Source organism: Clostridium sp. AF50-3, from assembly GCF_003477445.1.
Lineage (GTDB): Bacteria > Bacillota > Clostridia > Lachnospirales > Lachnospiraceae > Otoolea > Otoolea fessa.
Window position 1 is genome coordinate 115,344 of the sequence record NZ_QUDH01000003.1, and the last position, 204,158, is coordinate 319,501.

Genomic DNA, 204,158 nt, shown 5'->3' on the forward strand with positions numbered 1-204,158 from the left:
TATCTTTTTTGCCGTTATTTTATTTCAGTTGCATATATTATTTGGGCTTGCTGATTTTCTGTTGCCAATTTGTTGCCACTTCATTATAACCGGCACAAAAATATTTTACAACCTTTATTCCAACTTCTTACAAAACTTTATATTATATAAATCTCATTTTCTAAGAACCATCCATTCGATAATGCTGTAGCTTTAACCAGCTCTTCATTTTCTGTATAAGCAACAACAGCTAAACTATTTTCTGCTCTTGTACACGCAACATAAAAAAGACGCGCTGTTCGTGTAATACCAGTATCTTTACCATCACGTTCATTTTTTATATCCGTGTCGCTCTGTGCTTTCACTCCAAACAATTTCTCATAGCTGAATAAAAAACCTTTAGCTTGTGCGTCATCCAGAATGACCATAACTCTAGGGAATTCTAACCCCTTAACACCTTGATGTGTAGCGAAACGTGTATTATCAGAAACATATAATGCATATCTTTCTACTTCGTAAAATGGCACAGACAGCGCTGTTCTCAGCGCTGTTATCTTCTCATCTTCATCTTGAGAATACTCTGTTAATAATTCATCTATACGACTCCCAACATCAAATAATCCTGTATTTTGAATAGATTCCAGGACTTCTAAACAAGTTAGATTTTTTTCATCATTCCAAAGTTGCATCAAAGTCTCCACTGCTTCTTCAGCATTTTTCAGCAATTCTGTTTGGTCTTTAAATTCCTCTACGAAAGCATCTTTACTTAATAAAGGAGAATTTTTCCTAACGATTTTGGCAACTTCAAAATCATTTCCAATCTTATAAGCTTTCACTAAAGGAGATACAATCTTTGATAAAATCGATAATTCTAATATTGAACCATCACGTAATGATGTATCAAATTTTTTTGAATCATTTAAGGGCATATATAATTCAGAAAATCCAAATCTACTTGCTGCCATATGGTGCTCAAGAATCAAACTTTTGTACTGATCATCATCATTCCACCCAACGTCACCAGTATCTTGTGCCATCATTTCTGCAACTTTTTTTTCTATATACTCCTTGTCTTTCGATTCTGAAGTAATAAATAATCGTACTATCCCCTCGTCTGCATCGTCTCTCGCTCGTTGTTTTTTGTCATCTACAGTACTTCTTATCGAATTAGCTAAAGTGACAATACGTTTTGCACTTCGATGATTCATTATTTTAACAGGTTTTATCCAATTATCCGGAATACATTTAGCAAGATCTTCTTTTCCATCCATATATATCTTTTGCATAGTATCGCCAAACATTCCAACAATAAATTTCCCACTGTATTTTTCACACACAATTAACAACGCATCAATCAATTCCTTTTTGGTATCTTGACTTTCATCAATTAATAAATTGGATATTTTGAAGTTAAAATATCCTGCATAGTTGGTTCTGTTGCAATAAACTCCGTGCTCATTTTAATGACTTCACTATGACTAAGCGAATCATATCCAACATTGTCTCCATTAGGATTGTACGAAAATTTTTGTACTGTTCTAATTTTAGCAAGCCTATCCATCTTCTTTTTTATCTTCTCTTCTCTTTTTTCGCCTGCTTTGCTTCCAGTTTTCTTAGTCTTCTTTCTTTGAAGTTCCTCAATCTCCTTTTGAACAGATTCTACAAGCCATGACTTTATATCTGCTTGATAGTATTTTATCAAATCCCATAAAAAGCTATGTATTGTAGACACAGAAAAAATTGTTTTGTACTGTAGCCTCCTAGATATTTCATCACATGCCGCATTTGTATAAGTAATCACTGCAACCTGTTTACCGTTCATTAAAAGATTTTCGCCTTGTTCTCTATCTAAAAAATTCAATGTGTTTATGAGACTTCTCGTCTTCCCCGAACCAGCTCCTGCAAATACAAAAAAACATTTTGGATTTTTTGTAGAAAAGCAATCTTCTATCTCCTTATCCACATGATCATCAACATGATCATCCCCATAACTTTTTTCTAACGGTATTTCTTTTTTCATTATTTTATTCCTCTGGATCTAAATATGTTTGTAACCATGCTAAACCTTCATCAATATACGTAGGAATTGTAAGTTCATTAGGGTCAATCGCATAAATCAAATCTAATGCAAATTCAGCTTTTTGATCTGATTTTCCATTGCGCAATGTTTCATATACTTTCTTGTGAAAAGTTTCAAAAGAATCTGCTGAATTAATTTCATCACATACACTCTTTATCAAACTACCTGTATCATCTATTGATAATTCTTTAAAAAGTTTATAATTTGTGTAAACAAGGCAATCTTCAAATGTACTCGCAATCGCCTCTTTATCGTCCCCTCCATAATCAATAATAACTGGTGTTTGATATGCAACTCGAATAGGATATTTATAAGGCGTTTCTCGTAATAGCTCTTTCTTTTCAAAAGGTAATGACAAAAGATTATCTAAATTTTTTTCTTTAAGAAGCCATTGAGTAATCGTATAATTACTACTAATCTCCCCTTTTCCACGTTCTGGAAAAATAGCTTTATGATGTCCTGTTGCTTCGGCTGAATCTATGTCTGCAATAACAAGTGTAGGTATACATAATTTTTCAATCAGCGGATTTAGTCGATGAGAATGTCTCCCGTTTATACTAAGAATTGATATATATCTTTGATATAATTTAGGATATTTATTCCGTATAAAATGTGGCACTAACATATTTTCTGCTGATCCCTCAACCAAAATCACAGCATCTGCAAAAAACAAATCACAATGTGTTGTTTGTAAATAGCGTGTTACAAATTTATCTGTTTCATCATTTTTGCCAAATACATCAGATAAATTTATCACTTTTGATGTTGCAATTATATTTGTTGAATTTTCTGCCAATCTTTTAAAATAACGCAAATCAGCGAAATTGCTTTCCCTTGCTATGTGACTTGAATGAGTACTGATTACTAGCTGCGTAGCAAAGTTACTATTTTCCTTTATAAATCTATGATTCGTCAAAACACTATATGCTTTACGAATAAATACTTGCTGCACCTGAGCATGTAAATGTGCTTCTGGTTCTTCAATTAAAACGATATGTAACGGCTCAATCACCAAACCTGAAGTTTTCTTTATCTGTTTTGCCTTCCCTTCATGCATCCAATCATCTCGAAACCTCATCAAATCAAAAACCATAGAGATAAGATTTTGATAGCCTAATCCATTATACTTTTCTGGTAATTTTAAAGTTGTATCACTCCTGCTAAGTGTGTACTGCACCGCCGCATCATGTTTTAAAGTTTCACCCATAACCATTTTAGTAGCGATTGTAAGTTTGGGATCGGCTATTCCTGGATATCCCAATTCCTCCAATTCACGAATTGCTGGTGCAAATTTAATAATAAGATTTTTATCAAACACTTGTCGTGCCTGTTCAGCAGCCTGTAAAATATCTAAATCTTCTGATGACGGAGATTTCTCCGGATCAAGATGTTTTTCATAATAATCTCGCATTTGCTCAGATAACTGTTTTTGAGATTTTGTTGTTCCTTCCGTATTATCTGGATCTGCAAATCCACGTTGTGCATCAATCATATCCACTTTAATAATTCTCTTTAATGGATTATCAATAAAACATTCCATTTCAAAAGGTGTTTCCTGAGGTATCTCTGTTTCTTCTCTTGCAGCATCTAAAATATATGTTTTAATCGAAAAATATGCATTGAGATTTTTCTCTAAAAACTCACATAAATTTTTAGGATATAATCTTATCTCAACATTTTTCTTAGCAGTCTCAGCTCTACGTGCTGCAAAATATTCCTCTCTGTAATCTGCAAATAATTTAGATATATCTTTTGGCAAAAATGCCAGTCTAGTACCCAACTTTCCTCCACGCCATTTCAATGTTGGAATGATATTTGCTACATAATGTATTTCATCACGCTCTACATCAAGCCATATATCCATTTTGGGAACTAAACTTTCCCACTCCATAAGAGTCGTAGGTTCTTTACTATCTTCTTGTATCCAACTATCACCAATTTTATTGATAGCTGAACGCTTCGATATAGTTATATCATTAAAGTTAAAGTTTCTATCTGCAAGAAACTTTCCGAGTGCATCCATAGCAGACGTTTTTCCGCTATTATTAGCCCCAACAAAAAGTGTCGTCTTTTCACTAAACTCTATATGACATTGTAAGAGTTTTCGAAAATTTTGAATAGTTATCGCCAGTATTCTCATATCTCATCTCCGCATTACTTTACAATTTTTTCACGAAATTCTTCTTTCTTTTCTTCCAATCCGACGCTCACTCAACTTAATCCATATATTTCTTAATGTAGTAACTTCAAATTCTGTTAATCCCAATCCTTCAATCAACAAAATCCGATCTGTATAATCAAGTACTTCCTCTATTTTGTCATCCCGAATTAATTTATCAATTTTAGTAACATCTAATTTTTCTGCATTCTTCATTGGAATTTTTAATTGACGTATCTCTCCTGGTTCAAATGTTAGAACACCACCACCATAGCTTCTCCCAGTAATTTCCGCCAATGCCAATGTAAAAGAATTTAAGAAAGCCGCTGCTACAAACTCAGGATTAACTCCATCTAAGAAACGCACTTTGTGAATTGTATCTGTGCTCACAGCATTTACATGATTTAATATAATTCGCGGATAACGATTAACCTGCCTTAAAATGAAGGCATCCGGCTCCCACGATTGTGGAACACAATACCAATTTTTTCTTATGCGACATTTATATCCTTTATTGTATCCTTGTTCTTCGCCATAATTAATATACTCTTGTTCTTCTTTACTAAGCTCTGAAAAAGGCAAATTTTTAGGCATAAACATGTACACTTTTTTTCCGTTTTCGATCAATGCCTTGAAATCTCGTTCTGACAAAATAACCCCTTTTAATTGCTCCGTTCTTCCAATGACCATACGAGTTGAATTAGCAAGCTGATACTCATCAACTGTGTTTCTATTTAACAAAAAGAACGAATTTTCTCCGCTTACTAAGCCTACATTTATTTCAAACAATTCTGTTGTAAACGGTATTTTTTCACTTTCCCTCAATCTTCTAATTAAATTTATTTCTCGATTTGTCAAATAGTATTTAATCCATTTTTCTGTACTATGATTAAGCTCTTTCATTTCATAATTATAAAAATTATTAAGGTCTAGTTCTTTTAAGTCATCTAAATCAGTTAATTCAATTACTTGAATTCCCTTATCCTCAGACTTTTTCTCTCCTAATAACAAAATCACTTCTTGTTGAATCTCTTCAAAAACCAATTTCTGAAAAGTAATTAATGTTAGTCTGTCAAAATATTGTGCTAAAAATTCTCTCGTTTCTCCTGCGTAATTTACTTGAAAGAGCTCTGCTGGAATAACCATTCCTAATCTTCCATTTTCACTTAACGCTAAACATGATAAAACCAAAAAAGGCAACCAAATATTAGTTAATTTTGTCGGATGAAATCCATTTTCTTTCATATAAGAGAATGCAATTTCTCTGGATTTTTCATCAAAATCTTGGTACCGAATGAATGGGGGATTCCCTACAATTGCATCATAGTTCCTTTTTCCAACAACCTTATCTCTATAAAATGCAAAAAAATCCTGGCATTCTACATTCGTACCATATTTCATCGCTTTCCTTGCTTCTTCAAGGCACAATTCTACTCCTGTAATATCTAAATTTAAATTAAGTTTCTCTCTTCTTTCTACTATAGCTTTTAAAAAATTTCCATCGCCGCAACTTGGTTCTAACACTTTCTTGGTATTCTTACTTATTATCCACTTACAAATAAATTCTGTAATAGCCTGTGGGGTGTAATATCCCCCACGCAACTTATCAAAACTTTTTTTACTCTTCATCTAAATCCTCTCGTCTACAATTCTCAGCTCCATATAATTTTGAAATTAATCCATCTAATTTTTTATCTTCTATTTGAATCAATCTCTTATACGTTTCTTTTTGAAGTTTTGTATGCTGTTCGTCTCTTTTATTTTTTAATTCCATAAGCTTCTTAACGGTATCAACTATCTCATCATGAAGTTTCACTTCATTTAAATCATCAAAGTTTATTCTATAGATTGGTAACTGTGCAACAAACTGTTTTCCATGAGAATAATAGTCCCCTCGAAATTTACTTGCTTTACTCTTTACTACCATTTCTATCATCCAATAATTCAATACTGCTTGAATGTAAAACAAGGATTCTCTTGTATCATCTTTCTTTTCTAATCCATAAAATGGTCCATTCCCTCCACCAGTAAAGCAAATTGTTCTGGCATCATATACATAATTTCCCTGAGTTGCTAAAACTGACCAAACTAAATGATCACCCTTTACAAACCTCTTTAAACTTTGGCTCCTACCAAATTGATACCAATTATTCTCCGACATATTGTTAATGCTACGTTTACATAATTCTTCTTTAAAGGAATCTAAATATTCCAATGTCTTAGGAAACAATTGTTTCATTTCATCCATGGAATATAATACTTGTTTCTTTTCCTTCTGATAATAAGGAAAAATAATTCGTCTATTTTCATTAATTTGGGCATATTTCTCTAGTTGCAAATCATAAATGCATGGTTTAGTAATTGCCGATTCAATTTGCCACTCTCTTCCTCTACAATCAATAAATTTTATAATCCCTTCTTTTTCTTCTTTTGGTTCAATAATATATATTGGATCTGCACTTGTTTGTAAACCGACAAAAATATCAACTAAAGATTCCAGCGGCTGACAATATTCTTTCTTTTTTTCTAAAGTTTGCACTATCTCATTTGATAAAAAAGTCCATGGTGCTACCCCAAGATATTCAATAGGGTATTCTTGCATGTCAACTGCTCCTGTTGCATAAAACCTATTAATATCTTTGACAAAACCAATTTCAAATGATTTCCGTTCTTTTTTTTCAACAAACAAAAGACAAGTGTATGTACTTCTTCCTTTAAAAACCTGCTCTGTACCAAAATGAATAATTTGTTTAACACATTTCATCTCTGATAGCATTTTCCGCAAGGAACTGCCCGATTTAATAAGCATAAATTTATGCGGAATTATATATCCCATTTTTCCATTCGCTTTTAATAGTGTCAATCCCTTTTCAAGGAATAAAAAATACTTGTCCAATAAATCTGTTCTTGCCGTTTCATACTCTGAAAATTCAGATTTATAATACTCATACTCGTTTTCAGAAAAGTGCACCATATTCTGTACTCGAATATATGGCGGATTTCCAACAATTGCATCAAATTTTTTCCCTGCAAACTCCGTTTCCCAATTGAAAATTTTAATTTTTTCAACCAATTCCGGATCCTCTAACAAATCCTGATTATATTGCATATACTTTTCATCTACAAGGCTATTACCATTTTTAATATTGTTATCTAGACTCGGAAGAATTCTGCAACCATTATTTTTTACAAAACATTCCATTTCATATAAAGAGCTTTCTTCAATAAGTTTAATAAGCAAACTAAATTTTGCAACCTCCACAGCCAAAATATCAATATCTACTCCCCATATGTTTTTCTGTAAAATCGTTCTCTTCTGTTCATACGACAACTTAAAATTATTTGCCGTGTCACGAATAAGTATTCCCCTTTGTATAGCTGTTTCCAAATCATTTTTCATATAATATTCAACATAACGATTTATAATAAATTCATATGCGGCAAGTAAAAAGTTTCCAGATCCACAACAAATATCTACTATTCTATAATTTCCCCATTCCGTAAATTTTTCATTTGTAAACAGCGGATTCAAAGTCGTTTTAACAATAATATCTGCAACATTCTTGGGCGTGTTTACCACTCCTTGTGAATCTACAATTTCTGGTTTTCTTTCTGCAACTACTGTTTTTTCTTTTATTACTATTTCTTCTTCCAAAAATAATTCATAAATTTGGCCAATAATAAATGGATCGACTATGCTAAACTCATAACAACTATTTGGATAGTACAATTCTTTAAAGATATCCACAAGTACACTATCAGATATTTCAAATTGTTCCCCATCAATCAATTCAAATAGTCCAGAGTCATACTTTTTATCTGCCGCCGCAAATACTTTTTTCAACTCCACATATGTACCTATATTTTTAAGGCTTTCATATTTTTCTAATTCTCGATCTTCACATATTCTTAAAAATACAATTCGATTAATCAATTTCTGAACGAAAATATTTAATGTTTCCTGATTAATCGTCGGATTATTTTCAAAAATATCCTCACTTAATACCAATCTCCATACCTTTATTTGTGATAAAAAATATTTATCAAATGGTTCCTTCTTTAGCGAACTGGATATATTCGCAAATGTTCTTTCAAAAGCTCCCGAAACCACCGTCTCATATGAAAGCAACCTAGATATCTCATCAAATTTATCTACATATTCTGTAAAATGGAAATGAGCAATCTGGGCAACTGAAGGTTTATCATTCTCGTTCGGTCTTACTGATGTATCATAGATAACCAAATCTGTAAAATTCGACAATACAGATATTTCTAGATTTCCATTCCAGCCGTACCGTCTAGTTTGAAATGCCGCTTCTTTGCTTGTCATGATATCTACATTAGGCTTTTTAGTTTCCAGAAAAAAATATGGTGTAGAACCTACATGAAATTCATAATCCGGCTTCTTTTTTACTTGTTTTCCGTTTTCCTCTACAAATACAGATGCCTCATGTTTTACTTCTCTTAAATGCTGCGGCAAATTCTTTTTATTTTGTACATCCCACCCTAATATTTCAAAAAAAGGATTTACAAAATCATTACGAACTTCTGTCTCATTGTAATCTGGTCTATTGTATTGTTTAAAGTGTTCCTGATAAGCTTCTACCAGTTTAAGCAATCTATCTTTTTGCATCCTTTTTCTCCTTTGCTTTTTTCACATTGAAAGTATCAATTTCAACTAAATCACCAATATCACAATTTAACTCATTACATATCTTTTCCAAAACAGTTAAAGTCACTGCTTCACCATTAGTCATTTTAGCAATAGTTCCATTACTAATTCCTGTTCTTCGCTTCAAATCCCCTTTTTTCATTCCGTTATCAATCAGAATTTTCCATAGTCCATTATATGAAATAGCCATCTCGCACCTCATGTTTCTTCCGAATGTATGTTCTGTTTAGTATATCATTGTTTTATCTTTTCGTCAACATCGCTTGCATAAAAATAGATTCTATATCTATTTTTTTAGATATAAAATCTATTTTTTCAGATTATATCATAATATTTAACCAGCGGTTTAATTTACTATTATTTCATGAAGTACAATTTCCTCCGCACAAGCCCAGATATTATTCATTCTCCCAACCCATGCCATCTGATCCTGCATCTTCAATTCTTCTGTTACTCCCTGTTCTTCTTTCATCTGCTCCACCAACCTGTCCATCATCTGATGACACTCCTCATCAATCTGGTGTAGATGCTCATTCAGTTTTCCGGCAAGTACCAGCTCCAGATACAGCCCTTTCCGATGTCCTTTTAAATACGTCCTTCGTAACATTCCATACTTCCCAATCGGATACTCCGTCTCCTCCGGGAGGTACAGGTCTGGATAATACAGACCGTCCTCTCCCAAAGTATAGCTGATTCCGTTTTCTCCCATAATGTGTTTCTCCATGATTTTGTCCTCCTATCTTGCCCCTAGGTCCTTACTCTGGCTTCGGGTGCGTTGCATGTTTTTCTGTTCCTGCTCTATTTTCTTTCTGTTTGCTGCCAGCTTTTCCCTGACACCATGTGGCTGTGGCTCTGGCTCTTTTCCGGTTTCCTGTTTCCATTGTGCGATTGCCTTCTGATACTGACTATACTCGGGCTTTGCAGTTTTGAAGTCTTTCAGAAATTCCTGTACATTTCTATAGCCGACTTTCTGTACAATCTTCGGAAGATAATCTTTCATGTTCCTGATCTGGCTTGTCAGATCGTCAATTTCTTCCTGTAATTCTTTTTTCTTTCTTCCTTTAAACCAGCCTTTGATCTCAGACAGTTCTTTTTTCTTTGCAGAACGCTGTTTCTCTTTCTTATAAATTGCATTATTCTGCTGTTCCAGTTCATTGTAAATCTTATAGAATCTCGGATATTTTGATGCCATTCTTGTCATTTCCGGCTGTTTCGGTTCTGGCAATCTTTCCACTGGCTCGTTAATTTCTGCTTCTGTTCGCCCTGTTTCTGGCATTACGGTCCGCATTTCAGAAACATCTGTTTTCTGTAATTCTTCTTTCTGTTCCAATGATTCCTTATACTTTTTCACAAGTACGCTTTCTATCATCAGTTCCAATGCCTCAATCGCCATCGTAACAACTTTTGCAAATAAGTTTGGTTTTCTTCCTTTCCGGGAAATTGCACTCTTGATTGGTTCTGAAATCCTTTTTTGTTTCACTTCCATAATCTGTGGTTCTGGAATGCCACTGATCAGTGCCATATCAACTGCCCGATTCCATTCCTGGCGTTTCCGATTATTCGCTTCGATTTCCGATGCCTTAGGATTACACTTTCCAATTTTCTTTGTTGCAAGATAAACACTGCCACGTTGAAATACCTGCAGCTTCTGGTTTTCATCTTTCATATAAAGATTAATCAGATCAGTATAGGAACGCTTCACTTCATCCAGGAAAGAATTGCTTTTAAACCGTTCATCTTTAACTGTAAACAACTTCTTCTCATAAATCTCGCCCTTCTTTACAATGTGACAGCCTTCCCGGATTTCTCCGTCTTCTCCTAATATTTCTTTCTTGGTTCGGACATGTTTTCCATTTTCATCATAAAACATATTTCTACTGGCAGTCTTAATGATTGGTTCATCCAATAGCCTCCGTTCTGCAAATATCAAATGAATGTGATAATTGGTCTTTCTTTTATTGTGGTGCAAAGCAGCGATACACTCCGCTCCATAATTCTGTTTAAAATGATTTGTAAAAAGCTGCAGCAGTCTGTCCGGCTGATATTCTGTAAAACTCTCTGGCAAAGCAATGATCAATTCTCTTGCCTCAATACATTTTCCTTCTGTTCCACTTTTTGCAAATTCTTCCTGATTACATTTTGCAAGTTCCCGCCAGAATTTCCGTTCTGTGGTTTCATAAACCGCATAAAGGTTTTCCTGTTTTGCATGACTGGATATATAAGTGATCCTGCCTTTTACATTGCTTAGTTTTGTCATTTGAATAAATGAGTTTCTTCCGATAGGCACTCCCTCCTTGTCTCCGGCAAAGTAAATTCTGCTATATTTTTTGTGAGTGGATGCTCAGGCATTCGTTTACGAACTTATTGCCGTATCCGGCATTTTAGCTCCCGGCAGCGAAATACCCTTGAGCATAAAACACATTTTTGTGCGATGGGTGTATTTCGCTCTCAAGCGCCGAGGGCTTTGATAAATACTGCCTGTAACAACTACTGTCCGGCTTATGCTTTTCATCTTGGGCGTATCCGCCCAGTTTTTATGCCCGTATCCGGGCTATTTTTTCTTTCTGACAACAGATTATCTATTTCGCTTTCTTCTATTTCCCTGTCAGATTTAATCTGGTATTCTTGCCCGAATATATTCCAGATCTCCGCAGTATGGTGTTCCTACCAGATACCATTCTCTCGCCAGATTCATTTCCATTCTTGTCTGTACCCACTGGTCGTCCACCAGTACTTCCATACATTCTCCGCAATGAAATCCTGTATCAATCCACAAATCCATTACCAGTAATCCATATCTACCATTTTCACAGTTATATCCTAATCTTCCTTCTCTCATTGCATCGTTCTCCTTTATCCATCATTTTCCGGGTTTCCAACACACTTTCGACTTCACATTCCAGACTTCTCCTTGTCTGCTATCTACAGGTGCGTGTCACGCTCCTGTTATAAAGTAATCAAGCAGAATTGTTACCAGCGAAAACTCTCCGGTACTCCGCATTTATCCAAATATTCCTGCCTTGCCTTTTCCCGTTCTTCCTCTGTTGCTGCTGTTTTAAAAGTTGTATAAAGCTCTCGTTTTACCATGCTGTCCAGCTTTTCCATCAATGCTTTTTCAATTTCCGGTAAATAATCTTCATTTCCGGCAAGATGGTACTGAAACAGAGCTAACAGCAAATCTTTTGGTATCTGTACCTGCGTTTTTTTCTCCATATTTTTCCTTTCCGTGACGGTCGTGACGATAGTGACGATATTTTCACTACCGACACGCTATCTAAAATACCGTCACAACCGTCACATATCGTCACGCTGTTGTTCCTACAAAAGTCAGTCTGATTTTTCTTCCATCATGTCCTCGCTCTGTTTTATACTGGATTCCATATTCCAGAAGCAGTCGTTCCAGGCTGACATTCAATTTTCTTGATAATGCGTTAGGCTGCATCTCTACCTGCAGAAGTTTTACCAGTTCCGTTGCTGTTCCCGTCCATTCCGGCTGTTCGTCTGTTACCAGTTCTTTGATTTTTTCAAGCAATGGATCTTCTGGTTCTTTCCAAAGTTCTGTTTCTGTTTTAGTTAATTCCCAGACGCATCTTTCTCGATTAAAATTCAAGTACAGCTTCTGATCCTGTTGGTCTCTTCCTGCCACCTCCAAAACTGCCTTGTTATCTGTCCGTTTTTCTTTCTGCATGACGAATGCTCCATCCGCCGCTCCCAGCAGTCCATTCGTACCGGAAATCATATCAAAGCTGTCTGAGGATTCCATTTTTCTTGTGTGATGCACCACCAGAAAGCAGATTCCATAATGGTCACTGAATGCTTTCAGCTTCGTCACAATCTCATAGTTGCTGGCGTAGCTGAATTTATCTCCACCAACCTCCCGGACTTTTTGAAGCGTATCAATAATAATGAGCCTTGCGTCCTTATGCTCTGTTACAAACTGCACAAGCTGTTGTTCCAATCCGGCATTTAATGATTTGGACTTTGTAGCAAAATAAAAGTTCTCACTGCCTTCCATTCCGAACATCTGTGATAATCGTTTCTGCAACCTTGCATAATCGTCTTCCAGTGCCAGATACAGAACCGTTCCCTGTCTCACCGAAAATCCCCACAATGGAATTCCTTTACTAATGTGATACCCAATCTGTGCCATAAAGAAAGATTTTCCAATTTTCGGTAAACCTACAAACAGATACGTTCCGTTATACAAAAGTCCATCTACGATTGGCAGCTTTGGCGGATATGCCGTATCATACAATTCCATCATAGAAACTGTTTCCAGTTCATCCGGATTCCTTTTATTTACTGATTTTGCTGTATTTTCCGCATTATTTGTGGCTTGCAGATTGCCCTTACCGGGCAAATCTGCTATACTTTGGTTAGTTAATTTATTACTTGATGGCTGTTCCACATCTGCGCCAACAGATGTTACCGGAACAGTCATTTTTTCTTTTGCTGTCATTCCTTTTCCCCTTTCACTCCGTTTAAGATTTCTGCAAACAATCGCAGGGTACTCAGCAATTCCTCATTCTCATCACTGCACTTTTCCAGATGTTTCAGCTCGTCATAAATCTCTGCCATCTGATTTCGCAATGCTTTATACACTCTTGGATTTCCCTGTACCACAATTTCCCGATCAGTTAATCGTTTTGTGATATACTCCTGCTTGCTGAGTCCTGACAACCGGACACATGCATCAATCTGCTCTGCTTCTTCCGGTAATACCCGGAATGCTACGATTTTGTTTCTCCATCTTCCTTTACTGTCCAGATTTTTCTCCATTTGATTTTTCCATCCTTTCAATATCCAGCTGTTCTGCCATCTGTGTCTGCTCACTTGGAAACAGATGTGCATATCGGTAAGTGATATCAATGCTCTCATGTCCCATTCGGTCTGCGATTGCTAATACCGTAAATCCCATATTGATTAATAACGATACATGGGAATGTCTCAAGTCATGCACTCGAATTCGTTTCACCCCAGATATTTTTGAGCCTCTGTTCATTTCATGATGCAGATAAGATTTGGAAATTGTGAAAATCCGTTCGTCCTCTTTCGGCTCATACAGCATTTTCAGATAATCCTGCATCTCATCACACAAAAACTGTGGCATCTTAATGGTTCGATTACTTTTTAATGTCTTTGGCGGTGTAATCACATCTTCCCGATGCAGTCTCTGATAGGACTTGTTAATCCGTAGTGTATGCGTTTCAAAATTGAAATCTGCTGGTGTAATTGCTAATAACTCGCCCATGCGAAGCCCACACCAATAAAGTATTTCAAACGCATAATAGGAAACAGGCTTATCCATCATGACATCTGCAAATTTCAGATATTCTTCTTTTGTCCAGAACAGCATTTCCCTGTGTTCCTCTTTTCCCATATTTCCGGCTTTCTGTGCCGGATTAGATGGAAGATGATAAAAATTTACTGCATGATTGAAAATAGCACTTAACTGACTGTGAATTTTCTGCAGATAAGCAGCGGAATACGGTTTTCCATTTGGCTGACGGATCGCTAGCAGTTCATTCTGCCATACAATAATATCTCTTGGCTCAATTTCCCCCATCTTACGCTTTCCGAAATAAGGAAGAATTTTAGTTCTGGCAATATTTGTCTTCGTTCCCCAGGTGTTATCACGAATTCGATTTTGCATATCCTCCACATAAATCTCGTAAAAGCTTTCGAAGGTCATATCCAGTTTGGCTTCTTTCTTCAGCAGTAGCTCTCGTTCCCACATCTGTGCTTCTCGTTTTGTAGGAAATCCTCTTTTCGACGACTGGTGTGTTTCCCCTGTCCAATCAGTATAACGATAGACCACTCGCCACTTTCCAGTGGCATTATCTTTGTAAATACTCATACAAATTCTCCTCTCTCTTACACTTCGCTGTAACATACTTTTTTGCGGAAATAATTGGTGTTTACTCTGCCAGCTACCGTAAGATAACCCAGCTTCTGTAATTCATCATTTAACTGTTTGACAATCTTATAAGCATAAGACTTGGAAACTCCCAGATCCGCTGCAACTTCTTCTACTGTCATAAAAGTTCTGTTCGTCACATCGCATCTCTCCTCTCTATATTAACGTAATTTGTTTAAGCTATTGCATTCGCATAATACTAAACATTTTAATTTAAGTCAAGTGATTTTATGAGAATATTAAATTTTTTTGTTTAAGTTCTTCTTGCTATCCGAAAGTGCTCATGCTATACTGAACCTAAACAGAATTGTTTTATTTTCTATCACAATTAATTATGACAACACGAATGACTACTATAAGGAGGCAAACAAAAATGGCAATCGGACAACGTATCAAATATTTTCGTAACCGCATCGGCATGACACAAAAGCAACTCGGAGAACAACTGGGATTCATGGGAAAAACCTCAGATGTCCGCATGGCTCAGTATGAATCTGAAGCCAGAGTTCCTAAGATTGATCTTGTAAAACAAATGTCTCAGATCTTTGGTGTCAACACACATGCTTTAACCGTGCCCGATATTGATACCCATATAGGCTGATGCATACACTATTTGCACTGGAAGATATGTATGATCTGAAGGTAAAAAATGTAGATGGACAACCTCATCTCTGCCTTGACTCTTCCATATCTGCTCCCGGCTCATCTGTCGATGAAATGTTTCGTGCATGGATGGAACAAGCTGACAAACTGGAAAACGGTGAAATCAGCAAGGAAGAATATGATGAATGGAGATATAAGTACCCGGAACTGGATACTTACCAGAAACGTGCCAAGGTACCATCTCAGGAGCTGAGTAATTACCTCGTAAAAGAATTGACTAAAAAAGAAAAATAAAAGAAGAGACTAGAAAAACCTTACCGATATTCAGTTTTTTTACTTCTGAAAATCAGTAAGGTTTCTTTATATACGTTATGAAATAAAATTTATATCTTTTGAATAATTACAAAATGTTGCCATTTTGTTGCCAATCACTAAGCAAATTTGCTTGCAACCCGCATAAATACTGGTTTCTCGTGACTGTGTGGACTATTCAAACTCTACAAAGACTAACGCTTTTTGTTTAGGAATTATTCTCTGTAATGTTTCTCGTTCTTTTGATTATTTGATATATCCATATTATCCTGCCTATACGAGCTAATGTTATCATTTTGTTATCGGCATTGATAACACCTACTCGATAACTGTGGATAATAACTATATGTAGCATGTCAAATTATAAGCTATTTTGCTTAGAGATTCAACACAAAACTGAAATTTTACTTTTCCTTATATTCATCTGGTATTGCTATTTGAAATGTTTCACACAACAGCATCACATCATGCACATCATTTTTATCGTGTTCATATCCCAAATGAAGCATTACCTGACTCAATGGTTCAATACAAGAAACAGTTATATCTCCAACTTTTCCAATACCGGAAAAAGTTTTTGATGGAAATATATCTCCCTCATAAACAATTCCGTCATCTGTAAATTCAAAACAATGTAAATCAATGATTCTTTGTTTATCATCTTTCCAGACAGTATGACCATCCGTTGTATAATCAGTATTTACTTCCTCAAATCCATGCTGCTTAATCACATAAATATAATCATGATAATGTTTCAGTTCAACAAACAAATCAATATCATTGTGTATTCTTGATTCTCTTTTAAGAAGTGCATCAACACCCCATCCGCCATCTAAATATACTTTAATTTCGTTTTGCAAAGCATATTTTATAATTTCACATGCATCTTCTGTACGTACCATAATCTATCCTCCAAATTCAAATCTTTGTATGCTTTCCAACTCACTAAAAGCCTGAAATTTGTCAGTCTTTCATCCTTTTTGTTATCAATCACCAATTAGCTGTAATCCATTAGGATTTAGCTGATATATTTTATCGCACACCTCTTCAATATACTTTCTATCGTGAGAAATGCTAATGACAGCCCCCGGAAATTCTCGGAGCATTTTTCTTATTACCGGACCGGACAATGGTGAAAAATTTCTTGTCGGTTCATCCAGAATAAGAACATTTGCACCACTTAAGCTCATCCTCAAGAGAAGCACTTTCGCCTTTTGTCCGCCTGATAACTCCCGAATCGGATGCTCCATTTCATCTGGTGTGTATTTAAGTGAACCAAGGTATGTTCTAATTCTTGTACGCTCTTCTTTATCTCCTGTTTTATCAAGGTAATCAACCGGTGTAACATCCAAATCCAGCAGGTCTTCATAAGTTTGAGGCATATATTCTGCTTTAATGTCATTCCGATTTAGGAGTTCTTCCGCTATCTTTTTTAGAAGAGTCGTTTTTCCTGCCCCGTTGGCTCCTATCATACAGATTTTTTCTGAACCTTTTATTTTTAAATGAATTCCTTCTGCTAAAATTCTTTTGCCATCCGGAGTCACAAGCTTTGAAAGTTCATATTCTATGACCGTTTTTCCTGCGGGAATGTGTGAGTTTTCATCCCCTAATTTGACAAAGATTGCTTCTTCCTGTTCCGGCATCTGAGTCATATTTTCATCTTCTTTTTCAAATCTTCGTTCCATTGCCTTAACCGTATGCATTTTGTCCTTTAAGTTTTTGGCAACAGACGGTGCTTGTCTGGTACAACTTCTTAATGCACCTTGTACACTCTGCATAACTCTTTGATATTTTTCATCGCGAATCTTTTTCTCCCTACGGTCACTCAGTGCCCGCTGTTTTTGGATTTCAAATTTATGAAGCCGTTCTTCCACATAGCGTCTATAGGGAAGCTTTGCCACGGTATATCTCGCCTTTGTTTTTCGTATAATCTGCTCGATATGTATCACCATGTTGGCAGTACGCTCTATCAGCGTTTCATCGTGTGAAATAAAAAGCACAATGTGCTTCCAGTCATTTATGATTTTTTCCAGTAATGTAAGCGTCGCAATGTCGATGTCATTGGAAGGTTCGTCCAACAACAGCACAGAAACATCGCGAATGAAAAGCCTCATAAGTTGTGTCTTGACTTTTTCGCCTCCTGAAAGACTACCCATTGTCTGGTTACTGTAGAAAAAATCATTTTTCATTCCAAATTTTCCCGCAATAACAGACAATTCTTTAGGCGTTTTCTCCCAGAATATTTCCTCTTCAGAAAAATATTCGTATATTGTTTTTTCCTTATCTTCATCGAGCATCTCCTGCGGAAGATAACCAAGACGTTCGTGTCCCATTATCCTTTCCCCATCTGCTTCTATATAGTTTTCTACAAGCGACGGATTGTATATCCACTTCATTAATGTCGATTTCCCATTTCCCTCTTCTCCAATAATAACTGCCTTATCTCCATCATTTAGCACAAGGTTGAAATCATTAAGAATTATTCTCAGGTCTTTTTTATGTGTTAAATTTAATTTTTTTATCTGCAACATTAAAGTTTCTCCTTTTCGAAGTCTGAGCCAATTATTATTTTGAACACACAAAAACGAGTCTTTTTTGCATACGCAAAAATAGACTCGCTAAATAGACCCTTATTTCTTTTCCAAAAGGAAAACAAAGGAAATGCCTCTTGCGATAATCCAACTTAAGCGTACACAAAACAAACCTATTCTCTACAGGCTCAATAACTATATGTGTCTTACTTAAATCAAATTATCTATTAATCATTTCCTCACCTTACACAAAATGTGCCTTTCTTTCTTCTAATGGCAATACTATCATACTGTATTTTTTGTGTCAATACATTTCACCTTATGGAAGTGCAAATTAAAATTTTCACTTCCTAATTATACATCCAACCATTACGAAATTCAATCTTTCACAACCTCTTTACAACCACAACCACAGCACTCCAGCAAACGCAGGAGCACCATACCGTAAAACGCTTATGTGTAAATCAACTCCGTTCCTACAACTTCCCTCACACAAGCCTGAATATTATTCATTCTTCCAATCCATTCGTAGGGATTATCTTTCTTTAATTGTTCCGTCACATCTTGTCTGTCGGCATATTCCTTTACCAGTCGAAGAAACATATCCTCTGCTTGCTTATCGACTTCTGCAAGATAACTATGCAGCTTTCCGCTTGTCAGCAGGTTCATATATAACACTTTATAGTGTTCCTTTAAATGCCTTGCATGTCGTTTCCCCCATAAACCAATCGGCTCTATTTCTTCTTCGGCTGGTACTGTGATGTTCGGCAATAAATAATCACCCACCTGTCTATAAGTTCCGCCCATTTCTTCAAAAATTGTCTTTGTCATTTTCCTTTTCCTCCTGTGATTTTTGTCTATCGTGATCGTGTATTATCACGCTTGCGACCTTTAACTGTTCTTGCCTGCTCCAACAAATCATCTATCTGTTTGCGACCAAAAACCTTACGGAGCAGGCTGTAATCTTTATTTTCTGCTTTTAGGATTTTGTTTTCTTCGGTCAATCTTTCATTGACTTTCTCCAAACGCTGATTGGTGCGGTATAACTGTGCATTCGCTGTATTCAGCCTATGATAGTTGTCCCACCCCTCAAAGCAGCGGGCAAGCACCGTTTTGACAAGTTGCTTCAATTTCCTTACAACCGGCTCTGCCATTTTGGTTTATATGCCTTTGCAGTCATAAATTTCTCTGGTTCTGGCAACTGATATTTCGGTGCAGTATCAAGCTCTATTTCAAGATTTGACAGCTCGTCTTTTGCCTTATCATAGTTCAATACTCGTTCCGACAACACATCAAATTCAATCTGTTTCTGCTCGATTTTCGCACCTAATGCCGCCACTTCTTTTTCTCTTTCCTGCTTTTTATAATCCAAAACAGAAAGATGTTTTTCGTGTGTGCCTAAATGTTCCCACTCAATCCCATAACGTTCCATCACCGCCGCAAGCTGTTCTTTTTCGGACTGTATCCATTGCGACCACTCCGTATCGCCACGACTGCCGCCCTTAAAACCTTGCGTTGCAAGAGCCTGCTTTAGTGACACTCTTGTATCAAGTCCACGCTTGCTGCCTGTGGTAAAAGGTACAAAATCTATGTGCAGATGTGGTGTAGCTTCATCCATATGCAGATGAGCCGAGAACACCCGAAGCTGTGGATTTCGCTCCTGAAAACCCTGATAGTATTCATCTAAAATCTGCTTTGCCAGTTCTCCGTTTTCCGTATCGGCGTTCATATTTCCCTTACCGCCCACCTGTAAAATGATTTCGTGGAACGGTTTTTCCTGCTTGGAACTTCGGATTTTTTCATAATAATCTTTTATCTTTCGGTCTGACCTTATCTGCTTGGCATTGTATCTTTCCAATGCTTCATCAAACAATTCGTGATAAACTGTCTTTATATTTTCATTGCAGTAGTCGATATTGAGATGAGTACGAGTTCCGTCTACATTTTCTGCTCGGAACTTTCGGCTATTGTGATTGACCGAGCCTTTACCGACCATTGCACTTATCGTTCTCTGCATTTTTTCATCTCCCATCTGTAAATTTCAACATTCTCAGGTTTGTTACTTTTGTCAAAAGTAACGCAAAAGCACTTTTGACGGGTACACCCATCAAAAATGCGACCTGTAAACAGGTTTTGCGCTCCGAAGGCTCTCCGAGGGGTGAGCGTGTGCCGGTGGCACACACGCCTGCGAACCGACCGAGCCAGCAGGCGAGACCAAAGAGCCGCCTTTGAAAAGGCACTCTCTGCACACTCCCCTAAACTTTATCCGGTGTCAAAGTGTGACGATGGTGACAATGTTTTTCACAGCGTGCTGCTCTCAAAAACATTGACACCTTTGACACCGTTTGTCACGCCGTCTGCTCGGTTTCTTTCCAAAGTGAAACCTTTCTTCCGTCGTGTGTGCGGCTGTTCTGATAACGGATACCGTAATCACGAAACAGCCTGCTTGCGTTGATACTGAGCCTTAAAGAAAGTACATTCGGCTTTATATCCACCGCAAGCCTTTCGCAAAGTTCCGAAGCAGTTCCTTCCCATCTGTCACTTTCCGAAAAGAGCGTATCCGCTATCTTCTCAAGCAGAGGTTCGGGCGGTTCTTTCCACATCTCCGTTTCCGATTTTGCAAAGTTCCACACCAATCGCTCGCTGTCCCTTACAAGATGGATTTTCATATCCTGCTGGTCTCTGCCAGCAACATCAAGTGTGGCATTGTTGGAAGTACGCTTGTCCTTACTGAGAACAAATGCACCGTCTGCCGCACCCATCAGACCATTCGTGCCTGAAATCATATCGAATATATCTTCCGATTTTTGTTTGCGTGTATGATGAACAATAAGCATTGAAACCTTGTAACTGTCTGCCAACGCTTTCAGCCTTGCCACAACATCATAATCACTTGCGTAGCTGTAATCTGCTCCGCCTGCTTCACGCACACGCTTTAAGGTGTCTATGATAATCAAGCCTGTGTCTGGGTGTTCCCTCATAAACCCTCTTATCTGTTCTTCCAGTCCGCCATTGACCGTTTTACATTCCGTTGCGAAATACAGATTGCCTGTCTCCTTTGCACCGAACATCTGAAACAATCGCTTCTGCAAACGTGGGTAATCATCTTCAAGGGCAAAATAAAGCACCGTTGCCTTACGCACCTTATACTCCCAAAGCGGTGTGCCTGTGCTGATATGATAGGCAAGCTGTGCCATCATAAAGCTCTTTCCCACTTTCGGGGAACCTACGAAAAGGTAAGTTCCCCTTTGGAGCAGACCGTCGATAAGTGGTGTCTGAACCTCAAACACCGTATCATACAGCGTTGTCATTGATACTGTTTTCAGATAGGAAGGGTCTAACTGTCTGAGTATTTCCCTTTGCATTTCTTCAAAAGATTGCTCGTACCCCTTGAAATCCGTATCCTGATTGACTATACTATTGTCAGTACATTTGGAAAGTGACTGTTCCGCATCTGTTGCCGCAGATACATTTGGAATAGTCATTTCTTTTTTATTCTCCATTCGCATCCTCTCCTTTCAAACCGCCGAGAATAATGGAAATCAGTTCTATTACACTCAGCAGTTCATCATCCACACCTTTTCCTGCTTCAATCCTTTTCAGTTCCGCAAGGACTGTGGCAAATTCCGTTTTCAACGCCTTATACACTCTCGGATTGCCCTGTACCACCACATCCTGATTTAAGCAACGGCGGTAACAATACTCCTGTTTTGGCAATCCTGATAGAGCTACAGCTCTGTTAATGAGTTCGTTTTCTTCGGGCGATACTCGAAACCCTACTGTGATATTCCTCCAACGATTTTTGTTATCTCTGTTCTTAGCTGACATTTTCAAAATCTCCTTTCCCTAAATCATCTAATTTTTCTGCCATCTCAATCTGCTTTGACGGAAAGAGGTGTGCGTACTGATAAGTAATATCAATACTTTCGTGACCAACTCGGTCAGCAATCGCCACCGCAGAAAAGCCCATATCAATCAAGAGTGAAATGTGGCTGTGACGGAGATCGTGAATGCGGATACGCTTCACGCCTGCCGCCTTTGCCCCTCTGTCCATCTCGTGATGAAGATAGCTTTTCGTCACCGTAAAGATACGGTCTTTCTTCTTCAATCCGTAAAGCATACCGAGATATTCTTTCATTTCCTCACACAGAAACTTCGGCATTTTAATCGTGCGGTTGCTCTTTTTCGTTTTCGGAGAAGTAATCACATCCTGCCCTTTCAAACGCTGATAGGATTTATTGATTGTGACTGTTTCCTTATCAAAGTTGAAATCTGCCGGAGTCAAAGCTAACAGCTCGCCCTCTCGGATACCGCACCAGTAAAGCATTTCAAACGCATAAAAGGAAACAGGCTTGTCCATCATCTCAAAAGAGAATTTCTTGTATTCTTCCTTTGTCCAGAACAGCATTTCCTTGTGTTCCTCACGTCCCATATTTCCCACCTTTGCCGCAGGATTGGAACGCAGTTCATAGTAGCGGACAGCGTGATTGAAAATGGCGGACAACTGATTGTGCAGCGTTTTCAGATACGTCTGTGAATAAGGCTTTTTCTTCTCATCACGATAGGCAAGCATTTCATTCTGCCAAGTAATAATCTCCTTTGTGGAAATCTCGCTGATTTTCAGTTTCCCGAAATACGGAAGTATCTTTGTGCGTATGATATGCTCTTTGGTAAGCCACGTGTTTTCCTTCAAACGGTTCTTCACATCATTGATATAAAGCTCCGTAAAGGCTTCAAAACTCATATCAAGGTCTGAAGAAGTCTGCAATTTGAACATTCTTTCCCATTCCTGTGCTTCTCGTTTGGTAGCAAAGCCACGCTTGCATTTCTGCTTGCGTTCCCCTTTCCAGTTCACATACCTTGCCATCACATACCAAGTACCGTTATCTTCATTCTTAAATACCGGCATTTACATTTCCCCCTTTCCTGCTCCGTAGAGCCTTTCGTAAAAATACTGGCGATTTACACGCCCTGCAATCGTAATAAAGCCCTTTGCTTTCAATTCCTCATTTAATTGTCTGATGAGTTTATATGCATAAGGTTTTGATACGTTTAGTTCCTGAGCCACATCTTCGGCTCGGATAAATCTGTTTTCCATATCCTTTTTCTTCCTTTCTTAAAATAATTTTTTGCTTGCCGCTTTCTCCGTGTTAAAGTTCCAACAGGCACTCCTGCTTGTCGGCAGGCGCTGTGCTGTCCCAATGCACCGCAGTACATCAGGCGCTCGCTCGTATAGGGGTTCCCGAAAAGTCGGAGACTTTTGGGGAAGAGGAGGAGCAGTGCAGCGAATGAGCTTTTGTGCTTGCACACAAGCGAACGATACGGAACTTGCTCCGACGAGGTCTTGGCGGTTTGGCTTTTCGGACGGTCATTCAGTTGTCGCATTAAGCATATTTGTTTAATTCGTAATTTATTTTACTAAACATATTTGCTATTGTCAAGTGGTTGCAAAGAAAATATTAAGCATTTTTGTTTCGGTTTTTCTTGACTTCCACTAAACATTTCTGCTATACTTATTTCACTAAATATAAAAGGAGCGTATCATTATGGCTATCAGCGAAAGAATACATTTTTTCAGACTAATGCGTGGTATGACACAAAAGTATCTCGGTACAGCAATCGGTTTTCCAGAAAAGAGTGCTGATGTGCGTTTGGCACAGTACGAAACTGGTACACGCAAACCGAAAGCAGACCTTACAAATGCATTGGCACAGGTGCTTGATGTTTCTCCACAGGCTCTTGATGTTCCTGACATAGACAGCTATATCGGTCTTATGCACACTCTGTTTACCCTTGAAGATATTTACGGTCTTACTGTCAGTGAAGCAGACGGAGAGGTATGCTTAAAGGTCAACAAGGACAAAGGCAGAGAAGCATATGAACTCCTCAAAATGCTGTATGCTTGGAAAGAACAGGCAGACAAGCTATCTTCCGAAGAAATCAACAGAGAAGAATACGATAACTGGCGTTACCATTATCCAGAGTTCGACACCACACAGCGTTGGGCAAAAGTTCCATCACAGGAATTAAGTGACGCTCTCGTGGAAGCATTCAAAGACCACTTGAAAGATAAATAAGCACCTACAGGACCTGCCACTGGCAGCTCCCTACAGATGCTTTGGCAACGACAAAAAAGCCCTTAACTATGGTTATTAACCACAGCTAAGGGCTTAGTTTATAATATGGAATTTGTTCAGAGCCAAGCTCCGAACTTTAGTCTGCAAGCCACCTGTTAATTGTTCCGTTACCCATAAACCACTGGATAACAAGAATAATGGCACTTGCTATGACTGTTATCAATTTGTTATCAAAAGACTAATCGAAATCGCTGAAACCCGCATAAACACTGGCTTTTTTAAGCAACTCGATTTATTCAAACTCAATCGTAGCCGGCGGTTTCCCCGTACAATCATACAGTACGCGGTTTACACCTTTTACCTCATTGACAATTCGGCTTGTGACTTTTCCAAGTACTTCCCACGGAAGTTCTGCGGATTCTGCGGTCATGAAGTCGGATGTGAGGACGGCACGAAGTGCGATGGCATAGTCATAGGTTCTGACATCGCCCATGCAGCCTACGGAACGCATATTGGTCAGGGCTGCAAAGTACTGACCGAGTGTGCGGTCGATACCTGCTTTTGCGATCTCCTCGCGGTAGATAGCGTCTGCATCCTGTACGATGCGTACCTTCTCTGCGGTTACCTCACCGATGATACGAACGCCAAGTCCCGGACCCGGGAACGGCTGACGGTATACCAGATTTTCCGGAATACCAAGCTCCAGACCGGCGCGGCGGACCTCATCTTTAAACAGCATACGCAGCGGCTCGATGATCTCCTTGAAATCTACGTGTTCCGGAAGTCCGCCTACGTTGTGGTGGGACTTGATAACAGCGGATTTTCCAAGACCGGACTCAATTACATCCGGGTAAATCGTACCCTGTACGAAGTAATCTACTTTGCCAATCTTCTTTGCTTCTTCCTCAAATACGCGGATGAACTCTTCGCCGATGATCTTACGCTTGCGCTCCGGATCGGTTACACCTGCCAGCTTGTCGTAGAAACGCTGCTGTGCATTGACACGGATGAAGTTCAGCTTGTACGGACCGTTCGGACCAAATACTGCCTCTACCTCGTCACCCTCGTTTTTACGAAGCAGACCGTGATCGACGAATACGCAGGTCAGCTGGTCGCCGATCGCTTTCGCCATCAGGACGCCTGCTACGGAAGAGTCTACACCGCCGGACAGAGCCAGAAGGGCACGACCATTTCCTACTTTTTTACGGATTTCTTCGATGGATTTCTCTACGAACGCATCCATCTTCCAGTCACCTGCACAATGGCAGACACTGTATACGAAGTTATGCAGCATCTTGGAGCCTTCCTGTGTATGAAGTACCTCCGGATGTGCCTGAATGCCGTACCAGCCTTTTTCTTCATTTTCCATACCTGCAATCGGGCAGACCGGAGTATGGGCTGTCACACGGAAACCTTCCGGCATCTTGGAAATATAGTCGGTATGGCTCATCCAGCATATGGTCTTCGGGGATACACCCTCATACAGCTTAGATGTTGTGTCTACCTCTACCTCAGTCTTTCCGTATTCACTGACCGGTGCTGTGGCAACCTCGCCACCTAACAGGTAGGACATCAGCTGTGCGCCATAGCAGATACCCAGTACCGGGATTCCCAGATCAAAGATTTCCTTTGAACATCTCGGAGATTCCTCCTTGTATACACTGTTCGGTCCGCCGGTGAAAATGATACCCTTCGGGTTCATCTCTTTGATTTTTTCCAGCGGCAGGGTGTAAGGATGAACCTCACAATATACGTTGCACTCTCTTACTCTTCTGGCAATCAACTGATTGTACTGTCCGCCAAAGTCCAGTACAATGATCATCTCTTTCTCCACGAGTATTCCTCCTATAATTTTATGCTGCGATCCGTACTTCATCAACTTGTAGCTTCGAATCAACTTCCAGGATTTATGGTCACACGCTTGCACAACATGTGAACTGTAACAGTCATACTGCTGCCGCAGGTAATCACTCCGTTCCAGCCCCATCGCCGCCAATCGAAAAATAACCGTCGCAATCTGTTCAGCAGCTATACCACGTTCTCTTCCTGTCAATTCCTGTAACTTTTATTATAAAATACCCGGCAATTAAAGACAAGCCATTTTTACGGTATTTTCAGGCACTTTTTCCAGAAAAATGCTTTTCGATTCAATTCAAGTCGAACATCCGTGAGACTTGGCGCGTGATTCTGGTCAGCGAAGCATCGGCAAAATCCGCTATCAGTATGATATCGTACGGAATTTTCAGTGCAGAAAATTCCTATCCGCAAGTAAAAATGCATATTCTATGCAGAATCACTGCGCATCCTCGCGGAGCGTTTATCTCAATCGGAGACCTAACTCCCACTGAGACAAATTTGTTATTACTCGCACCTAAAGAGGTGGGGGCTTCTCAACTGAGAGCAAAGGATGAGAATTATTATACTATTTGCATTGTGCAGATATGCACACCCTGCGCTTTCATCTCGGTAATTGAATTGCCGAGGATTCCCGCTTATTGTCCTAAACATTTAAATATTTCTTCACATACTTCCCCGTATACGATCCCGGCGTCGCTGCCACCTCTTCCGGTGTTCCTTTCGCAATCACGGTTCCGCCGCCCTCGCCGCCTTCCGGTCCGATGTCGATCAGGTAGTCAGCAGTTTTGATGACATCCAGGTTATGCTCAATGACAACCACGGTATTTCCACCATCCGACAAACGTCTTAATATCTCAATCAGACGGTGTACGTCGGCAAAATGAAGTCCCGTAGTCGGTTCGTCCAGAATATAGATCGTCTTGCCGGTTCCACGCTTGCTCAACTCCGTCGCCAGCTTGATTCGCTGGGCTTCGCCGCCGGACAGCTCGGTGGATGGCTGTCCCAGACGGATATAGGAAAGTCCTACATCGTAGAGTGTCGCAATCTTCCGGTGTATGGACGGCACATTTTCGAAGAATTTCATCGCCTCCTCGACCGTCATATTGAGGACATCATAGATGCTTTTCCCCTTATATTTGACCTCCAGCGTTTCCCGGTTATAGCGCTTGCCGCCGCAGACCTCACACGGCACATAGATATCCGGCAGGAAATGCATCTCGATCTTGATGATGCCGTCGCCGGAGCACGCCTCACAGCGCCCGCCTTTTTTATTGAAGCTGAAACGTCCTTTATTGTAGCCTTTTGCCTTGGCATCCGTAGATGCCGCAAACAGATCCCGGATCAGATCAAATGCCCCCGTATAGGTTGCCGGATTGGAACGCGGCGTCCGCCCGATCGGAGACTGGTCGATCGCGATAATCTTATCAAGCTGCTCGACGCCCTCGATGGATTTATGTTTTCCCGGAATCGTGTGTGCTCGGTTCAGCTTCTTTGCCAACGCTTTATAAAGAATCTCATTGACAAGTGAGCTCTTTCCCGAACCGGAAACGCCGGTGACGCAGGTCATCACGCCCAGCGGGAATTTGACGTCAATATTTTTAAGATTATTTTCCGCTGCGCCTTTCACCGTCAGCCAGCCGGCCGGTTTTCTCCGCTCGGACGGCACCGGAATCTGAATGCGCCCGCTCAAATATGCGCCGGTGATCGATTTTTCATTTTTCATGATCTCTTCCGCTGTGCCGATCGCCACGACCTCGCCGCCGTGTTCGCCCGCGCCCGGACCGATGTCCACGATACAGTCTGCCGCGCGCATCGTATCCTCGTCATGCTCAACCACCAGAACTGAATTTCCCAGATCCCGCAGGTGTTTCAGGGTATCCAGAAGCTTGTCGTTGTCCCGCTGGTGAAGTCCGATACTCGGCTCGTCCAGAATATATGCCACACCGACCAGACCGGATCCGATCTGGGTTGCCAGGCGGATTCGCTGCGCCTCGCCTCCGGACAGCGTGCCAGTCGCACGCGACAGGGAAAGATATTCCAGACCGACATTGATAAGAAAGCTGATTCTCGCCCGAATTTCTTTCAAAATCGGTGCACCAATCGCCTGCTGCATCGGCGTCAGCTCCAGCGCATCGATAAATTCGCGGAATTTGACGATCGACATATCGGTCGCCTCGAAAATATTTTTCCCACCAACCGTGACTGCCAGAGATTCCTTCTTTAATCGCTGCCCCTTGCAGGCTGGACACGGCGTGATCCGCATAAATGTCTCATATTCCGCCTTCATTGAATCAGAGAACGTCTCACGGTATTTGCGGTTCATGCTCTGAATCAACCCCTCAAAGGCAATATCATAAATTCCCTCGCCACGCTGTCCACGGTAATACACCTTCACAACCTTGCCGCCGGTTCCGTAAATTAAAATATCATGGATCTCCTTCGGATAATCTTCAAACGGGGTATCCAGACTGAAATCGTATTCTTTTGCCAATGCATTTAAGATCGCGCCGGAAAAGCTCGTTTTGTCCGTGCAGGACTGCCATCCCATCGCCGTGATCGCACCCTGATTGATGCTCAGGCTCTTGTCTGGAATCATCAGATCCTCGTCAAACTCCATCTTATATCCCAGACCGAAGCAGTCCGGGCACGCACCAAATGGGTTGTTGAAAGAGAAGCTGCGCGGCTCGACCTCATCCACGCTGATACCGCAGTCCGGGCAGGAAAAATTTTGGCTGAACGTCAGGGTATCGTGCTTTTCTTCGCCGTTTTCATCCCGCACCGCCGTATCGGTCAGCATCAGACCATTGGAGAGACCCATGACCGTTTCAATCGAATCCGAAAGGCGTTTCTCAATCCCCGGCTTGACCACCAGGCGATCGACCACAATCTCAATATTGTGCTTGATATTTTTATCCAGCGTGATCTCCTCGGAAAGCTCGTATAAGCTGCCGTCCACCCGCACACGGACATAGCCGCTCTTCTTTGCCTGCTCCAGCACTTTCTCGTGGCGTCCTTTCCGCCCGCGTACGACCGGGGCAAGAAGCTGGATCTTTGTGCGCTCCGGCAGCGCCATGATCTGGTCAACCATCTGATCGACCGTCTGGCGGCGGATCTCACGACCGCACTTCGGGCAATGCGGAATACCGATCCGTGCGTACAAAAGACGCATATAATCATAGATCTCCGTCACTGTGCCGACCGTCGAACGCGGATTCCGGTTCGTCGATTTCTGGTCGATAGAGATCGCCGGAGACAAGCCCTCGATGCTCTCGACATCCGGCTTTTCCATCTGACCTAAGAACTGACGCGCATAGGACGACAGGGACTCCATATACCGCCGCTGCCCTTCGGCATAGATCGTGTCAAATGCCAGAGATGATTTACCCGAACCAGAAAGTCCGGTCAGGACAACCAGCTCATTTCTCGGAATATCAATGGAAATGTTTTTCAGATTGTGCTCATTGGCACCTCGTATCTTTATATATTGCTTCGCCATATCTGTACCTCAATTATCATTGACTCTGCTCTGTTTTATCATGTCGCTGCTGACTTATTTTATAGTCATTATAGTCACAGTCTTCCCTGTAATTATGCTTAGTATAACACATTCCAAAAGTCTTTGCAAACATTTGTTCTGTTTGATAAAATTGAATCAGCTAAACATAGATATTCCTTGGGAATAGAAGTCAAACTTTTCATCAATTCTAATACAAAAAGGGCACCTCCGCCCGACTCCAAACCTAACATGGAGACCAGACAAAAATACCCTTTCGCCCTATTTCATTTTTTCACGCATTCATTTTATTTCACGATTTTTCGTTCCCCGAAGATACACCAGCCAGTACCCGCCTCCAATCACCAGCATCCCGCCGATCATATTTCCGATCGTAGCCGGAATCAGATTATTGAGAATAAAGGTTCCGATCGTCAGCCCTTCCGCTGCCAGACCGTACTCGCCCATGATCATCAGCCCCGCCGGGATGTAAAACATATTGGCGATGCAATGCTCGAAGCCGCAGAGAATGAAAATCGCCACCGGCGGATAAAGCGCCAGAATTTTGCCAGATACCTGCTCGGAGCTCATCGCCGCCCAGACTGCAATACAAACCAGCACATTACAGAGGATCGCACGGCACAGCACCTCCGGCAGAGTCAGGGTCACCTTGGAAACGGCTGTATTCAGAAGAACCTGCGCCAGATCGCCACCGTACAGGCTTGGAATATGCCCGTAGACAAATAAAACCGCCACAAAGATCGCGCCAATCAGATTTCCCAGATAGACAAACAGAAGATTTTTAAACAGCCCGCCCACGGAAATCCGTTTCTGCAGCGCCGAGATCGTCATCAGGCAGTTCCCAGTGAAAAGTTCCGCCCCGGTGCAGACCACCAGCGCCAATCCTGCCGGGAATACGAGTGCCGAAGCAATCCGCGATGCCGAGGCATTTGTCATTGCTGCCGAGGCAACCGACGCCCCTGCGCCTGCCAGCGCGATGAACATTCCGGCGAAAAAGCCGAGTATCAGCATATGAGACACCGGAAGTTCCGCCTTTTTTCTGCCCGTCTCCACATAATTTTCTGCAATCTGTTTCGATGCAATCATAGATTTTCCTCCCATCAGCCTTTCTATGTCCGAAATTCATTTTTCAAATTCTTCCTTTTATCTTCTGAATTTCCGAACCTGCCACATCGTTTTATAACCTTTCCTTCCATTTCAAACAGAAAAAGACGGTTTTCGTCCGATCTTTCTGTTCTATCCCTTTAAAATCTTTGACAAACAACCGTCTTTTCTATTATTTCTATATCATTTCTGATGTCGTCCTATCATCTCAAGCCGCCATCTGACATCACCTATCAAGGGCTTCCCTTATTATTTCATGTGACTACTTTTTGCAGCCCTCCCACAAATCCTATAAGTTCCCCTTCATTTTCCTACCGTTCCTCCCGGAAATAATTCTCGCCCAGATGCGCCGGGATATGTGCCCCTTTATTCTTACGCATCGACGCGATCACCAGCACCAATGCGGTGATAATGAACGGAAGGGCATCGAAAAATGCCGTTGGAATCGCATACGTGTTTTTCGGCACATAGTATTTCAGCACGCGCAGAGCCCCGAAAATAAAGGAACCGTAAATAACATTGATCGGCTTCCACGCCGCGAAGATAACGAGGGCAACGGAAATCCAGCCAAGACCGCCGACGCTGTCGCGCAGCCACACGCCGCCGTTGATGATCATCGAGCAATATGCGCCGCCGATACCGCAGATCGCACCGGATAGCAGGATATTAATGTATCTCCACTTTGTAACTTCGATACCTGCCGCATCTGCTGCGCCCGGATTTTCTCCGATCGCCTGCACATTTAAACCAACCTGTGTTTTATATAAGTAGAAACTCGCCACAATCGCGATGATGATTCCAAGATAAACGAACGGGTTATAGGAAAATAATAATTCTCCGACCACCGGCAGATCACTGAGTCCCGGGATGTGGATGTTACGCATCTGTGCCGTCACCGCATCCGGAAGTTTCAGGGTGCCGTTCTCTGATTTTTCCAGCATAAAGACGCCGATAAAATTGGCTAATCCGACGCCGAAAATCGTCAGGGTCAATCCCGTTACGTTCTGATTTGCCATAAATGTGACAGTCAAAACACCGTAAATCAATGCCGACAGCATTCCAGCCACCGCCGCAGCTAACAGCGCCGCAACAAAGTTATCCGTCTGATAGCCGACCATGAATCCGGCGCACGCGCCAATCGACATCATGCCCTCGACGCCCAGATTCAGGTGTCCGACCTTCTCACTCAAAATTTCGCCAACCGTGCCAAACAGGAAAGGCGTACCCGCCAATACAGCCGCCACCAGAAATTTAATTACGATCTCGCTGCTCATGCGCGTGTACCTCCTTTTCCGTGAAATACAAATTGATACCGTATAAACAGTTCACATCCCAGAATGAAGAACAGGATGATTCCCTGCAGCACATCCGCGCAGTCCGAGGACAATCCGAATGAAGACTGAACTACGCTGCTTCCTTTTTCCAGCACGCTGAACAAAAAGGTAACCAGCAGAATCACCGGCGGATTCAACTGTGCCAGCCATGCCACGATGATCGCCGTAAATCCGACCCCTCCGGCAACTGCCGTCGTCAGCGTGACATCCGAACCGGTCGCCTGCACCATGCCGCCGATGCCGCAGACAGCGCCAGACAGAAACATCGTCCGCAGAACCACTTTTTTTACATTCATGCCGGCATAGCGGGCTGTCTCCTGGCTCTCTCCCACAACGCTGATCTCATATCCCTGCTTGGAACGATTTAAGTAAACCGCTATCACTACCACAAGAATCAGCGCAATCACCCAGCCGAACTGGATGCCGAACACCTTATCGAGCGCCGCATTCTTATTGAAACGGGCAATCTTCGCATATCCCTGGGAACCTGGGTCACGCCATGCGCCCTCTCTCAAAAATACGATGACATTCAGCGCGATATAGTTTAACATCAGCGTAAACAGCGTCTCGTTCGTATCATACCGGGTCTTAAACCACGCCGGAATGAGTCCCCACAGACCTCCGCCGATCGCGCCTGCCAAAAACATCACGATCACCAGCAGCCAGTGATTCCAGTTCGCATGGAACAGTGCAAAATACGAGGCAAAAATACCGCCCATAATGATCTGTCCCTCGGCTCCGATGTTCCAGAATTTCATTTTAAATGCCAGCGTCACGCCCAGCGACGCAATCAAAAGTGGAATCATGATTTTGACCGTCGCCTGTATCGCCATCTCGCTTCGCAGCGCTCCGGTTACAATCGTCTGATAAATGACAAATGGATTCTGCCCAATCAGCAGGATAAAGAATCCGCCTGCCACCAGAGCCAGCACGATCGCCTCCAGACGGAGGATCAATGTTTCTCTTTTTCCAAGTTCCGCCTTTTTTACAACGCGGATCCACGGTTCTTTCATGCCTGTTCCTCCTTCTTTTCGGATGCCATACTCTTATCCAGCCCCAGCTCGCCCGCCTCGGTACCGGTCATCATCAGTCCCAGCTGTTCTTTCGTGAGCTTCTTCGCATCCACGATACCCGTGATCTTTCCATGGCAGAGTACCATGATCCGGTCTGAAAGCTCCAGAAGCACATCCAGATCCTCACCGATATAGACAACCGCCACGCCCTTTTTCTTCTGCTGATTCAGGAGGTCGTAAATCAGATAGGAAGAATTAATATCAAGCCCTCGCACCGGGTAAGCCGTGATCAGCACCTGCGGGCTCGACTCAATCTCACGTCCCAAAAGTACCTTCTGGACATTTCCCCCCGACATCATACGCACCGGCGTATCAACGCCCGGCGTCACGATTCCCAGTTCTCCGATCAGGCGTTCTGCCATCTCCCTCGCCGGTTTCCGGTCTACAAACAATCCTTTCCCTTCCGAATAGGACTTGAGCAGCATATTATCAACCATACCCATTGAAGCAACCAGTCCCATGCCGAGACGATCCTCCGGCACGAAACTCATGCTGATTCCGAGGCGGATGATCTCCGCCGGAGTCTTACCGATGATATTTTCCTTACGGTACAAAATAGCGCCCTTTTTCGCGTCCATCAACCCAGTCAGCGTCTCGCAGAGTTCTTTCTGGCCGCTTCCGGCAACACCGGCAACGCCCAGAATCTCGCCTGTTTTAATCTCAAAAGAAATATCATCCAGCGCCACGCCGCCGTCACTCTTATCGACGGTCAGATCGACAATCTTCAAAATAGTCTCTCTCTTCTCCAGCTCCGGGCGCTCGATATTCAGGCTGATTGGTCGTCCAACCATAAGCTCCGTAAGTTTCTTCTCATCACATCCGGCAGTTTCCACCGTCTCGATGCTCTTTCCTTTTCGCAGAATCGTGACACGGTCACTGATAGAAAGAACCTCATTTAATTTATGGGTAATAATAATAATCGCACAGCCCTGTTCCCGCATCCGGCGCAGGATTTTAAACAGCCGCTCCGTCTCCTGCGGCGTCAGGACTGCCGTTGGCTCGTCCAGAATCAGGATCTGGGCGCCTCTATATAATACCTTCAGGATCTCGACCGTCTGCTTCTCGCTGACCGACATGTCGTAGACCTTTTTCTCCGGTTCAATTTCAAGTCCAAATGACTGTCCAAGCGCTTCAATTTTTTCCCGCAACGCCTTTCTTCCCAGCCGTTTTCCCTTGGTTCCCAGCACGATATTATCCATCGCACTGAACACATCCACCAGTTTGAAATGCTGATGAATCATACCTATTCCTAAATTTCTCGAATCTACCGGCGAATTTATGGAGACTTCTTTTCCTCCAACCAGAATCGAACCGGCATCTGGGTGGTAGATACCGGAAAGCATGTTCATGAGCGTTGTCTTACCGGAACCATTTTCTCCCAAAAGTGCCATAATCTCGCCGTACCGGACGGTCAGATCAATCTTATCGTTCGCCACGACGCTTCCGAATGCTTTCGTGATCTGCCTACACTCAATGGCATACTGTTCTGTCATATCGTCACCTCAAATGAATATTTAACCAATTTTTTAATCAATTTTCTAAAAAAGAAAAAAGAGGTGCCGCAAATGAAAGTGGATCCATTTGAAGCTGCCTCCTTTTATCTGTTATATACTCTTGGAATCTGCAACACCCGGAAGCGTTTCCGAACCTGCTTCAGCATCGCTTCCAGGTATACAATTCCGTGATTATTTCTCTACGATGTTCTTGAAATACCAGTGGATATTGCCTGTGATATCTGCATCGGACATATGCTCGCCCTCGGTGCCAACGGTGGTTCCGTCGTTGCACTCGATCACGCCATCAAATACATCCCAGTCGCCAGACTCGATCTTCGCACGTGCCTCATCGATCTTCTCCTGCGTACCATCTACGCACAGGTCAGATAACGGGGAAATGTCTACCAGACCTTCCTCCAGACCGCCGAAGTAGTTCTCGCCTGTCCATGTACCATCAATCAGATCCTGTACAGCTTTGGTATAGTAAGCGCCCCAGTTCCAAACGGTGGAGGTCAGAACTGCCTTCGGAGCATCCTTGCTCATATCAGAGTTGTAACCAACACCAAATACGCCAGCTTCCTCAGCTGCCAGCTGCGGGTTCGGTGTATCGCAGTGCTGTCCAATGACATCACAGCCCTCGTTGATCAGGGCTACGGCTGCCTGTTTCTCACCTTCCGGATCGTACCAGCTGTTGGTGGTCTTGATGTAAACGGTTGCATCCGGGTTTACAGAATATACACCCATTGCAAATGCGTCACATCCGCCGGTAACCTCGGCATTGTCCTTGCCCCAGGCGCCGACATAACCGATCTTATTGCTCTCTGTCTTTAAACCAGCCGCGATACCAGTGAGGTAACGGGACTGATAAATCCGTCCAAAATAATTGTTAAAGTTCACACCGTTGGATTTGTAGCCGGTTGCATGGGAGAAGATAACGTCCGGATATTCTTCTGCCAGTGCCTCGCATGCATCCATGTAGCCCCAGCTTGTCGCGAAGATAATCTGGCATCCTTCCTCGACACACTCGCGCATTGCTGTCTCGATGGCAGTCTGATCATCGTCCGCTACGTTGTTCTTGCGGATAATCTGATCATCCTCCAGACCAACGGCTTTCTGCATCGCTACGATACCCTGATCATGCGTATAGCTGTAACCGGAACCATCCGCCGGATTTCCAATATGAATCACTCCGACCTTCAGATCCTCTTTAGCAACTGCCGGCATCACGCCCTCTGCTGCCTCGCCTGCTTCTGTGTCTGCCGCGTCAGCTCCCTTTTCCTCCGCTGCCTTCGTATCTGCTGTATCAGAAGACGAAGAAGAACAGCCTGCACACAGGGACAGCGCCATGGCAGCGCTCAGTAACACGCTTACTACTTTTCTCATAACATTTCCTCCTAAGAATGCCTGCGAATGCGGTTCTTTCCCTTTCTCATCGTTTGTCAGAATTCCCTCGCGGAACCTGAAATCCGAAAATAAAACCGCATTCCCGAAAATTTGGATCGATACAGGAGATATTATTGCATATTTACAGACGATTTTCAAGGAATTTGCCTGATTTTTACTGTGATATTTATTAATTTCTTTTCATAAGTTTTACTTATTTCTGTTTTCCTCCTGTAATCCCCCGATATGCAGGAAGGGAACACCGGAGGAATCAGCTGCCAACATCTTTTTTCGACGCAGATAACACAAAAACAGGCACCAGACATTTCCTTTCAAAATGCCTGATACCTGCTCAGCTCACTGTAACTGATTTCTCTTATAACTTCGGCAAACACGTAACCGTCCACCTTATAATACACGGCTCTGTTTTAGCCTCTGCCTCGCCATCCTCTTTCTTCTCTTCCAGAATCTTCATAAACTCCTCACCGGTGATCGTCTCCTTATCCAGAAGATAGTCTGCCAGCTCATGAAGCTTATCCTCATGCCCGGAAAGAATAGCTTTCGCTTTCTCATACGCGCTCTTTACCAGCGCAATCACTTCCTCATCGACCCTCGCCGCCGTCTCTGCCGAACAAGCTAGGGAAGTATCGCCGCCTAAGTAGGCGTTGTTGACCGTCTCGAGCGCTACCATGCCGAAATGGTCACTCATGCCGTAACGCGTCACCATCGCACGGGCAATCTTGGTTGCCTGTTCGATATCATTCGAAGCCCCAGTCGTGATAGAATGGAAGATCAGCTCCTCCGCCGCACGGCCGCCGGTCAGTGTCACGATCTTGTTGAACGCCTCTTCCCTGCTCATCAGGAAGCGCTGATCCGCCTCCACCTGCATCGTATATCCGAGTGCCCCGGAGGTTCGCGGCACAATCGTGATCTTGTGGACCGGAGCCGAGTGCGTCTGCAGCGCCGCTACCAGCGCATGACCGATCTCATGGTAGGAGACAATCTTCTTCTCATCCCCGGAAACACCGGCATCCTTCTTCTGATATCCGGCAATAACCGTCTCGACACTCTCTTCCAGATCCTGCTGGGACACGGTCTTTCGTCCCATCCGGACTGCCCGCAGCGCCGCCTCATTGACAATGTTTGCCAGCTCCGCGCCGCTCGCACCGTTGGTAGCACGGGCGATCTCATTGTAATCCACACTCTCATCCACTTTAACTTTTTTGCCATGGACTTTCAGAATTGCCTCACGGCCTTTCAGATCCGGCAGCTCTACCGGAATCCGGCGGTCAAAACGTCCCGGACGAAGCAGCGCCGGATCGAGGGATTCCGGACGGTTGGTCGCCGCCAGAATGACAACACCCTTCTTGCCGTCAAAACCATCCATCTCAGTCAGAAGCTGGTTCAGCGTCTGCTCGCGCTCGTCATTGCCGCCCATGCCGGCGCCGTCACGCTTCTTACCAATCGTATCGATCTCGTCGATAAATACGATACACGGCGCTTTTTCATTGGCCTGTTTAAATAAATCACGCACCTTCGCCGCACCCATGCCGACAAACATCTCAACAAATTCCGAACCGGAGATCGAGAAGAACGGAACGTGTGCTTCCCCGGCAACAGCCTTCGCCAGCATCGTTTTACCGGTTCCTGGAGGTCCGACTAACAGGGCGCCCTTCGGCAGCACCGCACCGATCTCCGAATATTTTTCCGGCTTATGCAGGAAATCGACAATCTCTTTTAATGCATCCTTCGCCTCTTCCTCGCCAGCCACATCTGCAAATGTGATACCCGTCTCGGATTCTGCATAAATCTTTGCATTGGACTTGCCGAATGTCATCGCATTTCCGGCGCCGCCCATCTTCTTCATCAGCGAACGCCCCATCAGCTGTCCGATTCCGATAAAAAGAATCAGCGGCAGAATCCAGGTCAGCAGAAAATTGAGAAGCGGAGAAGCCTGTGTATTGATCTCCGCACTGTATTTCACGTCCTTACCATCCAGCAGGTCATACAGGTTGACACCTGGAATCTCGCCGGTTTTGTAGGTGACATTCCAGGTCTTGTTTTTATCGTCATTTTTCAGCGTATAGACGATCTCATTGTTCGTCGTCACATACACCTCATCGACATTATTCTCTTTCAGCTGTTCACTGAACTGGTCAAACCGCACTTCCTGCGTCCGATCCATCATGGATGGGAAGAGGAAAATGTTTAACAGCATGACAACCAGCATTACCAGTCCATAATAATATAGAAATGATTTTCTGGGCGGCTGCTTTCCGCCTCCGTTCGTATTCTCTACCATAGATTGTTCTCCTTATTGTGAGTCTGTGACAGATGGTTTCTGTGTTTCTGTCACATCGTTTCGTGATACATTAACATATACCGCATTCTTTGTTATTTGTCAATCCACAATAGTAAATATTTATTTACTTTTTATATTTGTTGACCTTTTTGTCTGGATGTGCTAGAGTACAAGTAAATTGATGTTTCCTTGTTTGCAATTTATGTTTGTGAAATGGACCGCATTTTATTACTTTGATATTTAAATTTGGAGGTTTCCCTATGAATCCAGGCAAAAAAAATTCAAATCTTTTAAAAAAAACCGGTATTCACTTCCTGGAGTTTGCACTCGGCTTTCTCTCCCTGGCGAAATGCCACTACCAGCCAAGCCATGATATGAAAGTCAACTCGCTTCCATTTTTTGCCCTGATCGCGCTCGACAGCTGGGCAGATCAAGACTATACCATGTCTGAGCTGGCGGACAAGCTGAGTATCACAAAGCAGCAGCTCTCCCATATGATCAAGGTTCTTGAGGAACGCGGTCTGGTCGAGCGGATCCACGATACAGCCAACCGCCGCCGCGTCTACATCCGCATCTGCGATTCCGGTCGTGAGATGATGAACCAGATGAAGCAGGAAATGCTGTCTTCCACCCTGTTTGGGCTGCGCGCTTACACCCCGGAAGAACTGGCATCGATGGACGAGTGCCTGTGCCGCCTGATGGAATTAATGAAGAAATTCAACTGTGAAACCGATGAACCTGTAAAGAATGTATCCGTATGATAAAGACACCGGAGACACTTTTTTCTCCGCTTTCTTTTAAATCCTGTATAATTGACTTTTGTAACGTCCAGCAGCATTCCGGATTGATTTCTCTGCCATTTCATCCTTTCATCCGTTCCGGTGTGTTCCACGCCTCGGCAGAGTTTTCTTTCTGTGCCAATGGACGTTTCTCAATGATACAGAAAGAAGGTTCCTACATATTATGCCACAAATGATAGAAAATCATATTTTTCCACACGCTGCTCATAGCAAACACACTCTCCCCCTCTCATCCAGGCAAACTTCTGCTGCCATTCCACGCCTTTCCGGTCAAACGCGTGCTGCCGCACCTGCAAGAGCCCAAAAGGCCGCGGACGAATTTGCCCGCTACCTGCTCACGCGCAACCTTGCCGATGAGACACTCCGCGCTTACACTTATGCTGTACGGCAGTATTTTACCTATTACCGTGACATTACTTACCCCAATTTAAAGCTATACAAAATCTTTCTGCTCGAGCACTACAAGCCGCAGACCATCAACCAGCGGATCCGGGCTTTGAATGCCTACCTGGATTTTAAAAAGCTCTATCCCGGGCATCTTCCCATGGTAAAAATCCAGCAGAAAACATATCTGGATCACATGATCAGCGAGGCGGATTATGAATACCTGAAACGCTGCCTGCTTCGGGATGAACGGTACACTTACTATTTTCTCATCCGTTTCATGGCGGCAACCGGCGTCCGGGTCAGCGAGGTGATTCAGTTCCAGGCAGAAGATATTTTCTCCGGCTATAAGGACATCTATTCCAAAGGAAATAAAGTCCGGCGCATCTACATCCCACAGTCACTCCGAACCGATACCCTCAAATGGCTTTCCTTTCTCCACAAATCCCACGGTCCCATCTTCCTCAACCGCTTCGATTCCCCCATCTCTCCAGGCGGCATCCGCAGCCAGCTCAAAACCATCGCCCTCTCCTACCATATGACACCGGAAATGGTACATCCGCATGCATTCCGCCACCGGTTTGCCAAGAGTTTTATCGAAAAATGCGGCGATATTTCCCTGCTCTCCGACCTGCTTGGACACAAAAATCTCGAAACAACCCGGATTTACCTGATGAAATCGAGTCAGGAACAGCAGACGGTGATTGACCGGGTGGTGACGTGGTAGGCACAGGCGTGTGAAAACCATAAAAGGGGAAAGAACTGCCATTTTCCACAATTCTTTCCCCTTTATTATAGATTTATTTTTTCTCTGCCTCCACAATCACGAGCTCATATGGAAGTGCTTCCTCAGCGCTATCGGTTCTAATGTTTTCACCCGACCGTTCTACCGCATTCTCTTTTTTCTCCTGCTTCCCACTGTCCAGCTTTGTCTCAACATTCTGTTCCGCCTTCTTTTCAGAATCTTCCTCCTTTTCTGCTGTTCTACTAATAAGACGATGGGAGATTTCATTTGGTTTTATATATTTGCAATTTTTTTAACAACTTTTCTTTCCAAATAAACATTTTTCAAAACGGAAGTTAGAAGAACCAGATGGATAATAGAAAACGCATAAAGATATTACAGGCATAAAAAAAAGCCCGGCAGAAAGAAAATGTGCTATGACATTCTCTCCCTACCGGACTTTTCCTAATATTAAATTTCCTTACAGCACCTTACTCAAAAATGCCTTCAATCTTTCGCTCTTTGGATGCTCGAAAAACTCCTTCGGTTCGTTTTCTTCGATGAAGTTGCCGCCCTCCATGAACATGACGCGGGTTGCCACCTCGCGGGCGAAGCCCATCTCATGGGTAACCACGACCATCGTCATGTGCTCCTCGGCAAGCTGGCGCATTACATTTAATACCTCACCTACCATCTCCGGGTCAAGCGCGGAGGTTGGCTCGTCAAAGAGCATCACATCCGGATGCATCGCCAGGGCGCGGACGATCGCCACACGCTGTTTCTGACCGCCAGAGAGCTGTCCCGGATAGGCGGATGCTTTTTCCTTTAATCCGACGCGTTCCAGAAGCTTCAGTGCCTCCGTCTCTGCCTCGTCCTTTGGGCGTCCGAGCAGTTTCATCGGTGCCAGCGTCATATTATCAAGAATCGTCATGTGCGGGAACAGGTTGAACTGCTGGAATACCATTCCCATTTTCTGACGAAGTTTATCAATGCTTGTCTTCGGATCCGTGATATCCGTTCCCTCAAAATAGATGTGTCCGCCGGTCGGGGTTTCCAGCAGGTTCATGCAGCGCAGAAATGTGGATTTACCGGAACCGGATGGTCCGATCACACAGACAACATCCCCCTTGCGTATCTGGGTAGAAATATTAGTCAGGACCTTTAAATCACCGAATGCCTTGGAAAGATCCTTGATGTCAATTATCACTTCTCCGTTTTGTACTTTATCGTTCATTCTTTCTCAGGCTCCTTTCCAGATTCTGTGCAAAGTGGTTGAAGATCATCGTCAGCGCCAGATAAACAGCAGCCACTATCAGAAGCGGTGTCCACGCGTCATACGTTCTGGAACGGATGATATCGCCGCCCTTCGTCAGATCCTGCACCGCCACGTAACCGGCTACCGAAGTCTCTTTCAGAAGAACAACAAACTCATTGCAAAGTGCCGGAAGTACGTTTTTAAATGCCTGCGGCATAATGATATAGCGCATCGTCTGCACATAGTTAAAACCAAGGCTTCGACCTGCCTCCATCTGTCCCTCGTCGATCGACATGATACCGGAACGGAAGATCTCGCTACATACGCTGCCGAGTTAAGACCAAACGCGATCACACCGACAAAGACGCCAGCAAATACACGCGATACAAAAATACAGTAGTAGAAAATCATCAGCTGGATGACAACCGGCGTTCCCCGGATGACCGTCAGATATACCTGGCAGACACCATTTAAAAATTTCATTTTTCCAGTTTTGTCGTGAGTTGCACGAACAATCGCAATCAGCAGACCAAGGGCAATGCCGATCAGGGTCGCAAATAACGTGATGATCAGGGTATTTTTCAGGCCCCCTGTCAGATACTGCCACCTGTCATCCTTGATCAGGTTTAAATATAAGGCCTGCTTGAGTTTCTCCAATCTGTTTTCCTCCTTGTAAGGTGATATAGACTTGAAAAAGGGCTGCCGCCGAACCGTGTTTTCGCCATTCTGCAGCAACCTTTTTCCGTTCCGTCAGATACCGGAAGCACTCTGGGTGTTTTCCGGATCACCTGAATCCATCCATCTGACGATTCATTTCAATTCTCTTTTATATTACTCAGCGGTAATGTATTTTTCAACGATCTCGTCCAGTTTTCCAGACTCTTTCAGGTTTGCGATGGATGCGTTGATAGCGTCCAGAAGCTCTGTATTGCCCTTCTTAACTGCGATTGCGTACTCTTCTTCTGCATACGGTGTTTCCAGAAGCTTTAAGCCTTCATTCTCGTCTACAAATACCTGTGCCGGTTTGTTGTCAATGATAACTGCATCGATCTTGCCAGTGGACAGCGCCTGTACTGCATCGGCGCCCTTGGAAAATCTCTGTACGCTCTCCTCGCCGAAATCATCGGTGGAGTACAGGTCGCCGGTGGTACCCTGCTGAACGCCGATCTGCTTGCCCTTTAAATCATCCAGGGATGCGATGTCGCTGTCCTCTGTTACGATAACAGACTGAACGCCGATTGCGTAAGTGTCAGAGAAATCCACCTGGGTCTGACGATCCTCGGTAACAGTCATGCCTGCTGCTGCGAAATCAGCTTTGCCAGACTGAACCTCCGGGATGATAGAATCGAATGCTACGTCGGTGATTTCCAGAGATGCTCCCATATCCTCGCAGATAGCGTTTGCAATATCTACGTCGATACCTACGATATCATTTCCATCGTGGTACTCATACGGTGCGAACTCAGCGTTGGTGGACATAACCAGAGTCTTTCCTGCAAATGCGCTGTCGCCAGCCTCTGCTGCCTCGCTGCCCTCTGCTGCCTCTGCGGTTGTCTCCTCATTCTCCTCTGCGGCTGCGGTTGTCTCTGCCGGTTTGGAAGAGCATGCTGCTAACGATGCTGCCATAGCAGTTGCCATAGCGATTGCTGCTAATTTCTTTTTCATAATAAATTCCTCCTCATTTCTATTCGCTGCTTTTGTATTTTTATGCAGTAAATACGAATATTCTTACTTTTATTACTGTATCTAGGAATACATTATACCGCATTTTTATAAATAATCAAGCCTGAATTCCTGTTTTTTACAGGGTTTTGTATGATTATGCATTCTTTTCCAATTTGTACGGTTCCAGTTACGGACAGATCTTGTTGTTAATTCTTGGCACGGGAGTTTAATAGTTGCATAATCAGGTTAGTGAAATTTTGAAAGTAAATGAAAGCAGATGACATCTCGAAGAATGTTTCCGGTTTCCGAACGGATTATCAATTCATAACGAACAGTAAAATGAGAACAATTCCAAAAATGGACAAGGAAGAAAAAAATACTATAGTCTGCAACAGCAACAAAAATCGCTGCACCCCAGCAAATACAAAGGTTACAGCGATTTTATTTTCACTCAACTGCCAAAGACTGGATATATATTTTTTTCAATAATCCAAATTTTTGTTTTTTCTGTGTTTCCTGTTTTCAAACTTCACGTTCTCTCCACAGGCAATATCATTTACTTAGAGAATTTCTTTGAAAAAAATTTCCTTTTTTCTACCAATAACTCAACAAGCACTTGACAACACCTTGATAGTTCAGCGCCTCAGCTAAAAAAAACGCATAAAAGCAATCCATTCGTTATAATAGCGTTGACTAGAAACTATAAAACAAGCCCGGCAACCAGTTGATACGACAGGAACAAACGATACCAGCAGCAAAATAGGTAATGCACCAAAAAGCAAAAATGGAAGAATAGGTTTAATAAGTTTATGAATCGGAACATCACAAACTCTGGAACATGCCATCAGACAAGTAGCCATTGGCGGTGTAATTGAGCCAATACCTATCGAAACAAAAACGATTACTGCTAACTGAATTGTATCAATTCCACATGCAGTAGCAATCGGTGTAAGAAGCGGCACCAGCGTCAAAATAATAACATTTCCATCCAAGAAAAAACCTATAAAAAACAGCAGAAGATCTATTAACAGGATAAGACCAATACGATTATTGGTAATTCCCAACATTAACTCTGCCACCAACTCGGGAATATGGTTAAGTGTCATCAAACGACTGAAAATCAAAGTCATTGGAAACATTATAACCAATGCCGAAACATCCTTAACTCCCTTAGAAAAAACGCCCATCAATTGAACCAGAGAAAGCTTTTTATAAACTACCACTCCCATGATCGCTCCATATAAACAGGTAATTGCACCTGCTTCTGTCGCTGTAAAAATGCCGCCATAGATACCCCCTAACACAATTACCGGCATTAAAACTGCTACAACAAGCTCTAAAAAAAATCTATTCCGGCTTATAGTCTCACGCGCATTTTTTTCTGATTCTTCTTTAGGCTCATTATCTTCAGTACATGCAGAAACGGATGCAACTGTTTTACCCGCATATTCTGGATGATAATATTTTATATAAATAATCCGATTAATGATCAAATAGAGCCCTGCCCATATTAATCCCGGCACAATCGTAGCCATAAATAAAGCACCAACCGATGCCGAGGACACGGATGCAAAAATAATAGCATTTACATTTGGTGGAATCATAAAGCCAAAAGGACTAGAAGCTGCAATTAATGCCGCTAAATATGCTTTATCATATCCTTTCTTTTCCAATTCTGGCACCATAGCTGTTGACAGTGTATTAGCCGTTGCCAATGCTGAACCGCAAAGGGCTCCAAAAAAGCAGGAAACTACTGGAATTGTGGCCGTCAATCCTCCCTTTACATTATGTAGCATCTTATCCGCTACCCGAATCAGCACATTTGCAATTCCGCTTCGCTCAATCAAAGAACCTCCTACTATAAAAAGCGGAATCGCCAACATAGAAATAGAGTTCAAAATGTAAAACGCATTCGTTGCAAACGTTCCTGTACTTCCAAGCCCCATATATGCCACAAAAAAGGAGCCGCCCAAAAATGCTAACGGAACTGCAACGCCGGAAAAAATCATGAGTAAAATTAATACTGCAGCTATTCCAAATATCATAATGTGCGTAACCTCCTTATAGATTTACAAACATTCACCACATAATAAACCATCATCCCCAAAGCTCCTAAAAATACAGAAGCATATACCCACCACATGCTAAATCCAACAGCCGGAGACACCGTATTACGTTCAATGTGTGTCATCATTAAATTAAATGTTAATGGCATAAATAATCCACATATTATAGTAGAAATAATCAAACTAAACAAATGAAGTGCTTCTTTTGACTTTTCCGTCTTACACAGATTCAAGAAGAAATCGACTTTTAGCATATTGTCATCACGCACAACCAGTATTACTCCAAGCCATACAAATACAATAAATAGAATTGTTGGCAATTCCTCATAGCCGTGCATATTAATATTAAATACCCAACGACTGAAGATTGTCAGATTAACCATAATCATCATCACAATCAACAAAATACCCGCTAAATTTCCAACCACAAATTCAACTATATGATCTAATTTTTTTAAAAATTTCACCACGTTCCTCCTCTCTTTAACGGTAAATAAAAAAGCAGGGGATACTACAAACATAGATATCAATCCACTTGCAGCATCCCCCATACCATTAATAATTAAACAGCTCAGATACCTGATTGTATAATTCTTCTCCAATCAGTTCTCTCCACTTATCCGACAGAGAAGCCGCATACTCTTTCCATTGATTCAATTCCTCATCTGTTGGCTGATAATATGTAATTCCTTTTTCATCAAAGAATTTTTCTGCGTCTGCTTTCATATCTTTATAAGATTCATATTCAGCCTCTGAACACGCCCAGGCAGCATCTACAAATATCTTTTGATCCTCTTCGCTATACTGATTAAACTTATCTAAATTCATCATCAAACTATACGAAGTCCACTGAGCTCCAACATATGAATAAAATGGTGCTACTTCATAATAATTTTCAATAATATATGAAGGTATCTGCTGATCCGTAGCCGTAATCAAACCATTCTGCAGCGATGTATATAACTCTCCGTATGGCATAATTGCGATATTTCCCAAACCGCCATAAAATTCGTTAACAATAGCATCTTCATATGTTCGAAACGTTTCATTCGCCAGATCCTTCGGCACTTTAATCAATTTATCTGTCGAAAAGATGTGGCGCTGTAAGCCACTGTTTTGTGCCAAAAGTTTAATTCCATTTTCTTCATAAAGCTTTGTATTAATAGCAAATCCTTCTGCATTCGGATTAGCAAGCTTTTCCCTCACTGTGTCTAAATCAGGTAATAAAAATGGAATTCTTTGCCATGCAAATCTCTTATCTACATTAGACATTCCGGCACCAAAGTTAAAATCCGTCTCCCCATCCTGAATCATCTGAAAGGATTCCGCATCGCTGGCATAACTGGAATACCAATAAATATCTACTACATAACGGCCATTACTATTTTTCTCCACCTCTTCTTTAAATTTCAGTAGTCCATCAGCAGGGATTATAATCCGGGGCAACCTCTGGATCTAACGCTGATGTTGTCAAAACAAGATGAGTTGCATCTGAATCTGCTTTCGTAGTTTCTTCCGCTTTATCGCTCTGCAGTGCAACTGTATTATTACCTCCACATCCAACTATAGTTAATGCCATCATTGCTGCCATTGTCGTTGCAATTAATTTTTTCATTGTACTCCTCCTTTTTCAACATCCACCATATTCTTTTTCTGCTCGTTCCTGGCTGATCAAGCCATCTTTCACATCACACTTTAATGCTTTTTTATCTCTCTCAAGCGGATTACCCCAACCTCCGCCGCCACTTGTCTGAATATAGAGTCTATCTTTCTTATAAAAACGCACCCTTGCTTTCGAGGCAAATGTTCTTCCGTTCCATCAGCTCTATTTACTGTAAAACGAGCTCCTAATGCTGCTTTTCCACCATTCAATCCCCACGGTGCCGTATTAACACGATCAGAGGCAATAAAGCAGTCCACCTCATCTGTCTGGAATTCCAGGACTCGCTCAATTCCAAATCCACCCCTGTGCTTACCAGGTCCTTCAGAATTTGGAGCTAAACCATATCGTATTACCTTAACCGGCATGATTCTTTCAAGAACTTCTACTGGTGTATTTCTGGTATTAGTCATATGCGTATTAACTCCACTGGTTCCATCTTGATCGCACATTCCACCATATCCTCCTCCAACAGTTTCACCATTAGCAAAGAACGAATGTGTTTCTGGATTATAACCACCCAGCTGAATTCCATTCATAGATCCACAAGCAGCCGCACATACTTTTTCTGGAACCACTTGAGCCAGTGCACCAAGCAGTACATCTACCAAACGCTGACACGTAATAGAATTTCCAGAACCGGTAGCTGCTGGATATACCGCATTTACCAAGGAACCTTCCGGTGTTATAACCTCAAAGCGGCGATATGTTCCAGAATTCGGTGGAATCGTGGGATCCGTCACTGCTCGAACAACATAATAAATGCAAGCCAACGCCATCGGACGAACACAATTCAAAGGTCCTCTTACCTGAGGGCATGTTCCCGTAAAATCAATTTTAATATGTGGACCTCCTGTAGTAATTGTTACCTTGATTTTTAATGGCTCTGTTGTAGTAATTCCATCTCCCTCTAAGAAATCCTCAAATTCAAATGTCCCTTTCGGAAGTTTTTCTAACTCTGCTCCCATTCGCCGGTCACAGTAGTTCTCTAACTCTGCAATTGCCTCAAGAACTACTTCTACGCCCATCTCATCACATAATTCCTCAAACCGCTTTTCTCCTACATTATTTGCTGCAATCTGAGCCATCAAATCTCCACTACTTTCGTATTTTGTTCGGATATTAGAGCGAAACATAGCAAAAATCTCAGGATCTACTTTTCCTTCTTTTTTTATCTTTACTGGTGGGAAGCAAATCCCTTCATGGAAAATTTCCGTTGCATCTGGTGTTAACGAACCCGGAACCTTTCCTCCCACATCTACATGATGCGCCAGATTTCCTACAAAAGCTACTAGCTCTCCTTTAAAAAAGATCGGAGAAAAGATAATAATATCTGGCAAATGAGTTCCACCAATGAATGGATCATTGTGCATGATAGCATCTCCAGGTTTCAGTTCTTTTTTGTTAATATGCTTTAAAGCTCCCTTTACTCCCCAAGGCAACACTCCTGAATGAACAGGTATATGCTCTGCCTGTGCAATCGTCTCTCCATTTACATCAAATAACGCACACGAACAATCTCTTCTATCTTTAATATTTGTGGAATAGGCTGTCCGAATTAATGCTGCTCCCATCTCTTCTGTAATTGCAAAAAAGCGATTTCGCATAACTTCCAATGTGATTGCATCCATCTTTTCATTCCTCCTTTTAGTTCTCTTCTAATGCTTCCATCTTCCCAGTCTCACGATTTGCAATCTTCACAACCAAATTCATTCTCTCATCTACTGTCACCTTATCGCCAGGCCCTACTACGGACGTAGCTCCTGTTTCCTCTATGATTGCCGGACCGATAAAGCTGTTACCTGCTTTTAAAGCATCTCGCTTATATACGGCTGTATCCAGCCACTCTCCCATAAAATAAGCTTTTCGAATTTCTTCTGGTTTTGGAAGTTCCTTGCTAATTTCTCCTTTTGAATACAAGTTACTTTTGTCCATTTCCCCAACTACAGAAAGACGCAAACTAACCAACTCCATGGGATCATTCTTCTTAAATCCATAAGAACGCTCATGTGCATCACTGAAATCATTCACAAGCTTATCCCAAACCAGCTGATTCACCGGGCTATTGGGTACCGAAATCGTTAATTCGTAGGCCTGACCAAAATAACGGATATCTATTTTTCTCTCAAAACTTACGCTACTCTCTGATACGCCATCTCGAGCCATTTCTTTTCTTGCTTCAGCCTCTAATTTTTCAAATTTTTCTTCCATATGGTCGAAAGAAACATCTTTTTCATGTTTATGATACGTGCATACTTCATCATATCTAATTGGTGCAACTAATAATCCAAAAGCAGAAAAGTTTCCAGGTTCGATAGGAATAACAACTGTTCCTATATCCAGAGTTCTTGCCAGTTCAACCGCATGAAGTGCTCCCGCTCCTCCATATGGCAGAAGCACAAACTTTCTCGGATCGATTCCTCTTTCTACCGTCATAACTCTAATTGCTCTGACCATGTTGGAATTCGCTACACGAAGAATTCCCTCTGCTACTTCCTCCACTGTCATATTTAATTTTACGGCCAATTTTTCTTCTATCGCTTTCCGTGCAGCCGCCACATCCAGGTGCATTTTTCCACCTAGCAATTTTTCACCCACACGACCTAACACAGCATGAGCATCTGTTACTGTTGGTTCTGTTCCTCCTTTGCTATAACAAACCGGTCCCGGTACTGCTCCTGCACTGCGAGGACCAACCCGAAGCGCTCCGCCAGCATCCAGCCATGCTATAGAGCCTCCTCCTGCTCCAATCGTAGTAATATCTATATGTGGGAATTTTACCGGAAATCCCTCAATCACTCCTTCACCTGTGATACCAATAGAACCATTCTGCACAATTCCTACATCAAATGACGTTCCTCCAAGATCTCCAGTAATAATATTATGATAATCCGTAATCTTGGAAAGAAATTCGGCAGCCAAAACACCTCCAGCCGGACCAGATAATAACGTATTCACACTCTTCTGAGCTGCAATCTGATCGGTCATCATACCTCCAGAAGATTGCATAATAGTCAATGGAGAATTAATCCCATTTTCATCTAATCGTCTACGCAACTGGGATACATATTTCTGCATTCTTGGCTGAACATATGCATTCATAACGGTTGTATTCATTCGTTCAAATTCACGAAACTCCGGCAAAATTTCACTAGATACAGACACTGGAAAATCTGGTGCGATTTCACGAATAACTTCCAACGCTTTTTTCTCATTTTCATCATTCGCATAAGAATGAAGAAAACAGATTGCAATGGATTCCGCTCCCTCTTCCATTAATTCATGAATCGTTTTCTTTAATTCCTCCATATCCAACTGCACCAATACAGTTCCCGTATAATCCATTCTTTCGTCTGCCTCCCGACGAAGATATCGGGGAATTAATGAAGCTGGTTTTCTAGCATGTAAATCATAAAGTTCTGGTCTGCTCTGGCGACCAATATCTAAAACATCTCTAAATCCTTTTGTTGTTATTAATGCTGTTACAGCGCCGTTTCGTTCCAAAAGTGTATTTGTAGCCACTGTCGTTCCATGTGCAACACCCGTCACACAATCTGGTGCTACTCCCAACTCTTCTAAAAGTGCTCTAATTCCGTTCAGAACACCTATACTTTGATCTTCAGGTGTAGAAGGCGTTTTTGCAAAATACACCTTACCATCTTCATTTATTCCGACTACATCGGTAAACGTTCCTCCTACATCTACACCTAATTTCAATTTAGCCATTTTTCATCCTCCTTTATCTCTATCCCTGGTAATAATTTACTTTCGGCATATATTTACTTCCTAGCATCTTATGAAATTCTGGGTATCTTGATTGTTCCGGGTGACGTCCTTTCTTTTCTGTTACATCATTAGCCAGCCATTGTAATGGAATAATGTAAAATAATGGAGTTAAAATTTCATCCATTCCTCCTGGAAGCGAGATAAAACGACCTTTTATTTCAATCTCTTTTTCAAAGCCCTCGTAACCAATAACTGTCACGTGATCCGAATGCTCCTGAGCAAATTGAATCATTCTCTTTATTCGCTCTACTCCAGGTCCCTCGTTTACCAAAAAAATCAAATATGACCACTTTTCAAGACAATGATACGGACCATGCATGTACTCTTCCACATCATATACCTCTACCGGGATTCGCACTCCTTCTAATACCTTAAGAGCCCCTTCTTTAGCTGCAGCTGTTAAAGTACCACCTCCGATAATTGTCACAGATGGAGCAGATTTATACTCCTCCGCAAAATCTTCAATTTCTTCAGATGTACATCTCAAACTTTGCTCCATCCATTTTGGAACTAACGAAATGTCTAATTCCTTACCAGCTAATCCCGCAGCATATAAATACAACATTGCTATAGTCGAAGTAAATCCCTTCGTTTTGGCCCCTACCAGTTCTTCTCCTGTACATGTATCCAAAATCGCCTCAGCACTTTTTCCGCCAGGATTATCAGGCTCGGCTGTTACCATAACGGTTCTAGCCCCATACTCTCTTCCTTTTTCCAAACAATGTATCGTCCCAATACTACGTGCCGTCTGTGAAATTCCTAAAATCAGCGTTTTCTCATCTAGTCGATAATGTGGATAGTAATACAAAAAATCAAATGGGGTAAACACCTGAACCTCTGCATTGAACCATTTTGTAAATGCATATTTAGCCGCAATTGCTGTATGAAGTGAGGTTCCAGAACCAATTAAATAGATTTTATCAAATGGACCTTTTCCCACTATAGAATACACACTATCACACACTTTTTCTGCATTTTGGCAAACTCTTCTAATTGTGTCTGGCTGTTCCAATATACAGCTCTTCATGGTTTGCTTCATTCTATGTATGCCTCCCAACTCTTGTATTTTTCTCTATTTTATTTTTTTACCTGTATGTCCTGCTCTTCGATTTTTTTTGAAGCAAAATTAATTGCTCCTAGAGCTCCTGCTTTTCCTCCCAAGTTTGCCAAACAAATATCCGCCTGAATTGGCGTAAGCCTGCCAACCTCCTCTCGAATCCGCTGAATCACAGATCCCATAGAATCAGAAACTCCACCGCCTATTACAACCTTCTCTGGATTTAAAAGACTAATCGTATTGGCTATCGCAACTGAAAAATCACGAACAAATTTGTCTATTACCGGTATTACTGAGGCATCTCCTCGGCTATATGCTGTAAATAATGCTTCTGCCGAACCAACAATTTGATCCAGTGCCGAGCCAGAACATTTTTTTTCTAAAATTCCCTGTTGTCCTAATTTATTAATTTCCCCTTTTTCCACATCAGAACTTTCTAAATAATATCCTAATTCTCCTGCTCTTCCTTGAGCCCCCAATACCAACTGTCCACCACATACTAATGCTCCGCCAATACCTGTTCCCAATGCAATAAACAACATATCATCCGTCTGTTCACCTGAACCTATCCAACGTTCACCTAATGCTGCCAGATTCACATCATTTCCGACATACACTGGAAATGAAAAATATTCATTCATTAAACTTTGCAAAGGAAATTGATTCCACGATAATGCTTTGGCACGCACCACTGTTCCATCTGAATCCACCGTTCCCGGGACTCCAATTCCCATGCCAAATATCATTTCTCGTTTAATTCCTGCTGCTTCTAATGACTCCTCTACAATCTGGACTAATTCCTCAAACTGATTTTTGGTTGGTATTTTTTTTTCGTACACAATATTACCCACCAAATCTGTTATCAAAAACAAAAGTTTTGTTCCGCCAATATCCATGCCAATACAATACGCAGATTTTGGATTAAATCCCAACATAGTAGATGGGCGTCCAACCCCTGATGGAGACATACAGTCTCCATACTCAACTAGGAGCTTTTTCTTAATTAATTCATCTACAATCGCACTAACTGTTGTTTTACTTAAATTTAATGCCTTTGATATCTGTGCACGGCTAATCGGCTGTTTCTCCTTGACCATATTCAGAATCAATGTCCGATTAATTTTTCGTATTAATTCTAAATGCCCTAAATTTCCATTCTTCTCCATATTACACCCCTTACTCACTTAATTAGTTCAGTGCACTTACTAATTCTTTTAAAAATTACCTCTCGTATTAAGCAAGAGGATTTATATATAAAATACACTTTTATTATTCTGTTTTCAATAGGATTTTTCAACAAAATATCTTTATATTTTCGTAAAAATTACCAAAACGCGTTTCACATAATTTGTTTCTTCAGAAAACTAAATGTCACTTTCAAGATACACGTCCATATATGCTGAACTCTTTTTGCAATGCAATTGATAATTCATAAAATCAATTATATCTAACAAAAATGCAATTACAAACCAAAGATGACAGTAACTGTCAACCTGTAACGAATCAACAATTTCAAGAATGTTTTTACTAACCTTCTATATGGTTCCACACATACCCATGCAGTAGAACTTTCAACATTTCCTTATCTCGCTCTTCCCAGGCGGCTTGTACATTCTCCATATCGAACATGGGCATTCTTCGTAAATCTGATATGCTGAAATCTCCCAAGAGCAGGCGTGGCAAAGGCAACTGAAAGAAACGATAGCAACAAAAAACAGGTCCGGACGCACGGAGAGTAATCAGTGTATCTGAACCTAGCTTTTCTATGGTCTTTCCGATGAATAGCTTGGCTGGCTTTTCATTGAAATTTCTTATGCTTTTTTTCGTTGACATTTAATACTGTTCAATGTATCATATAATCAAGAAATGGGTTTGTTACCGTACAGCTATTGCTTAAGCGGGGTGCTCGTTTCTTTTTTGTGTTCACCATATCGTCCTGTCATTATTCAAGAATGCCTCGGTGCTCTTGTAGCAAAAAGCAGACGCACCCTTTCTTACGTCCTCGAACATTTTTCCGCATCGATCGCCAGCACAAACATTAATGCATCCAGTGCATATTCCGGCTCATTTACCTGAATCACATACGTGTCCGTCATATGGAACAGCTCTTTGCTGACACTGGCAACCGAATATCCCCTTTGATCGAGGATATTATAATCCCATTCCATAATCGAACCGTCGATATGCCAGCCATTGTAATCAATATTGTAATGCGGCATCAGGAAAGAGAATTCTTTACTCAAGCATCCGATATAGGTGCCTTTTTTATATATCTCAAATTTTGGCAGAAATGTCAGTACACGCTGAACAACCATTCCAATTTCATTGCCGTCTGCATCATATATCACCAACTTATGGCCCCAGGACAACTGGCCTTTTACCACATATACTGTATTGCCAAACTCATCATAAATATCATAACTGTCAAACCACGAAAATAACCGCTGTTTAAATAAAAGCTTCATAAAATCACCTCAAATATCATAATCCGTTCTCTTTTGTCCTCGCCCGGAAACAAATCCGATGTGTCAATCTCATCATAAAACATTAGCTGTTCCTCCGTCATCAGACAACTGATATATTCCTCCGATGGATAATAAAAAAACAGCAGTATCTCTCTCGGATTTTCGTAATAGGACTCATATATCCTGGCAAGAACAGAGTGCAATATCTCTACCGAAAATGGATTGAAAAAATAACACCGGTCCACTTCTGAAGGAAGCTCATAGTTCTCCGCACTGCTTAAGATAAAGGAAGTACGGTTTCCGGACACTGCCGTCTCCTTATTTTCTGCTGCCCCCTGATAAATACGTTCATCGTATTCGATTCCGATTGTTTTACTCCTTGTCTGATAGGACAAGTAAAAACAGACTCTTCCCTTGCCGGTTCCATAGTCCAATAAGGTATTATTCTTCCGAATTAATCCGCTGTTCGCCAACCGTTCCAGAACCACGTATGCCGTCGGTTCGTATGGGTATCGGTATTGATCCGCATGCGAATCATCTCTGCCGCTTGTTCGGATTTTCAGAAATCTATCCCATTGGGTCTCATTTTGGTTCATGGTATATCTCCCGTATCATTTACTCGATTCTTATATCTACAGAATATAGGAAATTGGCGGCGCTTGTCAACTTGCAGCTTTGGAAAGAAAAAAATTGCAAATATGTAAATCTCCCATCGTCTTATTATGGGCAGATCTTGTTGTTAATTCTTGGCAAATCTAATATTTCGTACTATAACTATTCTGTACCGTTTTCTCTGTACTGGGCATCTGCTTCCGTAAAGAGAATGTGCCTTGTCACATTCTCTCGCCGGGCGCGGTCGCTTGCAGCATGATTCACAAGATACGGAACCATTCCTTAGGTTTTATTACGAAAGAAGGCTTTTTATGATTTCCCGTCTACTTACCTTAACTGCCTGGTCCATGACACCGCCCGCAGTCTGGTCTCCCTTTCATTTAGTATTTATGCTGATCGGCATCCCGCTCGCCGCCTTTGCCGCATGGAAATTGCGGACGCGCCCCGAAGCGTTCCGTCTGCATCTGCTCTTTGCCTGCGGTGTTTTTCTGGCATTTTCCGAGGTCTACAAACAGCTTTTTCTCTATTACATAGAAAACAACCAGCACTACGACTGGTGGTATTTTCCATTCCAGCTCTGCAGCCTGCCGATGTACCTCTGCCTGCTGCTGCCCTTTGTTCCGCATAAATATCAACGTATTTTTTGCACTTTTATGTATAATTACAACCTGCTCGGTGCCGTCATGGTGTTCGTCGATCCGTCCGGTCTGATGCACCCGTACTGGACGCTGACCCTGCATGGATTTATCTGGCATATCCTTCTGATCTTCATCGGGCTACTCATCGCCTTTTCCCGCATGGTGCTGCCAACCGCCAAAGGATTCTGGCAGTCTACAGCTGTATTTGCGGTCGGATGCGTCATCGCAACCATCATCAATGTTACCTCACATCCGTATGGAAACGCGGATATGTTTTATATCACGCCGTACTACGCGACCACGCAGATTGTGTACTCCCAGATCGCTGCTAAATTTGGAATTTTTGCCGGAAACACGGTGTATGTGCTTTCAATCATTTTGGGCGCATGGCTGCTGCATCTCGTATTTCAAGTCGAACGTCCGTGAGACTTGGCGCGTGATTCTGGTCAGCAAAGCTGGCATATTCGTTGCTGCTCACTCATTCCGTGCACATCAACGGGATTTTACCGATGCTTCGCATTTCAAATCGGCAAAATCTGCTATCGATACGATATCATACGGAATTTTCAGTTCAGAAAATTCCTATCTGCAATTAAAAGAGCGCCAGCCCCGCATTCACAGCCGGGCAGACGCTCTTTTCTATAATAGCTCAATTAATTCACTGTCACGGTAAAATCCACTGAAACGACTCTGTAACAATGGATTTTACCCTTTTATTTTTATTTACTGAATCTCGCTATGGAACTCCTGCAGGGACTTAACCTCCAGATGTCCGTTCTTCTTGATACTTCTCAGCGCCTGTACAGTAGCCTTTGCTGCTGCCATGTTGGTGAAGTACGGAATCTTCGCCTTTACAGCTGCCTTACGGATGTAGCTGTCATCGCCTCTGCCCTTCTTATCGTTCGGGGTATTGATAATGATTGCCACTTCTCCGTTGGTAATCTTATCTAAAATGTTCGGACGGCCTTCGTTGATCTTGCATACCTTCTCAGCCGGAAGTCCTGCTGCTACCATCACATCACAGGTTCTGCCTGTACCCATCAGGGTAAAGCCACACTCGTAGAAGCCTCTTGCAACCTCGATAAGCTCTATCTTATCCTTGTCATTGACACTCAGGAGGACAGTTCCGGAGGAAGGAAGACGTGTCTGGGTTGCTTCCTGTGCCTTGTAGATAGCCTCACCAACGCTGGTGGACATACCAAGAACCTCACCGGTGGAACGCATCTCCGGTCCAAGTACCGGGTCAACCTCCGGGAACATCTTGAACGGGAATACCGGCATCTTAACACCGTAGTGCGGAATCTTCTTCTCTTTCAGTGCCGGAACCGGTGACGGACGACCTGTTAAGTAGGAAGTCATGATATCCGTTGCCAGTTTTACCATCTTGATGTTGCATACTTTGGATACCAGCGGCACGGTACGGGATGCTCTCGGGTTTGCCTCCAGCACGTATACTTCGCCGTCCTCGATTGCATACTGCATGTTCATCAGACCTACTACGTGCATCTCTTTTGCGATACGGCTTGTGTAATCGCGGATTGTCTCTACCTGATCCTTGGTCAGATTTCTGGACGGAAGGATACAAGCGGAGTCTCCGGAGTGGATACCTGCCAGCTCGATATGCTCCATAACTGCCGGAACAAATACGTTCTCGCCGTCGCTGATCGCATCTGCTTCACACTCGGTTGCATGATGCAGGAAACGGTCAATCAGGATCGGACGGTCCGGAGTTACGCCGACAGCTGCTCTCATATAGAAGGTCATCGCTTCATCGTCATGAACAACCTCCATGCCGCGGCCGCCAAGTACATAGGACGGACGAACCATAACCGGGTAACCGATCTTATTAGCAATCTCCAATGCATCTTCTACAGTAACTGCCATGCCTGACTCCGGCATCGGAATCTGCAGTTTATCCATCATCGCACGGAACAGGTCACGATCCTCTGCCATGTCGATGGTTTCCGGAGTTGTACCCAGAATGTTGACACCATATTTCTTCAGGTCTGCTGCCAGGTTCAGCGGTGTCTGGCCACCAAACTGTGCGATAACTCCCAGCGGTTTCTCCTTGTGATAGATGCTTAATACATCTTCCAGAGTCAGCGGCTCGAAATACAGTTTATCGGAGGTATCATAGTCTGTAGATACAGTCTCTGGGTTGCAGTTAACGATAATTGTCTCAAATCCAAGCTCTTTCAGGGCGATAGCTGCATGTACGCAGCAGTAGTCAAACTCAATACCCTGACCGATACGGTTCGGACCGCCGCCCAGAATCATGATCTTCTTGTTGTCGCTGCACGGACTCTGATCCTTGATGTGATAGCTGGAGAAGTAGTATGCAGAATCCGGTGTGGCACTTACGTGTACGCCCTCCCAGCCTTCTACGATACCTTCTTTGGTTCTTGCATCGCGGATCTCTTCCTCTGTAACGCCTAACAGCTCGCTTAAATATTTATCTGCAAAACCGTCCAGCTTCGCCTGGCGGAGAACCTCAACCGGCGGAACCTCGCCCTTATACTGCATCAGGCTTTCTTCCTCTTCTACCAGTTCTTTCATCTGCTGGATGAAGTAATGTTTAATCTTGGTTAATTCGAACAGCTCGTCTACGGTAGCGCCCTTACGAAGTGCCTCGTACATAATGAACTGACGTTCGCTGCTCGGAACATGCAGCATCGCAAGCAGTTCTTTTTTTGTCTTCTTATCGAAGTCTTTCGCATGACCAAGACCGTAGCGGCCTCTCTCCAGGCTTCGGATCGCCTTCTGGAATGCCTCTTTGTAGGTCTTTCCGATACTCATAACCTCGCCGACTGCCTTCATCTGGGTTCCCAGCTTGTCCTCTGCGCCTTTGAACTTCTCAAATGCCCAGCGTGCAAACTTGATAACAATATAGTCGCCGGACGGAACATACTGATCCAGAGTGCCGCTCTTGCCGCATGGAATCTCATCCAGAGTCATACCGGTTGCCAGCATCGCTGATACCAGTGCAATCGGGAAACCAGTTGCCTTGGATGCCAGTGCGGACGAACGGGAGGTTCTCGGGTTGATCTCGATAACAATATCACGGTCTGTCTTCGGATCGTGTGCCCACTGTACGTTGGTACCGCCGATTACCTGGATTGCTTCTACGATCTTGTAGGATTTCTCCTGCAGACGTTTCTGTACTTCTTCCGAAATGGTTAACATCGGAGCAGAACAGAAGGAATCTCCGGTGTGTACGCCCAGCGGATCAATATTTTCAATAAAGCAGACAGTGATCATGTTGTTCTTCGCATCGCGGACAACTTCCAGCTCAAGCTCTTCCCATCCAAGGATAGACTCCTCTACCAGAACCTGACCAACCATGCTGGCCTGCAGGCCTCTTGCACACACGGTCTTCAGTTCTTCTACGTTATATACAAGACCGCCGCCTTCGCCGCCCATGGTGTAAGCCGGACGAAGAACAACCGGATAACCCAGTTTATCTGCGATTGCCAGTGCATCCTCAACGCTGTAGGCAACCTCACTTCTAGCCATCTCGATACCCAGGCTTTCCATTGTATGCTTAAACTCGATACGGTCCTCACCACGCTCGATAGCATCAACCTGAACGCCGATTACTTTAACATCATATTTATCCAGAACACCTGCTGCTGCCAATTCGGAGCAGAGGTTCAGTCCGGACTGTCCACCCAGGTTCGGGAGCAGCGCATCCGGGCGCTCTTTTTCAATGATCTGAGTCAGACGGTCTACGTTCAGCGGCTCAATATAAGTCACATCTGCTGTCTCCGGATCCGTCATAATCGTAGCCGGATTGGAATTGACCAGCACAATCTCATAGCCGAGTTTTCTCAGTGCCTTGCACGCCTGTGTTCCCGAATAATCGAACTCACACGCCTGTCCGATAATGATTGGACCGGAACCGATAATCAATACTTTGTGAATGTCATTTCTCCTCATGTTTTCTCCCTCTCATTGTCTGCTGTTTTTTGGCTTTAAAAAAGCGGCCTCCCGGATCAACTAAAAATCAAGCACCTCCGCGGTGCCTTCACGCGCGTCTGTCTGATCTTCCGTCACCCTGACAGCCTCCGCCAATCGCAGCTCTGCCAGACCCCAGTTAGCCATTATCAGCATTATAATAGAAAGCGCTTTATTTGTAAACAAAAAATTTTACAAAAATCGATCTTTTTTGCTTTTCTTTTTTCAAAATGTATGATATTATAGTAAAGATATACTGGGGTGTTTATTTTGTCCAAAAGGCAGATTTAGACCCTCTTATTTTCGTTCCTGCGCGAGAATGTGCCAAGGCACATTCTTTTTTATTATCTTGTCCTACGAAAATCCTACGAAAAGGAAAGGGGTTATCCATTATGAAAAAAGTTGTCATCATCGACGGTCAGGGCGGACGCATGGGGCGCGCCCTCGTAGAAGAAATCCAGAAACTCTGTCCCGGACAGCCGCTTCTCGCGCTCGGTGCCAACACTACTGCCACTGCCGCGATGATGAAAGCCGGAGCTGCCATGGGCGCCACCGGAGAAAACCCCGTTCTCGTCGCCTGCCGAGATGCCGACCTAATCATCGGACCAATCGGCATCGTCATTGCAGACTCCCTCTTAGGAGAAATCACCCCCGCCATGGCAGCCGCCATCGGACAAAGCCGCGCCCAGAAAATCCTGATTCCTGTCAATGGAAGCTCCTATTGCCGCCATATTTTAGTAGGAACACAGAATTTACCAATGAATGAATATATCCATTTGGCGGCAGAGGAAGCAGCTGCCTACCTGAATCATATTTAAAAAATGCACGAAGCTGAACTCTCATCGTTCCGCTCCGTGCATTTTTCTCCCGGTTTCTTTATCCTTCAAAACCTGCATCTTCAACTCATCCACCCCGGAAAATTTCATCTCCGGCCGCATAAAATCTAAAAAATGAACCTCTATCTTTTTCCCATACAGGTTTTCATCCAGATCATAGATATATGTCTCCGCACCCGCCGGTCGTTCCCCGGCAATCGTCGGTTTTTTTCCAATATTTGTGATACTTCCATAAGAAACACCATCAATCACCGTCCGGGAGAGATATACCCCGAACGCTGGAAGATGTTTCTGGATTCCCGGCAGGATATTCGCCGTCGGAAACCCTAGGGTGGAACCTAAATGCTCCCCGTGTACCACCTGTCCGCTGATCCGGTACTCATATCCCAACAGTTCATTCGCCTTGCGGATATTTCCCTTCGCCAGCTCTTCCCGGATATAGGTGCTGCTGATCTCGCGATCGCCGTCCATCGCCTTTTCAACGATCGACACCTCATATCCATATTTCGGTGCCAGTTTCCGAAGCAGTTCAGCATCGCCCTTCCGCTGGTAGCCAAAATGGCAGTCCGGACCGGACACGATCGCCTTTGCGCCCATCTTGCCGACCAGAATCTCGGCAACAAACTGTTCCGGGTCCATATGTGCGACTTCCTGGTTGAACGGATATTCCACCAGATACTCCACCCCCGCCTCGCGCAGGTTCTCCTCGCGCTCCTCGTTGGTCGTGATCATCGTCTGCAGCTTTCCCCGGATCAAGGTTCCCGGTGCCGTCTCAAAGGTAAACACCGCTGGTTTATATCCTTTTTCCCGATACCGCATCACTTCCCGCAGCAGCTTCTGATGCCCTCTGTGAAGACCGTCAAACTTACCGATCGTGACCGCAGTCGGCTCTTTTATCTGAAATTCTCTGGTTCCGGCAAAATACTGCATCTTACTCTCCTCCCAGAAAGATCTTACGTGGTTTCCATTGTTTCTTCTCCGGCTGATAGGCATAGAGACCGATAAACTGGTTTGCGCTGTCATAGACGCGGATGATTCCAGAATCCGGAAGTACCATCTCTGAGTTTCCATCCGCAGAAACCTGGTGTTCAGCCAAACTGCTTCCGATCTGCACTAAGCAGCCGTCTCTCGGTCCCAGCCCCTTCGGGAATGGATTTCCATTCTGCAGAAGCTTATCCAGAACTTCGCTCTCCGATACATACGCCGGGCAGTCCTCAAACATTCCATCCACCGGCACGATCCTATCCTCGATCTGACCGGCTTTCGCCAGCGCTTCCACCTCGGACAGGCGCAGGCTGTCCCCGATCGCAAATCGATCGACGCGGGTGCGGATCAGTTTTTCCATACAGCCGCCGCATCCCAGCTTTTCACCGATGTCATGGCACAGGGTACGGATGTAGGTTCCCTTGGAACAGGTCACGGTCATCGTCACACGCGGCAGTTCCACCGCATCTATCTGAAGATCATAGATTTCCACCGGACGCGCTGCCCGCTCTACCTCTTTTCCGGCTCTCGCCAACTCGTAGAGCTTCTTTCCGTTGACCTTGAGCGCCGAATACATCGGCGGTACCTGCATATATGGACCAACAAAGCTCTCCGCCGCCCCGCGGACTGCCGGTTCTGTCAGCTGTTCCGTCGGTTTCTCCGAAAGAATCGTTCCTGTCATATCCTGCGTATCGGTTTCGGTTCCCAGCAAAAGAACTGCCTGATACGTCTTCCTCTTATCCGTCAAAAGGTCGCACAGCTTCGTTCCCTTCCCCAGACATACAGGGAGTACGCCCTCCGCTGCCGGATCGAGCGTACCCGTATGACCGATCTTTTTCTGTCTCAAAATGCCCCGGAGCTTCGCCACCACATCGTGGGACGTAAACCCCGGTTCTTTATAAATGTTTATCACACCGTGAAACATAAAATCTCCTAAAAAATCAGAACTATTACCGTCCATGCGCTGTGCACCTGAAAGCAGGCAGCGCAATCAGCAACAGAACCTCCTATTCCTCCCTACGGGCATCCATCTGTTTCTCAATATGTCCCGTCAGGTTGTTGATCACATCCCTCGGATGTCCCTGCATCGTGCAGCCCGCCGCGTGGATGTGTCCGCCGCCGCCGAAATACGCCGCCACCTTGCTCACATCGACATAGTCGTTGGAACGAAGGCTGACCTTGTACTCGTTGAACGCCTTTTCATAGATGAAAATGGCACATTCCACTCCTTCGGTAATCCGGAGCTGATCGATAATGCCATCCAGATCGTTCGTATCGACACCGTAAAACTCCATTTCTTTCTGGGAAACCACACTGAAAATACATCTTCCATCCAGAATCCGTGTACTGCTAAGCAGCGCTTTTCCGAGAATCTGGTTCTGTGCGTAGGTCTTGCGGTAAAAGCTGTCGTCGATGATCTTCGCCGCGTTCACGCCTTTTTCCATCAGCGCGCCCGCGATTTCCATCGTTTTCCGGGTCGTTGAATTGTACTTAAATACACCTGTGTCATGCACAATTCCGGTATAGAGACACTCTGCCGCCTCCCTGCTGATCTTTGCCTCATCAAGAAGCGTGTATAACACTTCGCTGCAGGAGCTTGCGTCCGGAATGATGTAATTTTGTTCTGCAAATCCTGTATTGGTTCTGTGATGATCGATACAGAGTGTCTTGGCGGCGCTGTCAAAATAGACCGCGTAGCCGCCCAGACGCTCTTTGTCGCTGGCATCCAGCGTAATGCACAGATCAAACTGTTTTTCCGGCACAATCTCGGTATGAATTTTCTCAAAATCATTCATATAAGAAAATTTAGCAGCCGGATGGTCGAGAAACAGTTCTGCCTCTATCTGCGGATAATTCTCCCGCAGATAGTTAAGCAGTCCCAGAGTCGTTCCGATACAGTCCCCGTCCGGATGGATGTGACCAAGCAGTACGATGTGCTCCGCCCCTTCCAGTGACGCCTCTAAGATATTTTTACTCATTTTCTTCCTCATCTCCCGATTCTGAGTCTCTGAGGTTTTCAGTTACTTCATCGATCAGGCGGGTCATGTGTACACCGTACTCAATCGACTGATCGAGAATAAATGTAATTTCCGGCGTATTCCGTAAATTAATGCGTTTTGCAAGCTGGGTGCGGACAAATCCGACAGCACTTTTCAGTCCCTGGATCGTATCCTTCGCCGCTTCCTCGTTGCCTAACACGCTGATATACGCCTTGCAGTACTTGAGATCCGGAGTTACCTCCACGGAGACAACCGTTGTCATCGGATGAATCCGCGGATCTTTCAGCTCACGGCTGATGATGGAACTCAGCTCTCTCTGTACTTCACTGTTAATTCTTGTATTTTTAATGCTATTTTTACGCATGAATCCCTCTGCCTTTCTAGCGCGGAACCTCTACCATCGCATATGCTTCGATCATATCGTCTTCCTGCAGATCGTTGAACTTCTCAAATACAAGACCACACTCGTATCCGGAAGCAACTTCCTTCACGTCGTCCTTGAAACGCTTTAAGGATGCCAGCGGACCATCGAAGATCTGCTCGCCGTCACGGGTAATACGTGCCTTGCAGCCTCTCTGGAATTTACCATCCAGGACGTAGGAACCAGCGATAGTACCAACGCCGGAAGCCTTGAAGGTCTGACGTACAACGGCGTGACCGATTACCTGCTCCTCGTAGATCGGGTCAAGCATACCCTTCATCGCTGCCTCGACATCCTCGATTGCCTGATAGATGACGCGGTAGAGACGAACGTCTACTTTCTCACGCTCTGCGATGGACTTCGCGGTTGCGTCCGGGCGCACATTGAAACCAATAATGATCGCGTTGGATGCGGCTGCCAGACTGACGTCGGACTCGTTGATCGCACCAACACCGCCGTGGATGACCTTGACTACAACTTCCTCGTTGGACAGCTTCATCAGGCTCTGTTTTACTGCCTCGACAGAACCCTGTACATCTGCCTTGACGATCAGTGGAAGTTCCTTTACATTTCCTGCCTTGATCTGGGAGAACAGATCGTCCAGGGAAAGCTTCATCTTTGTATCTTCAATTAACTTATTCTTGCTCTCAGAGATAAAGGTTTCTGCAAAGCTTCTTGCCTCTTTCTCGTTCTCCGGCTGTACAAATACCTCGCCGGCGTTCGGCACGTCATTAAGACCCAGAATCTCGACCGGAGTGGACGGACCAGCCTCTTTGACGCGGCGTCCCTTATCGTCCATCATCGCACGGACACGGCCGTAGCAGGCACCTGCCGCGATCGGATCACCGACATGCAGGGTACCCTTCTGTACCAGGACGGTTGCAACCGGACCTTTACCCTTATCCAGCTCCGCCTCGATGACAAGACCTCTCGCATTACGGTTCGGGTTTGCCTTTAACTCTTTGACCTCTGCGGTCAGAAGGATCATCTCAAGCAGTTCCTTGATACCTTCCTTGGTATGTGCAGATACCGGAACGAAGATGGTGCTGCCGCCCCAGTCCTCCGGAACCAGTTCGTACTCGATAAGCTCCTGTTTTACCTTCTCAATATTGGCACTCGGCTTATCGATCTTGTTGATCGCTACAATGATCTCAACCCCTGCTGCCTTCGCATGGTTGATCGCCTCGATGGTCTGCGGCATAACACCGTCATCTGCTGCAACAACGAGGATTGCAATATCAGTGGATTTTGCACCACGCATACGCATTGCGGTAAATGCCTCATGTCCCGGCGTATCGAGGAATGTGATCTTCTGTCCGTTGATCTCTACCATGTACGCACCGATGTGCTGGGTGATACCGCCTGCCTCTTTTGCAGTTACATTGGTCTGGCGGATTGCATCCAGAAGGGAGGTTTTACCATGATCGACATGACCCATAACGCATACAACCGGCGGACGGGTTACCATGTCCTTCTCATCCTCTTCTTCCTCTTTCAGAAGTTCCTCGATGACGTCAACCTTGACCTCTTTCTCACAGAGTACGTCAAACTCCATCGCGATCTCTTCTGCCTGCTCGTAATCTACTTCCTGATTGATGGTGACAACCTTGCCCTGTAAGAAGAGTTTCTTTACAATGACAGACGGCTGAAGTTTCATCTTGTCTGCCAGATCCTTGATGGTAATTACCTCCGGGATCGTGATTGTCTTGATCTCCTCAACCTTTGCCTCCTTCTTCTGCGGCGGCTGAACAGCGCTCTTTACGTTCTTTCCGCCTCTTCCCTTGGAGTGCATCTCTTCCTCATGGTCGATCTTGCTGTATTTATCGTTCTTGTAATTATTCTTATTCTGCTTGTTGTTCTGCGGTTTCTGTACAACCGGGCTGTCGAAGGATGGCTTCGGAATATTTAAACCGCCGCGTCCATCGCGTCCGCCTCTCTGACCATCACGACCGCCCTGATAGCCGCCGCTTCTCTGTCCGTCGCGGTTTCCCTGATAGCCGCTTCTCTGTCCGTCACGGTTCTCTGCCGGAGCTGCGCTCTTAGCCGGCTGTACGGTCTGCTCTGCGCCTGCTGCTGCCGGACGGCTTGCCGGTGCGCCGGTCTTGGCTGCGTTTCCTGCATTACCCTTGCCTGCTGGACGGCTTCCTCTCTGTACGCTGTTCTGCGGACGATAAACCGCTGCAATCCGCTTTTTCGGCGGCTCAGTTGTCTTCTCCGCCTCTTTCTTCTCTGCCTCTAACGGCTCTTTCTTTATATCTTCCACTCGATTTGTTTCCGCCTTTCCTGTATCTGTCTTTGACGCTGTCGTCTGTCTCTTTGCTCCTGCAAGGAAGCATCTGACTACTTCTGCCTGTTCCTCCGTCACCTTGGAAGAATGGCTTTTTACGTCAAAATGGTTTTTCTGCAGTATCTCTAAAACTTCTTTATTTGATTTGCCAATCTGTTTTGACAACTCATTAACTCTCATGTTTTGCTACCTCCGTTCCGGCACTGCCTTCCCGTTCTGCATAAGCTCCTAAAAGAGCCCGCCCAGAAAAGCGTTAATCATCTAACTTCTCTCTTAACGCCTTTGCAAAACCGGAATCCAAAACGGCCAGAGACGCTCTCATCTCTTTTCCCATCGCGTGTCCCAGCTCTTCCTTCATGCCGAACTGGTACACGGGAACCTTGTAGTATGCACATGAATTTTCAAACATCTTTTTTGTATTGTCCGACGCTTCTTCTGACACGATCACCAGATACGCTTTTCCACTCTTGATCGCTTTCTCGGTCATGAACTCGCCGCTTGCCGTCTTACCGGCGCGCGTCGCCAGTCCCAGAAGATTCAGCACCTTTTTACGATTCTCCAAACTGCTCCATCTCCTTTTCCAGCGTCTCATAGACTTCCTTCGGAATCGCCATCTTGAGCGACCGCTCCAATCCTTTGCTCTTTACCGCCTTTTTCCAGCAGTCCATCGAGGACAGAGGTAGGCGCCGCGTCCATTCCTACGGCCTGTCGCGTCAATCTCGATCGTATCGTCGGCTGTCTTTAAAACGCGGATCATTTCTTTTTTGCTCTTCATTTCTCCGCATCCGATGCACTGTCTGAGCGGCACTTTCTTTGCTCCCACTGTCTATCACTTCCATTTCTGTCAAATCCCGGTTCTGCTGCTTTCTTTCTGCCAAATCTGCTCGTTCCGCCCGAAATCAGCATCCCCGCACATTATCTGTCAGGATTATTCCTGCTCCGCTGCCGGCTCTTCTGTGCCCTCAGCCGCCTCATTTTCTGCTGCCTCGGCTGCGTCTTCCTCTGCCACGCTGATCAGCGGGTCATCGGTGTAGCCCTCGAAGCCTTCCTCATAACCGCTCTCAAGCTCATCTAAAAGACCGGACTCTCTTGCCTGTGTCTCGCTCTTGATATCGATCTTGAAGCCGGTCAGGCGGGCTGCCAGGCGTGCATTCTGACCCTCTTTACCGATTGCCAGGGAAAGCTGGTAATCCGGAACGATCACCTGTGCCTCGCGTGCTTCCTCATCTGCTGCAACCAGGATAACCTTTGCCGGGCTTAATGCGTTCTCAATCAGGAATGCAGGGTTGTCATCCCAGTTGATGATATCGATCTTCTCACCGCGCAGCTCATTGACAACCGCGCTGACACGCGCGCCGTTTAAGCCGACACATGCACCGACCGGATCGACGTTCGGGTCGTTGGAGCTGACTGCCATCTTCGTACGGGAACCTGCCTCACGTGCGATCGCCTTGATCTCTACGGTACCGTCTCGGACCTCGGCAACCTCAGACTCAAAAAGGCGTTTTACCAGATCTGGATGGCTTCTGGATACGGTGATACGCGGGTCGCGCTGTGTCTCTTTTACTTCGATGACATACAGTTTGATACGCTCGGTCGGTTTGAATACCTCGCCCTTTACCTGCTCACTCTCGTTCAGGATCGTGTCGATCTTGCCTAAGTTGATGCTGATGTTGCGTCCTACATAGCGCTGTACGATACCAGTTACGATATCTTTCTCTCTGCAGTGCCACTCCTCATACAGGGCGTTGCGCTCTGCCTCACGAAGTTTCTGTAAGATAACATTCTTCGCGTTCTGAACGGCGATACGTCCAAACTCCTTGGAATTGACAGAGAACTGAACGACATCGCCCAGCTCATACTTGCTGTTTAAGAGCTTTGCCTCTGCCAGGCTTACCTGGGTCATCGGATCCTCTACGGTCTCCACAACCTCACGCTCTGCCACGATGGAAAAATCTCCTGTTTCACGGTTGATGTTTACCTTGACATTATCTGCCCGGCCATAATTGTTTTTGTATGCTGTCAGCAGAGAATTTTCAATTGCTTCTAAAAGAACATCTTTGCTGATATTGTTTTCTTTTTCCAGCAGATTTATTGCCTCAATCAACTCTTTATTCATTTTATTTTATCTCCTCCTACCGTCTAAAAATCAAAGGCTAAACGAATCAAAGCAATCTCTGATTTTTCAAATGTACGCTCGCTGCCGTCCTCCATCGTGATTGTCACAGAATCTGCGTCATAGGACGTAAGCGTTCCTGTAAATTCCTTCTGTTTGTCGATCGCTTTATACAGGCGGATCTCCACATCTTTGCCGATGCTTCTTGCAAAATCTTTCTCTTTCTTCAGAGGACGTCCCAGTCCCGGAGAACTCACCTCCAATATATAGCTGTCCTCGATGAAATCTTCCTTATCCAGCCATTCACCAAGCAGACGGCTGATTACCTCGCAGTCATCAACGGTAATACCGCCCTCTTTGTCAATGTAGCACCGCAGATACCAGACACCGACCTCGCGGACATACTCCACATCAACCAACTCAAACTGATGCTGCTCCAGAACCGGCGTGATCCACGCCTCTACCCGTGCTTCGTACTGCTCTCCCTTTGCCATACCCCCACCACCTTTCTATGAAATTAGAAAGAGTGGACTTTTTTGTCCACTCTTTCCAGTCAGTCTATTATGTTATCGTGCCTAGTATAACATGCTTTTTTCGGAAGTTCAAGAGGTATTTCCTATTGTTTCTCTTTATTTACCGAATACAGCCTCATAATCTGCTTTGAATTTCTCGATACCAGCATCGGTCAGCGGGTGTTTTACCATCTGCATCAGAACCTTAAACGGAACAGTTGCGATGTCAGCGCCAGCCTTCGCGCACTCGATGATGTGCATCGGATGTCTGGTGGAAGCACAGATAATCTCGGTGGAAATCTCCGGATAATTGTCAAAGATCTCTACGATATCGTAAATCAGGTCTGTACCGTTGGTGGAGATGTCATCCAGACGGCCTAAGAACGGAGAAACGTATGTAGCGCCTGCTCTTGCAGCCAGAAGTGCCTGGTTGGCAGTAAAGATCAGGGTTACATTGGTCTTGATGCCCTCAGCGGACAGAGCTTTCACAGCCTTTAAGCCCTCGGTAGTCATCGGGATTTTAACAACCATGTTCGGATGAATCTTAGCGATCTCACGGCCCTCAGCGATCATATCCTCTGCCTTCACAGTCGTAGCCTTAACCTCACCGGAAATCGGTCCGTCTACAATGCTGGTGATCTCTTTGATAACCTCATTAAAATCACGGCCTTCTTTTGCAATCAGAGACGGGTTTGTGGTAACGCCACAGATAATACCCATATCATTCGCTTCACGGATCTCATCAACATTCGCGGTATCAATAAAAAATTTCATTTCCCATATCCTCCTAATTTTTATAAGATAGATAGCCAGTATCTCCTATATCTGCTATACATAAGTATACCATACTTGTCCCATCTATTTCCATACTTGAATCTATATTTTACAAATTGTTACTGTTCACGCATACGTGCCCAGTAACTACAAATCCCCCTGTCCGTAATACGCCCCCGGGCCATGCTTCCGCAGATAATGTTTATCCTGCAGGCACTGCGGCGCTTCCTTCACATCCGGATTGATCATCTCGCAGCGCGCCGCCATCTTGGCAACCTCCTCGAGTACAACCGCGTTGTGAACCGCCTCATGGGCATCCTTGCCCCAGGTAAACGGTCCATGGTTCTTGCAGAGCACACATGGCACAGCCATCGGGTCAAGCTTCCTCTCCTCGAACAAATCTGCGATCAGCACGCCTGTGTTCCACTCATAATTCTTTAATTCTTCCTCATTTAAGTTTCTCGCGCATGGAACGGAACCGTAGATATAATCTGCATGGGTCGTTCCGTAGCACGGAATGTCGCGTCCCGCCTGCGCCCAGGAAGTCGCCCACGGACTGTGCGTGTGAACCACGCCGCCGATCTTCGGAAAACGGTTATAAAGAATCAGGTGGGTTTTTGTATCAGAGGACGGATTCAGCGTTCCCTCAACGCGATTTCCTTCCAGATCCATGACAACCATATCATCTGGCGTCAGTTTGTCATAGTCCACGCCAGACGGTTTGATGACAAACAGCCCTTCTCACGGTCAATCCCGGAAACATTGCCCCAGGTAAAAGTAACCAGACCGTATTTCGGAAGCAGCATATTGGCTTCGTATACTTCTTTTTTTAATTCTTCCAGCATCGATTAAAACCTTCCTTCTACGGCGCCTCTCTCGGCAGCCAGACCATTGATATAGCTTGTCATAAACGCATTGAAGCCCTCGACATCCTTTGCATTCGGCTCCATCGTCTCCGCCTTTGCATCTGCAAACACCTGCTCATTTAAGTAATCGGACAAGCTCTGTCCCGGCTTCTTATCCTTGCGGTACGCCGCCAGAACCGCGATACCCCAGGCACCGCCCTCACCGGCTGTCTCCATAACGGATACCGGCACGTCAGCCGCTGCCGCCATGATACGCTGTCCAACACCCTTGGTCTTGAAGAATCCGCCATGACCCATCAGTTTATCCAGTGTCACGTGCTCTTCCTTGAACAGAATGTCCAGACCATATTTCAGGGTTGCCAGGGAACTGTATAAGTGGGTACGCATGAAGTTTGCCAGTCCCAGCTTGCTGTCGGGATGGCGCATAAACAGCGGGCGTCCCTCCTCGAAGTCGGTGATCGGCTCGCCGGAGAGGTAGCAGTAGGACATCAGTCCTCCGCAATCTTCATCGCCCTCAAGCGCCTTGCGGTACAGGGTTCCAAACAGGGTGTTGCGGTCTGTTTTCTGACCCATCAGCTCATAGAACTCTTCAAACAGACCTACCCAGGCATTCAGATCGGAGGTACAGTTGTTGCAGTGAACCATGCCGACCAGATGACCGTCCGGCGTAGTTACCATGTCAATCTCCTGGTGAACCGTCTCCAGAGTCTTTTCCAGAACAACCATTGCAAATACGGAAGTTCCGGCAGATACGTTACCGGTGCGGACTGCCACACTATTGGTTGCAGTCATACCGGTTCCTGCATCGCCCTCCGGCGGGCACAGCGGAATGCCAGCTTCCAGATTGCCGCTCTCATCCAGCAGCTTCGCGCCTTCCTCAGTCAGCTTCCCGCCTCATCGCCAGCGCTCAGAACCTCCGGCAGAAGGTCGCGCAGCTTCCACGGATATCCCTTCGGAACCATCATTTCTTCGAATTTATCCAGCATTTCAGCATCATACTGTCCGGTTGCCGGGTCGATCGGGAACATACCCGAAGCATCGCCGACGCCAAGTACCTGCTTACCGGTCAGTTTCCAATGTACATATCCGGCTAAGGTGGTCAGAAAATGCACGCGGGATACATGCTCCTCGCCGTTGATTACCGCCTGATACAGGTGTGCAATACTCCATCTCTGCGGGATATTGTAGTTAAACAGATCCGTCAGGCGTCTTGCTGCCTCGGCGGTCATCGTATTTCTCCAGGTACGGAACGGAACGAGCAGTTTTCCGTCCGCATCAAATGCCATATAGCCGTGCATCATGGCGCTGACGCCCATCGCACCAACCTTTTTAAGCGTTAAACCGTATTGTTTCTTCACATCGGCAGCCAGATCCGCGTAGCAGTCCTTTAAGCCTTTCCAGATATCTTCCAGGGAATAGGTCCAGATACCATTTTCCAGACGGTTTTCCCACTCATAGCTCCCCTGCGCGATCGGCGCGGTCGTGCCGTCCGTCAAGACTGCCTTGATTCGGGTCGAACCAAATTCAATTCCGAGCGCTGTATTTCCGCTCTCTATGTCTTTCTTGATCTCTTCCGCACTGCGGCCCATATCCATCCTCCTCATTGTAGCAAAAAGCGCACCGCCGCCGGAATTTTCATCCCCTTGGCTGCGGCACGCCCCGTCATTCATAACTATTCTATTTTCACAGTTGTGGCAAAAACTTATGCAGTTACGTCTTTTTCAAAAATTTTTATCTTTCAAACGCCCTATTATTTCATAAAGAATTTCTGTAAATCAGCCTCTGTCGTATCTTCGCCGATTGTAATTAACTCGGTACCGGTCAGACGCGCGAACATAGCGATGTCATCTCTTGTCAGAGCGGTAGATACAACGGAGTGATGAGCGCCGCCTGCGTAGCACCATGCAGCCGTACCGATCTGGAAGTTCGGTTTATGACGGTACATAATTCTCGCTACCGGAAGTTTTGGCATCGGTTTCGGCTGTTTTACAAGCTCAATATCTGCACAGATGATGCGGAAATGGTCGCCCATATCTACCATCGTTACCTGGATACCATCGCCGGTCACGCCGTCAAAGATCAGTCTTGCCGGATCCTCCTTGCCGCCGATACCCAGCGGAATTACATCAATCTCCGGTTTGGTTGCTGCAAATGCCGGCGGAACCTCCAGCATATGGGAAGCTAACTCTAACTCCTGTCCCGGAGTCAGATCGTAGGTATAATCCTCGATAAATCCGGTTGCTCCCTCTTTGCCCTCGGACATCTTCATCAGGACTGCAGACAGAGCGGAAATCTTGTAATCACCCTCCGGACCAAAGCCGATGCCTTTGCCCATCAGGTTCTGTGCTGCGATACCCGGAAGCTGCTTTAAGCCGTGCAGATCCTGGAATGTATCAGCAAATGCGCCGATTCCGTTCGCGGAGAGAAATTTTTCCAGACCCACTTCATATTTAGCCTGCTCGCGGACAGAATCAATGCGGTCGGTCTTCATTGTATACTTATCGGTATACTCTTTCATCTTCGCGTCGATCTCTTCCTCGGTTACCTGGTTGATGATGTCAACCAGATCGCCCAGTGCGTAATAGTTACACTCCCAGCCGTATTTGATCTGGCTCTCTACGCGGTCGCCGTCGGTAACCGCCACCTCGCGCATATTGTTGCCGAAGGAAGCCACCTTTAAGGACTTGGAGTAGGAGATAGCCTTTGCAACGGATGCAAACTGGCGGATCTTTGCTACCACATCATCATGTTTGTAATATCCAGCTACAACCTCATGCGGAATACCCATTCTGGCAACGATGAAGCCGTACTCACGGTCGCCATGTGCGGACTGGTTCAGGTTCATGAAATCCATGTCGATCTCATCATACGGAAGCTTCTCATTTGCCTGTGTATGTAAATGAAGCAGCGGTTTTCTTAATTCCTGCAGACCCTTGATCCACATTTTTGCAGGGGAGAAGGTGTGCATCCATGTGATAACGCCGACACAGTCATCATCATTGGAAGCTTTCCGCATATCCTGAATACAGATTTCAGAAGTCTCTACGGTTGGAAGAAGTTCGATCTCTGCCAGATCGCCCACTTTTTCGTTTAAGAATGCAACCATCTGACGGCTGTCTTCTGCAACCTGTTTCAGGCATTCCTCTCCGTATAAGTCCTGGGAACCCACAATAAAGTATAACTTTTTCATTTTAATCTGCCTCCTTGTCATTTTCAATGTATATCCCGAACCGAATTTCCGTTGTTAAACATCACCGGAAACCGGTACGAATACTTCTTTTCCTGCCAATCCGAATCCTCTATCATCCGCAGAAGATTGCGCGCTGTCAGCCGCCCAAGATTGTACTTGGGATGAATCACGGACAAGATCGTGAGATCCCCCTCCTGCACCGGTCCGGCATCATCAAACGATACCAGGGAAATATCTTCCGGCACGCGCAGTCCGCGGTCCTTTAAAAAATCCATATAGCTGCCCGCTACCTCGTCGTTGTAGAGGATCATCGCGGTACAGTCCTTCGTCCGGCGGTACATCCGCTGGAGTCCTTTTTTGCTTAATTTTTCTTCCATATCCCGGGTCGAATACCAGCGGATCCAGTCCTCCTGGAAATCGATCCCGAAATCCGACAGGCACTCGATAAAGCCGCGGTAACGCTCGATCCCCTGCCAGTCATCGTATTTGAAAATACCGCCGATCCGGGTATGTCCGTTCTGTATCAAAATCCGCGTCAACTCATAGCCCGCGCGCGCATCCGACATCTCCACGCTGTCAAACGTCTCATTCTGGTAATGATTGTGAATAAACAGCGTCGGAATATTTCTCCGCCGTATCTCCTTGTAAAGCCGCAGATTCGGATTCGGGAAACTGGAACGCGTCCCCTCGATGATGAGTCCGGACACATTGCGCCCCAGCATCCCCTTGAGATACAGGGCCTCATCATTTAAGCGGTTGCGCGTGACCGAAACGCTGATCTCATAACCTTCCTCCCGCAGGACGGACTCGATTCCCTCGTACACCTGCGGAAACAGGTAATCTGAAAAATAACTGAGAATCAGTCCGATGCGGGGACGTTCTTCCTTATCCTTCTCCGGCGCATAGGAAACGTATGTGCCGCTTCCCTTGACCCGGGCAATCAGCCCGTCCTGCTCCAGGCGGTCGAGCGCGTTGCGGACCGTCTGGCGGGAGTATCCAAATTTATTCTGGAGCATATGCTCGGATGGAAACTTGTCCATATTCCGGAGCACCCCGCTCATAATCAGCGTCCGACCCCAGTTGTAGAGCTTCTGATATTTAAGTCCACCCTGATTCCGGCTGCTGTTCTCCCTCATACTGTAACCTCCAGATGTCGCTTTTGTCTGTCCTATTTGATAACCTGCAGAGACTGACGGTCTGCGAATACAGCTACGAATATCAGGAATACAACACCCTGGATGAGCTGCATCATCTGTGTGGTAAAGCCCATCATCGTCAGACCACTGTTCAGGACGATGTACAGAAGAGAACCAACGATGATATTCTCAAAACGTACCTTCGCACCACCGGAAATCGGCATACCGCCCAGTACCAGTGCAATCAGGATCTGGGTCTCAAGCTGGTTACCACCGGAAGAAGTAACCGAACCAACCTTGATAACATTGATAAATGCGGCAAATCCTGTGATCGCACCTGCCAGTGTGTAGATAAGGAACTTCATGCGGTCGGTACGGATGCCGGAGAACATCGCTGCTTTCTCACCTGCTCCGATCGCCTTTAAATAAGTACCAAACTTGGTAAAGCGGAATAAAATAAATCCGATAATCAGGACCACCAACGTACAAGCCAGCTTTAATTCAGTGCTGTCGAAGTTGATTAACATCGCAGAGCCGGCTACCGGCGCGTTGGTCGTCAGATATTTGATAAATCCACGGAATAAGAACATCGTACAAATCGTAACGATGAAGGATTTAATCTTGCGGTATACATAGAAGTAACCGTTGATGGCACCGATCGCTGCACCAACCGCGATACCTGCCACAATCGCCAGTGGAATGCTGGTCTTGGAAACCATGCAGACAACAATCGATGCAATACCAAGGATGGAACCCTGGGAGAAATCCAGACCGCCCATCGTCATGATAAAGAATACGCCGGTTGCCGAAATCATAGTGACATACACCTGGGAAAGTACCAGAGGAAGGTTATTCATCATCCGGAAATTCGTCAGGGCATTGAACATAAGAAAGATAATAATCAGTCCCGCAATCGGCAGAAGCGAACGGATCATCGCCATTTTTGATAACTTTTTGAGCTGCTGCTCTTTATTTTCCGTACTTGTCTTAACTTGATTCTCCATTGCATCCTCCTTATACCATCATCGTGATCAGGCTGTTCTCATCCATCGCCTCATCACGTTCCAGCTCACCGCTGATCTTGCCGTCCTTCATGATAATGATGCGGTCGCACATACCAATCAGCTCCATCAGCTCCTCGGAAATCATGATAATCGATTTTCCATTCTTTCTCATCTGGTTCATTAACTGGTAAATGTCCTGTTTAACCTTAATATCAATACCACGGGTCGGACTGTCGAGAACGACAATATCGGAATCTTTTCCAATCCATCTTGCCAGAACGACCTTCTGCTTATTACCACCAGAAAGCTCCGAAACGAACTGGTTTACGTTTACCATCTTAACGGACATCTGTTTTGCAAACTGGTTGGAAAATTCTCTTAATTTCTTATCGCTCAACAGGTGAATCTTGTTTGCCAGCGAATCCAGGGACGGCAGGCAGATGTTGTCGCCAATGCTCTGGTTTAAAACGACCGACTCATTATCACGATCCTTCGATGTATACGCGATGCTGTGCTTGATCGCGCTCGGGATATCGTTAATCTGCGTTCCGTCTGCCAGCTCTACCGTACCGGTTCTGTCATAGGATGCGCCAAAGATTGCTTTGCCGATCTCATGCATACCGGACTCAGACAGACCGCCAAAGCCAAGGATCTCGCCCTTGTGAAGTTCAAAACTGACATCCTCGATGAGTCCCGGAACCGTCACGTTCTTAACAGAAAGAACGACTTCATCTGATACTTTCTCACCGTAATCTGCACGGTAATAATCACCTGTTACCTCACGGCCTACCATCAGACGTTTCAGATCGTCCTCGGTCACATCCTTGCTCTTGACGGTATCAATGTAAACGCCGTCGCGCAGGATCGTGATGGTATCTGACTTCTCCAGAATCTCCGGAAGGTCATGGGAGATAAAGATGACTGTGTTGCCGCTCTCACGGATGCGGTTCATGTGTTTGTAAAGTTCTTCACGGCCTTCCTGGGAAAGTGCCGTGGTCGTCTCATCAATGACAACAATCTTCGGATTGAAGTAGGTCGCCTTTACGATCTCGACCAGCTTCCGGTCCTCGAAATTGTAGTTGTCGATAATGTCTGCCGCCTTGATACGCTCGAAGCCGTACTGTTTCAGAAGCTCCGTCGCCTTTTTATTCATGGCATTTGTATTTTTAATTCCCATATGTACGAACTGATCTTCGTGTCCCAGGAATATATTTTCCGCTACTGTAAGTCCTGACAAGGTTCCTAACTCCTGTACGATGATAGAAACACCCTCGTTGTTGGCTTCTACCTGATTCTTCGGATGAATCTCTTTCCCATCCAGAATGAAGGTACCGCTTCCGATACTGTAGATGCCGGTCAGCATGTTGGTCAGCGTCGATTTACCGGAACCATTCTCTCCGATCAGCGCGTGAACCTCGCCTTTATTGACATTAAAAGACACATTCTGAACTGCCTTCGTGATACCGAAGGACTTGCAAAGATTTTTTACCTGTAATCTTACCTCGCTCATTGCATTTCCTCCCTCGATTTACTTGACAATCTCGCCTTTTTCCGCTTTTGTGGTCAGCGTGATTATGATTAACAGTGCCAGACCTGTGATAACGTCCTGAATTGCTGTCGGTGCGCCCATCGCGATGAAACCAAAGAAAATAATGTTGATAACGAACTCTCCGATGACAATCGCCTGCAGCGGCATACCATATTTCTTAAATGCCAGACCGAAGAAGCATCCCATCGTCGGAACGAAGTTACGGCTCATCGACGCCATACCGGTTACCGCTACCATAGAGGAACCATAGCTGATCGTCAAAATAGCCATAACACCTAAAAATGCGCCGCTCAAAATAAATGCAAGCACTTTGTACTTATTGACATTGATACCCATGTTTTTCGCTACGAACTCGTTGCTGCCGATCGCATATGTATAAGTCCCAATCTTTGTATAATTTAAGAAAATGTAAGCTGCCACACATGCCAGAAGTGCCAGAATAATGTTCCAGGGCATCTGTCCGAATGCACGGAGGTTGGACGGAAGCGTCTGCTCCACGCCGCCTGCGATGTAGTTGGCAACCGACTCATAGATAAGAGCCAGACCCGTCGTTACAATCATGGACGGGATACGGAGTTTTACATAAAAAACACCGTTTAAAAGTCCGACAATCGTACCAGTCAGCACGCTGCCGATGATAAGACCGGCATATCCCATGCCGAAACGAGAGGCAAATACACAGCCTACAATCGCTGAAAGCATGATGTTCGCGCCGATGGAAAAATCGAACATACCCATAACCATAACAAAGTAAAAACCAACAGCACCAACCGTCGCGATCAGGCTGGCCTGAAAATAACTCAGCATATTGGCCGGAGAACCAAAATTGCCCGGCGTCAGAGCTTTAAAAATCGCCCAGGAAAGCACTACCAAACCCACCAGGATGATATAACCCTTGGCAGTTCCCGAAAGTTTTTTCTTTCCGGTTGTTTCAACAACAGAAGAACCCATATTTTATACCTCATTCATAACTGCTCAGTTTCTTTTTTCTTTTAAAGAAAAGACCGGCATCGCGCCGTGCGATACCGGCCTTTTCTATTACATTCAGCCTCTTAAAATTCTATAATTTGAATCAGTTTCTGAACTAATTAGTTGCCTGCTCTCTGTGCAGCATCCTCGATGGAGATACCAGCTGCAGTTGCTTTCAGGTCATCCAGGCTAAGCTCGGACATAGCTACCAGTTCCTCATCGGTGTATGGAAGCTGATCTACGAAGTACTGCTCATATGCTTTGTAGTCGTCCGGAGAAGATACATACAGATACGGGAACGGAACATCCTCGAAGTTACCCTCGATACCTGTGTAGTTGCCCTTGATTGCGTTGTAAACCATCATGAAAGCGATAAGCGGATCGCAGTAATGTCCACCGGACTCACCGGCCATAGAACCATTTTCAAGTCTCTCGCCCAGATCCGGAAGGAAGTCCGTGGAAACGATGTCGATATCCTGAGTCTTGCCTGCACGCTCAACTGCTGCGATAGCGCCCTGAAGCGGGTCACCGCCGCCGCCTGCCGGAATCAGTGCATCCAGAGTCGGATCTGCGGACATCAGAGCCTCTGCTGCCTTGGAACCACCCTCAGAAGAAGTACCTGCGTACTGCGGCTCAGACAGTTTTGCCTGATCATCCGGATGCTCTGCGTTCCATTTCTCAACACCAGCTTTGTAGCCTTCCCATCTGCCAAGCCAGGTAGCGTCGCCCTGCTCCCAGCCGATCAGACCGATGTTTCTGTCGCCCTTGTCCAGAAGAATCTGAACTAATTTTTCACCGTTCTCCGGCTCGTTCTCATGAACAGCGCCGATGTAGTATGGTGATGCGGTTGCTAAATCATAGATATCCTTGCTGTTCTCCTGGCTGATAACACGGAAGAACTGTGCCAGATATACTTTATTGTCATTACATGTCTTAATAGCGGATGTCATCTCTGTATCAGAAGAGTTGCAGATGATGATACCCTGGCATCCTGCTGCTGCTAACTGCTCTACGGATGCGGTAACCTTCTCCGACACATGACCCTGGTCAACATACTGAACCTGAACGCCAGAGCCTTTGCTGCCTCGTCGATGATCAGCTTACACTGGGAACCAAGTACATCGGTGGAGGACCAGATGGAAACACCGATCTTGATGTCTTTGTTGTCGATCGTCGAAGCTGCTGCCTCGCTTCCTTCTGCTGCAGAAGCATCTGCTGCCTGTGTCGCATTTGCTGCTCCAGAGCCGCCGCATGCGGTCATGCTCACTGCCATCGCTGCTGCTGTCATGGATGCAGCGGCACGTTTGAACATTTTTTTCATTCTAACTACCTCCCATAAAATTTTCTTTGCAAGCGGCACCCCAGCCGCACTGCGTTGTTGCTTTTCACAACTTTTTGTAATTTTATTATAACAATCTAGGACAAATTGCGCAAGTAAATACAAGAGCATTTTTTCATAAAGTTGTATTTTATTTTGTATATTGTTATAAATTTAACGTCTAATTTTGACATTCTTTTATCCGAAATACAAATGATGCATAAATTAAAGCGGCTGTTTTCGCTAAATATTTATGCATCATGTATAGGTTTGTTGATTTTCTCTCGAATTATGTCGAATCAAAAAAATACATCTTTATATTGTTTCTGATATGTACTGTACTTTTTTCAGATGTCTTCCCTCTCTTTGCATGGATATTTCCCGTCATTTTGACTGTTCTATCTTGATGCTGTCATACCAGACATTCATGCCGGTTTGTCTGTCTCCGGAAGAGAATTTCTACTTTTTCTTCTTTACCATCGCAAGGATCGACTGAAGCACGATGAAGAAGCATAAAAGCGCCGCGATCGTGATACGGGTCCACCAGGAAGAAAGGGTTCCCTGGAAAGTGATAAATGCCTCGATCGTCGCCTTGATAAGGACGCCAAACAGGGTTCCGAATACATTACCGACGCCGCCGGTTAAGAGCGTGCCGCCGATAACAGAGGAAGCTATCGCATCCATCTCGAAGCCCTTTGCCTGCTCAACGAAGCCGCCCAGCGTATTCAGACAGAACAGGACACTGCCGACGCCGCAAAGGAAACCGTCCAGGATATAGGCTTTTAGTTTTACCCGGCGCACATTTAAGCCCATCATCAGCGCTGACTGCTCGTTGCCGCCGATCGCATAGATGCTGCGTCCAAATTTCGTATATTTCAGCATGATAAATGCCAGAACCAGAAGAACCAGCGCAATCACAACCGTCGGATAGATATATGGATAAATCATCATGCCTTTTTTGTTGAGATAGCCGCCGAACGGAATATAAAGTTTCATCTTCGCCCATGCCATGAAAGTTTCATTCGTAATACTGATCATGTCCTTGGAAATGATCGCAGTCATGCCGCGGGCAAAGAACATACCCGCCAGGGTAACAATGAATGGCTGGATATCCATGTAGGCAACCAGAAATCCCTGTACCAGACCGAAGACAATCCCGGTCACCAGCACGATGAGAACCGCCGGAACCGCACCGATACCGCCTTTTTCCATCATCCATGCCAACATCATACAGCCCATCGCCACGAAGGAACCGACGCTGATATCGATACCGCCGGTGATCATGACGATCGTCATGCCGATACCGATGACAATCAGACCCGCATTGGAAATAAAGAGGTTTAAGAAATTCTGTGTCTTGGCAAAGCCCTGTGCATTAAAGAGCACGCAGCCGATCGCGTACATCACGAAGAACAGCAGGATCGTGACAAGAAGCAGGAACGTGTTCTGATTTAATTTCTTCTTTTCTTTCATGATTTATGCCGCCTCCTTTCCTGCCGCGCCCAGTTCTTTTTTCTGTGCCAGAGATTTTCTCCATCTAGCGAATCCCGGTGACTGGAGTGCTACGATGATGACAACCACGATCGCCTTGTAAACCGGAACCTGATCCGAGGATACGTGCATCGCATACAAGGTGGTCGTCAGCGCCTGAATCGTATACGCGCCGATGACGGAACCTGCCAGCGAGAATTTACCGCCGCCGAGGGAGTTTCCGCCGATGGCAACTGCCAGAATCGCATCCAGCTCCATATTAAGACCGATGTTATTCGCATCCGCCGAGTAGATGCGGCTGGAAGCAATCAGACCGGAAAGACCGGAGCAGAGTCCACAGTACGCATAAGTAAGGAAAATAATCATAACCGACTTGATGCCGACGAGCTGGGACGCACGTTTATTGATACCGACCGACTGGATGTACATACCCAGTGCCGTTTTCTTCAAGAGTAATGAAGTCAGCGCCACAACGACGACCGCCACGATAAACGGGGTCGGAACCGGGAATCCCGGAAGGGAAGCGCCCAGGGTACGGTAGCTGTCCACGCGCACGTATGTGATCTGTCCATCCGTGATCAGCTGGGCGATACCGCGCCCGGCGGTAAACATGATAAGAGTCGCTACCATCGGCTGGATGTTTAACTTTGCAACCAGAAAACCGTTGAAGCAGCCAATCGCCGCGCCGACGATGAGCGCTGCCAGGAAGCCGAGAATCAGCGGATTGGCATATGCAGTTGCTGCGCGCTCGCCGCCGGTTAAGAGGTTGCAGCAGACTGCCGCACTGACCGCCATGATCGCGCCGACGGAAATATCCGTTCCAGCGGAGGACGATACGACAAGCGTCATGCCGACTGCCAGAATCACCAGCTCTGACGCACGGTTGATGATATCGATTAAGTATCCGTAGAGAACGCCGTTCCGCACCTCGATCGCGAAGAAGTTCGGCGTCGTGACGATATTTACCAGCAATACCAGCGCAAGGCAGAAAATCGGGAGAAACAGCCTCTGCGAGGTAATTTTTTTGAACGTCATATTTTTCATAGCTACTGTCCTCCTGCAATGGTTGACATGATGTTGGACTGGTTCATCTCATCCTCGGAAAGTTCTCCTACCTTTGCACCATCGCGCATAACAACCATGCGGTCGCAGGTACGGAGCATCTCCTCGATCTCGGAAGAAATGAACACGACTGCCATGCCCTGTTCTGCCAGTTTTACGACCAGTTTCTGAATCTCTGTCTTGGTTCCGACGTCGATACCACGGGTCGGCTCGTCCAGAATCAGGAAATCCGGGTTGGTCAGAAGCCAGCGTCCGATGATTACCTTCTGCTGGTTGCCGCCGGAGAGTGATTTGATCGGTGTCTCACGGCTGGCGGTCTTAATCTGCAGCATATCAATGTATTTATCGGTAAATTCTTCCTGCTGCTTGCGGCTGAGCAGGTGGAACATACCGCGTTTTGCCTGAAGTGCCATGATCAGGTTCTCACGCACGGATAGATCCGCGATGATACCCTCGTTTTTCCGATCCTCCGGCAGATATGCCATGCCGGCATTCATCGAAATCAGCGGGTGGCGCGCCGCGATCGGTCTTCCCTTGACGCTCAGCTCGCCCTCATCCGGCTTTTCCGCTCCATAGAGAACACGGACCGTCTCAGAACGTCCCGAACCCAGAAGCCCGGTAAATCCGACGACTTCACCCTTGTGAATCACCAGATCAAACGGCTTTATGTATCCTTTCTTTCCGAGTCCCACCGCCTTGATGACGATGTCCGCTTCGCCGTGTTTCTCCTCACTCTTGGAATCCTTGATCGCTGCCAGATCATCGAAATCCTTTCCCATCATCTTGGCAACCAGCTGGACTCTCGGAAGCTCCGCCGTCGTAAATTGTCCTACCAACTGCCCATTCCGAAGAACGGTGATCTTATCGCAGACTGCATACACCTGCTCCAGGAAATGTGTAACGAATATGATGCCGACGCCTTCGGATTTCAGGCGGCGCATCAGATTAAAGAGCTTTTCTACCTCTCCATCATCGAGGGAGGAGGTCGGCTCATCAAGAATCAATACCTTTGCCGACATATCGACTGCACGGGCGATCGCTATCATCTGCTGAATTGCAATCGAATAATTGTCGATCGTCTGTGTTACATCTGCATGTATGTCAAGGTCCTGCAGCAGTTTGCTGGCCTTTTTATTCATTGTTTTCCAGTCAATCAATCCGCCTTTTCGCGGTTCGCGTCCGATAAACAGATTCTCTGCAACCGTCAGGTTCGGACAGAGATTGACTTCCTGATACACGGTGCTGATGCCCCGGTTCTGTGCCTCCTGCGGGCTGCGGTTGATGATCGCATGATCGCAGCCGTCTATCATGATTTCCCCTGTTTCAAACTCCTCTACACCCGTCAGGACTTTGATCAGCGTGGATTTTCCTGCGCCATTTTCCCCCATCAGGGCATGAATTTCGCCTTTTTTTAAGGTAAAATCCACATTCTGCAGAGCTTTTACACCCGGGAATGTCTTATAAATATGCCTCATCTCAAGAACGGAATCCTTTTCCATAAAAGCTTTGCCTCCTTATTTTTTGAAAAAGAAAGCGCAGGGACGGAAACCTAAGCCTCCAGCCCCGCGCCTCCTGATTGCCAAGTGCCTGCCGTCCGCCGAAACCTCCGGTCTGACACTCATTCACTTACGGTCAAAAGCGATTGCCTGTCCGATTATTAACATTTAAAAATACCATTCAAAAGCGAATTAGTAAGCTCTTGTCTTTAAGATTTCTTCCAGATCCATGCTTGTATCGAAGTATGCTTCGTCTACGTACTGAATCTTCTCAACCTCTTCGCCTTTTTCCAGTTTCTGGATGATTTCAGCTACACGCGGACCATGAAGCGGGTTGCACTCGAAGGTTGCGTTTAAGTCGCCAGCGATCATGGACTCGAAAGCTGCCTTTACAGAGTCAAAACTTACAACGATGATGTCGCCGTCCGGACCACAGGTCTTGCCTGCTGCCTTGATAGCATCGATGGCACCAAATGCCTCGTTATCATTCTCACAGATAACAACGTCGATGTCATCATAGCTCTTTAAGAAGGACTCCATAACTTCCTGTCCTTTTGCCTGGGTGAACTCACCAGACTGTCTGTCAAGCATCTTCCAGTTGGAGTGCTCTTTCAGCTTGTTGTCCATACCTTCCGTACGGCCAACCTGTGCGGATGCACCGATGGTACCCTGAATGGTAACCATGTTGATCTCTTCGTCGCCGCGTCCCTGATCCTCTAAATATTTAGCCAGCCAGTCGCCGCAGGTCTCGCCTTCTTTTACGAAGTTTCCGCCTACCCATGCCTCATACAGGCTGTCATCAGAAAGCTGCATCTGACGGTCAGAAAGGATAACCGGGATACCAGCCTCTTTTGCTTCTTCCAGAACGGTCTCCCAGCCAGTCTCAACAACCGGAGCAACTACGATGTAGTCAACACCCTGCTGGATGAAAGAACGGATTGCCTTAATCTGATTTTCCTGTTTCTGCTGTGCATCGTCGAAAATCAGTTTGTAACCATTTTCCTCAGTAAATGTAGATTTGAAAGATTCGGTGTTGGCTGTTCTCCAGTCAGACTCAGCACCAACCTGTGCATAACCTACGGTAATCAGATCGCCGTCTGCTGCCGCTTCTTTCTCTTCGCCCTCTTCTGCTGCCTCTGTATCAGCCGGAGCTGCTGCCTCCGTCTCTTTCTCAGCCGGATTGCTTGTACAAGCGGTCATGGATAACGCCATTGCTGCTGCTAAAGCTGCGGACACTAATCTTTTTCTCATACTGTTTCCTCCTTATAAGACCCAATATATTTGTTTTTGCGTATTTATTATAACAAAGTACCCCGCATCATGGATACGGGGCATCTTTGGAAAAAGGTATATTATTTTTTTGCGATGTTTGTCGTTTTCTGTGTTTTTCCGGGTATGTCTTTAAAAAATTACAATTTTTTTCGAAAAAGTTATGATTTTTTTTGATTTCCCAAATAAACCTTAAAGCAGGTGCCGATATTCTTTTCAGATTCAACCAGGATCTCAGCCTGATCGCCATAATACATCTGAATCCGCTGCACCACATTATGTAACCCAAATCCGCCGCTGCCGATGGGGGCAAGTTCCTCTTCCGGCTCCAGTGTCAGCTTGGCGCGCACGGCGGCAAGCTCCGCCTCATCCATGCCAATCCCATCGTCCTCCACCTCAAAGACAAGCCCATTCCGATCCTCATAGCCGCGGAGCACAATGCATCCGCCGCCGCGCTTATTTTTGATGCCGTGGTAGAGGGCATTTTCCACCAGCGGCTGCAGCAGCATTTTCAGCACAATCCGGTGCCGGATGGACGGCTCGATCTCGATCGAATAGTCGAGAATGTCCTCGTACCGGATCTTCTGAATCTTTAAATAGCTCCGGATGTGTGATTCTTCCTCCTCGATCGTGATAAAATCGCGCCCGCCCGATAAAACCGTGCGAAAAAAGTCGCTTAAATCCGTCGTCATCTCCACGACCTGGCGGTTGTTGCCGCCCTCTGCCATCCATACGATCGAATCAAGTGTATTATAGAGGAAATGGGGACTGATCTGCTCCTGGTGGAGGCGCAGCTCCAGCTCCCGCAGGTTCTTCTGCTCCTGCCTCGTCTTATCAAGCAGCCGCCGGATGCGGTCGCTCATCTGGTTAAACGCCCGTGCCAGCACGTTGATCTCTTCCAATCCGCCCGTTCTCGCCCTCGCATTCAGGTTCCCGCGACCGAGCTGTTCTGCCGTCCTCTGTAACTGCTGCAGCGGTTCCGTGATGGATTTCGTGATCGTGACTGCCAGAAACATACCGACCACCAGCACCACCAGAAGAAGCGCCAGATAGCTCTGCACCTGATCCGCCATCTGCACCTTCAGCTCTTTCTGAAGCTGCTCCATGTTGATCATCTCATAATAGGTATACTGCGTGATGTAATCCTGAATCATCGAGCACAGACCCTGGATGTCATTCTCCCAGATATTGACATTTTCATCGTAATATCCACCGGCGGCGGCATTTCCAATCATTTTATCCACTGCCCGCTCCAGGGAATCCAGACAGGAGAGGATACCTCTTATCTTGATATCACAGTCCGACCCCGGTTCCCGCTCGATCGTCGTTCCGAACGCCTGTCTTGCCGACGCAATCAGGCTGTGGGGATTCTTGACCACCGTCGCATACTTCGTCTCGCCCTCGACAATATCTCCATTTTCGAACTGTTCCGCGTCAATCAGCCCGATCATAACACGGTACATCGAATACTCCATATCCGATTTAAACTTTATGTTGTACTCATTCGCCGTCTTGAGATTTGCCAGAATCGCGTCGTAGGAAGCAGAATAGGAAGCGATCATCTTCTGGAACCCGAGCGCCATGCCTGTTAATGGAATGGCAATCACGAAGAGGAGAAGGATCAGACGGGCGCGGAGAGAAAGAGGGCGATATGGACGGGCAGCGGATAATGAATCCGCGCCCGGATCCTGATTTTTGTTTACCTCTGCCATCCCTTCTGTTTTTCCAATCTGCCCCTGCTCCACTCCCATATCTTTCCTCCCTTTTTGAACACCTATGTACTTTCGGAATCTTTCTGTGCTTGATTTTGTGAGATGATTTTTTGTCAGTTGTGCCCAAATTTCTGAGGCGTACGCGGTACGTACGTTGATGAAATTCGGGTGCAGCTGGCGGAAAATCAGCCACAAAAGCAAGTGCAGAAAGACTCCGAGAGTACATAACTTCCTTACTCCTGCCGCGTCTGGCTCGCCTTATACTCTTTTGGCGACTGCCCCATCGCTTTTTTGAACGCCGCGCTGAAATAGTGTGAATCGTTGTATCCCACCTGCTCCCCGATCTCAGACGTCCGGTAGGAGGTGCATTTCAAAAGTTCACATGCCCGTTCCATCCGCACCTGCGTCAGATACTCCACAAAAGACTGCCCCGTCTCCTGCTTGAAAATCGAACTGAAATAGCTCGGACTGACGCCAATATGCGCGGCAATCCGGTTCAGCGACAGGTCGCTCTGGCTGAAATTTGCCCGGATATATTCCTTTGCATCCCGGATCACGCTGCCATAACGGTCGTTCGATGCCCGGTCACGCGCCTGCAGGGCAACCGTAAACTCATCGACCAGATAGGCTTTCGTCATCTCCACGCTCTCGATCACCTTCGGAACCCGTTTTATGTCAACCGCACTTTCCGGAACCTCCGGCGGCTCCGCTTTCAATTTCTTCAAAAACTCCTGCACACAGTAAAAAATATCCATCGTCATATACTGACGCAGCAAGAGCGATTTGTAATTATGTTCACCGATCGCTGCAAAATACTCCTCGACAAACGGACTGCACTCTTCGACTGAGCCGAGCTTTAAAAAATCGTTGATGAGCTTCCGGTCAACGCCGCTATAATCCGTTTTGTCCAGAAATTCCGTATATTTTTCGTAGCTGACAAAATACCTCTCCAGAAGCTTTGATTTTTCCCTCTCTTCCCGGATCTCGTCCGCCGCCTTTTTCAACGCATCGATGAGTCCCGCCGAGGATACCGGCTTTAGCAGATAATCGCTGATTCCTATCTTGATCGCCTCTTTTGCATATTCAAATTCATTATAGCCGCTGAGCACGATGATCCGCGTGCGCGGAAGCGCCTTTTTCACCAGACGGCTCAGCTCCAGCCCGTCCATAAACGGCATCTTGATATCCGTTACCAGAATATCCGGCTGTGCCTTCAATATCAGCGGATACGCGTACTCGCCGTCGCCCGCCTCCCCCGCAAATTCAAATCCGTGGCTCGCCCAGTCAATATTATCCCGTATACCGTGCCGGATGATCGCCTCATCCTCTACCAGAAACACCTTTACCATGGTTTTCCCCCCTGGACTCCATTTTTCTCTGTCCTTTTTATCCATTTGCCCGAATACACCCGTTTTTCATTTCCGTCCACACGCCATTTTGCCGACTGAAAATATTCACGCCTTACTTCTTCTCACTCACTTCATACAAATCACTCCGCCGGTTTTCCAGCGACGGAATCTGCTTCCGTATCTTATCCAGATAATCTAAATCAATCTCCGCATAGGTGATCCCCGGTGCATCCTTTGACCGTGCAATCACCGTTCCCCACGGATCTGCCACCAGGCTGTTGCCGTATGCCGCATACGCCGGTTTCTGTCCAATCTGTCCCGGTGCCACGATGTAACAGCCGTTCTCGATCGCCCGCGCCCGCAGAAGAACCTCCCAGTGATCCTTTCCCGTCGGCATCGTAAAGCTCGCTGGAACAAAGATAACCTGCGCCCCGCGAAGCGCCATGAGCCGGTAAATCTCCGGAAAACGCACATCATAGCAGATCGACATTCCAAAAACGCCCAGCTCCGTCTCCACCGTCACAATCGAATCGCCCGGTTTGACCCGGTCCGACTCCCGGTACGGCGTGCCGTCCGCCAGCGTGATGTCAAACATATGCAGTTTGCTGTACGTCGCCAGAATCTTCCCCTCCGGCGAAATCAGCACACTCGTATTTGCCGATCGCTTTTCCCCCGGAAGTGCCTGCGTGATACTGCCCCCGTGAATATAGATGCCGTGTTCCTTCGCTTTCGCGCAGAGGCGCTCGGTCGTGTACCCTGGAATCTCCTCGCGTCCGCCACCTTCACCGATATTTTTCCCGATCAGATTCATCACCTCCGGGAAACAAATAAGCTTCGCTCCCCTTGCCGCCGCCTCGTCAATCCAGGCGCATGCCGTCTCCAGATTTTTCCCTTTATCATTCTGCGTATCCATCTGCATCAATGCCACTGTATATCTGCGTATCATAAATACCCCCTGTATCCTGCCTATAAGCGCTTTTCTCTCCACAATTACCTATATTTTATTATAGCATCTCTTTTCCACACGGGTCAACCAATGCAAGGCACGTATGCGCGAACAGTAACCCGGCTGTTACTGTACACGCATACGTGTCCAGTAACGGAATTTGCCGTGGCTTCGCATTTCAATACGGCAAATTCCTGCTGCCACCACGTTTTCTTACGGCACTTTCGGTTCCAAAAGTGCCTACCCGTGTACAGTAACCCGGCCTTTCATTTCCGCATATTTTAAAGTAAGAATGTTTCAAGGAGCGTAACTGTCCCACTGATACACAGTTACCCAGGTATTTGCTTATGCCGCCCATTCTGGAAGTTTCCGGGCTTTCCTACTCCTACCACACGATATCCGGGGAGACGAAAGCCCTTTCTGATATATCATTTCAGGTAGAAACCGGCGAATTTATCGCCATTGTCGGACCGTCCGGCTGTGGAAAATCCACGCTGCTCTCCTTAATCAGCGGGCTCCTGCCGCCGGAAGAAGGTTCCATTCTTATAAATGGGGTTCCGCTCTCGAAAAGCCAGTGCCGCATCGGTTATATGCTGCAAAGCGACCAGCTTTTCGAGTGGAGGACGATCATCCAGAATGCTGCCCTCGGGCTGGAAATTCAGAAAAAAATGGATCATGCCGCGGAAGACCGCCTCCACCGGCTCTTAAAAATCTACGGACTGGAACAATTTGAGCATTCCCGCCCCTCCGAACTATCCGGTGGAATGCGCCAGCGCGCCGCCCTGATCCGGACACTGGCGCTAGAACCGGAGCTTCTGCTTCTCGACGAACCATTTTCGGCGCTCGATTATCAGACACGCTTAACCGTCTGCGACGATATCAGCACCATCATCCGGGAGCGCCGCAAAACAGCGATTCTGATCACCCACGACCTCTCCGAAGCCGTGAGTGCCGCCGACCGCATCCTGGTTCTGACTAAACGCCCCGGAACCATCTGCCGCATCCTGCCGGTTACCTTCCCGCTGTCCGCTAACCGACCGCTGGAACGCCGGAATGATCCGGCTTTTTCTCTTTATTTCAATGAACTATGGAAGACACTGCAAGGGGAGGGCAAAAAGTATGAAATGTAAGAAAGAATCCACCGCCCAGAAAGCCTACCTCCGCCGCCAGCTCCATCGGCGCCGTCTGGTTCTCTTCTGCCGGATTTTCTTATTCGTTTTCTTTTTAATATGCTGGGAAATGAGCGCCCGACTGGGGCTCATCGACGCGTTTATTTTCAGTTCCCCGTCACGCACCGTGCGCTGTTTCCTGCGGATGATGCAGGACAAAAGCATCCTCATCCACACCGGCGTGACGCTCTATGAAACGCTGATCAGCTTTACACTGGTCATCCTCTGCGGGCTGATCGGCGCGGTTCTCCTCTGGTCGAGCCGGAATCTTTCAGAGATTCTGGAGCCGTATCTCGTCATGCTCAACAGTCTGCCGAAATCCGCCCTCGCCCCGATTCTCATCGTCTGGCTTGGGAGCAACATCCGCACGATCATCGTTGCCTCCATCTCGGTCGCTGTCTTCGGCTCGATCCTGACACTCCACAACGGATTTTCCTCGATAGATCCCGACCAGATCAAATTAATCCGGTCCCTCGGAGGAAACCGGATTCATATTTTAACCAAAGTCCTGCTGCCTGGCTCAATCCCGCTGATTCTCGCCAACATGAAGGTCAACATCGGTCTCTGCCTGGTCGGCGTCATCATCGGTGAATTTCTCGCTGCCAAACAGGGACTCGGATATCTGATCATCTACGGCTCACAGGTATTCCAGATGGATATGGTTGTGATGAGTATTATTCTTTTATGTATTATGTCTGCGGCGCTATATCAGGGAGTAGGAATACTGGGAAAATTTCTACAGCAGCAATATCACCAGCATTAAATCTGTCCACTGCTTCACGTTTGCTGTTCTTAAACGCCTGCATTTTTCCGCATCCTGTTCCCGCCGAAGCCTGTTTCCTGCCGCTTTTCTTTCCCTCATCCTGTAGAAAACTTGCAGGGAACAGACTTTACAGCTTCTGCTCCTTCTCCAGCTTCTCTGCTTCTTCCATCTCCTCTGCCGCCTCGACTGCCGTCTCCTCCGGAGTCTCGCTTTCAAGCGGAGCCGTACCGACCGCGATAAAGGTTCTCGCAGCCGCCAATGGCAGAAAGCCTACATAGGCGCTGTAGATGCCGAACTGACCGACCGCCCACGCTCCGAGTACCACGCCCAGGAAAAAGCTGATGACCGTATAGGTATAAAGAATTGCTTTTCTCTTAAATTCCTTATCCTTTGTCAGACCGTACTGCAGCCAGCCAAGCACCGACTGTTTGAAGTTGTTCGTCATAAAGATCGTCGCACTGTTAAATCCGTCGGCACCGGAATAGACGCCCCACTGAAATGCGGATGCAAAGAAAATCGGATAAATTCCGACCAGCGCTGGTTCAAGCGGCAGCATCGATGCCAGTGCCAGTGCAGCCGCATCCACCCAGAGGGCAAGTTTCCGCATGTTTATTTTCGTAAAGTTCGTGAGCAGATATGCGGATGCCACGCCCAGTCCAAACAGCACCAGCGCAGCCAGACGCAGAAGGACGTTAAACCATTCCATCGATACCAGTTCCGCTCCCATCTCCATCAGGTTGCCTGTCTGAGCAGAGCCAAAGTTTCCGGCATGAAGCAAAATCGCATAGGCTCCGAGAAATCCCCCGACCAGGGATATATTCCAATGAAGGATCGCATCCAGGCGATCCCGAATCACTTTCTGTACCATACCATTACCGCCTTTCGCGGTTGATTGTATCGCGCGGCGGCTGGATCGTCAATGACAATTTACAAAAAATTACCATTTCTATCATAGACATTATCTATATAATGGCAAAAAAATCACTCCGGATAGTCTCCCAAAAAACTGTCCGAAGTGTTTTTTCTATATCCTTTAATCATGCACCGCACAAGTAAAAAGCATATCCCGGTTAATGGTTTTATAAAACATCTCCCGTATTTCTTCCGGATCACTGGTTTGTCCCAGAATCCACATTAATTTTGTCACAACCGCTTCCAGCGTCATATCATAGGCCTCCAAGAGGTCAAATTCCTTTTTAATGCTTTTTCCCACCTCGTAGACTGACATATTGCTGCCCTCATTGGTTACCTGGGTGTCATGACAACTGTTTTTCCGGTCCGCACCAGATCCTCAATGGATTTATGAAAATCACCCGAATCGTAAGTTGGAATGCCTCCGACACCGAAGGACTCCAAAATCACCGCATCACAGTGTTCTGCCATGTAATCCAGCACGCCGGAATCCATGGCCGGTATCAGCTTCAAAAGGCCCACTTTCGAATTCAATGAATGATAAAACCTCACCGGTTCTTTCATCTGCTCTTTATCATCCAGATAGAAAATAATATGCCCATCTAGGATGGCTGCAATATAAGGGAAATTGATACTGGAAAAGGCATTGTAGCTCTTCGTTTTTTCTTTTTTTCCTCTGGTTCCGGCAATCACCTTGCCGTCAAAGACAATCGTTACACCATATGCCTTATCGCAGCTGGCGAACCGCAGACTGTCTGAAAGATTTGCTCTGGCATCGGTGATTTCCAAATCAATCGGCTTCTGTGCGCCGGTCACAACGATAGGTTTTCTCGAATTCTGCACCAGATAAGAAAGCGCTGCCGCCGTATAAGCCATGGTATCGGTTCCATGGCAGACCACAAATCCATCATAATCTTCATAGTGTTTTTCAATGGTCTCTGCAATCATCAGCCAGTAACGCGGCTGCATATTCGTACTGTCAATATTAATCACCTGCAGCGAATCCACCTTACAAAACTCTTTTGTATCCGGAACATACCTAAGCAGTTCTTCCGATGTAAGAAGGGGCTTGAGCCCATCCTCACTGCTTTTACAGGCAATCGTGCCTCCCGTTCCAACCATTAAAATTCGCTTTAATACCCTGTCTTTTACTAAACTACTCATTGATTCCTTATTTCATCGGCAATTCTCTTTCCTGTCTCAGACTCCGCAATTCCTCCTAATGCAGTTTCCCGAAGTTCTCTTGGCAGTTGCTTTCCTACTCTGTACATAGCCTCAATTGCCTCATCTGCCGGAACCGGACACACCGTATCTGCCAGTGCCAAATCTGCACTGACAATGGCATTCACCGCCTGAGACGCATTTCTCTGTGCACATGGTATCTGAACTAATCCTGCAATCGGATCACAGACCAATCCCATCACATTAATCAATGCCAATGACACCGCTGCTGCCTGCTGTCTGCAGGTTCCGCCTGCCAGATACACTACGGCTGCAGCTGCCATAGCAGCCGCCACTCCACATTCTGCCTGACATCCTCCTTCCGCTCCTGCAACAGTGGCATTTTTCACTACCACCGCTCCAATTCCGGAAGCAATGAGAAGTCCTTCCAGGATCTTTCTCTTAGATAGATTCCACTCTTCTTCCATCGTAACCAGAACAGCCGGAAGAATTCCGCACGAGCCTGCAGTCGGGGCCGCACAAATCTTACCCATCGCCGCATTCGTCTCACTTAACGAAATGGCACGTGCCATCATTTTATTAATCCCCACCCCACACAGACTATTTCCGTTTTCTGCATAGCTGAACTGGCGCTCCGCCATACCGGTGATCATTGTTTTCCGAGGCGTTTTCCAGATTCACCAAGTGCCGCTGTCGTTCCATTTTTCATGATGTCATATCGATTCTCCAGCTCTTTCCAGACATCATCCTCACATTTATCCGTACAACGCATCTCATCCTCAAGAATCTCCATCCACATCGGTTGATTTCGTTCCTCGGCTGTACGGCACAAATCCTCAATTGTATTATACACCTCTGCCTTCCCCACTTTCTTCTATATTCTACTGCATATTCCTGGCACATATCTTAGGCCGTTACTGTTCACGCATACGTGTCCAGTAACCTTAGGCCTTCCTGCCGAAAGTTATATCTGTACTGCCTGTACACTCAATACATCCGGAATCCGGCGAAGACGTTCAAGAATTTTATCATCCACCGACTCATCCACCTCTATAATGCTCAGTGCATGCTCTCCTTTCGTATTTCTCGTCAGCTTCAGAGTTCCTACATTCATGTCTTCGTCCAAAAGAACGCTGGTAATCTGATGAATCATGCCTTTTCGATCCATGTGACTAATCACAATTGCAGGCAGCTCAGCTGAAAGATCAATCCGGCAGCCATTTAAATCATTAATCATGATACGACCACCTCCAATAGACGATCCTACCATACAAAGAACCTGCTCCTCTCCATCAAAAAGGCGAATTTCTACTGCGTTTTCATGAACTCCCTCCATCTGCTTTTCAAAAAATTTCCAGGCGAGTCCTTGTTCAGTAGCAATCTGAAACGCGTCGGGAATCCGCCCGTCTTCCGGACTCATACCAATAATACCCGCAAGTAATGCCAGATCAGTTCCATGTCCGCGATATGTTTTCGCAAACGATCCATGTAAGCCAAATTCTGCTCTGTTAAACGTTTTTCCGCAAAGTGCGCGGGCAGCCCCTCCCAATCTTGCAGCCCCTGCTGTATGGGAACTGGACGGTCCTATCATAACCGGTCCTATCACATCCATAATACTAATATCCATCTTTCTCCTCCTGATAGTCAGAGTGCATTAACGTCTTTCTGCCGTCATCCGTTCCAGATAAAGAAGTGTTCCTAGCGATGATATTTCATTCAATGATAAATCGCTCCCCATTTCCATATACTGTACTGCTTTTTCAATTCTATATTTTACGGAATTAACATGAATTCCCAAAAGCTGTGATACTTCTTTAATACTGCGAAGAACCAGATAAAGGCGAAGTGTGTTCAAAAAAATTATCACTTCATCTGAATATTTGATTTTTAATTGATCCGCCGAATACAAAAGAACTTTCTGTTCCCTCGGCGCATTCGTAAGCAGGTAAAGTAAAGAAAGCTCATCCATACTGTAAAGCCCCTTCAAAAACAGAAGAGAATTCAATAAATTTTTTATTCGCATGATCTCTCGATGCAGTTCCTTATTTTTATATTTTCTTTGTGAAAACACAAACAAATTCGGTTTATTATCTTCTGACAACCTGCAATAAACATCATACGGCGATTTCATCCCTTCCTCTTCCGGAATTAACAAAATACAATATTTCTGATTATAGTTACTTTCATACAAAATATACTTTCTGTCAAAGTTTAATTTCGATTTGTCAAAACTATCAAATCGCATGAACACTATGTATATTTTTGCTTTCCCGTAGTATGGTATTGCTGGTTCAATTTTTCGTATTTTACTGCCCTGAGAAATATTATCCAGTTCCCGAACTATATAAGGCGCCATCTGATGATATAGCTGAAGCATATTCTCCTGCACTGACCCCCGGCTCGGACAGCAGGCCACCATGCTGTTTTCTCCAAAATATACAACTGCCAGGCGTGAACTATCAATTCGAAGCATCATCGGCGATTGCATCGTATTCCCCTCATTCTGTCGTATCTTCTGAATCCGGGAAATCAAAAAAGCTACCGTAATTCCTTCTGTTCCATAACTGTAAACCGTCAATGCACTCATCACAATCGGAAGCTGCAAAATCTCACTCATTTTCCGGCACAGCATATCCGGATCTTTATTCACATGAAAATCAACAAAGGTCCCCAATGCCATATCCATCCAACTGCGTTCGATCGATTCCATGCTGTTGTTTGCGATGATGCTATATTCCGAAACCATATCTCCCCACCGAACAGTTACAGGAATATATAAAATCGGAAAACCACATTCATTTCCCAATTTCAATATCTCAGGATCTATCTCCTCATTTAGGTAACTTCCAGGCATTATCCCGATCCCAGCACATCGATGCTCGATCATCGCCTCAATCAGATGTATCCGGTTTTCTTTATTATCCGCCAGGCTCCAGAAACTCGTCAGATAAAAAATCCCCTCATCCAAATACTGAACAACCGCTGGATAGGTCTCTTCTAGAATCTCGAATCGTCGTATCACACGATACGCACCATTTCCTCCCGCTGCAATATAGCCTTCACGCATGGAAGGCAGATTCAATATATCAATTGCTCTTATCATTCTGCCAGCACCTCCGAGTCGTGTTATATAGCGATTAATTATACTACAAATTGCCCGAACCTGCACCTAAAATAAAGGTTAAAACCAACACATTACACAAACCCTCAAAAAAGGGGGATGCTGCAAATCTGCAGCACCCCCTTGCCTATTTTTCTATCCTGATCAATGACCTAACTGATGTGCCATTTCTACAATTTCAGGAGTAGGGCCAACAACTCTACCTTCGTCAAGAATCTGAACACCATCTACCCATACGCTGCAGTTTAAGCAAATACCATCAGAATGGGTTGCTGCCGGGATACCACCCGGAATATCCGAAACAAGCTGAGGACCAACATTACCAAATCCCCACTCTGTACATCCCCATACTCGCTCATCTTCTACGATATCGCCATTGAGCATTGCATTCGGTCCAAAACCAAAGCTTCCATGCGCAACCAGATAAATCTGTTTGTCATTGAATGATTTCATCCATTCTGCATAAGCCTTTGCATCAGTTCCTTCGCCTTCAATCTTGGTAACATAACCCTTTTCAATAGTAAATGTAATCGGATTCTTTACAGCTCCCAGAGGCGGTGTGATAGTACCATCTACAACGATCGTTCCATTGATGCTGTCAAAGTTCGGAGACCAGCTAATCTGTCCTGGGAACATCTTAATTTCACCCTTACGTACATGTCCGTCTGCTGTCACATAAGCTCTACCCGGCTCATTATCGCATTCCAGGTGCATACCATTTGGAGATGTGATTACAAAATGTTTTCCAGCCTCACAGAAATCAGAGATTGCCATGATAAATTTGGTCAGAAGATTATTATCAACTTTACCAATATTACGAACCATCAGCTCCGGATTAACTCCGCACAGATTCATGTATCTTGGTCTATCTTCTGGATCCGCTACAATCTTATCATATGCAGTTGAATAGAAGATCCATTTATTGTTATACTCTACCCAGGCATCACATCCCTTGATAGCTGCCACTAACGGCTCAATCGGCATATCAATATCGCCGGCTTTTCCACAGTCTCTTGGTGTTGACATTTTCAGGACCAGCGGTTTTGCCCCAAGAGCAAAAGCAGCTTTTGCTGTTGCGTTTACAACGTCCATATTCGACTCTGTATCACACGTAATAGCAAGGGATTCTCCGGGCTGCAAATCAAACATATCATGAAGCAGCTTATAGCACGCATTCGTTAATTCTAATTCGTACATGTATGTGTACCTCCTATCATTTTATTGTTTTCTTATCCTACTCTTCGTATCTAGCCAACGCAGCCAGATAAATCTTTGTATCACGAACCAAGTTATCAATTATCACATATTCATTTGGTGTATGACACATATCATCCAGTGTAGACCAGATTACAGCAGGAATATTTTTCTCCCGGAGAATGGCGCCGCAGGTGCCGCCTCCGATACCACCGCAGTAGGCCTTTGTTCCCGTCTCCGAGATTGCCTCCATCAAGCTCCGTACTACCTTACTTTCCGGCGAGGTAGGCGGCGGTGCTACCACCCGGGTCAGATACTCCACATTCATGTTAATTCCCGGGTATTTTGCCTCATATTGCTTCATAAGTCCTTGGATAAACTCCATCACTTCATCCACTGAATAATCCGGTAAAATTCTTAAATCCATACAAAATACATCTTTTCCCGGCATGACATTAGGACTTTCCACATTGGCAAATTTTTGTGTCACCTCAAAGGTCGACATTGGTGGATTGAACATGGTGTCTTCTTTATCATATCTCGTTTTAAGAGCATCCTCCAATTCAACACCAAATTTCATTCCTATATAACATGCATTGATACCCAGATGTGGCATCGCTGCATGAGATGTTTTTCCGTTTATTGTAAATTTAAGCCAAATCTGCGATTTTTCTGCAATTTCAACAAAAGAGCCATCCGCGCTGCCCCCATCCGGAACAATTGCCTCATCTTTCGGCTGAATGAGTCCTTTATCAAGAAGTGCCTTCATGCCAAAATCACTTCCAGTTTCTTCATCCGACGCATAATAGAAGCACAAATTCCTATCTATCTGGATATGTTCGGCAAACAACGCCTCGCATGCATACATGGTAGTAATCACTGACTGGCTGTTATCTTCACATCCAAGTCCATAGATTCTTCCATCCTTTACTGTAGGAGTAAAAGGATCCGTATCCCAGGCACTTAAATCTCCCGGACCTACGGTGTCCACATGGCTGATAAACCACAGAGAACGATCCGTAAGCTTAGTTCCGGGGATTGTCACAACTACGTTGAGGCGCACGCCTTCTTTGACATTTTCGTCCGGAACCTCGTATACCTCATAGGGGATCTGGCGCTTATCGAACCATCGCATGATCCACTGCATTCTTGCATATTCGCCGGTGCCTCCCATCTTCGGATTGACAGCAGGTATCGAACTCATCTCTATCATATCTGCAACCATCTGTTCCCGTTTTTCTGAAATCAGATTCTGCAATTTCTGAACATCCATCGTGTACCTCTCCGTAATTTATTACTTATTGATTAATGACCAAGCTGTCTTGCCAGCTCTACAAACTCTTCGGTCGGGCCGACCACCTTACCTTCATCAAGAACCTGCACACCATCAATCCAGAGGCTGCAGTTCAATGCAATACCGTCCGAATGAGAAGCTGCGGCAATTCCACCTTCCATATCAGATACCAGCTGCGGACCAACATTTCCGATACCCCATTCTGTACAGCCCCATACACGCTCATCTTCTACGATGTCGCCGTTAAGCTGTGCCATCGGTCCAAATCCAAGACCACTATGAGCCATCAGGAACATATTCGGATCATCGAAGCTCTCCAGCCATGCACGGAAGTTTTCAGCATCTCTTCCACCTTCAATTTTTTTGATATAGCCCTTCTCGATATAGAACTTAACCGGTCCCTGTAATGCTCCGATTGGCGGAGAAAGAGTTCCATCAACCACAAGCACGCCATTTACACTCTCAAAGTTCGGAGACCAGCTGATCTGACCTGGGAACATCTTAATATCATTCTTACGAACGAATCCATCCGCCGTTACATAATCACGACCCGGTTCATTATCACACTCCAAATCCGTTCCAGCCGGAGTTGTAAAGCGCATATGATGTCCTGCCTCACAGTAATCTGAGAATCCCTGGATAAATTTGTTCAGAAGAATATTGTCTACTTTACCAATATTGCGAACCAACAGTTCCGGATGAACACCATTCTGATTCATATATCTCGGACGATTGTTCGGATCTTCTGTAATCTTGTCATACACGGTGGAATAGAAGATCAGCTTATAGTTGAATTCTACCCAGGCATCACAAGCCTTAATACCATCAATCAGCGCTTTCATCGGCATATCTTTATCGCCAGCTTTTGCGCCTTCCGGTGCAGCGATCTTAAAGATAAGTGGCTTAGCTCCGAGAATCACTGCTGCTTGTGCAGTTGCTTCTACAATCTCATCACTGGACATTGTATCAGTTGTAATCGCAATTGTCTCTCCAGGTTTCAACATGAACATGTCGCGAAGCAGCTTCAAACAAGCATCGAGAACTTCATATTCTAACATAACACCCTCCATTCTATTGTCTCTTGGGACAATGTGTCTTTTTTATTCTTAATTCCCGGCATTCGGGAATCTCTGAATCACTATTTACATTTTCCGCACAAATGGCAACGGACAAAGTGACCAGGTTCTACTTCCTGCATTTCAGGATCCACTTCCATACAGATTTTCTGCTTAAAGGCACATCTGGTATGGAAACTGCAGCCACTTGGAACATTAACAGGTGATGGAATTTCCCCTTCACTCTTCACTTTTTTCGGCTTCAATGCTTCTTCTTCCGGTGTAACAACCGGAATCGCCGAAAGCAGCATCTGTGTATATGGATGCATTGGTGCTTCATAGAACGTTTTTGTTGGAGCAATCTCACAAATTTTGCCCAAGTACATAATAGCAATCTTTGTGGATACGTTTCTCATAACACCCATATCATGTGTAATAAACATATATGTCAGCTTCTGCTCTTCCTTCAGCTTCATCAGCATATTCAGAATCTTCGCCTGAATAGAAACATCCAGAGAAGAAGTTGGCTCATCCAAAATAATAAATTTCGGATTGCTGCAAAGAGCTCTGGCAATCGATACCAGCTGACGCTCGCCGCCTCCGATGGAGTTCGGCGTCTTATACATGAAATCCGGCGGCAATTCTACCATCTGAAGAATTTCACGAATTTTGTCATCTATCCCGTCTTTTGAAACTACATTGTGTACACGAAGAGGAAGACTTAAAATCTGACGAACATCTTGATACGGATTCAGGGATGAACCCGGATCCTGAAATACAATCTGTGCATCCCGGCGAAAATCTTTGCTTCGTCCCTTTGTCTTATTCGTAATGGTCTGCCCGTTAAAAATAATCTCTCCATCCGTCTGACGGTACATTCCCATAACTGTATAGGCAATCGTACTCTTTCCGGAACCGGACTCGCCTACCAGTCCCATAACCTCTCCTTCATTGATGGAAAAATTAACTCCGTCAACGGCACGGACAAAGCGATCCTTTCCAATGGGGAAATACTGCTTTAAATCTTTTGCAATCAATAATTCTTTTCCCATTACTCCGCCCCCTCCTTTTCCGTTTTTCCATCTGCATAGCGGAAACAGGCAACTTTATGTTCCGGTTCAATCTCCACTACTGGCGGACGTTTTTTCTTACATATTTCCGTTGCGTATGGACATCTAGGTGCAAATCGACATCCTTCCGGAGGATTTACATAATCTGGTACATAACCGTAAATTCCTGCTGATAATCCGCCGCCTGAAAGCCTCGGTACACAGGAAAGAAGTCCCTGCGTATATGGATGAGACGGCGATTTAAACAAGTCTTCTGTCCGACATGTCTCCACAATATTTCCACCATACATGATATAGATTCGGTCTACCAGTCTCTGGCCACGCCAAGAGAATGAGTAATCATAATCAATGAACGTTTCTTTTCTTCTACAAGCACTCGTAAAAGATGATGAATCTGATCCTGAATTGTAACATCCAGTGCTGTACACGGTTCATCCGCAATCAAGAGTTCCTTCGGTGTAACCAACGCTGATGCAATACAGACGCGCTGCCTCATGCCTCCTGATAACTGATGTGGATAACTTGCCATAATACGATCCGGATCCGACAACATAACACTGGTAAGTGCCTGATGTGCTGCCTCCGTGATGGCTTTTTTATCATTCTTTTTATAAAGACCGGAATACTTGATAATATCTGTCAGCTGCTGACCAATTGTAAATACTGGATTCAACGCTGACATAGGGGACTGAGAAATCATGGATATTCCGGTTCGTCGTAACTGTAAAAGTTCTGATTGCTTCATTTCCAGAACATTTTTTCCTGCAAAATCTATCTTGCCATCTGGAACATGGATTAAATCCTTTCCCAGAACTCCCATTACTGTTTTCATTGTTGTTGTCTTGCCACAGCCAGACTCACCAACCAGACCTATTTTCTCTCCTTTTCCTACCTGCAGATTGATATGATCAACCACTTTAGAATAACCGCGATAGGTACGATACCAAATAGAGAGGTCTTCAATATTTAAAATGTTTTCTCTCATCCTTAGTGCCCTCCCTTATCAAACATGTCGCGGATACCGTCTCCCAGGAAGTTAAAGCCTAAAATCATAAATGCAATACCAGCAGCTGGGAATATTGTCAGCCACCAGATATCCGGCATTAATGCAGCACCGTCAGAAATCATCTGTCCAAATGCCGGTGTAGGAGGCTGTTCACCCAGACCAACGAAACTCAAGGACGCTCCCATCAGAATAACCCAGCCTACATCCAGCGCCATTTTTGTAAAAATAGGAGACAAACAATTAGGAAGAATTTCTCTAAAGAGAATGTGCGCCTTGGAAGCTCCTATTAATTCTGCATTTTTAACAAAGTATTCTTCCGAAATAGATGATGCCTGGCTGTATACAAGTCGTGTATACCACGGCCACCACATAATTGTTACTGCGAGCATGGAGTTCATCATGTTCGGTTCCAGAATCGAAGCTACACACAGTGCCAGAATCAGAGACGGTACAGAAAGGAATACGTCCGAGATTCTCATGATAACTGCATCTATCTTAGTTCCATGATAATATCCGGCCAAAAGTCCAAGTACCGTTCCTACCGGAACAGAAATAGCCAGAACAACGATACTCATAATCAGTGCACCGCGGAAACTGAAGATAACTCGCGAAAAAACGTCACGTCCCATCTGATCAGTTCCAAATAAGTAGTCCTTACAAGGCGGAAGGCTGGCATTTGCGTAGTCAACAAAACTACCGATGCTTTCCGGATGCGGAACAATTACTTCTGCAAAAATTGCGAAAAAAAACGAAAGTAATACAAGCACAAGTCCAAATACTGACAGTTTATTGCGACTGAATTTGTATTTATAAATTCGAAGATTCTCTCTTGTGGATGGAGATAGAAGCGGTTTACGAGCCGCTTTTGTTTCACCTTGCGTACTCATTACTTACTTCCTCCCTTCCGCATTCTAGGATCCAGAGCAGCCACAATCAGGTCTACCACCAGATTCACTACAAAAAATGTAATACCGATAATCAAAACAACCGCACATATAGCATTTAAATCCTTAAACAACATTGCATTAATTCCATATCTGGAAATACCAGGCCAGTTGAAAATACGCTCTACCAGGAATGCATTTCCCATCAAAGACGCAAAATCCATACCCATGGTCGTAATTGCCGAGGTTGCTGACGGTTTCAGAAGATACTTCCGGATCAACAGGTTCGGAGGAAGTCCATGTCCCGTAGAAACTGCCATATATTCTTTGGCTGAGTTATCAACCAGAGAAGAGCGAAGGATTCTGGCATCCTGAACCATCGGCGGTACGGCAAGTGCAAGTGCCGGAAGAAGCAAGTGTAAAAATGCATCCCAGGCCACTGTGAAATCACCTGCCAGCAACGCATCCAGCACAAAAAATCCAGTTACCGTTTTCGGAGCTACCAGTGTTGTGCTTAACCGTCCCAAAACCGGAATTGCCTGTAATTTATATCCAAACAGAAGCAAAAGCAGAATTCCGATTACGAATGCCGGAAGTGCTACTCCGATATAAGACAGAACTCGAATCAAACCATCTACCCATGTATTCTTGTATTTACCAGCCAGAAGTCCAAGAATAAATGTTCCGATTACCATAAATACACCAGCCATGATAATCAATTCCAATGTTGCTGGAAGAAACTGTGCCACGTCCATGGCTACAGGTCTCTTAGTTACAAAAGAGTTTCCAAAATTTCCTGTTACTGCACTAGTGAGCCATTTTACATATTGAACCGGGAACGGATCATAGAGGTTCATCTCCATGCGAAGCGCTTCTTTTGCTGCCTCAGTGGCTCTGGCTCCCAGAGCGATGGTAGCTACATCACCGGGAACAACTCTGGCAATGGTAAATATCAATAATGATGTTCCAAACAATACCAGGATTCCCATCAATAGCCGTTTTATTATGTATTTAATCACTACGCTTCACCTCTTACTGTCTGCAAAAAGGATGCTGCAAAATCATATATTTAGATTATAAACATGTTTTATTTTGCAGCAGAGCCTTTCACAAATCTTACTTTTGATCCAGATTATACTCAAATTCAGAGTAAACCTGACTATAACCATTTACACACTGTGGAACGCCACCCTGCTCTACAAACGGCCAGGTAACATAAGAGCTCTGGTAAGCACATCTCTCTGAAAGGTCACAGAGCCAAGCGCTCGGACAGACTTCATCAACAATATAGTTCTGGATATCTGCGTATTTTGCAAGACGCTCATCCGTATCTGTAGTTCCAAGTGCATCTTCAATCATATCGTTAACGGTTGAATCAGCTAACCACTCACCATTCTCCCAGGTTCCTTTTGTCTCATCTCCATAACGGCTCTGTAAATAGATACCTGCATCATCGAACGGCGGAGCAGAGTTGATAATTGTAATCTGCGGAGAAGTTTCTACTGAACCCATCTGATCAATCAGAGAAACCCACGGAGCTTTTGCAATTGTAATTGTCACTCCAATTTCTTTTGCTGCTGACTGCATCATCAGTGCAATCTTTTCAAGGTCAGATACATCCGAGTTAACAACAATTTCGATCGGATAGTTTGCATAATCATTTGCATATTTAGATGCTGCGATGTATTTCTTAGCCTGCTCAATATCAAATTTAAAAGCCTTTGTATCTACATGACCCATAACACCTGCTGGAACCGGACCGGTTGCCTTAACGGAATCTGGGAAAATAGAATTAAGGATCGTATCGTAATCAATTACGCAGTTCATCGCACGACGGAAATTAATATCATCCATCGGAGCTGCCTGTGTGTTCATGTATACATTATATTCCAGACCATTGCTGTATTTAGCAATCGAAATACCATCTATCTTGCTTAATGCAGACAATGTCTCAACACTCTGCCAGGTATCTGTGATATCCATCTCTTTATTGTTGATCATCGTTCGAACTGTGGTTGCTTCGGTGATAGCCATCTGTTTGAAAGCTTTCGGAGCTTTCTCATTCTCCCATCCCATAAACCAATCCGGATTCTGCTCAGCATAGAAATAATCCTGCTGTACCAGTTCAACTGCTTTATACGCACCCGAACCTGCATCATGTGTCAGGAGATAGGTTCTTCCGTAGTCACCATTCTCACCGTAATTTCCGGCTGACTGTGTATTTGCCTTTACTTCATCTTCATTCAGGATATACAAACGAACCAGAGCGTTAATAAATGGTCCATATGCCTGTTTCAGATGAAACTCAACTGTATAATCATCGACGGCTACTGTCGTTCCCGGCTCAACATAGCTTGTAAAAATATAAGCATATCCCTCACCAATCGTTAACAGACGATCCATCGAATACACAACATCCGAAGCTGTTAATTCATCCCCATTATGGAATTTAATTCCTTTCTTCAGGTTGAAAGTATATGTAAGACCATCCTCACTGATTGTCCAATCTTCTGCCACTCTCGGGATAACGCCTTCATCCGCTTCATTTGACGGGAATATCAGTGTATCATAAATATTGATCGCTGCAATTAAGCTAGAACCAGTATTTACAATGGCCGGATCCAGATCCGGTGTACCGGACACACCAATCTTGATGCAGCTTTCCGCTTCCGCTACCCCCTGTCCGATTGCTGCCGCCTGGCTTCCTTCTGCACTACCTTGATTCCCACCGCCACATCCAGTTAAAAGCATAGCAAACATCGACGCTGCCAATACAACACTCAAAACACGTCTTTTTTTCATTTGGTCCTCCTTTACTGCTGAAACCTTTCGGTTTATCCCGCCAAAGAGACGTACATCTCATGGCATTTTCTTCTTTTTTGTGTTTATTTTCAGATTCGCTCATTGATATGTGATTATTATAGCAATTCACCCCTTCCTCTTTCAATTGTGTTCAACCACAAATTCTTCTCATTTTTTTTGTTTCCAACAAACAGCCCGCCTTTACTGGGAGGACAGTTTCCGTCAATGGCGGACAGTTTTAGCACTTGTACACGTGAAGCGGAGCGTTTTGTTTCATAGGAACATCCTATGAAACAAAAAAACAGCCCCTGCCACACGACAGGGACTGCCTTTTATATTAGACTCTAGGAGTTAAGCTCTATATCTAATAATATGTAACGATTTACATCCGATTATTTATCTTCTGCGATACGTTTTTTGTTGATGTCTTTCCACATCTCAACGTCTACGCCCTTCCAGCAAAGCTTATCCGGGTTGTAGTACGGGTCTTTCTTTGCTTTCATCTGCTCTTCGTAGTCTTTGTACAGCGCAAATACCTCGGAGACAGAAGCAGTACAACTAACATGTTGATCCATGTAGATCCACCAAGTGCAAGGTCGGAAAGATTCCAAGCCAGACCGGAATCGATATTGCCCCAGATGAAGATAAGGATAGGCATAACAATCTGCATAATTCTGATAACCACTTTACGGGTAGCTGCTTTATCATCGCCCTGGAACAGGTAAAGAACCGAAGTCTCGCCCTCGTAATAGTAGCTGATTAAGCAGGTAAAGGAGAACAGAGCCAGCATGATAGCAATGAACAGAGGAGCAATACTTCCCATAACGGTGCTGCAGGCATTCTGAACGAAAATAACGCCATATGTTCCATCTGCTGCTAACTGAGCCATCTGATCGTGCATTGCACCGGTACCACCGATGTAACCAAACTGTGTATTGTAGCATCCGCTTAAGAGCATCATCAGACCAGAAGCGGTACATACGATAACGGTATCCAGCCAAACACCAGCTGCGTTTGCCATACCCTGTTTAATCGGGTGGCTGGTCTCTGCTGCTGCTGCGGTCGGCATGGACTCACCCATACCAGATGCAGATGAGAATGTGCCTCGTTTAACACCCTGCTGGATAGCGATACCAACGCCGCCGCCCAGAAGAGCTTCTTTGGAACCAAATGCACAGGATACAACCTGAGCGATAACGCTCGGAATCTGACCTGCGTTTGCGATTAAGATAACGACTGTTGCAATCAGGTAAACACCTACCATCGGCGGAACCAGCATAGATGCTACAGAACTGATTCGTTTAACACCACCCATAACTACAACTGCCATAGCCAGTGCGATAACCAGAGCTGAAATCCACATCGGAATACCTAAAGCGTTCTTAAATCCATCGCAGATTGTATAGGTAGCTGCTGCCGGCATGAATAATACAACGCCCAGTCCGAAGAATGCTGCATAGAAGGCACCATAAGCTTTCCAACCAAGACCTCTCTCAGCACAGTAAGCACCGCCGCTTCGATACTGACCATCGATACGGTTCTTATAAAGTACGGATAATGTACACTCAGTAAAGCAAACAGCAGAGTTTGTCATACCAGCGATGATCATCCAAAAGAGTGCGCCAGGTCCGCCCATGTAAAGAGCCACGGCTACACCGGCTACGTTACCGGTACCAACACGCATCGCCATGGTTGTACAGAAGGATGCGAATGAAGAAATACCGGATTCAGACTCCGACTTGTCAATGATTCGGCTCCACATATCTTTGAAATGAACAAACTGGAAAAAGCCGAGACGGATTGTAAAGTATAAACCACTACCAACAATCAGAACTAACATTCCAACGCCCCAAATGGGTCCGTTCAACATACCGACAATGTTGTTAATTGCTTCCATATAAAGTTCCCCCTTTATTTGATGTAGTGCCGCGCGCTGGCTAAGCAAGTTTTTCAATTCGCTCAAAAAACTTCTTGCTTTTGAAAAAATTATATCACTAAAGTGAAATTTGTTCAATAACATTATTTGAATTTATTATGCAGGATTTTCATGAAATAACGCAAAGTCATGAATCCCTCTGTGCTTTTCATGAAATAAATTGCACTTTTTCGAGCATCAATTTAGTATAAATGCACAAATATCATGATATTTTGTCTACAACTGCGCCATTTCCCGTTAGACTCCCGTTCAGAATTTTGTCCATTTTCTTTCGGAGTTTCATGAATTTTGTTTACCATTTGTTTATTTTTTAACCTTTTGTGTGATTCATTTAGATGAATTTTTTGTGTTGTATTTGAGATCCTAGGCATATTTCTATCTTTTTCTCCCATTCTTTCACGAATATGATATACTAGGGACACTTGGCAGAGCCATCGGAATGAATGTCCGCCGCACACGCACCCACATAATCCGCCCGGATATTCCGTATGAATCAGATTTGTATTCTACGTAATTTATACAAATTTTCTCATCCTCCTTTGGTATCTGTCAGTTCTGTACATTTTATGAATCAGACCGAACGCTTATTACGAAAATGGAGGGAGTATTTTTTGGATCTTAAAGATATGCGGCTTTTTTTAGCCATTGCAGAAGAAAAGAACCTGACGCGTGCCGCCCAGAAAAACGGTTACACCCAGTCGGCGGCAAGCCATATGCTGCGAAATATTGAAACGGAACTCGGGTTTTCCCTGTTTTCACGTTCCCAGAGGGGACTTGCCCTGACGCGGAACGGCGAGGCACTGCTTTCCCCGATCCGGCGGACGCTGGCGGCGGCAGAATATTTTGATCAGACAGCCGCCTCCATCCGGGGTGTCCAGACCGGTCATATCCGGATCGGCGCTTATCTAAGTGCTTCCGTCCAGTGGCTGCCGCCCGCCCTCAAAAAATTCTTGTCCGATTACCCGGATATGACCGTGGAAGTGCTGGAAGGGTGCTCACAGGAGATTGATGGGTGGCTGGAAAATGGCTCCATCGATTTCGGCATCGTCGGTCCCCACCCGGACGGAAAGATGGACTGGCTTCCCCTGAAAAAAGAACCCTACCTGGCTGTCTGCGCGAACGATTCCCCTTATTCAGAATATGAGCGCTTTAACTTAAAAGATCTCCCCAAGGTTTCTTATATAGAAGAAAAAGGTGAAACCGACCTGCTGCGCCAGTTCCAGCAGCTCGGTATCGCACCGCCCAAGCCAGTGTTTACCTCGCAGAACACCTACTCCATGCTCGCGATGGTCAGCCACAACCTGGGGGTCTGCATCCTGCCGGAGCTGGTCGTCCGCGATATTTCTAAAAATGTTGTCCGGCTGCCGCTCAATCCGCCAATGGAGCGCGTGCTCGGCGTCCGGATTCCGTCAGCAAAAAAAGCGTCCCCAGCTGCCAGCCTGCTGATCGCGCAGCTGCAGCGGACAGTGTTTGAGTTGGAAGGACCACTTTTATAGTCAGATGCTTTTTAGAAACTTAAGATGAAAGTTTTGGGAAAAGAGGCGTCATTCGAATATGAATTTTCAATCAATGGAATATTTTGCTGCGGTTGCGAAAAACCGCAGCTTCACTAGGGCTGCCGATGCGCTGCATATTACCCAGCAGACATTAAGCGCCCATATCGCCGGAATCGAGCGGGAGCTTGGATGTCCGCTCCTAATCCGTCACATCCCGCTGGAGCTTACCTATGCGGGGGAGGTATTTCTGCGCTATGCAACGGAATTTAATACAAAATATGACTGTATGCTTCACGAATTTGGCGATATTTTAAATAACCAGACAGGAAAACTGCGGATCGGCATCGCATTCACGCGCGGACACGCCATCATGCCGGAGCTGATCGCCGCCTTTCAAAAGGAATATCCCGGCGTGGATGTGGAACTCGTCGAATCTTCCAACGATGTGCTGCAAAAATACCTGCTGGACGGCACAATTGATCTGGCGATCGCCAATTTTTCAGTTCGCATTCCCGGCATCATTCTGCGGGATTTCTATGAGGAAGAGATGGTTCTCATCGTCTCCACTGCCCTGCTGCAGAACATTTACGGCAAACAGACCGAAGCCATTATCCAGGAAGTCAGCCGCCATCACCGCTACTCCCTTCTGGCTCCATGTCCGTTTCTCCTAAACCGTGAACATGATCTAGTCGGACGCATCGGGCGGAATATCCTCGCGACAGACAACTTCGTCCCCTCGGTTCATGCCTGCTCTGACAACATCGCTACCCTGCTTGCCCTCTGCGCGATGGGAAAAGGTGCCTGCATCAGCCCAAAAAACCTCGCATTTTCTATTCTCAGCAAGGAACAGCTGGATACACTCCATGTCTTTACGCTCGGGGAAGAAGCGCGGTACCCGATCAAATTTGCGTGGCTGGAACAGAGCTATGAGTGGAATATGATTTCACGGTTTATTGAATCGTCGCTGAAATGCACTCATTAAAAACAGGGGAGACAGCCTCACACACACCGCTGTCTCCCCTGTTTACTCCCCAAATGGTCCCTGTGCGCCCCGGCGCACGCCTCTTATTCATCTACCAATGTAATCTGTACCCTTTTCCCCATCGCCGCTGCGATCTTTACCATAAAATCCAGCGACGGATTGTAGCTGCCGCTCTCGAAGCGGGTGATATTCGGCTGGGAAATCCCCGCCTTTCTGCCAAGCTCCGTCTGTGTCATGCCGTTTAACTTACGATTCTGCTTAAATCCCTCGATCGTCGCCTCCCGCGCCTCCTGCTGCCAGCGCTCCATCCACTGTCTATATTCCGCATCCGTCTGAAACGTCTCCGGAATCCTGTTTGCGTTTTTCATTGTGCTACCTTCTCCTTTTCGAATCTGCTCTGCAGCGGCGCCACCCTCCCAAAGCCCGCCGCTGCCGTCCTCTATAGAATACCATCTTTCCACCCTATAAATCAAGGTATTTCCCTGTAACGGTCCACCGGCAGTTACTTTAGATCGCCTTTTCCCCTAAAACATACGATTCGCGCGCTCTGCCACTTGAAAGCAATGCCTCTCTTCTGGTATAATAGATGAACTTATGCAAACATCTGCCTGACCGCTTCCAATCGGCGGACTCCTAGATATTTGCGGCAAATCTTATATAATGTTTGAGGAGTTACAATTTCATGGAAAAAAGAGAATCTTTCAACAGTAAGTGGGGCTTCATCCTCGCCTGTATCGGCTCGGCGGTCGGCATGGGAAATCTCTGGATGTTTCCTACCCGCGTCTCCCTGTACGGCGGCGGCTCGTTCCTGATCCCGTACTTTATCTTCGTCGCCCTGATCGGCTCCACGGGTGTCATCGGGGAAATGTGCCTGGGACGCGGCACCCGCTCCGGTCCAATTGACGCGTTCGGCGCTGCCTGCGAGACACGCGGCAGGCGCAAACTGGGTGACGCGCTCGGTTTCATCCCGGCAGCCGGTTCCCTCGCGATGGCGATCGGCTATACCGTCGTCATGGGCTGGATCCTAAAATATGCCATCGGAGCCTTTACCGGTGCCACGCTTGCCCCGGCCGACACAGACGGTTTTGCCTCTGCTTTCGGCTCGATGGCGTCCGCATTTGGAAACAATGGCTGGCAGCTTGCCGCCCTCTTCTTCTGCATTCTGATTCTGATGTTCGGCGTCGGAAGCGGAATCGAGAACGCCAACAAGCTGATGATGCCGGTATTCTTCATCCTGTTTGTCTTTTTAGGCATCTACGTGGCATTCCAGCCGGGTGCGATGCAGGGCTACCGCTACATTTTCCGCATCGATCCTGAGATCCTCGCAGACCCAAAAACATGGATTTTCGCACTGGGGCAGGCATTTTTCTCCCTGTCCGTCGCCGGAAATGGAACCTTAATCTATGGTTCCTACCTCTCCGATGAGGAAAACATCCCGGCATCTGCCGCGCGGGTTGCCCTGTTTGATACGATCGCCGCGATTCTCGCCGCCCTCGTCATCATCCCGGCAATGGCAACCACCGGTGCAAAACTTGATCAGGGTGGTCCGGGACTTCTCTTCATCTACCTCCCGAACCTCATCCGCTCAATGCCGGGCGGTACGTTGATCGCGATCATTTTCTTCGTAGCCGTTCTCTTCGCCGGGATGACCTCCCTGCTCAACCTCTACGAAGCACCGATCGCCACCGTCCAGGAAAAACTCCACCTTGGCCGCGTCCCTGCCTGCGCGGTTATCGGTATCATCGGAGCTGCCGTCTCCCTGTTAATCCAGGGCATCGTCTCCGACTGGATGGACGTTCTCTCCATCTACATCTGCCCCCTCGGTGCCGGACTCGCCGGAATCATGTTCTTCTGGGTATTCGGAAAAGACTATGCAGAAACGCAGGTCAACAAAGGCCGCGAAAAGAAATTTTCAAAATGGTTTGTACCGGTGTGCCGCTATATTTATATTCCGGTATGTGTGCTGGTATTAATATTAGGCATCGCATTGGGCGGTATTGGATGATATTGGATGATATAAAAAAATGATTGACAAATCTCATTTCCGCGCTATAATAAGAACTATCATTCAAAACCTACAAAACAAGTAGGAAATATATTTTTATAATCGTTTATGAATTTTAAGGAAAGGAGGAAACCATCATGAGAACATCTTATTCAGTTATGTCTGCTATGTGTTGTTGTATGGAGTGTATGTGCTGCTGTTGCTGTGACACTCTTACTTTTGTTGTGCAGACAGATAACTGGATGATATCTTCATGAGGTTTTTCTCATCTTGCTTTCACTGGAAAGTGATAGATACAATCCAATTTAGGAGGTCTGGACAACCAGACCTCCTTTTTTGTACCCATTTATATTTCAGTATGCAAAATTAAATATTTATATTGCATCCAGATATATCATTCGTATAAAAAACGCGACACATACAGAAGTCATTTTTCAGGAATTATCCCTTAAAAATGTGCTTCCCCAGATAAACACAGTTAAAGGAGACCAGAAATGATTCGATTTGAACATTTAAGTAAAACATTCCAGACGAAAGACGGTGCATTTGAAGCACTGAAGGATGTGTCCTTCGAAATCGAAAAGGGCGATATCTACGGCGTCATCGGTTACAGCGGTGCCGGAAAATCCACCCTGATCCGAATGGTAAACGCCCTGGAAAGACCGACTTCCGGAAAGATTTTCGTTGAAGATAAGGACATTGGAAGCCTGAGTGCAAAAGAGCTTCGCAGCCTCCGAAAGGGAATCGGAATGATTTTCCAGCAGTTCAACCTCCTGGAATCCAAGACAATTTACGACAACGTCGCGATTGCCCTGAAACTAAACGGCACACCCAAAAAAGACATCGAAGCGCGTGTGAATGAGCTGCTGGAGTTCGTCGAACTTTCCGATAAGAAGTCCTACTATCCGGGACAGCTCTCCGGCGGACAGAAACAGCGCGTCGGTATCGCAAGGGCACTTGCAAATAATCCGTCGATTCTTCTTTGCGATGAGGCGACCAGCGCCCTCGACCCGAAAACGACCGATTCCATTCTCAATTTGCTAAAGAAGATTAATGAAACCCTTCATATTACAATTGTGATTATCACACATGAGATGAATGTCATCCAGAAAATCTGTAATAAAGTCGCCGTTATGGATTTCGGTAAAGTCGTAGAAACGGGCTCTGTCATCCAGGTTTTCTCAGACCCGCAGTCTGATATCGCCAAACGGTTTGTCGGCAATCTCATCCACGACGTTATTCCGGAACCGCTCGTCGAGAGCATCCGCCGGGAAACGCGGAACAGCCGCCTGCTCCGCATCAAGCTGGAAAATACAGACAGCACCGAGCCGCTTCTCTGGGATATCAACCGGCGGTTTGAGGTGGAAACCAACATTCTCTACTCCACCATCAACGTTATTCAGGGCATCGTCGTCGGCATCATGCTCGTTCTCTTCATCGGAAGCGACGAGGAAATCAAAAAAGCCGAGCGCTACATTCTCGAATCAAACGAAGAATATAAGGAGGTTGTATTACCATGATTCAGCAGTATTTAGGCATTTCGCCAGACAAACTCATCAAGGCCGGTTGGGAAACCCTGTATATGGTCGGTTTTTCCCTGATTATCGGTTCCATCGTCGGATTTTTCATCGCCATTGTCTTATGGCTGACCCGCAAAGGCGGGCTCAAGGAAAATCCATTGCTTTACACGATTTTAAACGGCTTCATCAACATCATCCGAAGCACACCGTTTATCATCCTTCTGGTATGTGTAATGCCCTTTACGAAAATCATCGTCGGCACCCGGATCGGTACCAGGGCGGCTATCGTGCCATTAGTTATCTATACCGCCCCATTTTTAGCAAGACTTCTTGAGACATCGCTTCTGGAAGTCGGCGGCGGCATCATCGAGGCAGCCCAGTCGATGGGAGCGACCACGTTCCAGATTATCGTTCATTTTGTGCTTCCGGAAGCATTTGCTTCGGTTATCTTGGCTCTGACAACCGGCACCATCGCCCTCATCGGAGCAACTGCGATGGCTGGCTACATCGGAGGCGGCGGCATCGGAAACATCGCCCTGACCTACGGCTATCAGACCTTTAACTTCCCGCTGATGTTTGCGACCGTTTTCATCCTGATTGCATTTGTCTGGATCATCCAGAGTCTGGGAAACCGGCTGGCACAGAAGAGACGGACCCATCAGTAACTTATAACTTATTTCTATTGAAGAAACTGCTAATTTAAATACACTTAAAAGAAAAAGGAGAACTCAATTATGAAAAATGTAAAAGCTTATGTAAGAACCACCCTGACCGCCGGTCTGATCCTCGCAGCTGCTGTTCTGGGAGCTGCTCCAAGAGTGATGCCGGAAGCTCTGCCGCTGATACTGCCGCTGCTTCTTCCGGCACCGAATCTGTTGCTTCCGCCGATGCTTCTGATTTTAATAAGAAGGAACTCAAATACGGCAAAGCGGCCGGACCCTACACGGTTTTATTTGAAGATGCCATTAAACCGATTCTGGAAAAAGAAGGTTATACACTCACCGAGGTTGATTTCTCCGACCTTCTCCAGAATGATCTTGCTTTAAATGACGGCGAGATCGATTTCAATGTAGAACAGCATACCGCTTATGCTGAAAACTTCAACGAAGCCCAGAAGGGTGACCTGGTTCCGATTTCCCCGATTCCGACCGTTCCGGCTGCCATCTTCTCTGCCACCGAAACCTCTCTGGACGCCATTCAAGACGGTGCCAAAGTAGCCGTTCCGGACGATGCCGCCAACACAGCCCGCGCTTATGTTCTCTTACAGAAAGCCGGATGGATCACCTTAAACCCGGATGTGGATCTCTCCACTGTCACCCAGGCGGATATCACGGAAAACCCTTACAACATCGAATTTACCGAAATGAACTCCACTAATATTCCAGCTGTTTTAGATGACTTTGATTATGCGGTTATCACCGGAAGTATTGTATACAATGCAGGAATCGATCCATCCACTGCCCTTCTTCAGGAAGACATTCTGCCGCATCTGATTCTGCAGGTCGTTGTAAAAGAGGAAAATAAAGATGCTCAGTGGGCAAAAGATATCGTTGCTGCTTACCACTCCGATAAATTCAAAGAATATTTAGACAAGAATAACAATGGTTTATGGTTTGTTCCGGAGGAACTGTTTAACTAATAGGAAACAGCATCGGAAGACATCAGCAGGAAACAGGAGGATTTCACATGGCTCTCATTTTAGATAAAACCGAACAGAAAATTGTCGATATCATCGACGCACACCGCAACGAGATCATCGCATTCGCCAAAGATATCTACACCCATGCAGAGCTGGGTTATAAAGAATACAGAACTGCAGAAAAATTTGCTTCTTTCATGAAAAATCTGGGTCTTGAGACAAAGGAAGGACTGGCTGTCACCGGTGTCAAAGCCTACTTAAATGAAGAAGAGAAAACGAATGTAAGTCTGGCTCTCATCGGGGAACTGGATGCGCTCCGCATCCCGGAACATAAATATGCCAATCCGGAGACTCAGGGAGCTCACTGCTGCGGACATCATGCCCAGCTGGCCGGTGTCATCGGTGCAGCCCTGGCTCTGACCAATGAAGATGTAAAAAAAGAGCTGGACGGACAGGTTGTATTCTTCGCCGTACCGGCAGAGGAATATGGTGAGATTGAATTTAAAAACTCCCTGACCGCCCAGGGAAAAATCAAATACGGCGGCGGAAAATGTGAACTCATCCGCGTCGGTGCTTTTGATGACATTGACCTGGATATCGTCCACCACACCGGAGACAAGGATATCAGCATTGGTTCTCACTCCAACAACGGTTTCGTCTCCAAGGTCATTCGTTATAAGGGACTGGCTGCCCACGCAGCCAGTGCCCCGCATCTGGGAGTCAATGCATTAAATGCAGCCTTCCTCGGACTTTCCGCCCTGGCTTACCAGCGTGAAACCTTCCGGGATGATGACCATGTCCGGATTCATCCCATTATCACAAAAGGCGGAAATCTCGTCAATGTAGTACCGGATGAGGTGGTAATCGAAACTCTGGTACGTGCCGCCAACAAGGATGCCATCGCAGATGCTGCTTCCAAAACCGACCGTGCCTTCAAAGCCGGTGCCATCGCCGTCGGTGCTGCCTGCGAAATCACCACTATGCCCGGATATCTTCCGGCTCTGAGTGAAAAAGCCGATGAATCAGTCCTGGCAGCCGCTGAGATTGCCGCACAAACCAGTGAAAAAGATTACCAGATCGTCCAGGAAAATACCCACGCCTACAGCGGCGGTTCCACCGATGTGGGGGATGTACAGCATCTGCAGCCGGTCCTTACCTTCAACACCGGCGGTAAAGTAAGCGGCCTCCACTCCGTTGACTTCGATATCGTGGATGAGGAACTTGCCTATGTGGTCACTGCAAAAATCTTTGCCCTCTCCGCTTACCGCCTGCTTCGGGATGGGGCTGTGAAAGCAAAAGAAATTGTAGAGAATTATCAGCCCATCTTTACCAAAGAGGAGTATATCAAATATATGGATTCCTTTATTAAGACGGAGACGTATTCATAATGGATTTCATTATTTGCTAAATTTCTAATATTTTATAGAAAAGACAGGAGATATTGTTTATTGCAACACGTCCTGTCTTTTCCTCCCTCACAAAATATCCTTTTCTTCTAGTATTTCTGGATATAAATCCAATATTTTATATGTAAATAGCAATCTTTCTACAATATCTGCCGTATAGTTTGAAATTCCCGATAAGTCATTAAATTTTCTTAATCTATATTCCATTGTATTTCGATGAATTCCCAATTTCTGTGCAGCTGCTGTTACACTAGCAAGTTCTAAAGCAATTCTTTTAGAATATGCAAATGAAGTACCATATTTGTGGTCATATCTAAATACCTCTAGTAATTCAGGCATACAAAAGTATTGGATATGTCCTTCCCTTCCAATCTTCTTTATAGCACAATACATAATATAATCTTGATAATGAATCAGGCTTTTATTAAAATGCAGACTTTTTTCAAGTCCTATAACCATTAATAGTTGATTAAGAATATATGCAAAATCTGTAATTTTATGGAATTGATTGCTGCATACTGCTAGCAAATCATATTTTTCCAGAAATGCTTCCAACACATTCAAGCATATTCCAACCTCTTTTGTATCAAAAAATAAAATCAGTTTTCTATTGACTTCAAGAATAATGGCTTCAGGGAAAATCAGCGACAAATGATTTCTATATGACATCATCATTCGTGACTCTGCCTTTCCTGTTTTATCAGAAATAGCAATTATATAGTAATGATCATGAAGCATCCACGAAAAACCTTCTGCCCGTTTTTTGAACTCTGCTTCTGAGTATTTTGCATCCTGAATTAATTCTTGCAATAGATTTTCACTTCGTGTTGTATTAGGTAAAATATTTTCTTTTTCAAGAAATAGTTGAAGTGCTCCACACAAAAAATTCATAATTTCGATATCACTATCTTTGAACGGATGATTATAAGCCACCGTTAAAAACCAGCCAAAATATCTTCGATTTACAATCAAACGGCAAATCAAACGTTCTCTTTTTTTTGGTGATTTCAAAAGAAACGTCTGCGGTGTATTTTTTATTTGCTCCAGAACGTTAGCGTAATCGTATTTTTGAAATAGTTCACTTGTCACATATCCCATTCGAAATACACTATTTAATATCTCGTCATCTGCAGCCATTACTTCATTTGCCGAATGTACCAATAATCTTGTTGTAAAATCTTGTAATAAAATAGGATTTCCAAGGATACTAGCAGCAACATCCAATAAATCCTTTATAGACGTACAATCAAACAAAGCACGACTGATCGCCAATTCTGCCTCCAAGATACGACTTTCCAAATTTAATTTCGATAAAAGTGCTGTAAACACTTCTCCCGGAGCATCACTCTGATATATTATATAATTCTCTGGTTTCTGCATATCAATAAAATCATTCAAATTTCCTAAAAGAATAAATATAGATGGGGCTTCCAGACAGCCATCTCCTACCTCTAACAATACCGGAGCTGTTACCACATAAATAATATTTTTTGTGAATGCTACAGACGTCAATGAAAGATTACAGACTTGGCAAATGTTCTGAGACATATCTTTTATGTGAATTTCTTCTACATTCTCAGCTGATAATGCCTCTATCAAAACGGAAAGCTTCATATTTTCTCACCTACTTCTACAATTAGCAAAGAGGCACTACAAGCGCAGCACCTCTCTAGTTCCAGCTTTAATTGTCTTTATCTTAAACCATTTCTCCTGATTTGTATACCTGAATCAAGCAATCCGTGTATGCTTTCAAATTAGTATATGGATTTTCTCCCAAAAGCACTAAGTCAGCAATCTTACCTGGCTCAATCGTTCCAATTTCTTCTGACATCCCTAATACTTCTGCCGATGTTAACGTTGCAGAAGAAATAATCTTTTCTGGAGGCATTCCATAATCCTGCATAACTAGCATTTCCTTAAATGCAGATGGCTGTGAACCAAAGCACGGAGAACCCGCATCCGTTCCTAATGCAATCTTCACCCCTTTTTCCATTGCTCTCACAAAAGTGCTTTTCTGCTGTCTTGTTACAAGAGCAGAACGTTCCACCATAAAATCACTTAACACACCCTTGTTTTCCGATAATATTTTATAAATAGCCAATGTTGGAACCAAAGTTAGTCCTTTTTCTTTCATCATGTCTAAATACTCATCCGGAATGTCCGGTCCATGTTCAATCGTATCAATTCCTGCCTTGATACATTCAATAATTCCTTCCTGCGAAACTGCATGAACAGCAACCTTCATATGAAGACGATGTGCTTCATGAACAATAAATTTAAGCTGATCTAAATCGTACATGCTTGGTCCAACATCTTCCAAGCCAGCTGCACCACCAGTATCCATAATTTTAATCCACTGGCAACGGATTCCTTTTTTTACAAACAAAGTCTTTTTTTCCCGTATTGCATACAAAAGTTCATCTTTCGTATTTGCAATCGTTCCAATTGATGGAACATGTCCATATATACTCTGAATTGCAGAACCGCATGGAATAACTCTCGAACCTTTAATCCATCCCTTTTCAACTGCAAACGCCGTTTCAATTGATAAATCCTTAGGACTTCCTACTTCTCGTATGGTTGTAACTCCCTTTTTTAAAGAATTTTCAACATTATGTACACTTCTCAAAAAAGCTTGATATGGACCGTACATTTCATCCATATCTTCTGAAATAGCGCTTCCGTCCCATGTACTATGTACATGCATATCAATAATTCCTGGTGATAAATATTTTCCTTCACCGTCTACTACCTGCTCCGCAGAACTCTTGATATCTCTTTCCATTTTCTCTATTCTTTCATTTTTGATCAAAACATCCACATCAGAAAGTATCTGCTGATTTCGAACATCAACTACATTCACATGTTTAAATAATAAAGTACTCATTAATCCTTCACCTCCATTTTTATTCCTGTTTTATAATACCTGTTTTATACATGAATCTGGCAATAATAATTGTAAGCGCTATTCCTCCTAACAATACCCACTGAAGATCAATTTTTAATACTAATATTCCAAATAAGCAAAGAACGACTGAAACAACTGAAACCTTGAATTCTTTTAAAAGCCATAGTCCAGCTAAAGCACCAAATATTGCAGGAACGACATTACTAAATGCCGGAGCTAGAACTGAAGAATTTAACAATGGGGTCAATGGCTGCATCAAAACGATTCCCAAGGCAATAATTACCGTTGTCGTGATACTGGATACTGCCACTGCCACAACTGATACAGCATTTGCTTTTTCACTTCCAGCTTCTATACCAGCTATACTCATTGCTGACAACGCACAAGGAATTTTCTGATTCTGCAGGTTTCCGGTAATATAAGTCAAATAAAGGCTTCCTGGTCCTAAAATAGGTGGAAAAGCAATCATTTCACTTAAAACATATGAAGCCATCAAAATCCACATTGTTAAAACTCCTGGCCATATTATTTTAAAATCCGGCCATATTCCAGAACGTACTGAAGCAAAAAACGGAAATGCGCAGATTGCAATCAACATTGCCCATCCATATAATCTTCCATCATGATGCATTTTCTTTTCAAAATCAGTCATTAGACTTCACTCCTTTCCTAATTATGCTAAGAGCGGTGTTATAATCATTGATAATACTAATCCAAATAAAATTGTTAACGGAAAAGCATAATCTTTCAACCATTTTAGTGCTGGATTTTTCGCTGCCAAATTACATACATATGAAAACAGAAAACATCCAATAATAACCAGACTCGGAACAATTCCTTTCTTTCCACTATTAATTGCAAACGCAGCAATTACTGTAACTAATGCACAAAGACTGAAAATACCAATCCAACGGCTATCCTTTTTTCGGAAAACATCATAGGTTTTACAAACTGGTTTTAAAACCACTAAGACAATTGGCAATGCAACTGAACATCCTAATGTCATCGACCATGCAGCATTAATCCATGCCTCGATCGTCATTGTCGTCGATGTAAACTCAACTCCCATTGCTTCTGCTGCCATTGTTGCTGAAATTAATTCATTATTTGCTGAGCCTATAACAGAAGTCCTAAGCCACGGCAATGCTACACCAAGAACTGGAACCATTACGATTACGCTAAGCACAATCGGGATAGATGGAACCAAACTGATTCCAATGCAATTAATAACAATTTTTTTTAGCTCTTCCTTGCTTACTCCCAACCTTTCTGCTTCTTTCCAACCATTTTTCAAAAAAATGATACAGACAATGGTAACTAAAACCAAAACAACGGCAACAAAGATTGTAAAACTAGCATTGTTTACAAATTTCTGATAATCCATTCCCATTCCTCCTTGCTGTAAATATTTTCTTGTTGCAATTATTTTATAAAACCTTGTATTATTTTTCATTGTGCTCAGTGTACAAATCTATAATCGCATTTTTGTCTGTATGTTTAATGTATTTGTCGTTTTTAACAAGATTTTCAGTCTTTTCCGGCATCATATGACTAAAATAAGGCGAGAAGTGCTTCTCGTCACTGCACTTCTCGCCTCATTTATAATTGTATATTCAAAAACACCTTAAGCATTTTTCCATTCATTCACCGTTGATTTTTACAGCACCTTCCGTCCATTTACAGTCAACTTAAAGGTCGTTCCCAGTATCTCCGCCGACTTCCGGCAAAGCATCATTCTTCCCAGGAAAATCTCAAAATAATCATACATGGAACATATCTTTTCGTCTACCTGAAGATTCAGGGCAATAACTGAACGATCCTTTTCAATCTTAAGTTTGGACTCTGTTACCGCATAATTCACACGGTCGTGGATATCAAAAGCGGCTCTCTCTTTTTCACGAACACGGCTTCTTCGTACATCCGTCTTATCAGCGATAATCAGAGCTGCGGATATTACATCCTCCGGACTTCCGGTGGACTCATCATGGTTGCCAATGGCCGATATAATCGTAATCCGGTCATCCAGCGGCATATCCATCTCCTTCAGTAAAGAATTTGCCAGAAGGGCCCCGTACTCCGCATGATGGGTGCGATTGATGGCATTGCCGATATCATGCATATATCCGGCTATCTTTACCAGCTCTATCTCATGGTCTGAATATCCGAACCGCTCCAGTATCTTTCCTGCCTGACGCGCCACCTGTACGCAGTGAGCCTGGGAATGATCGGTATACCCAAGCTGTCCCAGATTTTCATCACCTTTCTTTAAATAGGCATTAATTTCTTCATTTTTACATATTTCCTTAAATGTCAAACTTGTCTCTCCTTTTAAATTTCAAGAACGCCATCGGCATTCCTTCTGCGGGATACTAAACAAATAGGTAACCCCGCCCAAATCAATACCTGCTCTCGGAAAGCTCCCCCGGGAAGCTTTCCAGAGCAGAATAACAAATTTAAGAGAGTGCAACTATCTAATTTATGTAAAATTCATAAGTATCTATGTAAAATAAAAGCATCTTCAGAGCTGAATCTGGGTATTCCAAATTCAGCTCTGAAGATGCTTTGAGCCTCTATTCTTCCTTTTTTTTCATCTGCTTCAGCAGTTCTTCCGATACTCCATCCAGCAGATAATTCTTATGTCCGCTTCTCCCTGGCTGCTTCCGCCTTTTTGTGCGGCACCGGCAGCTGACTCTTTCCGGTGTGCGGCAGTCTCACCGTAGACACCGGCTCCGTGGGAACAGAAGACCGAGCCGCTTGGGTTTGCCAAATCCGCATCCGGATCATAACCGGCTGCTTCGATGACCTCTTCCTCATTATGGCAGGGTCCATATCCATCCAGGCATGAAACCGGTGCACGGCCGGTAAGTATCGCCTGTCCATCCTCCAGAACCGGTCCTTCAAAAACCGCAAACCGGCGTTCCAGATCCGTCATTGCACGTCCTACCATCTTGTCCGGTATCGTCAGATGAAATGCATAAAATGGCTCCAAAAGCATCGAATGTGCCTGCATCAGACCATGACGGATAGCCCGGTAAACCGACTGACGGAAATCACCGCCATTCAAGGTATTCACAGGCAATTTTACTACCTGTTATGATACCATGAATGGCGGTGATTGTAAAATTTTATCATCGGTTGATGAAATTCAGTACCACCACAAGCAGCAGCATATGAACTGGATAAAATGCATAACAGAGATACTGGAATGGTTTACTGTGGTAGCCCTGTCTGCCGCGGTACAGCCAGATGGGGATCAATGCCAGAAGCGCAAGCCCCTGCTGGCACAATTCAAATTCCATGCCAAAGAGCTGAACCGGATACATCAGACCGCCCAGCAGTTCCACATTCAGCCAGTATAGGGCAGCCAGCTGTCCCAAGAAGCACCACCATTTCCGCCCATGGAGGAAATAGAACACAAATACCGTCAGAACACCGACCCCGTAGTAATCCACCATGCAAAGAGTTCCCAGTACCAGACCTGCCGGCACAACCAAAACGCACACCAGCAGATACATCCAGGTTTTTCCTTTTTTCCGTACCTGTTCCATAAGCCAGACACCTAAAAGGCCCAACAGGAATGTCCAGAGGACATTCTGGTGAACCGGATAAAACCAGGTACCGCCGTACATCAAATCAAAGGGAATTTCTGAAAGCACTGCAAACAGCAGCATCCGAAGGATGTACTTTTTAAAGCTTCTGGTGTGGAAGTACCCCTCCACCGCCATAAAAGCGAAGATAGGAAATGCCACTCTTCCGGCACAGGTAAGCCACTCCCTAGCAGGAAGAAGCGTCGCCCAAAGGTGATCCATCAGCATAAGTGTCATGGCGATAATGTGCAGGACAGCTGCAGTAAGTTCAAAGTTTTTTGAAGCAGATGAATCCATTCAGTTCTTGTTCCTTTCCTATTGCATTTCTATCGTATAATTATAGCTGTATGTGTGAACATAAAGCATATTGTCCTGAGGCACCAGAAGATCCGGCTGTTTTTTCAGCTCCAGCTTGCAATAACTTCGCCGGTGTGAAGGTTGAGCTGATAAAGATAATCCTTTTCCGAGGTAAAACCATACCCGCAGATAATAACGTCCTTTTTTACAATAAAATTCATGGTGTTGCAGGTCTGATCCCCACTTCGCCAAAGAAGCTTGTTATTTTCCAGATCATAGGCAAACATAAAGCAGCTATCCGGCTGTGCGTAACCATTTGTCACACTGATGCCATAAAAGATATCATCCAGGAGGCAGGCATTATTGCCGTTGATATACCATTTATCCGTTGGATACTCCAGCACATACAGACAATTTCCGGAAATATTTTCATAAATATACAGCGCATCCCCGGACCAGATATACTGATATTCGTCATCATAGAAATTATTCCATTCCTTTCCGACCATAGGAAGGGATAACTGTTTGCTTTCATACCATTCGTTCGCAAAATCGATTCCATTTTCCTCTTCCGACACAATTTTTAACGTTAACGGTGAAACTGCATCTCCCTTCGGATGAATCTCCCCAACTCCGGATAAGTCAATGGTGATATACTTAGTTTCAGGAGCCGCATTTTCCCCTTCCCCTGCATCCTCATTTTGAATCAATACGGACTCCTCACCGGTCTCCCGGACACTTTCTGCAACACTTGACTCATTTTGCATCGTATAATCCATGTCCTTCTTGCCACAGCCAGCCAGGGTAAGCAAACAAGTCCACACAATCATAAAAGTTAGAAGTTTTTTCATATATATCCATTCCTCTATGCTCAAAAAGATGTTATCACTTTGGATGAACTTTCTTCTGAGCCATTTCTATTTGAACACGTTGAGAAGTTACCTTAACTTATCTCTATATCAAAACATGCCCGGCAGTTTCGCCGCCAGGAATAATCCAGCACCAAATGAGATCAGATTGGCCACAAAGGAATACAGGGTATAATATGCATCCTCCTTTTTCTTTTCTGATAGCCTCTTAAGAATTGTGCAATACAACACTGCCTCCAGAGCAAATACAATCAGCTCAAAAAGTACATAGAAAAATGTAAATGCAAGAGGGCCGGAATTATAATTAATCACATTGAGCAGCACATTTAAGATAATCTGCGTAATAATGTTGACAACAGCCAGAATCAACAGCTGTTTTTTCTGTCTGAAACCAAACAACAGCGCCACCAGCATTTCGATTAAAATAGTAAGGACGATCCTTGCCCCAAGAGCCAGCATCTCCTGCCGGTAATTATACGAACGGTAGGCCTCAATCCGCTCATTGGTACTCAAATCATCATTGTATTCCATCGAACCGATATCCACACCATCCATATCCACTGTATAATACGTATCAAATGCATAACGAGCATAAATTCCACTGGATACAAAGGTTTCCGTTTCCGGATAATATAGAAGAATTTTAAAATCATCCGGCGGATAATAGGTCCATGCAAGCTCTTTGCTTTCACTTACCTTCCAGCTCCGCTGCAGAAAATAGTATCCATCCGAATCCTTGTAATTCACAAAGATCTCCCAGATACCAGGATCCATGTACTCTTTCTGGGCACTCTCCGTTCTTCCATCCCAGGCACTTGCCGGACCAGTAGATTTCTCCTTCGACAGCAAAGTTCCATAACAGAGCTCATCCCCCATATGCTCAAACTGAATCCGAACAGAGGCCTTTGGTCCCATATCGGCATTGGCTGTCATCGGAAATACTGAAACTGCCATTATCATACACAAAAGCATTATAAAAACAAGACTGTATTTTCTATTTTTCATACCAAAAGCCTCCCTTCAGATATTTTTATTCTGGTGAAGAATCTCATCGGCATTCTTGCTGCAAAATACTACATCCGATGGGAATCATCTTCCATCTTATAAACAAACAGGCGGTTCATCCCCTCCTGCCATGGGTATTCAAATTCCAGACGATTCCCAATTCATCACATATTCTTTTTCTCTTGTGAATTCGTCCATCTCTTCACTCTGAATAGTAAATCCTTCTCGTTGATAAAAAGACATTGCTCTGACATTCTTCTGGTATACCTTTAACTGTAATCTGTCTTTTTTATCCTTGATGTAATCCAACAATATTTTACCTATGCCACGTGACTGCATTTCATCAGAAACAAAAATACCTTCTATATATTCATCATTTATTCCTATAAAGCCTTGAATCATTTTATCATCTTCATACACATAAACTTCCGCCTGTGGCAGCATTTCCTTCACGAATTCATAGTTGCTTATCCAGTATTGTTCAGAAATAAAAAAATGTGCTTTCAGATTAGTTTTCAACCATATGTCAGCGACTCTATTTATATCTACCTTCTGCAACTTTCTAATCATAACGATTATTCTCCATCCAACCTGATTATAACACGATTAACTCATTACGATTTACCTATCTGTACTCAACAATTTCTTCGAAAGGTTTCCTTGGTCTTTTAGCCGGAGCTTCATTGGCAAAGCCAATCGCAACAATTCCTGTCAACTGGCTGTCTGTTCCGATAAAATCCATCAGCTCATTATAGGCAAAACAAGTATTGGCAATCCATAAGGTGCCCAATCCATATCCCGTTGCTGTCAGAATCATATTTTCAATCGCCGCACCTATGGACAGTGAATCACATATTTCAACAATTCGCTTTTCATTTTCAATGCTTGCAAATGGAGTATGCTGGTTGGTATTAAGCACTGCTATAAGGCATGGGGCCTCCTGCATGATTCTAACGGTATTCTCAGCATCCGGTATGGCAAATGCCCATTCCGGCATAAGTTCATGGGTCATTTTTTCTGAATTTATACCATGACGCATGACATCAACCAGTTTATCTTTTTCTTTCCCCTGATATACAATAAATTTCCAAGGCTGCCTGTTTTTAGCAGATGGTGCAAGGGAAGCACTGTATATGATCTCGTCAATTAACTTCCTTTCGATCTCATCTGGCTTATATTTTCTTATACTTCTTCTATTCTCAATTTCACGTATCATAGATTTCTCTCTCCTTTAGAACCTTGCCCTCAAGACTCATCTTCTCCTATGATTTCCAACCTATCCATCCCAACATGACATTTCAGGAAAAGCACCTCAACACCTGCTGCCTTTGCCTCATGAAGTGCAGCGCCAAATTCGGGATGCGTTTCCGTATTCGGCCTGACTTCACTGATGCCTTCCATTTGAATCACAAATGCTATCAAACATTTATATCCTTGTCCGCACGCAGCTGCAAGTTCCCTTAAATGCTTAACTCCTCTTTCCGTCGGGGCATCTGGAAAATATCCAACTCCGTCTATCTCAAGGGTGCAGCCTTTGACTTCCATTAGATATTTTTGCTTTCCTTTTTCCATATAGAAATCCATCCGGCTATTTCCAAAGGTATACTCTGGTTTAATACAATCATACCCCTGTGTCATCAGCCATTCTTTTACCACTTTATTCGGTGCCTGAGAATCAATGTTAACCCATATCTTATTCTTCTTAACTGCAATCAAATCATAGCGAGTCTTTCGATTTGGATTCTTTTCTATGCAATCTTCCAAAATCACTTCCGCCCCCCGCAGCAGTAATTCACGACAACGCCCCGTATTCTTTACATGAACCGGTTCTACCTCTTCCGAGCCATCAATCTTTACCCGCGCAATAAAACGATTGGGACGTTCTATGAAAATTGCTTTCACTATCTTATCATATTTCATGTGACGTGTCCTATAGAAAAAAATTTTATAGTAAAACCGATTGGTTCAGATGGGCTGCCGTGCCAATGTACGGCAGCCATCTGGCATCATTCTATCAGCCCTTTCGCTACCTCTTTCAGTTTCTTAGCCGACTCCACCAGCTTCTCCGCCTCTTCCTCACTCAATGCAATCGGCACATGCGTCTCCACACCCCCGATTCCCACGATCGCCGGCATACTCAGCGTGATATCTTCGATGCCGTACTCCCCGTGCATCATCGCAGACACCGGCAGAATCGAGCGCTCATTGCGGACGATACACTCGCAGATACGTTTTACCGACATCGCAATTCCGTAATACGTCGCCTGTTTTTTCGAAATAATCTCGTAAGCACTGTTTTTGACCTTCTCCGCGATCGCGTCCATCGCCGCATCGTGGTTAAAATGCCCGCGCATCTCGCAGAAATCGTTCAGCGGAATGCCCGATACATTCGTACTGCTCCACGCCGCGATCTCGCTGTCCCCGTGCTCACCGATGATAAACGAATGTACACTCCGGCTGTCCACGCCCAGGTGTTCGCCCAGCGCATATTTAAGCCGTGCCGTGTCAAGCACCGTACCCGAACCGAGCACCCGGTTCTCCGGCAGCCCGCTCAGTTTCAATGCCACATACGTCAAAATATCCACCGGATTCGATACGATCAGCAGAATCCCGCCAAAATCGCGTTTTACAATCTCCGGGATGATACTCTGATAAATTGCCGTATTCTTCTGCACCAGGTCAAGCCGCGTCTCCCCCGGCTTCTGGTTCGCCCCCGCTGTGATAATGATGATCGCCGCGTCCGCCGCGTCGTCATACGTGCCCGCGTAGATCTTCATCTGCCCTGCAAACGGAATCCCGTGCGCGATATCCTTCGCCTCGCCGTCCGCCTTTTCCATATTCACATCTAACAGAACCAGCTCGGAAAATAACCGGCTCTGCATCAGTGTAAATGCCGTTGCTGAACCCACAAATCCGCACCCGATGACTGCCGCTTTTCTTGGATTTACCTCTCTGCTCATACGCTCATTTCTCCTTTTTTCTCCGGCTTATACTGCATGTCCATATTTCTAGCATCCACTCTCTGCATATGGACAAGCATGCCTCTAGTCTCTCCTGCCATTCATATGTATTGTGCCGCTTACAAGAAGGAGTATACATGCTTTGGGACATTTTTTCAGTTGTTTTAACAACGAAAATAGAAACTACAACACTTTCTGATCATCCGACGACAATGTGATCTACCAACAAAGAGGCGTTTCCATCATGTATTTTTCCGTACAGTCCCGCTGCTTCGATTCTGCCGAAATCTATTTTCACTTTGCATCACAACAGGCAGAGTTCTTCGTAACTATCTTATTTATGTAAAATTGAATAAAAACATGTAAAATCAACATTTTCATCGATAGACAAAAAAAGTCCCACGAAACTGCTACTTCCGGCAATCCCGTGGGATGTTTTCGTTTTTTTATTTCAAAGCTCTGCCACGCTCACATTCTGGCTACTCCAGCGCCTCCAGAAATTCCTCATGGTTCATGACTTTTCCAATCTTCGGGAAAATCCATTTTTCACAGAAATCCTGCTCTTCCTGCGTATCGGTCGCGGTGCAGTCGTTGATAACGATGACACGGTAGCCCTTATCATACGCCGAACGCGCCGATGACTCTACACACCAGTCGGTATGGAAACCAGTAAATGCTACATACTCGATCTCATTTGCCCGCAGATAATAGTCCAAACCAGTCGAATGGAACGCGTCTAGCGTTTTCTTGCCTTCAACCACCACATCACCCGGCTGCGGAGTCAATTCTTTGATAATCTCCGGTCCCGGTGTGCCGCGCAGCCATGCGCCGGTTCCCCAGTCTGCTTCCATATCCATCTCGATTCCACGCAGACCCTCACACGCCGGACCACCCTTTTTCAGCTCTGGAAATCCCGGATCAAACGGATGGAACGGGCAGTAAAAGATTTTTGCCACCTGACCTCGCGCCTTCTCCAGTAAATCCTGAAGATTGGCGATGACATGACGCTCGGCGAGCTGCTCCTTGATGTGGGCGTACATCGTTCCGCCCTCGGACAAGAAGTCATTCTGCGGTTCAATCAAAACAATCGCAACTTTCTCTTTCGGAATCTTAATCTGTGCCATACACTTCTCCTTTCCTATTACATCGCATTCGGCAGGAATAATACAATCTGCGGAATGAAAATACAAATCAAATCGACAATAATGATCGCTGCCAAAAACCACATCGAACCGGCGAAAATCTCGTTGACTGTGATCCCCTCCATGCCATCCATTCCGTACAGGGACGATTTAACGGTAAATACGTTCATGCCAAACGGAGGCGTAATCATACCGGTTTCAATCGCAATGATCATAACCAGACCGAACCATACTAAGTCATAGCCTAAATCTGCCATAATCGGGCACATCAGAGGCGTCGTTAAAAGCAGAATCGAAGTAGAATCCAGGATACATCCCAGTACCATCAGAATCAGGATAAATAATAAAACGATTCCGATCGGCGGGATGCTGAAACCTTCTACCAGATCCCGGAGTACATTGATGACACCGCACATGGACAACGTCTTGGAATATGTGGATGCCGATACCAGAAGAATCAGGACGCTGCCGGAGGTTGAACCTGCCGATAAAAGCGTCTCCCAGAACTCCTTGCGGTTGAATCGCTTCCGGAAAATCACAATCAGGAAAGCGCCGAACGCACCGACTCCGCCTGCTTCCGTCGGAGTGAAGAATCCACACCAGATACCTCCGAGGGAGATGATAATCAGAAGAACAATCGGCCACGGACGCAGCACAATTTTCCAGAAATTTTCTTTTTCATACTCAGTCAGCTCCTCTACCTCCGGAATATAATCCGGTTTGATATGTGCGACCGTCAAAATGACGATGATAAATGCGATCGTCATCAGAATACCCGGCATAACCGCCGCCACAAACAACTTGCCGATCGATACGTCCGCCTGCGAGCCGTAGACAATCATCAGAAGACTCGGAGGAATCAACATACCTAAGATCGCAGAGCCAGAGATCGTTCCCAGCGCGATCTTACGGTTATATTTCAGACGAAGCATCTGCGGAAGTGCAATTTTCGTAAAAACAGCCGCTGACGCAACCGTAACACCTGTGATAGCTGCGAAAATCGCATTGGCGATAACCGTCGCGATTCCGACGCCGCCCCGGACTTTCTTTAATAAAAGGCTGGCTGAATCATACAAATCCTGGCTGGCGCCGGATAAGTTCGCCAGAAGTCCCATCAAGACAAACAGCGGAATAACGCCGAACATATACTGCCGGACCGCGCCCCACGCCGACTGGCTTAGCACGTTCATCGCTGTTGAAAAACGTCCCGTGAAAAGGAATACACTGAGCACACTGGTAAACATCAGGGATGTGCTCAGATGAACACCAAAGAAAATCAGCGCCAGCAAAAGAATCAGTGAAAGTGCTGCTACTGCTCCTGTACTCATTCTGCCTTCCCCCCTTCTGCAAAGCTTTTTCCTGTAACTAATTCATACGTATACTTTATAATCTGGTTGATAAATTCCAGAATCATCAGCGCGGAACCGAATATAATGGAAAAACGCCCCGGAACCGTTGTGATACGGACCGATCCGGCTATCTCCGCTTCATGAATCGAAATTGCATTTAACAGATTTCCCCAGCTTGCCCGGATAATAAATGCATACACCAAAACACCAATCAGCGCTGCTACAATATCGATCACATGTTTTCCCTTTACACCGACCTTATCATACAGCATAGTTGTCCGGACATGGGCTCCCTTAACTGCTACATACGGAATCTCCAGAAAACATACGATAATGATAATGCTGCTGACAATTTCCGCCGTTCCCGCGAACGGTTTATTTAATATCAATCGGCTTAGAACGTCCGCTGTAATCAGAATCATGATTCCAAATACTGAGATCGCTGCAATTCCATCCATAATACTCAAAAAACGTTCCAGACACCGATCTAATTTTCTAAGGACTGACATATCATCCCACCTTTTCTCTCTTCTGTCTGTTCTTTCTCTGTCTTTCTGAACACATCGGGACATACCTTCGCTGTATGTCCCGATGCACTTTTCACACGGCTCACACTCTCCTCTGCGACAAGCCGCTCCCTTCAATTTTCTTACTCGCTGATCTTCCAGTCGCGTACTCTCTCTACACCCTGAGATTCCAGAATCTCATAATAATCTTCCACGATCTCGGAACCATTGTACCCAGCGTCGTCAAGGCTCTTTACCAGACCATTGACAACATCCGGAAGACTTGCTGCCCATTTTTCCTGCTCTTCACGGCTCAGAGTTGTAACGGTACAGCCCTGCTCTTCCAGTGCTTTGATATCTTCTTCGTGAATCGTATTGATATACTCAGACTCATAGTCCAGATAGCCCTCGCCAACCTCGGAAATGATGTTCTGTACATCCTCCGGCAGGTCATTCCAGGTATCCATATTGACAGTAATTGCATTGAACGGAACTACGTTGAAGTTTGCGTCCAGATAATACGGCGCTACCTCATATACCTTTAAGTTGACACAGGAATGGGTCGGCTGAATCGTCGCCTGACATACATTAGTCTGTAAGTTCTGATAGGTATCATTTAAGGAAGTCTGGACGCCGACTGCACCAGAGCCCTCGATCCAGGAGAGGTTGATGCCTGCCGCGCCGATCTTCATTCCGTTTACATCTTCCAGAGACTTAACTTCTTTCGTGCTGAAGAATCCATACGGATCCGATACACCGATTCCGACGAACTTCTGGTTGTAGCTGTCTTCATAAATCGAAGTGAATTCCGGATATTTCTCATACATCTGTTTGATCGTCTCTGCCACAATCAGCGGATCGGAGCAGGAGAACGGCATACTGTAAACCATATCCTGTAACGGAAGTCTGGATGCCTCAAATACAAGAATCGTACATCCGATATCGACCAGACCATCCTGCACGCCCTGCAACTCATTTCCCAGGGAGATAACAGAACCGCCGTAGGATTTAACCCAGTCGATCTCATAATTTGTCTCTTCACTGACTCTCTCCGATACATTTTTCACAAAATAATCTTCCAGCGCTGTGATCCATGGGTTGGATTCCGAATGTCCGGATCCAATTCGAAGTGTAATCTTTTCTTTTCCGCTGGTTGCTTCTGCCTGTTTTTTATCGCCGCCTGTTGTACTGTCTGTTTTCGCAGATGAACTTCCACCGCATCCCGTCATTGCCGTCATTGCCATTATCGCTGCTAAACCTAATGCCACAAATCGTCTTCTCCTCATGTTCCTTCTTCCTTTCTTTTTCTCTTTTTCACGTTCTGCGTTTCTTTTTTGTTTCGCTTCTCCGTTGGACACCGGATATTGGATACAATTTGATACTATTACTCTAACACCACCTGTCTGTTTTGTCAATAAACTTTCTTATATAAACATCATTCTGTACAGTTTAAACAATATTTTAGTTTCAGATTGGATACATTATCCAATTTTATTGCTATTCCTTTTCTTTTCGGTTATAATAATCATAAAGAAATTTAAAAGGAGCCATGGTTTATGGATCAGACACAACCAATTATTCAATATACAACCGTTTCCGACTCAGTCTATCTCTGGGTCAAAAATGCAATTATTCAAGGTGAGTTTAAGCCAGGCGAACATATCGCCCAGGAACGCCTCACCAAAACACTTGGAGTCAGCCGCACCCCGGTCCGCGACGCAATCAAACGTCTGGAAGCAGAGGGACTTTTGATCACGAAACCGCACTGTGGGGCAGTCGTATTCCAGCTCTCCAAGGAACGTCTGACGGAAATCTACGACATCCGTATCCTGATGGAGCAGTACTGCGCCGCCAGAACCTGTATCAGGGCAAGTGATGACGATATCCGCCAATTGGAAGAGATTAGTTTAAAAATGCTCGATTTTTCCAATAATTCGAAGGAATTTATGCAGCTGGACCGCCAGTTTCACACCCGGTTCTGTGAGCTCTCCGGCTGCGACGACACCGTTGAGATCCTGCAGGGACTCTGGAATAAATGTGATTCCTTCAAATCCATCTACTACTCTCTGGAGGGACGCATCAACGATACTCTGTCCGAGCATGCAAAGATCATCCAGGGACTGAAAAACCGCGATATCGACGCCACCAAACAGGCGATCTACGGTCATCTGAAAGATGTTGTCGAATGTGTTGGACGCCAAGCCAATTTTTCTTAAAGACAAAACACCTACCAAGCATCGACAGCCGTATAATTACAAAAGGCGATGAGCGCAGTTCCTGTCTCTCTGCGTTCACCGCCTATTACTTTTTTCTGCTTTTCTTATCTACCCGCCAACAGCGAAATCTGCGCCGTCTCCTCGACAAGTTCCGCCAGATAAGCTGCCTCGCGCATCGTCCCTGCCACCGTCACCTGACCGTGACCGCGCAGAAGGAATGCATTCATCTCTTTATTTTTCCGGAACTCTTCCAGAATCATCGGGAAATATTCCTTCGGAACGGCATACGAATGGGTGTCAAACACCGGCACATTTCCGCCCAGCTTCATTTCCGAATGGTGCGTCGAAAAATCAAGCGTCTCATGCTTATCCGCCCATGCAGTCGCATATGGGGAATGGCAGTGCATGATCGCGCACACCTCCGGGAGCTCCCGGTAGATCGCACCGTGCAAAAGAGCTTCTTTGGATGGTTTCCGATTGCCCTCAATCAAGTTTCCGTCAAAATCCGTCACAACAATTGTGTCCGCGCACACCTCGTCAAACGCCACATCCGTCGCCTTCACAAGCATCCAGTCATGCCCTGGCGCACGCATACTCAGATTTCCGCCGTTGCTCATCTGATAGCGGAGCTGATAAAATTTGTGAGCCGCCTGTTCCATCGCATCGCTCAGCTCTTTGTATTCCTGATATTTCATGCGCTCTCCTTTCTGCTGCCCTCCGCTTCATTCAGCAGCGCTTCCATCTCCTGTGCGCAGATATCCGCAAATTCAGGATCACAGAAATTCAGATCATACGCTTTAAACACAATCTCCGGCTTCAGATCCGCCTCGAAAATCTGACGCATCTTCTGAATTGTCTCCGGTTTATAGAAAAATTCCCCCGGATAACTCATTGTCCGCAGTCCTCCCATCGGGAGAATGACCTCCGTTTTTCCCTTGGAACGATTCAGTCGTTCCACGATCGTGTGTGTAATATCCAGAATTTCGCTCTCATACAGGCGCGTATGTGTTAAATCCTGATTATGCCATACGTACCCCCGATCTTCCTCATCTTTTAAAAGTTCCTCTTTCCTCAGACACGCAAAATCAATGCCGCCCGGGCAGATCAGCGCCGGGATCCCCATCTCCGCTGCCGCACACAGGCGGTTATCCGCACCCTTGCTGTATCCGTAATCGCCCAAATATTCCGCTGTCATCTCATGCAGTGAGAGATCCATAACGGCTGAAATAACGCCCTCGCGGATCATCGACTCCATCACCCGGCCGCCGATTCCGGTCGAATGGAAGCTGATCATCTTCCTGCCGCGCGCCGTCAGCTCGTCGGATGCCCGCATCACGGTATCATTCGTAATCCCCATAAGCGTTGTCGCGATATATTTTTCCCCATGTGTATCGATCCGTTTTCCCCCATATGTCACCATGCCAATCAGGGCGCTGACTGTATTTCCCAACACAGCCTCATTAACGGGGTTCATACCGGCAAAATCAACGATCGACGGAACCACCATGATATCTTTATCGCCCACAACCGTGTCAAAATACCGGTATCCGCTGGCGATCGTGGAACAGATAATCTTCGGAAATCCGATCGGAAGCAGCCGCAGCGCCGCAGAACACATAACTGTATTTTGCAGTCCCCCCATTCCCATCACGCCGTGAATTTTTTTCTCTCCGACGAGTTTTAACAGCATCTTGGAAATACTCTCCGTCATCGCTGCGATCGCACCGCTCTTGTCCATCGCGTGCACCTGCTCCCAGGTATAACCACCCATTGCCAGAATCTCCTCCCGGCTGACATCTGCGCGCATCGGAATATGCGGTCCCGTGCTGACATCGAGTATCAGCGGACTGTTTCCGCTCATTTTTATTTTTTTCTGTACAAACTGTACTTCATGATATTTCGTGTCACAGCTTGCAATTACCCCAACCACTGCCATTTTCTCGAAGTCTCACGAACTTCTTCTTTCACCTGCCTTTCGTCTTAAAGACCAAGGATCGGTGTTTTCGAAACCCGATCTAACATTTCGCGGTCATGGCAGGTCAGAATCTTATCCAGACTCTCTGCCCGGGCTTTGATAAGCTCGATGCTCTTCCAGGCGGAGACAATATCTGAAAACCGGTTCGGAGGCGTAATATCATAATGAATCTCTTCGATCGGTTTCGTATTATCCATAATGAAAATTGCATCGCCACAGCAAATATATCTGCCCGCTGCCGTGTTGATCTCAACCGACTGATGCCCGATGGAATGTCCCGGCGTCTCAAATACGCGTACCCCCGGCATGATCTCTGCCTCGCCTTCTACCAATTCCATCTTGAGTCCCTCAAATGGGCGGGTAATGCCAAGCTGCGGTGCCTCGTATGATTTGTAATAGAGCGGGATTGGATCCATCGCAAATTCGTATTCCTTCTTGTTTACATAAAATTTCGCATTCGTGAATTTATCCATATAGAAGCAATGATCCCAGTGCAGATGGGTAAACACTACAATATCAATATCCTCCGGTTTATATCCGATCTTTGCAAGCTGATCCGCGATCGCCATGCCCTCCGGCTGATATGATCCATGATGGTGGTATTTATCGGCGCGCTCTGTGTATGCCATGCCTGTATCCACAAGCAGCAGTTTGTCTCCGCCCTCTACCAGATACGTAAAAACTGGGTATTCTTCCTCCCGATCGGAAGCATCGGGATAATATGCCACCGTAGAATGGTGGTAAAGATACTGTTTCGGAATCATCGTCACGAAACCAGTGTTGATTGGTCTGATTGTTAAGTTACTCATATCGGTACCTCCTGTCGCTCGTCTGGCTATCTCAAACATGAGATAAATGCCAAATTTGTTTCCTAAAATGGAGCATCCAATATTGTATCCAGTGTCCAATAGTATTATAATAAAAAGAAGCATAGCTGTCAAGAAAAGTTTCAATTTCCATCTGAAAGTAACAATGAATCGGATCCAAAACACCAAAAAGGAGGAACCTCATATGAAAATTACGGTTGCAATCGATTCCCTGAAAGGAAGTCTGGCCTCGATGGAAGCCGGAAACGCCGCCAAAGGCGGCATTCTCCGCGTCTATCCCGAGGCAGAAGTCTTCGTGCGCCCTCTGGCAGATGGCGGCGAGGGAACCGTGGATGCCCTGACGGAAGGACTGGGCGGCAGGATCCACACCATCTCCGTCTCCGATCCGCTCGGACGCCCCCTTCAAGCCGACTACGGGATTCTCACCTCACCGGGACAGGGCGAACCGCTTGCGGTGATCGAGATGGCTGCTGCCTCCGGACTTCCGCTCCTGGCTGCTGCGGAACGCAATCCACTCCGCACTACCACCTACGGTGTCGGAGAACTGATCCTTGACGCCATCCGCCAAGGCTGCCGGCGTTTCCTGATTGGCATCGGCGGCAGCGCCACCAACGATGGCGGACTCGGCATGCTCTCCGCGCTGGGATATCAATTTCTCAAAGAAGACGGAACGCCCGTCTCCCCGGGTGCCGCCGGACTGTCAGAGCTTTCTTCCATCCGTACCGGCTCCGTTCTTCCCGAACTGTCCGCGTGCAGCTTCCGGATCGCCTGCGATGTCACCAATCCGCTCTGCGGTCCAAATGGCTGCAGTGCCGTCTATGGTCCGCAAAAGGGCGCTTCCAGGGAAGATATCGTAAATATGGATCGCTGGATGCAGGCATACGCCGTCCTTACTGCCCGGCAATTTCCACACGCCGATCCAATGGTTCCCGGCACGGGTGCCGCCGGAGGTCTCGGATTTGCCTTTTTAAGCTATATGAACGCTGTCCTGGAACCGGGCGCCTCGATCGTGCTGGAAGAAACTTCTCTGGAATCGTTCATCCAGAACAGCGATATCGTCATCACCGGTGAGGGTCGTCTCGACGGACAGACTGCTATGGGAAAAGCCCCCATCGCCGTCGCCAGACTGGCTAAAAAATACGGCAAGCCCGTCTTCGCCTTCTCCGGCTGCGTCACCCCAGATGCCATCCAGTGTAACGATGCCGGAATCGACGCCTTTTTCCCAATTCTCCGCTCCATCTGCTCGCTGGAAGAAGCAATGGAACCGGCCTCCGCCCGGAAGAATCTGAGCGATACGGTGGAACAGGTGATGCGGGTGGTTCGGCGGTTTTCGTAAAAATTGGAAACAAAGAATGTGCTGATATAAGAAAATCGGAGAGGAACTTTGATCATTCATTCTCTCCGATTTTTTTCAACTTACCTTGTATATTAGCTATTATACATTCACTTTTTCGAAATCATTGCCATAAATTTTCGAATATACATCCTTCTAATTTTTATTTAGAGAGCGCCTTCTCCGCCGCATCCAGCCCCTCATATCCATATGCCTTCACTTCCGCCTCCATCGTCAGAAGTGCCAGACTCTTTCCTTCCTTTTTCAGGTCATTGATAAACTGCCAGTACGTATGCAGGGTGCTGTCCGAGTAAGTCCGCAGTTCTCCAAGCAGGTACGTCTGGAAGGAAGTATCATACGGCGTATCTTCAGAACTGTAGAGAAGCCGGTTTCCAGACGCCAGCACCGGATATTTCGCCTGGTACTCTTCCATCCAGGCAAGCTGCTGTTTCACGATCGCATCACTCCACTGTTCGCCCGCCAGCGTCGGATCAATCAGGAAATGATGCAGTTTCTTAAACTGCTCCGGTGCGGTGCTCGCCATCATCCACGCATATTTCTCCATTACCAGATTGCGCCCCTGCTCATGGGCGCGGTCCATATCCGCCAGCACGCAGTCGATGAGTTCCTCTGTCCACGGTGCAAAATGGCTTCGTCGCATGATAAAAAATGTCTCCGGATCGTCCTGACAAGAAGCACGTCCGCCCTCGTTATTGACTTTCTGAAAATCTTCCCACTCCATCTGAATCAGTTTCTCTATTTTCTCCTGTTTCGTCATACGCTGTCCTCCCTTTCGCTTGCCAGATCCCTTCCAAATCAATTTCCTGCATCTTTTCTTTCATTTACAGTCCATGCGCGTTCCCATTTTGATGTGTCTATCCGCGGCTTATCCTTCCATCACATGACATTTTTTCAGCTCCGGATCCTGAATCCGTTTCATGATCTCCCACGTGTGCGCTTCCAGAAATGCATCCCGGCTGTCAGTCAGTCCCTGTTTTCGCAGTTCCCCAACTACCGCCTGACAGATTTTCTCAATCCGACCCACACGCGGATCCAACTGGTTTACATAAGGATTCCATCCCGGGGGAAACGGCGGCTTCCACATCTCGCTCGTATCTCCCATCACCGAAAGCTCCCGGATTTTTTCCGCCACCTCCGGCAATATCTGAAATTTTTCCATTCCCCGGAACATCCACTTATAGTAAGGCATATACGTCCGGTTTAGTAAATAGACCATCGAAATCGCCTGCCGCACAAATTCATCGAGCGCCAGCATCGCCGCAACCGTATCCCCCCGCCGCATACAGCGGCCATAATTATACTGTCCCGACTGCGCCATTTTCGCTGCCCGCGCCGCGATCTTCTTGATCCGGACATCCTCTGGATAATACTTCCGAAGCTCCTCGCGGACCGCGGAAAATTCTCCCAGTCCGTCCTCAAAAACTGCCCCGCCTGTAACTGCCGCCAGCTTATCCTCCGGCAGATGCAGCCAGCGCATCAAGCTCCTTGGCGGCTGTTCCATCCCGATAAAACGGCTGTAAAATGCCTCTATCTCAAACACACCGACACGTCCGCCGCCCCGCGCACTTGTAAGCCGTGCCGGAATGCCCGCAAACTCCCCCGGCAAACGGTCGTAAGCATCCTGAAGCGCCTTCCCGTACTGGTTATAATCTTCCGCCGAAAGCCAGAGGTCAAAACCTGCCCCGAAATCGTGATCCTGCGATATCGCATCGTCAAATCCCAGGCATTCCGAACCTTCGCCCACCAGCCCCGCCGCCAGCCGCGGCAGAAGCTCTGGAAATTCCCGCTCCAGCATCGGACGCCCAACTTCTTCATAATATCGTTTTGCCAGTTCCAGTCCCTGCATCTGATCCCCCTACCTGATTTTATGGCTTTTTCTTGTCCTTTCTCCGCTTTCTGAATCTATTTCAGAAAATGTTACTGTTCACGCATACGTGCCCAGTAACGGAATTTGCCGTGGCTTCGCATTTAAATACGGCAAATTCCTGCTGCCACCACGTTTTCTTACGGCACTTTCGGTTCCAAAAGTGCCTACCCATGAACAGTAACCAGAAAATTTCCATCTCAGAATTTCGCATCCTTGAACTGGCAGCTCGCACAGTGCTCTGTTTTCCGCCTGTGCTTTCCGTTCTGCCCTCGTCACCGGTAATGCCTTTTTCTTCCTTTTCTTTTTTGATCATCTCCAGATTCTGGCGGATCACCGCGCACGCATCGCTCTCGCCAAACCGGGACTGCGTTACCATCAGCGCTTTTTCCAGCAGCCCGATCGCCTGATCATAATTACCGCGCCTCCATGCCAGCTCCCCGGCTGCTGCCAGCGCCGAACCAAAGTGTCCCGACTGCACGCCCTCCGAGGACGCATAAAAGGTCAGGCTTTCCTTTAACTCTTCGTCCGCCTCATCCAGCCGTCCCAGCGCCATCAAGGATAGCGCCCGGTTGACATGGGTCGTTGCCACCTCCGCCTCGCTGTTCTCCATCTTTTTAATCAGTTCCAGCGCCTTATCCAGCGATTCCAGCGCCTTTTCATGTTCCTCCTGTTCCTGATAAATCTGGCTGATATTGTTGTAGAGACTCGCCATCTCATAGCCATCCGTTTTTCCAAGATTCTTAAAAATCGCTTCCGCCTCCCGGTACTGGGAAAGCGCTTTTTCCACATCTCCTGCCATCCGGCGCGCGGTTGCCGCATTTAAAAGTGTCGTTCCATGGTGGATCGAACCATCCAGTCCCATCCCCGCAATCAGGGACAGCGCCATATCCGCCATATCGACTGCCTGTGCAACCCGTCCGGTATTCCGGTAGAGTCCTTCCATCTCATTGCACATCATCAGGCAGAGGCTTTTGTTCCCTGAATCCAGCCCTTCCTTCATCCAGCCCATCATTTTCTCTTCCGCTTCGTCCAGTTTTCCCTGTGCATAAAGGCGATCCAGTTCCTGAAACATCTGCTGTGTATCCATTTTTATCCCTCTTTCTTTCCCTTCTTTATTCTTGTTTCTGTTATTTTTTTCATTAATGTGCTTGGCACCTTTGACACAAAAAGAGATACCGCAAAACCTCCCATCCCCCTGCTCCCCATCTTCTTATTTCTGACAGGTCAGTGCACGGATTCTGTGGTTTTGCGGTATCCACTATCTGTTCTCAAACCTTGTAAAATCTATCTCTTTCTCAATAATGCTTTCTATGCTACCATGCAGCACCCGCATTCGGATCGCGTTTCATTTCAACGATCCGGCTTTTACAAATCCTGTATTCATCAAACGAAGCAGCTTCCGATCGCCGCATCACCCCATCGGCGAATATCCAAACGTATTTACCAGCGCATCAATCTTCTTTCCTGCCTTGCAGAGCGGGCAGTCACGGTAATCTGAATACGTATAATCCGGTAAATCCTTCTTGCCAAAGACTGACTTGATCGGCACACCATCCAGCGAATCCATCGCACTGAAAATCGCCGATGCGCCCTGTAAGATACCACCGTAATACTGGATGCTCTCAACTGCCTTATTTAAGGTGCGTCCCGTCGTCACGGATGCCATCAGGATCATCACGTGTTTATCGCGGATCATCGGAATCAGGTTGTCACGGAAAATGATCTGGCTGTTGTTGTTGAACTCCGGGCTGATTACATAGATAGATTTGTGCGCGTTCGTCGAGAGAAAACCGCCCTTTGCCAGCTCCTCCGCCAGAAAAGCACCGATAACTTCCGTGCCCTCCATGCAGACAATCGTGTCGATCACGGTGTCATACAGATACATGCCAACCAGCGCCTGTGCAACTTCCTCCGCCTCTTTCGTTCTCGCTTTCAGGGTCGTCACATCAATGTAATAATTGATATGTGCATGGTTTGTTGCGAAATGTCCTGGCCGAATCTTTAACGGTACTGTCGCTCCAGTTGTGTAGATCTTTGTATAACTTTTCTCCATAAAAACGCCCCCTTCTCCATCTAAATAGGTGTTCATAAATGTTTGAAACTGCTTCTAAAAGTTCCATGTTCACAGTCACTTCCATCCATGGATTGATACCCTTATTATACTAGAAAATGTGGCGTTTAACAAGATAAAATCTGTCATCATATGTATATTTTTTTATTTTTCTGTCTTTTCTCCAGGCATTTTTTTCTCACAAACAGAACACACACCCGATACTAAGACTGTGAACTACTCGGTAACTAAGTTACCAGAGCATCTGAAATCTGGCGGGATACCGCCTTTTTTCAGGGTGCGTCCATGACACCACTACTGCTTACCTTTCGGCTATACAGCTACTTTTATTATTTCTGGATTCTTTAGTCCGGTTACGGACAGTTCTTTCTGTTTTCCGGATCCGGAAAGATATTTACGCAGGATATTAAATGCTCCTACTGCATCCGCATTATATCTTACTCCATCCGTTATATACATGCCACGCTCTTTTCTGTTTGATGCTTCTGCATATCTTTTTGATAGTTCTGGTGAAAACGGGCTGCACTGGCTGGTATAGCTTTCTTCCTGTTTTGTCAGTGATATTCCATACAGTTTTAGTTTATATTCCAACATGATATAAAGTTTATTATACGGCAGTCCGTGAAACTTCTGGTTTGTCTTGTGCCCTATATCTTTTCCTTTACGGATATTTCGGATATCTCCTATGATTACACAGCTTATCCTTTCTTTTTTACAGTATTCTGCAAGCCATCTGGTCACCTTATGAAGGTAATCCTTTACTGCGTTCTGTTTTTTCCGATAAATCCTTTTGATGTGTTTCGATGATCGGGGGTATTTTATGCCGTTTTCCATCTGCTGTGCATACCATATTGATTGAACCCTGCTGATTTCTTTGTGAAAGTATCTTTCCAGCGAAAGATATTTTCTTCCTAGAATAAAACTCCTTCCATTTCCGGAATCATAACAGGTCATCAGATTATGAATTCCAAGATCAATTGATAAATAATGACCATTCAGGGAAAGCGGTTCTGGCTCTTTGATCTCATAAATAACGATAAGGTCACATTTTCCATCTTCCGGTGGATAGATCCGCAGCTGTTTTATGTGATCCATGTTCCTGAAAATCTTATTTTCAAGATATAGAAATTTTTCATGAATCCCGTAAGTTTCTTCCATATAGCTTTTCAGATCCTTTGACAGAGACAGCCGTAATTGGTCGGAACCTTTCTCGTGCCGGATTCCCATCTGCATGTAAGTGATTGGTATATTGTCCTGTTTAAATCGCGGCGGATTTGGATCTTTGATCCCACCGGTCTTTTTAAGGGCATAAAATGATTTCCAGGCTTTATCCAGCTGCTTGCAGGTCTCCTGCGCTGTCTGGGATGGAAGCTGTCTATACCACAGATCTCCTTTATGCGCTTTCTTCTGATAATACCAGTCAGGATACTTCTCCAGCCCCAATTCTTTATATCGACGACGTTCATAGTTGCAGACATTCCAGAGCTTGGAAGCAGCGTAACACATATGCCCTATAATATTAGAATATTCCGGCCGGATATTAACCGATGTTCTGTGAGACAACAGCATTCTCCTCCCCCCTTCAGACAGCCATGCATATGAATATTTACAATTCACATTGAATTAATACGACTTGCTCTGATGTTCAATATAACGGCGAATATTTTCCTCAGATACGGATCCGATCGTTTCCACATAATAAGAATGGTTCCACAGTTCTCCCTTCCACAACTGGTTTCTTATTTCCGGAAAACGTTCGAATAATTTCCTGCCTGTGATCCCCTTCAGATACTTGATAATGGCTGTTATTGACAGCTTTGGTGGAGCTGATACAAAACAGTGAACATGATCACCTTCACTACATTCAAATAAATGAACGGTAAAACCTTTATCGTCAGCTATCTGCTGCACGAGTTCCTGTAGGTATTTCTCAACTTCTGGGGTTAATATCTTCCGTCTGTATTTCACCGACCAAACCATATGGTAGTTAATATTACACACACAAGTCCTATAATGTATAAGATTTTCTTTCATACATATAGTATATCATATCGAAATGTAATGCGCAACCATTATTCGAACGTATTTTCGTTTTTATTGTATGCCGGTTACGGCATTACTATCAAAGGATGAGAATTATTATACTATTTGCATTGTGCAGATATGCACACTACTGCGCTTTCATCTCGGTAATTGAATTGCCGAGGATTCCCGCTTATTGTCCTAAGAACTTCCGCACGCACTCCAGAAACCGTTCTCCATATTTTTCAAACTTATACGCACCCACGCCGGACACCTCCAGCATCTCCGCTTCCGTGACCGGTTTTAAAATACACATATGCGTCAGCGTCTTATCAGAAAATACGATATACGGCGGCACTTTTTCCTCGGATGCGATCTCGCGGCGCAGCGCGCGGAGTGCCTCGAAGAGCGTCTCTTCCTTCTCCGTAAATTCGACTGCCCCGGCTGAAAGCTTCACGCCCCGGCGGCTCTTTTTGCTGCTTCCAGCTGCCTGTTTCTCCCGCTCCTTCGCCATCTTCATCTCGATTGGCTCCGGTGCTTCCAGGAAAGCAGCACCTTTTCCGTCAATTTGACAATCGAATACTCATCCGCCGTGACAAACAGATACTCCTCCACCTGGAGGAAGTTAAACATCTGGCGCAGATGCACGACGCTCTCCTTCGCCAGCTCCCCATAATGCGGATTCTCATCCATCCGGTAATTGCGGATCTTAACCGTATTCGCCCCGTGAACCGTGTCGAGAATCACCGTTGTTCCATAGCGCTGTCCGCACGACTGCACACAGCCTAAGAGACTCTCTGCCGCCGCCTGAATGTCGATCGTGTCAAATTGCGTCATACAATTCGAACAGTTTCCGCAGTAATTACTTCCATATTCGCCGAAATACCGCAGGATATAATCACGCAGGCACTCATTCGTAAAACAATAAAACGTCATCTTTTTCAGGCGTTCCCGGTCACGTTCCAGCACCACCTGCCGCGTATAGTCGTCAAGCTCCTGATTGTCCTGGTTCCGCTCAATAAAGAGCTGGTTCGTCACCACATCCCGCCCGCTATAATACAGGATGCACTCCGCCGGTTCGCCGTCACGCCCGGCACGTCCTGCCTCCTGATAGTAGGCTTCCAGGTTCTTCGGCATCCCGCAGTGCAGGACAAACCGTACATCCGACCGGTCGATTCCCATGCCGAACGCATTGGTCGCCACCATCACCGGAACCCGGTCATAGATAAAATCATCCTGATTCTTCTGCCGCTCTGCATCGGAAAGTCCCGCATGGTAACGCGTCACTGAAAATCCATCCCGGATCAGCTTCTCACAGATCTCCTCAACATTCCTGCGGGTCAGACAGTAAATAATCCCTCCCTGCCCCGGGTGCGCCTCCAGATATGCCCGGATCGCCGCATAGCGGTCCTTCGGCGTCTCCACTGCAAAATACAAGTTTTTCCGGTCAAATCCCGTCGTCAGCATCACCGGGTTCTGTAACTGCAAAATGTCGATGATATCGTCCCGGACCTCCTTGGTCGCGGTCGCCGTAAAAGCACTGACCACCGGACGCCTCGGCAGCTTCTCGATAAAATCAACAATCTTCAAATAACTCGGTCTGAAATCCTGTCCCCACTGGGAAATGCAGTGCGCCTCATCGATCGCCAGCATCGCAATATCCACGTGCATCGCAAAATCAAGAAATGCCTCCGTCATCAGACGCTCCGGCGCCACATAAATGATTGGATAACGCCCCTCGCGCGCATACCCAAGCGCCTTATAATACTGTGCCGTCGTCAGCGAACTGTTCAGATACGCCGCGTGGACGCCCGCCTGATTGAGTGCCGTGACTTGATCCTTCATCAGAGAAATCAGCGGTGACACCACCAGCGTGATTCCCGGAAGAATCAATGCCGGAACCTGATAACACAGTGATTTTCCGCTGCCCGTCGGCATGATTCCCAGCACATCACGCCCATCAAGAATCCCATCAATCAGCATTTCCTGTCCTTCTCGGAAACTGTCATATCCGAAATACCGCTTGAGAACTTCATATTTTTCCGATTTCTCATAATTCATATATCTTTATCCAACACCCTTTCATTCTAGTTCTGTCTCAACTATCCACAATCTTGAGCATTTCCAGTCTCAGACATCCACCAGTTCAATCTTTCCTGAAACCTCTCTCCACAGGATGTTTCTCTGAACTCCACACATCCACACAAATTTCACTCTTTATACATATATATCAAACACCAAACCATTTCTTCCTTACAAAAGCCCCAGCTCTTCTATCGCCCGGTAAATCCCATCTTCCTCCACGGTCTTCGCCGTAAACGTCGCATACGGCTCCAACCCGGCATCGTGTTTTCCCATGACAACCGCATTCGGCACATACTGGAACATCGACAGATCGTTCATGCTGTCTCCAAAGACCCACGCGTCCTCCAGCGCGATCCCATATTGCTTCAAAATCCACTCGATCGCACTCGCCTTAGAATGCCCCATCGGCACACACTCATAGAAGCCGCCGCCCCGGTCAATCACCTCAAAATCCCGAAGTGTCTCAAAAAATCCCGCCGGATCACTGTCTGCTCCGACCGCCACGCAAAATTTACTGATCGAAAAGGACGGATCCGACCAGTTCTTCGCCGAAACCGAGCCGCTCTGGTCGAGAATCGAGCGGATCGCCCGCATCGTTTCGGTCTGCACCCCATCTGGCCGGAAAAAGCAGGCGTCCACGCCCTCCATCACTGTATCCATCCGGAACCGCAGAATATCCTCTTTCAGTTTCTCCGCCCGTTCCGGCGAAATTCTCTGGTCATAGAGTGTCTTTCCATCCACGGAAATATAGGTACCACAGCCGCAGAGCAGCCCGTTTACCGGCGCTTCCTCCCGGATTTTGGACGTCTGGCACCAGGTCCGCCCCGTATTAATAAATGTCAAATTTCCCTTTTCCATTGTTTTTTTTAAGGCAAGCACCGCGCTTTGCGGTACCTGCCTTAATTTTTCACTAAACAATGTTCCATCAATATCAAAAAACAATGCTTTTTTATTTATCTTCATTTCTGAATACGATCTCCCCAGTCTCTGCATTCATGCTGTCTACGATCGCCAGTGACTCAACGCGGATGCCCTTATCACGGATGCGTTTGCCGCCGTCCTGAAAACCTTTTTCAATGACAATGCCCGCACCAACTAATTCTGCTCCCGAATCCTGAATCAAAGTGGTCAGACCGTCTAATGCCTTGCCCTTTGCCAGAAAATCATCGATAACCAGAACCTTATCGCCTTTTCCAAGGAACTCCTTGGACACAATAATATCATATACAGTGCCATGGGTAAACGATTCAACTTTCGTTGTATACACTTCTCCGGCAATATTTTTCGTCTTTGTTTTCTTGGCAAATACAACCGGAACATCAAAATATTCGGCTACGATACAGGCAATACCAATACCCGACGCTCGATCGTCAGGATCTTGTTGATCTCCTCACCCTCAAAACGGCGTTTAAACTCCTTGCCGATCTCCTGGAACAGATGAATATCCATCTGGTGATTCAGGAAACGATCCACTTTCAATACATTTCCTGCTCTTACGATTCCATCTTTACGGATTCTGTCGTATAAAATCTGCATATGTTTATCCCCTTATCTGTATTTTTATGAGACGCTTTCTACTCCGCCTCGTCCTCGGCTGCTTCTGTATTCAGCGCCGCATTGTTCTCCTCAGTGCTGACGGTGATCTTGGCATTTTCTACCAGAAAATCAAGTGTCTTCTGCATCAGTGCCGTATCGTCCACCATCTTCTGATCGATGTTGTCATTCTGAAGCATCGTCTTCAGGCTCTCGTAGCCGTAGCGTTTCGCCAGTGCTTCCTTGTCCGAATCGTCGATCGTGATATTTTCCTGCTTCGCAATCTCATTTAAAACGAGGGACTGTTTCGCCATTTCCTTGGCTTCCTGGCGGATCTCCTGCTTGAAGCTGTCCTCATCGCTTCCAATCATGCCCGCATAGGTCGCCAGATCGACGCCGTAGGAGGATAGCATGTTGGTGTATGCCTTTAACTGTGTATCATATGCCTCGTCGATCGATGCAGTCGAGCATACAACCTCTGAATTGTCCACAACCGCATTCAGAATATCCGTATCTCTCTGATTGTCAATCGAGAGCTGTTTCTGCTCTAAGAGGTTCTCACGGGTGGATTCACGGTATTTCTCCACGGTTCCATCATCCGGTGATACGGAAGCAACAAACTCATCCGTCAATTCCGGAACGGAGCGCTCCTTGACCGCATTGACCGTTACCTCAAATACAACCGCCTTACCTGCCAGATCCGGGTTGTTCGGATACGGATCCGGGAAGGTCAGGTTTAAGTCTTTCTGATCGCCCTTCACAGCGCCGACCAGCCCATCCTCGAATCCATCGATAAAGCTGCCGGATCCCAGTGTCAGGTCATAGCCCTCGGCGGTACCGCCCTCAAATGCCTCACCGTCTAAAAGTCCCTTATAGTCAATGTTGACCTGATCGCCCGTCTGGGCTGCCCGGTCTACCTCGCGGTACTCGGCCTTTGAATTCAACACCTGCTGAATCTGGTTTTCTACTTCCTCGTCCGTCACGGATGCCTCGGTCACGGTCACAGCGATTCCTTTGTACTCGCCCAGCTTCACGCTGCTCTCTGCGACATACTCCTCTGTCTCTGCAGCCGTGCTCTCTGCTGCGGTCGTCTCAGTCCCTGTCTTTTTTCCGCATCCAGATGCCGCTGCTGCTACCGCAACCGCCAGACAGATGCCTGCTATTTTCCATCTCTTCATTTAGTCGTCCTCTATCTCTCAATTTCCTGCCTGCGCCATCCGGCACCTGGCTTTCAAACGCACATATGATATATCTGCACGTATGTCTTACCAATCATCATACCACAAACCAGCCTGTCGCAAAAGTGATTTTTCAATATTTTATATTTTCAGCAACTCTTTTTTCATAGTTCATCACTTTTCCCAATTTAAAGAAGCCGGATATGAATTATTTGATAAAAAATTCCGCCAGAAAAAAACATTTTGTCTTTCCTGACGGAATTTTCTGGCTGTTTTTTAGCTGCAAAATGCTGCAAATGCCAGATATGTGTTATAGATATCCAGTTTCGATGCCAGCTCAAATGGGGCATGCATGGATAAAATCGGAACACCCATATCCACAACGTCTACATCCATGCCAGCCACAAACAGGGCAACCGTGCCGCCGCCGCCGACGTCTACTGCGCCCAGCTCGCCGATCTGCCAGTATACGCCTGCCTCATCCATGATCTGGATCACTTTCGCCATCGTCTCCGCGCTCGCGTCGTTGCTGCCGGATTTGCCACGCGCACCCGTATATTTCGTCAAAACGACCCCCTTATTCAGATAGCAGGAGTTTTTTTCTTCAAATACACTCGCAAACGTCGGGTCATACGCCGCATTGACATCCGCCGACAGGCACAGAGAATGCTTCAGCACTTTGCGAACATCCACATTTCCTGCCTTGCACAGTCCCTCAATATAATGCAAGGTAAAATCGGAATTTAAGCCAGTATTTCCAACGGAACCGATCTCCTCTTTATCTGCCAGAATCGTAACAGTCGTATATTCCGGGGACTTGGCTTTCATCTCTGCGGTCAGTGCCGTGTACGCGCACACCTTGTCATCCTGTCCGTAAGCACCGACCAGGCTGCGGTCCAGACCAACATCTGTTGCCTTTACTGCCGGCACAAACTCGATCTCTGCACGCAGGAAATCCTTCTCCGTCATGCCAAAGCGCTCATTTAAGAGCGACAGCGCCAGCAGCTTGACCGGCTCCTTGATCGAGTCTTCTTCCTCGCACGGATACGGCAGGGAGCCAACGATGATATTTAATTCCTCGCCCTTGATGCCGTCCTTCAGTTTCCGCTCATTCTGTTGTGCGGCAAGATGCGGAAGCAGATCGGTCACGCAGAAGACCGGATCACCCTCTTTTTCGCCGATGCAAATATCCATCGATGTGCCGTCCTTTAAAATCACAACACCGTGCATCGCCAGCGGGATCGTCGCCCACTGGTATTTGCGGATACCGCCGTAATAATGGGTCTTGAAATATGCCGCCTCTGCCTTCTCATACAGCGGGTTCGGTTTCAGATCCAGGCGCGGGGAATCGATGTGAGCCACGTTAATGCGGACGCCGTCCTCCAGCGGACGTTTTCCGAACGTGCTCATCAGAAGCGCTTTCTTGCGGTTGATCTGGTATACCTTGTCGCCCGGCTGATAGATTTTTCCTTCTTCGAACTCCTCATAACCAGCCTCTTTCAGGCGGAGCACCGCTTCGCGCACAAATTCGCGCTCGGTCTTTGCCGCATTTAAAAACTCCTTATATCCCTCGCAATACGCAAATGCCTTTTCCTCCTGCTCCGGGGCTTTCTTTCCAATATTAGGAAATTCCCAGATCAGTTTTTCTCTCTGTTCTTTCGCTACTGACATATCCTTCCTCCTTTTGCAAATCATTTCTTTTTCACTATCGTATCACTATCCAGCAGAATCGTAAATGGTCCATCGTTTAAAAGCTCGACCTTCATATCTGCCCCGAAAATACCGTGCTCGACCTTCCGCACCTGTCCGGCGCAGCGCGCCAGCGCGTGTTCGTAGAGATGGTTCGCCAGTTCTGGATTTCCCGCACCCGTAAAGCCCGGGCGGTTTCCGTGGCTGCAGTCCGCGTACAAAGTAAACTGGCTGATCAGCAGGATCTCGCCATCCACATCCGCCAGCGAACAGTTCGTCTTGCCGTTCTCATCCTCAAAAATACGCAGCTTGCACATTTTATCCACCATTTTGTCGGTGATTTCCTCCGTGTCGGTGTCGCTGACGCCCATCAGCACCATATATCCACGGCCGATCGAGCCGATCAGCTCGCCGTCTACCTTTACACTCGCGTGTTTGACTCTCTGTAGTACAAATCTCATGTTTTTCTCCTGATTTTTATTTTTCCTGTAATCTTTCTTTACCGCAGCAGCGCCCTCAGCCGCGCCAGCAGATTCTCCGCATTTTCCTCGCCCAGAATGACCTCCCGCGCCAGGATCGGCCGGTCGGTGATGATGTTATCGACGCCGATCATCTTCATTCGCTCCAGTTCACTCTTTTTATTGACCGTCCAGACATGAACCTCCTTACCACAGGCATGGACGCGCTCGACCAGCTTCCGGTTCGCTGAACTGGAGATCAGGCTGATAAAATCGATCGCATCATCCTCGTAATAGCTTCCATATGCTGCCGACAGGATATAGCCCGTATAAATATCCGAATCCGCCGCCTTCACCCGCTTTAAATAAGAAAGACTCGTCGATGTCACGACGCACTGTTCCACGAAATCATTCTCCCGGATACAGTCCACGACCTTTTCCGGCAGATCGCTCGACGCGCCGGCATATTTGATCTCGATGTTCAGCATCATCCGTCCCCTGACATATTCGATAACGTCCTCCAGCTTCGGAATCCGCGTCCCGCTGTACTGCTCCGAATACCAGCCACCGGCATCTACCTGCTGCAGCTCATCCCAGGAAAGCGATCGGATCGTCCGCCGCGTCCCGTCGATCCGATCCAGAGTGCTGTCATGGAACAATACCAGCACACCATCCCGCGTCTCCTGCACATCCAGCTCTGCAAAATCCGCCATCTGATCGACCGCTGCCTCCATCGCAGGCATCGTGTTCTCCGGTGCGCTCGTCGATGCGCCCCGATGCGCTGTGAGCTGCACTTCCCTCAGCTGATCCGCCGCCAGCACATTGCCCCGGTAAAAAGCGTCGTACATTGCTCCGGCGCTCAATGCCGTCAGAAGTGCCAGCGCCGCCATCCGGTTGCGGCGGCTCATCCACGGAAGACCCGCATGTTCGCCAGCTTCAAACTTCCAGCGCTCTTTGTTCTGACGTTTCCGGTCCAGCTGCACATATAACACCGTCAATGCGCCATAATTGACCGACATCAGCGCGATGCTCATGAGCGGCATCAAAACCATCTCGATCCGGTCGCGCGCCTCTAAAACCAGAATCAATTCCAGACGCCGGTCCGCAAACCAGACAGCAAACACCGCCACAATCACAACCGCAATCAGATAGAGCACCACCGTTACCGCCGTAACTGCCAGATTGCACAAAACAAGCGTCCCAACTACCTGTACCCGATTACCGCGCAGCAGCTCCCTGCTTCGCAGAAATCCGCCCCGAAACGACCGCTGCTCCAGCATACAGCCAAAACAGATAAAAATCGTCGGAAGTGAAATCACAACCGCGCCAACAATCACGCCAACCAGTAAAAGCCGCCCCCAGTTCTCCGCCAGAAGCGCCGGAAGGATAAATTTGACCGCCTTCACATGACATAACATCCGGTAAATCAAAAATGAATGAAGCACCAGGCCGTGAACCGCCAGCACCAGAAACAACCTCAGATTCCGCTTTCGGATCTCTGATACCGTCAGACGGATGCCTGCCGCAAACATCGAAAAAGCGCTCATTTTCCGCGAGAGTGCCGCCGCCTGATATGCCGCCAGAAGTCCCGCCGCCTCGATGGAAACTCCCACCAGTAGGATCGCTGCCATCAAAACCAGAATCGCGATCGTAACCGGCCGCAGCAGGTAGGAAACCAGATTGCTGACCGTCACATAACTGTAGCCAGACGCGCGCACCGACAGCCGGAACAGCGCCGCCACTGCCTGCAAAAGAAGCGGCAGCGTGAGCAAACGGAAAGCCAGCTCAAACAGCAGAATATTCCCCCCATTTACCTGAACAATCTGCTTTGTCTCACCCATCCGCCTGCGTATCTTCATTTTCTTCGTCTCTTACTCTCCGGCTTCTTTCCGGTTCCCGTAGGCATCTGCCACGCTCCGTTTCCCATCTTTCGGCTCCTGCTCGCTCCCCACGGGCACATTCTCCCGCTCTGCCTTCTTTATTTTCTCCGTCTGTTTCGCGGTCTCCTTCTCCTTCACCTGTTCCTCCGCGATCTTCGTGATCGCCTGATTCAGAGAAAACATCTTATTATCCAGCATATCCGCCATATCCGCGCAGGCTTTCAGTTCCTGCTCCAGATAATCCGGCGCATTTCCTTCAAATTTATAATAAATCTTGTGTTCCAGACTTGCCCAGAAATCCATCGCAATCGTCCGTATCTGGATCTCCACCTTCGTATCCACCGGGCCATCGCTTAGATAAATCGGGATCGTCACAACCATATGGTAACTCTTGTATCCGTTCGGCTTCGGATTCTTGATATAATCCTTCACCACCAGCACCGTCACATCTGACTGACGCGCGATCATCTCCGCGATCCGGTAAATATCCGGGCTGAACGAGCAGATAATACGGATGCCCGCAATATCGCTCAGATGCTCAATCATGTTCGGGATCGTCACCTCATATCCACCACGTTTAAGCTTCTTGACAATACTCTCCGGCGTTTTCAGGCGCGATTTGATGTGCTCGATCGGATTGTAATTATATAAATGAATAAACTCGTTATTTAAAATTTCAATTTTCGTGTTAATCGCTTTCAGGGCAGAATTGTACAGAAACATGACTGTCGTCCACTGGTCAAGCTGATTATACGTCTCAGGGATATTCAATTTTCCCTCTCCTTTACTGCTATTTAGTCAAATTTAAAGCCCTTTAACAGCTCGGCAAACCCGGTTGTCGCCTCGCCTGATTCATGATAATTAAATACTTCCTCTTCCGGCGCTTCGTCCGGCTCTACCTCTTTCATGCTGAGGCTTAGTTTGCCATTTGCGGTAGACAGGATTTTCACCGTCACTTTCTGTCCCACCTTTACGACTGCACCCGGATTCTCCACGCGCTTTTTACTCATCTGGGAAACGTGTACCAGTCCGCTTAAGCCATTTTCCAGCAGAACAAACGCGCCGTATGGCTTGATTGTCTCGACCGTTCCTTCCATGATCGCGCCGGTCTCACAGCGCGCAATCCGGCTCTTCTTCTCCGCATCCTGTTTTTCTCTCGCCAACTCTCTGCCGGACAGGACGAGACGTTTCTTCTCCTCATCCGCCTCAATCACCAGCACCGGAATCTTCTTTCCATTCCAGCTGTCCAGATCCTCGACATACGCTGCATCCAGTCTCGACGCCGGTATAAAGCCGCGCACGCCTTCCACCATCGCAACCGCACCGCCGTTTACGACCTCGGAAATAGTAACCTCAAGCGGTGTGCGCTCATCGAGCAGCTGACGGAAATGTTCCCACGTCATCCTGTCATTCGCCTCCTTGCGGGATAAAACGACATTGCCCTCGCCGTCGTCGGTCTGAATTACCGTTGCCGTGAGCAGGTCGCCCGGCTGAATCTCTTCTTTCATATTAAAATCCGGATCATTGCTCAGATTCTCACGGTCAATCACGCCCTGAGCAAAATATTTCAGATCCACCAGCACCTGGTCGTCCGTCACTGCAACAACCGTGCCAGTCACAATATCGCCCTCATGCAGACGCTTGAAAGACGCCTCCAGCTCCTCGGCATAGTCCTCCATTGTCTCTACCAACTCTTTATTCTCATCCATCCTGGTATTTCTCCTTTCCGTTCCTTCTACACTCTTTTGGGTGGCAAAACTCTATTGACTATTTAACCATATTCCACCCGATATTTCCAGAGTGAATTTGTGAAAATTATCTTAAAATCGATTCGCTACCGCCCGATTCACAGCCTCTGGTTTGCAAACATCCCACCGGAAACAAAAAACATACCTTGCTGAAACCGCACGAAGTTTCCTATGCCACAAAAGACCGCACATGCCTGCGCCTGTGCGGTCTACGTTTACACACACTTCACATCACAGTTTACACGTTATGTAAACTGCAATGCAAATTCATTCATCCAACACCCGTCTCCGCATCTTTCTCCAATCCATGGTTCTTCTGCCAGAATGTCACACCGCCAACCAACACAAGTCCCAGAAGATCCGTCCATGCGCCCGGATCCATCATGCACAGACCGCCCACGATCAAAACCAGCCGCTCTACAACGGACAGCCATCCAAACAGAAAACCGTTAAGCGCCGCCGCAATCCCGAAGATACCGAGCAGCGAGGTGATGCAGATCTGCACAACCTGCAGTGCATTCGTGTCGATGAATACCATCGCCGGGTTAAATGCCAGAATATACGGCACGATAAAAGCGGCAACCGCCAGCCGCGTCGCATTGAGTGCCGTTTTCATCGGAGGCGCTTTCGCGATCGCGGAACCCGCATAAGCTGCCAATGCCACTGGCGGTGTGATATCCGCCACGATTCCGAAATAGAAAACAAAGAAATGCGCGCAGACCAGATTGATCCCGATCTCCGGTGCAATCAGAATCGGCGCACAGGTCGCCGCCATAATACAGTAATTTGCCGTCGTCGGAACGCCCATGCCAAGCACGATACAGCATAACATCGTCAGGAACAGCGCGATCAGCGGTTTTCCCTGGGAAACTGCCACAATTGCCGTGATCAGCTTCGATGCCAGACCGGTCGATGTGATACATCCAGCCACCAGCCCCGCCATCGCACAGGCAACCGCCACCGTGATCGTGCCGCGTCCGCCTGCCTCCAGCGCATCCACAATCTTTTTCAGCGTGATCCGGTTATTCCGGTTCAGAGCACCGACCGCAATCGCGGCAAAGATCGCTACCGACGCAGAAAACTGCATCGTAAATGTATTTGTCGATACCAGCACCACCAGCACAATCAACGGTGCCAGCAGATAGATCTGTTTCATCAGCACCCGCATCTGCGGCAGTTCCTCCCGCGGAATTCCACGAAGTCCCAGTTTCTGTGCCTCCAGATGCACTGCGATATAAATACCCGCAAAATACAGCACTGCCGGAAGAATCGCTTTCAGCGCCACCGTCGCATACGGCACGCCCATATATTCTGCCATCAGGAATGCTGCCGCGCCCATGATTGGCGGCATGATCTGCCCGCCGGTCGAAGCAGCCGCCTCCACTGCTCCGGCAAATTCCGGGCGGTAACCACATTTTTTCATCATCGGGATCGTGACCGAACCCGTTGTGACAGTATTTCCAACCGAAGATCCCGATACCATCCCGCAGAGCGCCGAGGAGATAACCGCCACCTTCGCCGGACCGCCCGCCGAGGAACCGCAGAGACAGTTCGCCAGGTCGATAAAAAAATTCGAGATCCCCGTCCGTTCCAGAAACGCCCCGAAAATGATGAAGACCACAATATATTTTGCACAGACATTGATCGGCGTATTCATAACGCCGCTCGTCGTGTAAAATAAATCATAAATAACCTTTCCAAAACGCACCGTCGCAAATGTATATACAAGCAGTGCACCGACCACACAGAGAATCGGGATTCCCACACAACGCCTGCAAAGTTCCATCAGCGAGAGCACCGCCAGAATCGCCATCAGCACCATAACCGGATTCTTCGTGACCCGCGTCGCCAGCTTAATGATCCCATGCGCGTTCGCCGCAAAATAGAAAAATGGAACCGCCCCCACTGCCATCAGAACCCAGTCGTACCACGGCATATGGTTGATGCGTCCGTCTCCCTTCTGAATCGGATAATGCAGATACCCGAGAATCAGAATCATTCCCAGAAACATCGACAACCGGATTTCCGGCAAGGCGGTACTGAAAAGCGTCACATAAATGCTGTAAACGGAAAATAATACCGACATCCACCGGATGATCGATGCTGGTTTCCCCTGCCAGACGCGCGTGTTGGACTCGCGGTCATATTTTTTCATGACTAACTCAACATCCGTAGCTGTCCCTGTGTCCGAATCGCCCTTTTTCAGGCTTTCACGTTCCAGGTATTTTAGATCTGGTGCCCTGTTTTTCTTTTCCTTCCATTCACCCATTCGTATAACCCCCTTTCACACTTCATTTCTGGGTTTCCCCCTTATTTCACCGGCACCTCCATCCCTTTCTCTGCGAAATAATCCGCTGCTCCCGGATGATACGGAACCGCTGTGACCGAAGTGGCAAATTCAAGGTTCAGCTCCGCTCCCTTCGCATGCGCCGCCTTGATGGAATCCATATTTTCAAAGACGCCATAGCAGAAGTTATAGATATCCTCTGCCGGAACGTCATCGCGCGCCACTACTACCGCACCGACAGCCACCGTCCTGATATCCTCATCCGTTCCATACGCGGACGCTGGGATCGTGTTTTTGCTGTAATATGGCGATTCTTTAATCAGCTGATCCATATGCTCATCGTCCAGGCTGACGAGATACACATCCTTCGTCGCTGCCAGGGAGGTGATTGCGGTCGTCGGTGCACCCGCTACGACAAATGCCGCATCAATCTTGCCATCCTGCAGCGCCTCTGCGCTGTCCCCAAAGGATTGATACGTCGGATTTATATCTTTTTCGATATCCAATCCATATGCTCCCAGCACATCCACCGCATTATAATAGACGCCTGACCCCGCCGCGCCGACCGAAACATTTTTGCCTTCCAGATCGGCTACCGACTGAATCGACGGATCCAGCGTAACAATCTGCACCTGCTCCATATAGAGCGCCGCCACGGTCGAGAAATCAGCAACTTTTCCATATTCTTCAAAGAGATTCGTACCATTGTAGGCATATGCCATGACATCCGACTGCACAAATCCCAAATCCGCATCATGTGCATCCAGCGCCTCGATATTTGCCTGCGAACCGCCCGATGTGATCGCCGTCACCGAAGTGCTGGTCGATTCCCCTATCTTTCCTGCAAGCACGCCGCCAAATCCATAATATGTACCCTGATCGCCTCCCGTCGTGAAAATGAGGCTGGTTCCGCCATCCTTTCCGCCCTTTTTCGTGTCTGTCACCTGCGCAGCGCCAGCCCCACTCTGACTTTCTTCCTGTCCGCCTGCTGTGTTACCGGCAGTATTCCTCCCGGCTTCATTTTTACCTCCCGCAGATGTCTCTGCCGATACTCCTGTCGTTCCGGTACTGCCGCATCCCGTCAGCGCCAGCCCTGCCGTCATCGCCATGGAAATTGCTACTGCCATGTGTCCCTGCATTCTCGTTTTTTTCGTCTTTTTTGTTCTTCTCATTCTCTCATTCTCCTCCCTGCTTGAACATTTACGTCTTAGATAGACTGTCAAAAATTACCATTACTATTTTATGTGTGGGAGGGAAGAATTATTCCTTGGCACGTTAGTGCCTTTTTGCGTAATAGGGAATTCCAAGGAATTTCCTATTACGCAAAAAAGACCGCTGAGCCGGACTTCCTGTCGCCAGGTTGTCCGAATCAGCAGTCTCTTTATGTAACTGCGTTATGCAATTATATTACTTATACATTCACTCCATATGGTATGGGGAACTACTGACTACCAGCAGATACCCTGAGCCATCATAGCGTCAGCAACTTTCTGGAAACCAACGATGTTAGCACCAGCTACCAGATTGTAGCCTAAGCCGTATTTCTCAGCTGCTGCTGCGGAACCATCATGGATACCAGTCATGATCTGATGAAGTTTGGAATCAACTTCCTCTGCTGTCCAGCTGTATCTCTCGCTGTTCTGGCTCATCTCAAGACCAGATACAAGAACGCCACCTGCGTTAACAGCCTTGGACGGAGCTACTACCATGTTCTTCTGCTCCATTAAGAACTTAAGAGCTTCGTTGGTAGTTGGCATGTTAGCAACCTCGATGTAGTACTTAAGGCCGTTAGCAACCATCTTCTGAGCCTCTTCCATACGAACGTCGTTCTGAGTAGCAGCCGGCATAACGATGTCAGCCTTAACGCCGAACGGTTTCTCACCTGGGAAGAACTGTACGCCGAACTTGTCTGCGTAATCCTGAACTTTGTTACGTCCAGATGCTCTCATCTCCAGCATGTAGTTGATCTTCTCTTCAGTTACAACACCTTCCGGATCGTAGATGTATCCGTCCGGACCAGACAGGGTAACAGCCTTAGCACCCAGCTCAGCCAGTTTCTTGCAGATACCCCAAGCAACGTTACCGAAACCAGATACAACAACGCTCTTGCCTTTGATGTCATCGTTCTCATGTTTCATAACTGCTTCTACATAGTAAACAGCGCCGAAACCAGTTGCTTCCGGACGTACCAGAGAACCACCGAAGGACATTCCCTTACCAGTGATAGTACCGTTCTCGAATGCACCACGGATCTTTCTGTACTGGCCATACAGGTAACCGATCTCACGAGCACCTACACCAAGGTCACCAGCCGGGATATCTACGTCCGGTCCGATGTGACGATATAACTCAGTCATGAAGGACTGGCAGAATCTCATAACCTCTGCATCGCTCTTGCCGTTCGGGTCGAAGTCAGAACCACCCTTAGCACCGCCCATCGGCAGGGTTGTTAAGCTGTTTTTGAAAGTCTGCTCGAAGCCTAAGAATTTCATGATAGACAGGTTTACAGAAGGAGCGAAACGTAAGCCTCCTTTGTACGGTCCAATAGCGCCGTTGAACTGTACACGATAGCCACGGTTTACATGAACAGCACCGTTGTCATCAACCCACGGTACACGGAACTCGATAGTTCTCTCCGGCTCAACCATTCTCTCAAGAAGAGCAACCTTCTCGTACTCCGGATGTGCATCTACAACCGGACCCAGAGTGGATAATACTTCCTCTGCTGTCTGAAGGAATTCGGCTTCATGTGCGTTTTTCTCTTTGAGTTCTGCAAGAACTCTGTCAACATACTTGCTCATTGGATAATACCTCCTGATATGTATATAAGTTTGAATAGTTCACTGAACTATGGTTACCACAAATACTTGACGATGGTTTCATCAATCTTGTACATAATTCCCTCTGGTTCCAAATTGTTTTTGTGAACTTTTCTGTTTCTATAATGTATTATATATCATTTCTTCGTCAGAATCAAATAAAAATAGTGTTATAGATGTTATTATTATTTGCTTATGGAGTTATATTGTTCCTGATTATAACTCGGGGATGGACAACGGATGTGCCAAAGCACATTCGGGCGCCTCGCGCGGTCGCTTGCGACATATTTCTGCTTCGTGTGAGTGCGCATCATTGGCACGTTAGCGCCTTTTTGTGTAATAGGGAATTCCAAGGAATTTCCTATTACACAAAAAAGAGGCCTGCCGAAAAGCAGACCTCTTGAAATTCGCATCTATTAGCCCAGGAAGCTGATGAATCCTGTCAGGATAGTTGCGTTTAAAAAGTCGATGAATAAGGAACCTACCAGCGGAACAACCATGAATGCAGTCGGAGCCGGACCATATGCGCCGGTGATTGCCTGCATGTTTGCCATAGCGTTCGGGGTAGCACCCATACCGAATCCACAGAAACCACTGGTCATAACAGCAGCATCGTAGGATTTGCCAAGTACGTTGAATACAACAAAGTTTGCATAGAAGAACATAAGTACTGTCTGTGCAAGAAGCATAACTACCATCGGTACAGCCAGCTCAGCTAACTGCCACAGCTTCATATCGATCATAGCCAGACCCAGGAATACGGAAAGGGAAGCACCGCCCAGTGTGCTGATCTCTTCCATCGGGATCTCTTTGTTCTGAACATCCATGATGTTACGGATGATAGCACCAACTAACATTGCGCCGATGTAGAACGGGAATGTCATAAGCTTGCCAAGGAACATGGATACGACAGTACCAGCACCGATAGCAACAATTAAGTACAGAAGACCGTCAAGGATTCTAGCGGAATCGATTGCACCAGTCTCATCTGTCTCTACAGTCTCAGTCTTAGTAGCTGCCTCAGCAACTGAGGAGAGTTTGTACTTACGGATCTTGGCAGTTGCAATAGGACCACCGATTACGCAGCCTGCAACCAGACCATAAGTAGCGGAAGCGATAGCTACAACGCTCGCATTTGCTACGCCTAATTCCTCAAGTAACGGTCCGAAGGAACCAGCAGTACCGTGACCACCTACCATCGGGATGGAACCGGTTGCCAGACCCAGACGAGGATCCAGACCAAATACGCTTGCCAGACCAGCACCCAGGATGTTCTGAAGAACTACCATAACGACTGACAGAGCCAGGAATATAACGGTCTGAACGCCGCCCTTCTTCAGCATACGGAAAGATGCTGTGAAACCAACGCTACAGAAGAACGCTACCATGAATACGTTTTTAAGTGTCATGTCGCAGGAAATTTCCAGAATGCCCATGCCTCTTACGATGGTATGAACGATTGCATAAAGGAAACCACCAACTACAGGTGCCGGAATACAATACCGACGAAGAATAGAAATTTTAGCTACCAGAATACGTCCCAGTAACAGTACAAGTGCCGCAACTGCGGTTGCCTGATACATATCAAGCTCGATTGTCTTCATACAACTACCTCCAACCTATTTTTTTTCTTGCTCGCAGGTGTATAATACTGTAGCCCCGACAAAAAACTACAAGATCCATCATAAAAACATAAAATTTTTATAACATTTTTTTAACTTATGATAAACAGATTGGAAATTTTTGTAAATCTACCCGTTATACCTCACGATCTACCGCCAGCATCAGGCTGTCGATGAACTTTTTGATGCTGACTTTGCCGCCGTAACGGCGTTTACCGCGAATGTGATCCATCTCTGCCCGGATTTCCTCGAATGGGAACAGTGTGCTGGAGTATGCAGTAAAGGTTTCATTCATGAAATCCTCAATACCCAAATGTGCCAGGTTCGACATGCCGACCGCGATCGCACGGCGGACACGCTGCTCCATGTTCTTCGGCGCATCGCTCAAAAGCTCGCAGAGCTGACCGATGCTGACCTGGGAGATCGGGCGTCCGTTGTTGTGCAGATACTCGCAGATCCGAAGGATATCGTCGCCGCCCTTCTCGCCGGACATGCCGAGACGGTTTAAAATGTAAAGCACCTTTCTGCCGTAACCGTCATCTTTTTTCTTCTCCTTCGGCATATCCGCGATCTCTGCCATGAACATTTTCTTAATATTCGTCAGTGTTTTCTCATTCTTGATCTGCTCATCCACATTACGGATGACCGATTTTACCTCAATGATATTGATTGGCTTGCTGATGAAGAACTCAATGCCCGCATCGTATGCCTTGCCGATCAATTCTTTTGCCGCCACCTGGGAAATCATGATGCATTTTGCCTTGCAGCCTCTTTCCCGCAGTTCGCGCATGACCTGAACACCGTCCTTTTCCGGCATCAGAAAATCAATCAGAACCATATCCGGGTTCTTTGCCAGGATATCATCCACATCCGCCGGCTGTCCCTCTGAAGTTCCGCAGACGATTCCCAGATCATTATCTTCAATAATATCCTGCAGGACGCTGATCACTGACATATCATCTTCAACAATATAAATCTCCATTTACTCTATTTCCTCCAATTTCGCTATCGGTATCTCAATATGGAATTTCGTTCCTCTTCCCTCTTCCGAATCCACTGAAATACTACCTTCAAACTGCTCCTCTACCGCGTTTTTCACACCGCAGAGCCCGACGCCTCTATATATATTGCCGGTTTTTTCATCAAACTTCGTTGAATATCCCATATTGAAAATCCGTGGGAGATGTTTTTCTGAAATTCCCGGTCCGTCGTCCGCTACTTCAAACACATAATTGCCATCTTTTTTGTACTCCCGAATCCAGATCATCCCACTTTTTTTCGTCGATTCGATCGCTTCCACCGCATTTCCTACCAAATTTTTGAGAATCGTCATAAGCTGGTAGTGTTCCTGCGTCATAAAATTGTCCCGGCAGTCAAACATCAGACGGATATCCAGCTTTTTCTCCGCCATGGTCCGGTAGGTGGATGATTCCAGAATCCGAAGAAGATCCTGCAGGCTCATCGTTTCCTCGTTCGACTCTTCCTCGATCGCCTCTTCAATGCCCTGAATGATGCGGATGTAATCTTTCTTGATCTCATGGACATCCCGCGCTATCTCAAGTCCCATCTGCTGCATTTCCCGTGGAAGATCCTTTTCCAGAATCTGCTCATAGAGCTTGTATGCATTGCTCATGACGCGCTCGATCTCCTCGGTGTTCTTATGCATCAGGTAAATCTCAGTCTTGAGTCCCGTCGTCATAAGAAATAACCGTTGATAACGGCTCTCATGATCCGCTTTCGTAAGAAGTAGCCGGTACTGCTGTTCTCCGATCAGTGCCAGTGCCACAAAAAGCGTGCGGACTGCAGCGATCATAAAAAGCTTTTGAATCATATCCGGTCCCGGCATCGCATTGTTTTTCAGAAGCGCTGCCAGAAAATTTTCGAATATATTCGAGCATAAGTCACAGAAAAATGCCGCCGCAATCACATTTTCCAGATTCGCGATATGTTTATTCCGGATCTGCAGCTTGAACATCATGCCGTACACGATATAAAAGAATGCTCCGGGCATCGCAAGCTGTACCAGCATCTCGGATGGCATTCCCTGCAGATAATATATCACAATTCGGAATAAAAAAACAATGATCGACGTCACCGTACAGATCGTCATCGTGTGAATCTGACTTCCGACTGTCATAATCAGCACCGGAAGCAGGATAACCGACGCTGACACACGGAAATTGTTGACAAATACGTTCCAATAAAGCTGCGAAGTTATCGCTATGATAAAGCCTATCGCTAATGTTCGTCTCCAGGATTTCATTTCTGCCTTTCTCCCTCTTTAAATAGTACAATTTCACATAGCTTTTAGCCTGAGTAAAACAGTTTTTGCATATTTATATAGTATACTTAGTTTCATGAAATCTGTAAAGAATTTTATAGCAGATGTGAAACTCTCGTTACTGTTCACACACGTGTGCCCGGCAACGGGATTTTGCCGATGCTACGCATTCCAAATCGGCAAAATCTGCTGCCGGAACTGTATCGTACGGAATTTTCAGTTCAAAAAATTCCTACCTGTGAACAGTTACAAACTCTCCCAGTGACGCTGCCCTGCTTATAACCCCTCTTTACCTATATAATAGCGTCTCCCGGATTCTTTCCGCAAACGCATTCATCCGATCCTCAATCCCCGGCAGCTGCATCGCTGCCCCGGCATTGTTTGCCGTCTCCATCATCGCAAACTGCCCCGGCAGATAGAAGGTTTTGTTCATATTTAACGCCGCGATAAGCTGTTCCGCCACGATATCGCTTCCGGAATAGCCCGACACAACCACCGCAAACAGCGCTTTGTCATAAAACCGCGTCGTCCGGAACAGCGAAGTCAGGCGGTTGATGAACGCAGTCAGGTTTGCCGACAGCGCATCGTTGTAGTTTGGACAGAGCATCACGATCGCATCCGCCTCGCGGACTGCCGGATAGACGTCCTCGACCATCACTCCACCGTAGAAGCAGCTTCCCTGCTCGCCAAAATGCAGGCACATCTTGTACGGGCATCCGGCGCAGTCGGAAAGCGTACCGTTTCGAAGCCCTATCTCCCGGATCTCCATCTCCGGGAGCTGTTCTTTCACCCGGTTCCAGATCGCGTAGGTGTTGGAGGTCTTGTGGCTTGACGCGTGCAATACCAATACTTTCGGACATTTTTTCCTGACGCAATCCGTTCCCAGTACTTCTTTGACCAGCCCCGCCGCGCTCTCGCGGTATGCCCCCATCAGATCGGTTCCAAGATTATTGGAAACGATCGTGTAATTGGAAAGTGTCCGCGTGCCCTCGACGAGCGGGCGTCCCACGAACGCGCAGCCCGCACAGTTAGCGGCAAATACCAGATCCTTCGCCGCCGATTTGGAATAGAGGTCATTTTCACTGTCCACCAAAAGTCCGCCGACAAAACCGTTCAGAAAATCCGGATGTTCCCGCAGGAAACGAATCAGGCGGTAAAGCTCCAGGTTGATACCAGATGTGCCAAGCGGCACGGCAAACAGGATACGTCCCTGGACTGGATTTTTTCGATTCTGTGTCTTCTCCAGGCGCCTCCATCGGTTTACATATCTTCGAAAGCACTGATTTCCGTCGCTGTCTCGTAGGCGTAGCCGTCCAGCGCATAGGATAACACCTCCGAAAGGCGCGCATCCGCGCCTTTTTCCTCCTCGCGCAGATGGACGAGGAGGAGAGGCATTTCTTCTATATAGATATCTCCTTCTGAATTTGAATGAATCATTTATGTTCGCTTCCTTCCTGCGATAAGACTCATCGATCACACAATCTTTTTCAGATTTTCCTCCGCCGTCACAATCCGCTCATACAGCGCATCCGGCAGTGGCAGGATTTCTGTTTCCAGACCGTATTCAGTATAACGGTTTTTCACGCCCATGAAGATGCCGCCCATGAATACGGAACCGCAGTGCCATTCGCCGCGCATCATCAGAATCAGGGAGATCGCGCCGGAGGAATATGCCGGTGCGATAAACGGCTTGAAACCGATCGCACGCATATGCAGGTTTGCCGTTACCGTCAGCTGGGTCAGTTCTTTTGAAAGCTCGTCGTTGTAATTCTCAATGGAATCTGCGATGACGAGATCCTGTCCATGCGGTCCGAAGGAACGCCCCTCAGTCAAAAACTGTGAAAACCGCCCGTCGCGCTTCGCGTAATAAGCCGCGCGCGCATTCATAACGCCGAGTCCGAAGCCCTGTACCTGTTCCGGGCGGAGTCCCTTTAAATCAAGGATGCCGTTTTCGTCCTTGTTGCTCTCCAGCCATGCCGTCTTTGCCAGCGGGTCAACCGGATCAGAGACAACGGCAAATAAGCCCTTGAAATGCTCGGCTCTCGCCTGTCTTGCATACTGCGCAACGATCTTGGAGTTATTTTCAAACTGGTACATCCGCACATCCTTGACGCCAGAACCAACCGGCGGGATTCCCTTGGAAGCAACAAATACAAACACATCGCATTTGAAGAGGTCTTCCGGTTTTACCACATCGACCTCCGGCAGCGCGTCATATGCCCACGGATACGCGATCTGGTTTTCCTCAAATTCCCAGCGTGCGGTCACTTTATCGGAAATATCACAGATGCCGATCGAACTGATGCAGTCGCCGCCCAGAAGATGAAGCCCGGTCAACAGCGTACTTCCGACGTCGCCGATCGCCAGAACATGGACTCTTTTCTTCGTTTTCTGCGGTTTTTCTGCCAGAATTGTCTCAAAATCCGGATGCAAGCGGTTGACTGCGCGCATCACGTCCTGAGTGATCGCGGCTTCGACTGCCTCGTCAAGCTCACAATTTTTCTTTGCCGCCTGCGCTTCCAGCTTCCGGCTGCTCAGCCAGGAAACATTCTCTGCCTCCTGGAATAAAAGCAGCGGCGAGTTTACCTTAAAAGAATCTCTTCCGGTTCCCGGCTCGCGCTCGAATAAGAATGTGAGCGGCGTGCCCGGGTGCGGCATTTCTGCCTTTTCGTATGATAAATTTCCATTGAAGGAACAACAGATTTTATCTCCAATTTTATAATAGTACATATTGCATACCTCCTGCTCTTTTTTGATATCTTATATGATATTATTTTGCATTATTTGACATAATTTCTCACTTGCGCGTCCGATACAGCATCTCCAAATCATTTTCCAGATACACCGACGCTGCCAGATTCGGATCGTAGCTGACGCACTCGCCTTTATCCGGGCAGAGCGGCAGGATGACCGCTTCAGACAGGCGGCTTAACGTCAGGTTTCTCGCAAACAGCGCCCGGTACTCGGATTCGAGCACCAGAAGGATGTTGCGCGCGTTGCGGATGCAGCACGCGGAGAACTCAAACGCGGCTTCCGGCGTACTTCCCTGTACCGGCGGTGCGGCATACGGCAGGATCATATTGATCGACGGCGTCAGTCCCGCCACCTTCACAGTATCGCGGCGCACCGTATCGCCTCCGATGAACGGGTACAGTGTGGACTCGACAAACCAGTTCCGCAGATTCGGAATGTAATAAATACTGTCTACCGGCACTCCCTTCGTCGCCATCGTGTCGCGCCCGTAGCCTGAAATCATACCTAACACCAATTTTTTGATTTCCACGCCCTCTTCGCGCAGCATCGGTTCCAATGCCTCGAAACGTCCACCGTGATGCAGCAGATCATCGACCAGAATCACCGGGCGGTCAAAGGACTTGATAGCCTTGATCTGGCTTCGCAGCGGCGAATAGTACGGGAACGCTTCGATCGACTTCTCTTTCAGCTCCGGATCGTACACTTTATCTGTATGCAGCGTCTTCGTCACCGTATTCGGAATAACTTTTCCACGCAGGATCTTGCCGAACGGCACGCACATCGCCCCGCCGAGGCGTCTCGGCGTCACCGGGTCACGCGGCACACCATTTAACGCCGTGATCCGTTCCACCAGACGATGGTAAATCACGCTCGCAGACATCGAAAGAACCAGCTGTCCCGGATAGAAGCGCGTCATCGCCATCTGCAATTCCCGATGCGCCTTGTAGATCGCATCCAGAACGCGCGGATTGCTGGAAAATGGTTCTTTTAACGTCGTTTCCAGATTCTGCACTAATACAAGCGGCGCATGCATATCGACCAGATAGAGTGGCGCGTCTTCCGGAGATTCCGGCGCCTTCACAAAGCCCTGGCGGACCACCGCCGACAGCACGCGCTCCGGGCAGTAACCGTCTGCCGGGAAGAAAAGTGCATAGCCGCATTTATACTCAAAGGACCGTGCGATCGCCTCGGTTAAAAGCAGCTGTTCCGCGTCGTAGATCATCGGATCGCGCTCGACATAGATACCCGAAATCAGAAGAATCTCACCGTAGGTATGGCGGCGCACCTGATCTGCCAGACTGACCTGTCCCAGGACGGCAAACAGCTCATCCGGCGCCAGATAACGAAGCCGTGCCACTCCGACCAGCCGGTTTTCCTGCACGGTATTCCTAAGAAGCAGCAGCCGGTCGCCCGACTCCTTCATCGAATTCAACAGGTTCTCCCGATCTTCTTCGTCCTGCAGAACGAAATTCGAAATTTCCGCCAGAAGCATTTCATCCGGCATCTCCACCTCCTCATAGGAGATCGCACGCGCACGGATATATGGTTTATATTCCGGCTCCCGCAGATACAGGCCATTGTAATAGATATATTCCTGCACAGACGGGTCAATCAGGTTCGAAATATCCCGGTTCAGATCGATATTTTCACGAATTCTCGTCGAACTGATGTCCTCCAGATGCTCCGGAAGCTCCAGCTCCACAACCTTGCCGCTGATCTGATCCATCATCTGACGGTTGTATTTATTGTCCGACTTGACATCACCCACGCGGCGGAACGCGATGTGGTTCATCGAATGAATCGAATTTTTGACCGGTTTCTTCTTATAAGAAGAGGCATTGGCAATGACATCGCTGCCGACCACGATATACAGCTCTTTTCCGGAAAACACCTCTCTCAGGCGTTTCAGATCCGCCGGATTGGCAATATTGACCGGAATCTCATCCGGGAACAGGTTCACATGGAACTCATCCGCCACCGACATACTCACAATCTGACGGCGGATCAGATGCGGCTGCGCCTTTTTCGACCAGGAAAATTCATCGACCGCCAGAAACACCTCATAGCCGCGGTCGCGGATCTCGCGGACAATCTCCTTGTGTGACAGCGTAAACGGGTCAAATGTGCCTGGGAAGAATGCCACCTGGTTCCGCTCTTTGATCTCTAAATTGCCCTCGGTCATATGGTACTGCGTGATGAACCGGTAAATATTAGAAAGGGACGCCGCACGATAAAATGCCGTCAGCTCATTTCCCTTATTTTCATTGAATAAGAACAGCATCTTGCGGAAGGACAGGGCGAACAGCTCTTTTTTCTCCCGGCACTCCATCCAGGATGAGCCGAAGACGGTCTGCCCCAGCACCAGCATCGCCTCCTGGCGCACCGACTCGCGATAATTCGCCAGACCGCTGAGCAGGATGCCAAGCAGACGTCCGCGCCGTTCCTCGCATACCTCTTTTTCCTCCGCAAAGCGCTCTGGGTAGCACGAATACCGTTCCAGCAGCACGCCGACCGTATCAAGCGCAACCGAGACTATCTGGTCGTTTGCATTTGCCATCATGCCATGCAGGTAGGAAACGATCTCCTCCAGCTGTTCCGGCGGCAGCCACAGCGCCGCCTGCCCCAGATACTGCGGAATATATTTGGAAAATTCGTACTCACCGACTTCCAGCCCCTTCATCAGCTCGACCACGATCTCATTTCTCTGATCCGGTGTCAGAAGCCCGATGATGCGAAGCAGGGCGGTTCCGGCATCATGGCGCACGATCACGTGCTCGCTGACTTTTACAAGGTTTGAGAGATGCGCTGCGATATGCAGCATATGTTCCTGTTTGCCATGGGCGATCTGATCGACGAGCAGCTTGATATTGGCCGACTTGATGACCCACGGCGTCGCTGTTTTGAGGTTATCCAGGAAAATATCAGAGACAACATCGCGGTCATACAAAAGTTCCTGTTCTCTCGCCGTGTCCTCTCCGAGGTTACTTAACACGCGGTATTTGAGGAAGGTCATCGTGATATTGTCCTCAACCTGCGCCGCCCTCACGCACACGCCGATCTCGGCACAGCACGGATGATCCGGCTGGTACGCCGTCAGAAGCTTGAACGCGCGCCACGATGCGATCCGCACATCCGGTTCCCCGCTCTGCGACTCAATCAGGGCAAATTTTGCGATTTTCCCCAGTTCCTCTTCGCTCAGTTTATCAAACGGCATGAAATGCACCGTATCCAGCAGGGAAAATGCCTCGCCCGGATCCAGCTCCTCCGCCCGGTCATACCAAACCAGAAATGCCTCCAGAAATTCCCGCAGATCACCCGGCGTCGCATGATCAACCACCGATGCCAGCACATTTTTCAGGTGATAACGGATGCGCCTTTTCTGCTGCAGCATCAGCTTATGATCCGGTCGGATGATCATTTCCAGATATTGCTTCCAGATCTCCATCACGCGCTCCTCGGCAATATCCGGCATGCCCGCCGGGCGCTCCTTGCGGTAACCGGCGTTGAACTGCGCGATCACGTGTCCGATCAGCCTCGCCGCCTGCGCGCGGATGTCGCCCTCACGGTGCATCAGAAGCTCATATAAAAAGCCCAGCGTCTGCTCTTTCTGTTTGTCGTTTGTGTATGTAAAATATTCACGGAAAATGTTTAAGTACGCGCGGACACTCTTCCAATCCTTCTCGCTGCGCGCCGCCTCGAGGAGATTGCCAAACTGGCGTTCCGCCCCCATCTGATGCATAACGCGGATATTATGCTCGATACCCATGAAAACGAGGGACTGCACCGTCTGCTCTGCATTCCGAAGGGAAATATCCGGCAGCACCTCCGGCTTTTTCGGGTGTCCATTCAAATCCACATCCACGCCGAGAGACCGCATATAATCCTCAAAATCATGCAGTTTGGAATAAACAAAGCGGTAACGGTTTAATTTGACCTCGTCCACGTTGTCGAGTTTCGAGAGGATGACGTTGAACGCCTCATCCAGATTGGAAATGTAGGTAATCTCACGCCCGTCGTCGCCGCGGCTCTGTTTTACACGGAAATCGGCATAGATCAGCACCAGGGATTCAACCGACAGGTTTTCCGGTTCCAGATCCCAGGTCGAATGGTTCGCCGCGATATGACCGATGTATTCCATCGAATGGTTGTTAAACCACTGGTTTGTATAATAGTAATGAAGATACGGAACCCGCTCATTCGGCTTGCAGCCGAATTTGCCGAGATCATGTCCCGCAGCCGCGCCCGAGGTCAGCGTCAGATCGATCGGAACTCCCGCCGCATAAAGCCCGCGTGCCACCGTCATCGCGACATAATGCACACCCGCGATGTGTTCCAGCGTCCGAAACGGCGTCACCTCCGCATTGAGGCGCATCATCTCATAGATGTATTCCTGTGCGAAAAACTTCTTGAAACGGCTGTATTCTGCCGCGCACTCAAAGCTTGAAGCTTCCTCATCACCCAAAAATGCAAAGTCCTCCATCGGTTTGTACGGAAGCACCGCCCGCTCGCGGTCAAACACGAACTGAAGCACTGCCAGATAGAACTCCGCACCGGCGGAAAAAGCAGCATTTTTCTTCTTAAACTCCGCATCCGGGTAGAGAATATGGCACACATACTGGTAGGTAAACTTCATCCAGCCCTCTTCCGGCTCATGCCCTAAAAGGCTTAACGGTTCCTCGCAGATTTCGTAAACCGCCCTGCAGGAAATCCGTTTTTTAATCGGGAAAATATGGGCAAACTGTTCCTCCCAGTGATCCTTGTTCATGAGCATCATGACATTTTTCCGGCTCAGCCCCGACCGGTCTAAAAAGTCTTTTTCACAAAGGCGCTCGGTCAGTTCCGCAGCCGCCTGACGTACCTCTTTTTTACTCATCCACATCCCTCACATTCTCTGGATCTCTCAGATGCTTCTTTGCTGTGCAAAAACCATCTGAGTCATTGCAAATATTCTTTTCATATCAAATTTTATAATACTTGAATTATACCACCAGGTGGGGAAGTGCGCCATACAAAATAACGGATAATTCATCGCCATACGGCACAGTAAAACCACAAAAGACGCCTGCAAAAATGCAGATAGCTCATCTACCTTCCATTTCTGCAAACGTCTTTGTTTTTACAAGTCAATCGTTTTATGGCTGCTCTTTCCGAATCTCCGGAATCTCAACTCCCAGCTGTTTCGCCATCGCATCCGCGATCACCTGATGATCGTCCCAGTGTTCCATGCCGGATACCATCACATAGGCAAAAGGACGGCTTCCATCTCTCATGAAAACCGGAATGCAGCCGCCGCACACGAAGAAGTTCTCCTCGCGCACTTTCCAAGATGCTTCCAGTTCTCCGGCTCTCGATGCCGTCAGCGCCCGCAGCGAGCTCATCCCCGTGAGCCGCGATGCTGCCAGCTTGTTGGTCATCCACCAGTCTGCTTCCAGCGTCGCGCCCTCCATCTTGTAGGCAAAGACGGTCGTCTCGTCCTCCACGATGCGGACAGCGACCGAACCGTGATATTTTTTCTCCGTGACCTCTGCAATCAAAAGCCCCAGCTCAAGCGCCTGTTTCCGGGTAAATGTGTCGTAGCAAAGTACGGATTCCTGCTGTTTCAGAATCTCATTCCACTGTTCTTCGGTGTAGAAATTCTTCATGTGTTCCCCCTCCTGTGTCGGTTTGTTTTCCCCTTGTGAATCAGATTATGATCCCCCAGGGTTCATTATATCATACGTATTCTCACCCGTCCACTCACGAACCCGCGCTATCGCGCTCTACCGCCCTGCTTCGCATGGCTGTTCGTTCGTTAATGGCGCAAGAAAAGAATATGTCTGCTTCGCAGCCGCATTCTTTTCTCCTGCGCTCATTATATTTTTTCATGAATACAGCTGTAAACACATTGGAATTTCATTTTGACTCGGCTTCATAAGGTATTTAGATAGAAGCCGCAATCAATCAAACTTCGACCTAAATGTTCTTTTTACTGTCTGTCTTTCCCATCCCACACACCATTTTCATCTACATAGTAGCCGTCCGGTGTCAGACGTCCGACATACAGGATGCCTTTTCTTCCGTCTGAGGTCGGGTGGAAATAGTGCCATTTGCCGTCAATCAGGACCCAGCCGGTCTGCATGCCGTGTTCCGGATCGAGGTAGAACCAGCCGCCATAGTCTTCGTCGCGCATCCAGCCGGTCTTGATATAGCCGCTTTCATCGAACGCCCACCAGTTGCCGTTTACCTGCTCCCATGCATATGCAATGCCATTTGTACCGCGTTTTTCTGCCTTCGGGTAGCTGCTGTCTGCGAAGCGCAGCCACCATCCATGTTCATCCTGCATCCAGTGACTCTTTCCGTCATTGGCCGTACTGTTGGCAGTTCCCGTGAGAATACCTATGCTGCTGTTGATTCTTCCCTTCACCGGATCCTGCCTGGTCGCTCCGCTGCCGGAAGACTTGTCACGTCCGGAGGAAGCGCTCTGGCTGCCTGATTGGTCTGGCTTGTCGGAGTCTTCTGGCTTGTCGGAGTTATCTGGCTTATCCTCTGCCGGTGGAGCTGCCTTACTGATTTCAAATGTAAGGGATGCCGGAGCTGGTGTGTTGTATCTGGATTCCCACGTATCAAATTCACCAAAATCAAACTCGGCTTTGATTGTGTGGGTGCCTACAAATGATTCTCCCGGCTTCATCCACTTAAGTACAGCGGTTCCATCTTCCCCTACCGAAACTATATCTGCATCCGGATTTTCATTATCATAGAAATGAACATAACCCTGCAGCTTGTCCTGGTAAACGCCCTGCACTCTGGCAATGATATCAAAATTCTCTTCCTCTGTTCCCAGAATTTCTTTCGAAAGCTGCACTCCGGTCGTCCGGTTCACAGCCGTTAACGTAAGGGTGAGTGTTTCTTTATGAATGTTTATAGTTCTCTTTACAGGTGTAGTTGTACCAAGATAATTTCTTCCCGCTGCCATGGTGATGCTTACATCTGCAGAACCGGTACCTTTAATGGTCACCTGTCCCTGTGCGTCCACGGTGAGAACATTTTCATCCAAGCTTGTATAGTTCAGAGCTCCATCTCCCACTACATTCACACCTGTCAAGGAAAAGCTGTCGTCTCCATAGGTTTTTTCTCCGGTCCATGCTTGCGGATCGATCGAAACCGAACCCTGTATCTGATGGATCGTTCCGGTCTGGGCTGGATATGTGATAAGGTAATTCTGCAGATTCACTGCACTCTCACCTGTCTCAACTCTCGCCTCTGAGGAATCAATGGTTACCGTCTTACCGGTTCCGGCATTGGCATCTTCAAAGGTTCCTTTCAGGTCGCGGATGTTATAGCTATGACCCGTGCTCTGACCCGGAGTTTCTATCTCCACCGTCGCCTTTAATGCGATATCGGCACTTCCGTTATAGTCTTTTTCAATAGGTGTCGTAATAACTGCTCTCAACTTTTTCGGAGATATCTCCGGAACCACACTTTGGGTCAAAGATTTTCCATACTGCCCTTCTGATGTTTCAGTCGGTATAAATTCTACCTGATATGCAGTGGTTCCCTTTACCTCCGGATAAATGGAGGAAGCGGACATTCCGCTCTGATCCGCACTGAACTTCCATGTTCCTGAAACCGGTGATCTACCATAATTAACAACCTGAAATTCCTCTGCCAGCTTTACCGGAATATTCTCAAGCGTCTGTCCATAGGTTCCTTTCGCTTCAAAGGATACAGCGCCAGCGGGACCGTCGATCAGTAATGCATCCGGTGTTGTCACCTTCAAACGATCAGCCGGCTTCGATGCAAAACTCTTGTCTGTTGCTTTCACACGAAGGGTTATATAATAGGTGTTAGCCGGAGTCAGACCATTAAACCAATTACTAAACTGAGTCCCTGGCTGCCACTGAAGCTCACCATCCACGGATTTAGCAATTCCGTACTCACAACTGGAATCAGCCGTCCCTGCTACCTTGATATAGTAGCTGCCTTTCGTTACATTTGTTATCTGTATCGGATCCGGTTTTTCCGGTCTTATCGGAAGCTTTATCTCGGTTGCTTCGCCTGCGGCTGCCTTTCGCACATACAGGGTAATCTCGTTCGCATTCTTCGGCTGTTTGTCCAGAATTTCTGTCAAAGAAGCCTCGCGTCCTGCCCGGATCTTCGTCCAAGTTGCAGAATTCTCGGATTCCGCATATTCGAGATCATACAGAGCCGTATTTTTCAGGACTTCCCGTTGATAATCAATAGAAGTCTGTTCACGCTCCAATACATTTTCAGCCGTGTCTGCCTCAACCTTTCCGGTAAATTCCACACCGCCAAAGGAGGCTTTCACTGTCTCCGATGCCGGAAGGTACATATAGAGCTTTCCGTTGGAATCTGTCCGGACATCCTTAAAGCCGTAGGAAATATCTTCCAGCTTTGCAGTTTCAACCGGAGCATCTTTCTCATGGATACCGGTCAGATCCGCAGTGGTGTAATAAACCGGATTACCGTTCCCATCTTTGGGCTTATTCTGTTGCCACTTTCCATCTGCAGTCTTTTCCCAGCCATAAATGATCGGTCGCGATATATATCCATTCGCCCCTATCAAACAGATCGTTCCACCCTTAATCTTCACATCAGTTGGTGCCTGTGTATTATCATTTTTTCCCATCCCAATATGGGCGATTAATCTCTCCCATGACTCCTTAATATCCAAGCAGATTGTGCCGCCGTCAATCAGCACCTTCGATGAACTGTCATTACCACTTCCGATGCAGGCTCCCTGTTCAGAATAGGCTGTAATCATTCCACCATGAATCTCAATATCGGCAGTTATCGCCATCGCCGGTTTACTACGGGCATATCCAATACCGCTTCCAATTCCGGCACCGTTCGACGAGCTTGCATTCACCGTTCCGCCTTCTATCACGATTTTACCGGTTCTTTCCTTGCCATTAGCACCTCCTGTTCCGATTCCGGCACCCCAACTACCTTTTGCAGTTACAACTCCTCCGCTAATCCGTATTTCTATTACACTTTTTCCTTCCGAAGCACCGATGGCAGCTCCCCTAGAATTGTAATTCATCATTTTTGCAATTACATTTCCCCCCTTGATGTGAATGATTCCTGCATCCTGTTCTACATTTCCTCCAATTGCTGCACCCGTCCTGCTTGCATTTGTATTATTGAGCACCTCTATGGAGCCCTGCTGTTCCGGCTTACTATCAATCGTAAGCTTTGCATCCTTCGCCACACTGATGCCGGCAGGTGAAACAGTTAACTTTGATGAAGATGTCGCTGATTTATTAATCGAAATCTTGTTTTCCCCTTCCAGATAGGCAGTCACCTGGGATTCTCCGTTTATCTGAATCGGTGCGATAGCCTTTGCCGGTGTAATCGTAAGGTTATTGAATACGAGTTTTAATTCCTTGGAGGCTGGTGTATCCACGGAGAGATGATAATTCTCCACATTATTCCCAGATGAAGTGATCCGATAGCATTTAGCATAGGACTGGTCTATTAACTTCTCACTAACCACCTGATCAGAATCGGCTGCTTTTTTAGAATAAGAAATCGCCAACTGACCATTATCCGCGTAAAAAGATATATCTCCAAGGGAAAGATCCAGCTCTCCCTCCAGTGCCTCTGCCGCATTTAATACGGTGATATCCGTTCCGGCAGCCTCTGCCTTTACCGTTTCGCTGTCCAGAGTAAAGCTTCCTCTGGAGCTGCCTAATTCTGTGATGCCTGTCTCTATCACAAACCGGTAATTTCCGGCCGGAAGATATGCCAGAGCATATGCATGATTGCCTGCTTCTGCATCGATTGTCAGCTTCCCGTCAAAGGCAAACTGGCCTTCTTCCTGCTTTAATTCCACCAGAGTTTCTGAAGCAGCTCCAGCCAGTCGTCCGGCTGTCAGGGATACATTCTCTGCCGCTTGCACATTTGATGAATAGAAGTGGAACCGGACAGGATACAGGTGTTCTCCGATGGTAAGGGAAAGGTTCTTTTCCTCCTTTGACTCCATCGAGAGGGATCCTGTTACTCTAAAGCTATTCGTATTTTCTCCTTCCCCTCCTTCTTCCTGTACCTGAACCGATACCGGAACCTCTCCGGACAGGGGCGTATACCAGCTGACTTTATCAGTCTTTAGCTGATAACCGGAAGCTTTTTGAGATAAATAGGTTACTACATCCGGTGCAGTGCCGCCTTCGCTTGCTTCTTCCCCGATTTGAACTGTCAGGTATATTTCTTACCATCCCTCAAACGGCCATCATGGATGGTCAGATCCATTGTCTTCTGGTAGGCAGTTTTTCCCAGCGCGACGGAGATGGTTTCATCTATTCCTTTTTTCAGAACAACCGTTCCCGCCATCGTCTTACCTGTCCCGCCATCGGAAGGCTTCAGCGCTACAACCATCTGCATATTTCCAAAATAGCCCATCCACTGGGTTATATCCGGTATCGCTCCCCTGAATCCGGAGACGGTCATCTGAGTCCTTGTTTCATAAACCGGAGTTGCTTTTTCTGTATCACTTTCCTGATACAGGGATATGTCAGCCTGATAGGTTCCCTTTGGAAGCTGGTTATCATAAGCGGTGATCTGGAATGTTTTTTTCCCGTAGGTACATTCTTCTCCTCGGGGCGCAATCTTGCTTTCAAGCGGCAGCTCCAGCTGCACCTCCTCGGAAATAGTGACACTGCCGCCTTCCATGCTATTTCCAGGAAGATGCATTAACACTCCATAACCAATATTTCCGCCCTCTACCTTAACAGATCCACTTAATATCTGGATATCGCCACAGGATAATTTTAAATCAGTCACTCCATTCCATCCGCTGCCGATGGCAGCTCCCAGATATTCTGATTTTTCATTCTTATAAAAAGATACGGCTATATTGGGAGCTTCGTCTTTCCTCCCGCCGATCACGATCGTGTCTACACTTCCACCCATTCCGCCTCCGATTCCAGCTCCTGTCTGCCTTCCTCCTTTTGCGGTTATCTTTCCACCCAGTATTTTAATGGTTCCGCCGATTCCATAGCAACCGGTTCCGATTCCGGCTCCTCCATGATAATCCCTCGAATAGGAAACCCAATAAGCTCCACCTTCAGCTTCGATAGTTCCGCCCTTGATTATAATCGTTCCTGTCCTACAGTTATTATCTGCACCTTCGTCACTTGCTGTTCCTTTTCCTCCGATTCCTGCCGCACCATATCCGCCTCCGGTCGCGGTCAGACTTCCAGTGCTCTCTTTTGTAATGATCAGGGTCGCTTTTTCCTCAACCCCAATTCCAGCGCCGCCATATGTACCCTTTAATGTATTTTCCCCTTTTACTGTTAGATTTAATTTTGCCTTTCCTTTCAGAAGGATTCCGGCTGCATCATCTATGATATCAGTGCCATAGCCAACATTTACATTATCGATCGTTAAATTTACCGTAACATCATCAATTACAATACCACCTTCGATTTTCCGGCCTTCCGATAATCTCTCCGTCGGATGATAGGTGCCAGTGATCGTCTTTCCATTAAACTTAGACACATTGGTTTTATCAATTACCAGATAATTTCCATCCAGATCATACTCCTCGCCTGCCAGAGTCATCAGCTGCATCTCTCCTACGAGAACGCAGATTTCCGGAAGCTCTGCCTCCTCTCCCAGTGAATATTCCTCCGGCAGAACCGGTGTATAGACATAGGCACAGCCGTTGTAGTTCTGGTTTGCCTCCTCATAGCCTGCCCAGGTCTTCGTCGAGGTCTCGACCGGCTCGCCGTCCTCGTCAAATTCCTCGAAATAGTCTTTTTCGGAAATGCCGCCGTGAAACTCCGAAAGGTCACTCTGCTCTTCGTCCAGTTTCCAGGTTATGCCGGAAATCTGCCAGACTGCCGTTTCCGCATCTGTATCTTTCTCTGTGCCCTTATCCACTGCTTCCACCAGATGCACGTTCTGGCTGTCTTGCGCCAGCGTTTCATCCGCCTCTTCCACCTTAACCTCCAGTGTATCCGGAAGGATGATATCGCTTTCTTTGGCACCCAGAGGGAGCTTCTGCACCGCAACTGCCTCATCTAACTCCGAAAATCCGAGGATTGCCGGGCCTTTTTCTTCCGGAAGCACCGTCACCTCGATGCTTGGCAAAAAGCCGGTATCCAGTTCATAGCGGCTGCTTTTCAATTCCGCATCAAACACATAGGTATCCGGTGTTTCTCCGTCGTATGTATCTTTCTCACTGAAGGTCTCATCCAGAACCCAGCGGACCTTTACTTCCTTCCAGTTTTTATCGGTTTTCGTCCCGTCCGCATCGGATGGGGATGCTTTCTGCTCAGTGTCATCCACCCCCCCCTATTTCCGATTTTTCTGTAGCATCTGCCTCAGATGGGGATGCTTTCCGAACTGTACCATCTGTTTCAGATGAAGAAAGCGTCTGAGACTTTTTTTCTGTTTCCACTTTACCGTCTCCGCTTTGAAGCTCCGACGGCGTAGCAATCTTTTCTGCACCGTCTTCTTCATCCGATGCTTCTTCTGCCAAAACCCGCACCTTCAGCTTGTCCGGCAGCTCCAGATCCTTATATTTCGTTCCATACGGAACCTCCTGATGCAGGATTTCATCCGAAAGCTCCTTCACTTCCTCGATATACTGCACCGAACTGCCTGCCAGCACCTGCGGGTGCCAGTCACAGGTATTCCATATCATCACCGCCGCCAGCACCGCTGCCAGGGCACGCTTATATTTCTTTTTCATGCTGTTTTCCTCCATTTATTCTGAGCGAATTTTTCTATTTCAGTCTGTTTCCCACTTGAACAAAATACTTTTTCTTCCGAGCCAGCAGCTTTCGCTGCACGCCGCCAGAAGTTCTTCTAATTCTTCTTTTTTCGTCGGAAATACCCCGAATGCAGTCACATGGATCCGCCAGGATTCAAGGGCATTGTCCCGGTCGGAAAGCCAGATCAAGGACGCCGCCGGGTTGTTTTCCCGGATTTTTTCTACGATTTCCGCTCCCTGTCTGCCCTGGACGGATGCCAGCATAATGAGGTAGGGATTCCCCTTTACAAAGTGCAGATATGCGTCCAGATCGCTGATATACGTGTGAATCATCGGCCATCTGCGGTTTTCAGTCAATATTTCACGCAGCATTTTTTCCAGTCCTTCAATGTCGGTCGGTTTTTCTCCATATATCACTACCCGTACCATATCCCACCTGCCTTTTTTGATTTATCTGTAACAACATTTCATTTACATTTCGGGTCATAACTTTTATACTATAAGCATACCAAATGAGCGATTTAATGAAAACCACATCGACGCAAACGGTCAAACCTCGACCTAAATGGTCACAGTTTTGAATAAAGGAGAATATATTAAGTAATCGAATTTATTGACCAATGTGATTAAATGTGTTTAAATATACTCAAAGGAGTAAATTATTATGAACACATCAAATATCACAAATTACAAGCCAAAAGATTTCGCTGAACTGTTAGGGGTATCCGTAAAAACATTACAGCGTTGGGATAGAGAAGGAACTCTAAAGGCAAACCGAACTCCAACTGATAGACGTTATTACACTTATGACCAATATCTGCAATTCAAAGGAATAAATACTGAAGATGACCAACGTCAGGTAGTTATTTATGCCAGGGTATCTACAAAAAATCAAAAAGATGATTTACAAAACCAAGTTGCATTTTTACGACAGTTTTGTAATGCTAAAGGTATTATTGTAGACCAGTGCATTGAAGATTATGGAAGTGGTCTTAATTACAATCGTAAAAAGTGGAACGAATTATTAGATGAAGTGATGGAACAAAAAATCAAAACCATAATCGTAACTCACAAAGATAGATTTATCAGATTTGGTTACGACTGGTTTGAAAAATTCTGTACGAAGTTTAATACGACCATCGTGGTAGTGAACAATGAAGAACTATCACCACAAGAAGAACTCGTGCAGGATATTGTTTCAATACTCCATGCGTTCTCTTGTAGGTTGTACGGACTTCGTAAGTATAAAAAACAAATAGAAAGGGATGTGGAAATTGCTAAAGAGCTTCAAAACGGAAATAAATCCGACAGAGGAGCAGAAAGTTAAGATCCGTAAAACAATAGGAACTTGTAGATATATTTACAACTTCTATCTCGCTCACAACAAAGAGCTTCATGACAATGGAGAAAAGTTTATGAGTGGTAAAAGTTTTAGTGTCTGGCTGAACAATGAGTATCTTCCCAAAAATCCAGATAAGCTATGGATTAAGGAAGTCAGTTCAAAATCTGTAAAGCGTTCAATCGAAAATGGTTGTGTCGCATTTACCAGATTTTTCAAACATCAAAGTGCTTTTCCTAATTTTAAAAAGAAAGGAAAATCTGATGTGAAGATGTATTTCGTAAAGAATAATCCAAAGGATTGCCGATGCGAAAGACACAGAATTAATATTCCATCACTTGGTTGGGTTCGTATCAAAGAAAAAGGATATATTCCTACGACAAAAGATGGGTATGTAATTAAAAGCGGTACGGTATCTATTAAAGCTGGTAGATACTATGTATCCGTTCTTGTAGAGATTCCTGATATGCTTATTGATAGCAGTAATAATGATGGCATTGGGATAGACTTAGGCTTAAAAAATTTTGCTATTGTTTCAAACGGAAAGACGTACAAGAACATTAATAAATCAGCAAGATTAAAGAAACTTGAAAAACAACTACGAAGAGAGCAAAAATGTCTCTCTCGTAAATATGAATATTTAAAGAAAGGAGAGTCCACTCAAAGAGCAAATATACAAAAGCAAAAGCTCAAAGTACAGAAACTTTATCATAGACGGGATAATATCCATACTGATTACATCAATAAGATAATTGCTGAGATAGTGAAAACCAAACCATCTTATATAACGATTGAAGATTTGAATGTGTCAGGTATGATGAAGAACAGGCATCTTTCTAAAGCTGTTGCATCACAGAAATTCTACGAGTTTAGAACTACACTGAAAAGCAAATGTGATGATAACAATATTGAACTTAGGGTTGTAGATAGATTTTATCCATCTTCTAAACTATGTCATTGTTGCGGTTCTATAAAGAAAGATTTAAAACTTTCAGATAGAATCTATAGATGTGATTGTAGCTATGTTGCAGATAGGGATCTCAATGCGGCACTTAATTTAAAAGATGCTAAAACTTACAAGATTGCATAATGAAAAGCAAATGTAAGTATGTACCGAAGGCTATTTCGGGAATTAACGACTGTGGAGTATACAAGAACTTGTGAGTAGCATATCTGTTTACAGATTGTAAAAGCATATACGATGAAGCAGTAAGTAATGTTCGTGAGAACTTACAACATCTCGATGTGAGTATATTTACACACATTTTGAGTGGCAGGCGGTTGAGCTTTGATGCATTTTGCGATTGTTGAGGACTTGAAAATAGATCAGAATCATCTGATTCATTTGATACAGGAGAACTTGGAGAAGCACGGGGAAACGGCGCACTTTGACTGCTACGAGAGCGGCGAGGCATTTCTGGAAGCGTTCCGTCCGGGACTTTTTAATGCGGTTTTTATGGATATTATGCTGGACCGGAACGGGCGCAATGGCATTGACACGGCGCTGGAGCTTCGCAAGAGCGCGCAACGTCTCCCGATCGTTTTCACCACATCGGAACGCGATTATTCGCTGCAAGGCTATCGTGCCCATCCCCTTGATTATCTCTTAAAACCGGTTGAGGAAAAGGCGCTTGCCTGGTGTCTCGATGAGATCCGGACATTTCTTGCCGCGCCTGCCTACATCGAAATTCAGGCGGCGCTCGGACGGGGACAGTCATCCACGCAGCGGATTCTGCTTGATGATTTTCTGTATGCGGAGACGCAGAACCACCGGCTGATCATCCACACCAGTTCCGGTGACACCGCCACACGGATTTCTTTTTCGGAGCTAATGTCGCTGCTCCCGAAGGGCAGACGTTTTTACATGAGCGGACGCGGGCTGCTTATCAATTTTTCACAGGTTGCCTCGGTGGACGAGGACGGTTCTGTCCATCTGAAAAACGGCAGCTGCTTTTTCTGCAGCCGCCGGAAGAAAAAAGAGACAAAAGAAGCATTTGCAACCTACTTGTTTGACACATTGCGGAAGGGAGGTACTCTATGAACTGGTCTGTGTTTGGCAAGGCTTTTCTCGTTGAAACCGTCTATTCCATTCCTTTTTTTATTTTATCGATTCTGCCATTTAAAAAGCAGCTTCGATTTCCGATTAAAATCCTGATTCTGTTCATTTTTATCGGTCAGCTGCTCCAGTCCTCCCTGTATACCTACCTGATCAGCCACGGTAAACCGACCCGGGTCACCGACACGGTATTTGCCTTCGTTTCCCTGGCGATCTATTTTTTATGTGTGAAGGCTAATTTCTGGAAACTTCTGTTTCTGGGAAACTTCATCCTGAATTATTTTGTCACAGTCCGGGGCATCTGTTTCTTTCTGGAAAGCCGTCTGTTCTACGATCCCAGCATTACCTATTATTCACTCCGCGATCAAAGCCTGCTGCTCATCTCGATTCTTCTGCTTCTGACGCTCCCCCTCGGGCTCAAATTTATGAAAAATGCCACGGAACGCGTTTTTCAGGTAGACAGCTCCGCATTCTGGCAGAAAGTCTGGTTTATTCCATTTTCATGCACCCTGATTATCTGCGCTTATAACTTTGATTTAAACATTGATACCGTCCGCAAGTTCCGTTTTATCCTCACGCGCCTCTGGCTCTTTGCTATGACAATTCTCATCTACTATGTCCTTTTGGAAGCGCTCAATGCAGTCCGCCAGCAGGCGCAGTTGGAAGAACGCGCGGCGCAGCAGGACACCCTCCTGGCGATGCAGTACACACAGTATCAGCAGCTTTCCCGCCACATCGAAGAGGTGCGGGAGGCGCGCCACGACCTGCGCCAGCACTTAAATCTCATCGAGCATTACCTGCAAAGCGGGAAAACGGAGGATCTGAATACCTACATCGAACAATACCGTATGACGCTTCCACCGGACACCGCGCGGACCTGGTGTGAAAATTATGCGGTCAACACGATTATCAGCTATTACGGCGAGGAGGCACGCAAGGCGTCGGTCGATTTTTCGGTCCGCATCCAGCTTCCGCCCTCTCTCCCGCTGGGTGAGCCACAGCTCTGCTCGATCTTCGGCAATCTTCTGGAAAATGCCCTCGACGCCTGTCGGGAATGTACGGACAGCGCGCCGTTTATCCGCATCTGCGCCCAGGAGGATGCCGGTCACATCGTGATCGCCGTTGACAACACCTGCTGCCATCCGCCGATCGAGGAAAATGGGCGGTTCCGCTCGACCAAACATGACGGCTTCGGCACGGGAACCGCCTCCATCCGTTCGATCGCTGAGCGGTACCAGGGTCTGGTGGATTTCCGGTATGAGGACGGGATCTTTTATGCATCGGTGATGTTGAAATTTGACTCTAAAATTTCTCACGGAAATCTTTGAAAAAAGATTGACTTTCATCGCGTCAGGACGCATAATATAAATAATAATCATTATCAATATTATTTAGAAGGATTGGAGTGTCGCTTATGAAAACCTTAAAATACAGCCGTCAGCGCGAATCGATCAAAGCCTGCCTGATGAGCCGGAAGGATCATCCGACCGCCGACGCCCTTTACACCAGCATCCGGGAACAGTTTCCGAATATCAGCCTTGGAACCGTTTACCGCAATTTAAACCTGTTAGTTGAGCTGGGCGAGATCCGGAAGCTGTCCTGCGGCGACGGCACGGATCATTTCGATTATGATACATCCCCACATTACCACTACGTCTGCCGCCAGTGCGGACGGGTCATGGATATTCCGATGGAAGCAACCAAGGAGCTGGAGACAGCCGCCAAAGAATTTGCGCCGGGAACGATCGATGACCATACCGTGTTTTTCTATGGGATATGCGATGAGTGTCTGAAAGGGGAAAAACACTAATATAGAAGCGGCTGATTTTGTATCGGAACAGACGGGACCAAATGAGCCGCTTCCCGATTTCTGCCATGCGCTGACCGGGTATGAATACATCACCAGCGAAAAAGTTCTGAGAATATCCAGGTTATCGATAAAAATGAAAAAAATAAGAATTATTTCTATTTTTTTATTGACAAACACAGGATCTATGATATCTTAATATCAGTAATCATTACTGATTTCATTTAAGCCAAATAAACGATTTCGTTTTAAAAGCTCCTATGAAACAGAATGGTTGCAAGCAACTTTACTATCTATTTATTGTTTCTATAAAACACGAAATTAAAAATTTATTTTAGAAAAGGAGAATTGACTATGAAGAAATTTGTCTGTACAGTATGTGGTTACGTATACGAGGGTGAGGCTGCTCCGGAAAAATGTCCAGTATGCGGCGCTCCGGCTTCCAAGTTCAAAGAGCAGTCCAGCGAGATGAGCTGGGCAGCTGAGCACGTAGTTGGTGTGGCACAGGGTGTCAGCGAGGATATTCTCGAAGATTTAAGAGCTAACTATGAAGGCGAGTGCAGAGAAGTTGGTATGTACCTGGCGATGGCACGTGTAGCTCACAGAGAGGGCTATCCGGAGATCGGTCTGTACTGGGAGAAGGCAGCTCACGAAGAGGCTGAGCACGCTGCTAAGTTTGCAGAGCTTCTGGGTGAGGTTGTAACAGATTCCACCAAGAAGAACCTGGAGATGCGTGTAGAGGCTGAGCACGGCGCAACCGAAGGCAAATTTGACCTTGCAAAACGTGCGAAAGCTGCTAACCTGGATGCAATCCATGACACCGTTCATGAGATGGCTCGTGACGAGGCTAGACATGGCAAGGCATTTGAGGGTCTGTTAAAGAGATACTTCAACTAATCTGAGTGAATGAATGGACAGCGCATTACGGCGCTGGTGAATAAAAGAGAACTGATCAGGGCGTGTGAAAATGGGAAATTCCTTTTTCACACGCCCTGTTTATTTTATGCAGATTTGTTTTATGTCTCTGTTCAAAAAGACGCCAAAATCTTATCTACCGTCTCCTTCTCCATCTTCCCAATCGGAATCATCTCCGCCGGTACGTCCTCATACGGCAGCAGCGCTTTCTCATACCAGGTAACATCATGCCATTTTCCGCTCTTATAGCCGGTATTCCTGCACACGCCCATCGTCCGGAAGCCGCATCCATTATGCATCGCATCGCTCTTCAGATTCGGACTCGTCACCAGACTGTAGACGGTGTGGATGCCCTGCGCCTTTAAAAGTTCCAGAAGCACCAGAAGCATCCGTTTGCCGATGCCCTTCGACGTCACCCGACTGTCCAAATACTCAGAAAGCTCTGCATTCCAGCGGTACGCCGCGCGCTCAAGCTGCTTATGCCCATATGCATAGCCAATGATTCTGCCCGTTTCATCCTCGCAGACAATCCACGGATATTCTGTCGTGATCGCCCGGATGCGCCCCTCAAATTCCTCCAGGGACGGCAGCTCCGTCTCAAACGTGATCGGCGTGTCCATATATTGTGCATAAATTTCCAATATCGCAGGTGCATCGGCGATAGCAGCCAGACGCAGGCGGCAGGATGTATGATCCATAAACTGGTTCCTCCCTATCATTTTCGGTCATTTTTCCTTTACAGGCAACTATATATGAATCTTCCCGTTTCGTCAACTATTCGCAACCGGATTCATGCCTGCCCGTGAACCCCTCAATCCACCAGCTCATTCTGATGCCTCGACAAATGCTCATACGGCAGAATCAGCCGCCCCCGGTACAGCCCGCAGCCGTCATTGACCAGGTCATTGTTGATCGCCGAAAACATATTGACATCGAGCTCAGCCAACTTGAGCGACACCAGGCGCTGGCAGCGCTCGTATGCCTCGTCAAAATAAACGCACGCGCCCTCCGGAATCTCATCCCGTCTGGCCCGCTCGCCCTCCTGGCGCTTTTCGTAGCTTAAATGATTGGCCACGCCGATCTCCGCGATATCGTCCATGTGCTTTGTGCGAAGCTGTACCTCCACATAGCTTCTGGAACAATTATCGTAAAACGTAATATGCAGAGACTGGTAATCATCCGAACTATTTCCGCAGACATAATCACGGTAGTACGGCCTTACCTCCTCATCCATCAACGGGGAGGTACTCTCCTTCACCCCGTAGGCCGGTTCCGCCGTAAACCCGCGTTCCTCCAGAAATCCCGGAAGTTCATTCGCAATCTGGTAGAGGTACCGGATATCTGCCTCCTGCTGCGATTCCCCCGGTTTCAGGTAACACTTCGGCAGTGAAATCACGATCCGGTACGCAATCAGGTCGCGGAAACAGCTCAATCTCTGCTTCAAATCGGAGATCGACGGAAATGCCTTATGTTCTGTATAACAGTCATAAATATATTCGACGATATATCCATTAAATTTCGCCTCCGAGCGGATCAGCGACTTGATTCTTCCCTTAAAGTTAAATGCCAGAAGCGGATATTCCTTTGCCATATGAATATAAAATTCCCGGATCTTCTGTGACTGGGTCGTCAGGAAATCATTGTATTCCAAAAGTTCCCGGATCTGAATCAGGAAATTTGCATGTATCAGGTCTATCTCATTGTTTGTCTGTTTTGCCTCCGCTTTCAAATCCCGGCTGTAATTCTTTAAAATCTTAAACATCGTATCGCCGGAATACAGATAATCGTTTAAGGTCACCATGGTCCTCACCTCCCTGCTTCAGCAAAAAGGGGACGGTGCATAGGATAACAATGCCCCAGATGCACCAGCCCCCTCATTTATAAAATAGAGCTATTTATTTTCCGTAAACCTTCTTGATCCGCTCCATTGCCTCTTTTGTATTCGCAGTCGTACCAAATGCAGTCAGACGGAAGAATCCTTCTCCATTCTTACCAAATCCGCTGCCCGGTGTGCCGACCACATTTGCCTTGGCAAGCAGATCGTCGAAAAACTCCCAGGATTTCATGCCGTTCGGGCACTGCATCCAGATGTACGGTGAATTTTCGCCGCCGATGTGCCAGATGCCAAGCTCTTTTAAGGTCTCTGTCATGATCTTCGCATTGGTGCGGTATACGTCCAGGTGCTCGCGGCACTGTGCCATGCCCTCCGGTGAAAGAGCTGCCTCTGCGGCGCGCTGTACCGGGTAGGAAACGCCATTAAACTTGGTTGTCTGGCGGCGCAGCCACATCTTGCGGATGGAAGAACCACCGCGCTCTAATTCAGACGGAACCACGGTATAGCCACAGCGGGTTCCGGTAAAGCTTGCCAGCTTCGAAAGGGAGCAGAACTCGATCGCGCAGGTCTTTGCGCCCTCAATCTCAAAAATACTTCTCGGAAGCGCCGGATCTGCTACGAAGGACTCATACGCCGCATCAAATAAAAGAATCGCATCCTGCTCGTTCGCATAGTCAACCCACTCTTTTAACTGCTCACGGTTGTACACACCGCCAGTCGGGTTGTTCGGGGAGCAGAGATAAATAATATCCGCTTTCTGTCCCTTCGGAGGCATCGGAAGAAAGCCATTTTCCACATTGGCATCCATAAATACGATCTTTCTGCCTGCCATCACGTTCGTATCCATGTAAACCGGGTATACCGGATCCGGGATCAGGACCGTATTGTCCGCATCAAAGAGATCGAGGATATTTCCGACATCACTCTTCGCGCCGTCGCTGATGAATATATCCTCCGCCGCCACCTCAACCTGGAAGGACGCATAATACTTCTGAACTGCTACGCGCAGAAAATCATATCCCTGCTCCGGACCATATCCATGGAACGTAGCCGCCTTGCCCTGCTCCATAGCTGCTTTTGCAAATGCGTCAGCTGCTTTCTGGCAGATCGGAAGGGTTACGTCACCGATACCCATTTTGATTACTTTTGCCTCTGGATGGGCTTTGGTGTATTCATCTACTTTTTTAGCGATGGTGGAAAACAGATAGCTTTCTTCCAGATTTTTATAGTTTTCGTTGATCTTCATACTTTATTTTCTCCATATTTTAAGAATTTTTTTCCTTTACCTCCAGAGCCGCTTTCACAAACTCCCGGAAGATCGGATGTGCGCGGTTCGGGCGGCTCTTGAACTCCGGATGGTACTGAACTCCCAGATAGAACGGATGTCCCGGAATCTCCATCGCCTCTACCAGCGTACCGTCCGGAGACTGTCCGGAAAAGATAGCGCCATGCTCCATATAAACTTCCCGGAACTTGTTGTTAAATTCATAACGATGGCGATGTCTCTCTTCGATCAGACCTTTTCCATACGCTTTCATCATCAGCGTATCCGGACTGATACGGCACGGATATGCACCCAGACGCATCGTTCCGCCCATGTCAGCCAGATCCATCTGCTCTTCCATCAGGCAATGACCGGATGCTTGCTGTCCGGCGCAAACTCGGTTGAGTTCGCATCCTCATAGCCTAACACGCCTCTGGCAAATGCGATCGCCGCGATCTGCATACCAAGCAGATGCCAAAGTACGGGATATTGTTTCTTCTCGCATAATCAGCTGCCGCAATCATGCCCTCGATGCCTCGGATGCCGAAGCCGCCCGGCACGATGATACCGGTTGAACCGCCCAGGATTTCCGGTGCCGTCTCCGGAGTGATCGTCTCACTATCCACCCAGTTGATCTCCACCTGCGCGCCATTTTCCCATCCGGCATGGTGCAGGGATTCTACGATCGACAGATAGGAGTCGTGCAGTTTGACGTACTTGCCGACCAGGGAAATCTTGACTGTCTTACGGCTGTTCTTGATGCGGTCCAGCATATGTTTCCACTCCGTCAGATCGCACTCCTGCGGCGCTTTCTCGATGCCCAGCTCGCGAAGCACGATCTTGGCAAGTCCTGCTTCCTCCAGCATGATCGGCGCCTCGTAGAGAACCGGAAGGGTCAGGTTCTCGATGACGCAGTCCTCTTTGACGTTGCAGAACAGTGCGATCTTGCGGAAAATGGACGGATCGTCCACCGGACGGTCACAGCGCGCCACGATGATATCCGGCATGATGCCGAAGGACTGCAGCTGTTTGACTGAATGCTGGGTCGGTTTTGATTTATGCTCGCCGGAAGATTCCAGATATGGAATCAGGGTTACATGGATGAAGAGGCAGTTGCTGCGTCCCGCCTCGCAGGACACCTGGCGGATGGCTTCCAGGAACGGCTGTGACTCAATATCGCCGGTCGTTCCGCCGATCTCTGTGATAACGATGTCCGCATCGGTCTTTTCCTGCACGGATAGATAAATGATTTTATCTCATTTGTGATATGTGGAATCACCTGTACCGTCTCGCCCAGATATTCGCCGCGGCGCTCTTTATTTAGCACATTCCAGTAGACCTTACCGGTCGTCAGATTCGAATAACGGTTTAAATCTTCATCTATAAAACGCTCATAATGTCCCAAATCCAGATCCGTCTCCGCACCGTCGTTTGTTACGAATACTTCGCCGTGCTGATATGGGCTCATGGTTCCCGGATCGACGTTGATATATGGATCCAGCTTCTGCGCTGCTACCTTAAATCCCCGTGCCTTCAAAAGACGTCCCAGAGACGCTGCTGTAATACCCTTCCCCAATCCTGATACAACACCGCCTGTCACAAAAATAAATTTTGCCATCTGCTTTTCCTCCTCTTCCTTTCTTTAAAATATTAATCCACTTTTTCCGTCATATATGATTCTGTCAAATTTTGCCTTCGCAAAAGATTTCAGCCTGCACGGATTCCGCAACCCTCAAAACGCAGAATCCATGCAGACCATCGTTCTTTTTAGTCGTTCTCATGCTCCTGAAGCACATAACCCGGAATCTGGATTTCTTCCGGTTTTTCCATCTGGCTCAGCTCTTTTCTAGCCGCTGCACCATGTGCAATGTGCGCGATATCTACCAGTTCAACGTTATCCTCGTTGTACTTGCTTTCCAGGGTCAGCGCCAGGACAGCCGCGGTATCAAGCGATGTCAGGCACGGAATACCAAGCTCGACTGCCTTTCTTCTCAGGCGGACACTGTCGCGTCCCGGCTGGCGTCCCGTCTTGGAAGTGGAAATTACATAGCTGATCTTTCCTTCTTCCAGCAGGGAAATGGTCGTCTCCTCTCCCTCTTTGGCTTCCTTCGGCTTCTTGACTAACGTTGAAGAAATGCCGACGCTGTTTAACCGGCTTGCAGTACCGGAGGTCGCGTAGATGTGGAATCCCATCGCCACATACTCTTTAACCAGCTCGCGCAGGTCGCTCTTATCGGTATCGCGGACACTGATTAAGACGCCGCCCTCGCGCTTCATCGTATATCCGGCTGCTACCAGGCCTTTGAACAGCGCTTCCTCCATCGTCCGGGCGATACCCAGTACCTCGCCGGTTGATTTCATTTCCGGTCCGAGCTGTGTGTCTACGTTGGACAGCTTCTCAAAGGAGAAGACCGGAACCTTGACTGCGTAGTACGGAGAGCACGGATACAGGCCTGTCTCGTAGCCCATGTCAGCCAGCTTCTCGCCCATCATGATGCGGGTTGCCAGATCGACCATCGGCACGCCGGTTACCTTGCTGATGTACGGCACGGTACGGGACGAACGCGGGTTGACCTCGATGATATAGATCGTATCCTCATGCAGGACATACTGGATATTGATCAGGCCTTTCGTATTCATGGACAGCGCCAGACGGATGGAATAGTCCACCAGACGGTCTTTCTGGCTCTCGGTCAGCATAAATGCCGGATATACCGCGATGGAGTCGCCGGAATGGACGCCCGCACGCTCGATGTGCTCCATGATACCCGGAATCAGAACCGTTTCGCCGTCGCAGATCGCGTCGACCTCCAGCTCGGTACCCATCAGGTATTTATCAATCAGGATCGCATTCTCAATCTTGTGGGAGAGAATGATCTTCATATACTCATGAATATCGGCATCGTTGTACGCGATAATCATGTTTTGTCCGCCTAATACATAGCTCGGACGCATCAGAACCGGATAGCCCAGATGATTTGCCGCCTGGATCGCCTCATCCTCGGTGTAAACGGTCTGACCCGCTGCCTGTTTCATATTTAATTTTTTCAGCAGGGCTGCGAAACGTCCGCGATCCTCCGCCATATCGATGCTGTCTGCCGGAGTGCCGAGAACCGGAATATTGTTCTCTACAAGACATTTTGTCAGACGGATCGCTGTCTGTCCGCCAAAGGCAACAACTGCGCCGATCGGCTTCTCGATCCGGATGATATCCAGCACATCCTCCGGTGTCAGCGGTTCAAAATACAGACGGTCTGCTACGTTGAAGTCGGTGGAAACAGTCTCCGGGTTGTTATTTACGATGACAACCTCATAACCGGCTCTCTTTAACGACCATACGCAGTGAACAGAGGCGAAATCGAACTCGATACCCTGACCGATACGGATCGGACCGGAACCAAATACCATAACAACCGGTTTTCCGCTTGCATTCTCTTTAATAAATTCTTCTGCCTCATCTTCCTCGCCGAAGGTGCTGTAGAAGTAAGGGGTACTTGCCGTAAACTCAGCGCTGCAGGTATCAACCATGCGGTAGCATGCCGGAACATGCTTGATTTCCGAAAGCCCGGTCATCTCCTTGATGACTGCATCCGGGAATCCGTTCTGTTTGGCTTCCATATAAAGCGCATCGCTCAGAGTCTCAGACTGCATCCGGCGTTCCAGGGACAGGATATGCATCAGTTTATTTAAGAACCACTCGTCGATCTTGGTCAGCTCATGAATCTCGGCAACGGTCACGCCGCGCTTGAAGCTCTCATAGATTGCAAACAGACGCTCGTCATCCTGCGCCAGAATTTTTTCTCTCAGCTCTTCCACACTCATCGGCGCCAGTTTCTTCATGTTCAGGCTGTTCTGGGAGATCTCCGCGCCGCGGACTGCCTTCATGAGCGCCTGCTCAAAGTTGCGGCCGATGGCCATAACCTCGCCGGTTGCCTTCATCTGGGTACCCAGCTTCCGGCGTCCGTAAACGAATTTATCAAATGGCCATTTCGGGAATTTAACCGTTACATAGTCAAGGGCCGGCTCGAAGCATGCCATCGTCTCGCCGGTTACCTCGTTCGGGATCTCGTCCAGATGATAACCGATCGCAATCTTGGTTGCCACGCGGGCAATCGGATATCCGGTTGCTTTCGAAGCAAGGGCGGACGAACGGGATACACGCGGGTTTACCTCGATAACGGCATATTCAAAGCTCTCCGGATTCAGCGCAAACTGGCAGTTGCAGCCGCCCTCGATACCCATCGCCTGGATAATATTCAGCGCTGCGGAACGAAGCATCTGGTATTCCTTATCCGCCAGCGTCACAGCCGGTGCGATAACAATGGAGTCGCCGGTGTGGACGCCGACCGGGTCAAAGTTTTCCATCGAGCAGACCGTAATCTCGTTGCCGATGGCATCGCGCATTACCTCAAACTCGATCTCCTTCCATCCGGAAATACATTTCTCAACCAGAATCTGATTGATCGGTGACAGGCGGATACCCGCCTCCGCGATGTTGTAAAGCTCTTCTTTATTTGCCGCAATACCGCCGCCGGTACCGCCCAGGGTAAAGGCCGGACGCACGATAACCGGGTAAGAAATAACCTCGGCAAAATCAAGCGCATCCTCGATGGTGGTGACAACCTTGGACGGAATGACCGGCTCACCGATAGCTTCCATCGTGTCTTTAAAGCACTGGCGGTCCTCCGCCTTATCGATGGTCTCCGGGGACGCGCCGAGAAGCGTTACATTGTGGCTCTTTAAGAAACCTTCTTTGGCAAGCTCCATGGACAGTGTCAGTCCGGTCTGTCCGCCCAGGGTGGACAGGATGCTGTCAGGCTTCTCTTTTTCAATGATTCTCTTGACAAATTCCAGGGTCAGCGGCTCGATGTATACGTGATCCGCGATGGCGCTGTCCGTCATGATGGTTGCCGGGTTGGAGTTTACTAAAACGACCTCCAGACCTTCCTCTTTTAAAGCCCGGCACGCCTGCGTTCCTGCATAATCAAACTCTGCCGCCTGACCGATGACGATAGGACCGGAACCGATTACCATAACTTTTTTCAGGGATTTATTTAACGGCATGACGCGCCCTCCTTTTCCTTATAATCTCTCATCATCTGAATGAAACGCCCAAACAGCTCTTCCGTATCCTTCGGACCTGCACAAGCCTCTGGATGGAACTGGACGGTAAATGCCGGCATATCGTGGTAGGTGATGCCCTCGCAGGTGCCGTCGTTGACATTGATAAATGTCTCCTCCGCGCCCTCCGGCAGCGTATCGCGCAGTACCTCATAGCCGTGGTTCTGGCTGCTGATGTAGACGCGTCCGGTCGTCAGATCCTTGACCGGCTGGTTCGCACCTCTGTGACCGAATTTCATCTTTCCAGTCTTCGCGCCCTTGGCAATCGCCAGCAACTGGTGTCCCAGACAGATGCCGAACATCGGTTTTCCAGCCTTCGTAATCTTTCGGATCTCCTCGATGATCTCCGGGTTGTCCTCTGGGTTGCCTGGACCGTTGGAAAGCATGATTCCGTCCGGATTCATCTTAAGAATCTCCTCCGCCGTCGTACCAGCCGGAAGGTCAGACACGCGGCATCCGCGCCTGGTCAGCTCGCGGATGATATTTTCCTTTGCGCCGAAATCCCAGAGCACAATCTGGAACTCTTCTTTCTCATCCGCCGGTTTGATCTCACATTTCTTTGGTGTAACGGTTTCAACCGCCTTTGTAATGTGGAAGTTTTTCACTTCCTCCAGCTTTTTCGCATCATACGGCGGCTTCACCTCGGTCAGCCAGCCGTTCATCGAACCGGATTCACGAATGGTTTTTGCCAGCTTTCTCGTATCGATTCCATAGACGCCCGGGATGTTTCTTTCTTTAAAAAAGGTGTCAAGATCCCCACTGCATCTGAAGTTGGAAGGTTCCTGACACCACTCTTTTACGATATAGGCTGATAAATATACCTCTTCATTCTCGAAGTCCTGCGGAATCACTCCGTAGTTTCCGATTAACGGAAATGTCTGAACGACAATCTGTCCAAAATAGCTGGGATCTGTGATCGTCTCAAGGTATCCTGTCATACCGGTTGTGAATACGACTTCTCCGGTCACTTCACGTAAAGGAGCGCCAAAGCTTTTTCCCTCAAAATAGTCGCCGTTTTCCAACAGAAGATATACCGGTTTCTCCATCTGGTCACCATTCCTTTCTCTCTCGTACCCCGCCTGTGAATAGCTTCATGCAGGCAGTTTACTTTTTCATTCTCAATAGCCTCACATTTGAGCAAATCTGTTTTTCCTCAGATGCGTTTTTTACATCATTAGAGACATATTTTATAAATTGTCTGATTCTGCAACAAAGGCGTCCATGAGCAGAGCCCATGAACGCCTTTGTTCATTTTCTGAAAGATTATAGCATAGGTAGGTTCTATGCGTCAAGAGGTTTTTTATTCATTTTCGGATGGTTTATGCATGATTTATGCATTTTTATGCATTTAACATGTAGAATCTCGTCGGTTCTGGGTAAATAAAGCCCTTGTCTGATCCGCGTTATTTCCTTATAATAGGGATGAATGAAACTGACTTGGAGGTATTTTCATGGATAAAATTACAAGCTTCACCATTGACCATCTGAAACTGCTCCCTGGCGTCTATGTATCCCGCAAGGACCGCGTGGGCGATCAGGTCATCACCACCTTTGATATCCGCATGACACGCCCAAACTATGAGCCGGTCATGAATACTGCCGAGGTTCACACCATTGAGCACCTGGCTGCCACCTGGCTGCGAAATAACGAGGAATGGAAAGACCGCGTCCTCTACTTCGGACCGATGGGCTGCCGCACCGGCTTCTACCTGCTTCTCGCAGGCGACCTGACATCCGAGGAGATCGTTCCGCTGATGAAGGGGCTCTTTACTTTCATGCGCGACTACAAAGACGAGGTTCCGGGTGCCTGTGCAAAAGATTGCGGCAACTACCTCGATATGAACCTGCCGATGGCAAACTGGCTGGCTGACCGCTTTCTGCGCGAAGTCTTAGATGGAATTGGTCCGGAGAGACTGGTTTATCCGGAATAAAAGACAAGAATAGCAGGCGGTATGCTTTGAAACACAAAACCCCCAGATGCTGCAGCATCCGAGGGGTTTTATTCTATTATTTTCTATTTTCCCTATTTTCTTGCATCCGCAGCCGCTGCATGTCCAGATAATCCTTCTCCATGCGCCATACGCGATACAAGCGGTGCGATCCGCGCGGACGCCTCCGGTGTCATGCTCTGATGGGTACAGGTCTTTAAGAATGTACCAACCCAGACACCGCCGGTATAACGTGCCGCCCGAAGAGTCGGAAGTGTGTGGTTGGTTCCGGAAGCATAATCACCAAATACCTCTGCCGTATTCTGACCGATAAACAGAGAACCGTAATTAACCAACTTCGGAATCAGTGCATCCGGGTCTTCCACGTTGAGCTCCAGATGCTCCGGTGCATACTCATTCGTATACTGAACTGCCTCGTCCAGGCTGTCTACCACACCGATCTCTCCAAACGTATCCCAGGACTGTCTCGCAATCTTTGCCGTATCCAGAATCTTCAGCTCTTCCTCTACCGCCTCAATCACGCTCTTTCCAAATGCCTCATCGGTTGTCAGAAGAATGCCTTTCGCATTGACATCATGCTCGGACTGTGCCAGCAGATCCGCCGCTACCACCTTCGCGCTCGCTTTTCCGTCCGCGATTACCAGAACCTCGCTCGGCCCGGCTACAAAGTCGATGCCGACCTGCCCGTAGCACTGACGTTTCGCCTCGGTTACGAAGCGGTTACCCGGCCCTACAATAATATCCACCGGCTTGATGCTCTCAGTTCCATAGGAAAATGCTGCGATCGCCTGTGCACCGCCCAATGCGTAGATCTCATCCACGCCAGCCAGATCCATCGCTACCAGCGTCTTGGCATTGATATGACCCGTTCCCCGCACTACCGGAGAGCAGGCGGTGATACGTTTTACACCCGCTGCCTTCGCCGGAGTCGCTAACATCAGCGCCGTCGAATACAGCGGATAATTGCCGCCCGGCACATAACAGCAGCAGGACTCCACCGGAATGATGCGGTGTCCTAAAAAGACTCCCGGCTCCGGGCTGAAATTGTCAAGCGGTTTCACGGTCTGTCTCTGCGCGTTCGCAAATGCCTCGATATTGTGATGCGCCGCTTTTAGATCCGCCAGCTCCTGCTCGCCCAGCTCCTTATAAGCCGCATCAATCTCCTCCCGGCTGACCCGCAGCGATTCACGGGTACATCCGTCAAACTTCTCATTGTACTCCCTCAGAGCCGCGTCCCCGCGCCCCCGGACCTCACCAATAATCCCTGCCACAGTCTCCCGCAGATTCCGATTATCTTCCTCGCTTCGAACCTGTGCTTCTTTTATAATCTTGATCATACGTTCTGCCTCTCTGTATAAGTTTTATCATTTTTTCCAAGTATACCACAAGTCTTTTTATTTTGCGATACAAAATAAACCTATCCAGCACATCTGAAACCAGAACGTTACCGTACACGGGTAGGCACTTTTGGAACCGAAAGTGCCGTAAGAAAACGTGGTGGCAGCAGGAATTTGCCGTATTTAAATGCGAAGCCACGGCAAATTCCGTTACTGGGCACGTTTGCGTGAACAGTAACACCAGAACAGGATCACACTTTTTCTCTTAGACAACCGTCTCAATATTCTTAACCACAAATCCCTCTTTTTCAACCGCTTCCTGCAGCTTCGCATCGTCCACTCCATTCTCATAGAACACGCGGGCAATGCCTCTGTCTACGTCCGCATCTGCACGGATGACGCCGTTCTGGGCGGTCAGGGCTTTTTCAACGGATTTCTTGCAGTTTGCACAGTGCATACCCTCGATCCGCATGATCTTGGACGGGGTACCCGCTGTAACCGCTTTCTTGGAAAGATCTTCGCCGCGCGCACCAGCATTCCCATCGCTGCCGCAGGAACCGCAGCTTCCACCGGAGCATCCGCAGCATCCGCCGCCCTTTCCCGTGTAATGACGGATCGCCGAACGTAATGCCAGCAAAAGCAAAATCGCTACTACAATTAAAATTCCAATATCAATCGGTCTCATACGTTATCGTCCTCTCTTCTCTGACTTTTCGATGAATGGCTTCGGAGTATCTTTTTTATTTTATCATACACACGACAGATAAAATATCCTACAAAATAAACTACCAGAAAACCAATCACACCATAAAACATGGATCCAGATGAATCCCCCATCTATGCTTTCTCCTTTTCTTTTTTGAAATCGAATAAAACTGCCTCCAAACAGCAGACTTTCATCCTGCTATCCGAGGCAGCCTTATAAAGGATTAATTTTATCACTTATGATTACAGGCACCTGCCGATGCCCGGTCAGCGGAAACGCAAAACCACCGGCCGGACGGCAGAACCTGTTTTATTTTTCATTTAGAAACTAACTTATGAAGCTGCCTCTACAGAGCTTCTTGTGTAGCTCTTCTGATCCTTGTATGGATCCGGACGAAACAGCATGAACAGCATGAGTACAAGAAGGACTGCTGCCACGATAGTCCATACGTTGAATGCAACTGCGCCAAGTACCAGACCACCTAACTGATATACAATCAGGGATACAGCGTAAGCGAAGAGATTTTGATACAGGATAGCGAACCAGAACCATTTTCTGGACTGGAGCTGCTGTGCCATCGTTGCGATAGCTGCCAGACACGGAGAGTCAAGCAGGTTGAACAGCAGGAATGTAAAGGCTGCGATGGTTGTCGGGAACCATGTCTGGATTGCTGCTGCTACGACATCGGTCTCCTCAGACAGATCCTCGGATACATTTGCCAGAACGCCCATGGTGGAAACGATAGCCTCTTTTGCTGTGAAACCAGTGATGGAAGCTGCAACCGGCTGCCACTCGCCGAAACCAAGCGGACGGAACAGGATTGCGATAGCGCCGCCCAGCATAGCCAGGATAGAATCAGCAGATTCTTCTACCAGACCAAATCCACCGTCTACAAATCCGAAGGAGGACAGGAACCACATAACAACGCAAGCCAGGAACAGGATTGTACCAGCCTTGATGATGAATCCCTTCAGACGCTCCCAAACATGAAGGAGAACGGTCTTAGCGGACGGAATGTGGTACGCCGGAAGCTCCATAACGAACGGAGCTGGTTTGCCGGAGAACGGTTTGGTCTTCTTTAACATGATCGCGGATACAAGAACCGCAGCGATACCTACAAAGTACATGATCGGAGCCATCATAGTAGCCAGATCCATGTCGCCGCTCATATAACCAGCCATAACGCCGCCCATCAGAGCGATAACCGGCAGCTTCGCACCACACGGAACGAAGGTTGCTGTCATGATGGTAAGACGTCTGTCGTTGTCCTGCTCGATGGTCTTGGACGCCATGATACCAGGAACGCCGCAGCCAGAAGAAATCAGCAGCGGGATGAAGCTCTTACCGGACAATCCGAAGTGACGGAATACACGGTCCATAACGAATGCGATACGTACCATGTAACCACAATCTTCCAGAATGGAAAGGAAGAGGAACAGGATAGCCATCTGCGGAACGAAACCAAGAACGGCACCAACACCGCCGATGATACCATCCACTACAAGGCTTACAATCAGGTCAGAAGCGCCTGCTGCTGCCAGTGCATCGCCAGCCCAGCCCTGAATTGCGCCAACAAATGTATCATTGGTCCAGTCTGTTACGAATGTACCAACGGTAGTAACGGATACATAGTAAACCGCCCACATAACAAGAACAAAGATCGGAATACCAAGTAAACGGTTGGTTACGATGCTATCGATCTTATCCGAAAGACTCATCTTCTGAGCCGGTTTCTTTACGGTCTCCTCGATAACCTTCTGGATGTATACATATCTCTGGTCAGTGATAACGGACTCAGCGTCATCATCAAACTCTTTCTCCAGCTCCTTGGTGTAACGGGAGAAACGGTTGTCTGCACTAAGACCAAGCTGCTCTACAACCTTGCTGTCATTCTCGAGAACTTTGATTGCGTACCATCTCTTCTCTGCTTCCGGAATGCTGGACGGAAGCTCTGCCTCGATTGCGCTTACTTTATCCTCTACGCTGCCCTCGAAAATAGCGCTTACAGTGCCTGTTGCATGGCTCTTTGCAACTTTGATTGCCTCTGCAATAACTTCCTTTAGACCGGTTTTCTTCAGCGCGGAAGTCTCAATGATCGGGCAGCCAAGTTTCTTGGACAGTGCCTTTACATCAATGTTGATGCCGTTCTTCTTCAGAAGATCGCACATATTTAAAGCGATAACAACCGGAATACCTGTCTCGATCAGCTGTGTGGTCAGATACAGGTTACGCTCAATGTTGGTTGCATCGACTAAGTCTACGATGACATCCGGATTCTCTTTTAAGATAAAATCACGGGTTACAACTTCCTCCAGTGTATACGGAGAAAGGGAATAAACTCCTGGAAGGTCCGTTACATTTACCTCTCTCCCGAAGCATCTTTTAATTTACCGGTTTTCTTCTCAACTGTAACACCCGGCCAGTTACCTACATACTGGTTTGCACCCGTCAGTGCGTTAAACATGGTTGTTTTACCGCAGTTCGGGTTACCCGCCAAAGCAATATGAATTGCCATTTTTCATCCTCCTGCTTTTTTAATCAAACTTATTAAACTGTCTGAACATCTACGCACTCAGCATCGGCTTTACGAAGTGAAAGCTCATATCCACGAATCGTAACCTCTACCGGGTCGCCCAGCGGAGCTACTTTTCGAATAAAAATCTTGCTTCCCTTCGTGATGCCCATATCCATGATGCGGCGTTTGTATGCGCCTTCGCCATGAATCTTGACAACTTTGACGGTAGATCCAACCTGTGCATCTTTAAGCGTCATTCTCTGTTCCTCCTAACCATTCCAATTTTTTACTCGGGATTCCGTCTGCTTTTCTACCATACAACCTGCTCCGGAATATCCCCATTCCCTTGTCTTAGACCAGAATGTGTCTTGCCTGATCCTTATTTATAGCCACTCTGGACTCCTTTACGTGAATAATCACGTCTCCGTCCAGCTGGGTTATCAATTTTACTTCGGTTCCCTCGTTAAATCCCATGGATTTTAAATGAGAACGAACCTCTGTGTTTCCGCTGATCTTTTTGATCGTATAGGCGGTTCCTACGGTTGCCATCGAAATCGGCATTGCTCCCTGCATACGATTCTCCTTCCTCTGTTTTTCCACCTTCTGCCCGTCATGATGTCTCACTTGGCGGAAACGGCTGTTTTCATCTGCCGGTAATCTAATTGATTCGCGTACATTAATTTTCATTAGTGCCTGCTAACAGTTGTTAGAGAGAGCTAATTTTCATTAGATGAGACTAATTTTCATTAGTTTCTCCTAACCCATACATAAGGTTAGCACATGCTAACTTTATTGTCAAGTTTTTTTGCCTGACCTGGAAATAAAAAAAGGGCGTGTTTTACGCCCGAAAATTGTCAAAAATTCCCATAGGATAAAAGTCATCCCAGCCATTTTCCCACAAAATACAGCGTCAAAAGATGCGCCGGATAATAGACATAAAAGAAGGAACGAAATCTGCTCCGACCTCTGGAGCCATCATATAACATGAAGCAGACAGCCGTGAGCGCCAGCACCCAGAGGGGTTCCTGCCACGCGAACGTGCCGATGAGGACGGCGGCAATCATCTTCATAAACACCCCCGCCGTTTTCTCATGAAAAAGAATGTGCTTTGGCACGTTAGTGCCTGAATTTCCTATTACACAAAAATAAAATGCCAGCACCATTCCCATCCCCCATGCGCCGCCGTCTGCTCCCGCCGCTTCTGTCAGCGTACAGAACACTGCCGTTAGCACCAGCTTCTCCCAGATACCGTTTCCATACCGCTCTAACAGCTCCATCGCAACCAGCGCCAGAAAAAAGGTCAGGCAGACATTCTGGTGCTGTGCATCCATCCACCGTCCGGAAAATGCCAGATCATACGGAATCTCCGACACAACCGCCGCCAAAAGCAGCCTCCGTCCATAACATCTGCGATCCCGCGTGTGAAAAAAACCTTCTACTAATAAAAAGGCGAACAATGGAAACGCCAGATCCCCAAATGTCCGGAATCCCGGAACCGGTCTGCAGATCACCGCAATGTGGTCTGCCGTCATCGCCAGGAGTGCTAAATATTTAAGGGCGGAGGCGCTGAGATGGAGGCGGGTTAAAACCACTCTTTCCATCCCCTCTGATTTCTCATTCTGCTTTTCCTTGATTCGATCTTTTATCGCACTCTCCTCCCTTCGTTTCCTGTCCATTCTATCTCTATTCCATCAAATTATACTGAATATTACACTCTCTGTCCATCCGCACTTTTCCACTCTCTTTTTCTCCTTCTCCCCTATTTTCCCATTCTCATTTTCCACTCTTTCTACCCATTTTTTTCTTTAATTTTCTGTAACTGTTCAGTACCTTCACAGTCACGCGCAGTAAATGCGCAGACCTACTGAACAGTTACTATTTTCTCTAATAAAAAAATGCCATTTTTTCTTATAAATAAAGGGTTTTCGGCACTTTTCCGCGTCTTTTTTACATTAATTTTACATTTTATTTGACAAACGAAAAACCGTGTTATATTCTGTAAATGGTGCTGGTGCGAGATCCTGCTGAAAAAGCAAAAATCCCGCACCGCTCTTCATTTTAAATACTAAAAAATACACGGACAAAAGAGGTAGAATCTCATGGCAGGTTTAGATATTATTTGCATTGGCGCTATCAATTATGACTATATGTTTCACTGCACCGGGCTTGATCTGGTGGAGACATCCGCCGGTGGAGGCGACGAGAACTTAAGCAACCCGATTTCCGATGTGGAAAACGATATTCAGGAGCTGGCGATAAAAGGCAAGGAATACACAACCCAGATCGGCGGTTCTGCTTTCATCACCCTGAAAGTGGCAAAGCATATTCTCCCTAACCTGCAGGTCGCTTACGTCGGCGTGTGCGGCACGCCCAGTCCATTCGATCTGCGCTTCGGCAAGACAAATGACATTGACGCCGAGCTGGCGCACCTGGATAACCGTGACTGGCTGTTTACCACGCGCGAGCGCTTCGACGATCCATATTCCAAAGCGATTGCCAAATCGATTGTCCGCCTTTATAATCACACGCGCAATTGCATCAAGATCGCGCCGTGTGCCAACAACACTCTCTTAGACCGCATCCATGAACAGGAAGCCCGGACGGGAACCACACTGGCGGAGTACCTCGCGCAGGCCCGCTGGATCCACCTATCATCCCTGTCTGATTTCGACCAATTCGAGGCAATCATGCAATCAGTCATCCAGGCAAAACATTTAAATCCTGCCATGAAAGTCAGCATGGATCCTGGTTTTGAGTATACATCGCTGCGCCGTGAGCGCTTACAGCCACTGATCGCATATGCCGATTATGTTTTCTTAAATAAATCCGAAAAGAAAAACCTCGGCTTCAATGCCCGCAGCGCCCGTCCGCTCTACGCGAACCTCTGTGAGTATTTTTCTGCGATCAACCCGGATCCCACCCGCACCCTCATTGTCAAGCACGATGACCGCCATGAGCTGATCCATTTTAAGGACGGCGTATGTCAGATCCGCACAGTCCGCCACAAAAAGCTCTACCAGTACCAGTTAAACAACGATACCGGCGCCGGTGATTCCTTTGCCGGCGGTTTCATCAGCGGTATGCTCGATGATCGGCTCAATTCGGATATCGCTGAGCCGATCCAGCTCGGTGTTCTGGCTGCCAAGGGACGGATGCGTAGTTTTGATTATGAGAACCCGTATCTGAATATACAGAAATTGACCGATGCTTTTTTTGAAGCTCTATAATATTTTTTTAAGTACTGTTAAATAGCACAGCGTGAATTGCAGCCATCATTTCAGGAGAAAAGTACGTTACTTTTCTCCTGTTTATCCTTATATAATTATATATATAATGTCTGTACACATCTAAAAACTTCTTTCATATATTAATATCAATTTGATATTGATTTTGGAGATCCCATGATCCGCCTCAGCCTATGTATGATCGTCAAAAATGAAGAAGCCGTTTTGACGCGTGTTTTAGCATCTGCCATACAATTTGCGGATGAAATCCTCGTCGCCGACACCGGTTCCACCGATCGAACTGTAGAAATCGCCCGGCAATACACCAAACATATTTATCACTACCCGTGGAACGATGATTTCGCCGCCGCGCGCAATTTCATCTGTGAAAAGGTCACAACCGAATACTGGATGTGGATCGACGCCGACGATGTCGTTCCCGCAGAATCGATTACAGCGATTTTAAAGTTGAAAGAAACTTTAAGCAAATCCCCGCAGCCCGACGTTGTCATGATGAAATACATCGCTGGATTCCAGCCGGACGGCACACCTGCATTTACCTACGATCGCGAACGGATTCTGCGAACGGACCGGCATTTTCGCTGGAAAGGACGCGTCCACGAAGCCATCGCGCCACGCGGCAGAATTCTCTATTCTCCTATTCAGATCGAACACCGGAAGCCTGCTTCCGCTCTCACCCATTCTGACCGGAACCTAAAAATCTATGAAACAATGCTTGCAGACGGCGAACTGCTCGATCCGCGCCATCAATACTACTACGCCCGCGAACTCATCGACCACAAACAATACGAAAAAGCCCGCCCGGTTCTGGAACATTTCCTAAACGAACCGGACGGGTGGTATGAAAATAAGGCGGACGCCTGTCTGCTTCTGGCGCGCTGCCATGAAATGCTCAGAAATACAGCTGCCAGCCAGCTTTCTCTGTTCCAGAGTTTTCTCTACGACCGCCCACGTGCTAAAACTTGCTGTGAGATCGGACGGTTGAAACTTTCCCTCGGAGAAATTTCCCAGGCTGTTTTCTGGTACCAGCTTGCCCTCAAAGACCGACCAGAATATCATCCAAATGCCTTTATCGAAGCCGATTACTATGATTTCATTCCTTTAATCCAGCTCTGCGTCTGCTATGATCGGATGGGAAACTATGATAAGGCACTGTATTATCATAAGGAAACAAAAAAAATCCGCCCGGATTCTCCGGCGGTTTTGACAAATGAAGAATACTTTCAAACCATATCCTCAAACCATAAAACAAACGGATTACCTATCTTGTGACATTCGCTCCGACCTCTGCAGTGGTCTGAGCAGCGGACTGGGAGTCGTTCCATCCAGCGGCATCCACACTTTCTACATTCATTCTTACCGTCTTCCACACTTATAATATTCCACAGTTCCCAACCCTCAATTTCCCCGCCCCTTTCTGCTAATGCACATCTCTTTCATCGCACACATATACTACATCAGGATGGATGTCCTAAATCTGGAAAGGAGTTTTTTATGTTTCGTCATTCATGTAATTTTCCCTACTATTTTGATGATAGTGACTATGAAAATAACGGCTATGGGCGCTGCGGACGCGATCGCGGCTGTCCCGGTTCTTTTGAACCCTACAACTGCTGTCGTCCCGGTCCCATAGGACCACGCGGCTGCCCCGGACCGATCGGACCTGTCGGTCCCACTGGTGCTGCCGGACTCGATGGACTAGACGGCGCTACGGGTCCGGCTGGGCCGACTGGGCCGACCGGGCCGACCGGCGCTACCGGTCCTGCGGGTCCAGCTGGGCCGACCGGCACTACCGGGGCTGTTGGTCCGACTGGGCCGACCCGGCGCTACCGGGGCTGTTGGTCCGACTGGGCCGACCCGGCGCTACCGGCGCTGCGGGTCC

General features: G+C 46.4%; 168 protein-coding genes and 11 pseudogenes. 27 read left to right on the plus strand and 152 right to left on the minus strand.

Annotated elements, in window-relative coordinates; genetic code table 11:
• Positions 1–137: 137 nt before the first annotated feature.
• The 14 genes from DW085_RS19595 to DW085_RS04950 form a co-directional block, all read right to left on the minus strand.
• Entirely contained in the window at positions 138–1,337 is a 1,200-nt protein-coding gene (locus DW085_RS19595; protein WP_243033932.1) for an ATP-dependent helicase, read from the minus strand.
• A gap of 29 nt (positions 1,338–1,366) precedes the next feature.
• Complete coding sequence (locus tag DW085_RS19600; RefSeq protein ID WP_243033933.1) at positions 1,367–1,999, minus strand: UvrD-helicase domain-containing protein; 633 nt, start codon at positions 1,997–1,999, stop codon at positions 1,367–1,369.
• Positions 2,000–2,003: 4 nt separating this feature from the next.
• Positions 2,004–4,199, minus strand: a complete 2,196-nt coding sequence (locus DW085_RS04895; protein WP_118472195.1) for an AAA family ATPase — start codon at positions 4,197–4,199, stop codon at positions 2,004–2,006.
• A gap of 30 nt (positions 4,200–4,229) precedes the next feature.
• Positions 4,230–5,846 carry an N-6 DNA methylase gene (locus DW085_RS04900; protein WP_182430789.1) on the minus strand — a complete coding sequence of 539 codons (1,617 nt, stop codon included), beginning with the start codon at positions 5,844–5,846 and terminating at the stop codon, positions 4,230–4,232.
• Complete coding sequence (locus DW085_RS04905) at positions 5,836–8,850, minus strand: N-6 DNA methylase (protein ID WP_182430791.1); 3,015 nt, start codon at positions 8,848–8,850, stop codon at positions 5,836–5,838. Before DW085_RS04905 ends, DW085_RS04900 begins: the two co-directional genes overlap by 11 nt.
• Positions 8,837–9,079: a helix-turn-helix transcriptional regulator gene (locus DW085_RS04910; protein WP_118472196.1), complete on the minus strand. Its 243-nt coding sequence runs from the start codon at positions 9,077–9,079 to the stop codon at positions 8,837–8,839. The genes DW085_RS04905 and DW085_RS04910 overlap by 14 nt, the downstream gene beginning before the upstream one ends.
• A gap of 156 nt (positions 9,080–9,235) precedes the next feature.
• Complete coding sequence (locus DW085_RS04915) at positions 9,236–9,613, minus strand: TnpV protein (protein ID WP_118472197.1); 378 nt, start codon at positions 9,611–9,613, stop codon at positions 9,236–9,238.
• Between the two features lie 12 nt (positions 9,614–9,625).
• Entirely contained in the window at positions 9,626–11,176 is a 1,551-nt protein-coding gene (locus tag DW085_RS04920) for a MobA/MobL family protein (protein ID WP_243033934.1), read from the minus strand.
• Positions 11,177–11,500: 324 nt separating this feature from the next.
• The gene (locus DW085_RS04925; RefSeq protein WP_118472198.1) at positions 11,501–11,728 is read right to left on the minus strand and encodes a DUF5348 domain-containing protein; all 228 of its coding nucleotides are present in this window, start codon (positions 11,726–11,728) and stop codon (positions 11,501–11,503) included.
• Positions 11,729–11,859: 131 nt separating this feature from the next.
• The gene (locus DW085_RS04930; protein WP_118472199.1) at positions 11,860–12,102 is read right to left on the minus strand and encodes a complexin-2; all 243 of its coding nucleotides are present in this window, start codon (positions 12,100–12,102) and stop codon (positions 11,860–11,862) included.
• A gap of 91 nt (positions 12,103–12,193) precedes the next feature.
• Complete coding sequence (locus tag DW085_RS04935; protein WP_118472200.1) at positions 12,194–13,348, minus strand: AAA family ATPase; 1,155 nt, start codon at positions 13,346–13,348, stop codon at positions 12,194–12,196.
• Entirely contained in the window at positions 13,345–13,668 is a 324-nt protein-coding gene (locus tag DW085_RS04940) for a mobilization protein (RefSeq protein ID WP_118491646.1), read from the minus strand. The genes DW085_RS04935 and DW085_RS04940 overlap by 4 nt, the downstream gene beginning before the upstream one ends.
• Positions 13,646–14,746 carry a site-specific integrase gene (locus DW085_RS04945; RefSeq protein ID WP_118472202.1) on the minus strand — a complete coding sequence of 367 codons (1,101 nt, stop codon included), beginning with the start codon at positions 14,744–14,746 and terminating at the stop codon, positions 13,646–13,648. The genes DW085_RS04940 and DW085_RS04945 overlap by 23 nt, the downstream gene beginning before the upstream one ends.
• Positions 14,747–14,763: 17 nt before the next feature.
• Positions 14,764–14,946, minus strand: a complete 183-nt coding sequence (locus tag DW085_RS04950) for a DNA-binding protein (protein ID WP_118472203.1) — start codon at positions 14,944–14,946, stop codon at positions 14,764–14,766.
• A gap of 233 nt (positions 14,947–15,179) precedes the next feature.
• Here DW085_RS04950 and DW085_RS04955 point away from each other — a divergent pair.
• Positions 15,180–15,703 (plus strand): annotated as a pseudogene (locus DW085_RS04955) (helix-turn-helix transcriptional regulator).
• 422 nt (positions 15,704–16,125) lie between these two features.
• On the opposite strand, the gene DW085_RS04960 reads toward DW085_RS04955, so the two are convergent.
• The 8 genes and pseudogenes from DW085_RS04960 to DW085_RS04995 all read right to left on the minus strand — a co-directional run bounded on the left by DW085_RS04960 (position 16,126) and on the right by DW085_RS04995 (position 23,350).
• A complete protein-coding gene (locus tag DW085_RS04960; RefSeq protein WP_009247521.1) occupies positions 16,126–16,623 on the minus strand; it encodes an aminoglycoside nucleotidyltransferase in 498 nt (165 codons plus the stop codon).
• Between the two features lie 84 nt (positions 16,624–16,707).
• Positions 16,708–18,252 carry an ATP-binding cassette domain-containing protein gene (locus DW085_RS04965; protein WP_009247522.1) on the minus strand — a complete coding sequence of 515 codons (1,545 nt, stop codon included), beginning with the start codon at positions 18,250–18,252 and terminating at the stop codon, positions 16,708–16,710.
• 453 nt (positions 18,253–18,705) lie between these two features.
• Entirely contained in the window at positions 18,706–19,083 is a 378-nt protein-coding gene (locus DW085_RS04970; RefSeq protein WP_009247523.1) for a TnpV protein, read from the minus strand.
• Between the two features lie 26 nt (positions 19,084–19,109).
• Positions 19,110–20,248, minus strand: a pseudogene (locus tag DW085_RS04975) (plasmid recombination protein).
• 352 nt (positions 20,249–20,600) lie between these two features.
• Entirely contained in the window at positions 20,601–21,755 is a 1,155-nt protein-coding gene (locus DW085_RS04980) for an AAA family ATPase (RefSeq protein ID WP_009247525.1), read from the minus strand.
• The gene (locus DW085_RS04985) at positions 21,745–22,080 is read right to left on the minus strand and encodes a hypothetical protein (protein WP_009247526.1); all 336 of its coding nucleotides are present in this window, start codon (positions 22,078–22,080) and stop codon (positions 21,745–21,747) included. The genes DW085_RS04980 and DW085_RS04985 overlap by 11 nt, the downstream gene beginning before the upstream one ends.
• On the minus strand, positions 22,070–23,161 hold the full coding sequence (locus DW085_RS04990; protein WP_009247527.1) for a site-specific integrase: 1,092 nt from the start codon (positions 23,159–23,161) through the stop codon (positions 22,070–22,072). The genes DW085_RS04985 and DW085_RS04990 overlap by 11 nt, the downstream gene beginning before the upstream one ends.
• Positions 23,162–23,350: a transcriptional regulator gene (locus DW085_RS04995; RefSeq protein ID WP_009247528.1), complete on the minus strand. Its 189-nt coding sequence runs from the start codon at positions 23,348–23,350 to the stop codon at positions 23,162–23,164.
• 448 nt (positions 23,351–23,798) lie between these two features.
• Here DW085_RS04995 and DW085_RS05000 point away from each other — a divergent pair, with 448 nt between their 5' ends.
• Complete coding sequence (locus DW085_RS05000; protein ID WP_009247529.1) at positions 23,799–24,329, plus strand: helix-turn-helix transcriptional regulator; 531 nt, start codon at positions 23,799–23,801, stop codon at positions 24,327–24,329.
• A 292-nt stretch (positions 24,330–24,621) separates the two neighbouring features.
• Here the strand turns inward: DW085_RS05000 and guaA are convergent, their stop codons facing one another.
• From guaA to ftsH, 8 genes are all read right to left on the minus strand, one after another.
• Positions 24,622–26,163 carry a glutamine-hydrolyzing GMP synthase gene (gene guaA, locus DW085_RS05005; RefSeq protein WP_117796206.1) on the minus strand — a complete coding sequence of 514 codons (1,542 nt, stop codon included), beginning with the start codon at positions 26,161–26,163 and terminating at the stop codon, positions 24,622–24,624.
• 666 nt (positions 26,164–26,829) lie between these two features.
• Positions 26,830–29,682 (minus strand): excinuclease ABC subunit UvrA, encoded by a 2,853-nt coding sequence (uvrA, locus tag DW085_RS05010; RefSeq protein ID WP_118472205.1) that lies wholly within the window; start codon positions 29,680–29,682, stop codon positions 26,830–26,832.
• A gap of 300 nt (positions 29,683–29,982) precedes the next feature.
• A complete protein-coding gene (locus tag DW085_RS05015; RefSeq protein WP_182427373.1) occupies positions 29,983–30,786 on the minus strand; it encodes a formate/nitrite transporter family protein in 804 nt (267 codons plus the stop codon).
• A 329-nt stretch (positions 30,787–31,115) separates the two neighbouring features.
• Positions 31,116–32,078 (minus strand): ABC transporter permease, encoded by a 963-nt coding sequence (locus DW085_RS05020; RefSeq protein ID WP_022360158.1) that lies wholly within the window; start codon positions 32,076–32,078, stop codon positions 31,116–31,118.
• Positions 32,075–33,151: an ABC transporter permease gene (locus tag DW085_RS05025; protein WP_118472207.1), complete on the minus strand. Its 1,077-nt coding sequence runs from the start codon at positions 33,149–33,151 to the stop codon at positions 32,075–32,077. The genes DW085_RS05020 and DW085_RS05025 overlap by 4 nt, the downstream gene beginning before the upstream one ends.
• A complete protein-coding gene (locus tag DW085_RS05030; protein WP_118472208.1) occupies positions 33,148–34,704 on the minus strand; it encodes an ABC transporter ATP-binding protein in 1,557 nt (518 codons plus the stop codon). The genes DW085_RS05025 and DW085_RS05030 overlap by 4 nt, the downstream gene beginning before the upstream one ends.
• A 192-nt stretch (positions 34,705–34,896) precedes the next feature.
• Positions 34,897–36,090, minus strand: coding sequence for a BMP family ABC transporter substrate-binding protein (locus DW085_RS05035; RefSeq protein ID WP_107000564.1), 1,194 nt, complete (start codon positions 36,088–36,090; stop codon positions 34,897–34,899).
• A 376-nt stretch (positions 36,091–36,466) separates the two neighbouring features.
• Positions 36,467–38,392, minus strand: a complete 1,926-nt coding sequence (gene ftsH, locus DW085_RS05040) for an ATP-dependent zinc metalloprotease FtsH (RefSeq protein WP_118491648.1) — start codon at positions 38,390–38,392, stop codon at positions 36,467–36,469.
• Between the two features lie 260 nt (positions 38,393–38,652).
• Between ftsH and DW085_RS05045 the strand changes: the two genes are divergently transcribed.
• Positions 38,653–39,153, plus strand: a complete 501-nt coding sequence (locus tag DW085_RS05045) for a MarR family transcriptional regulator (RefSeq protein WP_118472209.1) — start codon at positions 38,653–38,655, stop codon at positions 39,151–39,153.
• A 202-nt stretch (positions 39,154–39,355) separates the two neighbouring features.
• Positions 39,356–40,303: a tyrosine-type recombinase/integrase gene (locus DW085_RS05050; protein WP_243033935.1), complete on the plus strand. Its 948-nt coding sequence runs from the start codon at positions 39,356–39,358 to the stop codon at positions 40,301–40,303.
• A gap of 478 nt (positions 40,304–40,781) precedes the next feature.
• Here the strand turns inward: DW085_RS05050 and DW085_RS05055 are convergent, their stop codons facing one another.
• The 13 genes and pseudogenes from DW085_RS05055 to DW085_RS05120 form a co-directional block, all read right to left on the minus strand.
• A complete protein-coding gene (locus DW085_RS05055) occupies positions 40,782–41,534 on the minus strand; it encodes an amino acid ABC transporter ATP-binding protein (RefSeq protein WP_118468269.1) in 753 nt (250 codons plus the stop codon).
• Positions 41,524–42,212, minus strand: a pseudogene (locus tag DW085_RS05060) (amino acid ABC transporter permease). The gene DW085_RS05055 and the pseudogene DW085_RS05060 overlap by 11 nt, the downstream one beginning before the upstream one ends.
• 174 nt (positions 42,213–42,386) lie before the next feature.
• Positions 42,387–43,220, minus strand: coding sequence for a basic amino acid ABC transporter substrate-binding protein (locus DW085_RS05065; RefSeq protein WP_117796215.1), 834 nt, complete (start codon positions 43,218–43,220; stop codon positions 42,387–42,389).
• A gap of 647 nt (positions 43,221–43,867) precedes the next feature.
• Positions 43,868–45,265, minus strand: coding sequence for a TRAP transporter large permease (locus tag DW085_RS05070; RefSeq protein WP_118491651.1), 1,398 nt, complete (start codon positions 45,263–45,265; stop codon positions 43,868–43,870).
• On the minus strand, positions 45,262–45,888 hold the full coding sequence (locus DW085_RS05075) for a TRAP transporter small permease (protein ID WP_117796217.1): 627 nt from the start codon (positions 45,886–45,888) through the stop codon (positions 45,262–45,264). Before DW085_RS05075 ends, DW085_RS05070 begins: the two co-directional genes overlap by 4 nt.
• Positions 45,842–46,732, minus strand: coding sequence for a TRAP transporter substrate-binding protein (locus tag DW085_RS05080; RefSeq protein WP_284525714.1), 891 nt, complete (start codon positions 46,730–46,732; stop codon positions 45,842–45,844). Before DW085_RS05080 ends, DW085_RS05075 begins: the two co-directional genes overlap by 47 nt.
• Positions 46,707–46,901: a hypothetical protein gene (locus DW085_RS05085; RefSeq protein WP_118491655.1), complete on the minus strand. Its 195-nt coding sequence runs from the start codon at positions 46,899–46,901 to the stop codon at positions 46,707–46,709. The genes DW085_RS05080 and DW085_RS05085 overlap by 26 nt, the downstream gene beginning before the upstream one ends.
• 80 nt (positions 46,902–46,981) lie before the next feature.
• Positions 46,982–48,577: a hydantoinase B/oxoprolinase family protein gene (locus DW085_RS05090; RefSeq protein ID WP_118491657.1), complete on the minus strand. Its 1,596-nt coding sequence runs from the start codon at positions 48,575–48,577 to the stop codon at positions 46,982–46,984.
• A gap of 16 nt (positions 48,578–48,593) precedes the next feature.
• A complete protein-coding gene (locus DW085_RS05095) occupies positions 48,594–50,672 on the minus strand; it encodes a hydantoinase/oxoprolinase family protein (RefSeq protein WP_118472212.1) in 2,079 nt (692 codons plus the stop codon).
• A 19-nt stretch (positions 50,673–50,691) separates the two neighbouring features.
• Positions 50,692–51,771, minus strand: a complete 1,080-nt coding sequence (locus DW085_RS05100) for an SIS domain-containing protein (protein ID WP_118468274.1) — start codon at positions 51,769–51,771, stop codon at positions 50,692–50,694.
• A gap of 38 nt (positions 51,772–51,809) precedes the next feature.
• On the minus strand, positions 51,810–52,955 hold the full coding sequence (locus DW085_RS05105) for an ROK family transcriptional regulator (protein WP_117796220.1): 1,146 nt from the start codon (positions 52,953–52,955) through the stop codon (positions 51,810–51,812).
• Between the two features lie 828 nt (positions 52,956–53,783).
• Positions 53,784–54,254, minus strand: coding sequence for an LURP-one-related family protein (locus DW085_RS05115; protein ID WP_117796222.1), 471 nt, complete (start codon positions 54,252–54,254; stop codon positions 53,784–53,786).
• Positions 54,251–54,850 (minus strand): methyltransferase domain-containing protein, encoded by a 600-nt coding sequence (locus tag DW085_RS05120; RefSeq protein ID WP_118472213.1) that lies wholly within the window; start codon positions 54,848–54,850, stop codon positions 54,251–54,253. Before DW085_RS05120 ends, DW085_RS05115 begins: the two co-directional genes overlap by 4 nt.
• 327 nt (positions 54,851–55,177) lie before the next feature.
• On the opposite strand from DW085_RS05120, the gene DW085_RS05125 reads away from it, so the two are divergent.
• Positions 55,178–55,930 (plus strand): YwaF family protein, encoded by a 753-nt coding sequence (locus tag DW085_RS05125; RefSeq protein ID WP_118472214.1) that lies wholly within the window; start codon positions 55,178–55,180, stop codon positions 55,928–55,930.
• Positions 55,931–56,227: 297 nt separating this feature from the next.
• Here the strand turns inward: DW085_RS05125 and carB (DW085_RS05130) are convergent, their stop codons facing one another.
• A complete protein-coding gene (carB, locus tag DW085_RS05130; protein ID WP_118472215.1) occupies positions 56,228–59,440 on the minus strand; it encodes a carbamoyl-phosphate synthase large subunit in 3,213 nt (1,070 codons plus the stop codon).
• A gap of 410 nt (positions 59,441–59,850) precedes the next feature.
• Here carB (DW085_RS05130) and DW085_RS05135 point away from each other — a divergent pair, with 410 nt between their 5' ends.
• Positions 59,851–60,276, plus strand: a complete 426-nt coding sequence (locus DW085_RS05135) for a DUF3842 family protein (protein WP_118472216.1) — start codon at positions 59,851–59,853, stop codon at positions 60,274–60,276.
• A gap of 21 nt (positions 60,277–60,297) precedes the next feature.
• Here DW085_RS05135 and DW085_RS05140 read toward each other — a convergent pair whose 3' ends face one another.
• The 26 genes and pseudogenes from DW085_RS05140 to DW085_RS05260 form a co-directional block, all read right to left on the minus strand.
• Positions 60,298–61,224 carry a bifunctional riboflavin kinase/FAD synthetase gene (locus DW085_RS05140; protein ID WP_118472217.1) on the minus strand — a complete coding sequence of 309 codons (927 nt, stop codon included), beginning with the start codon at positions 61,222–61,224 and terminating at the stop codon, positions 60,298–60,300.
• 1 nt (position 61,225) lies between these two features.
• Positions 61,226–62,203, minus strand: a complete 978-nt coding sequence (gene truB / locus DW085_RS05145; RefSeq protein ID WP_022360142.1) for a tRNA pseudouridine(55) synthase TruB — start codon at positions 62,201–62,203, stop codon at positions 61,226–61,228.
• 82 nt (positions 62,204–62,285) lie between these two features.
• On the minus strand, positions 62,286–63,257 hold the full coding sequence (locus DW085_RS05150) for a bifunctional oligoribonuclease/PAP phosphatase NrnA (protein ID WP_118472218.1): 972 nt from the start codon (positions 63,255–63,257) through the stop codon (positions 62,286–62,288).
• Positions 63,250–63,642 (minus strand): 30S ribosome-binding factor RbfA, encoded by a 393-nt coding sequence (gene rbfA / locus DW085_RS05155; protein WP_022360140.1) that lies wholly within the window; start codon positions 63,640–63,642, stop codon positions 63,250–63,252. The genes DW085_RS05150 and rbfA overlap by 8 nt, the downstream gene beginning before the upstream one ends.
• Before the next feature lie 16 nt (positions 63,643–63,658).
• Positions 63,659–66,166, minus strand: coding sequence for a translation initiation factor IF-2 (gene infB, locus DW085_RS05160; protein WP_118491659.1), 2,508 nt, complete (start codon positions 66,164–66,166; stop codon positions 63,659–63,661).
• 73 nt (positions 66,167–66,239) lie between these two features.
• Positions 66,240–66,548 carry a ribosomal L7Ae/L30e/S12e/Gadd45 family protein gene (locus DW085_RS05165; RefSeq protein WP_107000578.1) on the minus strand — a complete coding sequence of 103 codons (309 nt, stop codon included), beginning with the start codon at positions 66,546–66,548 and terminating at the stop codon, positions 66,240–66,242.
• Positions 66,535–66,761: pseudogene (locus tag DW085_RS05170) on the minus strand (YlxR family protein). Before DW085_RS05170 ends, DW085_RS05165 begins: the two are co-directional and overlap by 14 nt.
• 153 nt (positions 66,762–66,914) lie before the next feature.
• Complete coding sequence (gene nusA, locus DW085_RS05175; protein WP_107000580.1) at positions 66,915–68,105, minus strand: transcription termination factor NusA; 1,191 nt, start codon at positions 68,103–68,105, stop codon at positions 66,915–66,917.
• 23 nt (positions 68,106–68,128) lie between these two features.
• The gene (rimP, locus tag DW085_RS05180; protein ID WP_118468290.1) at positions 68,129–68,596 is read right to left on the minus strand and encodes a ribosome maturation factor RimP; all 468 of its coding nucleotides are present in this window, start codon (positions 68,594–68,596) and stop codon (positions 68,129–68,131) included.
• Positions 68,597–68,731: 135 nt separating this feature from the next.
• Positions 68,732–69,388 (minus strand): fructose-6-phosphate aldolase, encoded by a 657-nt coding sequence (gene fsa, locus DW085_RS05185; RefSeq protein ID WP_022358583.1) that lies wholly within the window; start codon positions 69,386–69,388, stop codon positions 68,732–68,734.
• A gap of 147 nt (positions 69,389–69,535) precedes the next feature.
• Positions 69,536–70,233, minus strand: a pseudogene (locus tag DW085_RS05190) (L-ribulose-5-phosphate 4-epimerase).
• Positions 70,234–70,236: 3 nt separating this feature from the next.
• Positions 70,237–71,843: pseudogene (locus DW085_RS05195) on the minus strand (FGGY-family carbohydrate kinase).
• A 161-nt stretch (positions 71,844–72,004) separates the two neighbouring features.
• On the minus strand, positions 72,005–73,444 hold the full coding sequence (araA, locus tag DW085_RS05200; RefSeq protein WP_022358939.1) for an L-arabinose isomerase: 1,440 nt from the start codon (positions 73,442–73,444) through the stop codon (positions 72,005–72,007).
• 23 nt (positions 73,445–73,467) lie between these two features.
• On the minus strand, positions 73,468–74,580 hold the full coding sequence (locus DW085_RS05205) for a GntR family transcriptional regulator (protein ID WP_107000585.1): 1,113 nt from the start codon (positions 74,578–74,580) through the stop codon (positions 73,468–73,470).
• 32 nt (positions 74,581–74,612) lie between these two features.
• A complete protein-coding gene (locus DW085_RS05210) occupies positions 74,613–75,584 on the minus strand; it encodes an ABC transporter permease (protein ID WP_118491661.1) in 972 nt (323 codons plus the stop codon).
• A 10-nt stretch (positions 75,585–75,594) separates the two neighbouring features.
• Positions 75,595–77,094, minus strand: a complete 1,500-nt coding sequence (locus tag DW085_RS05215) for a sugar ABC transporter ATP-binding protein (RefSeq protein ID WP_118472222.1) — start codon at positions 77,092–77,094, stop codon at positions 75,595–75,597.
• Positions 77,095–77,112: 18 nt separating this feature from the next.
• Entirely contained in the window at positions 77,113–78,084 is a 972-nt protein-coding gene (locus DW085_RS05220) for an ABC transporter permease (RefSeq protein WP_107000588.1), read from the minus strand.
• Positions 78,085–78,221: 137 nt separating this feature from the next.
• A complete protein-coding gene (locus DW085_RS05225) occupies positions 78,222–79,139 on the minus strand; it encodes a substrate-binding domain-containing protein (protein ID WP_243022553.1) in 918 nt (305 codons plus the stop codon).
• Positions 79,112–79,423, minus strand: coding sequence for a hypothetical protein (locus tag DW085_RS20435; protein ID WP_347474984.1), 312 nt, complete (start codon positions 79,421–79,423; stop codon positions 79,112–79,114). The genes DW085_RS05225 and DW085_RS20435 overlap by 28 nt, the downstream gene beginning before the upstream one ends.
• A gap of 456 nt (positions 79,424–79,879) precedes the next feature.
• Positions 79,880–80,893: a sugar ABC transporter permease YjfF gene (locus tag DW085_RS05230; protein ID WP_117796234.1), complete on the minus strand. Its 1,014-nt coding sequence runs from the start codon at positions 80,891–80,893 to the stop codon at positions 79,880–79,882.
• Positions 80,894–80,896: 3 nt separating this feature from the next.
• Complete coding sequence (locus DW085_RS05235) at positions 80,897–81,955, minus strand: ABC transporter permease (protein ID WP_118472223.1); 1,059 nt, start codon at positions 81,953–81,955, stop codon at positions 80,897–80,899.
• Between the two features lie 2 nt (positions 81,956–81,957).
• Positions 81,958–83,472 carry a sugar ABC transporter ATP-binding protein gene (locus tag DW085_RS05240; RefSeq protein WP_118472224.1) on the minus strand — a complete coding sequence of 505 codons (1,515 nt, stop codon included), beginning with the start codon at positions 83,470–83,472 and terminating at the stop codon, positions 81,958–81,960.
• A 189-nt stretch (positions 83,473–83,661) separates the two neighbouring features.
• Positions 83,662–84,720, minus strand: a complete 1,059-nt coding sequence (locus DW085_RS05245) for an ABC transporter substrate-binding protein (RefSeq protein ID WP_117796237.1) — start codon at positions 84,718–84,720, stop codon at positions 83,662–83,664.
• Between the two features lie 179 nt (positions 84,721–84,899).
• A complete protein-coding gene (locus tag DW085_RS05250; RefSeq protein WP_118481905.1) occupies positions 84,900–86,489 on the minus strand; it encodes a sensor histidine kinase in 1,590 nt (529 codons plus the stop codon).
• Between the two features lie 194 nt (positions 86,490–86,683).
• The gene (locus DW085_RS05255) at positions 86,684–87,799 is read right to left on the minus strand and encodes a helix-turn-helix domain-containing protein (protein ID WP_118491663.1); all 1,116 of its coding nucleotides are present in this window, start codon (positions 87,797–87,799) and stop codon (positions 86,684–86,686) included.
• A gap of 112 nt (positions 87,800–87,911) precedes the next feature.
• Positions 87,912–88,745: a carbon-nitrogen hydrolase family protein gene (locus DW085_RS05260; RefSeq protein WP_118491665.1), complete on the minus strand. Its 834-nt coding sequence runs from the start codon at positions 88,743–88,745 to the stop codon at positions 87,912–87,914.
• 347 nt (positions 88,746–89,092) lie between these two features.
• Between DW085_RS05260 and DW085_RS05265 the strand changes: the two genes are divergently transcribed.
• Positions 89,093–89,875 (plus strand): ABC transporter ATP-binding protein, encoded by a 783-nt coding sequence (locus DW085_RS05265; protein WP_118491667.1) that lies wholly within the window; start codon positions 89,093–89,095, stop codon positions 89,873–89,875.
• On the plus strand, positions 89,865–90,677 hold the full coding sequence (locus DW085_RS05270; RefSeq protein ID WP_118491669.1) for an ABC transporter permease: 813 nt from the start codon (positions 89,865–89,867) through the stop codon (positions 90,675–90,677). Before DW085_RS05265 ends, DW085_RS05270 begins: the two co-directional genes overlap by 11 nt.
• Positions 90,678–90,804: 127 nt before the next feature.
• Here the strand turns inward: DW085_RS05270 and DW085_RS05275 are convergent, their stop codons facing one another.
• From DW085_RS05275 to DW085_RS05345, 16 genes and pseudogenes are all read right to left on the minus strand, one after another.
• Positions 90,805–91,545, minus strand: a complete 741-nt coding sequence (locus DW085_RS05275) for a YoaK family protein (protein WP_118468308.1) — start codon at positions 91,543–91,545, stop codon at positions 90,805–90,807.
• 165 nt (positions 91,546–91,710) lie between these two features.
• Positions 91,711–92,753: pseudogene (locus DW085_RS05280) on the minus strand (asparaginase).
• A complete protein-coding gene (gene sdaAA, locus DW085_RS05285; protein ID WP_118491671.1) occupies positions 92,750–93,424 on the minus strand; it encodes an L-serine ammonia-lyase, iron-sulfur-dependent, subunit alpha in 675 nt (224 codons plus the stop codon). The pseudogene DW085_RS05280 and the gene sdaAA overlap by 4 nt, the downstream one beginning before the upstream one ends.
• Complete coding sequence (locus tag DW085_RS05290) at positions 93,421–93,624, minus strand: hypothetical protein (protein ID WP_147353926.1); 204 nt, start codon at positions 93,622–93,624, stop codon at positions 93,421–93,423. The genes sdaAA and DW085_RS05290 overlap by 4 nt, the downstream gene beginning before the upstream one ends.
• A 111-nt stretch (positions 93,625–93,735) precedes the next feature.
• Positions 93,736–94,398: an L-serine ammonia-lyase, iron-sulfur-dependent subunit beta gene (gene sdaAB / locus DW085_RS05295; protein WP_118491675.1), complete on the minus strand. Its 663-nt coding sequence runs from the start codon at positions 94,396–94,398 to the stop codon at positions 93,736–93,738.
• Positions 94,399–94,425: 27 nt separating this feature from the next.
• Complete coding sequence (locus tag DW085_RS05300; RefSeq protein WP_107000602.1) at positions 94,426–95,874, minus strand: PucR family transcriptional regulator; 1,449 nt, start codon at positions 95,872–95,874, stop codon at positions 94,426–94,428.
• A gap of 162 nt (positions 95,875–96,036) precedes the next feature.
• Positions 96,037–97,089 carry a leucyl aminopeptidase gene (locus DW085_RS05305; protein WP_107000603.1) on the minus strand — a complete coding sequence of 351 codons (1,053 nt, stop codon included), beginning with the start codon at positions 97,087–97,089 and terminating at the stop codon, positions 96,037–96,039.
• Positions 97,090–97,126: 37 nt separating this feature from the next.
• Entirely contained in the window at positions 97,127–98,359 is a 1,233-nt protein-coding gene (locus DW085_RS05310; RefSeq protein ID WP_118491677.1) for a M20 family metallo-hydrolase, read from the minus strand.
• Between the two features lie 32 nt (positions 98,360–98,391).
• Positions 98,392–99,438 carry a leucyl aminopeptidase gene (locus DW085_RS05315; protein ID WP_107000987.1) on the minus strand — a complete coding sequence of 349 codons (1,047 nt, stop codon included), beginning with the start codon at positions 99,436–99,438 and terminating at the stop codon, positions 98,392–98,394.
• Positions 99,439–99,518: 80 nt separating this feature from the next.
• A complete protein-coding gene (locus DW085_RS05320) occupies positions 99,519–100,487 on the minus strand; it encodes an ABC transporter ATP-binding protein (RefSeq protein WP_118491679.1) in 969 nt (322 codons plus the stop codon).
• Entirely contained in the window at positions 100,487–100,777 is a 291-nt protein-coding gene (locus tag DW085_RS19605; RefSeq protein WP_243033936.1) for an oligopeptide/dipeptide ABC transporter ATP-binding protein, read from the minus strand. The genes DW085_RS05320 and DW085_RS19605 overlap by 1 nt, the downstream gene beginning before the upstream one ends.
• A gap of 32 nt (positions 100,778–100,809) precedes the next feature.
• Positions 100,810–101,490 (minus strand): ABC transporter ATP-binding protein, encoded by a 681-nt coding sequence (locus DW085_RS05325; RefSeq protein WP_243033937.1) that lies wholly within the window; start codon positions 101,488–101,490, stop codon positions 100,810–100,812.
• Between the two features lie 2 nt (positions 101,491–101,492).
• Complete coding sequence (locus DW085_RS05330) at positions 101,493–102,398, minus strand: ABC transporter permease (RefSeq protein WP_107000607.1); 906 nt, start codon at positions 102,396–102,398, stop codon at positions 101,493–101,495.
• On the minus strand, positions 102,398–103,414 hold the full coding sequence (locus DW085_RS05335; protein ID WP_233430204.1) for an ABC transporter permease: 1,017 nt from the start codon (positions 103,412–103,414) through the stop codon (positions 102,398–102,400). Before DW085_RS05335 ends, DW085_RS05330 begins: the two co-directional genes overlap by 1 nt.
• Positions 103,415–103,511: 97 nt before the next feature.
• Positions 103,512–105,197, minus strand: coding sequence for an ABC transporter substrate-binding protein (locus DW085_RS05340; RefSeq protein WP_118491681.1), 1,686 nt, complete (start codon positions 105,195–105,197; stop codon positions 103,512–103,514).
• Between the two features lie 499 nt (positions 105,198–105,696).
• Positions 105,697–107,094 (minus strand): alanine/glycine:cation symporter family protein, encoded by a 1,398-nt coding sequence (locus DW085_RS05345; protein ID WP_243033938.1) that lies wholly within the window; start codon positions 107,092–107,094, stop codon positions 105,697–105,699.
• Positions 107,095–107,744: 650 nt separating this feature from the next.
• On the opposite strand from DW085_RS05345, the gene DW085_RS05350 reads away from it, so the two are divergent.
• Complete coding sequence (locus tag DW085_RS05350) at positions 107,745–108,629, plus strand: LysR family transcriptional regulator (RefSeq protein WP_182430796.1); 885 nt, start codon at positions 107,745–107,747, stop codon at positions 108,627–108,629.
• A 58-nt stretch (positions 108,630–108,687) separates the two neighbouring features.
• Positions 108,688–109,611 (plus strand): LysR family transcriptional regulator, encoded by a 924-nt coding sequence (locus DW085_RS05355; protein WP_118468310.1) that lies wholly within the window; start codon positions 108,688–108,690, stop codon positions 109,609–109,611.
• A gap of 83 nt (positions 109,612–109,694) precedes the next feature.
• On the opposite strand, the gene DW085_RS05360 is transcribed toward DW085_RS05355, so the two are convergent.
• Positions 109,695–109,979 (minus strand): helix-turn-helix transcriptional regulator, encoded by a 285-nt coding sequence (locus tag DW085_RS05360; protein ID WP_022360005.1) that lies wholly within the window; start codon positions 109,977–109,979, stop codon positions 109,695–109,697.
• 314 nt (positions 109,980–110,293) lie between these two features.
• Here DW085_RS05360 and DW085_RS05365 point away from each other — a divergent pair, with 314 nt between their 5' ends.
• The 6 genes from DW085_RS05365 (at position 110,294) to DW085_RS05385 (ending at position 116,163) form a co-directional block, all read left to right on the plus strand.
• On the plus strand, positions 110,294–111,616 hold the full coding sequence (locus DW085_RS05365) for a sodium-dependent transporter (protein ID WP_022360004.1): 1,323 nt from the start codon (positions 110,294–110,296) through the stop codon (positions 111,614–111,616).
• Between the two features lie 494 nt (positions 111,617–112,110).
• Positions 112,111–113,136, plus strand: coding sequence for an ATP-binding cassette domain-containing protein (locus DW085_RS05370; protein ID WP_118491685.1), 1,026 nt, complete (start codon positions 112,111–112,113; stop codon positions 113,134–113,136).
• Positions 113,133–113,801, plus strand: a complete 669-nt coding sequence (locus DW085_RS05375) for a methionine ABC transporter permease (protein ID WP_118491687.1) — start codon at positions 113,133–113,135, stop codon at positions 113,799–113,801. Before DW085_RS05370 ends, DW085_RS05375 begins: the two co-directional genes overlap by 4 nt.
• A 69-nt stretch (positions 113,802–113,870) precedes the next feature.
• Positions 113,871–114,182 (plus strand): hypothetical protein, encoded by a 312-nt coding sequence (locus DW085_RS19610; protein WP_243033939.1) that lies wholly within the window; start codon positions 113,871–113,873, stop codon positions 114,180–114,182.
• Positions 114,113–114,775: a MetQ/NlpA family ABC transporter substrate-binding protein gene (locus DW085_RS05380; RefSeq protein WP_243033943.1), complete on the plus strand. Its 663-nt coding sequence runs from the start codon at positions 114,113–114,115 to the stop codon at positions 114,773–114,775. The genes DW085_RS19610 and DW085_RS05380 overlap by 70 nt, the downstream gene beginning before the upstream one ends.
• A gap of 47 nt (positions 114,776–114,822) precedes the next feature.
• Positions 114,823–116,163: an amidohydrolase gene (locus DW085_RS05385; RefSeq protein WP_118491690.1), complete on the plus strand. Its 1,341-nt coding sequence runs from the start codon at positions 114,823–114,825 to the stop codon at positions 116,161–116,163.
• An 87-nt stretch (positions 116,164–116,250) separates the two neighbouring features.
• On the opposite strand, the gene DW085_RS05390 is transcribed toward DW085_RS05385, so the two are convergent.
• The 17 genes and pseudogenes from DW085_RS05390 to DW085_RS05470 form a co-directional block, all read right to left on the minus strand.
• Complete coding sequence (locus DW085_RS05390) at positions 116,251–117,795, minus strand: helix-turn-helix domain-containing protein (protein ID WP_118491692.1); 1,545 nt, start codon at positions 117,793–117,795, stop codon at positions 116,251–116,253.
• Between the two features lie 82 nt (positions 117,796–117,877).
• On the minus strand, positions 117,878–119,068 hold the full coding sequence (locus DW085_RS05395) for an amidohydrolase family protein (RefSeq protein WP_118491694.1): 1,191 nt from the start codon (positions 119,066–119,068) through the stop codon (positions 117,878–117,880).
• 19 nt (positions 119,069–119,087) lie between these two features.
• Positions 119,088–119,741 carry a hypothetical protein gene (locus tag DW085_RS05400; RefSeq protein WP_118491696.1) on the minus strand — a complete coding sequence of 218 codons (654 nt, stop codon included), beginning with the start codon at positions 119,739–119,741 and terminating at the stop codon, positions 119,088–119,090.
• Positions 119,742–119,762: 21 nt separating this feature from the next.
• Positions 119,763–120,473 (minus strand): DUF5058 family protein, encoded by a 711-nt coding sequence (locus tag DW085_RS05405; protein WP_181357189.1) that lies wholly within the window; start codon positions 120,471–120,473, stop codon positions 119,763–119,765.
• Positions 120,474–120,746: 273 nt separating this feature from the next.
• The gene (locus DW085_RS05410; protein ID WP_118491700.1) at positions 120,747–121,403 is read right to left on the minus strand and encodes an HD domain-containing protein; all 657 of its coding nucleotides are present in this window, start codon (positions 121,401–121,403) and stop codon (positions 120,747–120,749) included.
• A 408-nt stretch (positions 121,404–121,811) separates the two neighbouring features.
• A pseudogene (locus DW085_RS05415) lies at positions 121,812–122,147 on the minus strand (translation elongation factor G); the annotation flags it as partial.
• 70 nt (positions 122,148–122,217) lie between these two features.
• On the minus strand, positions 122,218–122,973 hold the full coding sequence (locus DW085_RS05420) for a TraX family protein (RefSeq protein WP_118491702.1): 756 nt from the start codon (positions 122,971–122,973) through the stop codon (positions 122,218–122,220).
• Positions 122,974–123,077: 104 nt separating this feature from the next.
• Positions 123,078–123,824: a hypothetical protein gene (locus tag DW085_RS05425; RefSeq protein ID WP_118491704.1), complete on the minus strand. Its 747-nt coding sequence runs from the start codon at positions 123,822–123,824 to the stop codon at positions 123,078–123,080.
• A 108-nt stretch (positions 123,825–123,932) separates the two neighbouring features.
• Complete coding sequence (locus tag DW085_RS05430; protein ID WP_243033940.1) at positions 123,933–124,847, minus strand: hypothetical protein; 915 nt, start codon at positions 124,845–124,847, stop codon at positions 123,933–123,935.
• A 138-nt stretch (positions 124,848–124,985) separates the two neighbouring features.
• On the minus strand, positions 124,986–125,417 hold the full coding sequence (locus tag DW085_RS05435; protein ID WP_118491706.1) for an N-acetyltransferase: 432 nt from the start codon (positions 125,415–125,417) through the stop codon (positions 124,986–124,988).
• Positions 125,418–125,472: 55 nt separating this feature from the next.
• Complete coding sequence (locus tag DW085_RS05440; protein ID WP_107000623.1) at positions 125,473–126,063, minus strand: nitroreductase family protein; 591 nt, start codon at positions 126,061–126,063, stop codon at positions 125,473–125,475.
• A gap of 29 nt (positions 126,064–126,092) precedes the next feature.
• On the minus strand, positions 126,093–126,767 hold the full coding sequence (gene sfsA / locus DW085_RS05445) for a DNA/RNA nuclease SfsA (protein ID WP_118491707.1): 675 nt from the start codon (positions 126,765–126,767) through the stop codon (positions 126,093–126,095).
• Between the two features lie 86 nt (positions 126,768–126,853).
• Positions 126,854–127,807, minus strand: coding sequence for an L-lactate dehydrogenase (locus DW085_RS05450; protein ID WP_022359991.1), 954 nt, complete (start codon positions 127,805–127,807; stop codon positions 126,854–126,856).
• A 479-nt stretch (positions 127,808–128,286) separates the two neighbouring features.
• Positions 128,287–128,931, minus strand: coding sequence for a cysteine hydrolase (locus tag DW085_RS05455; protein WP_022359990.1), 645 nt, complete (start codon positions 128,929–128,931; stop codon positions 128,287–128,289).
• Between the two features lie 17 nt (positions 128,932–128,948).
• The gene (locus tag DW085_RS05460) at positions 128,949–130,277 is read right to left on the minus strand and encodes a TRAP transporter large permease (protein ID WP_022359989.1); all 1,329 of its coding nucleotides are present in this window, start codon (positions 130,275–130,277) and stop codon (positions 128,949–128,951) included.
• Positions 130,274–130,807 carry a TRAP transporter small permease gene (locus DW085_RS05465; protein ID WP_107000625.1) on the minus strand — a complete coding sequence of 178 codons (534 nt, stop codon included), beginning with the start codon at positions 130,805–130,807 and terminating at the stop codon, positions 130,274–130,276. Before DW085_RS05465 ends, DW085_RS05460 begins: the two co-directional genes overlap by 4 nt.
• 140 nt (positions 130,808–130,947) lie before the next feature.
• On the minus strand, positions 130,948–132,072 hold the full coding sequence (locus tag DW085_RS05470; RefSeq protein ID WP_227589777.1) for a C4-dicarboxylate TRAP transporter substrate-binding protein: 1,125 nt from the start codon (positions 132,070–132,072) through the stop codon (positions 130,948–130,950).
• Positions 132,073–132,360: 288 nt separating this feature from the next.
• Between DW085_RS05470 and DW085_RS05475 the strand changes: the two genes are divergently transcribed.
• On the plus strand, positions 132,361–133,020 hold the full coding sequence (locus tag DW085_RS05475; protein WP_107000626.1) for a GntR family transcriptional regulator: 660 nt from the start codon (positions 132,361–132,363) through the stop codon (positions 133,018–133,020).
• A 104-nt stretch (positions 133,021–133,124) separates the two neighbouring features.
• Here DW085_RS05475 and DW085_RS05480 read toward each other — a convergent pair whose 3' ends face one another.
• From DW085_RS05480 to DW085_RS05490, 3 genes are read right to left on the minus strand one after another with little or no spacing between them, the layout of a single operon-like run.
• Complete coding sequence (locus DW085_RS05480; protein ID WP_118471348.1) at positions 133,125–133,715, minus strand: class II aldolase/adducin family protein; 591 nt, start codon at positions 133,713–133,715, stop codon at positions 133,125–133,127.
• The gene (locus tag DW085_RS05485) at positions 133,712–134,956 is read right to left on the minus strand and encodes a Tm-1-like ATP-binding domain-containing protein (protein ID WP_118471350.1); all 1,245 of its coding nucleotides are present in this window, start codon (positions 134,954–134,956) and stop codon (positions 133,712–133,714) included. The genes DW085_RS05480 and DW085_RS05485 overlap by 4 nt, the downstream gene beginning before the upstream one ends.
• A gap of 44 nt (positions 134,957–135,000) precedes the next feature.
• Positions 135,001–135,804 (minus strand): N-acyl homoserine lactonase family protein, encoded by an 804-nt coding sequence (locus tag DW085_RS05490; RefSeq protein ID WP_118471352.1) that lies wholly within the window; start codon positions 135,802–135,804, stop codon positions 135,001–135,003.
• A gap of 202 nt (positions 135,805–136,006) precedes the next feature.
• Between DW085_RS05490 and DW085_RS05495 the strand changes: the two genes are divergently transcribed.
• The gene (locus DW085_RS05495; protein WP_118491709.1) at positions 136,007–137,158 is read left to right on the plus strand and encodes a glycerate kinase; all 1,152 of its coding nucleotides are present in this window, start codon (positions 136,007–136,009) and stop codon (positions 137,156–137,158) included.
• A gap of 160 nt (positions 137,159–137,318) precedes the next feature.
• Here the strand turns inward: DW085_RS05495 and DW085_RS05500 are convergent, their stop codons facing one another.
• The 31 genes and pseudogenes from DW085_RS05500 to DW085_RS05640 all read right to left on the minus strand — a co-directional run bounded on the left by DW085_RS05500 (position 137,319) and on the right by DW085_RS05640 (position 178,617).
• Positions 137,319–137,933 (minus strand): DUF4125 family protein, encoded by a 615-nt coding sequence (locus tag DW085_RS05500; protein WP_118491711.1) that lies wholly within the window; start codon positions 137,931–137,933, stop codon positions 137,319–137,321.
• A 108-nt stretch (positions 137,934–138,041) separates the two neighbouring features.
• Positions 138,042–139,022, minus strand: a complete 981-nt coding sequence (locus DW085_RS05505) for a DUF4037 domain-containing protein (RefSeq protein ID WP_118491713.1) — start codon at positions 139,020–139,022, stop codon at positions 138,042–138,044.
• 61 nt (positions 139,023–139,083) lie between these two features.
• Positions 139,084–140,130, minus strand: a complete 1,047-nt coding sequence (locus tag DW085_RS05510; protein WP_118491715.1) for a tetratricopeptide repeat protein — start codon at positions 140,128–140,130, stop codon at positions 139,084–139,086.
• 324 nt (positions 140,131–140,454) lie between these two features.
• Positions 140,455–141,096 carry a hypothetical protein gene (locus tag DW085_RS05515; protein WP_022359975.1) on the minus strand — a complete coding sequence of 214 codons (642 nt, stop codon included), beginning with the start codon at positions 141,094–141,096 and terminating at the stop codon, positions 140,455–140,457.
• A 330-nt stretch (positions 141,097–141,426) separates the two neighbouring features.
• Complete coding sequence (locus DW085_RS05520) at positions 141,427–142,683, minus strand: transposase (protein WP_284525718.1); 1,257 nt, start codon at positions 142,681–142,683, stop codon at positions 141,427–141,429.
• Positions 142,684–142,737: 54 nt separating this feature from the next.
• On the minus strand, positions 142,738–143,154 hold the full coding sequence (tnpA, locus tag DW085_RS05525) for an IS200/IS605 family transposase (protein WP_107000633.1): 417 nt from the start codon (positions 143,152–143,154) through the stop codon (positions 142,738–142,740).
• A gap of 175 nt (positions 143,155–143,329) precedes the next feature.
• Entirely contained in the window at positions 143,330–143,656 is a 327-nt protein-coding gene (locus tag DW085_RS20440) for an HRDC domain-containing protein (protein WP_347474986.1), read from the minus strand.
• Positions 143,653–145,197 (minus strand): RecQ family ATP-dependent DNA helicase, encoded by a 1,545-nt coding sequence (locus tag DW085_RS05530; protein ID WP_347474987.1) that lies wholly within the window; start codon positions 145,195–145,197, stop codon positions 143,653–143,655. Before DW085_RS05530 ends, DW085_RS20440 begins: the two co-directional genes overlap by 4 nt.
• Before the next feature lie 192 nt (positions 145,198–145,389).
• Positions 145,390–146,184: an HAD family hydrolase gene (locus tag DW085_RS05535; protein WP_243033941.1), complete on the minus strand. Its 795-nt coding sequence runs from the start codon at positions 146,182–146,184 to the stop codon at positions 145,390–145,392.
• Positions 146,171–146,757: pseudogene (locus DW085_RS05540) on the minus strand (xanthine phosphoribosyltransferase). Before DW085_RS05540 ends, DW085_RS05535 begins: the two are co-directional and overlap by 14 nt.
• A gap of 38 nt (positions 146,758–146,795) precedes the next feature.
• Positions 146,796–147,932 carry a trigger factor gene (gene tig / locus DW085_RS05545; protein WP_118491717.1) on the minus strand — a complete coding sequence of 379 codons (1,137 nt, stop codon included), beginning with the start codon at positions 147,930–147,932 and terminating at the stop codon, positions 146,796–146,798.
• 276 nt (positions 147,933–148,208) lie between these two features.
• Positions 148,209–149,603 carry an aminopeptidase gene (locus tag DW085_RS05550; protein WP_118491719.1) on the minus strand — a complete coding sequence of 465 codons (1,395 nt, stop codon included), beginning with the start codon at positions 149,601–149,603 and terminating at the stop codon, positions 148,209–148,211.
• Positions 149,604–149,623: 20 nt separating this feature from the next.
• The gene (dtd, locus tag DW085_RS05555) at positions 149,624–150,082 is read right to left on the minus strand and encodes a D-aminoacyl-tRNA deacylase (protein ID WP_022359969.1); all 459 of its coding nucleotides are present in this window, start codon (positions 150,080–150,082) and stop codon (positions 149,624–149,626) included.
• A gap of 38 nt (positions 150,083–150,120) precedes the next feature.
• On the minus strand, positions 150,121–151,938 hold the full coding sequence (locus tag DW085_RS05560) for a glycerophosphodiester phosphodiesterase family protein (RefSeq protein ID WP_118491721.1): 1,818 nt from the start codon (positions 151,936–151,938) through the stop codon (positions 150,121–150,123).
• 12 nt (positions 151,939–151,950) lie between these two features.
• Positions 151,951–152,682 carry a GTP pyrophosphokinase family protein gene (locus DW085_RS05565; protein ID WP_182430802.1) on the minus strand — a complete coding sequence of 244 codons (732 nt, stop codon included), beginning with the start codon at positions 152,680–152,682 and terminating at the stop codon, positions 151,951–151,953.
• 71 nt (positions 152,683–152,753) lie between these two features.
• Complete coding sequence (locus DW085_RS05570; protein ID WP_107000639.1) at positions 152,754–153,668, minus strand: S1 RNA-binding domain-containing protein; 915 nt, start codon at positions 153,666–153,668, stop codon at positions 152,754–152,756.
• Between the two features lie 310 nt (positions 153,669–153,978).
• Positions 153,979–155,976, minus strand: a complete 1,998-nt coding sequence (locus DW085_RS05575; RefSeq protein ID WP_182430798.1) for a TRAP transporter permease — start codon at positions 155,974–155,976, stop codon at positions 153,979–153,981.
• 41 nt (positions 155,977–156,017) lie between these two features.
• Positions 156,018–157,166, minus strand: coding sequence for a TAXI family TRAP transporter solute-binding subunit (locus DW085_RS05580; RefSeq protein ID WP_243015215.1), 1,149 nt, complete (start codon positions 157,164–157,166; stop codon positions 156,018–156,020).
• A 276-nt stretch (positions 157,167–157,442) separates the two neighbouring features.
• On the minus strand, positions 157,443–158,795 hold the full coding sequence (gene gdhA, locus DW085_RS05585; RefSeq protein WP_107000640.1) for an NADP-specific glutamate dehydrogenase: 1,353 nt from the start codon (positions 158,793–158,795) through the stop codon (positions 157,443–157,445).
• A gap of 434 nt (positions 158,796–159,229) precedes the next feature.
• On the minus strand, positions 159,230–160,417 hold the full coding sequence (gene gltS, locus DW085_RS05590) for a sodium/glutamate symporter (RefSeq protein ID WP_118481896.1): 1,188 nt from the start codon (positions 160,415–160,417) through the stop codon (positions 159,230–159,232).
• 154 nt (positions 160,418–160,571) lie between these two features.
• Complete coding sequence (locus DW085_RS05595; RefSeq protein ID WP_022359963.1) at positions 160,572–161,417, minus strand: DNA-binding domain-containing protein; 846 nt, start codon at positions 161,415–161,417, stop codon at positions 160,572–160,574.
• Positions 161,418–162,698 (minus strand): ATP-binding protein, encoded by a 1,281-nt coding sequence (locus tag DW085_RS05600; protein ID WP_118293841.1) that lies wholly within the window; start codon positions 162,696–162,698, stop codon positions 161,418–161,420. It lies immediately after the preceding gene.
• Positions 162,699–163,005: 307 nt separating this feature from the next.
• Positions 163,006–163,908, minus strand: coding sequence for an NAD(P)H-dependent oxidoreductase (locus DW085_RS05605; protein WP_243033942.1), 903 nt, complete (start codon positions 163,906–163,908; stop codon positions 163,006–163,008).
• Between the two features lie 68 nt (positions 163,909–163,976).
• Positions 163,977–164,153: a hypothetical protein gene (locus DW085_RS19070; RefSeq protein ID WP_182430804.1), complete on the minus strand. Its 177-nt coding sequence runs from the start codon at positions 164,151–164,153 to the stop codon at positions 163,977–163,979.
• A gap of 36 nt (positions 164,154–164,189) precedes the next feature.
• Positions 164,190–165,446 carry a lactate dehydrogenase gene (locus DW085_RS05610; RefSeq protein WP_118491725.1) on the minus strand — a complete coding sequence of 419 codons (1,257 nt, stop codon included), beginning with the start codon at positions 165,444–165,446 and terminating at the stop codon, positions 164,190–164,192.
• 67 nt (positions 165,447–165,513) lie between these two features.
• Positions 165,514–170,343 carry a cytidyltransferase-related domain protein gene (locus tag DW085_RS05615; protein WP_118491727.1) on the minus strand — a complete coding sequence of 1,610 codons (4,830 nt, stop codon included), beginning with the start codon at positions 170,341–170,343 and terminating at the stop codon, positions 165,514–165,516.
• Between the two features lie 259 nt (positions 170,344–170,602).
• Positions 170,603–171,112, minus strand: a complete 510-nt coding sequence (locus DW085_RS05620) for a heme-binding protein (protein ID WP_118469480.1) — start codon at positions 171,110–171,112, stop codon at positions 170,603–170,605.
• Positions 171,113–171,435: 323 nt separating this feature from the next.
• Positions 171,436–175,455: a YDG domain-containing protein gene (locus tag DW085_RS05625; RefSeq protein ID WP_118491729.1), complete on the minus strand. Its 4,020-nt coding sequence runs from the start codon at positions 175,453–175,455 to the stop codon at positions 171,436–171,438.
• Positions 175,456–175,667: 212 nt separating this feature from the next.
• Positions 175,668–177,761: a hypothetical protein gene (locus DW085_RS05630; protein ID WP_118491731.1), complete on the minus strand. Its 2,094-nt coding sequence runs from the start codon at positions 177,759–177,761 to the stop codon at positions 175,668–175,670.
• The gene (locus tag DW085_RS05635; protein WP_118491733.1) at positions 177,754–178,167 is read right to left on the minus strand and encodes a hypothetical protein; all 414 of its coding nucleotides are present in this window, start codon (positions 178,165–178,167) and stop codon (positions 177,754–177,756) included. Before DW085_RS05635 ends, DW085_RS05630 begins: the two co-directional genes overlap by 8 nt.
• Positions 178,168–178,206: 39 nt before the next feature.
• Positions 178,207–178,617 (minus strand): hypothetical protein, encoded by a 411-nt coding sequence (locus DW085_RS05640; RefSeq protein ID WP_118481890.1) that lies wholly within the window; start codon positions 178,615–178,617, stop codon positions 178,207–178,209.
• 250 nt (positions 178,618–178,867) lie between these two features.
• Between DW085_RS05640 and DW085_RS05645 the strand changes: the two genes are divergently transcribed.
• From DW085_RS05645 to DW085_RS05670, 6 genes are all read left to right on the plus strand, one after another.
• Positions 178,868–179,515 carry an IS607 family transposase gene (locus DW085_RS05645; protein WP_181986229.1) on the plus strand — a complete coding sequence of 216 codons (648 nt, stop codon included), beginning with the start codon at positions 178,868–178,870 and terminating at the stop codon, positions 179,513–179,515.
• Positions 179,463–180,617, plus strand: a complete 1,155-nt coding sequence (locus DW085_RS05650; RefSeq protein WP_333523612.1) for a transposase — start codon at positions 179,463–179,465, stop codon at positions 180,615–180,617. Before DW085_RS05645 ends, DW085_RS05650 begins: the two co-directional genes overlap by 53 nt.
• A 201-nt stretch (positions 180,618–180,818) precedes the next feature.
• Positions 180,819–181,568 carry a LytTR family DNA-binding domain-containing protein gene (locus DW085_RS05655; RefSeq protein WP_117796267.1) on the plus strand — a complete coding sequence of 250 codons (750 nt, stop codon included), beginning with the start codon at positions 180,819–180,821 and terminating at the stop codon, positions 181,566–181,568.
• Entirely contained in the window at positions 181,565–182,911 is a 1,347-nt protein-coding gene (locus DW085_RS05660) for a sensor histidine kinase (RefSeq protein WP_107000648.1), read from the plus strand. Before DW085_RS05655 ends, DW085_RS05660 begins: the two co-directional genes overlap by 4 nt.
• Positions 182,912–182,997: 86 nt before the next feature.
• Positions 182,998–183,393, plus strand: coding sequence for a transcriptional repressor (locus DW085_RS05665; RefSeq protein ID WP_107000649.1), 396 nt, complete (start codon positions 182,998–183,000; stop codon positions 183,391–183,393).
• 351 nt (positions 183,394–183,744) lie between these two features.
• Positions 183,745–184,287 carry an NADH peroxidase gene (locus DW085_RS05670; RefSeq protein WP_118482569.1) on the plus strand — a complete coding sequence of 181 codons (543 nt, stop codon included), beginning with the start codon at positions 183,745–183,747 and terminating at the stop codon, positions 184,285–184,287.
• Positions 184,288–184,418: 131 nt separating this feature from the next.
• On the opposite strand, the gene DW085_RS05675 is transcribed toward DW085_RS05670, so the two are convergent.
• From DW085_RS05675 to DW085_RS05700, 8 genes and pseudogenes are all read right to left on the minus strand, one after another.
• A complete protein-coding gene (locus DW085_RS05675; RefSeq protein ID WP_118469132.1) occupies positions 184,419–185,003 on the minus strand; it encodes a GNAT family N-acetyltransferase in 585 nt (194 codons plus the stop codon).
• 113 nt (positions 185,004–185,116) lie between these two features.
• Positions 185,117–186,106, minus strand: a complete 990-nt coding sequence (locus tag DW085_RS05680; RefSeq protein WP_118491735.1) for a guanosine polyphosphate pyrophosphohydrolase — start codon at positions 186,104–186,106, stop codon at positions 185,117–185,119.
• 94 nt (positions 186,107–186,200) lie between these two features.
• Positions 186,201–187,385, minus strand: a complete 1,185-nt coding sequence (locus DW085_RS05685; protein WP_107000653.1) for an LL-diaminopimelate aminotransferase — start codon at positions 187,383–187,385, stop codon at positions 186,201–186,203.
• A gap of 19 nt (positions 187,386–187,404) precedes the next feature.
• Positions 187,405–187,788, minus strand: a pseudogene (locus tag DW085_RS20160) (gamma-glutamyl-gamma-aminobutyrate hydrolase family protein); the annotation flags it as partial.
• A gap of 37 nt (positions 187,789–187,825) precedes the next feature.
• Positions 187,826–188,614 carry a CTP synthase gene (locus DW085_RS20165; RefSeq protein ID WP_284525724.1) on the minus strand — a complete coding sequence of 263 codons (789 nt, stop codon included), beginning with the start codon at positions 188,612–188,614 and terminating at the stop codon, positions 187,826–187,828.
• Positions 188,497–189,021, minus strand: a complete 525-nt coding sequence (locus tag DW085_RS20170) for a hypothetical protein (RefSeq protein WP_284525721.1) — start codon at positions 189,019–189,021, stop codon at positions 188,497–188,499. Before DW085_RS20170 ends, DW085_RS20165 begins: the two co-directional genes overlap by 118 nt.
• 149 nt (positions 189,022–189,170) lie before the next feature.
• Positions 189,171–192,467, minus strand: a complete 3,297-nt coding sequence (gene carB / locus DW085_RS05695) for a carbamoyl-phosphate synthase large subunit (protein WP_118491737.1) — start codon at positions 192,465–192,467, stop codon at positions 189,171–189,173.
• Positions 192,458–193,570: a carbamoyl phosphate synthase small subunit gene (locus tag DW085_RS05700; RefSeq protein WP_118491739.1), complete on the minus strand. Its 1,113-nt coding sequence runs from the start codon at positions 193,568–193,570 to the stop codon at positions 192,458–192,460. The genes carB (DW085_RS05695) and DW085_RS05700 overlap by 10 nt, the downstream gene beginning before the upstream one ends.
• 405 nt (positions 193,571–193,975) lie before the next feature.
• Here DW085_RS05700 and DW085_RS05705 point away from each other — a divergent pair, with 405 nt between their 5' ends.
• Positions 193,976–194,455 (plus strand): S-ribosylhomocysteine lyase, encoded by a 480-nt coding sequence (locus tag DW085_RS05705; RefSeq protein WP_022359008.1) that lies wholly within the window; start codon positions 193,976–193,978, stop codon positions 194,453–194,455.
• 92 nt (positions 194,456–194,547) lie between these two features.
• Here DW085_RS05705 and hisD read toward each other — a convergent pair whose 3' ends face one another.
• From hisD to DW085_RS05735, 6 genes and pseudogenes are all read right to left on the minus strand, one after another.
• A complete protein-coding gene (hisD, locus tag DW085_RS05710) occupies positions 194,548–195,810 on the minus strand; it encodes a histidinol dehydrogenase (protein WP_347474989.1) in 1,263 nt (420 codons plus the stop codon).
• Between the two features lie 265 nt (positions 195,811–196,075).
• Positions 196,076–196,495: a heavy metal-associated domain-containing protein gene (locus tag DW085_RS05715; protein ID WP_107000658.1), complete on the minus strand. Its 420-nt coding sequence runs from the start codon at positions 196,493–196,495 to the stop codon at positions 196,076–196,078.
• A 353-nt stretch (positions 196,496–196,848) separates the two neighbouring features.
• Positions 196,849–199,031 (minus strand): annotated as a pseudogene (gene feoB / locus DW085_RS05720) (ferrous iron transport protein B).
• 32 nt (positions 199,032–199,063) lie between these two features.
• On the minus strand, positions 199,064–199,288 hold the full coding sequence (locus DW085_RS05725) for a ferrous iron transport protein A (protein WP_118491741.1): 225 nt from the start codon (positions 199,286–199,288) through the stop codon (positions 199,064–199,066).
• 94 nt (positions 199,289–199,382) lie between these two features.
• Complete coding sequence (locus tag DW085_RS19615; RefSeq protein ID WP_242995768.1) at positions 199,383–199,718, minus strand: FeoA family protein; 336 nt, start codon at positions 199,716–199,718, stop codon at positions 199,383–199,385.
• Between the two features lie 191 nt (positions 199,719–199,909).
• Complete coding sequence (locus tag DW085_RS05735) at positions 199,910–200,707, minus strand: TraX family protein (RefSeq protein WP_118491743.1); 798 nt, start codon at positions 200,705–200,707, stop codon at positions 199,910–199,912.
• Between the two features lie 423 nt (positions 200,708–201,130).
• Between DW085_RS05735 and DW085_RS05740 the strand changes: the two genes are divergently transcribed.
• Entirely contained in the window at positions 201,131–202,258 is a 1,128-nt protein-coding gene (locus DW085_RS05740) for a carbohydrate kinase family protein (protein WP_107000661.1), read from the plus strand.
• A gap of 174 nt (positions 202,259–202,432) precedes the next feature.
• Positions 202,433–203,548 (plus strand): glycosyltransferase family 2 protein, encoded by a 1,116-nt coding sequence (locus DW085_RS05745; protein ID WP_118469142.1) that lies wholly within the window; start codon positions 202,433–202,435, stop codon positions 203,546–203,548.
• Positions 203,549–204,158 lie beyond the last annotated feature (610 nt).

What these genes read in the sequence shown, in the direction of transcription:
- DW085_RS05600 (WP_118293841.1), bottom strand. Translation starts at nt 162,698, where the DNA reads ATGAAATCCTGGAGACGAACATTAGCGATAGGCTTTATCATAGCGATA.
- DW085_RS05020 (WP_022360158.1), bottom strand. Translation starts at nt 32,078, where the DNA reads ATGAGCAGCGAGATCGTAATTAAATTTCTGGTGGCGGCTGTATTGGCG.
- DW085_RS05260 (WP_118491665.1), bottom strand. Translation starts at nt 88,745, where the DNA reads ATGATACGCAGATATACAGTGGCATTGATGCAGATGGATACGCAGAAT.
- DW085_RS05315 (WP_107000987.1), bottom strand. Translation starts at nt 99,438, where the DNA reads ATGTTAGAATATGAAGTTCTCGATGCTTGTTTGAAGCTGCTTCGCGAC.
- DW085_RS19615 (WP_242995768.1), bottom strand. Translation starts at nt 199,718, where the DNA reads ATGAAAATTAATGTACGCGAATCAATTAGATTACCGGCAGATGAAAAC.
- DW085_RS05390 (WP_118491692.1), bottom strand. Translation starts at nt 117,795, where the DNA reads ATGAAGCTTTCCGTTTTGATAGAGGCATTATCAGCTGAGAATGTAGAA.
- DW085_RS05655 (WP_117796267.1), top strand. Translation starts at nt 180,819, where the DNA reads ATGCATTTTGCGATTGTTGAGGACTTGAAAATAGATCAGAATCATCTG.
- sfsA (WP_118491707.1), bottom strand. Translation starts at nt 126,767, where the DNA reads ATGAAATATGATAAGATAGTGAAAGCAATTTTCATAGAACGTCCCAAT.
- DW085_RS05490 (WP_118471352.1), bottom strand. Translation starts at nt 135,804, where the DNA reads ATGAGTAACTTAACAATCAGACCAATCAACACTGGTTTCGTGACGATG.
- DW085_RS05275 (WP_118468308.1), bottom strand. Translation starts at nt 91,545, where the DNA reads ATGGTACAGAAAGTGATTCGGGATCGCCTGGATGCGATCCTTCATTGG.
- DW085_RS05530 (WP_347474987.1), bottom strand. Translation starts at nt 145,197, where the DNA reads ATGAATTATGAGAAATCGGAAAAATATGAAGTTCTCAAGCGGTATTTC.
- DW085_RS05660 (WP_107000648.1), top strand. Translation starts at nt 181,565, where the DNA reads ATGAACTGGTCTGTGTTTGGCAAGGCTTTTCTCGTTGAAACCGTCTAT.
- DW085_RS05025 (WP_118472207.1), bottom strand. Translation starts at nt 33,151, where the DNA reads ATGAAAGAACCGTGGATCCGCGTTGTAAAAAAGGCGGAACTTGGAAAA.
- truB (WP_022360142.1), bottom strand. Translation starts at nt 62,203, where the DNA reads ATGTTTCACGGTGTGATAAACATTTATAAAGAACCGGGGTTTACGTCC.
- DW085_RS05340 (WP_118491681.1), bottom strand. Translation starts at nt 105,197, where the DNA reads ATGAAAAAAAGACGTGTTTTGAGTGTTGTATTGGCAGCGTCGATGTTT.
- DW085_RS05300 (WP_107000602.1), bottom strand. Translation starts at nt 95,874, where the DNA reads ATGATAAGAGCAATTGATATATTGAATCTGCCTTCCATGCGTGAAGGC.
- uvrA (WP_118472205.1), bottom strand. Translation starts at nt 29,682, where the DNA reads ATGGCGAAGCAATATATAAAGATACGAGGTGCCAATGAGCACAATCTG.
- DW085_RS05045 (WP_118472209.1), top strand. Translation starts at nt 38,653, where the DNA reads ATGAATCCAGGCAAAAAAAATTCAAATCTTTTAAAAAAAACCGGTATT.
- DW085_RS05255 (WP_118491663.1), bottom strand. Translation starts at nt 87,799, where the DNA reads ATGGTAAAGGTGTTTCTGGTAGAGGATGAGGCGATCATCCGGCACGGT.
- DW085_RS05325 (WP_243033937.1), bottom strand. Translation starts at nt 101,490, where the DNA reads ATGAGAGAAAACATTTTAAATATTGAAGACCTCTCTATTTGGTATCGT.
- DW085_RS05000 (WP_009247529.1), top strand. Translation starts at nt 23,799, where the DNA reads ATGGCTATCAGCGAAAGAATACATTTTTTCAGACTAATGCGTGGTATG.
- DW085_RS05460 (WP_022359989.1), bottom strand. Translation starts at nt 130,277, where the DNA reads ATGAGTACAGGAGCAGTAGCAGCACTTTCACTGATTCTTTTGCTGGCG.
- DW085_RS04985 (WP_009247526.1), bottom strand. Translation starts at nt 22,080, where the DNA reads ATGTCAGCTAAGAACAGAGATAACAAAAATCGTTGGAGGAATATCACA.
- ftsH (WP_118491648.1), bottom strand. Translation starts at nt 38,392, where the DNA reads ATGGTAGAGAATACGAACGGAGGCGGAAAGCAGCCGCCCAGAAAATCA.
- DW085_RS04940 (WP_118491646.1), bottom strand. Translation starts at nt 13,668, where the DNA reads ATGGAGAAAAATCTGGACAGTAAAGGAAGATGGAGAAACAAAATCGTA.
- DW085_RS04900 (WP_182430789.1), bottom strand. Translation starts at nt 5,846, where the DNA reads ATGAAGAGTAAAAAAAGTTTTGATAAGTTGCGTGGGGGATATTACACC.
- DW085_RS05070 (WP_118491651.1), bottom strand. Translation starts at nt 45,265, where the DNA reads ATGATATTTGGAATAGCTGCAGTATTAATTTTACTCATGATTTTTTCC.
- DW085_RS04960 (WP_009247521.1), bottom strand. Translation starts at nt 16,623, where the DNA reads ATGGTACGTACAGAAGATGCATGTGAAATTATAAAATATGCTTTGCAA.
- DW085_RS05560 (WP_118491721.1), bottom strand. Translation starts at nt 151,938, where the DNA reads ATGAAGATACGCAGGCGGATGGGTGAGACAAAGCAGATTGTTCAGGTA.
- tig (WP_118491717.1), bottom strand. Translation starts at nt 147,932, where the DNA reads ATGAAGAGATGGAAAATAGCAGGCATCTGTCTGGCGGTTGCGGTAGCA.
- DW085_RS05575 (WP_182430798.1), bottom strand. Translation starts at nt 155,976, where the DNA reads ATGGGTGAATGGAAGGAAAAGAAAAACAGGGCACCAGATCTAAAATAC.
- DW085_RS05670 (WP_118482569.1), top strand. Translation starts at nt 183,745, where the DNA reads ATGAAGAAATTTGTCTGTACAGTATGTGGTTACGTATACGAGGGTGAG.
- DW085_RS05265 (WP_118491667.1), top strand. Translation starts at nt 89,093, where the DNA reads ATGCCGCCCATTCTGGAAGTTTCCGGGCTTTCCTACTCCTACCACACG.
- DW085_RS04905 (WP_182430791.1), bottom strand. Translation starts at nt 8,850, where the DNA reads ATGCAAAAAGATAGATTGCTTAAACTGGTAGAAGCTTATCAGGAACAC.
- DW085_RS05685 (WP_107000653.1), bottom strand. Translation starts at nt 187,385, where the DNA reads ATGAAGATCAACGAAAACTATAAAAATCTGGAAGAAAGCTATCTGTTT.
- DW085_RS05320 (WP_118491679.1), bottom strand. Translation starts at nt 100,487, where the DNA reads ATGGGAAAAGAATTATTGATTGCAAAAGATTTAAAGCAGTATTTCCCC.
- nusA (WP_107000580.1), bottom strand. Translation starts at nt 68,105, where the DNA reads ATGAATAAAGAGTTGATTGAGGCAATAAATCTGCTGGAAAAAGAAAAC.
- DW085_RS05505 (WP_118491713.1), bottom strand. Translation starts at nt 139,022, where the DNA reads ATGCAGGGACTGGAACTGGCAAAACGATATTATGAAGAAGTTGGGCGT.
- DW085_RS05595 (WP_022359963.1), bottom strand. Translation starts at nt 161,417, where the DNA reads ATGGAGATTTATATTGTTGAAGATGATATGTCAGTGATCAGCGTCCTG.
- DW085_RS20440 (WP_347474986.1), bottom strand. Translation starts at nt 143,656, where the DNA reads ATGAAGATGGCGAAGGAGCGGGAGAAACAGGCAGCTGGAAGCAGCAAA.
- DW085_RS05430 (WP_243033940.1), bottom strand. Translation starts at nt 124,847, where the DNA reads ATGAAAAATAGAAAATACAGTCTTGTTTTTATAATGCTTTTGTGTATG.
- DW085_RS05230 (WP_117796234.1), bottom strand. Translation starts at nt 80,893, where the DNA reads ATGAAAGAAAAGAAGAAATTAAATCAGAACACGTTCCTGCTTCTTGTC.
- DW085_RS04910 (WP_118472196.1), bottom strand. Translation starts at nt 9,079, where the DNA reads ATGGCTATTTCATATAATGGACTATGGAAAATTCTGATTGATAACGGA.
- sdaAA (WP_118491671.1), bottom strand. Translation starts at nt 93,424, where the DNA reads ATGATCACCGGTATGGCGGAGCGCCAGTTCAGCTATGCAGAAAACGGA.
- DW085_RS05220 (WP_107000588.1), bottom strand. Translation starts at nt 78,084, where the DNA reads ATGGGTTCTTCTGTTGTTGAAACAACCGGAAAGAAAAAACTTTCGGGA.
- DW085_RS20170 (WP_284525721.1), bottom strand. Translation starts at nt 189,021, where the DNA reads ATGGCAAAATTTATTTTTGTGACAGGCGGTGTTGTATCAGGATTGGGG.
- DW085_RS05510 (WP_118491715.1), bottom strand. Translation starts at nt 140,130, where the DNA reads ATGGATACACAGCAGATGTTTCAGGAACTGGATCGCCTTTATGCACAG.
- DW085_RS05395 (WP_118491694.1), bottom strand. Translation starts at nt 119,068, where the DNA reads ATGAGTACTTTATTATTTAAACATGTGAATGTAGTTGATGTTCGAAAT.
- DW085_RS19610 (WP_243033939.1), top strand. Translation starts at nt 113,871, where the DNA reads ATGAAAAATGTAAAAGCTTATGTAAGAACCACCCTGACCGCCGGTCTG.
- rimP (WP_118468290.1), bottom strand. Translation starts at nt 68,596, where the DNA reads ATGGCAAAGGGAGAGCAGTACGAAGCACGGGTAGAGGCGTGGATCACG.
- rbfA (WP_022360140.1), bottom strand. Translation starts at nt 63,642, where the DNA reads ATGCGTAAAAATAGCATTAAAAATACAAGAATTAACAGTGAAGTACAG.
- DW085_RS05570 (WP_107000639.1), bottom strand. Translation starts at nt 153,668, where the DNA reads ATGGATGAGAATAAAGAGTTGGTAGAGACAATGGAGGACTATGCCGAG.
- carB (WP_118472215.1), bottom strand. Translation starts at nt 59,440, where the DNA reads ATGAGGAGAAATGACATTCACAAAGTATTGATTATCGGTTCCGGTCCA.
- DW085_RS05465 (WP_107000625.1), bottom strand. Translation starts at nt 130,807, where the DNA reads ATGTCAGTCCTTAGAAAATTAGATCGGTGTCTGGAACGTTTTTTGAGT.
- DW085_RS04925 (WP_118472198.1), bottom strand. Translation starts at nt 11,728, where the DNA reads ATGAGAGAAGGAAGATTAGGATATAACTGTGAAAATGGTAGATATGGA.
- DW085_RS05305 (WP_107000603.1), bottom strand. Translation starts at nt 97,089, where the DNA reads ATGTACGAATTAGAATTAACGAATGCGTGCTATAAGCTGCTTCATGAT.
- DW085_RS05455 (WP_022359990.1), bottom strand. Translation starts at nt 128,931, where the DNA reads ATGGCACAGATTAAGATTCCGAAAGAGAAAGTTGCGATTGTTTTGATT.
- DW085_RS05015 (WP_182427373.1), bottom strand. Translation starts at nt 30,786, where the DNA reads ATGATTGCATCGAAACAGATTGCAGAAAATTATGTGGAGACGGGCAGA.
- DW085_RS05405 (WP_181357189.1), bottom strand. Translation starts at nt 120,473, where the DNA reads ATGGATTATCAGAAATTTGTAAACAATGCTAGTTTTACAATCTTTGTT.
- DW085_RS05270 (WP_118491669.1), top strand. Translation starts at nt 89,865, where the DNA reads ATGAAATGTAAGAAAGAATCCACCGCCCAGAAAGCCTACCTCCGCCGC.
- DW085_RS05050 (WP_243033935.1), top strand. Translation starts at nt 39,356, where the DNA reads ATGCCACAAATGATAGAAAATCATATTTTTCCACACGCTGCTCATAGC.
- DW085_RS05125 (WP_118472214.1), top strand. Translation starts at nt 55,178, where the DNA reads ATGATTTCCCGTCTACTTACCTTAACTGCCTGGTCCATGACACCGCCC.
- carB (WP_118491737.1), bottom strand. Translation starts at nt 192,467, where the DNA reads ATGCCGTTAAATAAATCCCTGAAAAAAGTTATGGTAATCGGTTCCGGT.
- DW085_RS05210 (WP_118491661.1), bottom strand. Translation starts at nt 75,584, where the DNA reads ATGGAGAATCAAGTTAAGACAAGTACGGAAAATAAAGAGCAGCAGCTC.
- DW085_RS05245 (WP_117796237.1), bottom strand. Translation starts at nt 84,720, where the DNA reads ATGAGAAAAAGATTAGTGTCCGCAGCTTTAGCAGCAGCAATGGCGTTA.
- DW085_RS05515 (WP_022359975.1), bottom strand. Translation starts at nt 141,096, where the DNA reads ATGGAGAAAAGTTATACAAAGATCTACACAACTGGAGCGACAGTACCG.
- DW085_RS05485 (WP_118471350.1), bottom strand. Translation starts at nt 134,956, where the DNA reads ATGGCAGTGGTTGGGGTAATTGCAAGCTGTGACACGAAATATCATGAA.
- DW085_RS05360 (WP_022360005.1), bottom strand. Translation starts at nt 109,979, where the DNA reads ATGAAAAACGCAAACAGGATTCCGGAGACGTTTCAGACGGATGCGGAA.
- DW085_RS05420 (WP_118491702.1), bottom strand. Translation starts at nt 122,973, where the DNA reads ATGGATTCATCTGCTTCAAAAAACTTTGAACTTACTGCAGCTGTCCTG.
- DW085_RS04930 (WP_118472199.1), bottom strand. Translation starts at nt 12,102, where the DNA reads ATGGAGAAAAAAACGCAGGTACAGATACCAAAAGATTTGCTGTTAGCT.
- DW085_RS19070 (WP_182430804.1), bottom strand. Translation starts at nt 164,153, where the DNA reads ATGATTCATTCAAATTCAGAAGGAGATATCTATATAGAAGAAATGCCT.
- DW085_RS05120 (WP_118472213.1), bottom strand. Translation starts at nt 54,850, where the DNA reads ATGAACCAAAATGAGACCCAATGGGATAGATTTCTGAAAATCCGAACA.
- DW085_RS04995 (WP_009247528.1), bottom strand. Translation starts at nt 23,350, where the DNA reads ATGGAAAACAGATTTATCCGAGCCGAAGATGTGGCTCAGGAACTAAAC.
- DW085_RS05735 (WP_118491743.1), bottom strand. Translation starts at nt 200,707, where the DNA reads ATGGACAGGAAACGAAGGGAGGAGAGTGCGATAAAAGATCGAATCAAG.
- DW085_RS04915 (WP_118472197.1), bottom strand. Translation starts at nt 9,613, where the DNA reads ATGGAGAAACACATTATGGGAGAAAACGGAATCAGCTATACTTTGGGA.
- DW085_RS05205 (WP_107000585.1), bottom strand. Translation starts at nt 74,580, where the DNA reads ATGAGGGAGAACAGCAGCCGGAATCAGGGTGGACTTAAATATCAGAAG.
- DW085_RS05500 (WP_118491711.1), bottom strand. Translation starts at nt 137,933, where the DNA reads ATGACGAAACAGGAGAAAATAGAGAAACTGATTCAGATGGAGTGGGAA.
- DW085_RS05565 (WP_182430802.1), bottom strand. Translation starts at nt 152,682, where the DNA reads ATGTTTCTGTACAATTCTGCCCTGAAAGCGATTAACACGAAAATTGAA.
- DW085_RS05030 (WP_118472208.1), bottom strand. Translation starts at nt 34,704, where the DNA reads ATGACAGAACAGTATGCCATTGAGTGTAGGCAGATCACGAAAGCATTC.
- DW085_RS05330 (WP_107000607.1), bottom strand. Translation starts at nt 102,398, where the DNA reads ATGAGTACGCAAGGTGAAACAAAAGCGGCTCGTAAACCGCTTCTATCT.
- DW085_RS05370 (WP_118491685.1), top strand. Translation starts at nt 112,111, where the DNA reads ATGATTCGATTTGAACATTTAAGTAAAACATTCCAGACGAAAGACGGT.
- DW085_RS05625 (WP_118491729.1), bottom strand. Translation starts at nt 175,455, where the DNA reads ATGGAGTCAAAGGAGGAAAAGAACCTTTCCCTTACCATCGGAGAACAC.
- gltS (WP_118481896.1), bottom strand. Translation starts at nt 160,417, where the DNA reads ATGAAGACAATCGAGCTTGATATGTATCAGGCAACCGCAGTTGCGGCA.
- DW085_RS05425 (WP_118491704.1), bottom strand. Translation starts at nt 123,824, where the DNA reads ATGAAAAAACTTCTAACTTTTATGATTGTGTGGACTTGTTTGCTTACC.
- DW085_RS05240 (WP_118472224.1), bottom strand. Translation starts at nt 83,472, where the DNA reads ATGGAAAAGGATTCCGTTCTTGAGATGAGGCATATTTATAAGACATTC.
- DW085_RS05400 (WP_118491696.1), bottom strand. Translation starts at nt 119,741, where the DNA reads ATGACTGATTTTGAAAAGAAAATGCATCATGATGGAAGATTATATGGA.
- DW085_RS05215 (WP_118472222.1), bottom strand. Translation starts at nt 77,094, where the DNA reads ATGAGCGAGGTAAGATTACAGGTAAAAAATCTTTGCAAGTCCTTCGGT.
- DW085_RS05705 (WP_022359008.1), top strand. Translation starts at nt 193,976, where the DNA reads ATGGATAAAATTACAAGCTTCACCATTGACCATCTGAAACTGCTCCCT.
- DW085_RS05550 (WP_118491719.1), bottom strand. Translation starts at nt 149,603, where the DNA reads ATGTCAGTAGCGAAAGAACAGAGAGAAAAACTGATCTGGGAATTTCCT.
- gdhA (WP_107000640.1), bottom strand. Translation starts at nt 158,795, where the DNA reads ATGAGCAAGTATGTTGACAGAGTTCTTGCAGAACTCAAAGAGAAAAAC.
- DW085_RS05365 (WP_022360004.1), top strand. Translation starts at nt 110,294, where the DNA reads ATGGAAAAAAGAGAATCTTTCAACAGTAAGTGGGGCTTCATCCTCGCC.
- araA (WP_022358939.1), bottom strand. Translation starts at nt 73,444, where the DNA reads ATGAAAAAGTTATACTTTATTGTGGGTTCCCAGGACTTATACGGAGAG.
- DW085_RS05495 (WP_118491709.1), top strand. Translation starts at nt 136,007, where the DNA reads ATGAAAATTACGGTTGCAATCGATTCCCTGAAAGGAAGTCTGGCCTCG.
- DW085_RS04945 (WP_118472202.1), bottom strand. Translation starts at nt 14,746, where the DNA reads ATGAGTATTTACAAAGATAATGCCACTGGAAAGTGGCGAGTGGTCTAT.
- DW085_RS05440 (WP_107000623.1), bottom strand. Translation starts at nt 126,063, where the DNA reads ATGATACGTGAAATTGAGAATAGAAGAAGTATAAGAAAATATAAGCCA.
- DW085_RS05635 (WP_118491733.1), bottom strand. Translation starts at nt 178,167, where the DNA reads ATGAAAAAGAAATATAAGCGTGCCCTGGCAGCGGTGCTGGCGGCGGTG.
- hisD (WP_347474989.1), bottom strand. Translation starts at nt 195,810, where the DNA reads ATGATCAAGATTATAAAAGAAGCACAGGTTCGAAGCGAGGAAGATAAT.
- DW085_RS05665 (WP_107000649.1), top strand. Translation starts at nt 182,998, where the DNA reads ATGAAAACCTTAAAATACAGCCGTCAGCGCGAATCGATCAAAGCCTGC.
- DW085_RS05745 (WP_118469142.1), top strand. Translation starts at nt 202,433, where the DNA reads ATGATCCGCCTCAGCCTATGTATGATCGTCAAAAATGAAGAAGCCGTT.
- DW085_RS05105 (WP_117796220.1), bottom strand. Translation starts at nt 52,955, where the DNA reads ATGGAGAAGAATGGAAATTTAGGGCATTTAGAATTAATACGAAAAATT.
- DW085_RS04895 (WP_118472195.1), bottom strand. Translation starts at nt 4,199, where the DNA reads ATGAGAATACTGGCGATAACTATTCAAAATTTTCGAAAACTCTTACAA.
- sdaAB (WP_118491675.1), bottom strand. Translation starts at nt 94,398, where the DNA reads ATGGATATTAGTATTATGGATGTGATAGGACCGGTTATGATAGGACCG.
- DW085_RS05085 (WP_118491655.1), bottom strand. Translation starts at nt 46,901, where the DNA reads ATGAAAAAATTAATTGCAACGACAATGGCAGCAATGATGGCATTAACT.
- DW085_RS05140 (WP_118472217.1), bottom strand. Translation starts at nt 61,224, where the DNA reads ATGCAGTATTTTGCCGGAACCAGAGAATTTCAGATAAAAGAGCCGACT.
- DW085_RS05520 (WP_284525718.1), bottom strand. Translation starts at nt 142,683, where the DNA reads ATGCTGTTGTCTCACAGAACATCGGTTAATATCCGGCCGGAATATTCT.
- DW085_RS05675 (WP_118469132.1), bottom strand. Translation starts at nt 185,003, where the DNA reads ATGGATCATACATCCTGCCGCCTGCGTCTGGCTGCTATCGCCGATGCA.
- DW085_RS05610 (WP_118491725.1), bottom strand. Translation starts at nt 165,446, where the DNA reads ATGTACTATTATAAAATTGGAGATAAAATCTGTTGTTCCTTCAATGGA.
- DW085_RS05095 (WP_118472212.1), bottom strand. Translation starts at nt 50,672, where the DNA reads ATGGCTAAATTGAAATTAGGTGTAGATGTAGGAGGAACGTTTACCGAT.
- DW085_RS04935 (WP_118472200.1), bottom strand. Translation starts at nt 13,348, where the DNA reads ATGACAGCAAAAGAAAAAATGACTGTTCCGGTAACATCTGTTGGCGCA.
- DW085_RS05065 (WP_117796215.1), bottom strand. Translation starts at nt 43,220, where the DNA reads ATGAAAAAGAAATTAGCAGCAATCGCTATGGCAACTGCTATGGCAGCA.
- DW085_RS05680 (WP_118491735.1), bottom strand. Translation starts at nt 186,106, where the DNA reads ATGGTGACCTTAAACGATTATCTGTATTCCGGCGATACGATGTTTAAG.
- DW085_RS05435 (WP_118491706.1), bottom strand. Translation starts at nt 125,417, where the DNA reads ATGATTAGAAAGTTGCAGAAGGTAGATATAAATAGAGTCGCTGACATA.
- DW085_RS04990 (WP_009247527.1), bottom strand. Translation starts at nt 23,161, where the DNA reads ATGCCGGTATTTAAGAATGAAGATAACGGTACTTGGTATGTGATGGCA.
- infB (WP_118491659.1), bottom strand. Translation starts at nt 66,166, where the DNA reads ATGAGAGTTAATGAGTTGTCAAAACAGATTGGCAAATCAAATAAAGAA.
- DW085_RS19600 (WP_243033933.1), bottom strand. Translation starts at nt 1,999, where the DNA reads ATGAAAAAAGAAATACCGTTAGAAAAAAGTTATGGGGATGATCATGTT.
- DW085_RS05090 (WP_118491657.1), bottom strand. Translation starts at nt 48,577, where the DNA reads ATGGATGCAATCACATTGGAAGTTATGCGAAATCGCTTTTTTGCAATT.
- DW085_RS05375 (WP_118491687.1), top strand. Translation starts at nt 113,133, where the DNA reads ATGATTCAGCAGTATTTAGGCATTTCGCCAGACAAACTCATCAAGGCC.
- DW085_RS05475 (WP_107000626.1), top strand. Translation starts at nt 132,361, where the DNA reads ATGGATCAGACACAACCAATTATTCAATATACAACCGTTTCCGACTCA.
- DW085_RS05055 (WP_118468269.1), bottom strand. Translation starts at nt 41,534, where the DNA reads ATGAACGATAAAGTACAAAACGGAGAAGTGATAATTGACATCAAGGAT.
- DW085_RS05135 (WP_118472216.1), top strand. Translation starts at nt 59,851, where the DNA reads ATGAAAAAAGTTGTCATCATCGACGGTCAGGGCGGACGCATGGGGCGC.
- DW085_RS05615 (WP_118491727.1), bottom strand. Translation starts at nt 170,343, where the DNA reads ATGAGTAAAAAAGAGGTACGTCAGGCGGCTGCGGAACTGACCGAGCGC.
- DW085_RS05235 (WP_118472223.1), bottom strand. Translation starts at nt 81,955, where the DNA reads ATGAAAAATATGACGTTCAAAAAAATTACCTCGCAGAGGCTGTTTCTC.
- DW085_RS05740 (WP_107000661.1), top strand. Translation starts at nt 201,131, where the DNA reads ATGGCAGGTTTAGATATTATTTGCATTGGCGCTATCAATTATGACTAT.
- DW085_RS05725 (WP_118491741.1), bottom strand. Translation starts at nt 199,288, where the DNA reads ATGACGCTTAAAGATGCACAGGTTGGATCTACCGTCAAAGTTGTCAAG.
- fsa (WP_022358583.1), bottom strand. Translation starts at nt 69,388, where the DNA reads ATGAAATTTTTTATTGATACCGCGAATGTTGATGAGATCCGTGAAGCG.
- DW085_RS05700 (WP_118491739.1), bottom strand. Translation starts at nt 193,570, where the DNA reads ATGGAGAAACCGGTATATCTTCTGTTGGAAAACGGCGACTATTTTGAG.
- DW085_RS05250 (WP_118481905.1), bottom strand. Translation starts at nt 86,489, where the DNA reads ATGGGAGTGGAGCAGGGGCAGATTGGAAAAACAGAAGGGATGGCAGAG.
- DW085_RS05150 (WP_118472218.1), bottom strand. Translation starts at nt 63,257, where the DNA reads ATGAGTAAAAATATCTTAGAGGCGTCACTGGAAGGGGCGGAGCACATC.
- DW085_RS05115 (WP_117796222.1), bottom strand. Translation starts at nt 54,254, where the DNA reads ATGAAGCTTTTATTTAAACAGCGGTTATTTTCGTGGTTTGACAGTTAT.
- DW085_RS05035 (WP_107000564.1), bottom strand. Translation starts at nt 36,090, where the DNA reads ATGAGAAAAGTAGTAAGCGTGTTACTGAGCGCTGCCATGGCGCTGTCC.
- DW085_RS05715 (WP_107000658.1), bottom strand. Translation starts at nt 196,495, where the DNA reads ATGAGACCGATTGATATTGGAATTTTAATTGTAGTAGCGATTTTGCTT.
- DW085_RS04970 (WP_009247523.1), bottom strand. Translation starts at nt 19,083, where the DNA reads ATGACAAAGACAATTTTTGAAGAAATGGGCGGAACTTATAGACAGGTG.
- dtd (WP_022359969.1), bottom strand. Translation starts at nt 150,082, where the DNA reads ATGAGATTTGTACTACAGAGAGTCAAACACGCGAGTGTAAAGGTAGAC.
- DW085_RS05480 (WP_118471348.1), bottom strand. Translation starts at nt 133,715, where the DNA reads ATGAAATATCAGGAATACAAAGAGCTGAGCGATGCGATGGAACAGGCG.
- DW085_RS04980 (WP_009247525.1), bottom strand. Translation starts at nt 21,755, where the DNA reads ATGGAGAATAAAAAAGAAATGACTATTCCAAATGTATCTGCGGCAACA.
- DW085_RS05620 (WP_118469480.1), bottom strand. Translation starts at nt 171,112, where the DNA reads ATGAAGAATTTCTACACCGAAGAACAGTGGAATGAGATTCTGAAACAG.
- DW085_RS05385 (WP_118491690.1), top strand. Translation starts at nt 114,823, where the DNA reads ATGGCTCTCATTTTAGATAAAACCGAACAGAAAATTGTCGATATCATC.
- DW085_RS05355 (WP_118468310.1), top strand. Translation starts at nt 108,688, where the DNA reads ATGAATTTTCAATCAATGGAATATTTTGCTGCGGTTGCGAAAAACCGC.
- DW085_RS05345 (WP_243033938.1), bottom strand. Translation starts at nt 107,094, where the DNA reads ATGGAAGCAATTAACAACATTGTCGGTATGTTGAACGGACCCATTTGG.
- DW085_RS05100 (WP_118468274.1), bottom strand. Translation starts at nt 51,771, where the DNA reads ATGAAGCAAACCATGAAGAGCTGTATATTGGAACAGCCAGACACAATT.
- DW085_RS05450 (WP_022359991.1), bottom strand. Translation starts at nt 127,807, where the DNA reads ATGAGCAGAGAGGTAAATCCAAGAAAAGCGGCAGTCATCGGGTGCGGA.
- DW085_RS05535 (WP_243033941.1), bottom strand. Translation starts at nt 146,184, where the DNA reads ATGAAGATAAATAAAAAAGCATTGTTTTTTGATATTGATGGAACATTG.
- DW085_RS05640 (WP_118481890.1), bottom strand. Translation starts at nt 178,617, where the DNA reads ATGGTACGGGTAGTGATATATGGAGAAAAACCGACCGACATTGAAGGA.
- DW085_RS20435 (WP_347474984.1), bottom strand. Translation starts at nt 79,423, where the DNA reads ATGAAAAAAATGTTCAAACGTGCCGCTGCATCCATGACAGCAGCAGCG.
- DW085_RS05580 (WP_243015215.1), bottom strand. Translation starts at nt 157,166, where the DNA reads ATGAGAAGAACAAAAAAGACGAAAAAAACGAGAATGCAGGGACACATG.
- DW085_RS05310 (WP_118491677.1), bottom strand. Translation starts at nt 98,359, where the DNA reads ATGGATGTTCAGAAATTGCAGAATCTGATTTCAGAAAAACGGGAACAG.
- DW085_RS04965 (WP_009247522.1), bottom strand. Translation starts at nt 18,252, where the DNA reads ATGTTGCAGATAAAAAAATTAAATTTAACACATAAAAAAGACCTGAGA.